This window comes from Phytohabitans houttuyneae (assembly GCF_011764425.1).
In the GTDB taxonomy this organism is placed as follows: Bacteria; Actinomycetota; Actinomycetes; order Mycobacteriales; family Micromonosporaceae; genus Phytohabitans; species Phytohabitans houttuyneae.
Genome location: NZ_BLPF01000002.1, coordinates 1,371,114 through 1,601,799, shown reverse-complemented (window position 1 = coordinate 1,601,799; position 230,686 = coordinate 1,371,114). Strand labels below are relative to the sequence as shown.

At 70.0% G+C, this 230,686-nt stretch carries 189 protein-coding genes and 10 pseudogenes (2 of these 199 only partly in view); 101 read left to right on the top strand and 98 right to left on the bottom strand.

Annotated elements, in window-relative coordinates; translation table 11 throughout:
• The 8 genes from Phou_RS30585 to Phou_RS30555 all read right to left on the bottom strand — a co-directional run.
• Positions 1–291, bottom strand: partial view of an NsdA family TPR-like regulatory protein gene (locus tag Phou_RS30585; RefSeq protein WP_486357961.1) — the 5' end (the start) only. The gene continues 486 nt to the left of window position 1, outside the view; only the first 291 of its 777 coding nucleotides appear in the window; its start codon is at positions 289–291; its stop codon lies beyond the left edge, outside the window.
• A 351-nt stretch (positions 292–642) separates the two neighbouring features.
• Positions 643–1,266 carry a hypothetical protein gene (locus tag Phou_RS30580; RefSeq protein WP_173062293.1) on the bottom strand — a complete coding sequence of 208 codons (624 nt, stop codon included), beginning with the start codon at positions 1,264–1,266 and terminating at the stop codon, positions 643–645.
• Positions 1,267–1,459: 193 nt separating this feature from the next.
• Positions 1,460–1,861, bottom strand: coding sequence for a VOC family protein (locus tag Phou_RS30575; protein ID WP_173062290.1), 402 nt, complete (start codon positions 1,859–1,861; stop codon positions 1,460–1,462).
• A gap of 13 nt (positions 1,862–1,874) precedes the next feature.
• Positions 1,875–2,144 carry a hypothetical protein gene (locus Phou_RS30570; RefSeq protein WP_173062287.1) on the bottom strand — a complete coding sequence of 90 codons (270 nt, stop codon included), beginning with the start codon at positions 2,142–2,144 and terminating at the stop codon, positions 1,875–1,877.
• Positions 2,141–2,935 (bottom strand): MFS transporter, encoded by a 795-nt coding sequence (locus Phou_RS51405; protein WP_218579274.1) that lies wholly within the window; start codon positions 2,933–2,935, stop codon positions 2,141–2,143. Before Phou_RS51405 ends, Phou_RS30570 begins: the two co-directional genes overlap by 4 nt.
• Positions 2,932–3,522, bottom strand: a complete 591-nt coding sequence (locus Phou_RS51400) for an MFS transporter (protein ID WP_218579273.1) — start codon at positions 3,520–3,522, stop codon at positions 2,932–2,934. The genes Phou_RS51405 and Phou_RS51400 overlap by 4 nt, the downstream gene beginning before the upstream one ends.
• A gap of 91 nt (positions 3,523–3,613) precedes the next feature.
• Positions 3,614–3,967, bottom strand: coding sequence for an ArsR/SmtB family transcription factor (locus tag Phou_RS30560; RefSeq protein ID WP_173062284.1), 354 nt, complete (start codon positions 3,965–3,967; stop codon positions 3,614–3,616).
• Positions 3,964–4,410: an SRPBCC domain-containing protein gene (locus tag Phou_RS30555; RefSeq protein ID WP_173062280.1), complete on the bottom strand. Its 447-nt coding sequence runs from the start codon at positions 4,408–4,410 to the stop codon at positions 3,964–3,966. Before Phou_RS30555 ends, Phou_RS30560 begins: the two co-directional genes overlap by 4 nt.
• A 292-nt stretch (positions 4,411–4,702) precedes the next feature.
• Between Phou_RS30555 and Phou_RS30550 the strand changes: the two genes are divergently transcribed.
• Positions 4,703–7,597: an AfsR/SARP family transcriptional regulator gene (locus tag Phou_RS30550; RefSeq protein ID WP_173062277.1), complete on the top strand. Its 2,895-nt coding sequence runs from the start codon at positions 4,703–4,705 to the stop codon at positions 7,595–7,597.
• A gap of 192 nt (positions 7,598–7,789) precedes the next feature.
• Here Phou_RS30550 and Phou_RS30545 read toward each other — a convergent pair whose 3' ends face one another.
• The 5 genes from Phou_RS30545 to Phou_RS30530 form a co-directional block, all read right to left on the bottom strand.
• Entirely contained in the window at positions 7,790–9,226 is a 1,437-nt protein-coding gene (locus Phou_RS30545) for a fibronectin type III domain-containing protein (protein ID WP_173062274.1), read from the bottom strand.
• A 219-nt stretch (positions 9,227–9,445) separates the two neighbouring features.
• On the bottom strand, positions 9,446–9,808 hold the full coding sequence (locus Phou_RS30540; RefSeq protein WP_173062271.1) for a nucleotidyltransferase domain-containing protein: 363 nt from the start codon (positions 9,806–9,808) through the stop codon (positions 9,446–9,448).
• On the bottom strand, positions 9,805–11,235 hold the full coding sequence (locus Phou_RS53230) for a Tc toxin subunit A-related protein (RefSeq protein WP_246274086.1): 1,431 nt from the start codon (positions 11,233–11,235) through the stop codon (positions 9,805–9,807). The genes Phou_RS30540 and Phou_RS53230 overlap by 4 nt, the downstream gene beginning before the upstream one ends.
• Positions 11,236–13,358: 2,123 nt before the next feature.
• A complete protein-coding gene (locus Phou_RS30535; protein WP_173062268.1) occupies positions 13,359–19,397 on the bottom strand; it encodes a neuraminidase-like domain-containing protein in 6,039 nt (2,012 codons plus the stop codon).
• 61 nt (positions 19,398–19,458) lie between these two features.
• Positions 19,459–27,066, bottom strand: a complete 7,608-nt coding sequence (locus Phou_RS30530) for a SpvB/TcaC N-terminal domain-containing protein (protein WP_173062264.1) — start codon at positions 27,064–27,066, stop codon at positions 19,459–19,461.
• Positions 27,067–27,299: 233 nt separating this feature from the next.
• Here Phou_RS30530 and Phou_RS30525 point away from each other — a divergent pair, with 233 nt between their 5' ends.
• Genes Phou_RS30525 through Phou_RS30515 form a run of 3 tightly spaced genes read left to right on the top strand, consistent with a single transcriptional unit; the run spans position 27,300 to position 29,025 of the window.
• Positions 27,300–27,848, top strand: coding sequence for an MEDS domain-containing protein (locus Phou_RS30525; protein WP_173062263.1), 549 nt, complete (start codon positions 27,300–27,302; stop codon positions 27,846–27,848).
• Positions 27,845–28,075, top strand: coding sequence for an STAS domain-containing protein (locus Phou_RS30520; protein ID WP_173062259.1), 231 nt, complete (start codon positions 27,845–27,847; stop codon positions 28,073–28,075). Before Phou_RS30525 ends, Phou_RS30520 begins: the two co-directional genes overlap by 4 nt.
• Positions 28,072–29,025, top strand: coding sequence for an anti-sigma factor RsbA family regulatory protein (locus Phou_RS30515; protein ID WP_173062256.1), 954 nt, complete (start codon positions 28,072–28,074; stop codon positions 29,023–29,025). Before Phou_RS30520 ends, Phou_RS30515 begins: the two co-directional genes overlap by 4 nt.
• Positions 29,026–29,033: 8 nt before the next feature.
• Here Phou_RS30515 and Phou_RS51395 read toward each other — a convergent pair whose 3' ends face one another.
• On the bottom strand, positions 29,034–29,180 hold the full coding sequence (locus Phou_RS51395) for an AbfB domain-containing protein (protein WP_218579272.1): 147 nt from the start codon (positions 29,178–29,180) through the stop codon (positions 29,034–29,036).
• 362 nt (positions 29,181–29,542) lie between these two features.
• Positions 29,543–30,160 (bottom strand): hypothetical protein, encoded by a 618-nt coding sequence (locus Phou_RS30505; protein WP_173062250.1) that lies wholly within the window; start codon positions 30,158–30,160, stop codon positions 29,543–29,545.
• Positions 30,161–30,573: 413 nt separating this feature from the next.
• On the opposite strand from Phou_RS30505, the gene Phou_RS30500 reads away from it, so the two are divergent.
• Genes Phou_RS30500 through Phou_RS30475 form a run of 6 tightly spaced genes read left to right on the top strand, consistent with a single transcriptional unit; the run spans position 30,574 to position 36,359 of the window.
• Positions 30,574–31,845, top strand: coding sequence for a hypothetical protein (locus Phou_RS30500; RefSeq protein WP_218579271.1), 1,272 nt, complete (start codon positions 30,574–30,576; stop codon positions 31,843–31,845).
• A 41-nt stretch (positions 31,846–31,886) separates the two neighbouring features.
• Positions 31,887–32,225 (top strand): pilin, encoded by a 339-nt coding sequence (locus tag Phou_RS30495; protein ID WP_173062245.1) that lies wholly within the window; start codon positions 31,887–31,889, stop codon positions 32,223–32,225.
• 1 nt (position 32,226) lies between these two features.
• Entirely contained in the window at positions 32,227–33,447 is a 1,221-nt protein-coding gene (locus Phou_RS30490; protein WP_173062243.1) for a conjugal transfer protein TrbL family protein, read from the top strand.
• On the top strand, positions 33,444–33,647 hold the full coding sequence (locus tag Phou_RS30485) for a hypothetical protein (RefSeq protein WP_173062240.1): 204 nt from the start codon (positions 33,444–33,446) through the stop codon (positions 33,645–33,647). Before Phou_RS30490 ends, Phou_RS30485 begins: the two co-directional genes overlap by 4 nt.
• Positions 33,637–34,578 carry a PrgI family protein gene (locus Phou_RS30480; RefSeq protein WP_173062237.1) on the top strand — a complete coding sequence of 314 codons (942 nt, stop codon included), beginning with the start codon at positions 33,637–33,639 and terminating at the stop codon, positions 34,576–34,578. The genes Phou_RS30485 and Phou_RS30480 overlap by 11 nt, the downstream gene beginning before the upstream one ends.
• Entirely contained in the window at positions 34,575–36,359 is a 1,785-nt protein-coding gene (locus Phou_RS30475; RefSeq protein ID WP_173062234.1) for a VirB4 family type IV secretion system protein, read from the top strand. Before Phou_RS30480 ends, Phou_RS30475 begins: the two co-directional genes overlap by 4 nt.
• 568 nt (positions 36,360–36,927) lie before the next feature.
• On the opposite strand, the gene Phou_RS30470 is transcribed toward Phou_RS30475, so the two are convergent.
• Positions 36,928–39,897: an AfsR/SARP family transcriptional regulator gene (locus Phou_RS30470; RefSeq protein WP_173062232.1), complete on the bottom strand. Its 2,970-nt coding sequence runs from the start codon at positions 39,895–39,897 to the stop codon at positions 36,928–36,930.
• Between the two features lie 171 nt (positions 39,898–40,068).
• On the opposite strand from Phou_RS30470, the gene Phou_RS30465 reads away from it, so the two are divergent.
• Together Phou_RS30465 and Phou_RS30460 are read left to right on the top strand one after the other, a co-directional pair.
• Positions 40,069–40,548 (top strand): hypothetical protein, encoded by a 480-nt coding sequence (locus Phou_RS30465; protein WP_173062229.1) that lies wholly within the window; start codon positions 40,069–40,071, stop codon positions 40,546–40,548.
• Positions 40,549–40,997: 449 nt separating this feature from the next.
• Positions 40,998–41,405 carry a hypothetical protein gene (locus Phou_RS30460; protein ID WP_173062226.1) on the top strand — a complete coding sequence of 136 codons (408 nt, stop codon included), beginning with the start codon at positions 40,998–41,000 and terminating at the stop codon, positions 41,403–41,405.
• Between the two features lie 886 nt (positions 41,406–42,291).
• Here Phou_RS30460 and Phou_RS30455 read toward each other — a convergent pair.
• The 5 genes and pseudogenes from Phou_RS30455 to Phou_RS30435 form a co-directional block, all read right to left on the bottom strand.
• Positions 42,292–42,924: a GTP-binding protein gene (locus Phou_RS30455; protein ID WP_173064783.1), complete on the bottom strand. Its 633-nt coding sequence runs from the start codon at positions 42,922–42,924 to the stop codon at positions 42,292–42,294.
• Positions 42,904–43,344: pseudogene (locus Phou_RS54610) on the bottom strand (DUF742 domain-containing protein); the annotation flags it as partial. The gene Phou_RS30455 and the pseudogene Phou_RS54610, both read right to left, overlap by 21 nt.
• A gap of 204 nt (positions 43,345–43,548) precedes the next feature.
• Positions 43,549–44,409, bottom strand: coding sequence for an RNA polymerase sigma factor (locus Phou_RS30445; protein ID WP_173062223.1), 861 nt, complete (start codon positions 44,407–44,409; stop codon positions 43,549–43,551).
• Between the two features lie 759 nt (positions 44,410–45,168).
• Positions 45,169–45,710: pseudogene (locus Phou_RS30440) on the bottom strand (DinB family protein); the annotation flags it as partial.
• A gap of 156 nt (positions 45,711–45,866) precedes the next feature.
• Entirely contained in the window at positions 45,867–46,892 is a 1,026-nt protein-coding gene (locus Phou_RS30435) for a fibronectin type III domain-containing protein (RefSeq protein WP_173062220.1), read from the bottom strand.
• A gap of 159 nt (positions 46,893–47,051) precedes the next feature.
• Between Phou_RS30435 and Phou_RS30430 the strand changes: the two genes are divergently transcribed.
• The 18 genes from Phou_RS30430 (at position 47,052) to Phou_RS53220 (ending at position 67,188) form a co-directional block, all read left to right on the top strand.
• Entirely contained in the window at positions 47,052–47,504 is a 453-nt protein-coding gene (locus Phou_RS30430; protein WP_173062217.1) for a cellulose binding domain-containing protein, read from the top strand.
• A complete protein-coding gene (locus tag Phou_RS30425; protein WP_173062214.1) occupies positions 47,477–48,001 on the top strand; it encodes a fibronectin type III domain-containing protein in 525 nt (174 codons plus the stop codon). Before Phou_RS30430 ends, Phou_RS30425 begins: the two co-directional genes overlap by 28 nt.
• Before the next feature lie 426 nt (positions 48,002–48,427).
• A complete protein-coding gene (locus Phou_RS30420) occupies positions 48,428–48,751 on the top strand; it encodes a PadR family transcriptional regulator (protein WP_173062212.1) in 324 nt (107 codons plus the stop codon).
• Positions 48,745–49,641 (top strand): hypothetical protein, encoded by an 897-nt coding sequence (locus Phou_RS30415; RefSeq protein WP_173062209.1) that lies wholly within the window; start codon positions 48,745–48,747, stop codon positions 49,639–49,641. The genes Phou_RS30420 and Phou_RS30415 overlap by 7 nt, the downstream gene beginning before the upstream one ends.
• A gap of 1,052 nt (positions 49,642–50,693) precedes the next feature.
• Complete coding sequence (locus Phou_RS30410; RefSeq protein WP_246273967.1) at positions 50,694–53,213, top strand: type IV secretion system DNA-binding domain-containing protein; 2,520 nt, start codon at positions 50,694–50,696, stop codon at positions 53,211–53,213.
• 140 nt (positions 53,214–53,353) lie between these two features.
• The gene (locus tag Phou_RS30405; protein ID WP_173062206.1) at positions 53,354–54,103 is read left to right on the top strand and encodes a GP88 family protein; all 750 of its coding nucleotides are present in this window, start codon (positions 53,354–53,356) and stop codon (positions 54,101–54,103) included.
• Positions 54,104–54,270: 167 nt separating this feature from the next.
• Positions 54,271–55,170 (top strand): replication-relaxation family protein, encoded by a 900-nt coding sequence (locus Phou_RS30400; RefSeq protein ID WP_173062203.1) that lies wholly within the window; start codon positions 54,271–54,273, stop codon positions 55,168–55,170.
• 425 nt (positions 55,171–55,595) lie between these two features.
• Positions 55,596–56,261: a hypothetical protein gene (locus tag Phou_RS30395; protein WP_173062200.1), complete on the top strand. Its 666-nt coding sequence runs from the start codon at positions 55,596–55,598 to the stop codon at positions 56,259–56,261.
• Between the two features lie 300 nt (positions 56,262–56,561).
• Entirely contained in the window at positions 56,562–57,173 is a 612-nt protein-coding gene (locus Phou_RS30390; RefSeq protein ID WP_173062197.1) for a hypothetical protein, read from the top strand.
• Between the two features lie 69 nt (positions 57,174–57,242).
• On the top strand, positions 57,243–58,025 hold the full coding sequence (locus Phou_RS30385) for a GGDEF domain-containing protein (RefSeq protein ID WP_173062194.1): 783 nt from the start codon (positions 57,243–57,245) through the stop codon (positions 58,023–58,025).
• Between the two features lie 288 nt (positions 58,026–58,313).
• On the top strand, positions 58,314–59,363 hold the full coding sequence (locus tag Phou_RS30380; protein ID WP_173062191.1) for a Mom family adenine methylcarbamoylation protein: 1,050 nt from the start codon (positions 58,314–58,316) through the stop codon (positions 59,361–59,363).
• A gap of 106 nt (positions 59,364–59,469) precedes the next feature.
• Complete coding sequence (locus Phou_RS30375) at positions 59,470–60,333, top strand: hypothetical protein (RefSeq protein WP_173062188.1); 864 nt, start codon at positions 59,470–59,472, stop codon at positions 60,331–60,333.
• A 378-nt stretch (positions 60,334–60,711) separates the two neighbouring features.
• Positions 60,712–61,320, top strand: a complete 609-nt coding sequence (locus Phou_RS30370; protein WP_173062185.1) for a hypothetical protein — start codon at positions 60,712–60,714, stop codon at positions 61,318–61,320.
• A gap of 204 nt (positions 61,321–61,524) precedes the next feature.
• Positions 61,525–62,565, top strand: a complete 1,041-nt coding sequence (locus tag Phou_RS30365; protein ID WP_173062182.1) for an ArdC family protein — start codon at positions 61,525–61,527, stop codon at positions 62,563–62,565.
• Positions 62,566–62,668: 103 nt separating this feature from the next.
• The gene (locus Phou_RS30360) at positions 62,669–63,694 is read left to right on the top strand and encodes a C40 family peptidase (protein ID WP_173062179.1); all 1,026 of its coding nucleotides are present in this window, start codon (positions 62,669–62,671) and stop codon (positions 63,692–63,694) included.
• A 520-nt stretch (positions 63,695–64,214) separates the two neighbouring features.
• Positions 64,215–65,315, top strand: a complete 1,101-nt coding sequence (locus Phou_RS30355; RefSeq protein ID WP_218579270.1) for a hypothetical protein — start codon at positions 64,215–64,217, stop codon at positions 65,313–65,315.
• 298 nt (positions 65,316–65,613) lie between these two features.
• Positions 65,614–66,135: a hypothetical protein gene (locus Phou_RS30350; RefSeq protein ID WP_173062177.1), complete on the top strand. Its 522-nt coding sequence runs from the start codon at positions 65,614–65,616 to the stop codon at positions 66,133–66,135.
• Between the two features lie 399 nt (positions 66,136–66,534).
• Positions 66,535–67,188 carry a hypothetical protein gene (locus Phou_RS53220; protein WP_246273966.1) on the top strand — a complete coding sequence of 218 codons (654 nt, stop codon included), beginning with the start codon at positions 66,535–66,537 and terminating at the stop codon, positions 67,186–67,188.
• A 626-nt stretch (positions 67,189–67,814) separates the two neighbouring features.
• Here Phou_RS53220 and Phou_RS30340 read toward each other — a convergent pair.
• Both Phou_RS30340 and Phou_RS30335 read right to left on the bottom strand, forming a co-directional pair.
• On the bottom strand, positions 67,815–68,453 hold the full coding sequence (locus Phou_RS30340) for a cytochrome P450 family protein (RefSeq protein WP_173062174.1): 639 nt from the start codon (positions 68,451–68,453) through the stop codon (positions 67,815–67,817).
• A gap of 32 nt (positions 68,454–68,485) precedes the next feature.
• Positions 68,486–69,154 (bottom strand): TIGR04222 domain-containing membrane protein, encoded by a 669-nt coding sequence (locus tag Phou_RS30335; protein ID WP_173062171.1) that lies wholly within the window; start codon positions 69,152–69,154, stop codon positions 68,486–68,488.
• A 66-nt stretch (positions 69,155–69,220) separates the two neighbouring features.
• Here Phou_RS30335 and Phou_RS30330 point away from each other — a divergent pair, with 66 nt between their 5' ends.
• Positions 69,221–69,862, top strand: coding sequence for a hypothetical protein (locus Phou_RS30330; RefSeq protein ID WP_173062168.1), 642 nt, complete (start codon positions 69,221–69,223; stop codon positions 69,860–69,862).
• A gap of 478 nt (positions 69,863–70,340) precedes the next feature.
• Here the strand turns inward: Phou_RS30330 and Phou_RS30325 are convergent, their stop codons facing one another.
• The gene (locus Phou_RS30325) at positions 70,341–72,080 is read right to left on the bottom strand and encodes a hypothetical protein (RefSeq protein ID WP_173062165.1); all 1,740 of its coding nucleotides are present in this window, start codon (positions 72,078–72,080) and stop codon (positions 70,341–70,343) included.
• A 1,170-nt stretch (positions 72,081–73,250) separates the two neighbouring features.
• Between Phou_RS30325 and Phou_RS30320 the strand changes: the two genes are divergently transcribed.
• Entirely contained in the window at positions 73,251–74,540 is a 1,290-nt protein-coding gene (locus Phou_RS30320; RefSeq protein WP_173062162.1) for an acetamidase/formamidase family protein, read from the top strand.
• On the opposite strand, the pseudogene Phou_RS30315 reads toward Phou_RS30320, so the two are convergent.
• Positions 74,529–74,879 (bottom strand): annotated as a pseudogene (locus Phou_RS30315) (tRNA dihydrouridine synthase DusB); the annotation flags it as partial. The gene Phou_RS30320 and the pseudogene Phou_RS30315 sit on opposite strands and share 12 nt — an antisense overlap.
• An 805-nt stretch (positions 74,880–75,684) precedes the next feature.
• Here Phou_RS30315 and Phou_RS30310 point away from each other — a divergent pair.
• From Phou_RS30310 to Phou_RS30295, 4 genes are read left to right on the top strand one after another with little or no spacing between them, the layout of a single operon-like run.
• Complete coding sequence (locus Phou_RS30310) at positions 75,685–78,420, top strand: VWA domain-containing protein (protein WP_173062156.1); 2,736 nt, start codon at positions 75,685–75,687, stop codon at positions 78,418–78,420.
• A gap of 30 nt (positions 78,421–78,450) precedes the next feature.
• On the top strand, positions 78,451–78,975 hold the full coding sequence (locus tag Phou_RS30305; RefSeq protein ID WP_173062153.1) for an Imm26 family immunity protein: 525 nt from the start codon (positions 78,451–78,453) through the stop codon (positions 78,973–78,975).
• On the top strand, positions 78,968–79,582 hold the full coding sequence (locus tag Phou_RS30300) for a class F sortase (RefSeq protein ID WP_173062150.1): 615 nt from the start codon (positions 78,968–78,970) through the stop codon (positions 79,580–79,582). The genes Phou_RS30305 and Phou_RS30300 overlap by 8 nt, the downstream gene beginning before the upstream one ends.
• Positions 79,583–79,640: 58 nt before the next feature.
• The gene (locus tag Phou_RS30295) at positions 79,641–79,784 is read left to right on the top strand and encodes a hypothetical protein (RefSeq protein ID WP_173062147.1); all 144 of its coding nucleotides are present in this window, start codon (positions 79,641–79,643) and stop codon (positions 79,782–79,784) included.
• Between the two features lie 423 nt (positions 79,785–80,207).
• Here the strand turns inward: Phou_RS30295 and Phou_RS30290 are convergent, their stop codons facing one another.
• Together Phou_RS30290 and Phou_RS30285 are read right to left on the bottom strand one after the other, a co-directional pair.
• A complete protein-coding gene (locus tag Phou_RS30290) occupies positions 80,208–81,899 on the bottom strand; it encodes an AfsR/SARP family transcriptional regulator (protein WP_173062144.1) in 1,692 nt (563 codons plus the stop codon).
• Positions 81,896–84,742, bottom strand: a complete 2,847-nt coding sequence (locus Phou_RS30285; RefSeq protein WP_173062141.1) for a hypothetical protein — start codon at positions 84,740–84,742, stop codon at positions 81,896–81,898. Before Phou_RS30285 ends, Phou_RS30290 begins: the two co-directional genes overlap by 4 nt.
• 870 nt (positions 84,743–85,612) lie before the next feature.
• Here Phou_RS30285 and Phou_RS30280 point away from each other — a divergent pair.
• A complete protein-coding gene (locus Phou_RS30280) occupies positions 85,613–87,892 on the top strand; it encodes a right-handed parallel beta-helix repeat-containing protein (RefSeq protein WP_173062137.1) in 2,280 nt (759 codons plus the stop codon).
• 71 nt (positions 87,893–87,963) lie between these two features.
• Entirely contained in the window at positions 87,964–88,590 is a 627-nt protein-coding gene (locus Phou_RS30275) for a hypothetical protein (protein ID WP_173062134.1), read from the top strand.
• Positions 88,591–88,754: 164 nt separating this feature from the next.
• On the opposite strand, the gene Phou_RS30270 is transcribed toward Phou_RS30275, so the two are convergent.
• Positions 88,755–89,987: a chymotrypsin family serine protease gene (locus Phou_RS30270; protein ID WP_173062131.1), complete on the bottom strand. Its 1,233-nt coding sequence runs from the start codon at positions 89,985–89,987 to the stop codon at positions 88,755–88,757.
• A 250-nt stretch (positions 89,988–90,237) separates the two neighbouring features.
• Between Phou_RS30270 and Phou_RS53215 the strand changes: the two genes are divergently transcribed.
• On the top strand, positions 90,238–90,432 hold the full coding sequence (locus tag Phou_RS53215; protein ID WP_246273965.1) for a recombinase family protein: 195 nt from the start codon (positions 90,238–90,240) through the stop codon (positions 90,430–90,432).
• 266 nt (positions 90,433–90,698) lie between these two features.
• Positions 90,699–91,073 carry a hypothetical protein gene (locus Phou_RS30260; RefSeq protein ID WP_173062128.1) on the top strand — a complete coding sequence of 125 codons (375 nt, stop codon included), beginning with the start codon at positions 90,699–90,701 and terminating at the stop codon, positions 91,071–91,073.
• A gap of 55 nt (positions 91,074–91,128) precedes the next feature.
• Here Phou_RS30260 and Phou_RS30255 read toward each other — a convergent pair whose 3' ends face one another.
• Positions 91,129–91,710: a hypothetical protein gene (locus Phou_RS30255; RefSeq protein WP_246273964.1), complete on the bottom strand. Its 582-nt coding sequence runs from the start codon at positions 91,708–91,710 to the stop codon at positions 91,129–91,131.
• A 426-nt stretch (positions 91,711–92,136) separates the two neighbouring features.
• Between Phou_RS30255 and Phou_RS30250 the strand changes: the two genes are divergently transcribed.
• Positions 92,137–92,292: a hypothetical protein gene (locus Phou_RS30250; protein ID WP_173058963.1), complete on the top strand. Its 156-nt coding sequence runs from the start codon at positions 92,137–92,139 to the stop codon at positions 92,290–92,292.
• Positions 92,293–92,501: 209 nt separating this feature from the next.
• Here the strand turns inward: Phou_RS30250 and Phou_RS30245 are convergent, their stop codons facing one another.
• Positions 92,502–93,815, bottom strand: coding sequence for a CE1 family esterase (locus tag Phou_RS30245; RefSeq protein ID WP_173062125.1), 1,314 nt, complete (start codon positions 93,813–93,815; stop codon positions 92,502–92,504).
• A gap of 407 nt (positions 93,816–94,222) precedes the next feature.
• Here Phou_RS30245 and Phou_RS30240 point away from each other — a divergent pair.
• The 4 genes and pseudogenes from Phou_RS30240 (at position 94,223) to Phou_RS30225 (ending at position 96,915) form a co-directional block, all read left to right on the top strand.
• A pseudogene (locus Phou_RS30240) lies at positions 94,223–94,995 on the top strand (transposase family protein).
• A 251-nt stretch (positions 94,996–95,246) separates the two neighbouring features.
• Complete coding sequence (locus Phou_RS30235) at positions 95,247–95,996, top strand: MBL fold metallo-hydrolase (protein ID WP_246273963.1); 750 nt, start codon at positions 95,247–95,249, stop codon at positions 95,994–95,996.
• A gap of 2 nt (positions 95,997–95,998) precedes the next feature.
• Positions 95,999–96,511, top strand: a complete 513-nt coding sequence (locus tag Phou_RS30230; RefSeq protein ID WP_246273962.1) for a MarR family winged helix-turn-helix transcriptional regulator — start codon at positions 95,999–96,001, stop codon at positions 96,509–96,511.
• Positions 96,508–96,915, top strand: coding sequence for a carboxymuconolactone decarboxylase family protein (locus Phou_RS30225; protein ID WP_173062119.1), 408 nt, complete (start codon positions 96,508–96,510; stop codon positions 96,913–96,915). The genes Phou_RS30230 and Phou_RS30225 overlap by 4 nt, the downstream gene beginning before the upstream one ends.
• Before the next feature lie 49 nt (positions 96,916–96,964).
• On the opposite strand, the gene Phou_RS53210 is transcribed toward Phou_RS30225, so the two are convergent.
• The 6 genes from Phou_RS53210 to Phou_RS30205 all read right to left on the bottom strand — a co-directional run bounded on the left by Phou_RS53210 (position 96,965) and on the right by Phou_RS30205 (position 101,527).
• A complete protein-coding gene (locus tag Phou_RS53210) occupies positions 96,965–97,201 on the bottom strand; it encodes a hypothetical protein (RefSeq protein WP_246273961.1) in 237 nt (78 codons plus the stop codon).
• Between the two features lie 10 nt (positions 97,202–97,211).
• Positions 97,212–97,412: a hypothetical protein gene (locus Phou_RS53205; RefSeq protein ID WP_246273960.1), complete on the bottom strand. Its 201-nt coding sequence runs from the start codon at positions 97,410–97,412 to the stop codon at positions 97,212–97,214.
• Between the two features lie 10 nt (positions 97,413–97,422).
• Positions 97,423–97,620 (bottom strand): alcohol dehydrogenase catalytic domain-containing protein, encoded by a 198-nt coding sequence (locus tag Phou_RS53200; RefSeq protein ID WP_246273959.1) that lies wholly within the window; start codon positions 97,618–97,620, stop codon positions 97,423–97,425.
• A gap of 148 nt (positions 97,621–97,768) precedes the next feature.
• A complete protein-coding gene (locus Phou_RS30215) occupies positions 97,769–99,961 on the bottom strand; it encodes an AfsR/SARP family transcriptional regulator (RefSeq protein ID WP_173062115.1) in 2,193 nt (730 codons plus the stop codon).
• Between the two features lie 49 nt (positions 99,962–100,010).
• Positions 100,011–100,856: a hypothetical protein gene (locus Phou_RS30210; protein ID WP_173062112.1), complete on the bottom strand. Its 846-nt coding sequence runs from the start codon at positions 100,854–100,856 to the stop codon at positions 100,011–100,013.
• The gene (locus Phou_RS30205; protein WP_281365097.1) at positions 100,853–101,527 is read right to left on the bottom strand and encodes an Hsp70 family protein; all 675 of its coding nucleotides are present in this window, start codon (positions 101,525–101,527) and stop codon (positions 100,853–100,855) included. Before Phou_RS30205 ends, Phou_RS30210 begins: the two co-directional genes overlap by 4 nt.
• A 126-nt stretch (positions 101,528–101,653) precedes the next feature.
• Here Phou_RS30205 and Phou_RS30200 point away from each other — a divergent pair, with 126 nt between their 5' ends.
• Entirely contained in the window at positions 101,654–101,839 is a 186-nt protein-coding gene (locus tag Phou_RS30200) for a hypothetical protein (protein WP_173062106.1), read from the top strand.
• A 194-nt stretch (positions 101,840–102,033) separates the two neighbouring features.
• Here the strand turns inward: Phou_RS30200 and Phou_RS30195 are convergent, their stop codons facing one another.
• From Phou_RS30195 to Phou_RS30175, 5 genes and pseudogenes are all read right to left on the bottom strand, one after another.
• Positions 102,034–102,570 carry a helix-turn-helix domain-containing protein gene (locus tag Phou_RS30195; protein ID WP_173062103.1) on the bottom strand — a complete coding sequence of 179 codons (537 nt, stop codon included), beginning with the start codon at positions 102,568–102,570 and terminating at the stop codon, positions 102,034–102,036.
• 138 nt (positions 102,571–102,708) lie between these two features.
• Positions 102,709–102,978: a hypothetical protein gene (locus Phou_RS30190; protein ID WP_173062100.1), complete on the bottom strand. Its 270-nt coding sequence runs from the start codon at positions 102,976–102,978 to the stop codon at positions 102,709–102,711.
• A gap of 538 nt (positions 102,979–103,516) precedes the next feature.
• Positions 103,517–104,320, bottom strand: coding sequence for a hypothetical protein (locus tag Phou_RS53195; RefSeq protein WP_246273958.1), 804 nt, complete (start codon positions 104,318–104,320; stop codon positions 103,517–103,519).
• A gap of 119 nt (positions 104,321–104,439) precedes the next feature.
• Positions 104,440–105,210 (bottom strand): annotated as a pseudogene (locus Phou_RS55775) (Hsp70 family protein); the annotation flags it as partial.
• A 447-nt stretch (positions 105,211–105,657) separates the two neighbouring features.
• The gene (locus Phou_RS30175) at positions 105,658–106,305 is read right to left on the bottom strand and encodes an RICIN domain-containing protein (RefSeq protein ID WP_173062091.1); all 648 of its coding nucleotides are present in this window, start codon (positions 106,303–106,305) and stop codon (positions 105,658–105,660) included.
• 309 nt (positions 106,306–106,614) lie between these two features.
• Between Phou_RS30175 and Phou_RS30170 the strand changes: the two genes are divergently transcribed.
• The gene (locus Phou_RS30170) at positions 106,615–109,401 is read left to right on the top strand and encodes a helix-turn-helix transcriptional regulator (RefSeq protein ID WP_173062088.1); all 2,787 of its coding nucleotides are present in this window, start codon (positions 106,615–106,617) and stop codon (positions 109,399–109,401) included.
• Positions 109,402–109,575: 174 nt separating this feature from the next.
• Positions 109,576–110,664 carry an amidohydrolase family protein gene (locus Phou_RS30165; protein ID WP_246273957.1) on the top strand — a complete coding sequence of 363 codons (1,089 nt, stop codon included), beginning with the start codon at positions 109,576–109,578 and terminating at the stop codon, positions 110,662–110,664.
• A gap of 208 nt (positions 110,665–110,872) precedes the next feature.
• Here the strand turns inward: Phou_RS30165 and Phou_RS30160 are convergent, their stop codons facing one another.
• From Phou_RS30160 to Phou_RS56210, 3 genes are read right to left on the bottom strand one after another with little or no spacing between them, the layout of a single operon-like run.
• Positions 110,873–113,086 carry a xanthine dehydrogenase family protein molybdopterin-binding subunit gene (locus Phou_RS30160; protein ID WP_173062085.1) on the bottom strand — a complete coding sequence of 738 codons (2,214 nt, stop codon included), beginning with the start codon at positions 113,084–113,086 and terminating at the stop codon, positions 110,873–110,875.
• The gene (locus tag Phou_RS30155; RefSeq protein WP_173062082.1) at positions 113,086–114,060 is read right to left on the bottom strand and encodes an FAD binding domain-containing protein; all 975 of its coding nucleotides are present in this window, start codon (positions 114,058–114,060) and stop codon (positions 113,086–113,088) included. Before Phou_RS30155 ends, Phou_RS30160 begins: the two co-directional genes overlap by 1 nt.
• Positions 114,060–114,644: a (2Fe-2S)-binding protein gene (locus tag Phou_RS56210; RefSeq protein WP_173062079.1), complete on the bottom strand. Its 585-nt coding sequence runs from the start codon at positions 114,642–114,644 to the stop codon at positions 114,060–114,062. The genes Phou_RS30155 and Phou_RS56210 overlap by 1 nt, the downstream gene beginning before the upstream one ends.
• Positions 114,645–114,826: 182 nt before the next feature.
• Here Phou_RS56210 and Phou_RS30145 point away from each other — a divergent pair, with 182 nt between their 5' ends.
• From Phou_RS30145 to Phou_RS30135, 3 genes are all read left to right on the top strand, one after another.
• Positions 114,827–115,132 (top strand): hypothetical protein, encoded by a 306-nt coding sequence (locus Phou_RS30145; RefSeq protein ID WP_173062076.1) that lies wholly within the window; start codon positions 114,827–114,829, stop codon positions 115,130–115,132.
• Between the two features lie 615 nt (positions 115,133–115,747).
• Positions 115,748–116,749, top strand: a complete 1,002-nt coding sequence (locus Phou_RS30140) for an alpha/beta hydrolase-fold protein (protein WP_173062073.1) — start codon at positions 115,748–115,750, stop codon at positions 116,747–116,749.
• The gene (locus tag Phou_RS30135) at positions 116,746–117,630 is read left to right on the top strand and encodes an Ig-like domain repeat protein (RefSeq protein WP_173062070.1); all 885 of its coding nucleotides are present in this window, start codon (positions 116,746–116,748) and stop codon (positions 117,628–117,630) included. The genes Phou_RS30140 and Phou_RS30135 overlap by 4 nt, the downstream gene beginning before the upstream one ends.
• Before the next feature lie 304 nt (positions 117,631–117,934).
• Here Phou_RS30135 and Phou_RS30130 read toward each other — a convergent pair.
• The 5 genes and pseudogenes from Phou_RS30130 to Phou_RS30110 all read right to left on the bottom strand — a co-directional run bounded on the left by Phou_RS30130 (position 117,935) and on the right by Phou_RS30110 (position 127,286).
• Positions 117,935–118,662, bottom strand: a pseudogene (locus Phou_RS30130) (SAM-dependent methyltransferase).
• A 346-nt stretch (positions 118,663–119,008) separates the two neighbouring features.
• Positions 119,009–121,351 carry a DEAD/DEAH box helicase gene (locus tag Phou_RS30125; protein WP_173062067.1) on the bottom strand — a complete coding sequence of 781 codons (2,343 nt, stop codon included), beginning with the start codon at positions 121,349–121,351 and terminating at the stop codon, positions 119,009–119,011.
• Between the two features lie 807 nt (positions 121,352–122,158).
• Positions 122,159–123,790, bottom strand: coding sequence for an NB-ARC domain-containing protein (locus Phou_RS30120; protein WP_173062063.1), 1,632 nt, complete (start codon positions 123,788–123,790; stop codon positions 122,159–122,161).
• Positions 123,791–124,031: 241 nt separating this feature from the next.
• The gene (locus Phou_RS30115; protein WP_173062060.1) at positions 124,032–126,440 is read right to left on the bottom strand and encodes a DEAD/DEAH box helicase; all 2,409 of its coding nucleotides are present in this window, start codon (positions 126,438–126,440) and stop codon (positions 124,032–124,034) included.
• A gap of 129 nt (positions 126,441–126,569) precedes the next feature.
• A complete protein-coding gene (locus tag Phou_RS30110) occupies positions 126,570–127,286 on the bottom strand; it encodes a hypothetical protein (RefSeq protein WP_173062057.1) in 717 nt (238 codons plus the stop codon).
• A 160-nt stretch (positions 127,287–127,446) separates the two neighbouring features.
• Between Phou_RS30110 and Phou_RS51390 the strand changes: the two genes are divergently transcribed.
• A complete protein-coding gene (locus Phou_RS51390; protein WP_218579268.1) occupies positions 127,447–127,677 on the top strand; it encodes a hypothetical protein in 231 nt (76 codons plus the stop codon).
• A 128-nt stretch (positions 127,678–127,805) separates the two neighbouring features.
• Here Phou_RS51390 and Phou_RS30105 read toward each other — a convergent pair whose 3' ends face one another.
• From Phou_RS30105 to Phou_RS30045, 13 genes are all read right to left on the bottom strand, one after another.
• Positions 127,806–128,693, bottom strand: a complete 888-nt coding sequence (locus Phou_RS30105; protein WP_173062054.1) for a hypothetical protein — start codon at positions 128,691–128,693, stop codon at positions 127,806–127,808.
• A gap of 226 nt (positions 128,694–128,919) precedes the next feature.
• Positions 128,920–129,654: a hypothetical protein gene (locus tag Phou_RS30100; protein ID WP_173062051.1), complete on the bottom strand. Its 735-nt coding sequence runs from the start codon at positions 129,652–129,654 to the stop codon at positions 128,920–128,922.
• A gap of 780 nt (positions 129,655–130,434) precedes the next feature.
• On the bottom strand, positions 130,435–131,175 hold the full coding sequence (locus Phou_RS30095) for a GNAT family N-acetyltransferase (protein WP_173062048.1): 741 nt from the start codon (positions 131,173–131,175) through the stop codon (positions 130,435–130,437).
• A gap of 299 nt (positions 131,176–131,474) precedes the next feature.
• The gene (locus tag Phou_RS30090; RefSeq protein ID WP_173062045.1) at positions 131,475–132,302 is read right to left on the bottom strand and encodes an SAM-dependent methyltransferase; all 828 of its coding nucleotides are present in this window, start codon (positions 132,300–132,302) and stop codon (positions 131,475–131,477) included.
• 126 nt (positions 132,303–132,428) lie between these two features.
• Entirely contained in the window at positions 132,429–132,836 is a 408-nt protein-coding gene (locus Phou_RS30085; RefSeq protein WP_173062042.1) for a hypothetical protein, read from the bottom strand.
• 325 nt (positions 132,837–133,161) lie between these two features.
• Entirely contained in the window at positions 133,162–134,691 is a 1,530-nt protein-coding gene (locus Phou_RS30080; RefSeq protein WP_173062039.1) for an ATP-binding cassette domain-containing protein, read from the bottom strand.
• A complete protein-coding gene (locus Phou_RS30075) occupies positions 134,688–135,671 on the bottom strand; it encodes an ABC transporter permease subunit (protein WP_173062036.1) in 984 nt (327 codons plus the stop codon). The genes Phou_RS30080 and Phou_RS30075 overlap by 4 nt, the downstream gene beginning before the upstream one ends.
• A complete protein-coding gene (locus tag Phou_RS30070; RefSeq protein ID WP_246273956.1) occupies positions 135,668–136,522 on the bottom strand; it encodes a branched-chain amino acid ABC transporter permease in 855 nt (284 codons plus the stop codon). Before Phou_RS30070 ends, Phou_RS30075 begins: the two co-directional genes overlap by 4 nt.
• 184 nt (positions 136,523–136,706) lie before the next feature.
• Positions 136,707–137,561 (bottom strand): class I SAM-dependent methyltransferase, encoded by an 855-nt coding sequence (locus tag Phou_RS30065; RefSeq protein ID WP_173062033.1) that lies wholly within the window; start codon positions 137,559–137,561, stop codon positions 136,707–136,709.
• 38 nt (positions 137,562–137,599) lie between these two features.
• A complete protein-coding gene (locus tag Phou_RS30060; RefSeq protein WP_173064764.1) occupies positions 137,600–138,793 on the bottom strand; it encodes an ABC transporter substrate-binding protein in 1,194 nt (397 codons plus the stop codon).
• A gap of 172 nt (positions 138,794–138,965) precedes the next feature.
• Positions 138,966–139,379 (bottom strand): roadblock/LC7 domain-containing protein, encoded by a 414-nt coding sequence (locus tag Phou_RS30055; protein ID WP_173062031.1) that lies wholly within the window; start codon positions 139,377–139,379, stop codon positions 138,966–138,968.
• Positions 139,376–141,634: a sensor histidine kinase gene (locus Phou_RS30050; RefSeq protein ID WP_281365125.1), complete on the bottom strand. Its 2,259-nt coding sequence runs from the start codon at positions 141,632–141,634 to the stop codon at positions 139,376–139,378. Before Phou_RS30050 ends, Phou_RS30055 begins: the two co-directional genes overlap by 4 nt.
• A gap of 256 nt (positions 141,635–141,890) precedes the next feature.
• Positions 141,891–142,745, bottom strand: coding sequence for an SAM-dependent methyltransferase (locus tag Phou_RS30045; RefSeq protein WP_246273954.1), 855 nt, complete (start codon positions 142,743–142,745; stop codon positions 141,891–141,893).
• 406 nt (positions 142,746–143,151) lie between these two features.
• Between Phou_RS30045 and Phou_RS30040 the strand changes: the two genes are divergently transcribed.
• Positions 143,152–144,645, top strand: coding sequence for a helix-turn-helix transcriptional regulator (locus Phou_RS30040; protein ID WP_173062025.1), 1,494 nt, complete (start codon positions 143,152–143,154; stop codon positions 144,643–144,645).
• Positions 144,645–145,160, top strand: coding sequence for a GNAT family N-acetyltransferase (locus Phou_RS30035; RefSeq protein ID WP_246273953.1), 516 nt, complete (start codon positions 144,645–144,647; stop codon positions 145,158–145,160). Before Phou_RS30040 ends, Phou_RS30035 begins: the two co-directional genes overlap by 1 nt.
• Before the next feature lie 516 nt (positions 145,161–145,676).
• On the opposite strand, the gene Phou_RS30030 is transcribed toward Phou_RS30035, so the two are convergent.
• Positions 145,677–146,204 (bottom strand): NUDIX domain-containing protein, encoded by a 528-nt coding sequence (locus tag Phou_RS30030; protein WP_173062023.1) that lies wholly within the window; start codon positions 146,202–146,204, stop codon positions 145,677–145,679.
• Positions 146,204–147,544 (bottom strand): NsdA family TPR-like regulatory protein, encoded by a 1,341-nt coding sequence (locus Phou_RS30025; protein ID WP_173062021.1) that lies wholly within the window; start codon positions 147,542–147,544, stop codon positions 146,204–146,206. The genes Phou_RS30030 and Phou_RS30025 overlap by 1 nt, the downstream gene beginning before the upstream one ends.
• Positions 147,545–147,715: 171 nt before the next feature.
• Between Phou_RS30025 and Phou_RS30020 the strand changes: the two genes are divergently transcribed.
• The 10 genes from Phou_RS30020 (at position 147,716) to Phou_RS29980 (ending at position 157,550) form a co-directional block, all read left to right on the top strand.
• The gene (locus Phou_RS30020) at positions 147,716–148,606 is read left to right on the top strand and encodes a glycosyltransferase family 8 protein (protein WP_173062019.1); all 891 of its coding nucleotides are present in this window, start codon (positions 147,716–147,718) and stop codon (positions 148,604–148,606) included.
• Positions 148,607–148,710: 104 nt separating this feature from the next.
• Complete coding sequence (locus Phou_RS30015) at positions 148,711–150,165, top strand: glycosyltransferase family protein (protein ID WP_173062017.1); 1,455 nt, start codon at positions 148,711–148,713, stop codon at positions 150,163–150,165.
• Entirely contained in the window at positions 150,162–150,767 is a 606-nt protein-coding gene (locus tag Phou_RS30010) for an AAA family ATPase (RefSeq protein WP_173062015.1), read from the top strand. Before Phou_RS30015 ends, Phou_RS30010 begins: the two co-directional genes overlap by 4 nt.
• Positions 150,764–151,723, top strand: coding sequence for a Gfo/Idh/MocA family protein (locus Phou_RS30005; RefSeq protein WP_173062013.1), 960 nt, complete (start codon positions 150,764–150,766; stop codon positions 151,721–151,723). Before Phou_RS30010 ends, Phou_RS30005 begins: the two co-directional genes overlap by 4 nt.
• Positions 151,720–152,886 carry a phosphotransferase family protein gene (locus Phou_RS53190; protein ID WP_246273952.1) on the top strand — a complete coding sequence of 389 codons (1,167 nt, stop codon included), beginning with the start codon at positions 151,720–151,722 and terminating at the stop codon, positions 152,884–152,886. Before Phou_RS30005 ends, Phou_RS53190 begins: the two co-directional genes overlap by 4 nt.
• On the top strand, positions 152,807–153,058 hold the full coding sequence (locus tag Phou_RS30000; protein WP_246273951.1) for a cupin domain-containing protein: 252 nt from the start codon (positions 152,807–152,809) through the stop codon (positions 153,056–153,058). The genes Phou_RS53190 and Phou_RS30000 overlap by 80 nt, the downstream gene beginning before the upstream one ends.
• The gene (locus tag Phou_RS29995) at positions 153,051–154,271 is read left to right on the top strand and encodes a DegT/DnrJ/EryC1/StrS family aminotransferase (RefSeq protein ID WP_173062009.1); all 1,221 of its coding nucleotides are present in this window, start codon (positions 153,051–153,053) and stop codon (positions 154,269–154,271) included. Before Phou_RS30000 ends, Phou_RS29995 begins: the two co-directional genes overlap by 8 nt.
• 35 nt (positions 154,272–154,306) lie before the next feature.
• A complete protein-coding gene (locus Phou_RS29990; protein ID WP_173062007.1) occupies positions 154,307–155,395 on the top strand; it encodes a zinc-binding dehydrogenase in 1,089 nt (362 codons plus the stop codon).
• 32 nt (positions 155,396–155,427) lie between these two features.
• A complete protein-coding gene (locus tag Phou_RS29985; RefSeq protein ID WP_173062004.1) occupies positions 155,428–156,480 on the top strand; it encodes a Gfo/Idh/MocA family protein in 1,053 nt (350 codons plus the stop codon).
• Positions 156,477–157,550, top strand: a complete 1,074-nt coding sequence (locus tag Phou_RS29980; RefSeq protein WP_173062001.1) for a DegT/DnrJ/EryC1/StrS family aminotransferase — start codon at positions 156,477–156,479, stop codon at positions 157,548–157,550. The genes Phou_RS29985 and Phou_RS29980 overlap by 4 nt, the downstream gene beginning before the upstream one ends.
• 13 nt (positions 157,551–157,563) lie before the next feature.
• On the opposite strand, the gene Phou_RS29975 is transcribed toward Phou_RS29980, so the two are convergent.
• Both Phou_RS29975 and Phou_RS29970 read right to left on the bottom strand, forming a co-directional pair.
• Positions 157,564–158,157, bottom strand: coding sequence for a transposase (locus tag Phou_RS29975; protein WP_173061966.1), 594 nt, complete (start codon positions 158,155–158,157; stop codon positions 157,564–157,566).
• Positions 158,124–158,627: a winged helix-turn-helix domain-containing protein gene (locus tag Phou_RS29970; RefSeq protein WP_173061998.1), complete on the bottom strand. Its 504-nt coding sequence runs from the start codon at positions 158,625–158,627 to the stop codon at positions 158,124–158,126. The genes Phou_RS29975 and Phou_RS29970 overlap by 34 nt, the downstream gene beginning before the upstream one ends.
• 119 nt (positions 158,628–158,746) lie before the next feature.
• Between Phou_RS29970 and Phou_RS29965 the strand changes: the two genes are divergently transcribed.
• From Phou_RS29965 to Phou_RS29955, 3 genes are read left to right on the top strand one after another with little or no spacing between them, the layout of a single operon-like run.
• Entirely contained in the window at positions 158,747–159,259 is a 513-nt protein-coding gene (locus tag Phou_RS29965; protein ID WP_173061994.1) for an NUDIX hydrolase, read from the top strand.
• Position 159,260: 1 nt separating this feature from the next.
• Complete coding sequence (locus Phou_RS29960) at positions 159,261–160,016, top strand: phosphotransferase (RefSeq protein ID WP_173061991.1); 756 nt, start codon at positions 159,261–159,263, stop codon at positions 160,014–160,016.
• Positions 160,009–161,043 (top strand): phosphotransferase enzyme family protein, encoded by a 1,035-nt coding sequence (locus tag Phou_RS29955; protein ID WP_173061988.1) that lies wholly within the window; start codon positions 160,009–160,011, stop codon positions 161,041–161,043. The genes Phou_RS29960 and Phou_RS29955 overlap by 8 nt, the downstream gene beginning before the upstream one ends.
• Here the strand turns inward: Phou_RS29955 and Phou_RS29950 are convergent.
• Positions 161,040–161,567 (bottom strand): YkvA family protein, encoded by a 528-nt coding sequence (locus Phou_RS29950; RefSeq protein WP_218579267.1) that lies wholly within the window; start codon positions 161,565–161,567, stop codon positions 161,040–161,042. The two genes, Phou_RS29955 and Phou_RS29950, sit on opposite strands and share 4 nt — an antisense overlap.
• Here Phou_RS29950 and Phou_RS29945 point away from each other — a divergent pair.
• Positions 161,557–161,928 carry an STAS domain-containing protein gene (locus Phou_RS29945; RefSeq protein WP_173061982.1) on the top strand — a complete coding sequence of 124 codons (372 nt, stop codon included), beginning with the start codon at positions 161,557–161,559 and terminating at the stop codon, positions 161,926–161,928. The two genes, Phou_RS29950 and Phou_RS29945, sit on opposite strands and share 11 nt — an antisense overlap.
• A 255-nt stretch (positions 161,929–162,183) precedes the next feature.
• Here the strand turns inward: Phou_RS29945 and Phou_RS29940 are convergent, their stop codons facing one another.
• Positions 162,184–162,606 (bottom strand): hypothetical protein, encoded by a 423-nt coding sequence (locus tag Phou_RS29940; RefSeq protein WP_173061979.1) that lies wholly within the window; start codon positions 162,604–162,606, stop codon positions 162,184–162,186.
• A gap of 270 nt (positions 162,607–162,876) precedes the next feature.
• Between Phou_RS29940 and Phou_RS29935 the strand changes: the two genes are divergently transcribed.
• The 10 genes and pseudogenes from Phou_RS29935 to Phou_RS29890 all read left to right on the top strand — a co-directional run bounded on the left by Phou_RS29935 (position 162,877) and on the right by Phou_RS29890 (position 171,372).
• Positions 162,877–165,387 carry an Hsp70 family protein gene (locus Phou_RS29935; protein WP_173061976.1) on the top strand — a complete coding sequence of 837 codons (2,511 nt, stop codon included), beginning with the start codon at positions 162,877–162,879 and terminating at the stop codon, positions 165,385–165,387.
• Positions 165,388–165,439: 52 nt separating this feature from the next.
• Positions 165,440–165,685 carry a hypothetical protein gene (locus Phou_RS29930; protein WP_218579266.1) on the top strand — a complete coding sequence of 82 codons (246 nt, stop codon included), beginning with the start codon at positions 165,440–165,442 and terminating at the stop codon, positions 165,683–165,685.
• The gene (locus Phou_RS51385; protein ID WP_218579381.1) at positions 165,646–165,813 is read left to right on the top strand and encodes a helix-turn-helix domain-containing protein; all 168 of its coding nucleotides are present in this window, start codon (positions 165,646–165,648) and stop codon (positions 165,811–165,813) included. Before Phou_RS29930 ends, Phou_RS51385 begins: the two co-directional genes overlap by 40 nt.
• Before the next feature lie 154 nt (positions 165,814–165,967).
• The gene (locus tag Phou_RS29925) at positions 165,968–166,375 is read left to right on the top strand and encodes a helix-turn-helix domain-containing protein (RefSeq protein WP_173061973.1); all 408 of its coding nucleotides are present in this window, start codon (positions 165,968–165,970) and stop codon (positions 166,373–166,375) included.
• Positions 166,376–166,401: 26 nt separating this feature from the next.
• Entirely contained in the window at positions 166,402–167,577 is a 1,176-nt protein-coding gene (locus Phou_RS29920) for an ISAs1 family transposase (RefSeq protein ID WP_246273950.1), read from the top strand.
• Between the two features lie 27 nt (positions 167,578–167,604).
• Positions 167,605–167,736 (top strand): annotated as a pseudogene (locus Phou_RS54605) (winged helix-turn-helix domain-containing protein); the annotation flags it as partial.
• Positions 167,703–168,296, top strand: a complete 594-nt coding sequence (locus tag Phou_RS29910; RefSeq protein ID WP_173061966.1) for a transposase — start codon at positions 167,703–167,705, stop codon at positions 168,294–168,296. The pseudogene Phou_RS54605 and the gene Phou_RS29910, both read left to right, overlap by 34 nt.
• A gap of 28 nt (positions 168,297–168,324) precedes the next feature.
• Positions 168,325–169,222 (top strand): annotated as a pseudogene (locus tag Phou_RS53185) (IS3 family transposase); the annotation flags it as partial.
• 127 nt (positions 169,223–169,349) lie between these two features.
• Positions 169,350–169,964, top strand: coding sequence for an NsdA family TPR-like regulatory protein (locus Phou_RS29895; RefSeq protein ID WP_486357960.1), 615 nt, complete (start codon positions 169,350–169,352; stop codon positions 169,962–169,964).
• A 304-nt stretch (positions 169,965–170,268) separates the two neighbouring features.
• Positions 170,269–171,372: a M20 family metallopeptidase gene (locus Phou_RS29890; protein ID WP_173061957.1), complete on the top strand. Its 1,104-nt coding sequence runs from the start codon at positions 170,269–170,271 to the stop codon at positions 171,370–171,372.
• A 50-nt stretch (positions 171,373–171,422) separates the two neighbouring features.
• Here the strand turns inward: Phou_RS29890 and Phou_RS29885 are convergent, their stop codons facing one another.
• Together Phou_RS29885 and Phou_RS29880 are read right to left on the bottom strand one after the other, a co-directional pair.
• Complete coding sequence (locus Phou_RS29885) at positions 171,423–172,217, bottom strand: transglutaminase family protein (protein WP_218579265.1); 795 nt, start codon at positions 172,215–172,217, stop codon at positions 171,423–171,425.
• An 82-nt stretch (positions 172,218–172,299) separates the two neighbouring features.
• Complete coding sequence (locus tag Phou_RS29880) at positions 172,300–173,139, bottom strand: transglutaminase-like domain-containing protein (RefSeq protein ID WP_246273949.1); 840 nt, start codon at positions 173,137–173,139, stop codon at positions 172,300–172,302.
• Positions 173,140–173,195: 56 nt separating this feature from the next.
• Here Phou_RS29880 and Phou_RS29875 point away from each other — a divergent pair, with 56 nt between their 5' ends.
• The 3 genes from Phou_RS29875 to Phou_RS29865 are packed head-to-tail and all read left to right on the top strand — an operon-like array spanning position 173,196 to position 176,525.
• Entirely contained in the window at positions 173,196–174,731 is a 1,536-nt protein-coding gene (locus Phou_RS29875; protein ID WP_173061954.1) for a circularly permuted type 2 ATP-grasp protein, read from the top strand.
• Between the two features lie 10 nt (positions 174,732–174,741).
• Positions 174,742–175,686, top strand: coding sequence for an alpha-E domain-containing protein (locus Phou_RS29870; protein ID WP_173061951.1), 945 nt, complete (start codon positions 174,742–174,744; stop codon positions 175,684–175,686).
• Positions 175,683–176,525: a transglutaminase family protein gene (locus Phou_RS29865; RefSeq protein WP_173061948.1), complete on the top strand. Its 843-nt coding sequence runs from the start codon at positions 175,683–175,685 to the stop codon at positions 176,523–176,525. The genes Phou_RS29870 and Phou_RS29865 overlap by 4 nt, the downstream gene beginning before the upstream one ends.
• Positions 176,526–176,589: 64 nt before the next feature.
• Here Phou_RS29865 and Phou_RS29860 read toward each other — a convergent pair whose 3' ends face one another.
• The 5 genes from Phou_RS29860 to Phou_RS29840 form a co-directional block, all read right to left on the bottom strand.
• Positions 176,590–178,311, bottom strand: a complete 1,722-nt coding sequence (locus Phou_RS29860) for a copper resistance CopC/CopD family protein (RefSeq protein WP_246274083.1) — start codon at positions 178,309–178,311, stop codon at positions 176,590–176,592.
• 104 nt (positions 178,312–178,415) lie between these two features.
• The gene (locus Phou_RS29855) at positions 178,416–179,174 is read right to left on the bottom strand and encodes a YcnI family copper-binding membrane protein (protein ID WP_173061942.1); all 759 of its coding nucleotides are present in this window, start codon (positions 179,172–179,174) and stop codon (positions 178,416–178,418) included.
• 99 nt (positions 179,175–179,273) lie between these two features.
• Positions 179,274–180,662, bottom strand: a complete 1,389-nt coding sequence (locus tag Phou_RS29850) for a multicopper oxidase domain-containing protein (RefSeq protein ID WP_173061939.1) — start codon at positions 180,660–180,662, stop codon at positions 179,274–179,276.
• 195 nt (positions 180,663–180,857) lie between these two features.
• A complete protein-coding gene (locus tag Phou_RS29845) occupies positions 180,858–183,161 on the bottom strand; it encodes a YncE family protein (RefSeq protein WP_173061936.1) in 2,304 nt (767 codons plus the stop codon).
• 711 nt (positions 183,162–183,872) lie between these two features.
• The gene (locus Phou_RS29840) at positions 183,873–184,178 is read right to left on the bottom strand and encodes a winged helix-turn-helix transcriptional regulator (protein WP_246274082.1); all 306 of its coding nucleotides are present in this window, start codon (positions 184,176–184,178) and stop codon (positions 183,873–183,875) included.
• 165 nt (positions 184,179–184,343) lie between these two features.
• Between Phou_RS29840 and Phou_RS29835 the strand changes: the two genes are divergently transcribed.
• Positions 184,344–185,183, top strand: a complete 840-nt coding sequence (locus Phou_RS29835; protein ID WP_173061930.1) for an NAD(P)H-binding protein — start codon at positions 184,344–184,346, stop codon at positions 185,181–185,183.
• 2 nt (positions 185,184–185,185) lie between these two features.
• On the opposite strand, the gene Phou_RS55760 is transcribed toward Phou_RS29835, so the two are convergent.
• Positions 185,186–185,410: an NUDIX domain-containing protein gene (locus Phou_RS55760; protein WP_173061927.1), complete on the bottom strand. Its 225-nt coding sequence runs from the start codon at positions 185,408–185,410 to the stop codon at positions 185,186–185,188.
• A gap of 134 nt (positions 185,411–185,544) precedes the next feature.
• Here Phou_RS55760 and Phou_RS29825 point away from each other — a divergent pair, with 134 nt between their 5' ends.
• Positions 185,545–186,966 (top strand): hypothetical protein, encoded by a 1,422-nt coding sequence (locus Phou_RS29825; RefSeq protein WP_173061924.1) that lies wholly within the window; start codon positions 185,545–185,547, stop codon positions 186,964–186,966.
• Positions 186,967–187,261: 295 nt separating this feature from the next.
• Here the strand turns inward: Phou_RS29825 and Phou_RS29820 are convergent, their stop codons facing one another.
• A complete protein-coding gene (locus tag Phou_RS29820; RefSeq protein ID WP_173061921.1) occupies positions 187,262–188,134 on the bottom strand; it encodes an NmrA family NAD(P)-binding protein in 873 nt (290 codons plus the stop codon).
• 119 nt (positions 188,135–188,253) lie between these two features.
• Between Phou_RS29820 and Phou_RS51380 the strand changes: the two genes are divergently transcribed.
• From Phou_RS51380 to amaB, 3 genes are read left to right on the top strand one after another with little or no spacing between them, the layout of a single operon-like run.
• Entirely contained in the window at positions 188,254–188,430 is a 177-nt protein-coding gene (locus tag Phou_RS51380; protein ID WP_218579264.1) for a hypothetical protein, read from the top strand.
• A complete protein-coding gene (locus Phou_RS29815; RefSeq protein ID WP_218579263.1) occupies positions 188,394–189,248 on the top strand; it encodes an AraC family transcriptional regulator in 855 nt (284 codons plus the stop codon). The genes Phou_RS51380 and Phou_RS29815 overlap by 37 nt, the downstream gene beginning before the upstream one ends.
• Positions 189,249–189,282: 34 nt before the next feature.
• Positions 189,283–190,809, top strand: a complete 1,527-nt coding sequence (amaB, locus tag Phou_RS29810) for an L-piperidine-6-carboxylate dehydrogenase (RefSeq protein ID WP_173061918.1) — start codon at positions 189,283–189,285, stop codon at positions 190,807–190,809.
• Here the strand turns inward: amaB and Phou_RS55755 are convergent.
• From Phou_RS55755 to Phou_RS29790, 5 genes are read right to left on the bottom strand one after another with little or no spacing between them, the layout of a single operon-like run.
• Positions 190,802–190,948: a hypothetical protein gene (locus Phou_RS55755; protein ID WP_371872238.1), complete on the bottom strand. Its 147-nt coding sequence runs from the start codon at positions 190,946–190,948 to the stop codon at positions 190,802–190,804. The genes amaB and Phou_RS55755 overlap by 8 nt on opposite strands.
• Complete coding sequence (locus Phou_RS29805; protein WP_218579262.1) at positions 190,948–191,565, bottom strand: amidohydrolase family protein; 618 nt, start codon at positions 191,563–191,565, stop codon at positions 190,948–190,950. The genes Phou_RS55755 and Phou_RS29805 overlap by 1 nt, the downstream gene beginning before the upstream one ends.
• Positions 191,562–192,302 carry an amidohydrolase family protein gene (locus Phou_RS29800; protein ID WP_178134983.1) on the bottom strand — a complete coding sequence of 247 codons (741 nt, stop codon included), beginning with the start codon at positions 192,300–192,302 and terminating at the stop codon, positions 191,562–191,564. Before Phou_RS29800 ends, Phou_RS29805 begins: the two co-directional genes overlap by 4 nt.
• Positions 192,299–193,195 carry a dihydrodipicolinate synthase family protein gene (locus Phou_RS29795; protein WP_218579261.1) on the bottom strand — a complete coding sequence of 299 codons (897 nt, stop codon included), beginning with the start codon at positions 193,193–193,195 and terminating at the stop codon, positions 192,299–192,301. The genes Phou_RS29800 and Phou_RS29795 overlap by 4 nt, the downstream gene beginning before the upstream one ends.
• Entirely contained in the window at positions 193,192–194,349 is a 1,158-nt protein-coding gene (locus Phou_RS29790) for a DegT/DnrJ/EryC1/StrS family aminotransferase (RefSeq protein ID WP_173061915.1), read from the bottom strand. The genes Phou_RS29795 and Phou_RS29790 overlap by 4 nt, the downstream gene beginning before the upstream one ends.
• A 101-nt stretch (positions 194,350–194,450) precedes the next feature.
• On the opposite strand from Phou_RS29790, the gene Phou_RS29785 reads away from it, so the two are divergent.
• The gene (locus Phou_RS29785; protein WP_173061912.1) at positions 194,451–195,671 is read left to right on the top strand and encodes a response regulator; all 1,221 of its coding nucleotides are present in this window, start codon (positions 194,451–194,453) and stop codon (positions 195,669–195,671) included.
• A 45-nt stretch (positions 195,672–195,716) separates the two neighbouring features.
• On the opposite strand, the gene Phou_RS29780 is transcribed toward Phou_RS29785, so the two are convergent.
• The 8 genes from Phou_RS29780 to Phou_RS29745 form a co-directional block, all read right to left on the bottom strand.
• Positions 195,717–196,448 carry a dihydrodipicolinate synthase family protein gene (locus Phou_RS29780; RefSeq protein WP_218579260.1) on the bottom strand — a complete coding sequence of 244 codons (732 nt, stop codon included), beginning with the start codon at positions 196,446–196,448 and terminating at the stop codon, positions 195,717–195,719.
• A gap of 331 nt (positions 196,449–196,779) precedes the next feature.
• Positions 196,780–197,796, bottom strand: a complete 1,017-nt coding sequence (locus Phou_RS29775) for an NAD-dependent epimerase/dehydratase family protein (protein ID WP_173061909.1) — start codon at positions 197,794–197,796, stop codon at positions 196,780–196,782.
• 102 nt (positions 197,797–197,898) lie between these two features.
• Positions 197,899–198,780, bottom strand: a complete 882-nt coding sequence (locus Phou_RS29770; protein WP_173061906.1) for a Gfo/Idh/MocA family protein — start codon at positions 198,778–198,780, stop codon at positions 197,899–197,901.
• Positions 198,781–198,835: 55 nt separating this feature from the next.
• Positions 198,836–199,840: a hydroxyacid dehydrogenase gene (locus Phou_RS29765; RefSeq protein WP_173061903.1), complete on the bottom strand. Its 1,005-nt coding sequence runs from the start codon at positions 199,838–199,840 to the stop codon at positions 198,836–198,838.
• The gene (locus tag Phou_RS29760; protein ID WP_173061901.1) at positions 199,837–200,745 is read right to left on the bottom strand and encodes a carbohydrate ABC transporter permease; all 909 of its coding nucleotides are present in this window, start codon (positions 200,743–200,745) and stop codon (positions 199,837–199,839) included. The genes Phou_RS29765 and Phou_RS29760 overlap by 4 nt, the downstream gene beginning before the upstream one ends.
• Positions 200,742–201,641, bottom strand: a complete 900-nt coding sequence (locus tag Phou_RS29755) for a carbohydrate ABC transporter permease (protein WP_173061898.1) — start codon at positions 201,639–201,641, stop codon at positions 200,742–200,744. The genes Phou_RS29760 and Phou_RS29755 overlap by 4 nt, the downstream gene beginning before the upstream one ends.
• Positions 201,642–201,704: 63 nt before the next feature.
• Positions 201,705–202,946 carry an ABC transporter substrate-binding protein gene (locus Phou_RS29750; protein ID WP_173061895.1) on the bottom strand — a complete coding sequence of 414 codons (1,242 nt, stop codon included), beginning with the start codon at positions 202,944–202,946 and terminating at the stop codon, positions 201,705–201,707.
• 641 nt (positions 202,947–203,587) lie between these two features.
• Positions 203,588–205,642 carry an outer membrane protein assembly factor BamB family protein gene (locus tag Phou_RS29745; protein WP_173061892.1) on the bottom strand — a complete coding sequence of 685 codons (2,055 nt, stop codon included), beginning with the start codon at positions 205,640–205,642 and terminating at the stop codon, positions 203,588–203,590.
• 316 nt (positions 205,643–205,958) lie between these two features.
• On the opposite strand from Phou_RS29745, the gene Phou_RS29740 reads away from it, so the two are divergent.
• Both Phou_RS29740 and Phou_RS29735 read left to right on the top strand, forming a co-directional pair.
• Positions 205,959–207,890: an NHL repeat-containing protein gene (locus tag Phou_RS29740; RefSeq protein WP_173061890.1), complete on the top strand. Its 1,932-nt coding sequence runs from the start codon at positions 205,959–205,961 to the stop codon at positions 207,888–207,890.
• A gap of 38 nt (positions 207,891–207,928) precedes the next feature.
• Positions 207,929–209,731 (top strand): hypothetical protein, encoded by a 1,803-nt coding sequence (locus Phou_RS29735; RefSeq protein ID WP_173061887.1) that lies wholly within the window; start codon positions 207,929–207,931, stop codon positions 209,729–209,731.
• 62 nt (positions 209,732–209,793) lie between these two features.
• Here the strand turns inward: Phou_RS29735 and Phou_RS29730 are convergent, their stop codons facing one another.
• Together Phou_RS29730 and Phou_RS29725 are read right to left on the bottom strand one after the other, a co-directional pair.
• Positions 209,794–212,022 (bottom strand): MMPL family transporter, encoded by a 2,229-nt coding sequence (locus tag Phou_RS29730; protein ID WP_173061884.1) that lies wholly within the window; start codon positions 212,020–212,022, stop codon positions 209,794–209,796.
• Positions 212,023–212,116: 94 nt separating this feature from the next.
• Complete coding sequence (locus Phou_RS29725; RefSeq protein WP_173061882.1) at positions 212,117–212,644, bottom strand: pyridoxamine 5'-phosphate oxidase family protein; 528 nt, start codon at positions 212,642–212,644, stop codon at positions 212,117–212,119.
• Positions 212,645–213,398: 754 nt separating this feature from the next.
• Here Phou_RS29725 and Phou_RS29720 point away from each other — a divergent pair.
• From Phou_RS29720 to Phou_RS29710, 3 genes are all read left to right on the top strand, one after another.
• A complete protein-coding gene (locus Phou_RS29720; RefSeq protein ID WP_173061879.1) occupies positions 213,399–214,115 on the top strand; it encodes a fibronectin type III domain-containing protein in 717 nt (238 codons plus the stop codon).
• A gap of 51 nt (positions 214,116–214,166) precedes the next feature.
• On the top strand, positions 214,167–214,652 hold the full coding sequence (locus tag Phou_RS29715) for a hypothetical protein (protein ID WP_173061876.1): 486 nt from the start codon (positions 214,167–214,169) through the stop codon (positions 214,650–214,652).
• Between the two features lie 119 nt (positions 214,653–214,771).
• Positions 214,772–215,854 carry an NAD-dependent epimerase/dehydratase family protein gene (locus Phou_RS29710; RefSeq protein WP_173061873.1) on the top strand — a complete coding sequence of 361 codons (1,083 nt, stop codon included), beginning with the start codon at positions 214,772–214,774 and terminating at the stop codon, positions 215,852–215,854.
• Here the strand turns inward: Phou_RS29710 and Phou_RS29705 are convergent.
• Complete coding sequence (locus Phou_RS29705; RefSeq protein ID WP_173061870.1) at positions 215,826–217,157, bottom strand: hypothetical protein; 1,332 nt, start codon at positions 217,155–217,157, stop codon at positions 215,826–215,828. The two genes, Phou_RS29710 and Phou_RS29705, sit on opposite strands and share 29 nt — an antisense overlap.
• Before the next feature lie 146 nt (positions 217,158–217,303).
• On the opposite strand from Phou_RS29705, the gene Phou_RS29700 reads away from it, so the two are divergent.
• The 5 genes and pseudogenes from Phou_RS29700 to Phou_RS29685 all read left to right on the top strand — a co-directional run bounded on the left by Phou_RS29700 (position 217,304) and on the right by Phou_RS29685 (position 220,771).
• Positions 217,304–217,960, top strand: coding sequence for a glycosyltransferase family 2 protein (locus Phou_RS29700; protein WP_173061867.1), 657 nt, complete (start codon positions 217,304–217,306; stop codon positions 217,958–217,960).
• Positions 217,957–218,598, top strand: a pseudogene (locus tag Phou_RS55080) (TIGR04282 family arsenosugar biosynthesis glycosyltransferase); the annotation flags it as partial. The gene Phou_RS29700 and the pseudogene Phou_RS55080, both read left to right, overlap by 4 nt.
• Before the next feature lie 45 nt (positions 218,599–218,643).
• A complete protein-coding gene (locus tag Phou_RS55075; protein WP_308784715.1) occupies positions 218,644–219,249 on the top strand; it encodes a methyltransferase domain-containing protein in 606 nt (201 codons plus the stop codon).
• The gene (locus Phou_RS29690; protein WP_173061864.1) at positions 219,246–220,355 is read left to right on the top strand and encodes a molybdopterin-dependent oxidoreductase; all 1,110 of its coding nucleotides are present in this window, start codon (positions 219,246–219,248) and stop codon (positions 220,353–220,355) included. The genes Phou_RS55075 and Phou_RS29690 overlap by 4 nt, the downstream gene beginning before the upstream one ends.
• Positions 220,352–220,771 (top strand): hypothetical protein, encoded by a 420-nt coding sequence (locus tag Phou_RS29685; protein WP_173061861.1) that lies wholly within the window; start codon positions 220,352–220,354, stop codon positions 220,769–220,771. The genes Phou_RS29690 and Phou_RS29685 overlap by 4 nt, the downstream gene beginning before the upstream one ends.
• Before the next feature lie 203 nt (positions 220,772–220,974).
• On the opposite strand, the gene Phou_RS29680 is transcribed toward Phou_RS29685, so the two are convergent.
• The 4 genes from Phou_RS29680 to Phou_RS29665 are packed head-to-tail and all read right to left on the bottom strand — an operon-like array spanning position 220,975 to position 224,388.
• On the bottom strand, positions 220,975–222,168 hold the full coding sequence (locus Phou_RS29680) for an ABC transporter permease (protein ID WP_173061858.1): 1,194 nt from the start codon (positions 222,166–222,168) through the stop codon (positions 220,975–220,977).
• Positions 222,165–222,821: an ABC transporter ATP-binding protein gene (locus Phou_RS29675; protein ID WP_173061855.1), complete on the bottom strand. Its 657-nt coding sequence runs from the start codon at positions 222,819–222,821 to the stop codon at positions 222,165–222,167. The genes Phou_RS29680 and Phou_RS29675 overlap by 4 nt, the downstream gene beginning before the upstream one ends.
• On the bottom strand, positions 222,818–223,915 hold the full coding sequence (locus Phou_RS29670; RefSeq protein WP_173061852.1) for a peptidoglycan-binding domain-containing protein: 1,098 nt from the start codon (positions 223,913–223,915) through the stop codon (positions 222,818–222,820). Before Phou_RS29670 ends, Phou_RS29675 begins: the two co-directional genes overlap by 4 nt.
• Positions 223,912–224,388: a hypothetical protein gene (locus Phou_RS29665; RefSeq protein ID WP_173061849.1), complete on the bottom strand. Its 477-nt coding sequence runs from the start codon at positions 224,386–224,388 to the stop codon at positions 223,912–223,914. Before Phou_RS29665 ends, Phou_RS29670 begins: the two co-directional genes overlap by 4 nt.
• An 87-nt stretch (positions 224,389–224,475) precedes the next feature.
• Between Phou_RS29665 and Phou_RS29660 the strand changes: the two genes are divergently transcribed.
• Complete coding sequence (locus Phou_RS29660) at positions 224,476–225,120, top strand: response regulator transcription factor (protein ID WP_173061846.1); 645 nt, start codon at positions 224,476–224,478, stop codon at positions 225,118–225,120.
• Positions 225,117–226,274: a sensor histidine kinase gene (locus Phou_RS29655; protein ID WP_173061843.1), complete on the top strand. Its 1,158-nt coding sequence runs from the start codon at positions 225,117–225,119 to the stop codon at positions 226,272–226,274. Before Phou_RS29660 ends, Phou_RS29655 begins: the two co-directional genes overlap by 4 nt.
• Before the next feature lie 192 nt (positions 226,275–226,466).
• Here the strand turns inward: Phou_RS29655 and Phou_RS29650 are convergent.
• A pseudogene (locus Phou_RS29650) lies at positions 226,467–226,849 on the bottom strand (DnaB-like helicase C-terminal domain-containing protein); the annotation flags it as partial.
• On the opposite strand from Phou_RS29650, the gene Phou_RS55750 reads away from it, so the two are divergent.
• Entirely contained in the window at positions 226,782–227,867 is a 1,086-nt protein-coding gene (locus Phou_RS55750; protein WP_371872209.1) for an NACHT N-terminal helical domain 7-containing protein, read from the top strand. The pseudogene Phou_RS29650 and the gene Phou_RS55750 overlap by 68 nt on opposite strands.
• Positions 227,868–228,280: 413 nt before the next feature.
• Positions 228,281–230,686, top strand: the 5' portion of a protein-coding gene (locus Phou_RS29645) for an NACHT domain-containing protein (RefSeq protein WP_173061840.1). It continues 642 nt past the right edge of the window; 2,406 of the gene's 3,048 nt are visible here — the first part of the coding sequence; it begins with the start codon at positions 228,281–228,283; its stop codon lies off the right edge, out of view.

The window sequence follows — 230,686 nt, the reverse complement described above, 5'->3', positions numbered from 1 at the left end:
TAGCCGGGCCATGACGGCGTTGTGAGCGCGGCCGCGGCCGCCGTTGACGGCGGCCCGGGCCAGCCGGACCGCCTCGCCCGGCCGTTGCAGGTAGACAGCCTGGGTGGACATGTTGGCCAGGATGCGCGCCGCGCACGCGGGGGTGGTCCCGGATGTACCCGCGGTAGTTGTTGGTGTTGCCGCTGCTCCCCGCGCACGCCGGGGGGTAGTCCGGTGGAGTCGGCCGTCGTGGGCTTGTTGGCTGATCGCTGCACCGCGCACGCGGGGGTGGTCCCATTCACACTGCAACATCTACCAACTAAAACGATCTGCTCCCGCGGACGCGGGGTGGTCCCGGCCTTTGCCTGCGCGCTCCGAGCAGGAATCCTGCTCCCGCGCACGCGGGGGTGGTCCGTCCGGCCGGTTTGCCGGCGTGCTAGCCAAGGCCTGCTCCCCGCGCACGCGGGGGTGGTCCGTCGGCCGAGGTGCGCTTCCGCGCCAACGCGGTGGCTGTCGTCATAAGCGGCCAGGACGGCAGGGTAAAGCCCTCACCCCCGCCACCCGGGAACGAGGCCGTGCATCGCATTCTCCCGGATGGCTCCGGCGCGCCGGCTGACGAGGGCGAGAAGGCGTCGGCCGTCTCGCCCTCGCCGGGTTGCCGGCTCAGCCGGTCCGCAGTTGCCACCCCTCGATGTACGTGGGTGCCGTGACGGTCGACGGGTAGTAGCCCCACTCCTCGCAGCTCGTCGAGGCGTTGCGCCGGTGCCACTTCTCGACGTAGTACGACACGTCGTAGCCGTGCACGCCGTAGTCGGCGTAGACGGTGCTGTACGCCGGCACCTCGAACGACGTCGACACGCCGATCATCGTGGAGCGGATCTGCGTGATCGCCGTGCTGACGTTGATCGTCAGCTGCTCGGTTAGCTGCGCGGCCACACCGACCGTCGTGGTGACCTGGAATGTCTGCGTCTGGTTGGCCGTGACGGTCGCCGCGACCGGGTAGGGCAGGCCGTTGGTCACCGCGCGGCCGTCGCTGACCAGAAAGCGCGGCGTCGCGGACACCACGCGGTACCGGTGGCCCTCGTACATGTGCCCCAGCCGGCCGAGGTAGGCGTAGTGGTGCCAGTACTGGATGTCGCTCGGGCAGGGCACGATGGCACCCGCCTGCGCGGCCGAGGGCGCGATCACGGCGGCCAGGCCTGCGGCCAAGCTCGCCGTCAGGACCCAGGCCGTCAGCCGGCTGCGCCGCCTTGTGCCCGTCCTGCCCTGTCGTCTCCTGAAGAGCATGAAGCCTCCATGTTGATGGGACGAGTGTGCTGCGACGCGCGCCGGCGAAGTGGTCGCCTACGTATTGGCGCCCGGGGCCTGAAGGCACGTCAAGAATTCCGACGCGCGGGAGCCAAACCCTGCGTCATCACGCGGCGAATGCTGCGCCATCACGCGCCGTGCTCGCGCGGCGCGCGGCCGGTCGGCGGGTGGCCTACCGCGGGATGGCGACGAGCTCGACCTCGAAGCCGTCGGTGTTTTCGAGGTAGGCGGCGTAGTGGTCCGGGCCGCCGGCGTGCGGGTGGCGGTCCCGGAACATCAGGCTCCAGCCGTGGTCGGCGGCCTGCTCGGCCAGGGTGTCGACGAGCCGCCGGCCCTCCACATGGAACGCGAGGTGGTTGAGGCCGGGCCGGCGGCGGTCGTGGTCGACGGCGGTGAGGTCCGGGGACTGCTCGACGACGATGTAGGTCGGGCCCAGCTGCCAGCTGCGACCGGCGGGCCAGGACTGAAACTCGGTGTAGCCCAGGCGTTGCAGCAGCCATCCCCAGCTCAGGACGGCCCGGCCGAGGTCGGGTACCCAGATCTCGATGTGATGCGGCGTCCCGGTGGTCGGCACGGTCCCCGCCCGGCTAGCGGCCTCGGACGCGGCGCAGCTCCTGGACGCCTCGCCGGCCGATGTACCAGGTCGCCAGCCCGCTGATGAGGGCGTACATGACGAGGCCCGCCACGGCCGCCCACGCCGAGCCGCGCAGTTCGCCGTCGGCGGCGAAGGAGGCCGTCCACCAGGTCGCGGCCGCCAGCAGCAGCGCGGTGAGGCAGGCGCCGAACACAGTCATCGTCATGGCCGCCACGGCGCCGGCCCGCACCCGCACCGTCCGCGCCGACGAGTCGGTTGTCATGCGGAGGATCGTACGCGAGCGGGCTCGGCCACCTCGGTGGCTTGCGGGCGTGGGCGCAGCCCGACCCAGATGAGCGCGACCGCCACCACGATGGCGACCACCTGCGCCTGCATCGCCAGCTTGATGCCGTCGAGGATGTCGGTCCGGGTGGCGGCGATCGCGCCGAAGATGGGGATGCCGATCGTGACCGCGACCTGCTGCGACAGCGATGCCAGGCCGGTGGCCAGTCCCTGCTGGGAGTCCGGAAGGCCGGAGGTGGCGGTGACCGTGTACGCCACGATCGCGGTGACATGCCCGAAGAACAGCACGAACAGCGACGGAACGATGATGAACAGGCTGGCCGTCGACGTGCCGATCCACAGCAGCGGCACCGTCATGAGGCCCTGCGTGAGCAGGCCGGCGGCCAGGACGGTGCGGTAGCCGTAGCGGCCGATCAGGCGACCGGCGACGATCCCGGCGACGACGGCCGCCAGGCCCGGCACGCCGAAGACAAGGCCCACGGTGAACGGCTCGAGGCCGAGCACGTCCTGCATGTAGATGGTGAGGCCGAAGTTGACGCCGGTGGACATGACGAACGCGATCAGGCCGCCGAGGTTTCCCCACTTGATGTTCGGCCGGTTGAGCAGCGTCAGCGACGCCAGTGGCGCCTTGGCGCGCAGTTCGATGACCCAGAAGATCCCCAGCAGCACGGCGCCGGCGGCGAAGGCCGGCCAGTTCTGCATGGACACGCCGTACACCAGGGCGAGAAGGCCGGCGGTGACCGACACCGCGCCGGGCACGTCGAGCTTCACGCCGGCCGGGCGGGCGCTCTCACGGACCGCGAAGGGGTGACGGCCACGATGGCCACGGCCACCGGCACGTTGATCCAGAACGCCCACCGCCAGTCCAGCGCGCTCACCAGGCTGCCGCCCACGAGCGCGCCGACGGTGAACCCGCCGGACAGCAACGCGCCGTTGAGTCCCAGTACCCGCGCCCGCGCCCGCTCGTCGTGGACGGCCGTGACGAGCAGCGCCATCGCGGCGGGGATCGCGATCGCGTTGGCCAGGCCCTGCAGCACCCGCGCGGTCAGCAGCAGCGCCGCGCTGGTGGCGAACCCGCCGAGCAGCGAGGCCACGATGAGCAGCGCGATGCCGGTGATGAACATCCGGCGGCGCCCGACCAGGTCTCCCACCCGCCCGAACAGCAGGGTGAAGCCGGCCGCGGGCAGCGCGTACGCACTGGCGATCCACGGCAGGTCGGCCAGGTCCATGCCGACCACCTCACCCATCCGCGGCAACGCCACGTTGAGGATGGAGAAGTCCACGGAGAGCATGAAGCCGGCGCCGAGCAGGACGAGCAGCGTCAGCCGCTGCCTGCCGCCGATGTGTTCGGTCGTCATTGGACAGTCCTTTCCACCGCGGCGCAGGATGCAGCGCAGCACCGTACGACCGCGGTTCAGAAGAAAAAGAATTCGGCGAACGGAAAGAGTGCTACTGCGAATTCCGTTCGGCGGTTTCGGCGAAGCGCTTGATGGCGGCCAGCCGCCGGTCCCATTCGGTGGCCAGCGCGGTCATCCACCGCGCTGTCGCGTTGAGCGCGTCCGGCCGTACCGCGTACCGCACCTCGCGGCCGACCCGGGCGCCGGAAACCAGGCCGGCGGCGTCCAGGACGGCAAGGTGCTTCACGACCGCCTGCCGCGAGACGGGAAGCCGCTCGGCGAGTGCCGTCGCCGTGGCCTCGCCGTGCGCGGCGAGCAGGTCGAGCAGCTGCCGCCGGGTCGGGTCGGCCAGCGCGGCGAGGACGCTGTCAACCGCCTCGACGGCGCCGCCACGGTCGTCGGTCACACGGCCGATTGTTCCGCACGCTTCCTGACCATGTCGAACACCTGCGGCCAGCCGCTGGCATTGAACCGCACCGCCTTTTCCCGCGCCTGCGCGGATGTGTTCAGTGAGGCGAATCCGCTCTCGACGACCCGCAGCCGCGTCCCGCCGTCCTCGGTGCTCAACGTGAACTCGACGAGCGTGCTGTTGTCCTCGCGCAGTTCTTCGCCGGGAAACGCGCTCGTCCAGCGGTACGCCACATACGTCTGCGGCTCGACCTTCTCCACCCGGACAGCGACCTGACCGACGTTGGGGTTGTTCGCCACGAATGACGCGCCCTCCTCGGCCACCATTCCCGCGACGGCATCCTCGCTGGCCACCCAGAATCCGGGCGTGACGACGAGCGACCACACCCGCTCCAGTGACGCCTCGATGAGGGTGTCGCACTCGATCCGGTCCTCGCTCATGAAGCCTCCTCGTTCACCCAATGTGCAACCCCAGAGTTGCACATGATGCCGGCAGGCGCAACCCGCAGGTTGCACATCGGTGTGTGACCCGCGCCCCGCGCCGATCCCGGTGGGCTTGGCTGGCTAACCGCGAAAGTTGGCCGCATTTCCACTCCACAACCGGGTGGCGGCGACCAAACATTAAGCGGTCACGGCCCGACCAGTTTTCCGCGCCGCCGGTGTCTACCTCAAAGGGAGGGTCCGTCCATCGGCATGCGCCGGGCCCGGAGCCGCCCAGACCGAGGGGGAACGGATGGCAAACGCGCTCTACTTCCGGATCATGGGCTCGTTGGAGGTACGCCGGGACGGCCAGCTCGTGGAGGTCACCGCGCCCAAGCTGAGGATCATCCTGGCCTCGCTGCTGCTCCAGCCCGGCTCGGTGGTCCCGGTCGCCGCGCTCATCGACCGCATCTGGGAGGACGAGCCGCCGGCCGGTGCCCGCGCGACGCTGCAGACCTACACCGCGCGGCTGCGGCGGATCCTGGGCGTCGACGGAATCGTGAACACGCGTGCCGGTGGCTACGCGATCGACCTGCCGCCCGGCTCCTCGGACGTGCAGGACTTCGAGGCGCTGCTGGAGAAGGCGCGGTCGGCGGCGCTGCGGGCCGACCGCCAGGGCGAGCTCGACGCGCTGCGTACGGCGGTCGGGCTGTGGCGCGGGCCGATACTGTCCGATGTGGAGTCGCCGGCGCTGCACCGCCAGGACGTACCGCGCCTGCTGGAACGGTGCCTGCAGGCCGCCGAGCAGCGGTTCGAGCTGGAGGTCGCGACCGGCAACCACCGCGGCGTCGTCGAAGAGCTGCGCGCGCTCACCGCCCTGCACCCGCTGCGGGAAGGGCTGCGCGCCCAGCTGATGCGTACCCTGCACCGCTCGGGCCGGCGGGCCGAGGCGCTCGACGTCTACCGGGACACCCGCGCCCACCTGCGGGCCGAGCTCGGCCTCGACCCGGGAAACGAGCTGGAGTCGCTGCAGCAGGTGATCCTGAACGGGCAGGACGACCGCGCCGAGTCCGAGTGGGTGCCCTACCCGGTGCTGTGCCAGCTGCCACCGTCCATCGGCGACTTCGTCGGGCGGGCGGAGCAGTCCGGACGGTTGGCGGCGCTGCTCACGCGCGCCGACGCGGTACCGATCGCGGTGGTCAGCGGGGTGGCCGGCGTGGGCAAGTCGACGCTCGCGGTACACGTGGCCCACCAGCTGCGCTCGCGGTTTCCGGACGGCCAGCTGTACATCAACCTGGAGGGCGCCGGCCCGACGCCGCGAGATCCGGTGGAGGTACTCGGGGAGTTCCTGCACGCCCTCGGGCACCTGCCCGCCGCCCTGCCGCGAGGTCTGGGCGCGCGGGCCGCGGCGTTCCGGGCCCGGGTGGCCGACCGGCGGGTGCTGATCGTGCTCGACGACGCCGCCGACGCCGACCAGATCACCCCGCTGCTTCCCGGCACGCCCGGCGCGGCGGTGCTCGTCACCAGCCGCCGCACCCTTCCCGAGCTGCCGGGCGCACACCGGCACCGGTTGCCGCCGTTTTCGATCGACGAGGGCGTGACCCTGCTCAGCCGCATCGTGGACAGCCGCCGGGTGGCGGACGAGCGCGGGGTGGCGGAGGAGATCGTCGACCTGTGCGGCCGCCTGCCACTCGCGGTGCGCATCGTCGGCGCGCGCCTGCAGCCGGGAGCCACGGTCCGGCTCAGCGCACTGGCCGACCGGCTCCGCGACGACACCCGCCGCCTGGACGAGCTGTCGGTCGGCCGGCTCGAAGTCCGTTCCCAGCTCGAGCTGGCCTACTCCGGCCTCGCACCGCCGGTTCAGGTCGCGGTCCGGCGGATGGGGCTTCTGCCGCCCGGGCCGTTCGCGGCGTGGGCGCTCGGCGTGCTCTGCGACGACGCCGGCGGCGGCGACCGGCTCGCCGAGCAGCTGGCGACGGCCGGGCTCCTCGACCCGGTGGGCGCCGACGCGTGCGGCCAGTTCCGCTACCGGCCGCACGACCTTGTCGCCCTCTACGCCCGCGAGCTCGCCGGGCAGGAGGACGAAAGCCTGTCCCGGGCGGCGGTCAAGCGGCTGCTCGGCGAGCTGCTCCAGCTGGGCAACGAGGCCTACGCGGGCGCCACGCGGGTCAACGAAGGGCTGCCACCCGGCCCGCTCCCCGCCGACCTGCCGCCCGCCGCCTGCGACGCCGGCTGGCTGGCCAAGGACGCCGACGGATGGCTGCACGCCGAGCGGACGCTGCTGCTGCACATCATCGCGCAGGCCTGCCGCTACGGCTGGTACGACAGGGCCGCGATCCTCGCCGACCTCGTCATACCCGCGTTGGCCATCCGGGGCGGCTTCGAGCAGCTCGAACAGGCCCGGGCGCAGGTACGCGACGCGGCGCTCGCGGCCGGCGACCAGACGGTGGCCTACCGCGCGGAGACGAGCCGGGCCGACATCCTGCTGTCCCAGCGGGTCGACGAGGCCGCCAACGCCTTCGCCTCCTGCGTGCGGGTCTTCCGGCGGCTGGGCCTGCACCGCGAGCTGGTACACAGCCTCACCGGCCTGGCCTTCGCCCGCATCTGGCAGGGGCTGCCCGGCACCGCACACGCCCAGGAGGCCATCCGGGTCGCGGAGGCGGCCGGCGACCGCGAGAGCATCGTGCTGGCGCTGCGCACCCACGCCGAGACGCTGATCACCGACGAGCCGGCCGCCGCACTCCCCCTACTGGCGAAGGCCCTCGCCGTGGTGCGGGAGCTGGACAACCCGGAGGCGGAGCGCGCGATCCTCGTGCGCATCACCGACTGCGCCACCTCGCTCGGCGACCTGGAGACCGCGGAGCGGACGTACGCGCGAGCGAGCGAGCTCACCGACCCGCGGACCAACACGCTCGGCCATGCCTGGCTGCTGATGCATCACAGCCGGATGCGGCGGGTGCAAGGAGACCACCGCGCGGCGGTCGCGGAGGCGCGGCACGCCCGGGAGCTGATGGCGCAGGCGGGCGACACCCGCGGCGTGGCCACCGCATCCCTGCACCTGGCCGAGGCGCACCTCGTCGCGGGCGACGCCGGCGCCGCGGTGGCGGTCGTGCGCGAGACACTGTCCTCAATGGACGCCGATGCGCTGCCTCGGCTCAAGGCCCGGGCGGAGCTGCTCATCGACCGGGCCGCAGAGCAGTCGCGGTGAGCTGGTCGGCGTCAGGTAGTTGGCACTGCACGTCTGCACGAGCGGATCCGGCTCCGGCGCGACGCACACCGGAGCCGGGTCCTCGAGGGGAGGCCGCCGGGGGATGGCATGGGGGATGCCTCGCACCCGGCAGCCAGCCCCACCGTAGGGAGGTTCGCCTGCAAACCGCTGACGCAGCCCTGACGCACGCCGCTACGGCGGGGGCAGGTACGGCACGCGGACGGTCAGGTCGGCGCTGCGCGCGGACTCCATCCCCTGCGCGTCGACGGCGACGACCGTGAGCACCTGGGTGGTCGCCTGCGGGAGCAGGAGCGTCGCGGGCGCGGCCGCCACCTCCGCGAGGATCTCGGCACCCCGGTACACCCGGAAGCCGGTGGCGGGCTGGCCGCCGTCCGGCTGCGTCCAGGTCAGCGTCACCGCACCCGTCATGGGGTTGCCGGATGCCACCCGGAAGTCGGCCGGGCGTGCCGGCCGGGCGGCGGGACCGGCCGGCGTGGTGACGCGGATGACCGAGCTGAGCGGGCTCTGCCCGCAGGTGCCGGGCAGGGTGGCGGCGACGCGCAGGCGGTGGACGGTGGCCGGCGGCAGTCCGCTGAGCACGGTGGCCGTGCCGGCGCTGGTGCCGACCGCCGCGTCGCCGCTGTAGAGCGTGTATCCCTCGGCCCAGGCGTCGTACTGCCAGGAGAGCCGGATCGACGACGCGGACAGCGCGGTGGCGGTGAGGGCGGCCGGCCGCGGCGGGCTGGCCTGGCAGGTGGCGGTGTTCGCGGCGACCAGGACGGCGGGCGACTCGTTGCCGGCGGCGTCGAGCGCGGTGATCTGGAAGGTGTACCGGGCGGCGTGGTACAGGCCGCGCACCGTGGCGGACGGGCCGGTGGAGGTCGCCACGCGCCGGCCGGACTCGTAGACGGCGTACCCGCTCGCGCCGGTGGGCGGCGGCTGCCAGCCGAGGGTGACGGTGGTGTCGGTGCTCGCGGTGACGGTGGGCGCGGCGGGCGGCGCGGGTGTGCCGGCGGCGCCGGCCGCGGTCACGACGGTCACCGCCGTGGCCGGCGCGGCCGGGGCGGAGCAGCGCGGCTGGTGGGTGAGCGTGAAGGTGTACGCCGTGGCGGGGCTGAGGCCGCCGACGCGGATGCCGGACTGGTCGGTCGCGACGGGGCCGGCCGGGCCGCCGGTGACGACGGTGAGGCCCGGGTCGCCGTTGACCGTCCAGGTCAGCGAGACGGCGGAGGCGGTGACCGCGGTCGCGACCACGCCGGTGAGGGTGGCCGGCACGCACATTGGTGGCACGCCGGAGATGCCCAGGCGCCGGCTGATCGGTGCGGAGTGGGCGGACTCGCGGCCCAGGCCGTCGACCGCGGTGACGGTGTAGGTGCGGGTGCGCGCGAAGCCGAGATTGCGCAGTGGCGCGTGGGTCGTGGTGTTGCGGGCGATCTCGACGCCGCTTTCGTAGACGCGGAAGGCGCGGGCCCGCTGTCCTGGCGGCTGCCGCCAGGACAGCACGCCCGACTCGCCGCCCGCGCTGACGGTGAGGTCGACCGGTGCGGGTGGGCCGCTTTCCGGGTCCGCCGAGGCGGCGCCGCCGGAGAGGGCCAGGACGGCCGCCGTCACCATTGCCACATATCGCATGTCGCCTCCACACCGCCGGGAGACATATCGAAGTATGGGCATGCATGGCTTGTCAAGCGGTGGCGGGGCAACCGGCCCCCAGATAAGACAAAGGCCCCGTGCTGTTAGCCGTGGGCCTTTGCGAAATGACTCGATGGTCTTTTTGTGATGATGCTTTTCCTGCTTCGGACTATTCCGCACGCAATACTTCAACTTTAAGTGCCTTCGAGTACCACGATTCTAGGCAGCCGCGGGACCGCCGGGCAAGGATGTCGGGCGGCCTGTCCGCAAGTAGACACGTTGGCTCGTCTCGCGCAGGGTGTTGAGGTACGTGTGCGGCCGCGCGGACTCGACCGCCATTTCCCTCGGCGTGAGCAGGTGCAGGTCGACCGCGACCGGAAGCTCGCGCAGCGCCTCGCGCAGCTCGCGGTCGCGCAGCCACGGCGAGGCGGTGAACGGGCCGATCACGAGAATGTCGATGTCGCTGTACCGGTGCGTGGTGCCTTTTGCCCACGACCCGAAGAGGACTATCTCGTCCGGATCGCAGTGGGTGACGACGGCGTCGACGACGGCCGCGAGGGCCGGCGGCAGCGGGCCGGTCATGACGTGGTGAACGCGACGACCAGGTAAGCCTCCTTCAGGTCGTCGGCCGGCAGCGAGCGGAAGTCGGTCACGCCGGCGCGCCGCACCTTCACCGACAGCGGCCCGAGCAGGTTCTGCGGCGGGGCCACCGGATCGACGATCAGGTGGTGTGCCTCGTCCGGCCCGCCGAGCCGCGGCATCACGTGGCTGGCGGCCTGGGCGGCACCGGCGAACGTCAGGCTCACCTCGTAGCTGTCCGGGTGTGCGCTGTCCACGATCAGGTCAAGCCGAGTGATCTTGACGTTGGTGGCGGTACGGGCGCGGAACGGCAGGTGCTTGCGCTCCAGCGTCACGACGAGCTCCTGGTCGGTGCCGGGCTGCGGGGACAGGAAGCGCTGCCACTCGCCGGCGAACTCCCGGTTGAGCACGAACATCCGCGTGCCCGACTTCGGCACCACCGCCGCGAGGTGGGTCCTGGCCGCGTCGGCCAGCGCGCCGCTGCCCGGCTCGGCGGTGTACCGCACGTGCAGCACGACGTCCGAGATGGTGTTGAAGTCGAACTGGTTGTGCGCGGGCGGCAGGTCGATCGTCCAGGTGCTGACCGCGCCGGCTCCCTCGAACGGCAGGAACCGCTCGTCGTTGAAGTTCAGCTCGAACGTGCCGCTGTCGTTCTGGGCGTGGCTCGTCGCGATCGAGGTGATCGGCGCGTGCATGGCGGTGAACCGGTCGTCGGTCGGCGCCAGCGGGTCGCCGTAGCCGCCGGCCACGCCGTCCTTGACCCGCACCCCGTCGGCGGTCAGCGACAGCGTGCAGTTGACACTCGTGTACGGCCCGACCACGCAGGGGATGCTGATCGAGACGGCGGTGATCCGCCGCCGCAGGTGGCCCGGGTAGTCCAGGTCGTACAGCCACTCCGGCAGCGTCACCTGGCAGGTGCCGGTCGTCTTGAGGGTGAGCAGGGCGAGCGGGTCGACCTGGGCGAGCGAGACGTTTTTGCTGATCTCGAACGTGCGGGTGTTCCGCTCGAACCAGGCCGCTTCCATGCGGCGCAGGTCGTTGGCGAGCCGCTCGCCGGCCAGCAGCCCCTTCTTCAGGCCGTCCCAGTATCCGAACTGGACGAACGTGAGCGTGTCGTCGCCGAGCTCGTAACGCATCGCCGTCTCGGCGCGCTTGGCCATGTCGAACGCGAGCTGGTAGCCCTGGAAGTACACGGTGCTGACCTGCCGCAGCATCCAGTCGTAGAGCTGGCGGTTGGAGTACTTGGTGCGCAGGTAGTCCTCGATCCCCCGCGCCTGCTCGATCTGCGTCTGCTGGCTGGCCAGGTCGGCCTCGGCGATGGCGACCCGGACCTTGGCCGCCTCGATCTGGGCCAGCAGCTGGTTGACCTCGAGCCCCGCCTGGTTCTTCTGGAACTCCCACTCCTCGGCGCGGCGCTGGTAGCCGCCCATCGTGGTCGCCATGCCGGCCCACTTCTCGGCGGCGGTGGCGATCGCCGAGATCGTGGCGACCGCGCATTCGGCGGCCTTGGAGAACTTGACGCCGTCGGGCGTGTCGGCGGCCGCGACCGGCGATCCGCCGAAGCCGGAGGCGCCGATGGTGAACTTGGGGATGAACGTGAGGCCGCCGGCCAGCGCGTAGCCGAGCGCGATCGCCGTCTGCGCGAGTGTGGCGATGCCGCTGAGCGTGAGGGCGGTGCCTTCCCAGAGGTTGATGTACTCGCGGCCGCCGTAGTACTCGATCCGCCCCTCGGCGGTCTCCTTGGTCCGTTCCAGCGCCACCTGGTTGTGTTCGGCCTCCTTGACCTGCAGTCGCTTGATGTCGAGGGTGGCATCCAGCAGCCGCGCCTCGTTCGAGGCCCGGATCAGCTCCAGCGCCTCGGCGTCGCCGCGCTCGATCGCCGCCAGGAGCCGGTCGCCGAGGGCGCGCACGTCCTGGGTGAGCTCCAGCGCCTTCTGCAGCAGGACCCGGGAGCGGTACTGGCTGGACGGCGTGCCGCCCGGGCCGAGCACGGTGTCCAGGTCGACGCCGGCGGCCGCGGCCTGGACCAGCACCGCGGGGTCGATCGGCGGCTCGAACAGCGGCAGCTGCCGCACGATGCCGCGGATGTTCATGCAGTTGCGGATCTTCCAGAGCCGGTCCGCGACAAGGTCCCAGTAGTCGAGCAGGTCGCGGTTCTGCGGGATGCCGAAGTAGGAGATCGTCAGTACCGGCATCGGCTCGGCGCCCTCGTCGGTGCGAATCACCTGGACCGGCGAGTCGGTCAGGTTCTCCATCAGGACCTCGATCTTCTGGTTTCCGAACGGGTCCAGCTCGCCCTCGGCGGTCAGCTCGTTGTACGAGCGGTCGGCGCGGTTCACGTCCGGCACGGTGACCGGTCGCGGGCCCAGAATCTCCGAGGCCAGCAGGTACAGCGTGGTGGCCTCGTTGATGGACTCGATCGTGTCCTGCCGGAACAGCTGGTCGCCCCAGGCGACGAGGTTGTCGATGTACCGCATGACCACGGTCTTCTGGTACGCCACCGGCCGGTAGCGGGCGATCAGGTGCGGCTTGAACGGGCTGTTCTTCCAGGCCCGCAGCTGGTCCAGGTTGGCGCCGATGTCCTTGAGCAGCTCCTCGATGCGCTGGCGGCGGTACTGTTCGCGGTTCTGCTCGTGGAAGGGGCGCGTGACCCAGAAGCGCTGCGGTGACTCGACGCCGTCCGTGCTGGTCGGGTCGAAGATGAAGTGGAACCAGCGCATGGCCTCCTCGAACCGCTGGTTCTGGGTCAGCTTGGTGGCCACCAGCAGCGGGGCGTGGAAGAAGATCTCCCAGTTGTAGGTGCTGTAGGCGCCGCCGAGGTCGAAGTCGACGACGTCGCTGGCGGCCGACGGCCGCGACTGCGCCGGCGGTGCGGGGACGTAGTCGACGAACCGGTAGCTGTTGCCGGGGTGGTACGACTGCGGCGAGATCTGGATCCTGCGGTTGAGCAGCCCGTCGAGCCCGGACCGCTTCAGCTCGCGCAGGAACAGCGCCGAGTACGGGTGGTAGAAGGGCGTGAAGTCGTACCGCAGCCGTTGCAGCGTCTTGTTGTAGCCCATCAGCACCGTGCGCCAGTGCGGCTTGATGAAGAACGAGCGCTGCGGGTCCTGGTAGATCATCGGCGGCGGGAAGGTGACCGCCTCGTCGAACTGCAGGCCGTGCTGGGAGAAGACGAGGTCGAACGGGGCGCGCGCGCCGCGCAGCAGCGTCACGCTGCCCGCGCCTTCCAGGACGTTGAGCACGTTCGGGTTGGCCACCCGGGTGTTGTTGCGCAGCCGGGTGTACTCGAAGTGCATCCCGGACGGAAGGACCGTGCGGGGCATGGTCTCGCGGCCGCCGACGGCCCGCCCGATCGCCGCGCCGTTCGGGCCGAACGTGGTGCTGACCCAGGTGTGCGAGTCGGTCGCGGTCAGGTCGTCGGAGATGCTTCCGGTCGCGTTCTTGAGGTGGTACCTGCCGCTGAGGCCCTTCATGCGGGTGCCGACCACGGCCCCGTCGAACAGGAACGACGAGGAGTGCCACGGGCGGCCGGACTCGTCGTAGGCGGTGGCGGTCAGGCGCTGCTTGAGGCCGGTGTACGGGTCGGTGAACTGCGCCCCGTTGAACTCCACCGACGTCGAGATGTAGAGGTCCAGCCAGAGCATGTTCTCCTGCGAGCGGTACCGCGGCCGCAGGTTGTAGGAGTGCAGCGGCCGCTGCCACGGGTGCAGCAGCCGCTCGCGGGACAGCTTCTTGGCGGTCCAGCCGTCCTCCTTGCGCATCGTCCAGGCCAGCTGGATCTCCAGCTGGGTGGACGGGTCGGGGTGTCCTGCGGTTTGGCGCTGGGCTGGGCGGCCGGCTGCTTGCGCGGCTTCTGCGGCTTCTCGGTGAACACGAGCCAGAAGACGTACAGGGCACGGTTGTACACCACCGGGATGGCGTGGTCGCCGCCGATCTCCACGTCGATCCGCTCCCACGGCGACCAGGTGCCGTAGTTGAGGTCGTGCTGGCGGTAGAAGTAGACGGCGGGGTCGGCCTTGGTCCGCCCGATGACGTGCAGCCGGTTGATGTTCGGCGGCAGGTTGTCGTAGGGGTTGTCGTCGTCGACCTCGTAGTAGACGCCGGTGACCTCCAGCCGGGCCACCTCGTGGACCTTCTCCAGGTAGTGCCGGAAGGCCGCCTCGGCCGCGGCGTCGGTGATCTCGGCCTGCAGCAGCTCGCTTTCCAGCTCGTCGAAGAACGGGGTCTTGTCGTCGCGCAGCTCCGGCTCGATCCAGTTTTCCGGGTAGAGGAAGACCTTGCGGTTGGCTTCCCAGACCCGGTAGTTCTTCATCCACCGCCACTGTTTCCAGCTGTCCAGCGAGACGGTGTCGGCCAGCGCCGCCCGGGACACCTGGACGAACGCCTGCTCCTGGTTGAGCAGGCAGCGCTGCACGAACATCTGGGTCGCGCTGATCGCCTGCTTGGTGCGCGAGGTGAGCTGGCAGGAGCTCATCTGCACGTCGATCAGCACCCAGGCCAGCAGGTCGTCGGCGTCCTTCCAGCGCCGCGGGTTGGGCCACTGCTTGGCGTTGACCGTGATCGCCTCGTCTTCGGTGCGCAGCGAGTGCTCGACGAGCCACGCGGTGAGCGCGTCGCGCTTGCGCTCCCGCAGCCCGTCGACCAGCGGCGTGACCGTGGTGAGCCAGGCGCCGGTGGTGTAGTGGGCTTTGGCCGCCTGGCGTACCTGCTGCGCGGTGGTGAACTGCGCGCCGCCGGTGTCGCGGTCGCGGTCGGCCCAGGACAGCAGCTGGCCGGCGGTCACGCCGACGCGGCGGATGGCGTGGAAGCACTCCGCCAGCCGCAGGTAGGTGTCCACCGAGCGGTACGAGGAGGTGGCGCCGTGGGTGAAGCCGAGCCCGGTGTGCAGGTCGTCCAGGTCGTCGCGGTCCCAGCCGGTGAGGGCGCTGAGCCGGTCCAGCACCGTGCCGCCGGGCGAGCCGGCCGTCCGGGCCAGGTCGAGCAGCGCGGTCAGCGAGGTACCTTCCGGCGCCGGGTGCGCGTCCCGGAACCGCGCGAAGCGGTGCAGGGCCAGCCACCTGCCGTACAGCGGCGCGGCCGGTGCGGTGTCGACCGGCAGGTCGGCGGGGCTCAGGGCGCCGACCGCGGCGGCGTTCGCCAGCCACCAGGCGACCTCGGCCGGTTCGGTGATCCGGTGCAGGGTGAGCAGGATGCCGGCCTTGTGCAGCCGGCGGTAGCAGCGGAACAGCGGCCCGAAGGTGGCCCTGTCGACCGGGTTGGTGTACGCGCCGTCGGCGCCGGTGGCGGTCAGTGCGGGGTCGAGGAAGCGGTCCAGGACCGGGCTGCCGGCGTCGTCGAGGCCGTCGAGCAGCGCGGCGGCCTGCCCGTCGGTGAGGGCGAGTGCGGTGGCGACCGCCGCGATCACCTGCCCGCGCGGCTCGGCGGCGGGATTGCTGCGCAGGCTTTCCCGGACCGTGCCGATCTGCTGGGCGACGACCTCGTCGCGCAGGCCGTAGGCGGCGTCGGGCCGGGCGTTGAGCAGGTGGTCGAGGGCGGCGACGGCGATGCCGCCGGCGGCGATCGCGTCGGCCTGCCGGATCGTGTCGAGGGTCTGCGCGACGGTGGCGAACGGGTCGTCGATGCCGGCCAGTGCCAGCATCGTGACCAGGTCCGGTGCCCGCATCCCCAGCCCGCCGGCCAGGGCGGCGTAGCCGACGAGGGTGGAGAGGTTGGCGACGGTGAGCGCGCCGTCGGTGCGTGCCAGCAGCGGCGTGAGGTCGACGTCGCTGACGCCGAGGGCGGCGACCAGGGCCGGCCGGTGGTCGGCCAGCAGCGGGTCGCCGGCGATCGGCAGCGTGAACGCGGTGTCGACCGGGTTGGTGATCGTGGGGTTCTGGAAGCGGCGGCCGTAGGCGGAGCGGACCACCTTCTGCGGGTCCTCGGGGTTTCTGCGGTCGGCGGTGGGCAGCTCGCCGTACATGGCCAGCACCGTCTCGACGTCGACGCGCAGCCGGGACTGCAGCTCGCGGACCCGGGTGAGGCGCACGAGGGTGTCGCCGGAAAGGGCGCCGCCGCCGACTTTGGCCGCGCGGATCAGCAGGTCCAGCTCCCACATCTGCCACGGCGTGTGCCGCCACAGCCGCAGGAACCGGTGCATCCGGTCCAGCTTCGCCGCGGTGAGGTTGGTCAGCCGCTGCGCGCGCAGGCTGTAGGTGTTGGCCGGCCGTTCGATCACCGTGTGGCCGGCGCCGGCCGGGTTGACGAAGTCCACATCGCACAGCCGGAGCAGCTCGGCGTACGTGATCTTGGAGCGTTCGAGGAAGTCGGCGACCGGCATCGTGGCGGTGACCGACTCCAGCCCCCAGTACCTCTGCTGGTCCGCGTCGGTGGGCCGGGCGGTGGTGACGAGGTCGGTCTCGTGGGTGGAAATGCCGAGGTACTCCCCGGCGATGCTCACGTCGGACGGAGTCGGGCCGGTGGCCGCCTGGAAGCGGCTCATCAGCTCGTGGCGGGCGATGCCCAGGTGGCCGAGGAACACGCGCGCCTGCTCCTGCCAGAGGTTGAAGGCGCTGTGCATCGGGAAGTCGGCTTCCTTCAGCGTGTCGTACGCGGCCCTGCGCTCGTGCTCGGGGAACGCGCGCAGCTCCTGCGCCGTGCGCGTGGTCTGGTGGCCGGTGCCGGGCTCGCCCGGCGGCACCAGCGCCTCCAGCACCTCGTTGACCAGGTCGACGTAGGGCAGCGCGACGTTTGTGTTGTCGCAGTTGAGCTTCAGCGTCCCGAGGTCGGGGCGGCGCTTGAACAGCTGCTCGCGCACCGACTCGCCGGCGATCTCGGAGGGCTGCTCCTGCAGGAAGCGCAACACGTCGGCCAGGTACGCCGGCGGGCCGAGCACGGACAGGCAGTCGGGGCAGTCGCAGACGTCCATGGAGCCGAAAAGGGTCTCCAGGTTGGGCACGCCGCCGGAGAACTCCTCGAGCTCCTCGGCGGTGTAGGTGTGCGACACGATCGCCTTCGGTGTGGCGCGGTTGAGCTCGGTGCGGAAGGCCACCAACCGGTTGACCGCCTGGCCGTACTGGAACTCGGCCGTGCCGTAGACGGTCAGCGCCACCCGCTGGTCGACGCCGGCGCCGGCCAGGGTCTGCACGATCCGTTCCTTGCCCATGGTCAGCACCTGGAACGCGCTGTGGATGCCCTCGTCGAGCAGTACCCGGCCGAGCGTGGCGTCGGGGGCGATGCGCCGCACCCGCTGCAGCACCTTGAGCTCGCCGCGCACCGCGTCGTCGACGGTGAGGTTGTTGGTCGCCGTGTACGCGTCGACGCGGCTGGTGCGCAGGTCGAAGGCGGGCTGAGTGTCGACGAACTGCTGGATCTCGGCGACGTGGGCCAGCTGCGTGCGCGCACCCCGGCCGGCCTCGGCGACGAAGGCGACCGTGGGATAGAGGCGCTCGGCCTGCGCGGCCAGCGTGGCGGCATAGTTGGCGATCTTGTCGGCGGTGCTGGCGCCGTCGGTACCGGCGGGCACCGCTCCCCCGGCGTCGGTGATGACCTGTACCCAGTCCGCGTGCGCCAGCTTGGCGAAGTCGCGCGGCGCGCTGGCTCGGGCGTCGGCCGGGTCCTCGATCACGGTTTTGAGGTGGGCGGCCATCGGGGCGAAGTTCTTGGTGACCTCGCCGAGGCTGACCGCGGTCTCCAGGTCGTCGATCGCGTCCGGGCCGCCGAAGTCCGCCGGCCGGCTGCGGGCGTCGGCGAAGAAGTCGTCGCCGAGGGTCTTGTGGGTGTAGAAGGCGTCGGCGACCTTGCCGTAGTGGGCCGTGCCGACCGACGAGGTGTCCAGCAACGTCTTGAGGGTGCCGTCGCCGACCAGGATCGGCTTTTCCAGCAGGAACCGCTCGCGGGCCTCGGCCAGTGCGGCCAGGACGGCGTCGCGGCCGAGTGCGGTGCTGACCGGTATGTAGTTCTCCCGCACCGCGTTGTCGAACGCCTCGGCCAGCAGGCCGGGCTCCAGGAAGACGAGCCCGCTGGCCACCCGCTCGGTGACCTGGTCGACGAGGGTCCACTGCTGGGTGCTCTGCATCAGGTCGCTGGGCAGCGAGGGCGGCAGGTTCTGCCGGATGAAGGCGTAGACGGCGGCGGTGTCGACCGGCGCGGCGGCGATCTCGGCCGCGACCCGGTCGGCGATGACCAGGCGCATCACGTCGTTGACGCTCAGGCCGGTGTTGACCGCGACATGGGTGATCTCTTGTGCGGTGCCGGTCTCCTCCAGGTCGTGCAGGGCCAGCGAACCCGTCACGCGGGTCACGGCCGCCAGGCGCTGCTCGAACTCGGAGGCGCCGCGGTACGGCTGGCTGCCCTGGACGAAGTTGACCCAGGCGATGCGCGTCGGGTTGAACAGCACCTTCTGGTCCAGCACCGTGTTGGCGGCGTCGACCACCTTGACGAGCAGGTGGTATGGGCTGCGCCACTGTTTCGTGGCCGGGTCCAGCGGCGGGGTGTACGGGATGTCGTAGAACCCGGAGCCGGTCGTCGGCCGTTCGCCGAGCAGCGCCCCGGTGCCGCGGATCAGCTTCTCCCAGAGCTGGACCCGCACGCCGGCGCGGCCCTGCCAGAGCTCGTCGCGCACGGAGCCGCGCAGCCGGGCCGGCGCCGCCTCGGTGACCGCCTGCGGGTTGGCGCCGACGATCTGGCCGTTGAGCCGCCGCAGCGTCTCGCCCTCGACGTGTCCGGTGACCGGCAGCTGGTGGCGCTTCTGGAACGCGATCACCGCCTGCCGGGTGGAGGCGCCGAAGGTGGCGGTCTTGAACTCCTTCTCGTCGATCTGCAGGCCGAGGAAGGCCAGCGACCGCTGCAGCGTGCCGACGTGCTTGTTGGTCATGTTGAGCCGCAGGTTGCGGGTGAGCGTGGTGAGCCCGTCGGCGACGTCGACCTTCAGCTTCGCGACCGGCACCGGGCGGCTGGTGGCGACCGTTTCCATCCGGCGCAGGGTCAGCGGGTCCAGCTCGCCGGTGGCCTCCAGGTGGTACTTGCGCTGGAAGGCGACGATCGCCGCCCGGCTGGTCTCGCCGAGCCGCTTCTCGCGCAGCTCGACCGGGTCGATCCGCAGCTCCAGCTTGCCGATCCGGATGGCCGACAGCAGCGTGCGCTGGACCTGACCGACCTGGGTCCGGCTGCCCAGCCGGGCGGTGAGGGCGTCGCGTTCGAGGCGGTCGACGAGCTGCGGGGTCAGCGCGGTGTCCTCGGCCAGGCCTGCGCCGCGCAGGTAGGCGACAAGCGCGGCCTCGGTGCTGTGCCCGAAGCGGCGGCTGTTGGTCTCGGCGGGGTCGATCTGCTGGCCGGTGCGGGCCAGCAGCTGCTGGATCTTCGCCGCCCGGGTTTTGCTGTCGGTGAAGAACCGGTGGCTGAGGTCGCGGTTGAGCCGGTCGACGGTCTCGGCGGTCAGCTCGCCGGAGGCCGGCAGCCCGGCGGTGCGCTGGAACGCCCGGATCGCCTCCCGGGTGGAGGCGCCGAGCTCGCCGGTGGCGCGCTCGGCCGGGTCGACGGTGATGCGCAGCCGGCCCAGTCCCGCGTGGAGGTTGGCGACGTCCGGTGCGGTGGCGGTGATGCGGATGGGCGGCATGTCGAGTCTCGCTTTCGAAGATGCCCGGTACCGGCCGCGCCGGCATGGTTCCGGCGGTGGTTTACCTGATCTCGGTGACGTGGTGCTTGAGCGGCGGCGGTTTGGCGTGCTTGGCTGCGGCGGTGGCAAGCCGCGAGCGCAGCTCCTTGATGCCTTCGGTGAGCCGGGCCAGCGCGTCGGCGCTGAGGTTGAGTGCCTTGACCGCGTCGTGTGAGGGGATGTCGCCGTTGCCGGCGATGAGCTCCCACAGCGCGTCGAAGCCGAGCACCGCCGACTCCCGGATCACGGTGTTGACCTTGTCGTCGGCGGCGGTCTCGGACTTGGTCGCCACCCGCAGCACCTCGGTGACCACCGTGCGGGCGGTCGCCTTGTCGAGGCTGTACTGGTACTCGACCTTCTGGCGCAGGAACTCCGGCAGCGTGCTGCCGTTGGCGATGCGCACGTCGCTGTTGCGGGTGACGTGGCCGATGTCGATGTGCGACACGAACGTGTAGTTCGACAGGTCCGGGTCGGCCGCCAGCGTGTCCGCCAGGCCGTTCTTCTTCCCGCAGGAGCAGGCCTGCACCACGAACGTGATCTGCTGGCTCTGCTTGGCTTCCTTCAGCTCGCGTTTGAGCGTCGGCGCGCCGATCCACTCGCTGTCGCCGAACGACATCTGGTTGGAGATGCCGTGCCCGAAGGTCATGACGACGTCCGGTTTCTCCTTGGCGATGACGTCGCTGAGCTTCTTGGACTCGACGCTCTGCGCCGTGACGCCGTGGTCTCTGGCGGCCTGCTGCGCCTGGCGTTTGAACTCGTCGTCGCCCTTGTCGTACAGGATCAGGTACTTCTTCTTGTGCGCCTCGTCCCACAGCTTGCGGGCCATCTCGTCGGTCTGCTTGGGCACGGATTTGCGGTAGTCGTCGAAGGTTTTGAAGGTCCGCGGGTTCGGCTCGGCGTCGGGCTTGCCGGCGTCCACCGGGTCGGTGCCGGCCGGGTCGCGGAAGCGCACCGGGTTGTCCCGGCAGTAGCGGTACAGGTTCGGCCCGTCGACGAGCAGCTCGGGGTCGGGTGAGCACCAGCGGCCCAGCCACGAGGCGTAGAACCGCGCGCCGGCGTAGTCCAGGCCGGTCTCGCCGTCCCGTTCCCGGCCGATGTAGCGGTAGCGTTTGAGGCTCACCTCGGCGACACCGCGACCGGCCTGCAACGCGCTCGCGCCGTACGGTGTGAACTCTTCCAGGCTGATCAGCGCACCCGCCTCGTCCAGCTCTACCGACGCGGTCCCCAGGTGGTTGGCGAGCTGGTAGCGCTGGACCGGTACCGGGTCGGCGACGGCGGCGCCCTCGTCCACCGTGAGCGTCTCGACCTGGGCCACCTGCGCCTGGTCGTCCATCACCCGCAGCGACTCGCGGCGCAGCCGCACGCTCGTGCCGGTCGCGTCGTACTCGCGGTACACCTCGAACGCACCGAGGTAGACGCGCTCCTTGCGGCGGATGCCGTCCTGCGACTCGACCACCTTGCGCATCCGGCGGCCGCCGGCGTCGTAGGCGTACCAGGCGACGCCACCGCCGCCGAGGTCCGCGCGGTGCAGCCGGTCCTTGACGTCCCAGCGCAGCTCGGCGCCGTTGATCGCGGTGATGCAGCCGTGCGCCTCCATGCCCTGCGCGTCGGTGTAGGAGTAGGTCTCGGCCGGCAGGGCGTTGCCGCCGAGCGTGGTGCTGCTCAGCCGGTTGCCGGCCCGCGCCGGCTCCAGCCGGCTCGGCTCGCCGTAGGTGTAGGTGCGGGTCCAGCCACCGCCGGCGGCGGCGTGCCGCATCTGCTCGACGTTGCCGGCCAGGTCGTACCGGTACGTCTCGGTGTAGTTGCGCAGCGCCTGCAGGTCGTTCGGGTTGGCGCGGACGCCCACGAACGGGCGGTCCCGGCGGTCAGCGGTCGGAGCGGTGTCGAACGCCGTCTGTCCGAGGTGCTCACGCCCGGTGGCCTGCACGAGGCGGTAGAGGGCGTCGCAGGTGAACGTGGCGACCGGGTCGACCCGCTGGCCGTCGTGGATGACCACCTTCTGCGCCGCGTCCCGGATCCGGGTCAGGTTGCCGACCGGGTCGTAGGTGTAGGCCAGGTCCTGTACCACGGTCGGGTCGGTGAACAGCTGCGCGGCGGTGGAGTCGGCGGCGGCCGGGCGGGTGGTCCGCAGCCCGGCCAGCCGGAACGTCGCGGCGTCGTAGGTGTAGGTGGTCTCGGCGCCATTGGCGTAGGCGATCCGCTGCCGCTGCCCCTTGGCGTCGTAGTCGATGTCGGTGACGAAGGCGGTCGGCTGCGCGGCGCCGCGCAGCGCCACCTCGACGCTGTCCAGCAGGCCGGCCTCGTTCCAGCCCGGCCGGTACACGCTGCCGTCCGGTGTGGTGGCGGTGACGACACGGTTCAGCGCGTCGTAGGTGCCGGTGCTGGTGAAGCTGCCGTCGTCCACCGGCGGGTCGTCCGACCAGTCCACTGTGGAGTCCCAGTCGCGCAGCAGGTCGCGGCGGCTGGCGGTGAGGTTGCCGGCGAAGTCGTACGACAGGTGGGTCACCCGGCCGACGGCGTCGAAGACCTCGTACACCCGGGTGCGGTGGTTGCCGGCCGTGCCCTGCGCCTCGCCGTACACGGTGCGCTCGGCAAGGCGCTCGCCGCCGTCCTCGGTGACGAACAGGCCGGTCGGGCGGCGCAGCCCGTCGTACTCGATGCGCCGCAGGTGGCCGCGGGCGTTCCACTCCCGTACCGGCGCGCCGGTCACGTCGGGCAGCGACCACCGCTCGCCGGCGTCCATGCTGGCCTGGTGGATGATTCGGCCGAGCATGTCGTAGTCGGAGCGCATCGCGAGCCGGTCCAGCGGGTCGTGCACGGTGCGCTGGTTGCCCTCGGCGTCCCAGCCCACGCGGGTCGTCTCGGCCTGCTGCACCTCGACGCCGTTGTCGACGAACCGGTTGGTGGCGATCGTCGCGAACGGCCGGCCGAGCGGGTCGAGGTGCGCGGTCACCGGGGTGTCGGCGTGCAGCGCGGCCCGCTGGGCGGCGTCGGCCTCGTCGGCGCCGAGGGCGTCGCCGGCGCGCCGGGCGAACCAGGTCGCCCAGCCGGCGTCCTGCGCGTCGAAGTAGCCCCGCATGTGGCCCGCGACATCGGGGTCGGTGCGCGGGTCGCCGGTCTGCGCCCCGCGCGGCGCGACGCAGTCGTTGCGGTCGTGGTCGACCCGCTGCCAGGGCGAGTGCACGATCTTCTCGTACGTGTGGTCCGGGTGCAGGATCGCCACGATCCGGTCGACAGGGTCGTAGAACAGCTGCGGGCTCACGCCCGTGTCGGTCAGGTCCGGCTCCGGCTCGTAAAGGTGGGTCGCGCTGAAGAACGGTTCGTACCGGCGGACCGGAAGGCCCTTGTTGTTGAAGACGGTGCGGCCGGTGCCGACCCACCGCGGCGTGGCGGGCGCCAGGACGGGGCGGCCCTGCGCGTCGCGCACGAGCGGGCCGGGCACGGCATCGCCGTCCGGCAGCGGTACCGGCGGGGCCTGCCGCCGCGGCGCGTCGCCGGGCTCGGCCAGCCGCTTGGCCTGCACCGGCCGGCCGAAGCCGTCGGTGAACTCGACCTTCACCTGGATCCGCGGGGTTGCCCCGCCGGGCTCGGACAGGTGCGTCTCCCGGGCCAGCGTGACCGAGGTCGCCGGCTGCCCGCTGCGGGCGAACAGGTCCAGGTCGTACACGATGCGGGTCGTCGCCGTGCCCAGCAGCGCGGCGGCCTGCGCCAGCGGGTCGGCGAGCAGCGCCCGCCGGACGGCCGGCGCCGGATGCGGGTCGAGCTGGCCCAGCAGGTCGCCGCGCTGTTCGGTGGCCTTGCCCATCAGCGCGGTGGCCACCACGAGGCCCAGCGCGTCGAACGCCACGGCGGTGCGGTTGCCGTTCGGGTCGGTGACCTGCCGGGGCAGCAGCACCCGGTAGTCGTGCGCGGCGGCGACCTCGTTGCCCGCCGCGTCCACGGAGAGGGTGACCAGCAGGTCGTGCGGGGCGTCGTAGGTCACCACCGTGGCGTTGCCGAACGGGTCGACGACCTTGCGCGGCAGGTGGAAGTGCGCCCGGGCGGTGGCCAGCTCCTGCGCGGCGGTCGCGGCCGGATCGGCCGGGTCGGCAGCGGGGTCGAAGAACGCCCGGCCGCTGGGGATCCACCAGCCGCCGTCCATCGGCACGTACCCGCCGTGGTCCGCTCCCCCGCCTTCGAGCAGCGCGGCGGGGGTAGGCAGCAGCGCCTGGTCGGGCTGGCCGGGACGGCGGCGCACGAACGCGGCGGCCAGCAGCTGCGGGGTGAACGCGAGCCGGTACACCTGGTCCAGGACGGCCCGGGGCTGCACCTTGGTGAAGGTCAGCGGTCCGGTCAGGTCGTCCGCGCGGTAGAACGTCCTGGCGGCCTCGACGAGCCGCCGCTGCCGCGTCGTGTGGTCGGGGGTCGCGTTGTAGCCGATCTCGGTGGCGGAGCCGAGCGCGGCGAAGCCGTCCGCCGCCCACTCCGCGAAGCCGAACCGGGCCGCGCCGCCGGCGGGGCGAAAGCCGGTCAGCTCGCTGGTGTGGCTGGCCGCCGGCACCGGGACCCGGTAATCGTCGGGCCACTGCGCGGGATCGTCGATCGCGTTGGTGTACGTGTTTTCGACCAGCAGCACGGTGGCCCGGGACTGCACCTCGCGGTCGCGCGGCGAAAGGTCCGCCGGCGGCGCCGTACGCCCGTACGCGATCCGCAGCTCCCGCAGCACGTTGCCGGAGCCGGTGTCCACCTCGAGCACGATCGTGTGCTTGACGCGGGGATCGGTCGGGACCCGGTCGTACTGCGACTCGACCGCCTGGCGCTGGTGGGCGTAGAAGACGGCGTGCCGCTGCTGTGCCCTCGGCTGCACCAGGTGGACCGCGAAGTCCTGCTCGGTCACCACGTACGGGCGGTCCTGCTCGGCCCGCCCGTCCAGGCCGTACATCTCGCGGCGGAGCATGACGCCCTTGAGCGCGCGGCAGGCCTCCCGCCGCTCGTCGATCGTCAGGCCGTCCGGTAGGGCGGTGCCGTCGGCTGGCGCGCCGGTGTGAAACCAGGTCCTGGTCAGCACCGGCGGCACGTGGGAGGCGGCGTCGACGTTCGTCGCGGTCGCCAGCGCCGCCAGGTGCTGGGTGTCCCACTGCTCCACCAGGCCGAAGCCGTGAAACTCCCGCTCGCCGGCGTCGAAGTGTCCATTGTGGTACGCGTAGCGGGTCAGGAACCGGTTGCCGGTCAGGTGGTCGATGCTCTCCACCCGCTCCAGCACGTGCACCGCGAACGGCAGGCGGGTCGTCCACGGCCGGCCGGCCAGCCGGTCCGCCCGGCTGAACGCGGTCGACGGCAGGTAGCTCAGCCGCGTCTCGGCGCCGAGGTTGTTGCGCTGGCCGACCAGCAGGTGCGGCTTGTGGCCGCCCATGAGGTCGACGTACCGCATCGTCCCGTGGCTCGACCAGACCAGGCAGGCGGTGCCGGCGCCGAGCAGGTCGACGACCTGGGCGTCCTCGGGCCGCTCGACGACCGCGCACTGCGGGAGGGTTACGCCGTCGCTCCAGCCGTTGCCGGCAAGGTTGCGGTAGAGCGTCGCCCCGGCGCCGCCGAGGTAGACGATGTCGGTGGTGCCGGAGCCGTCGACGTCGGCCAGGTGCACCCGCGCTGGGTCGAACAGCTCCGCCGGGCCGAAGACCGGCGCGTTGTCCATCACCACCCGGGCGCCGAACCGCCCGTACCCCAGGTTGGGCCAGTAGCAGACGGCGCCGTTGGTGATCTGCACCAGGTCGGTGGTGCCGTCACCGCTGAGGTCGGCGACGAAGAAGCTGGTCGCGCCGTCGTCGAAGACGAGCCGCGGTCCGCGGTCCGCGCCGTCGCCGAGCGACTGGCGCGCCGCCGGCCCGAAACCCGATTTGCCCAGCGACGGGTACCAGGTGATGGCGTCCTGTTCGGTCACGACGATCTCGGCGATGCCGTCGCCGTCCAGGTCGAGCATCCGCAGGTTCGGATCGTCGATGTCGAGGTTGGGGAACGTGTCGAAGGGCCGAAACGGCGTCCAGTCCCCGCCTGGCGTGCGCTCGTGAAACCCGCCGGTGCCCGGCGCGAGGGCGGCGAAGCCGACCCGGCCCTCGCCGGCGAGGTCGATCAGCGTGGCGGCACCGGCCCGGGCGGCAAGGGCCGGCCGGGACGCCACCGGGACGGCGGCTTCGAACCGGGCGACGGGCGGCCCGCCGCCGTCGGGCGGGCGCACATCGCTGGCGTTGCGGCGGTAGTACCAGGCGCCCTCGTGCTCGGTGAGGATGCCGGCGGCGCCGTCGCCGTCCAGGTCCACCCACCGGGCGGCCGAGCCGACCGCGTCGAGGTCGGCGCCGCGCACGTCCCGCACCGGCAGGCCGGCCAGCGCCGCCGCGTCGGGCACCCGGCTGTACTCCAGCTCGACCGGCGGGAAGGAGCGCACCAGGTACCGGTCGGGCAGCTGTGCGGTGGCGCGCAGCTCGTACCCGGACTCGACGACGGAGGTGAGGTAGGTCGCAGCGGGGCCGGCCTCGTACTGCAGGCGCAGCGCGCGGGTCAGGTAGTCGGGGCGGCCCAGCTCCTGCGCGAAGCGGTGGAACATCAGCACCCGGTGGCAGAGGCGGTAGGTGCGCACCTCGAAGCCGGCCCGGTAGGTGGAGAAGGGGTCGGACCGCACCGGCCAGCGGGCGCCGGGCGCGGGTGCCGCCGTGGCGGTGGCGAACTGCTGCCCGTCCACGGCCGGCGCGTCGGCGTAGTGGCCGTCGCCGTAGTCGAAGACCACCTCGAACATCCAGTCCTGGATGGACTCCGGGTCGACGGCGGCGCCTTCGGTGTCGCGGTTGGGGACCCGGTTGCCGTAGCGGATCCGCTTGAGGTACCGGTTGGCGCCGCGGCCGGCGTCGGTCCGGTTTCGCTCGTGCGCGGGCGCTGTGTACCGCCCCTGCGCGTCCTCGAAGACCCGGTCGGCGGTCTCCGGCTCGTAGTCGTACCGGGCCGCGTTGCCCTTGTCGTCGTGGGTGGAGCAGATGAGCCAGCTGAAGACCCGGGACGGGTCGGCCGGGTCGGCGATCCTGCTGCGCGGCGTGCGCCCGTACCACGTCGTCACGTTGTCCCGGCTGATCGTGCGCCAGCAGGTGTCGCCGTCGGATCGGCGGACCCACCGCTCGATGCGCGCGAACAAACCTTCGACCCGCGGCCGGTAGCGGTGCACCAGGTACCCGTCGCGGGGCTCCGGCACGTGCGCCCACTTTCCGGCCGCGTCCCGCTGCAGCAGCGGGACGAGATCCTCGGATCCGGACAGCACGAATGTGTCTGACTCTTGGGCGTCGTCGTAGCGGGGAATGCGGCGGTCGGTGCGGCGGCTGATCGCCGGCAGGTCCAGGCTCCAGCCGAGGCCGAAGGGTCCGTTGCCGGAGCCGCTGTCGTAGGACAGCGCCAGCCGAGGGCCGAAACCGGCGCGGCCCGGCGAGAGCGGCAGCGCAAAGCGCATGGTCCCGGTGCCGGTCGCCGGGTTGGCGGTGAAGGTCTCGCCCATGGTGCGGATCGCCCCGCCGCCCTTGGGCACCACCGGCGCCACGACGGCGGGCGTGCGCGTGTCCGCGCCGGCCGGACCGGCGGCAGGGTGCGCGAAGTCCATAGCGCTTTGCGTCATCGACATCCTCCGGGTGCACCGATGGTCAGCGCGGGCATCTCCGAAGGACGGACCCTGTCCAGCGTTGCCAGCCCTCATCCTTGTACCGCATGCTGGTCAAACCCATCGCCTCGTCACAAATCCGACACGCGCCTGATTTGTTCGTAAACGCGCCAATACTGGTTGTATCAAATGCAGCGGAACCACCTCGTGCGGCCCGCCCGCCGATGCGGAGCAGCGGCTACGATCGGGAAATGCCCGTCCCTCCGGCGCACCAGCACGTCTGCCTCGTCTACGACGAGGCGGCCACGTTTCTCGGTGCCGCCCGGGCCTTCCTCGCCGAAGGCGTTCGCGCCGGACAGCGAGTCGTGTTCGTCGGCCCGCCGCAGGCGTACGCGGGCCTCGGCATCGACGGGCTGCCGCATTTCTCGACCGCCGACGTGGACGCAGGCGGCGTCCCGGTCACGCCACATGCGCAGGTCACGGCCTACCGCGCATTCACCGAGGCCGCTGTGGCGGACGGGTTCACCGGCTTACGGGTGGTCGCCGAGGCGACCCCGCTGGTGCGCACCGCGGCCCAGCTGGACGCGTTCCTGCGCTACGAGCACCTGGTCGACCGGTACATGAGCGAGCACCCGATGGCCGCCATGTGCGCGCCTTCGACCGTCGCGTCATCGCCGAGCCGGCCCTCACCCGCCTGGCCAGCATGCACCCGCGCGCGACCGGCGAGCACCCGCCGTTCCGCGTCTTCGCCTGCCCGCCCTCGCGCGGGTCGGTCGCCCTTTCCGGCGAACTCGACATGACATCGTCCGACCTGCTGCCGGAGGCGCTGGACCGGGCCGGTGCCGAGCCGGTCGACGGCGCGCTGGTCTTCGACCTCACCGGACTTCGCTTCAGCGACCACCGGTCGGTCCTGGCCCTTGTCGACCACGCGCAGCGGCGCGGCCACCCGGCGGTCCTGCGCGGGCCGCCGCGGACCGCCCGGCAGCTGGTCCGGCTGATGGGCGTCGACGTGCGGGTGGAGCCGTGAGGACCGGCGCGGCGGCGGGACACCAGGGGTACTACCACGAGGCCGTCTACTACTCCTCGCCCAACGAGCTGCTCGAGGTCGTGGTGCCGTTCCTGCTGGACGGGCTCGAAGCCGGCGAGCCGACGATCGTCGCGTTCGGGGAAAAGGGCACGGCGCTGGTCCAGTCGGCCCTGCCGCCCGGCGCCGACGTCGCCTACCTGCCCGGCGGCGACACGTACGCCCGGCCGGCCGGGGCCATCCGGGCCTACCGCACGCTGCTGGCCGAGCACGTGGCCCGGGGCGCCAGCCAGATCCGGATCGTCGGGGAGCTGCCGCCGGACAACCTGCGGCCCGCGGTCTGGGACTGGTGGGCCCGCTATGAGTCGGCCATCAACCACGCGTACGACGAGTTTCCACTGTGGAGCATGTGCGCGTATGACACGAGCGCCACCCCGGACGAGGTCCTGGCCGACATCGAGCGCACCCACCCCCGCCGGGCCACCGCCGCCGGGCTGCGCCTGCCGAGCCCGACCTACGTCCCGCCGGAGCGGTTCGAGCTCGACCGGTCGCCGGTGCGGGCCGACCCGCTGCAGGACGGTCCGCCCCTGCTCGACCTCACCGACCCGACGCCGGCGGCCGCCCGCGCGGCCGTCCAAGGCGCCGTCGGTGGGCTCCTGTCGATCGATCGGCTCGAACAGCTACTCATCGCGGTCAGCGAGGCGGTCACCAACGGGCTGCGCCACGGGCTGCCGCCGGTGCGGCTGCGGGCCTGGCACGGCGACGGCCGGACGGTCATCACGGTCCGCGATGGCGGGGCCGGGCCGACCGACCCGTACGCCGGCCTGCTGCCGGCCACCAACGGCGGACCCGGCGGCCTCGGCCTCTGGTTGATCCACCAGCTGTGCGACCACGTGGCCTTCGGCCGCGCCGGCGACGGCTTCGTGCTGCGGCTCACCGCCGGCGCGGTCTGATCGGCGGCTCAGGCGACCCATCCGGAACGTGGGGTCGCCCAGCCTGCCACGCGGCGGAACCTGGCGTCGTCGGCGGACGTGCCCGACCCGTCGTTCTGCACCAGCGCGAGGTCGTCGTTGGCGTGCCTCAGGTAGTAGCCAGGATCGTTGGTCATAGCTCGTGCTGCGGCCCGTCTCCATCGCGGGTCGCCGGGTTTGCCGGGGCTCCAGAACCGTTCTGCCGACCCGGCTTCTGGCACGTATCTGGCTGCCTCGGTGGGACCGTCGGCCCTCGTTGTGCTCAGCCCAGGTCGATGCCCGGTGGCGGCGACCCCGTCCCGTCTTGGTGTGTGCGACGTACCGCGCGTTGAGCCGCCGGCCGGTGGACGCCACGTACGAGGCGATCGGTGAGGTTTGCGGCGGCGGCGTTGGCACCTGCCGGTTAGCCACATCTTGCGCACGGGCCGACTCCTGCGGCGGTGCTCGTCGCACTCGGGCGCGCACTGGCCACCGCCCACCCGGGACGCTGCCCTAACGCTCATGGCCATACCGGTTCGGGCAGCGGGTGGCCAGGACTGGCCGCGCTGTGGGCGAGCATGTCGATGTAGCAGATGCCAGCGTCGCCGGGTTGGGCGCCGACTACTTCGGTTGCCTCCTCAGCGGTGGCGTAGTAGGTGAACTGGTCGCCGGTGTCCGCGCCGCCGACCGCGACGATTTGCAGCACGTGCCGGAACCCGCTGGCCTGCGTGGCTTGCTGCAGGATTCTGGTGTGGTCGACGTAGTCGACCCGGTCGGTGTCACGGCGGCGGAGGGCAGCCACGACGCAGCCGTCGGGTGCGCGCACCAGGTGACAGGCGGCGAACAGGGTGGTCGGTCTGGTTGGCCAGGCGACCAAGCGCGGCCACCGGCAGACGATCAGGGACGCCGCCCCGGGCTGCCGGCCTAAGGTCTGCAGCGACGCCGGCCCGGTCAGGCTCAGGTAGGTGCGGCCAGCGGCGTGGCTGGCGGCCTCCAGGTGTGGGTCGTCGTCGAAGTCGGCGACGGTGTCGTGCGGTTCGGTGTAGATCTGGATGAGTCGCCGGGCGAGTCTGGTGGCGAAGCCGTCGACCGGGTTCGCGGTGGCACGGCTGTCCAGTCGCCACACGGTGATCGGCACCGCGGTGCTGTCGGGGGCAGGCGCCGTCGCCGGCCGGCGCAGGCTCGCGGCCGGTGGCCGGTGCTGAGGCGATCGTGGATCGCTGGTGGAGTGGGTTGTCACGTGTGGGTGGCCCCGCGCCTTGCTGGCCGTGTTCGCATCAACCAAATGCCCAACAGTCGGGGCCGGCAACGAGGCCAACAGCCTCCCGCCGCCCAACGCCACCCAACCGCGGCCGGCGTGCTGGATGAGCGTGTGCTGCGGGGCAAGGGCGTTGGGTGCTGTTGGGCAACAGCAGCGCGTCGGTAGGTCTGTTGGCTGCCCGGCGGCCACAGCCCCGGCCACGACACGGTGAGGGCTTGGTGCTGCGGCCACAGACCGGTCCGGTCAACACTGGTCAACGGCGTCGCTGCGCTGCGCGGATGGCACCAGTCGTGGTGCTGCAGCGCTGGGCGGCTGTTGCCGGTGGCGCGCCGAGGACCTGCGCCAACAGACGCGCCCCGATCAGTGCTGTGGGGTCAGGTGTTGGGTCGCCGTGCGGGGATGGACGCCGGGCACCGCGGGACCGCGGTCGCCGGCTTTTCTTCCTCCGTGAGGTCACGATGCCTAATCGAGGCTGGCCGACGTCCCCGTTGGACGCGGCGGAACGCGCCTTTACCCTGCTGATCCAGCCGCCCGCCCCGATCGCCTTCGACGGACGCGGCTTTGACGGCCTGCCCGACCGGATTCTGCCGCTGGAGCAGCTGCGCAGGCTGCTGCTCGCACCGGCGACCAGCGGCGGTGTGCGGGACGCGGTGTGGCGGCAGTTGGTGATGCGGGCCCGCCGGGACGGCCCCGCGTGGGTGGTCTGCGCCGTGGGTATGGCGCTGCCAGGGTTGCGCGCGGCCGCCGGGCAGGTGACCGTCGGGTGGCGCGGCGACACCGCCGATCTGGACGCCGAGCTGCTTGTCGGGTTCGTCAGCCGGCTCAAAACCGTCGACCTGGACGGGCCGCGGGTGTGTGGCCGGCTGATCGGGGCCGGCCTACGCGCCGCCCGTCGGGCGCGGGACGCGCAGGCCGACCCTGCCCTGGTCCGGGCCGACGTGGCCGAGCCGATGGCGCCGATCCAGCCGTGGGATCACCCGGAGTTGGTGTTGGCCCGGGCGGTGGCCGCCGGGGTTATCGACGCTGACGAGGCGAACCTGATCGCCGCTACCCGGCTCGGCGAGACCACCCTCGCTCAGGCCGCCGCCCGGCTGGGCGCGCCGCCTAGCACGGTGGGCAGCCGCCGGGCGCGGGCGGAGCGGAAGCTGGCTGCCGCGATCACCGCCGGGGATCTGGCTTTCGTGCCCCTGCGCCGGCCTCGCCCACCGAACCGGGCCGGTGTTGGCCGGTCCGGCGCAAGGGTTGGGGTGTTGGCCGTCGACGCCGGTGTTGGCGGGACGTTAGAGGCCGACGGCGCCGCTGCGGTCGAACTGTTGGCGACCAACAGCGCCGCTGTTGGGCCGGTGTTGGCCGCCGGCCCGACGGCGGCGTCGTTGTTGGCCGCCCAACAGCGGGATTTGGGGGCAAGACACCGGACCGATAGGCGGCTGGTGTCGGCGCCCCGGGTCCGGGAGCGCGGCCGGCCTGATGGCCGTGTTCGCACCTCGACCATCGTCGGCGGGAAGGAGCAGTGCTCCGCGGCCCCGTCCTCGGATCCCGGTGGCGCACCTCAACCCGATTGAATGCCCGCGGCTTTGCGCCGAGGGCGGGAGGTGTCCGGATCATGTTCCGCCGCAATCTCTACCGCACCATCACTACCGCCGCCGTGTTCTGTCTGGTGACGGTTTCTGTCGCTGCGCCGGCGTACGCAGCCGATCCGCACCTGGCCGCGTACCCGCTGCCGGTGATTATCAACCAGATCACCGAGTGGATTGTCGGCCTGTTGGTGGGCATCGCCACCTTGTTCCTGACCATCGGCGGCGTGCGTCGGATGGCCGCCGGCGGTGACCCCAGCGAGATCGAGAAGTCCAACGCGGCCTTCAAGAACGCACTGCTCGGCTACGCCCTGGCGATCCTGGCGCCGATCCTGCTGGGCATCGTCCAGGGCTGGATCGGCGGCTGAGATGAAGGGCTGGCTGGTCGACCAGATCATCGAGGGTGTGCTGTCCTGGTTCGCCGCGGCGGTGCTGGGCGCGGTGAACGCGTTGTGGGACCTGTTGTCTGGCACCGTGTTCGTCAGCCCGGATGTGACCGCCTTGCCGCAGGTGCAGCATTTCGCCGACACGTCGCTGGGAATTGTCAATGCCGGCTACGTGCTGGCGTTCCTGTGGACAGGGCTGCTGGTCATTGGCCGGGGCACGATCCACACCACGTACGGTCCGGGCGAGCTGGTTCCGCGGCTGGTGGTCGGCCTCATCGGCGCCAACTTCGCCGTGCCGTTGGTGTCGGCGTTGATTGGGTTGGCGAACGCGGTGACCGCCGCGTTGACCGGTCAGGACATCACGGCTCCGGAATCGATGCAGCACCTGCGGTCCACGACCACCACGGCTTTGGATGTGCAGGATGTGACGGCGCCGGCGGCGGTGCTGCTGTTGGCGGTCGGCCTGCTGATCGCGGTGCTGTCCGGTGCCCTGATCGTGCAGTGGATCGTGCGGATCGGGGTGCTCATCGTGGCCGCCGGTCTCGCACCGATCGCGCTGGCGTTGCACGGCACGCCACAAACCGAGGGTGCGGCGAAACTGTGGTGGCGCACTCTGCTGGCCGCGCTCGGCACGGTCGTGGCGCAGGCGGTCGCCTTGGACACGACGCTCACGATCTTCCTCAGTCCGCAGGCCAACCTGCCGACGCTGGGCCTGCCCGGTGATCCCGGTGCGGTGATGAACCTGTTCGTCGTGCTCTGTCTACTGTGGGCTGTGGTCAAGATTCCGACGCTGATGCGCCGGTATGTGACCAGGGGCGGCGGCTCGAACCCGCTGGGCATGATCCTGCGGGTGATGGTCGTGCAGCAGTTGACCCGGCGTATGTCCGGCCGCCGGCGCTCCGCCCATCCGGGTGCCCGGTCCGGGCCGGGGGCGGCAGGAACGGCCGGGGCGACCCGGTCCTGGCCGGTCAGGCCGGTCTCGTCGCGGTCGCAGTCCGGCACCACCGGCCGGCGTGCGCCGCGGCCGTCGGGTTCGCTGCCCCTGCCGCCGCCTTCCGGTGCCGGGCCGGGCCGCGTGGGCGTGGCCTATCCGAGCGGGCGGGTGGTGCGCCCGTACACGGCGCAGCAGCTACGGGCCGGTGTCGACCTCTACACCCAGGTGGCGCGCAACCGCGCCGCCTCATCCCGCAAGGCCACGCCATGATCAGCGACCGGCTCACGGCGTGTTCGCCGGACGCGATGACGGTCCGCCATCAGGGTGCGCAGGCGGTCGTCGGGTTCGCCTGGCCGACCGGCCGCCCCATCTACCCGTACACGGTCGACGAGCTCGCCGACGGCGTCGACCTTTACACCCGCGCGCTCAAGGCCCGCCGGCGCATCCACGGAGGCTGCGATGCGGTCTGAAAACGAGGACCCGCCGCAGGCCCGGATCCCCGCTGACGTCGACACCCCGGACAAGGTGATCTACGGGTTGACGGCCCCGCAGATGGCCATTCTCGCCGTCGCGGCCGCGGCCGGCTACGGACTCTACCAAGCCGTCGGCCATCTGCTGCCGGCGCCGCTGCTGGTCGCGGTCGTCATTCCGCTAGCCGGGGCGACGGCGGTCCTGGCGCTGGGCCGGCGTGACGGGCTGGCGATGCAGATGTGGCTGCTGTCGGCGCTGCGGCACATTCACGGCCCGAAGCGGCTGGTCCCCGCGTCGGCCGGTAGTGGGCAGCCGGTCCCGGGGTGGGCGCCGCCGGCCACACCGCCCGTGCGGGTGGCGGCGTTACGGCTGCCGGCGCAGGCGATCAGCCAAGCCGGGGTCATCGAGGTCGGCGCCCGGGCGGTGGCGTTGGTGGCCTGCAGCACCGTCAATATCGGGTTGCGCACCAGCGCCGAGCAGCACGCGCTGATCGGCGGGTACGGGCGCTGGCTCAACAGCCTGACCGCTCCGGTGCAGATCGTCATTTCCACCCAACGGGTGGACCTGGCAAGCCACGCCCAACGGATCGCCGAGACCGCCCAGTCGATGCCTATCCCGGCCTTGGCCGAAGCGGCTTTGGACTACGCGGCCTTCCTGGACGAGTTGGCGGCCCGGACCGATCCGCTGTGCCGGACGGTCACCATCGCGGTCACCGCCGACCGCGACCACGGCGGCGGCACCGAGGTGCTACGCCGCGCCGAGCACACCGCCACCGCGCTGGCCGCCCTCGGCGCGCAGACGAGGGTGCTGGACGGCGGCCGTGCCGCGGCGGTGCTGACCTGCGCGGTCGACCCCTACATCCCCACCGACGTCACCTGGCCGCGGGCGCGCCCCGACGAGGCCATCACCGGACCCGGAGAGCTCCCATGATACTGCCCCTGCTGCCCCGCAAACGGGACACCAGCACAGGCCCGGCGGGGCTCGCCTCGACGGTCGGCCCGGCGTCGGTCGAGGTGACCGCGCGGCACGTCAAAGTCGGTGACGGCTACGCCGCCGCCCTCATCGTCACCGGCTACCCGGCGCAAGTCGGCGCGGCCTGGCTGGACCCGCTGCTGTCCTGGCCGGGCCGGCTCGACGTGGTCGTCTACATCGACCCGGTTCCGGCGCCGGTGGCGGCGGCCCGGTTGCGGCGCCAGCGGGCCCGATTGGAGTCCAACCGGCGCACCGACGCCGAACATGGCCGGCTCGGTGACCCGGTCACCGACGCGGCCGCCGACGACGCCGCCGATCTGGCCGACCGGGTCGCCCGCGGCCAGTCCCGGCTGTTCCGGGTCGGGCTGTACCTGTGCGTACACGCCGCCACCGTGGATGACCTGCTAGAGCAGGTCGCGCACGTGCGGGCCACCGCCGCGTCGGTGCTGCTGGACACCCAGCCGGCCACCTGGCGGCAGCTGCAGGGCTGGCTGTCCACCCTGCCGCTGGCCGCCGACGGGTTGGGAATGCGACGGGTGATGGACACCGACGCCCTGGCCACCGCGTTCCCGCTGGCCTCGGCTGACCTGCCGGCAACGCTGCCCGGGCAGAGCCCACCGGCCGGTGGAACGCTGTACGGGCTCAACCCCGACTCCAACGGCATCGTCTGGTGGGACCGGTGGAGTCAACACAACGCCAACAGCGTCGTGCTGGCCCGGTCCGGGGCGGGCAAGTCCTACTTCGTCAAACTCGAGATCCTGCGGTCGCTGGCCGACGGCGTGCACGTCGCGGTGGTCGACCCGGACAACGAATACCGGCGGCTGGCCGAGGCGGTCGGCGGCGTCAGCATCGCCCTCGGCGCGGACGGCGTCCGCCTCAACCCGCTCGATATCCCGCCCGGCGACCACCGCCCGCAGGCGCTGACCTACCGGGCCCTGTTCCTGCATACCCTGACCGCTGTGCTGCTGGGCCAGCAGCCGCCACCAGCCGAACGCGCCGCGCTGGACAAGGCAATCACCGGCGCCTACCACGAGGCGGGCATCAGCAACGACCCGGCGACGTGGCGACGGCAGGCACCCCTGCTGCGCGACGTCGCCGACCAACTGGCGCGGCAGCACACCGAGGCGGCCCAGATGCTGGCCGCCCGGCTCACGCCGTGGACGACCGGCTCGTTCAAAGACCTGTTCGACGGCCCCACCACCACTGTGCCGGACGGGCAACTGGTGGTCTGGTCGACCCGGCAGCTGCCCGACGAGCTACGCCCGCCAGGCATGCTGCTGGCGTTGGACGCGATCTGGCGAGACGTCGACGTGCCGGCCGCCGGGTCGACAAATCCGCCGCGCCGGCTGGTGTGTGTCGACGAGGCGTGGACGTTGCTGCGCGACAGTGACGGCGCCACGTTCCTGTCCCGGCTGGCCAAGAGCGCCCGCAAACGCAACACCGGGCTCAGTGTGATCACCCAGGATGTTGGTGACCTGCTCAGCTCCCGGCTGGGTCAGGTTGTCGTCGCTAACGCCGCTACCCAGATCCTGCTCCGCCAAGCACCGCAGGCCATCGACGAGGTCACCGACGCGTTCGCCCTGACCGCCGGCGAGGCCCACACCCTGCTGCGGGCAGAGCGTGGCGAAGGGCTGCTGCTGTCCGGCACCCAGCGGGTCAGCTTCCACGCCGTCGCCTCCCCCGCCGAGCACCGCCTCTGCGTCACCGGCCTGGAATTCGCGGACATGCCGGAGGGGTAGGCCCGGAACCTGGGGGTCGGTGAGGGTGTCTGCGCTTTGTCGGACCCCTGAGTTCCCGACGCCGAAGTGATTGCCGGCCGAGGCTGAGGTGGTCCGCTGTCCGTTGCCAACGAAGTCTGTCCGTATGCCACTGAACTCTGTCTCCCTGCGCACCGAACGAGTGACGGCTCTGCCGACTGGGCTTGCTGGCGAACAGGGCGGATCCCAGTAACGATCCGTTGCGACTCCGTGGGGGCACTGTCAGGGCCAACCAGCGTGTGGCGCCTACGTTCCGTCACCGACTGGAGCGGCACTGACGCACCGGATCGCGGCAGATCCGGACTCCAAGATCAAGATACGCTCGCCATCAGCGCGCCACCGAAGCCGCGCGCGACCGGCGGCAGAAGAGTAAGCCGATCTTGGAGCGAGCCGCTTCCGACGTAGGGTGTCGGTGTTGCGCTTGTGCAGCGGCCTAACGACAAAAGCGGTGCGTCAACGCGGTACTCGTCAGTTTGCCCCGATAGTTTGGCTGCGTCGACATTCGGGATGAATTGGATACCGAGGGCCAGTGGATGTGATCCCGGCCGCCTCAGGTGCCTTGCTCCGGGATCGTGTTTGCGGATAGCGACCACGGATACGACAAGATCGTATCGGCGTCGGGTGACTGTACGGCTGGAGAGGAGAGGATCTCGAGGTAGTGCAGGACCCGTAGCTCCTCGGAGCGGTAGCCCATTTGCCTGCACGTAGTCAACGCGTGGTTGAGACAGGTGTCGGCTTGGTCCAGCCGTCCGCACAAGATATGGGCGAGGCCGAGGCCGGTGAGGGCCATGACTTCGCCGGTGGCGTGCCCGGTCTGTTTGAACAGGGTTAGGGATTGTTGGAGATGGCCGGTGGCTTGTTCGAGCGCTCCTTGCCGATTGAAGAGCATTCCGAGGGCGTGTAGGACGAATGCTTCGGCAACTTGATCTCCCGTCCGTCGGCAGATAGTGAGAGCAGCTAGGAGGTGCTCGTGGCTCTGTTGCAACCGTCCTTGCCGTGCGTAGAGACTGCCGAGGTAGGAAAGCGTTTCGACCTGGCCTGCGTAGTCGCTGGTCCCCGTGAAGATGGTCAAGGCTTGTTTCAGATGGCTGGCTGCTGGTGCGAACTCGCCTTTCAGCATGAGGGCGATGCCGATGCCGATGATCGCGATGGCTTCGCCGTTTGTGTCGTGGAGACGGTGCGACAGAGACAGTGCCTGCCGGAAGCAGTCGATTGATTGGCTCCACTCGGCTCGTTGTCGGTGAACGTAGCCGATTACCGTTAGCGCGAACGCCTCCCCTTCGGCGTCGCCGCTGTGGCGGGCCGCGTTGCGGGCATCGGTGTAGATGGTGACCGCGTCGGTGTAGTGCCCAGCAGGCCTCAGATAATCCCACAGGGTGGCGGCGATTGCGACGGTGTGTTGCTCCCATCCGTGGCGAGCCGTGTAGGTACAGGCAGCGACCAGGTTGGCGCGTTCCTGGTCCAGCCAGGAGCGGGCCTCGACCGGGCCACGCAGCGGTAGTGGTGTCCGGCCCGCCGGACGGGAGAGGTGAGCGACGTAGTTTTCGCGGCTGGGCTGCAAGATGTCCATTGCGGCCATGGCGGTAGCCAGGTAGTGGTCGAACAGCCGGGTGAGGGCTGTTCGTCGATCGGCGGCCGAGTCGTCGGCGGCGGCGCGTTCGGCGGCGTAGGCGCCCAGCAGGTCGTGCATGCTGTGCCGGCCGTTGCCGACGGATTCCTTCAGATGGGCCCGGTCCAGGGCGACCAGGAGCCGCTGTGCCCGTTGGACGCTGCTGCCGGTTAGCGCCGCAACAGCGGCGCTGTCGACGTCGACGCCTGGGTGAAGGCCCAATGATCGAAAGGCCTGCGCGGTGTCCGCAGATAGGTGTCGGTACGACCAGGAGAACACCACACGCACTGCGGCCCGTGGGTCGCCGCCGCCGTCGAGTAGGTCCAGCCGTTGTCGCAGATCGGTTAGCTCGGCGACGAGCGTGGCGAGGGTGGTAGCAGGGCGACTGGCGGCGAGCTCGGCCGCCACCCTAAGCGCCAAGGGCAGCCGTGCACATTGGCGAGCCAGAACACCGACGGCGGCCGGTTCGGCATCGGCCCGTGCTCCGATCAGCTGTCGCAGCAGCTCTACGGCCTTGTCCGGCGGTAGCAGGTCGAGGTCCAGCCGCTGGGCACCGTGCAGGGCAACCAGGCCGGCCAGCGAGTCCCGGCTCGTTACGAGCACTAGGCAGGTCGGCGTACCCGGTAACAGCGGCCGGATCTGCTCGACACTTCCCGCGTTGTCCAGCATCACCAGCATCCGCCGTCCGGCCAGCGCGGTGCGGTAGAGCGCCGCGCGGTCGTCAACGTCTGACGGAATGTCTGCGCCCGCGATCCCTAGCGCGTCCAGGAACCCGGCCAGCGCGCGGGACGGTGACAGCGGCGCTTGGGAGTCATAGCCGCGTAGGTTGACAAACAATTGCCCGTCAGGGAAGGCGTCTCGTGCCCGGTGTGCCCAGTGCACCGCCAGGCTGGTCTTGCCAACCCCGGCCGTGCCGGACACCGTCGAGATCAGCACCGCCGGCGCCGCGCCGCCATGGGCAGCGCCGCTCGCTCTGACAGCCTCAAGTACATCGTCGAGTTGGGACAGTTCCTGGTCCCGCCCGGTGAAGGCGCGCACATCCGCTGGTAACTGCGCCGGAATGCGGCGACCCGGGCGGCGGTCGGCGGGTGCCGCCGTGCCCGAACGGGCGACGTCGCGCCCCCGCGCCGCCGTTGCGCTGCCGGTGCCGCTCGTGATGGCCACGGTTGCGTCGACGGTCCGGTCGTTAGTGAGGATCTTTTGGTGGACGCGGCGTAGCGCGAGGCTGGGATCGGCACCAAGTTCCTCGGCTAGCAGTCGCCGCGTCTGTTCATATTGGGCGAGGGCGTCGGCTTGGCGGCCACAGTGGTAGAAGGCGAGCATCAACTGACCGGCAAGCCGTTCATCGAGTGGATGGGCGGCGGCTGCGGCAGACAGGTCCGGTAAGAGTCGATCGTGGAGTCCGCAACGGAGGGCAAGGTCGTTACGGTCCAGTTCGGCGGCCATCCGCTGCCGCTCAAAGGCGCCGCGAACCGTGGTCAGCCATGGGGTGTCGAGGCTGGCGAACGCTTCGCCCTGCCACAGATCCAGCGCCTGTTCCAAGAGCTCAAGGGCATCGGTGTCGTTGGCCGTGCGAGCCCGCCTGGTCAGGTACTGGAACCGGTGCAGGTCAACGACGAGGGGCTCGATGCGAAGGACGTAGCCGCCCGCAGGCGCCCTAGTGATATCGACATCAGGAACGGCGGTCAACGCCTGGCGAAGCCGGGACACGTAGGTGTACAAGGCGGAGCGCACCCGCTGTGGCGTGTGGCTGCCCCACGCCCGCTCGATCAGATGGTCGACCGACACCGGATGGTTGGCGTCGACCAGCAACGCGGACAGCACACACCACTGCCGGGCGTGGCCCAGATCGATGGGGTGGCCGTCGAGGTGCGCCTGAACGCCGCCGAGCACGCAGAACTCCACTGGCATCACGACCGCCTTCCGGCAACCACGAGTCAGCTGCGCCGTACAAGTCCGTCCTAGCGGGTCCGGGCTGCGGATTCAAGATGCCCGAAAGGTTCATGCGCCATGCGCCGCTCAAGCTTGGCAAACACAGTGGCACCTCCAGGAACGATGCCGGAGAACAGAAAGGGAGAAAGCATGAGCGCAATGTCGATGTCGAAAGTGGCTTATGGCCGCCGCGTGGGAGCCGGCTCGCAGCCAGTCGGTATGAACTCAGTGACCTCGGCGATCGACAGGATCGTCACGTACATCCCCACCGAGGTCATTGTGATGTATACGGCCATCGTCGCCGCGATCTCGGCCGATTCCCCTCCGAGCGCACTCCGGTGGGTGGCGTTCTGGGTCATGCTCGTCGCTTCTCCCGTCGTCGTCTGGTTGCTTTATGCGGCGCGTGTGCGGGCGAGCGACGGGAGCCCCCCGCTGAAGCCGAACAGCTGGCCGCTGGTCGAGATGACCTTCAGCACGATCGCCTTCGCGACCTGGGCCTTCGCCCTACCGGACTCGCCCTTTAGTGAGCTCGCCTGGTACTCCGCTGCAGTCGCTGCTGCAGCGGTGGTGCTGGCGACAACAGCCCTCGGCCTGGTGGCACCCCTGTTCCGCAAGCCGTTGCCCGCTTAATAAGTATCAAGAGAGGAGCCAATTGAATGTCCACTAACGGAACCCTTATTACTGACCGATTAAGCCACGAGGTGTACGTCGTGGAGAACGGGAAGCGTCGCTGGGTGCCCGACGCGTGGACGATGCAGGAACGAGGGCTGTCACCCTCGAGTCTGTTGATCGTCGACAACGACGAGATGGAAGGCATCCCCTTGGGCCCATCGTTGCCTTCCACACTACCTCCCCGAGCCTGCAGGAGGGGGCCATCGTCGAGTCGGAATCCGGGGTGTTCCAGATGGAGGGTGGCCGGCTGCAGCGGGTCCTCGATCCACGGGAGCTGGCCTTGTCCCATGGCTTCGACCGGGAAAGTGTCGCCTTCCTGCCCGACGCAATAATCCGAGGGCTGTTTGCCGACGGCGCTCCTAGTGACATGCCCGAGTCCACCCGTCAGTAATAAGCCAGGAGGGGTGATGGGAATCATCGCGAGCACCGGCGGTCTGATCCACAAGGATCTGGGTGCCAATCACCACATGTGGACGTCCGCCGATCTGTACGACAACAATATGATCGCCGCCTGTACCCGAACTGCGTCCTTCACCTGGTTCGGCGGGTACATCGGCACCGCGGTCATCATCGCTGTAGGTCCGGAGGACGAATACATCGCCGCAACGGAGCAGCACTCATGCGGTGTCAACGGGACCGCGTTCGGTGACAGCGACCGTACGGTGAACTGGCACCACTACTTCGACCCCAGTCTTCAGCTCGCTGGCAGGGTCACCCGCCTCGTTCCGCTGCAGGGGTGGCGGTTCGAGGCAAGAGTTGCGGCGAAGGTAGCCGAGAACGCGGGAACGATCTTGGCGATCGCATCGCTGTTCTGACCGGCGCGCAGGAAGCGGTCAAACCTATACGATCGGATAGTGAACCGTTATCCGGTACATCATCGTTCGGCTCACGGACGTGACGTCAACCAGCCGTGCGCGACTCCGACACGTTTATCCGGTACATCACCGTGGCGGTCGGCCATGACCGCCACGGTGATTGCGCTGCGCGGCCGAGACACTACCATCCAGGTCGCCGTCGACGCGTTTGGTGCGGGTCAGGCTGTAACGAACGGACGTGACAACAGCGATCCCCGAACCGCCGTGGCTTTGGTTCGGACGCGCCCTCTCCCAACGTCATCCCCTAGTTAACCGTGAACCCAATGTTGGGCGGAGCATTCGGGCGTATTGACCCCTCGCCAAGACCAGAGCCGCCCGGACGCCGACCAGGCTGGCGGCCGACTGTGGCGGTAATGGCTTCGGAAACGAATTTCCGCATTCTGTCTGATGATTTCAGCACGAGATCGAGTGATAGGAATACCGGAGCCATGATGGCACCAGGAAATAGGTCCGAGGCCTGCGCACTACGCACTGCTTGTAACTGTCGCGCTCCGAGATCTCCATGTCGGGCGTAGATTGACGCTATCCCAGCCTTGCGAGTTAGCCACAGCGCAACTCGACGGCTCTGCGTCACAGACAAGAGCACCGAACTCGGCAGATTAGTGCGTTTGGGTGGCGTGGCCGTGTTTTGCGAATGAACGGCCACGCCGCTGCTCATCAACCTACCGGCGTCGAGGCTGATCAACGGATGCTCCCGGCCGCGCGGTCGAGGCGTCGCTACGTAGCGCTTGGCGACCGATCACGATCGGCCGGTCGCGGTGACGTGACCGGACTACAAGGGCGGCTCGACGCTGCCGTCATAGCGGTAGGTGACCGGCCGGGTGGATCACGCTTGCTTGGCGGCCGTCGGGTTCTGTGCGCCGCGCGCCGAGAGGGCGTGGTCAACGACGCTGGCCAGGGTGCGTACGGCCGAGCTGCGGTCGCGTGCATCGCAGGTAACCAGCGGAACGTTCGCGTCGATCGCGAGTGCCTCGCGGACATCCTTTAGTTCGTACCGCGGCGCGCCTTCGAACTCATTCAGCGCCACGAGGAATGGCAACTGCCGGATCTCGAAGTAGTCCAGTGCGGCGAACGCGTCGGCGATCCGGCGGAGGTCGACCAGCACCACGGCACCCACCGCGCCGCGGATGAGGTCGTCCCACACAACCCAGAGCCCCGCTTGCTCAGGGGTGCCGAACAGGTAAAGCATGAGGTCGTCGGCCACAGTAATGCGGCCGAGGTCCAAGGCGACGGTGGTGGTGTCCTTGCCCGCCGCTGCGGCCGCATCGTCGCCAATGCCTGCCGGGGCTATGACCGCCTCGGCAGTCAATGGGGTGTGCTGAGAGACGGCAGCGATGAGGGACGTCTTGCCGACGCCGTTGCCTCCAGCGATCACAATCTTGGCAGCCCTGATCTGCGGATTCGGGCTCGCCCCGGGCTCGCTGCCCTGTCTGAGTCCAGTGAGCACACGCTCCGCCATAGCCTTGTGTGCCTCGCGGCTGACGCCCTCAGGGTCGTTGCGCCGGGTCAGGAGGCCTTCCGCCGCCATGTCGCTGACAAGCACGCGGGCCACGCCCAGCGGAAGGCGGGTAATGGCAGCGATCTCCGCCAGCGCCTGCGGGCGGTTTTCGCAGACGGTGGCGATGCGGTGCTTGTCATGGCCAGCGAGGCGGGACTTCTGTACCGCGGCCGGGGTCGCGACCAGCATTGTTTCGAGGGTGAGGTCCCGCCGTGGCTCGGTCCGCCGGCGGGGGTCGCATACTGCCTCTCCAGCGTTGCCATGGGGCTGCGTGCAGGCTGGCCCGGAAGGCCGGCTGTTCGCCGTGCTTTCACGCGTGGGCCCGCTGACCGGGGCAACGGGAGTGTCTCTTGCCTGGCCTGGTGGGCAAGGGCGTCCCACCCCAGGGCGGTGAACATGCGGTCCAGCTTGAGGATCGCCGCGTTGCGCTGTGCCGGGGTTGGCGCGTCATCGACCTGCTGCCGTAGTTCGTTGATCAGGCGTACGAGGCGCGCCTGATGTGCGGGTGTGCGGTCGCGCAGCTGCCGGGCTGCGGGCATACCGAGCGAGGACGCCCCCAGGAGCCGCTCGAATTCCTCGTCCCGTTCATTCACCGAGCCCACCTCCATCCTGGGATCGGCGCTTTTGCTCGATGCGCCAGCGGTGCAGTTTCCCCTCGACGGCCCGCGCCGACCGTTCACCAAGCAACTCGGCGATCTCTGCGTGGGTGTAGCCGTCCAGGTGAAGCGCGATCAACTCTCGTGTGGGTGATGGCAGACCAGCGAGGTGGTCGCGGACACGGTTCACCGCGAGCGTCATCGTGGCCGGATCCGGGGCATGATCGGCGCCTGGTGTGGTCAGGGCCGGGTCGAGTCTGTCCTGTCGCTTCCAGTTCTCCCGCTGGTTACGCCAGCTGCGGTACTCGTTGGGGAACACATAGAGGCAAGCGCGTATGAAGTAGGTGGTCAGGGACGCGCCGCCGTCGACACGCCACCCGCCGCTGACAAGGGCCCGGGTGCGGAAGTCGGGGAGGGTCAACGCAACGGTCATGGTCGCCAGTGCCTTCCGCGTGGTGTCCTCCCGGTAGAGCTCATCCAGTTCATGGTCAGTCGGATGGAGGGCAAACCCGCACGCTGCGGTGCGCTGGAAGATGTGGCCCGAGCGCATCCACCCGCACAATACGGATATGCCGTAGCGGGCGAGCTCGTCCTCGAACCGCTCATAGCGAGGGCCGGCGAAATCATCGAGCGCGAGTGCGGCGATGAGGGTTTGATCGGCTTCCCGGCGCTCCACGTTGTCCTCCGGCCCCAGGGTATCCAGGGTGAACACCCGGGCAGTGGCCGATAACAGATCCCGCTGGAGCACCGGTTGGTCAGCCCGGACGGCGGCTCGAAACAGCGGGGGCAGGGCGGCAGGGCGTGTGACGGCGGGCACCTCACCCGCCTCTTCGTCGCCGCCAGGGCCCACGGTGCCACCTTCCGGACTTGTTAGCAGGAGCCAACGCCGCCGCCAAACTGGCGAGGTTCGTTCGACTCCTAGGTTGCCGTCCGGGCAGGACCCCACGCGTGCGGCAGATTTCTGTGAAGTTTGGTGTCGGGCCCGCCCAGGTTCATGTCGTGGGGTCACTGCCCGCCAGCGACGTAGGAGCCGATGTTCGCTTCCCCAACCTTGGAGGTTCCGACGTGGCACCGTTCGCACCAGGCCCGCTGCTAAGCGTCCGCACAGCGATCGTGCTGCTGCTCGCGCTAGTCGTGGGACTTCTGTCCGGCGGCCTGTCGTACCTGGCAGAACCCTCGGCGCCACTGGCAGCCTTGTACGGAGGCGGGGCCGCGTGCGGCGCCCTACTGCTTTTCCACAAGGTCGTCGGCGCGTGAACCTCAACCCCCAGGGGACAACACTCGTCGGCCAGCGGCCGACCGGGTGGCTCTGCTCGCGAGTTGCGACACCAGCGACCCGTGAGTTTGAGTCCATTGATCGGTTCGACCGGTGATCAATCTCCGCGAGTTTTGCCCGCACTTGCGTCCGTCGTCGCGGGTTGGTCGACGGCGGTTTGCAGGCGCAGGCCGGTGACCGCGAGCATGCCGATCAGCCAGCCAGGGCCGCCGGTGACGTCGTGGACGCACCGAACTGCCTCGAGCCCGCGGGCTTGGGCAAGCACTCAAGGTCCAGGGACGTCGCCCCAAAAGGGCCTAGAGATCAACCACGGCAGCCGCGAGGTCAGACCGATCAAGGCTCAGTCTCGACTGCGCCGCGTGTCGCAGATAGACCGGCATGGCCCGCGTCGCCGGCCGCTGCCTGCGCAGCCCGCTCGATCTTTGCCCAGTGTGTCGCGCGGGCCGCCGTGTCGATCTGCTCCTCGTACTCAGCCATCACCCCGGTCCGGCCGTCGAGCTGCTCACGCAGGATGTCAGCGTGTCCAGCGTGCCGGGTGGTGTCCTGCAGAACGTGGACCATCACGGTGAACAGTTTCACGTCGGGCCGCGGCCACCACGGCACGTGGCCCAAGGCGTCAATGGGAAGCTCGGTGATCGTGGCGTCCGCATGCTCCCACGCGCGCCGGTAGAAGCCGACGATCTGTTCGCGAGTCTCGTCCCGAGTCACCCACAGGTCGCCACCGTCCGCGTCCTGCCAGCGGGGCAGCGGCTCGGGAAACGGGCGGTCGAAGATCTCACCGAGGTACCTGGCCTCCAGGTCGCCATGTGTTTGACCAGACCGAGAAGGTTGGTCCCGGTCACCGTCAGGGGACGCCGGATGTCGTACTCGGACAGACGTCGGAAAGTAGGAACAGATTGGCGACTTAAATGAAAGAGGCTCGGCCAGGTACTCCGAGCCCGCATGCCCCAGGTCACTCGGCGAGGCCGTTCGGAAACGAAAGGCACCCGGCCGCGGCCGGGTGCCTTTCCCGGAGGGGCGCCCGCGCGGGATTAGCTGGTGCAGGGCATGGGGCTCAGGTCTGGGCTTGTGATGGCGAACCCGCTCGGCAGCGGGGCGCCGGCCGGGCGAGTGCTGTTGAAGCCGACGGTCGTGCCTCCGCCGGGCAGGATTCGGGTGTTCCACGATGCGGGGGTGCCGGTCGCCTGCTCTCCGCTGCGGCTGACGGTCATGCTGAACGTCGAGTCCACGGTGTACCCGGTCGGCAGGGTGAAGGCGAGCCGCCAGTTGTTCAGCACGGTGTCGAGCGTGAAGTTCCGGATGGTCACGTAGACGGTGATGTACTGTCCCCAGCCGCTGATCTGGACCTTGCACGTGGGGTACGGCTCGGGCTTGGCAGTGGCGAACGTCAGCGGCGCCGACCGCGGCGACCGGTTGCCGTTGGCGTCGAAGGCGACCACGGCGACCGTGTAGCTGGTATCCGGCGTCAGTTCGCGCAGGTACACCGAGGTGATGTCGTTCGTGGCGACGTCGGTCCACCCGCCGTCGACCTGACGCTGGATCGCGTATCCGGCCACTCGGTGGTTGTCCGTCGACGGGTAGAGCACCACGACGGTCGCGGAGACGGTGCCGACGTTGGATACGTAAGCGCCGCCGGGCGCGGTCGGCGGCACGCTGTCGGGCACCGGTTGGGTGCGGACCGTCAGGTACCCGGACGGATTGCTCATGGTGTAGCCCGAGCCGGGCTGCGGGTTGGCCCAAACCCGGTACTGGTAGGCGGTGTCCGGGCTCAAGCCGGTATGGGTGTAGTAGGGCGTCGTGCTGGTAAGGAGCCTCTCCGGGAGAGAGGCGTAGATGGGGGTCACCTCGATCGTGTACGTGGCGATCGGGCCGTTCGACGGCGTCCAGGCGAAGGAGGCGCTCGTCGTCGTGACAGTGCCGGCGACCGGGGTGCCCGGCGTCGACAGTGGAGTGTCGGCCCGGGCGGGGCGGCCGGTCAGGGCCAGCACCATGAGCACGGTGGAGAGCGCGGCGACGACGGCGGTGAGTGGTCGTCGGCGCAGGATGCTAACGGTCATTCGCAACCCCCAGAGTTTGATATCTGTAAATATATCGTCGGCGAGTGGGGGTTGTGCCCGGTGGCGCACAGGGGTCTACAAGTAACGTTCCGACTATTGATGGTCATCTCTGGTCATCTGTCCCGACAGCACACTGATCCACCAATTAAGATTATCTATATGCGGCTCCTGCTCCGTACCGCGGTGGCCGGCGTCCTCGTCGCCGCAACCATCCTCATCATCGCTGCTCCCGCCCAGGCGTCCGCGGGCCACTTCACCAAGTCCACGCAGTGGTCCGGCGGATACGTCGGGGAGTTCACCGTCCACAACCACACCGATAGCCCGATGAACGGTTGGGTGGTGCGGTTCTGCCTGCCGTCCGGGACCCGGATCCTCAACGGTTGGAACATCCAGCTCACCCAGATCGGCGACTGCTACACCTTCCGCAACTACCCCTGGAACAGCACCCTGCCTGCGGGCGGCGCGGTCTCATTCGGATTCGTCGCCTCCGGGACCGGCGATCCGATCGACTGCACGGTCAACGGCGAGCGCTGCGACGGGCTGCCGGCCGGGTCGGACCTCCAACCCCCACCGCGCCGGACAACATGCACATCGTCTGGAACCCCGGCGTGACCCTCGTCTGGGACGCGTCCACCGACGACCGCGGCGTGGTCGGCTACGAACTCTTCGAGAGCGGCACGAAGCTGCGGACCGTCGCCGAGACCTCGTACGTCTACTCGACCACCAACGCCCTCCCGCCGAAGCTGTACGAGTTCGGCGTCCGGGCGATCGACGCGGCCGGCAACGTCTCGCCGTTCGACTTCGTGGGGCTCGGCACCCAGTGGAGCGCCACCGCGGCACCCTCGGCACCGTCCAGCCTGCAGGTCAGCGGCCTCACCGCGGAAGCACTGACGCTCAGCTGGCAGGCCTCGACCCGGATTCCCTACTCCGAGGCGCCGGTCGCCGGCTACGAGGTGTCCGTGGACGGTTCGGTCGTCGCCCGGGTCGGCGGCACCAGCGCGCGGCTGCGCACCCCGACCGGGATGGGCTTCCACACGCTGTCGGTCCGCGCCTTCAACGCGGTCGATCTGTTCTCGCCGGCCGCCCAGACCCAGTTCATCATCACCTAACCCCACACCGGATACTCCGCGAAAGATCCGGCAACGCCGCCATCAGCAGCCACCGATCCAGACAGACCGATCAGCAGACCGCGCACCATCGGCGGCGTACGCGCGCATCAGTGCCCGTGCGCGTAACGGGCAAGCTGGATGTGCTTGCCGGCCGGAACAGGTCGACGGCATCCCACGGCTGTCACTTCGGCAGGCCGGCGAGCTCACGCAAGGTCGGGGAGTCGACGCCTCGGGTGAGGGCATGAGCGGCCGCCATCGGCAGGTCATCGCCGACTGGCTCCTTCATCACCAGTCGGATGGCAAGGTCTCGCAGCTGTTCGATCCCGGGAAGGCTATGCGGCGCACCGGTCCAGCCTCAACTTCGCCCATATTCGGAGGGTCCCGATGAAGGTTGACCCCTATGTAGGAAACCGATAGTCTTCCGCCGTGCGGGTCACGATCGCTGTTGTCAAGGTGCTGTCCGCCCTCCTGGAGGAGCCCGACCGGTTTCGATACGGGCTCGACCTCATGACGGTGACCGGCCTGCCCAGCGGCACGCTGTATCCGCTTCTGCGTCGGATGCAGGATGCGGGCTGGGTTACCGCCGAGTGGGAACGGTTGGATCCGGTCGCCGCCGCACGCCCGGCCCGGCGCTACTACCGCCTCACCGCCGAGGGCATCCAGCAGGCGCAGCAGGCACTGGCCGACTTGAGGGCCACCACCACTGTCCACCGGCCGGCCGACGCGCCCCGCCCGAGGCCCGCGTGGTGATACGGCATCTCGTCCGGCTACTACTAGCCCTGGCGGTGCGGCGGTGGCCGGCGCACCTGCGCGACGAGATGGGCGTCGAGTGGGCGGCCGAACTGCACGAACTCGCCTCGCAGCGGCGGCGCGTCCGGATGCTGAGGTTCGCCGCCAGCCTCGCCGCCACCCGCCCACACCTGGGTCCGCGGCAGCCGTTCCTGGATGTGGACACGTCCACCGGCGCAATCCTGCGCCATGCCGCGCTTCTGGTCGCAGCCCCGGCCGCCTGCGTCGTACTCAGCCTCTACATGACTCCGTTCATCGCGCTGCTGCTGACCGTGCCGCTCGTGCTGCTCGCCGCGGTCGCGGGCTGGTCGTCGCCGCTGCTGCGGCCCTGGTCGATCGTGGCCGCAGCCCTGCTGCCCGCTTCCGCCGCCGCCCTGGCCAGCCCATCACTGGTGTGGTACCTCAGCGACGCCTGGCGCCGGCCCACCGCCACCCTGCTATGGGCGCTGGTGCTGGCCGCCGCGCTCGCCGTCGCATCCGGCCGATCCCCACGCGTCGCTGTCCTGGTCGGCGGCGCCGGTGCCGTCGCCGCCTGCTGGTCGGCGGTCACGCTCGTCGTCGCCCCGAACGCGTCCAGCCTCGGCCTCGACGCCAGCTACGCACCGTTGTGGTACCCGGCCAGCGTCCTGGACCCCGTCCACATCCCGATCGGTTCCCTGCCACCCGATCCGAATCTCTGCATCACCGGCGACCAACCCTGCACCCAGTACATGCCAGCGAGCTTTCCGCTGCTGGACTTCACCGAGGGATATCCCACCGCACTGACCGCGATCACCCTCTACACCGCGGCATACGTCCTCACCGCTACCTACCGCCCGGCCGACGAACCCGCCCTGGCAGAAACGGCCTGACCAACACTTCCAGCCGCCGCCTATCCCGACGGGCCGCGGCTGCCCGTCGGCGTCGCACGTCGACCTCGTCGTCATGGGCTCGGACGGGGGCGGAGACGATGCCGAGGACGAGTGCGGCTCCCCGTGGCGGCGGCCATCCGACTGGCAATCGATCGCATGGCCGCTCAGGATAAGCGATGACGTTGTCAAACCGCCGTCACCGATTGAGCGCCGCTGGTCAGAACGCCTGGCCGTCCATTGCGGTTAGGCGAACGGGTGTCACTACAGGTGACGTCGGCCGCGCGGCGGTAGATCACCCTTGACTTTGTAGACCAAGGAATCGTGAAGAGCGGCCGCGGCGCTGTCCGGCTATGACCGGGCTACGCGGCGACCAAGTCGCCGAGCTGGTGACCGCAGTGTTCGGCCTGTTGGGCGGGTGTGGCAGCCGGTCAAGGGACGGCGCCCGGTGCTGGGGCTTCACCCGGCAGTGGTGCTGACCCTGTTCCTGATCCGCCGTAACGACTCCCAGGCCGCAGCAGGCGAGCTGTTCGGCTGCTCACGTCGACGGTGTCCCGGATCGTGCGCCGGGGCCATCAACAGCACACGGGCCGCGGTCGAGCGTGCCGTCCCCCACCTGGTCAACTGGAAATCCTCGACACCCGGCCGGCGCGGACGCCTCACCGAATTTCTCCGAGCTACGACACACCGTCAGCGGGCTGGAGATCTCCCGAACCTGGGATAGCCGAGTGGTGAATAGCGCTCCCTGACTTCTTGCGCTGATGCGCAGGTAAGCGACCTGCGTGCGAAGTGCTGGCGGTCCACAACAAAGGCCCCAGGAAGCGGATGGACGCGGACAACACGCTGCGGTTGTCGGCCAGCGTCGAGTCAACGTATCCAGCACCCACCGACGCCCAGCAGGTACCGGTCTCCCAACGCCGGGTTCGTCGTCGTCACGTTCCTGCTGTCCCGCTGATCTCGACGAACGGTCCATCGAGAAATCCATCCCAGCGGCCCAGACATCCGCCGTCACCGGCGGCCATCCCGTGTTTGTTTCCTTTCAGGAAGGTTGCGCCGTGCACACGACCACCGTCTACTATGGACCTTCGCCGAAGCCGACGCCGCCCACCGGGCTGCCGCAGCCTTCGCAGTGGCTGGTCGAGGCCGCCACCGGCGTCGGCTCCTGGATTTGCCACCATCCGTGGCTGGCGACGGCGGCCGCGGTCATCGCAGCCGCTGCCGTGACCGGTATCTGCCTGGCCTATCACCGTCGCGTGCGGCGTCGCCGGGCGGCCACGAACCGCAACGCCACCCTGTTGACGATCACTCCACCGCCGCAGGTCGACCCGGCCGGCAGCGGCGTGTTCTGGGCCACCATGGCGCAGATCCTGCGCACCGGACTGCGGCGACGGCTGCTTGCCGGCCGCCGGCAAACCGCACTGGAGTACCGGTGGACCGGACGGCAACTGGCCATCGCGGTGTGGATCCCCAGCAGCGTGCCGCTCGGCCCGGTCCAGGCCGCCATCCGCGGCGCCTGGCCGGGCGCCTCGTGCACGGTCGAGCGGGCCACCGCGCCGTTGCCGCTGGACGCGGACGCGGTCGGTGGATGCCTGGCCCCCACCCTGCCGGTCTGGTACCGGCTGCACATCGACCACGACGGCGACCCGCTGCGCACGCTGATCGCCGCCGCGTCGAACCTGCACGCCGACGATTCAGCCTGCCTGCAGCTGCTGGCCCGGCCGGCCACCAGCCGGCAGGTGCGGCTGCTGCGGCGTGGGGTGGCGTCGTTGCGGCCCGGTGGCGCACCGGCACGGGACCTGTTCGACCCGGCCGCCTGGCTGGCCGGTGCACTGCGGCTCGGGTTGCAGGTGTTCAGCCCTGGCCGCGGCAGTCCACCGCACAGCAGCCGGCCGCTGTATGCCGATCCGCAGCGGGAGCGGGACGCCCGCGCCAGTCTGCAAAGTCTGGACGGGCCGCACTGGCAGATCGCCATCCGCTACGCGGTCGCGTACACCGGCCGCCGCCGCGAGGACACCGCACAACGCCAACGGCGGCTCGGTGCCCTGGCCAGCGGGTTCGTCGCCGCGTTCGGCGCCTGGACCGGCCGTAACCGGCTGCGCCGCATCATGCTGCGCCACCCGGCCCGGGCCATCGCCGACCGGGTCCTTCACCGCGGATTCCTGCTCACCACCGCCGAACTGGCCAGCATCGCCGCCCTGCCGCAGGACCTGGCCGTGCCCGGCCTGGACCGGGCCCGCGCCAAGCCCATGCCCGCGCCGGTCGCCGTCGCTGTCGGCGGCCGGGACACCAAGGTGTTGGGCCGGGCCGAACTGGGCGGCCACTCGGTGGCGGTGAAGGTGCCCGACGCCCGTCAGCACCTGCACGTGGTCGGCTCCACCGGCAGCGGCAAGAGCACCCTGCTGCTCAACATGATCCTGGACGACATCCACGCCCGCCGCGGCACCATCGTCATCGACCCCAAAGGTGACCTGGTCGTCGACCTGCTTGACCGGATCCCCGCCCGGCTGGCCAGGCGGCTGGTGCTGCTCGACCCCGACCAGCCGGACGGCACCACCCTCAACCCGCTGGCCGGGGACGACCACAACCTCGCCACCGACAACGTGGTCAGCATCTTCGGGAAAATCTTCGCCAAGCACTGGGGACCGCGGATGGACGACATGCTCCGGGTCACCTGCCTGACCCTGCTGCGCAAAGCCAACGCCACCATGACGTTGATCCCGTCGCTGCTGCAAGACCGCCGGTTCCGGCACCAGTTCACCGCCGACCTTGACGACCCGGAAGGCCTGCTGGGGTTCTGGGAGTGGTATGAGAGCGCACCGATCCCGCAACGCTCACAGGTGATCGCGCCGCTGCTGTCCCGGCTGCGGTCGGTGCTGCTACGCCCGTTCCCGCGACGCACCTTCGGCGCCGCGAAGTCCAGCTTCGACATGGCCGACATCCTGGACGGCGGCATCCTGCTGGCCCGGCTGCCCAAAGGTCAGATCGGCGAGGAAACCACCCGGCTGATGGGCTCATTCGTGCTGGCCTCGGCCTGGCAGGCGGCCACCGCCCGGGCCCGGCTGCCCGAAGACCAGCGCCGCGACGCCTGCGTGTATGTCGACGAGGCACACAACTTCCTGAACCTGCCCGGCAGCGTCGGCGACATGCTCGCCGAGGCCCGCGGCTACCGGTTCGGGCTGGTACTGGCCCACCAGAACCTGGCCCAGATGCCCCGCGAGACCCAATTGGCCATCTCCGCCAACGCCCGCAACAAGATCTTCTTCTCCTGCGCCCCCGAGGACGCCCACCAGCTGGCCCGGCACACCCTGCCGGAGCTGGACGAGCACGACCTGAGCCACATGGACGCGTTCCGGGCAGCCTGCCGACTGGTCGTCGACGGCCGGGAAAGCGCCGCCTTCACCTTACGCACCAACCCGACAAGGCCGGTGGTCGGTGCGGCCACCGCCGTCCGGCAGGCCGCCGCCGCCAACGGCCGCAACGTCAAGCCGGCCGCCATCGCCCGGCTCGCCGGCGTCGAAGCGTCCACACAGGACACCGGACGCGAACCCGGGCCAGGCAACGACGCCGAGCAGTAACGCGCGGGCGCGCACCTCGACCGACGCGACCGGACGCCGCGGTGACCGCCGGGGCGCCCACAGTCGCCTGTCTGCCCGTTGACCCGGCCACCGGTGGTGGCCGGCACTAACCCCTGTTGCCCCACTGAAGGAGGACACGCATGAGCGCAACGTCGGCACCGCAGTGCGGTGCACTACGCCCCCGAAACCTGCTGACCCAGAACCGGCGGATGAAAACCATCGGGGTCTGGAACTGGACCCTGCCGGCCTGGGCCGGCCGGCTGCCGGACGGCCGCACCTTCAACACCTGCCCATCGGCGGGCATCTGCGCCCAGGTGTGCTACGCCCGCACCGGCACCTACCGGTGGCCGGCCGTGCGGCGCAAACACCACGCCAACTTGATGTTCGTGCTGGACGACCCGGCCGGCTGGGAGCAGGCCATGCGCGCCGAGGTTTGCGCGCCGCGGCGGCGCGGCGGCTGGGTGCGCATCCACGACTCCGGCGACTTCTTCTCCGACGCCTACCTGCTGGCGTGGCTGCGGATCTGCCGGGCCAGCCCGGGGGTGAACTTCTACACCTACACCAAGGAAGTGCGCCGGTTCCGGGCCCTCGTCGAGCCCGACCCGCCGGCGAACCTTCGCTGGGTGTACTCCTACGGCGGCCGCCAGGACCACCTGCTCGACCCGACGGTTGACCGGGTCGCCGACGTGTTCGCCGACGAGCAGGCCATCGCCGAGGCCGGCTGGAACTCCCAGCACGCCTCAGATCTGCTCGCTGTCCTCGGACCGCCGCTGGTCGGCATCCCGGCCAACCGCATCGCGGCCTTCCAAGCCATCCAGGCCGGCCGCCGGTTCAGCCGCTGGCAGCAACAGGCCGACGCCGCACGCAGCAACCCCCGCCGGCCGGCGTAGACCCGGTCACCGGGTCGGCCACCGGCCCGGCCAGGCCCCGGCGCCGTACTGCCGGGGCCTGGCCGGACCCCATTCACCCAACAGCACAGCTCAGGAGGCATCATGTCCGCCAACGACCAACTCCGACTGGTTCCCACCGGGGAACCCCCGCACGGGGAGGACGCCTCGTGCTCGGCACGATCACCGGGTACGGTCCTGCCCCACGGTCCCTGATCGACATCTCACACCGGCTCCGGCCGCGCGACTACACCATCGCCGCGCTGCTGGACGAACACACCACGCTCACCACCGATCAGCTGACCGCGGTGCTGTTCGCGCATCCGACCACCTGCCGGCACCGGCTGCACCAACTGCGCACGCTGACATTTGTCGACCGGTTCATCCGCAACCAGCCCGGTGCGGCCAACGCCACCTGTTGGACACCAGGGCTGTTGTCCGCCCGCTGGGCCGCCCTCGCCCGCGGCGACAGCCCACCCACGGCCAGGATGGTCCGGATCCGGCAGGACCGCGTCTACGCCAGCCCGACCCTGGCGCACCAACTGTCGACGAACCAGTTCTTCGTCGACCTGCTCGCCCACGCCCGCGGCCACCCAGAAACCGGGCTGCTGCGCTGGTGGTCCGAGCAGAACACCGCGGCCGCGTTCGGGCAACGCATCCGCCCGGACGGACACGGCATCTGGCGATCCAGGGACCGCACCGTCGGATTCCATCTCGAACTCGACCGCGGCACCGAGCCGCTCAGCCGGCTGGTCGGCCGACTCGCCGCCCACCGCCTGCTGCAAGCCGAAGGCGGACCACAGTATCCGCTGCTGTTCATGCTGCCGAGCCGGGCCCGCGAACAGCACCTGCACCGGCGGCTGGCCGAGGCCTGCGAGCCGACCCTCACCATCGCCACCAGCTGCCCGCAAGCCGGGCCGAACCCGGCCGGCCCGGTGTGGCGGGTGGCCGGCAACGGCCGGCATCGGCTGCCGCTGGCCGAGCTGCCGAGCCGACACGGCCAACCAGGCATCCTCAACCCCGGTCCACCGACCGGCGAGGATGACCCGCTGCGGCTGCTGCACCGCTAGCCCCTCGGCCCCGTCACGGCGGGATTTGGGTCCACCCAACAGGTGCGCGCCGGCGCCGCCACGGCCACCCAACAACAGGCCAGCCCCAGCCGGGGTGCGGTGCCGCTGTCGAGGTCGCGGGCCTGTTGGGTTACCGGACTACGGTGAAGCCTTCAAAACCATTTGAAACCCCACCCGCTCCACCTCGGGCTTCGGCGCCCGGCGACCGCGGCAGCAAACCCGCCCACCCGCCCTCTACGGCCGGTCGGCCTTGCTCCGCCCGCCCCGCCCGCCCATCCCGACGCCGCACCGACGGCGCCGCACCAGGTGGCCGACCGCCGCCATCACCGCGGACCTCAATCGAGGCCGTCGCTTCTGCGCACCCTCCCGCTGCGGAGGTCGACCGCGCCTGCCCCCATCCGGCACACCCACCCGGGAGGACCACCATGCCCCGAACGGCTGTCGTCATCGTCTGCCTACCCCACAGCACACCCACCGACCTGTTGGTCACCGAAGCGACCACCCTGCTGACCGCGGCGACCACCGCCACCGCTGCCAGCCCAGCCGGACACTTCGCGGTCAGCACCCGGCTGCGCCGCCGGCACCTCATCCAGCCCTGGCAGCGCACCGCAGCCGGCGGCCCGATCCGACTGCTCGACCTGGACCACATGCGCGCCAGCGGCTACCGCGGCTTTCTGCACCGCTGGCACATCTGGAACCAGGTGGTCGCCGGCACCCGGCCCGCCCAGCCACCCTGGCACTTCTGGGACCGGGCCCGCACCGACGCCAAGCGGTACAACATGCACCGCGCCCGGCAGGACTACCTGGCCCAACCCCGCATCACCGTGATGCGCACCTACAACGCCCTACCGCATCGGCTGCTGCACCTGCCCACCAGCCACCTGGAGGCCTTCCAGACCGGGCCAGACGGGTACGCCAACCTCGGCCTGCTGTGCGCGGTTCCCGCCGACGGTCTGGTCACCGCCGACGGCGCCTACCGGTGCGCACCATCGGACCGGCTCGCCGACCAACTGTCCTACCTGGACGAGGCGCAGCAGCTGTTGGCCGGCCTGGACCCGCGCGAGCGCCTGGTCGCCCTCGCCTGTGACTAACCCATCCACATCCGCCGGAGCCGGGCCGAACACCGCCCGACAAGCCCGCACAAGGAGACCAAATGATCAGACGCCATGCGTTCGAGCGCACCACCTACTCCCGGGGGTACCGCCGGGCGGCGCCGCTGCCGGCCCCGGCACGGCGTCCGTCGCCGCCAATGGCAGATCGCGATCGATCAGACGCGGCTGGCCGGTGTCGCCGGTCGCCGACACCGCTAACCCCGGCAACTGCCGGCCCGTGCAGGCAGGACCAGCACATCTGGTCCTCCCTTTTCGTTGTCTTCCGGAAAGGACAAGCCCATGCCTGACAGCTCGTCACGTCAGCGCCTCGCGCAGCACCTCACCCTGGCCCTGCACCTGAGCGTCCACACTGTCCTGAACATCCTCGCCGGCGCCCGGTACATGAGCCGCGGCGATGTCGGCCGTGCCCGCACCCGGCCCGTGCACCGCGACCTGGCCGCCATGCTCGGCTACTACGTCCGGGCAGCCGTGCGGCATCGTGCCTGCTTCCCGACCGACACCGATCGGCGCGGCCGGCCGAACGCTCACCAGCGGCCCCTGCCACGCGACCTGGTCGACCGGCGCCGCCACCTGGCCACCGGGCTGCTCCGCGCGCTGGGCGACAGCCAGCAAGCAGTCCAGTCCGCCCTGACCCGCCACTGGAGCGCGACCGGCCACGGCGTGCCCCACCGACTCCTCGAGCACTACCTGGCGCACCAGCTCGCCGACCGCGGCCCGGTCGGCGTGGACGCCTACCCGTGGGTGTGCGATGTGGGCGGCACCTGGGTGGCCACTCCCCGACCTGTGCGCCACGCCGATGCCCACGAACGGCGGCTCGAGGCCGCGCCGTCGCCGCGGCCCCGCCAACGCCGGGCCCGGATCGCCGACCTGGCCGTGCATCGCCGCGACTGACCAGTCCACGACCGCACACCCGGCGCGTTGCCTACCCGCGCCGGGTGTGTGGTGTGAAAGGAGCAAGCTGTGTTCACCGCGTTCCCACGCCTGGCTGTACCGGTCACGGCTGTCGGCCTGCCGCTGCTGGCCCACATACCGGCCCTGCTGTTGGCGCTCACCGGGCACCTGCCCGCCGCCCTGGTCTACCTCGGCGTCACCGTGCCCTGGCTGGCGGTGCTGCTCGCCCGCGCCCGACATCGGCTCGCCGCAACCCGCAGCGAACTGGCCGCCACCGCGCAGATGCTGCAGCAGACCCGCAAGGACCTGGCCCGCGCAGAAACCGACCCGGTGACCGGGCTGCCCGTGCGGCGGCTCGCCGAACAGTACATCGCGGACACCGACGAGGAGTTGTCCGTGGCCCTCATCGACGTCGACGACATGCACACCATCAACAACAGCAACGACCACCAGTACGGTGACGCCTACCTCGCCGCCGTCGCCGCCCGGCTGACCGACGTGGCCGACGACGGCGACCTGGTCGGCCGCCTGGGCGGCGATGAGTTCGTGCTGGCCACCCGGCGCAGCAGCTGGCAGCTGGTCGACGCACTGCTCGCCGCAGTTCACGACCCGCTGCAAGTCGCCGGCCGCCACACAGCGATGCAGGTGAGCATCGGCGTGTGCCAGCTACCCGGCGGCGACGTCCGCGCCGCGCTCGGCCGCGCAGACCGGGCCATGCTGACCGCCAAACGCCGCCGCAGCGTCCTGGAGATATACGACCCGGCCCGCGACGAAATCCCCGACCCCACCACGATGCGTCCCACCGTGCGGCCCCGCGACCGGTCCGAGCCGCCCAGCCTCAACCACGACTAGCCGCCCGGACGCTCCCCCGGCCAGTCCTTCCCCGCGCCCACCGCACACCTGACAGCGCCTGGCACCGGCGATTCAGCGCCCCCGCGCACGCGGCAAAGAGTTCGCGCCCGCCAGCGCGACGCCGGCTGTCGCCGCATCGGCGATCACCGCGTGACCAGGTAGCGCGACATCCTTCCCACTGCCCCGACCCGGGACCTTGACGCCGACGCGGCCGTCCCGGAGGGCTCCGGGCTCCGCCGCCCGGCCGGGCAGGGTATCCGCGGGTCACCCCAGACTCGGAGAACCCCGATGACCAACCCGCTCCCGCCCTTGCCGCGCGGATCCGCGCCGAGGCGGCAACATTTTCCCGCGCGTGCCGGTACCGCCGCCCCACTTCCGGTGCACGCCACCATCGGCGAGATCGACCCCGCTTCCCGGATCGGCCAACGGTGGTGGCATGGCCGGCACTCGTGGACCCCGCCATCGCTGGGCGGCTTCGACCGCCGACGCTACGACGTCGAGCCGATCGACGACGCGACCGCGAAGCGCTATGTCGAGTCGATGCACTACAGCCGCAGCTACGTCGCCGCGTCCCGCCGCTACGGAATGTTCATCCACACCGGTGATGGCCGAGACCTGGTTGGCGTGGCGGTCTTCGCCATCCCCGCCCAAAGCCGGGTCCTGACCAACGTGTTTCCCGGCCTGGAACCCTACCGGCAGAGCCTGGAACTGGGACGGTTCGTGCTCGAAGGCCAACCACAGCACGGACGCCGGCCACCAGGGCAGATCGATCGGGCACCCGGGAACGCGGAAAGCTGGTTTCTGGGCCAGTGCTTTCGCTACCTGGCCGACGACGGTATCGCCGGCGTGGTCAGCTTCGCTGATCCGGTACCCCGCCCGGTGGCCGGCAGGGTCCTGTTCCCCGGCCACGTGGGGATCATCTACCAAGCCAGCAACGCGGTCCTGACCGGGCGCTCGGCCTGCCGCTACCTGACGGTCCTGCCGGACGGCACCGGCATCTCCGACCGCGCCCTGCAGAAGGTCCGCAGCCAGCACGTCGGGCACGAGTACGTCGAGCGACGCCTGATCGCCCTCGGCGCCCGGGCCCTGCGGGCCGGCCAGAATCCGGCACGCTGGCTGCCCGACGCACTCAACGATGTGGACGCTGTGCGGCTGCGGCATCGGGGCTGCCTGCGCTACGCCATGCTCACCTCGCCGTCCGCCCGCCGCCGCGTCGAGCTCCGCCTTCCCCACCACGGGATGGGCCGGACCGCCTACGCGGTCGGCACGCTCCGGCAACTGTCCGACGTGGGCGTGGTCGGCATGTCCTACCCCAAGCAGGTCGACGCCCTCCCCTAACCGCCGCGCCCCGGCCACGCCTGCGTTCGGCATCGGCCGCCGGCAGCCTCGCCACGCTCACCCACCCCTCATCAACGCCCCTACCAAGTAGATCGGATCCGTTTCCATGCCCGAACCGGCCACGTCCGCCCACCGCCCCGCCAGCGACCCGCAACGGCCGCACGTCGCCATCCACCACAACCTCACCCGCCCGTTTCAGCCCTACCAGGACGGCGACCACCTGGCTGTCACCATCAACCACATGCTCAACACCCCGTCCGGCATCGACCCGTACCTGGTCGCCGACTGGGCCTACCGCACCTTCAACGTCGACCTCGACATGCTCGAACTCGAGCGTTACGCCACCGACGGCGAAACCACCTTCCTGGCCGCGTGCGTGTACCGCCTGCTCGGGCATCGGTCGCTGTCAGTAGGCGACGTCGTCCACCTCAAGATCGCCGGCATCAGCAGCTGGCTGGCCTGCGACCCCTACAACTGGCGCCGCATCGAGCCGCCGGCGCACATCGTCGGCGAACCGTTCCGGGCCGCCACCGTGTACGCCCACCTCACTGGCCACACCTGCACCCGCATGTCGACGCCGACACAACGGCCCTACGAACGGCTCGGACCGCTCGCCCGCACCGCCAGCCGGACGGCGGTGCGGGCCGAGGCGGTGGCAGCGGCCGAACGGTACGTGCGGCTGCTGGCGGCCGAAGCCGCGCTCGCCGCTGGGCAGGCGCTGCCCGGCGTGGCCCGGATCGTGTTCCGGCTCGGCGACGATGTCCACGGCCCAGCCGCGACCCTGGTCGCCGCCTACGACGCCGACGCCCGGCGGCTGTGGCACGAGGACGACGGCATTATGTGGCCGGACGAGTCTGCGGTCACCGACCCGCTGGCCGCCACCCTCGAGTGGCCGCACGGCGGCAGCCCATTCAGCCACGAGCCCGGCGGCGACAGCTACGAACTGCGCATCGGCAGGCCGCAGCAATAGGACCCTGCGCTGACCTGCGGTTTCGCCGTGGTGCACCCCGCGCCGACGGTGCGGTCGGCCAGCCGTGGATGCGCCACTTTCACGATCCCCCTGTGCCTGCGCGTCGCGGTGCTAACGAAGGCACCGCCGTCACGCCTGGCCGGCGTCGCATCGTTGCGGCGCGACCGGACGGCAGACGCGGACTTTTCGAACCGCTCGCAAGAACAGGAGTACATCCGTGGTAGAACGCTACCAAGTCAGCCACCCGCACCATCTACCGGTCGCCGCGGCCGGCCCGACCGATCCCCGCCAGTCCATATCGGACGGATCGCGGAGGCCGGTTGACAACGCCGTTGTCGCGTTGCTGGCCCGGATCGCGGACACCGCCGGGCGCGTGTCATGACCGGCCAGGATCGCCGCTTCCGGCGGGGACTGTTCAGCTACGACGGGCTGCTGCGGCCCGCTGTCCCCGGCGAGGCGAACGCGGCCGGCCGCCGCTGGCGGGCTGGCTTCCTGGCCGCCGCGGCGCGCACACCCGGCGCCATCGTGGTCGACCGGCCGGTCGCCGTCATGGTCTGCGCTGAGCACGACGCGATCCGCGACGCCGGCCTGCGGCGACTGGTCGCCGGCGGCTACGACCACACCGACGCGTTGGCCGACGTGGACGCGCGGCACGCCCGGATCCACTTCATCGGTGACCATCTGATCGTCGACCAACGCCATGTGGCCGGCGACAGCGACGCCATCTTCGAGATCGCACCCAACCGTCTGGGCCGGTACACGCTCCAGCTGGGCTGGGACTGGTATCGGGTGGACCGGAGCCACTGCGATGTCGTCTACGACGATCCGCGCCCGGACCCGCCGATTGTGGTACCGATCGGCGCCGAGCAGGTGGACGAGCTGCTGGCCGCGCACCGGCGTGGCCGCTCCGTCACCTGGCAAACGGCCAGGCACGGGCCGATCGAAGTCAGGCCGCATCCGCCCGGCAAGACCACCGAAACTCGGTGACCGGACGGCGGTCGAGCACACCTTCGCCCTGACCGCGGATCCCGGCACGCCGGCGCCCGCGCGCCGAGGCCGGGCTCGGCCACGCAAGAAGCGACGGGACGCCCCGCCGTGAACGCTGCCCCACTCATCGCGCCTGCGGGCCGGCTGGGGCCGCACGGTCCCAGCCGGTCTACGCCGCCAGGCGCAGAACAGCAGGAGACCTAGATGGCGAAACTGTCCACGCAGGACCGGCAAGCACTGCTGGCCAAAATCCAGGCAGACTTCGACGCCCGGCTCGCCGCACTGGCCGCCGATCCGCTCCAGTGGATCGAGTTCATCGAACAGGTGGCGATCTTCGGCGCGCATTACAGCGTCAACAACCAGATCCTGCTCATGCTCCAAGCCGAGGAGCGCGGCATCACGCCACGCTACTTCCTGCCCTACGGCCGCAAGGACCGCACCACGGGCTGGCTCAGCCACGGCCGGCAGGTCCGCCCCGGCGAGCGGGCGTTTCGCATCTGGGCGCCGATCACCCGCCGCCCAAGCGAACAGGACGCCCAGCAGTGGGAAGCCGAGGGCCGCACCGTGCGGCGCGAGCAGGACGGCCGCCCGGCCGTCCAGGTCGTCGGGTTCAGCCTCGCCGCCACCTTCGACATCAGCCAGACCGACGGTGCAGCCTTCACCCCACCGACCGTGCAATACAAGCGGCGGATCCAGGCAGCCGGCGGTCGTGCTCCCGAACTGCTGACCGGTGACGACCCGACCGGCGCCTACGACGACCTCGTCGGGCTGATCACCGCCGCCGGCTACACGTTCGAACTCGCCGCACCCGGCAGCCCGTATCTCGGCGCCAAGAACGGGGTCACCGTCACCGGCCCCGGTGTGCACGTGGTGAAGGTCCGCGACGACATCAGCACCGCCCAGCGCACCAAAACCACCGTGCATGAGCTGGCACACATCCGCTGCGGGCACACCGCCGGCGCCCAAGCCGGCGGCGACCTGCATCGCGGCCGGCAAGAGACCGAGGCCGAAAGCGTGGCCCACATCGTGTGCACGGCGCTCGGTCTGGATTCGCGCGCATACTCCGACGCCTACGTGCTCGGCTGGGCCGACGGCGACCTCGACCTGGTCAAGTCGTGCGCCACCACCGTTCTGCGGGTGGCCCGGCAGATCCTGCACGACCTGACCCCGTCACCGGCTCCCCTCGAACCCCACCCGGCCGCGGATGACGCATCCCCGGCCGGGGATTCGTCGACGGCCCGGTAGCCGCCGTGGCGCGAGCAGAGCGAAGTCAGCAGCGCGCGCCAAGAACCCGCAACCCGCATCCACGAAGGACTGTGATGACCATCCACCTGTTGTGCGGCCTGCCATGACCGGCCGCCCGATCCTGCTGTGTGGCGCCGTCGCTATCGGCGCCATGGTTCTGTGCGCCGCCGGCGTCATCGGGATCTTCGGCGGCACACTGGCCTGCAGCCGGCAGCCGGCTACCCCGTCCCCGGGCCCGGTTCCGGACGCCACCAGGGTGGAACGTTACGACCGTGAGCAGTTGAGCAACGCCACCACCATCGTCGTGGTCGGCGCCGGCCGAGGCGTGCCCACCTATGGACAGATCATCGCTGTTGCCACCGCTATCGAACAGTCGTCGCTGCGCAACATCGGCCGGCCGGAGCACGATGGCCCGCTTGGGTTGTTCCAGCAGCGGTCCAACAACCAATGGGGTACCCCGCAGCAGCTGCTCGACCCCGCGCACGCGGCAAACACGTTCTACGACAAGCTGCTGGGCGTCCCGAACTGGGCGCAGCGGCCCCTGGCCGACGTCGCGCACGCGGTACAGCACAGCCGCCACCGCGACGCCTACGCTCGCTGGGAGGCTGACGCCGCCGCCATCGTCGCCGTCACCACCGGCGCATACGGCCGCTGCCATGCCGGCGATGGGATGGCAGCAGTGGCACAGGCACTGCCGGCAAACTTCTCCTTGCCCGACGACACGCCGCCGGCTGCGGCCATCGCGATCGGTTGGGCGTTAGGGCAACTGGGCACGCCCTACTCGTTCGGCGGCGACTGCACCGACGCACGCTCCGGGGACCCGGCCAAACAATGCGACTGTTCGAGCCTGATCCAGCAGGCCTACCGCGCCAGCGGCCTCACCCTACCGCGGGTCACCGACGATCAGCAGCACATTGGGATGCCCGTCGCCTCCCTGTCCAATGCGCGAGCCGGCGATCTGGTCTTCATTCCAGGCGCCACCGGCACCCGCACCGACCCCGGCCACGTCGGCCTCTACATCGGACACCACCTCATCGTCCATGCCCCGCACACCGGCGACGTCGTGAAGCTCACCAACGCGGACGGTTGGGCGCCGCGGATCGCGAAGATCCGTCGCCCGTTCGGATAGCCGTCCGCCGATCCAATCCCGACCCGAGCGGGTGTGCTCACGCCACCGCCCGTTTCACACCCCGGTCGTGTCCATCAACCGGCCGGGCTGCCGTCGCTCGCCCCTGTGGTGACGCCCCGGCTCCGCAGCCGGCGGGTCGGCGACGGCTTCCCCGTACGGCTTCGTGCCGGCGGCGACGCGCACGCAGGCCTGCCGCGCCGCTGACAGCCGTGCGGCCGGCCGGTACGCCCGGATGTGGCTGGTCGCCGGCTGCCGCCCGTGCCGTCGCCGAATCTGCCAGCGCCGACAACCAGATCGTCGCCGGTGAGGTGTGTCTGCCCGGCCGGCTCCGGCAGCGGCGTCGGGGTGCCGCCCGGCAGCTGAGCCTCACCGGGCAGTGACAGCCCCACTGCCCGCCCCTTGACAACGCCAGACCCGACCCGGGTCCGGCCCTTCCGATCCCGACCGCCTTTCGGCAACGCGAGGTGCGCGGGGCCGGAAAGGCCCGCGCACCTCCCCGACTCCTTGTGGAGGTGTGGCGATGCCACAAAACCGTTCCCTGACCACCGCTGCCGCCGGTGAGCACCCGCCCGGCAGCCAGCAATCCGCGTCGCGAGCCGAGCCCATCCCGGCCGTGCATCGCTGGCAGTGCAGCGGCTGCGACCGCTGGTACCCGCTCGGTACCCGCTGCCGCGCGTGTCTGGCGTGCGCGCGCTGCGAGACAGTTGTCCGACGCGACCGCACCGTACTGACCAGCGACCGCGCCGAGGTCTGCAGCAGCTGCCTGGACGCGTGCTACTGGCAGTGCCCGGAATGCGCGCGGTGGAGCCGCCGCGGTGAGGTCTGCGCCACCGGCTGCTGCGACCCGGTCGGCTGCGAATGCGAGGACTGCCGCGTCGACGCCGACGCCGACGTCGACGTGATCCGCGGCTACAGCTACCGGCCGCTGCCGGTCTTCCGCGGAACCGGGCCACTGTTTCTCGGTCCGGAGATCGAGGTCGAGACGCCGGACCTTCGGCTGTACGAATGCGCCCAGCTCGCCGACGCCCACCTTCGAGACCTGGGCTACCTGAAGGAGGACGGCTCGCTCAACGACGGGTTCGAGATCGTCACCCATCCCATGTCGTACGAGTGGGCGATCGCCAACTTTCCCTGGCAGATGCTCACCGAGCTCGCCGACGCGGGCTGCTACACCGGCGACAACACCGGCCTGCACGTGCACCTGTCCCGCGCCGGGTTCCGGTCGCCGTGCCACACCTACCGGTGGATGAAGTTCATCTACCGCAACCAGCAGCATGTCACCCGGCTGGCGCAGCGCACCTCCGGCCAGTGGGCGGCCTTCACCGACGACGACCGCCGTTCGGCCGTGTTCTACGCCAAAGGCGGCCGCAGCGACGAGCGGTACCGGGCTATCAACACCGGCAACGTCGACACCTTCGAGCTGCGGGTCTTCGCCAGCTCCCTGGACCCTTGCCACGTCCAGGCCGTGTTCGGGTTCGCGGCCGCCTCGGTCGAGTACACCCGGACGCTGACCGCCAAGGACATCGTCAGCCGCAGCGGGTGGGACTGGATCACCTTCGTGCAATGGCTGCGCCAGCAGCGGATCTACCAGCCGCTGCTGGACCGGCTGGAGGTGCTGTGATGTGTCTGCTGACCTTCCTACCGCCCGGCGTGCAACCACACCTGCCGTCGCTGACCAACGGCTCGCTGGTCAACGACGACGGGCACGGCTTCGCGATCGTCACCGGCGACGGTCTTCTGGTGCACCGTGGCATGGACGCCGTTGCGGTCATCGACGCCTTCGCTGAGGCCCGAAGCCGTTACCCGGCCGGGCCGGCGCTGTTCCACTCCCGCTTCGGCACCCACGGCCACGCCGTGCTGGCCAACTGCCACCCCTGCGGGTCGGCGGCGATGACCGGACCGTCATCGCCCACAACGGGGTGCTGCCGGCCATTGTCCAGCCCGCCAAGAAGGATCCTCGATCGGATACCCGGATCGCCGCCGAGGTGTTCCTGCCCGCCTTCGGGCCGCTGCACCGGCGCGGTGTCCGGCTACGGCTGCAGCGGTGGATGGGCAAGTACAACAAGATGGTGATCCTCACCGTCGACCGTCGGTTCCGCGAGCATGCCTACCTGCTCAACGAAGCCGCGGGAACGTGGGATGGCGGCATCTGGTACTCCAACGACGGGTACCTGCCGGCGCCCGGCTACCACTTCTACGACGACTGGTGGGCCGAGGAACTGGCGAGCCGGCACGGCATGGACCGCATGCCGGCGGTGGATACCTGTGCGAACTGCTGCGCGCTGACCAGCTTCGCGGACGGCTACTGCCACACCTGCGGCTGCTGCCTGGACTGCCGGCAACCCCGCGAGGAATGCCTGTGCTACACGCCGTCCGCGCCTAACCGCACGGCCTGGTTGACCGGCGGTGACCCGGACCGGCCGGCCTCAGCGCGATGGTGAGCCGGTAGCCACTGCCAGGTGGCGGCCGGGATCCCAGCGCCCGCACCCGTGAGGAACCCCGACCAGTCCCAGGGCTCTGGCGGCGTGCAGGCGCTGGGTTCCGGCTGCCCCCTCGACAACACCTGCGCGTCGATCCCGGCCGTAACCAGTTCCACGCCAGCACGCATCGGTGCCGGCTGATCGCGTCGTGCCGATGCCGCCGCGACGCGCCCGCGGTTGCTCACGCGAAATTTCCGCCCCGCCAAGCCTCAGCACCACCTTCCACACAGCACCGTCCACAAAGGAGGCCAAGATGCCGGTCGAGTCAGCCGACCCCGGCCCCACGGCTCGAACAACCACCCCTTCACGCCGCGCTCGCGCGGTCCAGTCCGACCACCAGTACAGCGACGGAGGCCGACCATGACCCGTCCACAGGGGCCCGACCACCCCGGATCCGCTCCGGCCGGCAGGCCGTCGCCGAAGATCGTGTTCTTCTGCCGCACCTGTCGACGCGCGTTGACGCCACACCTGCACAAGGGGCGGCTGGCCTACCGGCATGCGGTCGAACTGCGCGGCGGCACCGTCGACCACCGGGCTCTTCCGGTGCCGGTAGCCGAGATTGACGACCCGGTGTTCGAGTGCGACTTCTGCTCCGCCCCAGACACCCGATGGGTGTACCGGGCCGACGACCAGCTCACCCATCTGCGCCAGGTCACCACCCGTGTGCTCGACGCCGGCGACTACCGCGACCGGCACCACGCCGCCCGCGCCCGACGCACCGACACCGAACCCGCCCTCACCGCCGCGTGGGGCGAACGGTGGGCAGCCTGCGAGCCCTGCGCCGTCCTGATCGAAGACCGTGACCTGTACGGCCTGATCGGGCGAGTCGTGACCGGCCTGCCAACCCGGCACATCCGCGGCAGGCGGTTGGTTCGGGTCCGCGGCGAGCTACACGGCATCTACAGCCACCTGTTCGCCACCCTCACACCCGGCCGCGGCCGGATCACCGCCGAGCATCCGCTGGGCGTGTGGGACACCGATCCCGGACAGGCCCCGCCGACGCCACCCACGTAACCCCGACCCAGGTAACCGGTGCTGGCTTCGAAAGGTCGGCGGCATGATCGCCTCCCGGCTCGCCGAGGGTTCGCGCCGAGTGGACGTGAGATGGCCACGGCAGCCCTCAGCCAGTAGCTGGCTCGACCGGGGACAACTTGTTTCAGATGCCGTACACAGTGCCCAAGCCAGCTCCGGAACGCGTCGCGACCCTCTTGCCTACTCTGGATGGGCGTTGGGCAAGAGGGTCACGTCCACATCGGCCGAGAATCGGCGACCTTTTTGGGCTCCAGACCACTACTAACCGTTCCCGTGTCACCACCTTGAGTCAGCAACGTTTTGCTCATTCGCCGCTTTTCTTCCTTCCGCCCCAAAGACGGAGGGCAGCGCGGTAAGCGAGGTCGCCGGCCGCGCCGACAGCAAGGCCGATCCCGACAATTCCTCGAAAGATGGAGGACGGGTCAGCCAAATACAAAGCAAGCCCGCCGGCTATATAGCCGAGATTGATCCACCACGGGAGAAGATGCATACCACGCGCCGCCGTCCCTCTTCCGCCAAGTGAATGCACCCGACATCCTCCCAGAGGCGGGCCGCAGCCCTCCCCTTGAAAGCGCTCAAGACCTTGGTACGGAGCTCGCGGCGCTGCGTCAATCACGGGCCGGCACCAGCGCGCCGATGAGGTCGTCGGTCGGGCGCACGCGGCGCTCGGCGATCAGGCCGGCCATGTAGCCCCAGAGGCTCTCCAGGTACCGCTTGATCTCCTCCGGGGTGAGCGACGTGGTCGACACGATCGCCTCCGACCAGGCGTCGAAGTGCTCCTGGTCCTCGACCGGGACGCCGAGCAGCTCGCAGATCACTGTGATGGGCAGCGGCGTCGCGAACCGCTCGACCAGGTCGGCCGGCGGCCCGTCCTCGACCATGCGGTCGATCAGGCCGTCGGCGATCTGCCGGGTCCGCGGCCGCAGCAGCTCGACCCGCCGCGCGGTGAACGCCTTGGCGATGAGCCGGCGCAGGCGGCTGTGCTCCGGCGGGTCCATCGACAGCATGCCGCCCTCGATCGGCCGCGGCGTGATCCTTGGCTCGTCCCGCCCGACGCTGGCGGCGCGGCTGAAGCGGGGGTCGCCGAGCACGGTGCGCACGTCCGAGTGGCGGGTGGCGAGCCAGACCTCCTCGCCGAACGGCATCCGCACCCGCGTCAACGGCTCGGTGCGCCGCAGCTGCGCGTAGAAGGGGTCGAGGTGGAGGCGGTCCGGGGCGCTGAACGGGTAGTCGCGTACGGAACACATCGCACTGAAGGTATCGATTGTTTTGGGACGTCCTATGTCGCTGAGGAGGACCGTAGTGAACTGTCGCTGTGGATGACCGACCACCGGCCGCCGTCGAGCAGCCCGCTGTTGCGCGCGAACACGGGCATCGTGGCGAGCAGCGCCTGCGCACCGTAAAGGGCGACCGCGGTCCCTAACGTCGCGGGCGTGCCGCCAGGGCCGGCCGGCGCGGGGTGCAGAGAGCGCAGCTGGCGCAGAGCGCGGGCGCCGGCGACCGTACGCCGTGGCAGGAACCAGCACGCGGCGCCGACCAGCACCACCGACGCGGCGAGGCCGATCGACGCGCCGATCACGTCGATGAGCCGGGCCAGCATCAACCGCGGCACGACCGCCAAGGCCAGCGGCACCAGTACCCGCCGCCACCGCGGGCGGACCAGCCCTCGGCGGACCAGGTCGCGCCGCACGTCACCGATCGCCTCCCGCACGCGCGGCCGTTCGGCCAACTCGCGCAGCCCCATGTCGCCGTAGAGGGCGGCGAACAAGGCCCGTTCGAGCGGCTCGGCGTCAGGCGGCCGCGAGCCGGCACGCTCCACCATGCCTTCCCGGCCGGCGACCACCGCCTCACGCGAGTGGAGCATCGCCAGGCCGGTGCGGACCGCACCCCAACGACCACCGTGCAGGTGGCCGATCCCGGTGGCGGTGAGCCCCTCGATCTGACGCATGCCCGCAGTGTGCGGCACGCCCGCACGTGTCCCACCCGCGGCGGCCGCGGCGTGCATGATCTAGCTGTGCCGTTCACCGCCTCACGGGCTCTCGCGCGCCGGACCGAGCGCTGGTTCGTGCGGCGCGGCGTGCCCACCATGATCGAGGGGTACGGCTTCGCCACCCACGTGCTGCCCCGCATGCTGCCGTCGCTTGCGCTTGTCGCGGTGGCGAGCCTGGCGTGGCTGGTGCCGCTGCGCTCGGCGGGCTCCCGGCGCTGGGTGCTGCTCGGCGCCGTCGTGGTGGCGACCGTGGTCGTGCGGTGGGTGGTCGGCGCGTTCGCCCGCCGCGGGCTGCACCTGTCCCGCGGCGTCACCGTCGCGATCCTCGCCGGCTACGCGCTGATGCCCGTGGCCGTACCCCTTCTGCAGTCCTCTCGACCTCCGCGAGCCAGCCATGCTCATGTGGCTTGGCAGGGCGTTTGTAGGAGGCCGGCGACGATGCCTTCGAAGCGCTGTTGTTGGGCGAGTCGGGGGCCGCAGCATCGCGCGGAGGGCACCCGCCATATCGTGGCCGCGCCTTTCGGGCCGAGCATTACGCCGGCTGGCTTTGAGCCAGGTAGTTCGGCGAGGTGGGCCGGCACGGCGCCACCGCCCCGGCGGTGCTCGTCAACGGCTGACGTCCGGAAGCGCCAAGCAGCGACCTCGGTGCAGCCATCGAGGAGGTAACCGCAGCTCAGGAGCCGTGTTTGGCACGGATCCTGAGCATTATCCCGGCCCGCGGCAAGCGCAGGAGCTAAGAGCAAGGTTGCTGGTCACACTTAGTCGTTGGTGTGAGGGCCCATACCGAGAGATCAAGGTCTTGGTGCTTCAGACTGCCGAGACCGCAAGTGGTCGGCGGCGCTACGAGCGCCCTCCTCAAGTACTCTGTACAGCTCGGCTCGCTCCTCTGCGTCCATGAATGGACGCACGGACGCTGCATCTCGAGGGTCGGCCTCGATCCGGAAGGCGAACGCCGAACCGGGTTCCAGGCGCCCTGGGTCGTCAAATTCTGGTTGCACGCGAGCCTCCCGGGGGACACGCTCCGGCTGTCGCTGTGCGGGCAGCCTCACCATACGCCGTCCTGCGTGTCGGCGCAGCCGATCTAGCAGTGTTGTCACGAATGTCCTTCCTTAGAACGAGCGTCTTGTGGTCAGGTTCTGGGGCTTCACTCAAGCGAGTTCCAGCGCCGGACGGCATTGAGGTATGTTCGCGTACAACGTTCGCGTATGACATGAAGGTAGAGTGTGAAGGCAACGCCAACAAGACTCAAAGCTAACCAAGCGGCATCAAAGTCAGGGAGCGTCCAAAATCCGACAATCCCTTGATCGTGCACCGTTAGGTATCTCTGAGCCCAGTCAGGGACTCGGCGCTCCGCGAGGTACAACAGGGCACTAGACACGGAAAGGACCTGCGCCGTCAGCAGCCCGAAATAAGTCGATAGTGACGATTGTCGAACTCGTTCGATACTGTGCCCTACCCACGTCGCTATTGCAGCAGGAGCGGCAAGCAATAAAGCTGCGCCGTCAGACGGCAGGTCTTGTACTGCCGGTCGCAAGAAAGCGAAAAGAGTGACAAGGGCGGTGCTCACCATCAATACTCGCGCGGCGCCACCTAATGCACCTGGCGGTACCTCAGCGAACGTTACTAGGGATGCCATGGGAATTTGGCGTGAATCATCGACTCGCTGAAAGCCGCGTGCGTAAACGCGTGCATATGGAAGTCCAACCTTGTGTCGAAGTCGGAGATAGCACTCCGCGAAGCTAGCTTCTTTGAGGGAATCGCCAATTCGGGTGTTAGAGGTGCTGTCAACGATGCAGTGGTCTTGAACGTATTGACCAGGCGCGCCCCGCATGAAGAAATGGTATGACTCAGTTCTATAAAGCATCGGCATCGGTAGCTTGAACACGTACGGCCTAAGGCCAAGTCTGGCGCGGAGCGTACTGCGCCAGTCCTCCACTAGGCCATATATCGGCGCCAATTGACGGTACTTCAGGTGAAGCCTGGTCGATTGATGATCCAGATGGATGTCGACCCCTACGACGTAGTGCCGAGAGTAGAACATACAGAGGTACTTCAGCCTCTCTGCGAAGCGACGCTCAATACGACCCGTCCCGACAGTAAGACCCATTATGACCTGCTCATATTGTGCCTTAGCTTGACTTGAACTGAGCCTGCCACGGCGATAGATCGTCCGAAGTAAAGCCTTAAGTTGCGGGGGTCTAGATGCCGGATCGAAGAGATCTCCTGCGGCTTGCCCATATGCCACCTTGTAGTACGAGACAAGTGTCCAAGCCAGTAGGCCCCGCATCTCTCTCTGGGGCAGGGTGGACATAGTCCCCGTGTCGCCGAACACTTCAAAAGAGTCGAGCAGGCGCCCTTTCGGAGCTTCGATGACTGGCACAGGCACTGAAACTGTATCCGTGTCGTGCGCGAGGGGTCGATCTAGGCAGTAGTCGATTGAGGTGGTCACCATCAATGATTGATCCAAGATATCTGCATGCTCATAGGTCCGCACTAGGAGTCGAGAGTCGGTCAGCATTTTCCCGAAGAGATCAAGCGACCGAGGGTCACCATACTTTTGTAATACAGCCTGAATGCTCTCGTCAATCTCCTCGTCGAGGCCTTCGTCGGTATCAGGATTGTCGGGCACTGGCTTGCTCAAGTAGTTTTCGTCTTTTCGTCCGCGCTTGAGGTCGATCAGGAGCCAGACCAACATTGTTGCGGCGACACCGGCGGCGATCAAGCGAAAGATCATCTCGGCTGATCCAAGCAAGTCATCGACAGGACCGTCAACGATCGCGACCCATGCGCACCCACCGGCGAGTAGGCCGGTTAAAAGCCGGCCCGCGAAGCCGATGCTCCTGCCGAGATGCATCTCAACGCCTTTCTTGCGGAGCAGATTCATCCTAGGTACTACAAGGGTCCTGCCAGTTGCTGGCGGACCGGGTGTGCGTTCGGGCACGCTCTTGGATTGATTCAGCCAGTAGGGCTATACAAGCCGCTACTTCCGTAAGTGTGAGTTCGTGACCTTGGGTCGGTTTGGTCGATGGCTTCAGTTGGGATGGGAAGGTTGCACGCGCTCGAATCGCATGCGCCCAGACTTGACCCATCGTGCTAATCGGGCAGTCGGATCTCGGACGACGCTGCATTTGATCGACCGATGGATGACGACAATTGTCCGATCGGCCCGTCGCGCACCCCGGAACGTCCTCCGGATTCCGCGTGCTCCAGGAGAAGTCGTGCTCTCTCAAAACGAGCGACCGCATTTGGCGAGCGGCTCCCGATCCGCGTCGGCCACCGTCGTGGGCTCCCGTCGACGAAGCGCTGTTCCGGCCGCGCCCAGGCAAGGCAGTCATGAGGATCTCCACCGCCGTCCAGCGCGGCCAGCCCTGGGTGGCACGTACGATTGCCACGAGGATCGCCGCGACGGGCCCGGCCGTCGTAGAGCCGGCCCGTGTGGTTATGCCTATGGCGTCGAGGTCCGTGTCGTATGCGTCCTGGCCCTCCTACGCTTGTCCGCACCAGTCGCAGCTGCCTTATGGCGGAGCAGCCGGATGAGCGCCACGAGCGGTTTAGTCCAGGGTTCGTGTGCATGCTGGATCTCATCGCCGACGTCCTCGATCACCAGCTATGTATGCGAGCCTCGGCCATTGGCGGCGCATCCTCATTTGCCGCTGAGGGAGTGAGCGGCGCCTCTGCTGTGCGGGTGAAGGATGTCTGGCACGTAGCGAAGGCGCGGTTGCCGGTTGCGTCAGCTGCACGGAGCGGCGGCGAGGGTCGCGTAGTGATGGTGCACCGCCAGGTGCGCTCGCCGGTCGCGGTCCTGCCACGCTTCCAAGGCCCGACCCGGTGTGGTGGAAGACGCCCAACCATGGGGTGTGCCGTGCGATCTCTGCGGCACGGGCCCCACCGAGGGTACGGGTGGCGGAGCGGCGGGTGGCCAGGATTATCGTTACGCCGGCGACAGTCAGCGCTTGGGGAAGCGTCGCGGCGAGACCGTAGCGGAGTCGCGCAATATTTGATCATTTAACGTCGCATTGACGGGCCCGAAATCCCGGCGGTCCACGTTTCCCGCATGAACGGACGTCGACGGTTCCTGGGCGCCGCCCTCGCGTTGGGCGCCTCGTCTCCCTTGCTGGCTGGCCGGGCATCCGCCGCGGGCCGGGGCATCCTCCAGCCCGGCAAGGGCCCGATCCACGGCCGGCACTACCTGCCGTCGCTGCCCGATCAGGTCCGCTGGGGCTATCTCCCGTCGCTTCGCAGCGAGCCTGTGCTGCGCGTGCGGTCCGGCGAGACCGTCACCATCGACACGGTCTCGCACGAGGGCATCCTGGAGGACCAGGGCCGCGACCCGCTGGCGTACTTCGCGAAGCAGGGCGTACCGGCCAAGCAGGTGCTCAGTGACGCGATCGCGGTGGCCCGCGAGTACGACCGGACCACCCGGAACTTCGATGTGGACGGCCCGCACGTGGTCACCGGCCCGATCCACGTCGACAGCGCGGAGCCGGGCGACGTACTCAAGGTCGAGATGCTGTCGATGCTGCCCCGGGTGCCATACGGGGTGATCTCCAGCCGGCACGGCAAGGGCGCGCTGCCGCAACTGGCCGGTGGCGCCGCGCCCGCCGGCATCACGGTCGACGAGATCATGCCGCCGGTCGCCACCGACGGCAGGCCGACCGGCGACCCGACCCGGTACGGCAACATCTCGATCTTCACCCCGGTACGGCAGGGCCGGCGCGGGCTGACCGGCGTGCTTCCCCGCGGCCGGCGCGGCTCGGTGGCGTTTCCGCTGCGGCCGTTCATGGGGATCATGGGAGTTGCCTTCGCCGCCGGCGACGGCCTCACCGGCCCGGCGCTGAACTCGATTCCGCCCACGCTCGGCGGCGGCAACATCGACATCAACCTGCTCGGCGTGGGTGCCACCTTCTACCTGCCGGTCTTCGCCGAGGGCGCGCTGTTCCACGTCGGCGATCCGCACCTCGCGATGGGCGACGGTGAAGTCGCGCTCACCGCCTTGGAGGGCTCGCTACGGGGAACGTTCCGGCTCACCGTCTGCAAGGCCGGCTCCGACGGCGCACCCTCGGTAGCGTTCCGGTACCCGTTCGCCGAGACACCCGACGCGTGGGTGCCGATCGGCCTGTCCGACCCGGACGGTGCCCAGAACGGGCAGGTCAACGACCTCGACATCGCAATGCGGCGGGCGGTGGTCAACGCCCTCGACTTCCTACAGCACGACCTCGGCATGGACCGGGCGGTGGCGTACGCGTACCTGTCCGCGGCATCCGACTTCGAGGTCTCGCAAGTGGTCGACCGGACCGTCGGCGTACACGGCGTGATCCAGAAGCGGCACTTCCTACCCTCCTGAACCCGGTAGCTCCCCTCCCTCGGGCACGGCCTCGCCACCCCGGTCGGCCAGCCACCCATCCGGCAGGAACACCTTGCCGGGCAAGTCGGTGCGGCCCCGCGGCCGGCCGAGCGTGTCAACAGGAAAGGGCCCCTCTGGATCGAGCTGGCCCAGCAGGTCGGCCAGCTCGACCCGACTGCTGATCACGGCGAGCCCGCGGCGCAGGTCGGCCCCAACCGGAAAGCCCGCCAGGTACCACGCCACATGCTTGCGGAAGTCGGTGCAGGCGTCCCGCTCGCCGTCCATCGCCTCGGTCAGCAACTCGACGTGGCGGCACATGGTGCCGGCGATCTGGCCGACGGGACTGGCGCCCTGGTGCACTGGCGCGGTGGCGGCGCGATCCCGCGGAGGTGGCGACGGGTCATCCGGGCAGCGTGGACAGCGGTAGACCCTTGGTGGTACTCGGGTCGGCATGCACGCAGCTGGTGTCGACGACGGTAGGTTAATGGGTCAGCGACGTGGTCGTTCATCCGCAAACACGGCCACGTCGCCACACCAACGCACGGATTTGCCGAGAACAATGCATTCGATCACGCTAGCTAGTGGCTGTATCGGTCGGGACTGGCGCGAAGACAGAGAAAGAGATGAGATCAAGTCAACCGCAGGTCCTACGGTACGGAAGCCAGCGGCATACGAGTTGCATCGGCCTGTGTCAGCTCCTCGCCCAGCTGTGTTGCGGGTGCAATGCAAAGCTACTAGGCGTAGTCGAGGCCCCGACCAGGCGGAGCTGGACCGCACCACATGACAGCACTCGGTAGTCAACCGCTTGCCCGGAATGGCTCAGCCTACTCTGTCCGCGAATTGTGTGACTCGGTGCAGCCGCCCCATACGGAATCCGGACGGCGGTGGCCCGTCGGTGACCCGGGATGCCTGTTGAGTGATAGCGGCCTCGTCTTAACGGTCATATGCGGGATTCCGGCGTGAAAGATGGTCCTTCACTGGCTATTGTCAGCGCGTCCGAAGGTCGGAGTGCCCTCATTACCCCTGGGTGCCCAATTTATGACCGGCTCTTTCGGTGGAATGGTGGATCGGCCTCTTGCAGTCTTCGAGCGAACAACGTAGAAACCACAGTTGACCTGAGGTTCCGTCACAGTGGGGATTTTACGTGAGCGCGTTTACAGGCTTAGCGAACCAGGGCCTCTTGGCCCAGGCGGAGAGCGGCTGCCTCCCTCTGGGCCCGTCTATCAACACGGATGTCACGTCGTCGGGCAGTCCGGTGCACGGGGCGTTCGTGCTGGTGGCGATTGTTACGTTGGCGCTCGCCGTATTTCTGGGCCAGCGCCGGGGCGGCCGCCTGAAGGGCCTGGTCACCATTGTCGCGGTTGGTGCTCTGCTTCTTTCGCTCGGCGGCATTGCCTCTGCTGACGTCGTCGCGAAGCCGAAGGGATGCGTGCAGGCTGCCGGCATCCAGTCCGACCTCGATGGTGACGGCTTGCCGGACGAGAACGAAAAACGTTTCGGCTCCGATCCGCAAAAGGCAGACACCGACGGTGACGGCCTCAGCGACACCGAGGAGGTCCGCACTGTCACCCTGCCGACCAAGGCGGACAGCGACGGCGACGGGCTCGGTGATGCGCAGGACGACACCGATCAGGACTCACTGAGCAACCTTGCAGAGGTTCGTGGCGCCACCAACCCTTCAGACCGGGACACCGACGAAGACGGGCTCGAAGATGGCGCCGAGCCCGAGCACCACACCTCACCCATCAACCCGGACACGGACGGAGACGGCGTCAAAGACGGGGATGAAGTCAAGCTGGGCTCGGATCCTCTGAAAGCCGTCAAGAACGAGCAGCACACGGTAAAGATCGAGAACAAGCAGCTGGGCGCGAGTGCCTCCGTCACCGGTCCTGCGGGAGCTGTGCTGACCGCGCAGATCGTCTCCGCCGACACCGAGCTTAGGCAGGTCCCCGGCGCCGTTGGCGCACCGGTCGGAGTCGTGAGTTCGGGAACTCTGACCTCTGGAACCCTGACCTACAAGGTGGCCGCCGCATCGCTCCCGGCCGGCGACCTTGCGGTTCTGCACTACGACGAGAAGACCGGACAGCTCGATCGGCCGCTGTCTCAGTCGGTCGACCGCTCGACCGGAATCGTGTCGGTCACGACGAAATCGTTCTCACCCTTCGTTCTCGTCGACATCGATGAGTTCGAGGCGGTCTGGAAATCTGAGCTGGATCTTCCACGCGCGGGATCTAAGAAGAACATCGCGGCGATGTTGGCCCTCGACTCGTCCGGATCGATGCTGGACAACGACCCTCAGGATCTCCGGAAGAGTGCGGCCAAACAGTTCGTCGACGCCCTCGTTTCGGGTGACCTTGCGGGTGGTGTCGACTTCGACTCTCGAGTCGCCGGGTTCCAGCCATTGACCAGCGATTTCCAGGTGGTGAAGAGTTTCGTCGACTCCATCGACAGCAACGGCGGCACCGACATCGGGGTTGCCGTCGATGCGGCGCTGGATGAGATGGACAGGGGATCTGGCACCAACCGCGCCAGAATCATCGTTCTGCTGACGGACGGCGACGGCTCTTACACCGACTCGCTAACGACGCGTGCAGCGAACAGCAAGACCATCATCTACACCGTCGGGCTCGGTTCCGGAGTGAAGGACAGCCTCCTGCAGGATATCGCCGACAAAACCGGCGGCAAATACTTCAAAATCGACGACGCCGGCCAGCTCATCGACGCCTACGAGGACATCGCCGGCGACATCGGCTCTCCTGACTCTGACGGTGACGGTCTCTCCGACAAGGCTGAGCAGGATGGTTGGCGCACCCAACGAGGTGCGGTCTTTAAGACCGACGCGGCAAATGCAGACACGGACGGTGATGGCCTCAGCGACGGTGAAGAGGCCGGGGCTGTGGTCTCGAGCTCTTGGGGCAAGGGCTACGTTGCCATCTCCGACCCGACCCGGCAGGACACCGACGCGGACGGTATCGACGACCTCGCGGAGACTCCGCTGGGAACCTCGTTGTGGTCAGCGGACACCGATACCGACGGCCTGTCCGATAAGCAGGAATACGACTTCGATTCAGACCCTACCAATCGCAACATCGACGGCGACTCGTACGGCGACAGCGATGAGTACGGGAAGAAGCTCCATCCCATGGAGTACGACCTGACAGGTTCCGAAGCGACCGGTGCGGCCATTGCCGGATTCGTCTACGGCGATTGGGAGTGGGGCGCGCGCAACATCGGTCGCCTCAACGACGCACAGTTGCAGTCGTTTCAGTACCTCGCAGGACAGTTCGCCAGCGGCGTCGCGGTCATCGGCGACGTCCGGGACTTCCTGACGAACGCCGTGCAGGGCGACTTCGGAGGGGCGGCACTCAGCGCTGCCGGCCTCATCCCCGTTGTCGGCGACGGCGCTAAGGTCGGCAAGAGCGTGGCGAAGTTCGCGCGCCGTGGCGCACAGGCGGCGAAGGCCGCTTATCGCTACGTCTACGAGCTACCTGTCAGTCATTCGCTCAAGCGCAAGATCGCAGCCACAGCGGTGGGTGACGCGGCCAAAGTCCTTCCGAAAGCACTCGAGGGTGGACCGGCCCGGACTGTCGTCTATCGCGGTGAAAGGGGCGGCAAGAACGTGTATGTAGGGATCACGGTGGATCCGGCTCGCCGGCAAGCACAGCATGGTGGCAAGTTCGACCTCATCCCCATCAGCGGGGAGTTGACCCGAGGTGAGGCTCGCGCGATCGAGCAGTCGCTGATCGTGCGTGCCGGCGGCCCCGGGTCATCCGGATTCCTCAATAAGATCAACAGTATCTCACCCAAGCATTATTACTACGAAGACGCCGTGGAATGGGGAGAGGCGTGGTTGAAGGCGCATAACATTACCTATCCATGAGCCTCGGGTTCCGCCTGTTAGGATGAAGTCATGGCAAGGGATGACGAGATTGCGCTCGACAGGCTCACTAAACGCCAGAAGCGGCCGGAGACCGGCGACGTGTTCCGCATCCGTTTGGCTAACGCGGACTATTACTTCGGGCTCGTGTTGGACGGCGACATGAAGGTTGGACCGCTGGCGCCGGGCAGCATCGCTGTCGTCGTCTTCTCGGGCGGTTCCGCGTCCGGCGAGCCAGGTGAACTCGATGAACTGCCTGACCGCCCGCTGCTCATGCCACCCGCGATCGTCAACCAGCGCCCATGGACACTGGGTTACGCCGAGAAGATCGGAACCACCGACCGCCGTCCCGGAATCAGTCTGAAATTCGTCGATCGCGGGCGCGGAAAGGTTTTCGACATGTATGGCAAAGAGGTGGTTGCAGTCCCAGACGATCTCACCGGCGTGTGGGGCGTAGGGAACGAGCACACCTTGGCCGACAAGATAATGGCCTCGGTGGGAAACGCTAGGTCGTACGGCAATCGGGTGAATCCGGAAAGTGAGCGGGAAGGTGGGTGAACTCGTCGTGAAGCGACGACGGCTGGGTGGAAAGCGGATCGTTCTAGGTGCCGTTGCCTTGGCCGTTGTCGCCGTCTCGGCAGCCGTGTACTTAATGAGCCCCGGAGGGCCGCACCGTTCGGAGCCAGGCCAGGCTCCGAACGGTGCGGCCGGGCCGAAGGCGCGCTCGAACCCCTCGCTGCACATCGAGAGCATCAATTTGCAGCACTCGCTGATCCCTCAGGGTCTTCGCGGTGGCGAGATAAACCCCGACCCCGGCCAAGTGGTGTGGTTCACCGGCAATGGCCGGGTGGCACCCGGCGAAGAGGGTGTCAGCGTGGTAGCTGGTCACGTCGCGCGCGGCGACGGGCGTGATGTGTTCGCCGATCTGCATAAGATTCGTATCGGCGACTTGATCACGACCACAGACCGGAACGGCAATTCTACTGTCTATACTACGTCACGCGTATACACCACGGCGAAAAATGAATTGCGGAGCGATCCCGCGGTGTGGGGAACCACCACACGCGGCAAACGGCTGGCACTGGTGACCTGTGACGATGCGCTCGGCAGGCAACGCGACGGCCACCGTGTCGCAAACTTCGTGGTGGTGGCCACCGCTCTGTAGGTCGCCGGGCGTACGACGGAAATCGCCTCGAAGGTACGGTCGCGCCGCAGTTCGCGCGGTGGTCCCTGACCCACTGATCGAGGGTGCGGCCGGGCCGTCCGGTGAGGTCGGCCACGCCGGCCCGGACCTGGCCGGGCGCAGTGACAGTGTCGACCAGTACTCCAGCAGCATGTCGCCGATCTCTTTGCTGATGGTCGGGTAGCCGGGAGTGAGCCCATCCCGGCTACCCGACCATTGAGAGTCCCTCGTATCGCGAGGATGCAGAAGGCTGCCACGAGGTGCACAGTCGCCTTTTCCCCGTGCGGCCGGCGTCCGCCGACTCGAGGGTGTAGTCGTCGTTCAATTCACCGTCCAACGCGGCTCAAGGTTGCGGCCTACGCGCTCGAGCGCGACGCCCTGTCAAGCCACAGATGGTGCGCGGGGTAGAGGCCGTCGCGAGGCTTGATCGGGTGCACTGACATGCCGCAGACAAGGCTCGCCCACCTCCGGCATCCGTCACCGTGCGTGAGCGGTACTCTGGCCGACTCAGGCGTGGCGAGCCCTATCGGGGGTGGCGCAAACCCGTGAGCATCGAGATCGGTGAATTTTGCTGATTCCGAAGCTCAGCGACAGCTGGTGCAGTGACTCACGACCGAAGCCAGCCGGTTGGTCGGTCTGCCGGCCATGGGTCGGTTTCCACTTCAGTGGTCTTCGCGGCGTCATAGGCTCGCTGTCGTGCGATGTCGATCCATGGGTAGGTGCTTCCGGCGGCGATGGTCGCTGCAGTTGTGGCTAGCTGGGCGCGGTCGTCGGCGGTCGTGGCCGGCTGGGTGTGGCTGTCCATGATCAGCCACCAGTCGACGGTGATGGCGTCTGGGTTCAGCCGGTAGTTGCCGGCCGCGTATCGGACTGGTTCTGCTGTGGAGTCGGTGTTGGAGGCGGGTTGGCGGGCGTGTCGGATGACGCTGCGCAGGTTCGCTAGGCAGGTCGAGAGGCGCTGCAGGGCTCGTTCGGGGGTGATGTCGGGCCAGATGGCTTCGACGATGTCGGCTTGGCTGGCGCCTTGGCGGTGGACGGCGAGGTAGACGAGTAACTCGATGCTCTTGTTGCGTAGGCCGCGGACCGGTTGACCGTTCACGTCCAGCAATGAGGGGCGGCCGAGGATTTGTGCGCTGACAGTGCCCTCGGCGCCGTTGTCGCCGACGGTGTCGCCTGCGGTTGCACCGTCGGCGGTAGCCTCCTGGCGGCCATGCATCGGTTTGGCCGGCCCGTTGTCTGGTGGCGTACCCGTACCGGTGCTGTTTTGTAGAGCGCTTTCGCTGGTTGCTGGTGGCTCGGCTGGTCTTGCTGGGCCGGTGTCGACCGGTCGGTTGTCTGGGTGCGGCGGCCGGGTCGGCTGCCCGAGGTCGGTGGGTGGCTGTTGGCCGCCTTGTCTGTTGCGAGTGCCGTGCACGCTGTCGGGGTGGTCGCCCGGCCAGGTTCGCGGCGGCGGTGTGCGGTGGTTGTGGCGGCCGCGCAGCACGCGTTCGGCGGTGAGGTCGCTGGCCAGCAGCGCGGTCAGCCCGTCGCAGTCGGCGTCGCGGCGCAGCCGGTCGGCGACCTGGTCCAGGTCGAAGGTGAGCACGGCGATCTGGGCCATGTCGGCGTCGACCGCGGCGCGGATGCGTTTGCGCAGGGCGGCGGTCAGTGCGGCGTTGCGTTTGTCGCGGCGCAGGGTGGCCACCGCAGCCTCGAGCGAGCCGTACAGGCCCAGCTGTGGGTGTGCCTTGGCTAGTTGGCGGGCTCGGCGGGTGAGGGTGGGGTGGCGCAGCCGGTGGCTGAACAGGTCGTAGGTGGGGGTGGCGGCGGCGAGCTGGCCGTGGGCGCGTAGCCGGTCCCGGCGTTTGTTTTCTCCGTCCAGCCACCAGGCAGCGAATCCGAGGGCGCTCATCAGGGCGAAGAACCCGCCGAGTAGGACGCTGGTGTGGCTGGCCGCGTTGAAGGCGGTAGCGGCGCCGGCGACTGCGGCGCCGAGCAGTCTGGAGGTGGTTGCGGTTTCGCCGAGTCGGCGGCGGGTTTCGGCGTTGGACAGGAACACCACTCCGCCGAGCTCGAGGGTGAGGGTGCCACCGACGGCGACCGGCCAGGGCAGTCCGAATCGGCTGGTGACGCCGGTGGCGGTGCCGTAGCAGGCGACGGTGAGCACGGCGGCGTAGAACAGGCGGCGGGCCAGGGCGGTGCGGCGGATCGCGGCGGCCAGCTGTGCGTCGACGGCCTGCCTTGCTGCGGTGGCCGTGTCGCCGGCCGGTTGCGGTGGGGCTAGTTGGCGTAGCAGTTCCGGTTCCAGTGACACGATCATGATGTGCGTTCCGTCGATTGGGCTGCGGTCGTGGCGGTGGCGTCGGCCAGTTGGTGCAGTAGGTCGGCGGCGAGCTGTTCGGTCTCGGGGTCGATGTCGATGCCGGTGTCGTCGAGTTCGCGGCGCAGGATGGAAAGGCGGTGCCGGATGGCGTCGGTGTCGCCGAGGCGGGCGGCGGCTCGTATGGCGTGGCGGGCCAGGGAGTCCGATAGCGGGTCGAGGTGGCAGGCCTGGTCGAGCAGGGTGCGGGCTTGGTGTGGGTCGGTGTCAGCCAGCAGCCGCGCGGTGTCGAGGTAGATGGTGACGAGCCGGCGGCGGACAAGTTCCCGGTCGGTGTCGATCCACTCGTAGTCGGTGTTTTCGGCCAGTGCCCCGCCGACGGCTGCTGTCGCGGTGCGCAGGTGGGTCAATCGTGTGGTGTCGTCGCCGGCTGCGGCGGCTTGGGTGCAGGCGTCCAGCACCGTCCACCAGTCGACGTGGACCAGTGTCGGGTCGAGGTGGTAGCGGCCGCCGGTGTTCACGACCGGGTCGATCCGCTGCCCAGCCGCGTCCTGGTCCGGTTTTTCGTGTTGGGCAGCAGCGCGCAGCACGCTGCGCAGGTTCGCTACGCAGGTGGACAGACGTTCGGCGGCGCGGCGGGTGGTGGCATCGCCCCAGACCGCTTCCATGATGTCGCCTAGGGCGGCGCCGCTGCGGTGGACGGCGAGGTAGACCAGCAGTTCCAGGGCTTTGGCGCGAAGTCCGCGTACCGCTGTGCCGTCGGGGCCGAGGATTGCCGGCACCCCTAGGATTCGCACGGCCGCGGTGGTGCCACCGGTCGCGGGTGGGGTGGCCGGATCTGTGCCGTCGGGCCGATCGGGTTGGCCGGGTGTCGATTCCGACTGGTTCGGGCTGGCGGGCGCCGGCTGGCGTTGGTTGGCTTCGGGTGGGGTGTCGCCGTGGGCCTCGGCGAGCACGGTGAGAATGTCGTGGGCGGCGGCGGCGTCCAGGACGGCGACCCGGGCCGGGTCGGTGTCGGTGGTGCCGTCGGCCGCGACGGTGAGGGTGGTACCTGGTGGCCAGTGGCCGATCACGACAGCGCCGACGTCGACCGGGCCGCCGAGCGTGATTGCGGTGGCCAGGCGCCTGTGCCAGCTGTCGTCGGGCCGTTCGGCGATCAGCAGCAGCTGCGGCAGCGGTTCGGCCAGCGGGTCGCTGGCCCGCAGGGTGGCCACATCGGTGCTCTCGTGGTCGGCGACGATCCGGCTACGGCGGATGATCTCCTCCTCGATGGTGGTGAGCGCGTCGGCGAAGCTTGCGCTGACAGTTAGCCGCCGCATCGCGGCAGCCTGGTCGGCGTAGTGGCTGAGCAGGGTGCTCAGCGCCGTCTGGGTGACGACGGCCCGGCTTTGGGCGTCAGGATCGTCGAGGCGTCCGGCCGTCAGGGTGGCGGCGAGGATGGCTCGGGCTGCGTCGGTGGCACCCGGGCCGGTCAGGCCCAGGCCGCCGTGTGCGGGCAGGTCACCGATTCCCGCCAGTTCGCTGCCGGTTGGGCCGACCTGCGGCGGCCGGGCGCCGACGGGGTCGTTGCGGTATTCGCGGACCGTTGGCGCGGTCTGCACCGGCGGGTCCAGCAGGTGTGGTGCATGGCGGCGCAGCATCCGCCGCAGGCCGGTGACCGTGGTCAGTGCGGCGGACGATTCGGCCTCCGGTAGCTGGAGGCTGGCAGTGGTGGTGGTTGGCCGGTGCCGGTGCCGGCGTCGCTTGTAGACGGTGGCCGCCGCGTAGACGAGGCCGGCGGCGAAGCCGACTCCGATGCATCCGCCGGCGAGTTGAATCCAGCCCGGCGCGGCGCCCGTCTGATCGTCGGCCGGCGTGGTGGCGGAATTGGTTGCCGAAGGGCGCGCCGAGGCACTGCCCGCCGGTGCGGGCTGGTCGGGCGGCTTCGATGGCTGGCCGTGGCGGGGCGACGGATCGGGGCGGGCCGGGCCCGGCTCGTGGGGTGTGTCGGTGGCTGGCGGCGTGGGTCTCGGGGGACGGACGCTGCCGGTGGCGTGCGGCCGAGGGCCGCGGTCACGGGCGTCGGCGGGCAAGATGAGCAAGTCGCCGGGTTCGATGTGGTCCGGGAACCCGGCGCCGTGTTCAGCCGCCAGGTGGGGGTTGAGCGCTGCGATGTCTGGGTAGCGGCGCGGGTCGCCGAGGAACCGGTCGGCGATGTGCCAGAGCCAGTCGCCGGGGCGGGCCTGGTACCGCGCCGCGGTGCGGGTGGCCTCCGCCCCGGTGGCCGATGTACCCAGCCCGGAAGCGGCGTCCGCCGACGGCGCAGATGCCGCCAGCAGACCAATGATCGGTGCTTGGCGGTCGGTGGCCGAGGTGGGCACGGCATTGGCGACGGTCGCGACGGTCAGCGCCGGCCGGGCAGCCGTGGTGGTCGTGGCGAGGTGCCGATCTGGGTGGGGCTGGGCCGGCTGGCTCAGGCCCGCGTCGACCAGCGCGGCGGATGCCTGGGCGGCGCCGCTGGCGCTGGCGCTGATCGCAGTGCTGCCCAGCACCGCCGCCGACAATGCCTGCAGCGGGCCAGGTATCGACAGCCGCGGCAGCCGCCGGCCACGGCTCATCCACCGATACACCTCGCAGACGGCCGTTGCCGCGTAAATGCCCCACATCAGCCAACCGGCGATGGTCGCCGCGGCCACGATGGAATGCCAGGTCAGTGGTTCGGCCAGCCACGCCTGCCACTGTGTCCGGCTGGGTACCTGGTCGGGCAACGGCCAGCCCAGCAGGCCGACCAGCGCGACCGGCGGTGCGACGAACAGCAGCACGTAGCCGGGCAGTTCGTGGAGCCGGTATCGCGTTCGCTGCATCGGTGCCGCCTCCCCGTGGGTCACCAAACCTGGCCGGCGCGATTGGTACGAACCGTGGCGGGAACGGGCGGTCCGCCCATTCGAGCCGGACGTGTGGACTCGACCGTAGGAGTGTCAACGCCCATGGCGACAGGTTCGCCGGTCCCGGGGAATCTGACGTTGAACTCACTGGAATCTCACAATTGCAGCTCAGAAGGCTTGCAATGTCCGAGTGCCTTCGGTGCCTCACCTGCGGGCATGCCGGGTTTGCCACGCTGTCCAGACGGCACGCCGCCGCCATCCTGGCGGGGTTGTGGGTGGTACGACGCTCGTGCGCGGAGGCGTAGGTGATCGGTCCGAAGGTCGGGTAGTTCGATGCTGCCTCCCCTCAACGGTGAGGGGTCGCCGTCGTGCTGTGCCACGGTGTGCTGATGTGGCTCGGTGAGTCGGGTCTGGGTGAGGAGGGCGCCGTGCGCGGCCGCGTCGGATCCGGCGTTGTGGGGTCGTGTGGCTGGAAGGGCCCGGAGGCAGTTGGTGCACGTGGCGTTCGAACATGGGTGGACCGATCCAACTCGCCGTGTTCGAGGCCGCATCCAGGGTCGGGGGGTGCTGGGGCACCGACGCCCTATGGCGGAACCGTTGAAGGATCATCGGAGCGGGTGCGTGCCGCGGGTCGAACCGGACGGCTGGTTCGCCGTGTGGTTGTTCGCGGTCGGATGGATTTCCCGCCGACACAGCGGGCGTCGCTGTGGTGCGCAGTCGGGCTTCAGACCAGCCTGCGCGATCTCGTTCGCCGGCTTGGCCGGGTCTTTCATTTGGTGGAAACGCCGGCCGTTGTCGTGATGCGGACGGCGGCGTTGCATCCGTGCGGCGCGGGACTGACCGTGTGGAATGGACTTTTTCGCGGACGAGTTCGTGGGCGCGCCGCGAGGCAGGTTTCTGCCGCGGGTCGCCACCGTCGCGGGCAGCACCCAGCTCCAGGTGCCAGGCGGTGAGCTGCGCCCCTCCGACGCCGGCAAGCTGATTGCCATCCCAGGCGCCGGCGACCTGGACACCACGATCTCGGCGCTGGCCCGGCACCAGATCGTTAGCGCGGCCACGATGGCCGCCGGCAGCCGCGAGCTGCGCGGCATCTTGCTGGAACACGGGGATGCTGGGCATCCCGAGCGGCAGCAGCCGTTTCGCGCGGACCTGCATGTGGGTCGCCGGATCACGGTCGACGGCGCCGGGCCAGGCGGCGCCCGTCTGGTCACCGACATCACGGCGGTCGTCGGACGCGACGCCGTAGAGCTCACCGCGCCAGCCGTCACGGGCGTCTCCGGTTCGGCCGTACACCTCAACGCCCCCGACCGGGTAGGGCTGGACAACTACGCCCGCCGCGCCCTCGACGGCCGCACCGTCGCCCTGGCCGGTCGCACCCTCACCGACGGTGTGGTCACACTCGGTGGCGGTGGTCTGGTCAGCGCCACGGCGCGGTTCTCGTTCGCCGATCTCGGCACCCCGATCCGGATCGAGTCCGCCGGCCTGTTCCTGACCCGGATCGAGGCGGTGCAGGACCCGACCGGCGCCCGGCTACGCGACCCCGCGCCGCGATCCGTGGCCGACGCGCTCGCGGACGTCTGGGACAAGGACATGCGCCAGGACTTCGAGCGCCTGCTCGACGCGTTTCGCTCCGCCGACCCGGCAGGTGGCGAGATCCGGTTCGGCCCGGGCGTGTACGACTTCGGCCGCCTGCCCCGCCCCAGCCGCGTCGCCGGCGCCATAACCCTGCGCGGGCTGCGGCACCTGACATTGCGCGGCTCCGGTGCCGGCGCCACAATCCTGCGCCTACTGCCCGGCCAGGACCTCGGCGGCGGCCTGGACACGCATCTGATCGAGACCTTCGACTGCGCGGGCTTGCGCATCCGAGACCTGTCCCTGCACGGCTCCTACCTGACCCTCGGCAACGCGAGCGAGCAGGCGCACGGCATCAACCTCAACACCGGCACCCAAGACGTCGTGTTGGAACGCGTACGCGTCTTCCAGACCGCCGGCGACGGCATCCGGCTGCTCGGCGCGCCAGACGGCAAGGTGCGCGAGGTGACGATCGAACGCTGCCACTTCGTGCAGAACAAGCGGACCGGGATATCGTTCCAGCGCGGCGCGCAGGCCGTGCTGGTGCGGAACTGCCACATCGACACCAGCCCACCCAGCACCGACGCCTCGATCGACTTCGAACCAACCGGCAGTGGCGCACCATCCGACATCGTCATCGACTCCACCGTCATCTCGCACCGCAGTGCGAGCGGGATCGCCGTCTCACTATCCGGCATCTCCGGCGCCGACCCGCTGCGCCGCGTCACGTTCAGCAACAACCACATCCGCGGCGGCACCATCTTCTGCACCGACGTGCGGCAACTCGTTCTGCGGGACAATGTACTGGTGGCCAGCCCCGGGCAGGACCGCATCGCGGGAATCCCGCTGCACGTCCAACGCGGCGGCGACGGCCTACTCATCAGCGGCAACCTGGTCGCCGACGAGCGCGGCACCACCGCCGGCGCCATCGTCGTGAGCCAGGTCAACGACCGGCCGGTCAACCGCTCCCTGATCGCCAACAACATCTGCCACATCGCGGCCGGCGCCGGCATCGTCGTCGACTCGGTACGGGACATCTCCGTCGACAGCAACCTGCTGGTCGCGGTCGGCCAGGCCAGCCAAGCGGTGCTGGTCCGCTCGGCCAGCACCGCCGTCGAGGGCATCGCCGTCCGCGACAACTCCATCACCGCCAAAGACGCCGGCCGCTGGGAGACCGGCGTCCACCTCGCCGCTCAAAACCCGTTCGGGCAGGTCTCGATCACCGGCAACACCGTCGCTGCCGCCACCTGGGCGGTGCGCTTCGCCGGCCAGGCATTCCAGCAGATACCCGTGTGTGGACTCAACCGAATCGAACCGGACGTCACCGAGGCGGTCGCCGGCCTGGAAGCCTTGCCGGAACACTCCGTCGTCATCTCCGGCGCGGCCACCGGCGGTCTCGCCAGCGCCGGCTGCCTCATCGCCGGCCTCGACCACCCCGAAGGCCGCGTGACCGGCGCGCTCGGCGACATGTATCAGCGCATCGGCCCCGCCTCCGGCCCTCGCCTGTTCGTGAAAGAAGCCGCCACTTCCCCGACCACTGGCTGGACCGCCAAATAGCCGAACACCCCGGCGCCAAGTCCCCACCCCTCCACGAGAGCAACCGCCCGGATCGCGGAAGAGGATGCCTGATGGGGATCATGGCAGAGAAGGGTTCATCGATAGCGGCAATCCCGCTGTCGGAAGTGCTTCAGCGTAACTACCCGGCTGCCGAAGGAGACCTACGAAGGCTCGGAATCGCCATGGACAACCATCGTCCTGCTGCCGGCCGTAGCCAGTGGCACTGGTATCTGCAGTCGGCGGCCGATCCTCAGCCATCGACCGACCGCATCCATAACAACCTCCTCCTCGACGCCGCAATCAAAATGTACGACACCGGTGTCGACTGGCTCGAGCTCACGCTGTACATCGCCTGGGGCCCGTCCCTACCGAACCTCATTGTGAACGCCGCCGTGGAAGTGGCGTGCTGGTGTCCTCACGACCACAACGCCGTCTTCGTGCTCATCCTGAACGCCGCGCAACAGATGCTGGTGGTTGGTCGAGCAGGGGTCGCCTCTCGACGCCTGCTGTCGAGGCCGGCCGCGATTACGGTCGCCCGCACCTCGTCGCCGAGCGCGTCGTCGATGACCGCGCCCGACGGTGGATGTCTGACGAACCGTGCGCGTGCGGGGAACGGCGGTTGTGGTCATGACGGAGTCCTCCTGCGGGCATCGGGAGCTTGCGGCATCCGGGTGCACCGTCTGGGGCCATCGGCCTGAACCGTCGAGGACACGGCGCCCCCATCACCACAGGTCGTCTCGGGGCGCCGATCACGTCGACCGCTCTCGCCGTAGTCCATCCGTACAACAGACCTAGCCGAACGGCAGAATACTTGATCATCCTTACGTCTTAAAAGCGACAATTCCTAAATGGTACGAGAAGATCAGCAGCCGCTGACGGCGCATACGAAGATGAAGCCGATCTCCGGGATGATGAACCTGAACGTGCTGAACGCCGAGATGGTCACGTTGTTGACCACGGCGCTGCCCCAGTGGACCCCGACGACCCGCACGTCGTTGGTCGCCGGCGAGTTGGTGACCTCGAACACCGGCGCGCCGCTGTCCCCGTCAGCGGAGACGTAGTCGGCCACACCCTGGCAGAGCAGGGTGATGTCTGTGTTCAGCACGTTGCTGTTCTCGCAGGTCCGAGCCACGGTGCCCTGGGTACGCCCGGTCGATCGGCCCACCTTCTGCACCGTGCTGCCCAGGACGGGGTCGAAGGCCTCGGTGACCCGGAAGGTGCTCGTCCCGTTCCAGTTGGTCGAGCCCAGCGCGGGCCGCGCGATCCGACCGACTGCGACGTCCACGTCGCTGCGCACGAAGTTGGTGTCGCTGAGCCGGCACCGGCGCCCGGTGGGGCAGGTGCCACCGGTCTTGAACGGGGGGTCCACCAGCTCGGCACCCACCAGGTCGTTGTTCCCGGCTGCCTGGGAGGACTGCCAGAACAGGCCGTTGTCCACCTGACTGCGGATGGCGGAGCAGTGCGAGTTGGTGACGAACCCGAAAATGCCACTGCGGATCGCCGGCAGCCCCAGCGTGCATTCGATGACGGACGACTGGATCTGGACGCCGCCGCGCAACGGCCTCGTCCGATCCCGCAACGTCGGTGTGACCGCTGTGGCGGTCACCACGTCGACCGCCGCCCGCGGGATCCCGTGCAGCGCGAGCGCCGCCTTGACCCGCGCCGCGGTCTCGGCGGTGTCCTCGACGCCCAGGGTGAGCCGGTTGACACGTTCGTCGATGTCCGTCATCGTCACGCCGGGCATCGCCAGCATGCCGGCGAGCTTGTCGTGCCAGACCTTTAGCTGCGCGAACGTGTAGTCCGCCCGGTGCACCACGGTCTTCGCACCAGCCGACGCGGCGCGCAGACCGGGGGTCAGCGCGGCACGCGCACGGGCGGCATCGGCCGGCCGGGTCAGCCACACGTGCAGCGCGCCGTCCGCGCCGACGTAGGCACCGCCGAACTCCGGAACGTCCTTCATAGCCGCCACCAGCGCGGCATCCGAGTCGACAGGGGCGCCGGCCTCCGCGCCGGGCCCGGAGGCCGCGTCGGCGACGCCCGTCACGCCGACCAACGCCAACGTGGCACAGCTGGCGAGCAGTACTCGTCGGTACATGGAACCTCCCTCAAACCGACGGGCACGCGAAGGCGCACCCGCACCCACCGGCAGCATCCGGGAGAGGGTTCATCGACATCGCACGCGTTCGTTCATCGAACGCAGCAAAAGAGGAAACCGGCGCGATACCACAGTGGCGTCCGAACGGCCGTACGGCTACCGCCTCGTCGACGGCACCCGAACGCCGCGCACGCCGCCTGGGGCCGCCGCCGGCACCGCTTGGACGTGGACCCGCTGACGGCACCGCACGTTGCGGTGGATCTTCGCGCAACGGCTGGCGGGGCACAGCACCGCCGGGATCGCCCGCACCCTCAACGCGCTCGGTGTCCCATCCCCCGCCGCCCACTACCGGGCCCGGAACCGGCACCGCAGCGGTGCGGGGTGGACGTTGCGGGGTGTGGCGCCGATCCTGGCCAACCCGCGCTACACCGGGCAACAGGTGTGAAACCGGCAGTACGTCTACCACAACGAAACCGTCGCCGGAGACAAGCCGACCAGCCGCGGGCGGTGTTCCGACGGAACCTCAAAGGCCAGCCAGCTGCGACAGGCCCTTGCAGAAATACGCATTGCTGAAATACGCATCTCGTTGACGCGATAATGATCGATGCCTACGATATGCACCTCACTTAATTTGGAACGGGGTAGAGTTTGATGCGCCCACGAAGTAGCTTCTGGGTCTCGCCGCCGCAAAGACTCCGGCGGTTCAGAGCCGTGTATCTGGTGCTTGTGCTTGCTGCAACTTCTGTCGTGGGCGTCCAGACTTCCGCGAATGCGGAATCGACCTGCGGGATCACGCGGCAAGGCGTTTCTGGCTGGTACTACTGCAGCTACCCGGTCTGGGACACCGAATTTCAAGGCAGGCAATACACCTTCCTAGTCGGTGGCGGCCACGACGTCTGGTTTATCCGATCGGGTTATTCATCTTGGAAGAGTATCGGTGGCACCGCGAGCCAGAACCGACTCGACGTAAGTAAAAACTCTTCGGAGATGAAGGTTACGATCAATGAATTCAACGTCGGGGAGCGATGCAATTTCAGCACCGATGGCGACCTGTGGCGGGGTTGGGTTCGGGCCTGCTGGCTCTAACTTGATCCTTAAGCAGTACGGCGTGGTCTTGGGCCAGGGCGCCGGCAAAAGTCGATTAGGCGAGGCCGAAAGGGTGCTGTCGCGGCGTAGTGGCGGTTGGAGGCTGCGATATCGGTGAAGCCGGCCAGGCGGAGCAGGCCGATGGCGGTGTTGGGTAGAGCTGCCATGACCCTGGGCGCCGGTGCCGGTACGGATTTGGGACCGGTCGTCGTCGTAGGTGACGTCGCGGACCCAGTGAACCTTGTTCTCGATCGACCAGTGACCGCGGGCCCCGAGGCCAGTTGGGCGGGTTTGGCGTAGTGCACGGGCAGATGGGTGATCCCGTAGACAGTCTCAGGGTCCACCGTTTCGGCTGGCCGAGCCGGCGGCGGCGACGTTGGATCCGGATCGCCTGCGACGCCTGCGGGAAGTCGATCCCCTGGGTGAGGGTGAGGACCTTGACGATGCGGATCTCGCGGCGGCCGTGACCTCGGTCCTCGACACGGTCACCGTCCGGGACGGCCCGCCAGGGCAAGGCTCGTAGTTGGACGTGCAGGTCGGGCTGGTTGTCCTTGACGATCAGGACCCAGTGGGCGCCGCGCTGCGCGAGGTAGTCGACGTGATCGGGTTGGCAGTGCAGGGCGTCCGCGGTGATCACGAGGCCGCGCAGGTCAATGATCTGGTCCAGCAGCGGCGCGAACCGGGTACACCGAAGCCTCGGCCTACAACTGACCTACCTACCGCCAACACAAACGGTGCGGGCACAGTTGATGTTGCACCGCACCGTGGAGCATCGGTTTGTGTCCGACGAGCACCGCTTTTCACCCCCACTACATCGTCGTCGCGCGGGGCGAGCTACTGCTCCCCCCAATAGCAACGTCTACAGCGACCGCCGAGGACGTGGCGCGGGTCTCCAAGAGCTGGACCAGCAATTTCCGCAACTCGGCAGGCCGGCCGGCGGCCGGCGTGCAGGCGGCGCCACCCTCGATGGCGCTGAAACTTCATTCGTGGCAATCGCGGTCATCCGCGTGATATAGCCTAACCTGACGCAGCGTCTCGCGGGTTTATGCCCGCCGCCTCACCCATGATCGTCAGCGCATTCGCGCTGACCCGCACGAACGCCGGCAGCACCTCCAGCATCCCCATCGGGCCGCGTTCCTTGGACCCGTCCGCCGGCGGCGACTACTCCCAACTCCCGTGGCGCCTCGGACTGCTCCGCCAGACCAACTCCCCCTGCTGACCTGACGCGCGGCGCCCGCGTTCGCCGCGCCGGCCTGCGCGAAGGCCGCCATGCGGAGGCCGCTGTCGCGGTGGCGCGCCATCGAATGTGAGCGGGAGCCCAGAGCCAGCGGTGTGGCCGCTGGCCCCGGGCTCCCGCCGCCGGGACGCTACTGTGGACGCTTGGCGGAGCAGCGGCATGCACCTCCGGGTCGGTCCACAGTGGATTGATCAGGCTTGTGCGCAGGTCAGGGTCGGCGTGCTGTTGACGCCGTTCCAGGATCCGAGGAAGCCGAACGTCGTCGACGCGCCCGCACCGAGGTTGCCGTTCCAAGTTTCGTTGGACACGTTCTGGGTGCTGCCGCTGGGCGCGTTACGGCCGCCCCAGATCTGGGTGATGGCCTGCCCGTTGGCGAATGTCCAGCTGACTCGCCACCCGGTCAGGCCGCCGGTGCCGGCGGTCACGGTCACCTCGCCCTGGAAACCGCCCTGCCACTGCCCGACGACCTTGTAGGTAGCGGCGCACGCGCCCGGCGGTTGGCTTGTCGGTGGCGTGGTAGGAGGCGTCGTGGGAGGCGTCGTGGGAGGGGTGGTCGGCGGCGTGGTGGGAGGCGTGGTCGGAGGGGTGGTCGGAGGCGTCGTGGGCGGGGTGCCCTGGAACTGCGCGAAGAAGCTCCACACCTCGCCCGAGGTCCAGGTCCTGGAGTCGTCGGGGCCGGAGCCATCCACCGGACTGGGTGTGTGGTCTCCGTCAAACGCGGCCCATTGGACCGGATACCCGGCCCGGCATCCTGAGTAGACAGTGGTGATGTGCGTGCCACTGCCCCGCGCCGGCTCGCGCGGGCTCTGCGCGGTGCAGCCGTTGTTGCGGACGAACGTGTCCCGCAGCGCTCGTCCCTGGGAAATGTTCAGGACGCTGTCGAACGTGCCATGAATCCCGAAGTACGCGACGGGCTGGGTGCCGCCGTTGCAGCCGCTGAGGTTGGCGCCCGAGTAGACCGCTACCGCGCGGAAGACCGTCGGCCGGGCACACGCGAGCGCGTAGCTCATGGCCCCGCCGTAGCTCCAACCCAGAGCGAAGCGCTGCGTCGTCTCGACGCAGAGGTCGTTTTCGACCAGCCGCATGATGTCGTCGACAAGGGTCAGGTCACGACCGCCGGTGTTGGCCCAGCCGTTGTCGATGCCTTGCGGGGCGACGAAGATGGCGCTGTTGTTCGAACGCGGCAACAGCCCGTACCAGCCGTTCGACGAAACGTTGGCGGCGCTGCCGTTCAACCAGTGCAACCCGATGATCAACCGGTAGGGGCGGTTGCGGTCGTAGTTGTCGGGGATCCTCAAGATGTACGAGCGGTTCTGACCGCCGCTCTGGATCGAGAACGTGCCGCTTCTCAACGTCGGTGTCTTGCCGCAGCCGGCGGTCGCCGCGGCCGCGACGAAGTCCTGGGCGGACGCGGTCGGACCGACGCCAAGCGCCGCGCCGGCGGCGGCCGCGACGAGCACAGCCGCGACCGCGATAGACCCGAACGCGGGTCTACGTTTCACCATGACCTGACTCCCTATGTTCACGTTAACAGCTTCGCGGCGACACCACCTCGTGGCCACGTCGCCAGCAGGTCGACATCGACCTTGATGAATCGAAGTATGGGCAATGACCGGCATCGTCGTCAATGACTTCCGCAAGACTTCCGATCGTCACCGAGCGTCAATAGCCAGCTCACGCACTTAGGGAGAGGACTCTAGGCGGCGAGCTGGCAGCAACAGCGGCTTGACGCGCTCGACAGATACCGGAAGTTCTTCGACACTGTTGACGGATATCAGAGATATTGACTGAGCCTTTTCCAGTCTGATCTTGCTGGTCAGGACGGGTATGGGCGGGCCGGAGATTGATAAGGGCGAGGCTCCAGGTAAGACAGCAGGCGACCAAGATCCGATGCCCCGACCGGAGCCTCGTCGTGCTGTCTTACCCCGCCACGATCACGCTCGTCCAGCCGGACTCTGAACGACCTGGCCGAGCGCATCCGCGCCTACCGCAACCAACGCGGGTCCCGATGGCGGCGACTTGCCACCGGGACGCCAAGCGTTGCTCGCCCTAGCCCACCTGCGTAACTGCGACACCCTCACGAGGCTGGCTGTCGGGTTCGGGGTAGAGGTCGCCACCGCCTGGCGGTACGTACAAGAAGCGATCGCCTTGCTCATGACAGCCGCGGAGGACCTGGCCACTGCCATGCCGCGCATCCGGCGCCTGGCGTACGCGATTCTGGACGGCACGCTGATCCCGATCGACCGGGAGCCGTACTACTCCGGTAAATACAAGCGCCACGACGTGAACGTGCAGGTCATCGCCGACGCCGCCGGGCGACTCGTGTGGGCCTCGCCCGCGCTACCCGGCTCGACACACGACCTGACCGCCGCCCGCACCCACGGCATCATCGACGCGCTGACCAGCTACGACGTGATGACCTTCGCCGACAAGGGATACCAGGGCGCCAAAGGCAGCGTGCGCACCCCGTTCAAACGGCACCGCCACCGACCGAAACTGTCCAGCCGGCAGAAGGCCGTGAACCGGTCCCACGCGAAGATCCGCGCCCTCGGCGAACGGGCCATCGCCACCCTCAAGCACTGGAAGATCCTGGCCAAGCTGCGCTGCTGCCCGCGCCGCACGACCGCAGTCGTGCAGGCCATCCTCGTCCTACACCACGTCGAGAACGACCGAACCGCAGGATGAGGGTTCAATGGTGCGGCCATCCTCGTCCGGCATCACGTCCAAGCCAACCGATACGCAGGATGAAAGGCTGAATGTTCTCGGCTCGGATGTTCTTGACTCGGATGTTCTTGACTCGGATGTTCTCGAGCCGTACGGTTTCGGGTATGGTCATCTCACCTTCCTCGTACTGGGCAGGCCGGCTGCCCGAGGCGACTCCGCCGGCGGGCATGGCGCTGTACCGTCTGCCCACCGGCACGTATACGACGCGAGCGGTGTTCGCCGTGACCGGAGGGTCCGTACGGGACAAGCGAGATTTCGCGGCCACCGCCGTGCTCATCTCCCACCCGAACGGCGACCTGCTCATCGACGCCGGGTTCGGCGAGCACGTGGCGGAGCACATCAAGATGCTGGCGCGCATGGAGCGTGCTCCCCACCGGCTCGGCCGGACCGCGGCGCAGCAACTCGATGCGGCCGGCTATGACCGGTCCCGGCTTCTGGGCGTGCTCGTCACGCACGTGCACTGGGATCACGTCAGCGGCCTGGACTCCCTACGGGTGCCGGTGTGGATCAACGAGGCCGAGATCCGCTACGGCGCCGACGACTCGCACGGCAGGGTGTTCCGGGCGGTGTCGCAAGGCCTGGAGACCCGGGAGTACGCCTTCGACGGCCCGGAGTATCTCGGCTTTCCGGCGAGCTTCGACTTCTACGGAGACGGCTCAGTGATCGTTGCCCTCGCCGCGGGGCACACCCCGGGCTCCGTCGTCGTGTTCGTCACGCTGCCCTCCGGGAAGCGGTATGCGTTCATCGGCGACCTCGCCTGGCAGATGGACGGCATCTCCCGTGGTGCGGAACGCCCGTGGTTGATGCGCCGCGTCGCCGATGTCGACGCCAGAACCGTCCGGGTCGGCCTGCAGCGCAGCATCGCCCTCAGCCGCGTGTTGCAGGTCGTTCCGGCCCACGATGTCGCTGCCTACGACAGCATCCCGCTCCTGCCGTCCCGGTTCCCGAGCGTGACACTGTGACCATGCCTGCCTCACCCGCCTCGAGCCGCCCCGATCCGCCGATCGACGACGAGGCGCCGCAGCGCCCCACTCTGGGACCGGGGCCCGACTCCGAGCTCACGTGGCTGCTCCACCGGGCGGCCCAGCGGATGCACGCACTCGTCGGCGCGGAAGCAGAACGCCACGGCCTGTCGCTGCGCGACCACATCGTCCTCAGCGCTCTGCACAAGACCGCCGATCTCACCCAGGTCGAGCTCGGGCAAGCCCTCGGCATGGACAAGACGACTCTTACTGCGGAGATCGACCGGCTCGAGCGCATGGAACTCGTCTCACGGCGCGTCAACCCGCGAGATCGGCGGGCCCGCATCATCGCCATCACCCCGAAGGGCGATGCGGCGCGGGCGGCGATCGCTGCCGGCGCCGAAGCTCGTGAGGCCGACGCTGTCCGGCCCATCCCGGCGGCCGAGGTCGCACAGCTGCGACGGGCCCTCTACGCCATCATCGGCTCGGCCGAAGACCCGGGATCGTGCATATGAACGCTTCCGAAGACGTGGCCGACCGCATCACCGCCGGCCGCGCCGTGTACGCCCGCAACCTCGGCGTGCCAGAGGACGAAGCCGAGAGCATGCTCGCGGCGCGAGCTGGCGCACAGTACGCTCGGGAGGCCTTTCTCGCGGCCGGCGGACCCGGATGGTCCGGAACGGAACTGACCGACCGCGACCGCAGCGTCGCCGTCATTGCCGCCCTCGTCGGCCAACACGTCGTCGATGCCCGGCTGATCACCTATCTGAACGCCGCACGCGCCGCCGGTGTCACGGAAGAGGGCTTGGCCGAGTTGATGATGCTGCTGACCGCCTACCTCGGTCAGCCGGCGGCATCGGTCGCCATGGCCGCCGTCCTGAGCACGGCGCCACGACCCGGCGCGGTCACCACCGACTGATGCCGGACCCATCGATCAGCGACCCACTGACCCGGCCTGACCTGCAAGATCAGATTGTAAACAGCTCACTATCGTCACACGTCAGATGAGCGTCGATCGCCAGTCCGTAGGTGGCCGCGCCTGCGGCGGACCTACGACGGACACCAGCGTGCCTCCGGCTCGGATCAGCCTGCGGACCGCTTCTGAACGTCGCCACCGATGACATCAAAACCAGATCGACCCTGCCGCCGTCTTCCAGCGCCTCGTTCTCAAGGTCGACGAAGTCCTGCGCACCGTAGTCGAGCACCGCCTGGCGGTCAGCGGCGCGTCCGGTGCCAACAACGTAGGCGCCGGCCTCGTGCCAGCTGCGTCACCACCGACCCGACCGCGCCGGCCGCGCCGTGCACGAGAACGCTCTGCCCGACCTGAAGACAGCCGTGCTCAAACAGTCCCTGCCACGCGTTCAGTCCCGAGATCGGCAGGCTCGCGCCCACCGTGAAGTCGACGTCGCCGGACAACGGCGCGAGGTTACGCGCCTCGACGGCCGCATACTCCCGCCAACGTGCCGTCGCGATACCAGTCCGTCAGGCCGAACACCTGCTGTCCCACCGACAGTCCCGTCGTACCATAGCCGACAGCGGTGACCACACCGGCCATCTCGTGCCCACGGATCGACGGCGTGCGGTCGTGGTCGAGACGATCGCTCCACGTCGAGGAGCACGTCAACTCCGTCGGGACAAACCCCGACGCACAAACCTCAACGGCCGCCCGTGCCGGTTAGTGCATCCACCCGTAGCGTGCTACGGCTACGTTGCCGCTAACGGTCACCCGACCGTACACAGCCTGGGCCTGTGTGCCGACTTCGCCCGGTCGGTCAGCGTCTCGCGTTCCTGGTCAGCGCGTCCGCGGCGCGCTGGTGAACGGCGGCGTTGACCGGGTCGAGGCGGGCGGCAGCGGCCAGCAGATGGGCAGCCTGTTCGGGGTGGGCGTCGGCCAGGGTGGTATAGGCGTCGATCACGTCGCGGCGCGCCGCTTCCCGGTACGGGGCTAGCCATGGCCAGGTTTCGCCGGTGGCGAGTTCGTCTCGGTAGAGGCTGACGACTGCTCGCAGCGCGGTGTCGCGGGCGGAGGGGGTCACTGCCGTTGCGGCGTGGGCGACTTGATCGTGTGAGCGCCAGAGGTCCACGTCGACGTGGCCCGGCAGGAGGTGGTAGCGGCCGGCCGTGCGACCGAGTACCGGCAAATCGGTGGCGTCGGAGAGGCTGCGACGTAGGTCGTAGATCGTGGTGTGCAGGTGTTTGCTGGCAAGATGCGGTCGCTGGTGGGGCCAGAGGGTTTGGGTCAACTGCGCGGTGGTCAGGCCGGCCGGGTGGATCGCGAGTAGGACGAGGGTCTGCAGGCCGGCGCTGCGGCTGATAGTCACCGGGCGGCCGCCGGCACTGACTGCCACCGGTCCGAGTAGGCGCAGCGACACACCTGCGGGGTCCGCGGCGGGACGTTGCTCGCTGGCCGCTGCCGGTTGGCTCGGGTCGGCGGCCGGTGGCGGGGGCGATGGGGTGGATGCGTGTTGAGCCAACTCGAGCAGGTCGGCGGCCGCGGCGGGGGTCAGGACGGTCAATCGCAGGCCGGCCGGTGCGGCGTCGGGCACGACACCGTTTGCGTCCACCGGCCAGGTGGTGCCGGTCGACCAGCCGCCCAGCAGCATGGCGGTGATGCCAAACCGATGGCCGAGGGTGAGCATCACCGCCAGCCGGGACCGGGTTTGCGAATCGGTGGGCGCCGCGGTCAGCAGTAGCAGCGGTTCATGGTCGGCGATACTGGCGGCGGCGCTGCCTGCGCTGCGGTCCAGCACGGTACGGTCCAGGATGGACAGGGCGGCGGTCAGGTTGTCGGTCACCTGTATGTCGGGCCGAGAGTGGATGGTAGGGCGGCCGAGCAGCGTCTGCAGGTCGGGGCTGGTAGTCAGCAGTCGGACCGGTCCCGCCAATACGCCGGCGAGTAGGCAGGCGGCCACCACGCCGCGTGCCGCGTCGAGGCCGCCCGGTCCGACTAGCCCGACGCCGCCGGCGGGTAGCTGGCCTACCTGCACGGGCATCAGTCCGGCCTGCCCGATCACCACTCCGCCGACGGGCTGGGCGAGGTCGGGCTGCTTCTGCGGGGAGAGGGTCGTTGGTGGGTGGGCGGCCTGGACCGCGGCGACGGTGGCCGGCAGCGGTGTCAGGTCGGCGTCCTGCCGAGCGCGGCCGGTGGGCGGGTGTGGTTGGTAGCGGTGTCGGCGACGCCACCAGATCAGTGTCGCTGCGCCGGTCACGGCGTCGGCCACCGGTTCGGGTAACCAGCCCCGACCGGGCAACTCCACCCCGGCCGCGGAGTGGGCTGCGTCGATGGGTTGCGGCCCGGCTGGTGGCAACATGGCCGGTGTGGCTGTCGTGGACAGTGGCTGGTCGACGGTCGCTACGACACCGACGTCGACTGCGGGTCCGGCATTCAGGGTGGGAGTGTTCATGGTCAGGGCCGCGGCGCCGAACATGCCACCGACCAGCCCTTGCATCGGTGTAGGAATCGGCATGCGGGGCAGCCACGCCGCCACTCGCCGGATCCGGGTAACCACTTCGACCAGCAGCGCGTAGACCAGCATCAGCCAGAACAGCCAGCCGATGATGGCGCTGGTGGTGACGATGGTTGGCCAGGTCAGCGGCTCGGCCAGCCACGCCTGCAGCTGAGTCTGGGTAGGCCAGGGCGGCAGCGGCCAGCCGGCCCACCACACCAACCCGACCGGCAGACCGACCAGCAGCGCCATCGCTCCGGCGACTGACGGCAGCGCCTGCATTGCGTGCCGCCACCGCCGACGTGGATGCAGAAACACCAGGTAGACCAGCCCTGCCCAGACCGCCCAGACCGCCACCGCTGTGGTCCCCGCGGTCAGCGGCTGCTGCAGCCACTGCTGCAGCTGCGCCTGGTCGGGCCGGCTTGTCGGCAGCGGCCAGCCTGCCCAGCCGATCAGGGCTGCGGGCGGGCCGGCCACCAGCAGGGTCCGCCATCCGATGCCGAACGCGTTCCTGGCCACGGATTACCCGCCTCGACCAGAGCTGCCGGTGGGGCTGGTGCACGGCGGGCTAGGCATCGGTGGCCCACGGGTCTGGATGGAATCGCAGGTGCCACAACCGCTGCAGCCACCAGCAGGTGACCGCTGCCACGTAGAGGGCGGCGAGGATGCCGGTGGTGTGGATGTCCGCCATGGCCATGCTCAGCGCGGCCAGCGGCGCCACCACCACCAGCCGGTACAGCAGCGGCCGTACCAGCGCCAACCCGGTGCCGATGCCGATCAGGAACCCGCCGGTGCGTTCTACCGTGCTGGCCGGTCCGCCTCCGGAGACCATGTAGTGGTTCGCGGCGCTGACCAGCAGCATGCCGGCCGCCGCCGGGATCGTCGACAGGACCGGAAACCCCAGCCAGTGATGCCATCCAGCAGCCGGTGCCCGGGAACGCGCCGCGGCCAGGACGCCGGTGCAGACGGCCACCACGCCCAACGGCAGCGTGCACAGCAACGCCCAGCGCAGGAACGACTCCAGCGGCGCGACCAGGTACACCGAGGCGCCAACGCCGTAGAGGGCGGCGATGAAAGAGCCGAGGATGGCCGCCACGACCAGGCCGCCGCCCATCCGGACCGCCTCCGAGCTGACCGGTCGCCGTACGCCGGCGTTCGCGGGCAGTACCGCGCCGAGCACCGCGGCCCCGCACAGGCAGGCCACCAATGCCAACAGGCAGGCCAGGCCGAGCTCGCCCCAGTTCATCACCACCGCAGGCGTCTGGGCCCTGTCGCTGCCCACCGGTCGCACAAACTCTTCCGGATAGCGGAACCGGACGCTGAGGAACTCGATCAACAACGCCGCCGATCCCAGCGCCGGGACCAGCACGCCGAGCAGCCGCCGTAGCGGCAGGTCCGGCAGCCAGGCCGTCACCGGCCACAGGGTGCCCGCGCCGGCCGGTGGCCCGGCTGCGCCGGCAGCGCCGCGTGCCGCCGCGACACCCGGATCGGGGACCGTGTGTATTGCGCGGCCCAGCCTGGCCCCCACGGCCTGTGCCGCCTGCGGCATCGCCGCGCCGCCGCCGGCCAGGTAGGCCCCGCGAGCTGGGCGGGTTGCAGGTTGGCGGCCTCGACCGCGTCCGCGGTCAGCACGGCGGCACGGTCCCACAGCGGACGCGCCTGGGCCTGGACGGTCGCGGCCATCAACACCGTTGGTGGCTGCGGCGGCGGCATGCTCACTGTCACCGCGCTCTGGGCCGACAGTTGCTCCTTCGCCGTCCGGGCGGCCGCCATCAGGGTCCACCATCTCGGGTCTGCCGGGGTGCCCCGTCCTGGCGGGCTCAGGCCGTCGAGGCTGGCCGCCACCTGCTCGTCCAGCTGCAGGCCGCCCGCGGTCGGATCCTCCAGCGAGGACACCACCTCGAAGCCGTCCACGCCGTGGTGCAGCACCGTGGCTGCTACTCCGCCGCCCAGGTCACACACCGCAATGTTCGCGCCGACCGGGACCGGGCTGAGCGCATGCACCAGGTTGGCGACCGCGACCGGTGCCGGCACCAAGCGCACCATGCCCAGACCTGCGCGGTGCGCCGCCTGCCGTAACAGCATGGACCGGCGGGGCCCCAACCGGCCGGCACGACTAGCCGCACATCCGAGATCGGGCCGCCCACCACCAGGCCCGCTACCTGCGCGACCTGCCGCAACGGCTCCGCGACGACATCAACCCCCGCGACCGTGACCGCGCCGCTGCTGATCGCCTCCTCGCGGATCCGCCGCACAGGTGAGGGCACAAACAACCCTTCCACCGTGGCGACGGCCTGCTGCCAGGCGTCCTCGCCGGCGACCATCCGGCCGTTCGGGCGCACGAACACTGCGCTGGACAACACCGGCCGGTCATCGAACCGCAACACCTGCCACTGACCATCCGGCCACACCAAAACCGCAGCCGTGGTGACACTGCCGCAGTCAATGGCCAGGCGTACCTCCCCAGGGGGCATAGACCACAGTCATACCACCCGACACAACCGACCGTCACCCCGCCCGCCCGATCAGTAATCAGCCGGCAGGTGCTGACCCGCGCCGATCGGCCCAGCGGTCCGACACCGCCACCGTTGCTACGGGCGGCCGATGGTGTGTCCCAGTGAGCGCAGGCGGCGGGCCCACCCGGCGACGGTGTGGCGGGGTACGCCGAAGTGCTCGGCGACCGCGGTGATCGAGCCGGTCTGCCGGTACACGTCCATGACCTCGTCGGCTTCGGGCATCCGCCGGTACGCGCGGGTGCCGGTGTTTTCGGCGCCGCGTTTGGTGGCTTTCTTCGCGGCGGACCGGGTGGTGGCTTTGGCCGTCGCTTTCTTGGCCGCGGTCTTGCGGGCACGGCGGCGCGGTGCGGGCGCGACCTGTTCATCGACGGTCTCGGCGACGGGTGGCAGAGCGGCCGGCGGTGCGGGTGCGGTGAGTGCGCGCACCAGCAGGTCGAGGTCGACCGGTGGCAGGTCGGCCGGGGCGAGGCCACCGCCGCTGGCCGCGCGCACGGTGAGCTCGGTGATTCGCGTCTGTCCGGTGGAGATGTCCACTCGCACGGTGGTGTGTGCCGCGGCGCCGGCGGCGGCGCCGCCGTCGTCGGGCCTAATGGTGATGACGAAAGTGCTCACAGGCGGTCTCCGTCCGGTCAGCGCGTACCTGCGCGGTGTCCAAGCATTGTGTCGCTTGCTAGCCATATTGGACGCCGCCGAGCCGGATTCGGTCGCAGGAAAGACAAGGTCGCGGCACAGACCGGCGATCGTCCTGCCTCATCGCTCTCGATAGTTCTGAACCTCCCAGCGTCCCTGGCCCTCATAAAGGGCGTAGACGCGGCCGAGAACCTCCTGGGCTTCCTGCTCGGATTGGTACCGCTGCTGGGTCTTTCGACGATCTCCTCGGGTCTCCCGGGCCGTAACCTCCCACCAACCACGGTCCCGGTCGTGATGTAGCTGCACCTGCACCAGGACGCCGGGCGTACCGGGAATGGGCTCGTGGCTGATCAGGTTCGCCTGTTCCACCAGCTTGGCAAGCCTAGCCATGATCAACAGTTTAGAACATGCGTACGAAGCGTTGTCAAGGTGCAGCTACGCGCTTTGCACCTGGGCGAAGCGGCTCCGAGCACCGTCCCGACCACGGCGATAACCGCCACGTGGCCAAGCGCTTCGTCGTTTTGCACCCGAGCCGAACGCCGCTCCGACATCGCGGGCAGGCCGAACGTGTCCCGTCGCCCGGCACGAGCAACCGCACGGTTCTCCCCGGCAGCCCCGCCCTGGACCCAGAGAACACGAATGAGCAGCGGTGAGCAGTCGCAACCGGGCGCGAAGACGCGCTCCTCCCCCGGCCTTCCCGCTCGGCAGGGTCCCGGGTCACCGGCAAACCACGCCCGATCACCGCGACAGACGGCAACGCCGATGGAGGCGCCTTGCGACGAGAGCGGCAAGGATGGACCAAGCACCGACCGAGTGCATTACCAGTGCAACGCGCGGACCGCCGGAATAGCGGCGGCAATCGGACATCATGATCGCGCCCCCCGTTCCTCGCCCTGGATGCAACACCGATCGTCCGGTTGGTGCGCGGCTAGCGCGGCGGCTGCCATGCCACAGGCGGTCGGTAGGCCAGTTGCCACAGCCGTTGTGCCCACCACACGGTGACCGCAAGCACATAGATCACGCCGAGGACGCCGGTGCTGTCAGGGCTAGTCAGCAGCGCGGTCGCGGCGCCGAGCGGGGCGGCCACCACGACCCGGTAGGGCAGCGGCTGCGCCAACGCCAAGGCCGCACCGACACCGATCAGCAGGCCACCGAACCGTGCCGCTGCTTCGACAAGCGGGGTGTCGGTCCAGTGCCAGAACGTGTAGTGGACCAGCAGCATGCCGGCGGTGGCCGCGATCACCGAGCTCATCGGAAACCGTAGCCACACGTGCCAGCCCACCGCGGGTCGTCGTCCCCATCGCGCTACTGCGATCGCCGCGACCGCCACCACGGTCGCCAGCGGCAGCAGCGGGGTCACCGCCCATTTCAGGAAGGGTGCGGCCGGCGCCACGATGTACTCGGCCGCACCCACCGCGTACAGGCCCGCCGCTGCCACGCCAATCACCAGCGACGCCAGTAGGCCGCCGCCCATCTGCACGCCATCGGAGCCCGCCGGCGCGCGTACCCCCGCATTGACTGGCAGCACCGATGCCAGCAGAGCTGCCGCACACAGGCAGGCCACCACGGCGAGGGACCCGGCCATCGCCAACTCACCCCAGTTGATTTTGTAGTGGAAGTCGCCCGGCCCGAAACCTCGCACACCAGGGCTGTAGTCGCGGTACCGGTAGACCTCGTTGTCCCGGCCACCGGCACGTGCCTTGATCGCGACGAAGTCAACAAACAAGGCCAACGAGGCAGCAGCTGGCACGGCCAGCGCGAGGAACCGTCGAAACGGCGGCACCGGCGGCCCGATATCCTGCATCGCCCGGTCGGGCTGACGAGCGCAGGGCCGTAAGCCGCCGCGGCGCCGCGCACCGCCACCACGCCGGGCTCGTCGGCCACCAACGGTTCGCGGCCCACCGCCTCGCCGACCGCCCGCGCCGCGGCCGGCATCGCCGCGCCGCCACCGGCCAACACCACGGTCACCTGCTCAATGCTCAGCTCGGCGGCCGCGACAGACTCGAGCACCAGCTGTCCGGCCCGCTGCAACACCGGAGCGGCGAGCGCGTCCACATGCCCGGCGGTCACCACGATCGGCGGATACGGTGCTGGCCGCTGCACGGTGACCGCAGGCTGCGTCGACACGGCGGCCTTCGCCGCTCGGGCCGCCGCCAGCAGCTGCCATCGCACACCGTCCGCAGCCAAGCCTGCCTCCGTCCCACCGGGCCGGCCGTCCAGGCTCGCCGCTACACGTTCATCAATTCGTAACCCGCCGGCATCTTGGTCGGTCAATGTGGACAACACCTCAAAGCCGGCCGATCCGCGGCGCAGCACCGTCACCTCGGCCCCGCCGCCAATGTCACACACCGCCAGGTAGGAGCCCACCGGGACATGCCCACCGGACGCGGCCAGGTGCTCGGCGACCGCGACCGGCGCCGCCACCAAGCTCACCTCCCCAGCCCGCTCGCCGGGCCGCCCGCCGCAACCACGTGCACCGAACCGGCCCCCAAGAAGCCGGCACCACCAGCCGAGACTGCTGTACCGGCACCCCGGCGACCCGAGCCGCGTCAGCGGCCAACCGCGCCAACGTCGCCGCGACCAAATCCACGACAGGTACCTCACGACCGGCCAACAGCACATGTTCCTGACCCGCGAGCCGAAGCGGCGACGGCTCGAAGCCGTCCGGTGCCACGGCCGCCGCCTGCCAGGCCTGTTCACCGGTCGCGATCGTCCCGTCCGTGGACACATGAACGGCGCTGGACAACCACGGAACACCGTCAGGATGCAGCGGCAGCCAGCCACCGTTCGGCCAGACCACCACACCAACTGTCGTCACGCGTCCACAATCGACCGCCAGCCGCAGACCGTCCGTACGCATAGATACCAGTCATACCACCGCCGGCTACCTGAACAGTGTCATCACGGTCCCGAACTGTCGGTCAAGTTCCCGCGGAGCTACGCCTGCCAGGCCCGCCAGCCTCGCGAGATCCTCATCGGGTTTGTGTCCCGGGCGTGATCTCGTCGCGAAGGGGTTCTGCGGTGGCTAGCCGAACCGCGGTGGTGGTGTCGTAGCTCGCACAGGTTAGATCAGCGCGGGCAGATGCCTCGATCTGGAAGATGTTTCTCGGATTGGTGTGCGGTTTCCGGCTCGCGCCACCGGCATCCCGATGGGTTTGGGACACCGGTGGCAAAAGCTTGGCGACGACAGGGACGGCTATGGTGCGTACGTCCGCCATTTCTGGAGGTCGTTGAGCTGGCACGGCTGTTGCCAGATGGTCGCCCCGCGGCCCAGACGGCGTCGGCTGACACACACCCGTTGGTCATCAGGTTTCTGATGCGGTATGCCTGGTCGGCGGCGTATGACAGCTCCACGGCCCACAGCTGCATGTCGCCGCCCCAACAGTCCATCTGCTGAAGGGCGACGCCGGGCGCCGGGTTGCCCCACGGGACGTCGAGACACTTGTTGCTGTTGACATTCCATAGCTCGTAGTAGTCGAACGGATCGATCCGCTTGATGAAGACCTGGCGCCATTGCTGTGGCGTCCCGCCGTAGCAGTCCCAATTCTGGATGCGGGCTCCGCTACCGGTACTGCCATACGCGACGTCGATGCACAGGTTCCAGTGGGCGTTGAAAAACTTGTAGGTCTGGTCCGGCGCTGCGGTGGCGGGCGTGGCGTGCAGCACGGCGGCCGCGAGTACGGCCAGGATGGCCGCCCATTTGGTGATCTTCCGCATTTCTCTCCTCCATCGACGAATTGCGGCTGACGCTGGACCGGACGCCGTGTGGGTGGGTGTACCGGTCCCCGCAACCCGGGCAGGGGACGGCGAGGCCACGCCGTTGCGAGCGGGCTGATTCGGCGAGTCCTGCGAAGGTTGCATGCGCGTGGCGATGACGCTAAGGAGTCAAGCCCGTCCGGCCATCCGCAGAATTACTCGGTCGGGGTACTCATCTTCTGAGCAATCCACTGTCCGGAATCTTCCGGGCGCCCCACAGTCGGTAGCGGGAGCGTTCAGGGCCTGCTGCGGTGGTCCTACGATGGCGCTGTGTCCGGGTTCGTCGGTCGGGAGCGGGAGTGCGGACGCCTCGCCGCGCGCCTGCGCGCCGCTGTGGACGGCGCCGGCTCGGTGGTGCTGGTCGGCGGTGAGCCGGGGGTCGGCAAGACCCGGCTGGCAGCGGAGGCGGCGGCCGTCGCGCGTGGCCTCGGGATGATGGTCGCGTCCGGGCGGGCCACTGACGACGAGGGCAGCCCGCCGTATCGGCCGCTGAGCCAGGTGCTGCGGGCGCTCGCTCTGCCTGATCCGCTGGGTGGCGACGCTGATGCGGACGAGCGGGTTGATGTGGCGGCGCGGGAGCGGTTCCGCCGGTACGAGGCGGTGACCGAGGCGCTGCGTGCCGCCGCCGCCCCCAGTGGCCTGTTCGTGCTGCTCGACGACATGCACTGGGCCGACGCCGGCACGCTCCGCCTGCTGGTGCACATGGCCCGTGAGGTGGCGGAGCGGCTCGTGCTCGTCGCGACGTACCGGACGACGGAGACGGCCGCCAGGGTGGCGCTCGGCGAGTCGCTCGCCGCGCTGGCGGCCGAGCCGGTCGTGGAGCGGATCGTCCTCGGCGGACTGTCCGAGCAGGAGGTCGGCCGGCACCTCGATGCGGTCACCGGCTTCGCGGTACCGGCAGGGGTGGCCCAGGCCGTACATCGGCGCACGCACGGCAACCCGTTCTTCGTCGGCGAACTCGGCCACCTGCTGACCGGCTCGCTGAGCGCGGACGAGCTGCGGCTCCCCGAGGGGGTCCGCGACGCGGTGCGCGCCCGCCTCGCCCGGCTGAGCCCACCCTGCCAGCGGGTTGTGCGGGCCGCCGCCGTGCTCGGGCCGGCCTCGGACGCGGCCGCGCTCGCCGGCGTGACCGGGCTCGACCTGGCCGAGGTGTTCGCCGTCCTGGACGAGGCGGCCGCCGCCGGGATCCTCGCCGCGGTGAGCACCGGCTTCGCCCACGACCTGATCCGCGAATCGGCGGCGACCGAGGTGCCGACCGCCGAGCGGATGCTCCTGCACGCCCGGATGGCCGCCGCCCTCCGAGCCCGCCCGGATCCCGAGACGCACGCGATACGGATCGCGTACCACCTGGTGGAGTCGCTGCCGATGGGTGACGCGGCCGAAGCCGTGGCCTGGGCGCGCCGGGCCGGCGACCACGCGGCCGGGCTCCTGGCCTGGGAGGAGGCCTCCACCTGGTACGGCCGCGCGCTCGACGCCGCCGACGCCGTGCAGCTGCCGGCCGCCGAGCGGACCGCGCTGCTGACCGACCGGGCCAAGGCGCAGGTGCGCGGCTATGACATGGACAGCGCCCGCGCGTCGTTGACCGCCGCCGCCGGCATCGCCCGCGACTCGGGTGACGCGGAGGGGATGGCCCGGGCTGTACTCGTAATGGAAGGTGTTTCGGACTACCTGTGGGACCCGGTCGGGCGTTCGCTGGCCACCGAGGCGCTCGAAGCGCTCCCGCCCAGTGACAGCGGCCTACGCGCCCGCCTGCTCGCGCAGGCGGTGGTGATGGACGCGTGGCGGCAGACGGCCGACGCTGGCCCGCGGTCGCTCGCGGCGGTCGAAATGGCCGAGCGGATCGGCGACCGGCGGGCGCTGGTCGAGGCGCTGCGGGCCCGGCAGTTCGCGGTCAGTTCGCCGGCCGGCGCCGAGGAACGGCTGTCGCTCGGCACCCGGCTGCTCACGATCGGCCAGGACGGCGACGACGACGCGCTGCTGTGGGGGCGGCTGTGGCGGTTCGATGCGTACGCGCAGCTCGGCGACCTGCACGCGGCCTCCGCCGAGGCGGACGCGGTGGCCGCCATCGCCGAGCGCACCCGCAGCACGCTGGTGACCTGGCACGCCATCCGCTCCCGGGCCGCGGTCGCCGCCGCGCGGGGCGAGTTCGGCACGGCGATCGCACTGAGCGAGCGCAGCCTGTCCCTGGCGCGGCGGTCCGGCAGCGAGGGATCGACCCGCCCCTCGATCGGCGTCCTGCTCGGGCTCTGCGCGCTCACCGGCGACTACTCCGCCGCGCCACCGGAGGCGTCCTTCCCCGGCCTCGACAACGCCGCGACAGGCTGGCTGCGCGGTGCCCTCGCCCGCTGGAAGCTCGCAGCCGGCGAACGTGACGAGGCGGAGAGCCTCTACCGCGGGCTGCCGCCGCTGGACCAGATACCTCCGTTCGTCCGCCTCCCGGCCGTGGCCGGCCTCGTGGAGCTGGCCGCCGAGTTCGCCGACGTCGCGGCCTTGGCGACCCTCCACGACCTCTTGCTGCCGGACGCTGACCGGTTCGTCTGCGGCGGCGCCGGCGTGATCATGATCGAGGGCTCCGCGCGTACGCCGCTCGGCATCGCCGCCTCCGCGCTGGGCCACCACGACGACGCGATCACCCAGCTGCGTGCGGCCATCGACGCCAACCAACGCGCCGGGATGCCACCGGCCGCCGCGACCGCACGCTACCGCCTCGCCCAAGCGCTGCTACGCCGAAACGCTCCCGGCGACAACGACGAGGCGACCGTCCAGAACACCGCCGCCGCCGCCGCGGCCGAAAGCCTGGGCATGCGCCCCCTCGCCAGGCAGGCGGCGGCCCTGCTGCCCGGTGCCGGGGCGCCGGCCGACCCGCTCACCCCGCGCGAGCGGGAGATCGCCGGGTACGTGACGCGGGGCATGACCAACAAGGCCATCGCCGCCAAGCTGTACCTGTCCGAGCGCACCGTCGAAACGCACGTCCAGCGGGTGCTGACCAAGCTCGGGCTCGCCAACCGCACCCAGGTCGCGACCTGGATGGCCGGCCGCGACCGGGCGGGTACGTAATCCGGATCCGTACTTCCACGGATCCGCGCACAGCACCCGCGGAAGCATCCTGGCGCACATGCCGATCACCGTGCTGCGGGCCGGCCGCCTCTTCGACGGCACCGGCGCCCCACCCATCGACAACCCCGTCGTCGTCATCGACGACCAGAAGATCCTGTCCGTGGGGCCGGCGCCGTGCCCGACAGCGCGGCCGTCGTCGACCTGCCCGGCGCCACGCTCCTACCCGGACTCATCGACACCCACGTGCACCTCGCCTTCGACGCCTCGCCGGACCCGGTGGCCGCGCTGGCCGACCGGGACGCCGCGCAGACGTTCGCCGCCATGTGTGCCGCCGCCCGGCGGGCCGCCCGCGCCGGAGTCACCACCGTGCGGGACCTCGGCGACGTCGACTACCTCGCCCTCGGCGTACGCGCCGCCGCCCGCACCGACCGCACGCTCCCCGAGGTGCTCGCCGCCGGCGTACCCGTCACCACGCCCGGCGGGCACTGCCACTTCCTCGGCGGGGCGGCGTCCGGAGTGCACGGCGTCAGAGCAGCCGTACGCGACCGGCACGAACGCGGCGTCGACGTGATCAAGGTGATGGCCAGCGGCGGCAACCTCACCCCGGGCAGCCGGCCGGAAGCCCCGCAATACTCCATCGAAGAGCTGCACGCCCTCGTCGACGAGGCGCACCGGCTCGGCCTACCGGTCGCCGCGCACGCGCACGGTGCCGCCGCCATCATCGACGCGGTCGCGTCCGGTGTGGACACTCTGGAACACGCCTCGTTCATGACCGCCGACTCGGTCGACGACATCCCCCACGGCCTGCTCGACGAGATCATCCGCCGGGGCGTGACGCTCAGCCTCACCCTCGGCCTGCGGCCCATCGAGGGCTTCGCCATGCCGCCCGCGATGGCCTCCCGCCGCCCGAAGCTGACGGCGAACGCGGCCGCGATGCACGCGGCGGGCGCCCGCATCGTGGTCGGCACCGACGCCGGGATCGCTCCGATCAAACCCCACGACGTACTGCCAACGGCACTGGCCCACCTCGCCCAGCTCGGCATGACCCCCGGCGAAGCCCTGCACGCGATCACCGGACGCGCCGCCGAGGCGATCGGCCTCGGCGACCGCAAGGGCAAGATCCTTCCCGGGTACGACGCAGACATCCTCGCCGTCAACGGCGACCCGCTGCACGACCCGGCCGCCATCCACCGCATCGCCGCCGTCTACCTGCGCGGCGCCGCGTTGGCCACTCCGTTCGCCGCTTCAGCGGTCCAGCCGTAACCCGCCCGCGCCGCACGGCGCCGGCGGCGCGGTCTGGCGGCGCCGGCCCAACGCAGAGCGCCTATGCCATGGGCGACCGGACGCCCGCGTACTGGCTGGTAGCCGGCCGCCCCTGCACCACCGCGACCACCGTCATCCAGAACGCGATAAAGGTGCCGGTCGCGCTGCTCAGATGTTCGGTCGGTTATAAGGCTGGCCGACTTTGGCGTCAGGACGGCTTTGGGGTCAGTTTGTCGGGGGTGATGGGGAGGTCGCGGACGCGGATGCCGATGGCGTGGTAGACGGCGTTGGCGATGCTGGCGTGTACGCCGACCGCGACCACCTCGCCGAGTCCTTTGGCGCCCAGCGGGTGGGCGTTGTAGTCGGGTTGTTCGATGAAGGAAACGTCGATGTCGCCGATGTCGGCGTTGACGGGCACGTGGTAGTCGGTCAGCGCGGGTGCGATGAAGCGGCCGGTCAGCGGGTCGGTGGCCAGGTTTTCCATGAGGGCGCCGCCCATGGCGTAGATGATGCCGCCCTGGGCCTGGTTTCGCGCGGTCTTCGGGTTGAGGACGCGGCCGATGGCGAAGACGGCGACGTGTCGGGTGACCCGCACGCGGCGGAGCGTGTCATCGATGCGGACCTCGGTGAAGTGGGCGCCGAATGTGGCGTACGAGTAGCGTGGGTCGCGGCTGGCCGGGTCGTGGAAGCCTTGCTCGACGATGGCGCGGCGGCCGTTGCGGCGCAACAGGTCGCGGTAGGTTTCGCCGCGATGGGGTCCGTCCACGTCGTACAGGCGGCCGCGGGCGGCGGCGATCCGCTCCGCGGGCAGGCCGTGCAGCGGTGAGTGCGGGTCGGAGACGGCGAGGCGGATCGCGACCTGCCGGACCCGCTCCGCGGCCAGGTGCACGGCGGTACCCGTGCTGCCTGTGGTGCGCGATCCGTAGGTCGGCGACGACTCGGGCAGCGTCGTGTCACCCGACCGGAAGCCGATCCGCCCCGGTTCGATGCCGGTGCCGTCGGCGGCGACCTGGGTGAGCGTGGTGAGGTTACCGGTGCCGATCTCCTGGGTGGATGTACGCACCTCGGCCGTGCCGTCGTCGCGGATCTCCACGGCGGCGCGGGCCGGCCCGTGGTGCTCCAAGCGCTGTGCCGAGGACATGCCGAAGCCGACCCAGTCGCGGCCGTCGCGCATCATCCGGGGGCCAGGCGCGCGCCGGTCCCAGCCGAATCGGTGGGCGCCCTCGTCGTAGCATTCCAGCAGCTGTTTGCCACTCCATGGCTTGCGTTCCAACGGGTGGGCGGTGAGATGGTTGCGGCGGCGCAGTTCGACCGGGTCCATGTCGAGCTGATAGGAGAGCTCGTCCAGCGCGCTGCCCACGGCGAACATGCCCGGCCCGTCGCCCGGCGTGCGCATGGTGGCCGGGGTGGGCATGTGCATGCTCGCGACCTCGACGCGTACGCCGATGCTCCGGACGGCGTACACGGTGCCGGTCGGGGAGATCGCCGCCTCCGGCCGGTCGAACAGGACCGGGGTGCCGTTGATCGTATGGTGGATGATCGCCTGCAGCGTGCCGTCCCGGTTGGCGCCGACTCTCAGCCGCTGGATGATCGGCGGCTGGTGCCCGTGGCAGGTGAAGACCTGCTTGCGGGTGACCACGAGCTGGACTGGGCGCCCCACCTGCCGGCTGGCCGCGGCCGCGAGAAGCGTGTGTCCCCAGACGGTTGTCTTGTTGCCGAACGCTCCGCCGACCAGTGAGGAAATCACTCGCACCCGCTCGAGCGGCACGCCGAGGGCGCCGGCGATGATCGGGCGGTCGCCGTGTACGTGCTGGCTGGTCGTGTACACCGTGAGAAAGTCGCCGTCCCAGTGGGCCAGCGTCGCGTGCGGTTCCATCGGCGCGTGGCTGTTGTAGGGCGTGCGGTACTCCAGGTCGAGCCTCACGTCGCTGGCCATGAGCTTGCCGTCCGGGTCGTTGAGCGCGAGCGCGGTGGGAAACTCTGGCTCGAAGCGCCACACCGGCGCGTGCGCATCGGGCAGCGCGGCGTCCAAGGTGGGCACGGGTGGTCGGGTCTCGTAGTCGACCGCTACGAGGTCTGCGGCGTGCGCGGCCTGCTCACGCGTGCCGGCTATGACCATCGCCAGGTATTGGCCGTGGTGGTGGATGTGAACGTCGGCGAGAGGGAAGCGGGTCTCCTGGTATCGGAGTGCGGTGGGCGTGCTGTGCCACTGTGGACGGTTGAGGTGTGTCATGACGGCGAGCACGCCGGGTGCCGCCTCGGCGGCGGTGGTGTCGATGGCCCGCACGCGGCCGGCGGAGACCGCGCTGCCCACTAACGCCGCGCAGGCCATGCCGGGCAGCCAGGCGTCGGCGGTGTACCGGGCCGCGCCGGTAACCTTGTCACGAGCCTCTACACGGTTGATCGGTTGGCCGATGGCCATCAGTTCTCCCGAAGGTCGGTCAGCGCCTGGCGCACGACGCCGCGGATCAGCTCCACCTTGTACGCGTTGTCCGGGCGGGGCCGTGCGCCCTCAGTGGCTGCTTCCGCCGCCGCCCCGATGGTCGCCTCGTCCAGGCGCCGGCCGCGCAGCGCGTGTTCGGCTGCCTGCGCTCGCCACGGTTTCGGTGCCACGCCGCCCAGGCAGACCCGCACGTCGCGGACCATACCGTGTTCACTGTGGACGGCCACGGCAGCGGAGGCGAGCGCGAAGGCGTACGAGGCGCGCTCGCGGAACTTCACGTACGTCGAGCGGGACGCGAGCGGGCTGGCCGGCACCTCGACCGCGACGACCAGTTCGCCGTCGTGCAGCGTGTGCTCCTCGTGGGGAGTGTCTCCGGGCAGCCGGTACAGGTCCCCGACCGGAATGCGCCGCGTGCCCCGGGGACCCTCTGCGACCACGGTCGCGTCCAAGGCGAGCAGGGCTACCGCGCAGTCGGAGGGGTGGACGGCGATGCAGGACGCGCTGGTGCCGAAAATGCCCAGGAGCCGACCGTCCCCCTCGATTCCCGCGCAGCCGGCGCCAGGTTCGCGCCGGTTGCAGGCGAACTCGGGCTGCCGGAAGTACGGACAGCGCACGCTCTGAAGCAGGTTGCCGCCGAAGGTGGCCCGGTTGCGGATCTGCGGCGAGGCCCCGGACCGCAGTGCCCGTACAAGCACCGGGTACGTGGCGGCGAGGCGGGGATCGTCCACCGCGTTGCGGCACAAGGCGCCGATACGCACGCCGTCGCGGCTCCAGCGCAGCCCGTCGAGCGAAAGCCCGTTGATGTCGACGAGGCGCGCTGGTGTCCGTACCCTGTCGCGGAGCAGGGTGACCAGGTCGGTGCCGCCAGCGATAACCTCGACGTCCTTGCGCCCGGCGATCAGCCGCACTGCCTCGCGGACGGCGCTCGGCCGTTTGTACTCGAACGTGTCCACTACTTCCCCTCGCGTGACTGGCGCGCGGCGGCGGCGACGGCGTCCCGAATGTTGCTGTACGCGGCGCAGCGGCAGAGGTTTCCGCTCATCACCTCGGGGATCTCGGCCGCAGTTACACCAGGTCGCTCGGCCAGCAGCCCGACCGCGGAGACGATCTGGCCTGATGTGCAGAATCCACATTGGAACGCGTCGTGGTCGATGAACGCCTGCTGCACCGGGTGCAGCCGGTCGCCTTCGGCCAGGCCCTCTACCGTCGTCACGTCGCTTCCTTCGTGCATCACCGCGAGGGTCAGGCAGGACAGGACGCGTCGGCCGTCCAGCAAAACGGTGCACGCGCCGCAGGCACCCTGGTCGCAGCCTTTCTTGGTACCGGTCAGGCGAAGCCGGTCACGCAAGGTGTCCAGCAGGCTTGCCCGGACATCGACCCGGAGCCTCTCGCGACGGCCGTTCACGACCAGTGTCAGGGAGCTGTCCCTGGTGACCGCGGACGCACCCGCTGCCGGCCCCGTCGAAGCCACCGCTGCACCCACGCCGACCGAGAGACCGCCCGCCAACACCGCCCGCCGGCTCGTTCCTTCGCTCATAGGACCACTGTGCTACGGTGCCGCGGCCCGCGAGTCCTACTACAGGCCGCACCGGCGGCCCCAAGGACGAGCGGGTCCTCCACATGGCCGGCCGCCGAGGCGGCAAGCACCGCGCGGACCGGGTGACAGCGCCATGGCGGCGACACGCAGGTCCGACCGGACGCGTCAGTGGTGCACCTCGCATGACGGCACCAGCCAGCAGGCCTTCGCGGTACTCGCCAGCAAACGGTTGGCGCCTCGTCGCGTTCTTCCTCGTCCACGCCTGGCCCGCCGGCACCGAAAACCCGGCAGCCCGGCGACTGCTCTGCACCGGATGGACCACCTCGATCGCCGCCGCCGTCGGCACCGCGCTGCTCTTCGGCCCCTACCTCGCCGGTACCTCACGACGCCACCTTCCGGACGGCACTTTCCTCACCGAAACGCTCGACACCCGCCTCGGTCACGCGCTTGCCGTCCGGACCGCGCTGCTGATCGCACCGGCACCCTGATCCGCTACGGGCTACGCCGGCTGGCAAACCCGGTCACGCCGAAGGCCCCGACTCGTGATGACCGTCGCCGTCCTAGCGACCGGCGCCGCCCTCGCCGGGACGTGGACCGCCGCAGGGAACAGCACCACCGGCACACTCACCACGGCCGCGCGGTGGCGCCTCGTCATCGCCCGTCGACGGCAAGAGCGAGGCGGGCGCCCGCCCAACGCCCTCGTCGACGCCGTGACCAGGAACAACGCAATGCCCCGGACACCCTTGACACCGAAAGGCACGCCCAGCCACACTACCCCTGCTAATTCGATTTAGCACCGTGCGAGGTCCAGAGGGTGCCGGAGCGGGCATATCGACGGCAACGGCGGCCGCGTGGCCCAGGAGGAGGGCGCTCATGTCCGCGTCTCATCCGCAGACGTCTCCCGGCGGCCTCCAGCGCCATGCTCCTGGGCGGCAGCGCCGAACTACGAGGCGCGTCCATCCTCCGGCAGCAAGCCGAATCGATTCATCAGCACTACCCGCCCTCGGACGCCACATATCAGCTCGATTGGAGGTGAAACAGGGACCCTCAGTTTGCCGGTCTCCGAATACCCACGAGAAGAGACTACAGAGGAGTATGCGCAGATGAGGAAGGCGATCGGACGACGCGGGCTCAGGCGTGCGGTCTCGTTGCTCGCGTTCATGTCACTCGGTGCGGGCGCCACCGTGTCCGCGCCACCTGCCGTCGCAGGCGGGCCTGCGATGGTGAAAGGCGCGACCGTCAAGGCGGATCACCGTTCACCGACCGGATATACCGTCAGGTTTGTCTACCACAATCCCAATGCCACGCAGGTCCGCCTTGCCGGAGACCTGACTCTGCTCGACGTCAATACCGGCAACACCCGGTATCAGCCGGAGGAATGGCAGACGGGGCGGTACCACTCTGGAGGCACCGAGTTCCTCAGGGACATGACCAGGGATTCGAAGGGATACTGGTCGATCTCACTCCCGCTGCACGCCGGAAGTCTCAGCTACTGGTACCGGGTCTGGGACCCGACTCAGGGCTGGGTGAACAAGCGCATCTGGGATCCCGCCTCGACGAACCCTCGGCCCCCTGGCGAATCCTCGTTCCGCGTCAGGAACAACGACGTCCTCGATGCCGTGTACGTGCCGTACGCCAAGAAACAGAACGACCCGGTGCTGAAGGAGCGTGCGGAGTACGAGCTGCCGATCGCGGACCGCTCACGGCGGGGCACCGTCCAGTACATCCCCTACACCACGATCCTGGGCGACGGCGGCCATTACCTCGGCGTCTACCTGCCGGCCAACTACGATCCCAACCGCGCGGAGCCCTACAAGGTCGCGTATCTCGCCCACGGCATCTTCGGTGATGAGACCGACTTCATGGTCCCTGCGAACGTCCCGAACATCCTGGACAACATGACGGCTAAGGGCGAGATCGAGCCCACCGTGGTTGTCACCATGGGAAATCACTTCACGGGCACCAGCCTCGGCTTCGCCTCATACAACCAGACCAACGCCGCCAACAACCTGGTCCAGACGATCCTCCCCCTCATCGAAGAGAACTACAACGTCTCGACCGAGCGTGAGGGCGCGCCTACGGCGGGTTCTCATATGGCGGAATGACGGGCGGCGTCGTCATCAAGAACTACCCGACCACGTTCGCGTTCTACGGACACTTCTCCGGCAATCCGTCCCTCACGACGCAAGACTATGACAACGTCGCGGAGGCGGTCGGGGACGATGACCTCTTCGTATTCCTCGGCAACGGTGTCTTCGAGGGCAACCTCAACGCCCAGAACGCCATCGCGAACAACTTCAGGGCTCGAGGGTTCGACGCCGAGACGACCCAGGTCCCTGGCGCGCACGACGGGATGACGGCGGGCCAGCTGTTCACGATCTTCGCCAGGGACTACCTGTGGTCGGGCGTCGACTCCGTGTCGGTGACGCCCGCGACTGAGCACCTGACGAAGGGCTGGAACTGGGTCAGGCAGTTCAGCGCTCAGGTGACGACCAACGAGGGTGTCAGCCCGGCGGTCACCTGGTCGGTCAAGGGAGCGACCTCGGCGGGCACAAGCATCTCCGCGGATGGTCTGCTCTCGGTGGCCGCTGCTGAGACCGCGTCGTCGCTCACCGTCGTGGCGACGTCGGTGGTGGACCCGACCAAGACGAGCTCAGCCCGAGTCACGCTGACGCCCCCGGGCACGGCAAGGGCGGCGGTGAAGGCGAAAGCCACACCCGCGTCGGTGGTCAGTGGCGACACGTTCACGGTGAAGGTCGATGTGAGGGCACCATCCCGGCACAGGAAAGCTCCGAAGGTGACCGGCGAGATCGCCGTCACCTTCGGCGGCACCACGCGGGTGGTTGCGCTGACCGGCGGAACGGCAGTCGTCACGCTGCCGACCGCCGGACTTTCAGCAGGTGTGTACCCGGTTCACGTCGCCTACTCCGGTGACCGGACCTACGCTCCAGACGCGGCGGTCCATCAGCAAATGCGAGTGCGATAGCCAGCAGGCATCGTGGGCCGGCGACCTCCCGTCGCCGGCCCACCCGCATCGTGCCGCCCGAGGCCGCGATGTACCGCGCCCGCCAGTCAATCAGCGCCGCCCGCACGCCAACCGCGTCCATCGAGGCGACCGCCAGCTCGACACTGGCCACCAGCCCGGCCACCTTGGTTGTCGGTGGCGCTTCCTTATCGGTGATCTTAAGGACCGTGCTCAACCCGGTCACCTCGAGCAGGCGGCGCAGCGGCGCGCTGTCGTCGGTGACGAACAGGGCAGCGGCCGCGTGGAAGGTCGCCAGGCAGGCTTGCTACGGCTTGCGGGCTACTGCGCCGTACCCGTCCACGGTGAGGATGGTGTCACCAGCCAATGGGCCGGGCCGCCATTGGGAGATCGACACCAATCCGGGTTCGATGAGTTCGAGGCCTTCGAAGCAGCCGCGCAGCTGGTCGGGAGTGCGTAGGACGTAGGGGACAGCGCCGGTGTCGTTGTAGCCCTGCTGTGCTTCGTTGAAACCTTCGGTGGTATTGGTGCTGTCCCAGAGCACCAGGTAGCTGCCGGAAGGAACCGCGTCCATCATCCCGGCCACGATGAAGCGCATCTGGTGGTAGTCGCCGACGTGGCCGAGCGAGCCCATGAACATCACCGCGATCGGCTCGGTGACGTTCAGGATGTTGCCCGCTTCCTGTAGGAGTTGTTGGGTGTTGTGGAAGTCGTAGTCGATGAAACCGGTGACGCCCTCGGCGGTGGTGTTGCGCAGCAGGGCGCGGGCGTGGACGAGCACGAGCGGGTCGTTGTCGACGTACACGATTTTGGGGTCTGGGGCGGCGCGTTGGGCGACCTGATGCGTGTTTGCATGGTGGGCAGGCCGGTGCCGATGTCGAGGACCTGTCGGATGCCGGCCTGCGCGGCGAGGTAGTGGACGGCTCGGATGACGAACTGCCGGGACTGCTTGGCCAGCTCCACGATGCCGGGGAACCGGGCGATGCACGCGTCCCCGGCAACACCGTCGGCGGCGTAGTTTTCCTTGCCGCCCATCCAGTAGTTCCAGATCCGCGCCGAATGCGGCACCGACGTGTCAATCTTTGAATATGGTCCGCGATCGGTGGGCGACTGGCCGGTCATCGCGACTTCTTCCTTGAGAAGCATTTCCGTTCTTCGCGCGTGCAGGGCGGGCACAGTCGGCGGCTAGGTTTGCGGCTCACCTTGAACGAACGCCAGCAGGGGTGACGCGGATGGCGGGCTTGCCCACGGGTGGCGGTTCGGGGTGGGTGTGTGGTGTTCGCTCAGGCTCGGCTCCGGTGTCGTGGGCCGTGTCGCCGGCAGGTTGGCTTGCGGTGGCGGTTCGACGCCTGGATGCCTTCCTGTGGCTGGGGTTGGCTGGTTACGCGGTGGTGGGTGGCCCTGGGTGGGGGTTCCAGTCGATGCCGAGTGCGTCGAGGTCGGTGATCTGGTCTGCGGTGAGGTCGCCGTTGCGGTGGCGGGCTCGGGCGGTGGTCAGCCAGAGGCTGACGTTGTGGCCGTTGACTGTTCCGGCGCCGCGTAGGGTGCCGTGTTCGGTGTGGTAGGCGCGGGCAGCGGCGAGGTGTTGCTGCCAGCGGTGTGCGCGGCAGTCCCAGATCATGTCGAGCTGGTCCAGTTCGGCGGTTCGTTCGGCTTTGAGCCGGCCGCGTTTGTGGTCGCTTCGTCGGTTGGTGATCCAGGTGCCGAGGTTGAACCCGTCGTCACTGGTGTAATTGGAGGGCACTTGGAGGTGTCCGTACCGCTGGCGGTAGGCGCGGGCGTGACGTAGGCCGTCTTGCCATTCGGTGGTTTGTGGGTCCCAGTCGAAGCCGGCCTTGTCGAGCAGTTGGCGACGGGTTTCGGGCAGGGTGCCGGCACGGCGGTGGGCGCGTTGGGCGGTCCACCATTGCCGCAGGCTGTCCGGCGCGGTGTCCGCGGCGCCGGATGCCTGTCGTTGGGTCCATTGCAAGTGTTCGGCGTACCGGCTGTGCCATTGCTCCTCGACCGGGTCCCAGATGATGTGCAGCCGTTCGAGCGCGGCGATCCGGTCCGGGGCGAGGTTGCCGGCCGTGTACAGCCGCCGTTGGTGGGCTAGCCAGGACCCGAGCCAGCCGTCGTCGGTCTGCACGTGCGGGACGCGCAGGTGACCGTGTTCGGCGTGGAACGCTTGCGCGAGGGGGTAGTAGCGGTCCCACGCGTCCTGGTTGGCCGCCGGGACGGGGTTGAGCACGCGCAGCCGGATCCGGTCCGCGAACCCGGCCGGCACGCGCGGCCCGGCCGCGGTCAGCCAGGACAGACCCACCGCGGCGCCGGCAGTGTCGGCCAGGCCGCCGATGTTGCCCTCGCCGCGCCGTGTACCGCTTCGCGCCTGGTCGAGGCGGGCCTCGAGCCGTTCGTCGTGGGCGCGTAGTGCACGGACCACTTGCCAGACGTGTTGCCAGTCGCGGTGGGCGAGCTCGTTGGCCAGGGTGGCTTCGCTGGTCAGCACCGGTACGACGATGGTGGCGGTCTTCTGTGGTTGGCCGCCGAGCCGCAGTGACCGGCCGACGCCTTGCACGACGTCGATGAGTGAGGTGCGTGGTTCGGCGTACATGACCGCGTCCAGGGCGGGCACGTCCAGGCCCTCGCTGAACAGGCGGGCGTTGCACACCACGACGGCGTTGTCGCCGGGGTCGCGTAGGTGGCGCAGCACCTGCGCCCGGTGCGCGAAGTTGGACTTGCCGCTGGCTGACCAGCCCCGCACCGGCCGGGTCGGGGCCTCTGCCGCGGGCAGCAGGCTCACGGCGTCTGGCAGGGTGTGGGCGAACAGGGCGGCTGAGGCGACCCGGTTGTGGTAGACCAGCACCCGGCTTAGCTGGTAGTCGGCGATCGCCCGGCTCAACGCGATCTGGCTGGCCAGCATCCGCGCCGGCCGTGGCCGCCCGGCCACGGTCAGGGTGGGCTGTTCACCGGTCGTACCGGCAAAACCTGCCAGATCGGCGAGTTCCTGCTCGGTGACGACGGCGACGACCAGCCGGTAGTCGGCCAGCAGGCCAAGGCTGATCGCGTCGGCGAACCCGAGCCGGAACGCCACCGGCCCGAACACGGTCTGATCGTCCATGCTGATCGCCGGCTGGTCGTCGAGGAAGATCCGCGGGGTGGCCGTCATGTACAGCCGCCGCCGCGCCGGCACCGCGACCTGGTCGTGCACGGCCGCCCATGCCTTGCCCAGCGGCCCAGCCGTGCGGTGAGCCTCGTCGACCACGAGCAGACCGGCGGGTCGGGCGTCGTGTAGCCGGTAGGCGGCCCGCACTACGGGCAGGCTGGCGTAGGTGGCCAGCACCGTCACCCGCCCGTCGGCCATCAGGGCGGCCAGCTGGGCCGGGTCGGTGGTGACGGTCAGGCTGCGCAGGCTCACGCCGGCCTGCCGGGCCGTGTGCTGCATCTGCCGGATGTTGCACACTGCGACCACCCGACCCATGGCCGGGCCGAGGTAGTCCTGCCACTGCTTGACCGTCTGCGCGAGCAGGTCGACGGTGGGCACCATCATCACCACCGGCTCGTGCGCTGCCACCCGAACCGATGCGTCCGCCGCGACCAGGGTCTTGCCGGTTCCGCAGGCGGCAACCACAGTGCCGCGCTGGCCGTCGCGGACCTGGCCGCACCAGCGGTCCACCGCCCGCTGCTGGTGCGGCCACAACACCCGACCACCCACCGACGCCGGTGGCACGACGTCGGCGGTCATGACATGTCCGTGAGGGTGGGTTCGTCCGTCACCGTCGATGATGGACGCGATTGCGGCGGCCGCAGGTAGCGCCGGTGGTGGCGCGGGACGGCCAGGGCGGGCGGAGTTCTCGCCTCAGTCCCGCCGCGGACTGGTGTACGCCGGGTGTGCTGGGCGGTCCTCATTCGGGCTGGGCCCGATCAGTGGTGCCGGCTGGGAGGGCTGCCAGCATGGTTCGCACGTCGGCGGCTTCGGTGTCGCCGAGCTCGGCGAACAGGGCCTGCGCGCGTTGCAGGTGCGCGAGGGCACCCGCTGGCCGGTGTCGGGCCAGGGCGAGTTCGCCGAGGCCGTGATGGGCTTGGGCCTGGCCGCGGGTCAGCCCGGCTTTCTGCGTCATGGCGAGCGCGGCGCCGAGTTCGGCGGCGGCCACCTCGTACGCGCCGTTGGTGATCAGAGCGCGGCCCAGGTGGGTCCGGGCGCGGGCCAGGTTGACCGGGTCTGGGGCGTCCAGGTCGGTGAGCAGGTCAACGGCTTGGCTGAGCAGATCGATGGCGACGCGCGCAGCTTGGTTGGTGGTGTGGGCCTGGGCCAAGCCGATGAGGGTGAGCGCGATGCGTCGTGGGTTGCCCAGCTGTCGGTACAGCGCCAGCGCCTGGGTCAGGTCGGCGATCGCGTCCGCGACGCGGTGGAGGGCAAGGGCGGTTGTGCCGCGCCCGGCCAGTGCGGCGGCCTGCTCGTGCTGGTCGGTCGCGGTCTGCTGTGCCTGGGTGAACAGGTCAGCGGCGGCGGTGTGATCGCCGCGGTCGTAGCAGCCCCATGCTTGCCGGTTCAGGGCCGCCGCCAGGTAGCCGGGGTTGTCGAGCCGCTGCGCGCAGCTGACGGCGAGTACGTCAACCCGTTGACGCGTGTGATGGTGGCGGCGCAGGTGAAACAGGGGCCACATCCCGTACGACACCGCGAAGGCCAGCTCAGGTAGGTGCGGCGCGGCGGCCGCGACCACATCGACCAGGTTGACCCTCTCGGCCTCCAACCAGGCCAGCGCAGCCCGCCCGCTGTCGAATTCGTATGGTGGAAGGCCGGCGACATGGTGGGCGAAGTCGGCGGTGTACCGCTGGTAGGGGTAAGGATCCGGTCCGCCGCCCGCACGTCGGCCAGATACCCCAACACGATCCGGCGCAGGGTCTGGTCCCGACCGGCCGGGTCGGTCGGCAGGTCACGGCCGAACTCGCGCACCAGCGCGGGATACCCGTACCGGCCCGGCGCCGGCTGCTGGAGCAGACGGGCGTGCACCAGTATCGCCAGCGGCGCAGCTGTCGCGTCCTGCGCAACGGCGAGACCGGCCCCTGCGGTGCGTGCGGTGAAGTCCGGCCCAGGATGGCTGAGCATGGCCTGGAACAGCCGTTGGGCCGGGGCAGGCAAACCTGAGTAGGCGGCGTCGATCGCGGACATCAGGGCAAGACCTCCACAGTCAAGGCGTGCCGCGTCGGCAAGGGTGGGCGGCGTGGCTGGTGCGTTGTTCAGCTGGCCGGCAGCGGCCGCTACCGCCTGATCTGGATGGCTGGCCAGGTGCGCGGCGGTGATCGCGAGCGGCAACGGCATGCCGGCGCACGCCTTCACCAGGTCGGCGACAGCGGCGGGTTCGGCCGTCAACCGCCGCTGGCCGCAGATCGCCGCCAACAGCATCGCGGAGGCGTCCTGGTCCAGCGGACCAACCAGCACCGGATAAGCGCCGGCGGCGACCAGATCGGCAAGCGGTGCCCGGCTCGTCACCAACACCACACAGGTGGCCGCGGCCGGAAGCAGCGGCTCCACCTGCTCGGCCGATCCGGCGTCGTCCAGCACCACGGTCAGCTTCCGGGAGGCGGTCAGCGACCGCCACAAGGCGACGCGTTCGTCGGCATCTGGGGGGACCCGTTCGTCGGGCACGCCGAGCGAGCGCAGCAGCCGCGCCAACGCCACCGAGGGCGGCAGCGACCCACCTACGGCACGGCCGCGCAAATCGACGTACAGGTCCCCATCGGCCGCCCACGGCAACGCCTGGGCGGCCCGGACAGCCAGGGCGGTCTTGCCCACCCCGGCCGGGCCGTGCAGCACCGCGACGGCCCTGCACCGGGGTGCGCGTGCGGCGACCCGCTTCAGGGCCTGTAGCTGGCTGTCCCGGTTGACCCAGACGGTGGTGGCTGGTGGCAGCTGCCGCGGGACCGGCAACTGCCGCGCCAAGACCGTCATGGCGTCGGCGAGTTCCGGGTCGGCGGCGGCCGCGGTGCGCAGCACCGCCCGCAACGCCGCCAACGCCTCCGGATCCACGTCGGCCAGCCGCAGCACGCCCGCGGTCGCGGGATCGGCGGCGGCCCGGCCACGCAGCCGTCGTAACACCGCCGCGGCGCTTTCGGTCAGGGCGTCGACCGCCTTGCCCACCACGGCGGCGGCGACCGCCTGAAGTAACGGGTCGTCAATCATCGTCGGTCCGTTCCGCATGTCTGATGGCCGCACTGGCTCGCAATGTCGTGGCCTGGGCATCGAGCACCGACCCGGTGGCGCGGCGCGCGGTCACGCACCAGGCCTGGGGTTGGCGCCAGCAGAAACGAGCTGCCGCGACCGGCTTGGAGCGGGCTGGCCCGACAACCGGAACCCCTGACCGGGGTTCCGGCGTCCGAGCCCGCCTGGACAAGGACGGCGGTGCGGTAGCAGACGGTGACCATCAACGCAGCACCCGGCCGCTGGCGGCCGATAACGGCTCGGGCTGAGGCGGCCTCGGCGCTGCTGCGTCCGGTCGGCGGGTTCGCGGCGGATCCCAGTCCATGCCCAGCCGGTCGAGTTCGGCTTTGCGCTCCGGTGCCAGGTTGCCGCGTCGGTGGTCGGCGCGGCGGTTGCTGATCCAGTTGCCGAGCCGGTGCGTGTTGTCGCCGTAGACGAGGTCTTGCGGCACACGCAGATGCCCGTGTTCGGCGTGGAAAGCGCGGGCGGCGGTCAGACCCTCCTGCCAGCGGAACTCGTACGCGTCCCAGACCATCCCCAGCTGGTCCAGTTCGGCCTTACGCGCCGCGGACAGCCTCAGCTGACGGCTGCGCATCTCGCTGCGGCGGTTGCTCACCCAAGCACCAAGCTGGTACCCGTCATCGCAGATCAAGTGCTGCGGCACAAGCAGGTCGCCATGTTGTCGGCGGTAGGTGCGCAGGTGCGCGATCGCGGTGTCCCACTCGGTCTGTACCGGGTCCCAGTCGAAGCCGACCTCGTCCAGCAGCTGTTTGCGGGCTGGCGGCAGGGTGCCGTCGCGGTGCAGGGCGCGTTGCCGGCTGCACCACGCGGTCAGGCTCTGCGACGCTGTCGCCTTATCACCCTGCTGTTGTTGTTGGTGCAGGCGCTTGTATTCGGCGTACCGGGTTTCCCATTGATGTTCGCCGACCTCCCAAACGATGCCGAGGCGTTGCAGTGCGGTCACTCGCTCCGGCGCCAGCTTGCCGACGGCGTGCAGCCGGCGTTGCCGGGTCAACCAGCTGCGCAGCCCGGCACGTGCGGGATCGGAGGGTATCCGCAGGTGGCCGTGTTCGGCGTGGTAGGCCACCACCAGCGGGTAGTAGTGGGCCCAGCCGTCTTGCACCCGCTCGGTCGCGCCGTGGGTCAGCACCCGCAGCCGGATCCGGTCGGCGAAGTCGTCGGGCACGCCGGGCCCGGCCGCGGTCAGCCAGTCAAGCCCGGCCACGGCACCGGCCGGGCTGTGCCGGCGGTAGGTCTGACGCGCTTGTTGCAGGCGCTGCTCGACCCGTTCGTCATGCGCCCCCAAGGCCCGCACCACCCGCCACACGGTCTGCCAGTCCCGGCGGGCCAGCTGCCGGGTAAGGGCGGCTTCGCTGGTCAGAACCGGCACGACGACGGTCGCGGTCTTGCCGGGCTGACCACCGAGCCGCAACGCCCGACCAACCCCCTGAACCACATCGATGATCGAGGAACGGGGCTCGTCGAACGCGACCCCGTCCAACGCCGGCACATCAACGCCTTCGGTGAACAGACGGGCGTTGCACACCACCACCGTGTTTCCGCCCGGCTCACGCAGCTCGCGCAGCACCATGGCCCGATGGGCGAACCCTGACCGGCCATGCGCCGACCAGCCCACCACCGGCCACAGTGGACGCTCACGCTCCGGCAGCAACGCCACCGCGTCCGGCAAAGTCTGCGCGAAGTGGCCGGCCACCGCCACCCGGTTGTGGTAGACCAGCAGCCGGCGCAGCCCGTAGTCGTTGATCGCCCGCGCCAGCGCGATCTGACTGGCCAGCATCCGCGCCGGCCGCGGCCGCCCATCCACCGTCAACGTCTGTTCGGCCTGCAGACCGGTGATCTGCTCGGCGGTGACCACCGCGACGACAAGCCGATAGTCGGCCAGCAAACCCAGCTCGATCGCGTCGGCGAACCCCAACCGGAACGCGGTCGGCCCGAACACCTTGACGTCGTCCATGCTGATCGCCTGCTGGTCATCCCCGACAATCCGCGGTGTCGCCGTGGCATACATGCGGCGGCGGGCAGGGACCGCGACATCGTCATGCACCATCGCCCACGGCTTACCGATCTCACCAGCGGTGCGGTGCGCCTCGTCGACCACCAGCAGCCCGGCCCGCCGCGCATCATGCAGCGCATACGCCGCCCGGATCACCGCAACGCTCGCGTAGGTCCCGACCACGGTCACCCGGCCGGCAGCCATCCAACCAGCCAACGTGCCCGGATCAGTCGTGACCTGCAGGCCGCGCAGGCTGACCCCCGCCTGCCGGGCCGCCTGCCGCATCTGCCTCATATTGCACACCGCGACCAGCCGCCCAACCCCGCGACCCAAAAAGTCCAGCCACTCCCCCACGGTCTGCGCCAACAGGTCAACCGTCGGCACCGTCACCAACACCGGCTCACCCGCCGCCACCCGCGCTGAGGCCTCCGCCGCAATCAGCGTCTTGCCCGTGCCACACGCCGCCACGACCGTGGCCCGCTCGCCCTCACCAACCGCGGCGCACCACGAATCCACCGCATCAACCTGATGCGGCCACAGCCGCCGCCCCGAACCGGTCGACACCACCGCGCCACCCGCAGGCGCGCCGCTGAACACCTGTCGCCCGGCGCCGATCACGGCCGAAACACCGGGCGCAGCGCCGAGCCCGCACCGGCGGCCTAGGGCACCTCGGCCGTCCAACCGCCTGCGGTCGCCGCGTCGCGTAGCAGGCCGACACCACGAACGTTGCGGCGCAGCCGGTGCAGGTCATCGGGTCCGGCCCGGCGTCGTTGCGGGTCCGGCGCAGCCGGCAGCGGGCTGTTGCGTGGTGGGCGTGCGTCGCTGGTCCAGGTAGAGGCGGTAGCCGTGCAGGTTGGTCAGGTAGTTCGGATCGGTGTTGGCGGCGGCGCCGACGACCTCGTCGTAGCTGGCCAACAGCTGCCCACTGACCGGGTGCAGCAGCAGCACGACGTCCAACACGGTGCCAAGGCTGTCGGTGTCTCGGACCGCGACCCGCACCGCCGGCCGTCCAGCCCGGTCCGTCACGCCGGTCAGCGGTTGCAGGCCGGGCTGCTCGGCCAGCAGGCGAACGATCGTGGTCCGTGCCGACCGGTCCAGGTAGCCCCAGTCGGGCAGGTACATGATCACGCTGACCACGTGTCGCGGGCGGCGTTCCTGCGGCAGCGAGCCGGCCATCAGCTGCCGGCGCAGCCGATCTGGGTCGGCGGCGATCCGGCCGGCGATGCCGGCCGGGCCTTCCATGCCGCCGCTGGTGCGGGTGTCGCCACCGTCCTGTCGGCAGCCGCCGTCGGTTTCGTCCCAGGTGACCTGCCGGCCTGCCCCGGCCAGGCTCCGCCACCACTGGATCCGCTGCACCGACGGCGGCAACCGGCCGTCCCCGTCCGGGAATGCCTGATGTCCCCACTGCCGGGTTTCCAGATAGCTGTACGGGCCGCGGCTGACATCGGAGGCCGCCGGGCGCAACCTGCCAGCGAAGGCCAGGGCCTGTTGGCGTGGCGAACCCGGGCCGATCGACGGCCCCGGCGGAGCCGTCGCCGGTAGCGGCAAAGGCGCCGACGAGGCTGCCGAGACGCCTACCTGGTTAGCCGCAGCGGGGCTGGCGTCCTCGGATGGTCCGCCAGCGATGCCCGCGGCGGCCACGCCGGTGGCGGCCGCCACCGCAACGGCGGCGGTGATGGCGGCCACCATCGCTCGACGTCGACCGGCGCTTGCCGGACGTTTCGCCGATGCCGGAATCTGCACCGCGGCCGGTGGAGCGCCGATCGGCGGTCCCGCAGCCGGGCCGCTCGCAGCGGTCGATGCCTGCGGCGACGGGTCAGGCGGCAGGTCATTGGTCGGGCCGAACCGCACCTGACCAGTACCGTCAGTACTCGGGTCCGTCTGCACTTCCCGCTCAGGCACGTCGGCCATCCCTTTCGCCAGCGGTGGTGGCCGCGCCGGTGATGCTGGTGCCCGCCGCGGCGGACAGTCGGTGGTGTCGCATCACCGCTCCCCTGACTTGCCGGTCCCTGCGCTGCCTGCGGGAAGGTCGTTGACGTGACGCGCTTGCAGCAGCAGCCAGTAGCTCTGGGTACGGGGCGTGGGCCCCCGCAGCGCCGGCGGGTTGATCAGCGTGACTTCCTCGGCCGCCAGCAGGGCACCGGTGACCGGGTCGAAGATCAGCCGATCGCGTGTGCTGTCGGAGTTGGAGTTGACTGCGACCGCGATACCTTGCCGTCCCGCCCGGTCTTTCCAGCCGCCCTCGCATTGCAGCCCGGTGGTCTGCATCGCCAGGACCCGTAACAGCGCCACCCGTACCGGCTGCGCTGTGGCGTGGGTGTGGTAGACGTCCGCGATCGCCCGCAACACCCACTGCGGTCCCATCTGCGGTGGCGAGTGCGTTTGCAGTTGGGCGGCCAGCACGGCCGGTCGGGTCTCGATCGGCTCGGCGAGGACGCCGGCCAGGCCGCCGGCGGTGTAGGTGCTGCTGCTGTCCGGACGGCTGTTCTCGCCGGGGATGGCGATCACGTCCTGCCGGCCGCTGCCGTCCGACGCGCGCCACAGCCTCGACTCGTACGTCGCCGCGGTCACCACGGTGCTGCCGCCGCTGGCGGCCATGTCCTCGCCCCACCACCGGCTGTGGATCGCCCAGTACCGGCCCAGGGCGGCCGTCTCCGCGGGCCGGGCAGCGACAGCGTCGGCGAGCTGCGCCATGCACGCCACCGGCTGCGGACCGGCCGGACCGGTCGCGGCGACGACCGCCGCGGCCGTCGTTGCCGGGGTGGCCGCCGACGGCGATGCTGCCTCCGCTTGGGTGGGGGCGTCGGACAACGTGGCTCGCAGTATGGCGGCCGCGCCGACCGTCGCGGCGACGCCCAGAGCAGCCCCCACCGCGACTGCGATGCGACCCCGGCGGGATGAGGCAGACAAAAGTTCCATGCGAGCAAGCTCCGTTTCAAGTCTTGTCGGATCAGGTCTGGACAGCACGGCGTTCCTCAGCCGCCCACCGCCCCGCCCTGCGCGCAGGCCACACGCAAAGCCATTGAGGGCTGCGGTCAACTGCGATGTCAGCCACCGGAGTGCCGGCAGGCATCACCGCCATCGGGAGGCGGCCCGGTCAGGGACCGCGCCGCTGTGGCTTGGATGGTGGCCGCCACAGCGGTTGCAGCGTCACGCCCAGCCGTGGTGGCGGCTCACGACCACCCACTGCGGACCGGCCATGCGCAGGAAGGGCAATCGGTGGCCCGTGCGCCCCGAATCCGTGTCGGCTCAACCAACGCACACTGTTCGGGTCGACCGCAACCGCGTACGCCGGGACCTGCCGGGCGTCCAGAACGTCCAGCCGACGGCGCAGCAGCAAGGTTCCCCAGCCCTGGCCCTGGATCCCGTTCTGGCCCGCGGCGAAAGCAAGCTGTTGGTAGGGCAGCCCGGTAGGCGCGGCGTCGGCCAGCCGACGGTGCAGATTGACGAACTGGTCCGCGAACGGCGCGGTCGCCCGCGCCAGCCGCTCCCACCAATTCGACCCCACCGTCGTGGGCCCCGGCAGCCACACCGTCGCCACCCGATGCCCCGGCGGCATGTCAACGTGACCACGCTCGAACGCGGCTTCCAGGCACAGGCCGATCCATGCCTGGATGAGCGGGGCACGGGACCGCTGGTTCGGAACAAGCCATCCCGCCAGCGCCGTGGACGCGTAGGCACCGGCCAGCAGCCCTTCAACGCGGGTGACGACTCCGGCCGGCGCCGCCCGCACCAGACCCCGACGTGCGGCACCCTCGACCACCGCTGAGGTCGGCCTGGCCCCACTCCCGTCGCAGCGATCACGCGCATGGTCGTCGGCGGCGTAATTCACATCTAGGTCTTCCTTCCGGTCTGGCGTTGGCTCTGCCAAGTCCACTGTGGATGGCCAGCCGCCGGTGGATCCACCCGACGGCTTGACCGACGCGGTCGAATGCCCCGGTAGACAGGCATCTCGGCAACCGCGGCCGCGGTAGCCGGGTGCGGACACGTGCAGTGCGCGCGGGCGTTGACGGCGATGCTGACCGGCACGTGAGGTGACGGCCAGGTGCGGCGGCAAGCGCGTGCCCAAGCTCGCCGGCACCCCCGCACTCGTCGGGACACCACTGCCTGGGCCGGTGACCGTGGTTGGGTGAGGTTCGCGGCATGGTCGGCCACAACGGTTGCCACCGCGGGCTGGCCGAGCAGCCCCGGTCGGGCTGCAACCCACCCGAGCGGCCGCTCCACTATGGATCGTTGTGGTGGTCGTCGGGGTGCCACCTGGGCGAGGGCGTGGCTGGTCACGAGTTCCGCGGCGAGCCGGGCCCAGCAACGTCCGGTCGGTGACGGGGTTTGCAGGTCGACCGCGATGGCCACGCTGCCGGTGCGGGCAACGACCTGGCAGGCGCCTGCTGTGGTGGCGGCGAACGCCTCGTCGCCGAGCCACGAGACCGGCCTGCGGCTTCTCCCGCACGTTGTGCAGGTGCGTGTCCCGCTGCGCAGGGTCTGCGACCGGAGCCGGTGTGTGAGCCTGGGGCATGAACATCGGGCGGTAATGCGCCTTTCCGTACAAGATGCGGGGTGGATGCTGGCCGGCGCGAACCACCGGCGGGTTGGTGCGGCGAATGCTGACCGGTCAGCTACCCGGCTCAGCCGTGGTGAGCGGCCCGACGTGTGCCCGGTGGGCGGTGTCGTCGTCGCCGGGTTCGGTCGCCACCGGCTGCCCGCGGCGGGCCAGCAGCCACACCGACGGCCCATGGGGCAACACTGTCACCGGCCCGTCCGGCTGGTAGCCGTGCCGGACCGCCAGGTCCCGGAACCCGGACGAGGTCGCGGCCGCGTACGCCGGCACCCCTTGACGGTCTAGGACGGCGTGTCGATGCCGCAGCAACGCGGTACCGATCCCCTGCCCCTGCCGGCCTCTAGCCACCGCCAGCAACACCAACCGCACCGACCGCTGTCCCGACCCGGCCGATGCCGGCGCTGTCGTGCGGGCCGCCTCGAACTGCCCGAACCGGTCCGCGTACCGACCGCACAGCGTGGTCAGTAGCCCTTCAACGGCGTCGGGGTCCTCCCGCTCGCTGTCCACCCAGATGCCTATCCCGACCGTGTCACCGCCGCTATCGACAGCGACGTCGACGTTCCCGCTCGTGAGGGCGTACCGGATCACCGCCGGCCACAACCCGGCGAACACGCCCAGCCGGGCGCTGCGATCCTCGACCAGCCAGACACCTTCCCGGGTGTCCACGCACGCGGCCAGCACCAGCCGGGCCAGCGCATCAACCTGCTCCGTCAGGGCACCGCCATCACCAACGGCGGCGTCCACCCCCGACCGGACCGTCACCACCGCCTTCGCAGGCGCCGGCTCCACAGCCATCGTCCTCACCAGATCCTCTCGGTAAACCTCGGCGCCATCTGCCTCATCCGGGCACGTCTTCGGACCGCTGCGACCTCCCGGGTGCGCTGGCCGACGCGGGCGGCCTGGGTCAAGCCACCCACCGCGCCCGCCGAGGCCGCCGCCAGCCACCGCCTCGCCGGCGCTGGCGAAACCGCGGCCGCCCTCACCACGCCAGTGGACCCACTCACCAGGTCACCCCCACCGGGCCGTTGCCCTCGCCCGGCTGGGCGTACCGACGCAGCGCGGACGGCCGGTCGCCGTCCTGGGACCGATGGCCCTCACCGCTCGCCTCCCGCGGTCGCGGCCAACGCGGCGAGCAGATATCGGGCGCCTCGCCCGGCTGGTGACGGGTCGCTCGGGGCGACGCCCGGCCGCCACTGCGACGCCCACACCAGTCCTGGCTCGGGTAGCTGCCAACCGGCCAGCAACTGCTCGACGTGGGTGCGGCTGCGTGGCCAGGCCCCGATCGTGGTCAGCGCGTTGACTTCGGCGTGGACGTCGGCGGTGGGATGGGTCAGGGCCAGGAAGCTGCCGTCCACGCTTTGCTCGCGGACGGTGGCCAGCAGCCCGGCCGCCGCGGTGTCATCCAAGTGGGCCAGCACACCGGCCGCGATGACCGCGAGGGGTTTGTCGAAGTCGAGCAGCCGCCGCACCGTCGGATGCTTGAAGACGGTCGCCGGTGTGCACAGGTCGGCGCGGATCGCCGCCGCCACGCCGGCACGGCCGTTGTCGGTGATCCGGTCGATGGCCCGGTCGACCGCGACCACATCGATGTCCACATGCACCGACCGGGCCGCCGGCCCATACTCGATCAGGGTTTCGTGGACGCTGTTGGCCGAGAGCGTGCCGCAGCCCAGGTCGAGGTACTGTTCGACGCCGGCGGCCACGAGGGTGGTGACGACGCGGCGGGTGAAGGCTCGGTTGGCGCGCGCCATCTCCCGCACGCCTGGGATGACCGTCTCCATCTGCCGGGCCATCTCCCGGTCGGCGCGGCAGGTCTCGAACCCGTCGGTCAGGTGGTCCCACACCCGGCACACCCGCCACGGCACCCGGGCATCCCGCCCACGGTCGGCGCGGCGCTCGGCGGCGGCCGTTGGTCGGGTCATGATGGCCTACCCCCGACCGCGGTCGGTGCGGCGAACAGGGCGCCCGCACACACCACGGCGTACGGGTCCGACAACGTCAACACGAACGGCTCCATCTGCAGCTGACTGGGGGAAGGCGGGGCGGGGTTATCGGTGTGGAACGGGCGGGCCGCGGTCGAGGCATGGGCGCCAGGGACCTGTCCAAAAGCCGAGCCAGGGGCTGTGCGCGGGCACGATGGCGGCCGGCCGCCACCACACCTCGATCACCGGGTCGGTTGCGGCGACGATGATCCGCGCGACGAGTCGTTCGATCTCAAGCCGTAACGGGCCGGCTGAACCTGGATGGTTGGTGTGCTGTTTGCGGATCCAGTCCCGTTCGGCGGTGACCGCCGCGATCAGGTGTTCGATGTGCTGCGCGGGGTGCAGGTCGAGGCATTCGGGGCACAGGTAGAAGCGCCGGTCGCGGCCGGCCGGATGAGCCTGCCACGGCTGCTGGCAGGTACGGCAGAAGGTGATCCCGGCCAGCGGCCACGCCAGGGCGTCCATGTCTGCCATCACCGGCCCCCTGCCGTGCCGGGTGTGGATGGCGGCGGCATGGGGGATGCCGCCGCCATCCACCGTGCCCCGACGTCGGCAAGGTCAGCTCGCGGGGTGAGGGCTGCGCGTCGCACCGCTCGAGGCGTCGTATTAGACGGCGGGCGCGAACAGCAAAGACCCCCATCACCTACCGGGCCAGGACCGGCCGCTGGCTGGGCGGTGTCGTCGCGGTAGGTTTTGATCCAGCCGTGGAGCTCGTCCCACACCGCCTGAGCGCCGCATCGTCCACAGTGGTGGATGGTGTCGACGCGTGGGGTGACGAGCTCGGTCACGGGATGACGGTTCATGCCGCCTCCGTGGTGGTGACGGCCGCGGCGCCGAGGTACGGGTCCAGCAGGTGCGGGTCGGCGGCGACCGCAGCTGGCGTGGTCTGCAGCGCGATGCGGCCCTCGTGCAGCACGCACAGTTGGTCGGCGACGCGCAGGGCTAGTGGCAGGTTCTGCTCGGCGAGCAGCACCGCTACCTGATGGCCGGTGGACAGGTCGGTGATGATGCGGGCGAGGTCGTCGATCACCGTGGGGGCGAGTCCTTCGGATGGCTCGTCCAGCAGCAGCACCCGGGGTTTGCCGACCAGCGCTCTGGCCATGGCCAGCATCTGCTGTTCCCCGCCGGACAGCTCGCCGGGCCGGTGCCGGCGCCTGCCAGCCAACGCGCCGAACAGCTCATACATTTGGTCCGCGCCGAAGGTTGTCCACGCGCGTTGGTGGCGGGGCTGCGGCACGGCCAGGTGCTCGGCGACGCTCAGATCTCGAAAGAGGCGGCGGCCTTGCGGGACCAGGCCGATCCCGTACTGCTGCCGCCGTCTCGGGCCGGCGCCGGTCACGGTCGTGTAGTCGACGGTGATCCGGCCGCAGCGGGCCGGGTGCAGCCCGGCGATCGTGTTGATCAGCGTGGTTTTCCCGGCGCCGCTGCGGCCCACCACCGCCACCACCTGACCGGCCCCGAGTTGCAGGTCGATCTGGTTCAGCACGGCCGCGCCGTGGTAGCCGGCGCTCAGGCCGTCGACGCGCAGGACCCGCCGCTGGCTATCGGCTGGCGGGTTAGCCTCCCATGGCGGCGTTGTGGCCGGGCCGCCCGGATCGGTGGCGAGGTAGACGCGTTGCACCTCGGCGTGGCCGCGGACCTGGATGGGCGTGCCGGTGGTGACCTGCTGCCCGTGGTGCAGCACCGTGATCGTGTCAGCGACAGCGGTGACGAAGTCGATGTGGTGGTCCACCAACAGCAGCCCGGTCGCGGCGGGCAGATCGCGCAGCCTCTGGGCGAGGGCGTCGATCTCGGCGGTGGTCAGCCCGGCGGTGGGTTCGTCCAGCAGCAGCAGCCGCGGTCGGGCGGCCAGAGCCATCGCGACCTCGAGCCGGCGCCGCATCCCGTACGACAGCGTGCCGGCCGCGGTGAACAGGTGATCGGCGAGACCGGCGCCGGTGGCCAGCTCTCGGACACAGGTGTGTGGCTGGTGCGGGCGCGGCCAGCGGGTGCCGTGGTCGGGGCAGCCGGTGCGCTGGTGGGCCAAGGCGAGGTTGGTGGCCACGCTGAGCCGGTCGAAGGTCGCCGGGTGCTGCCAGGTCCGGCCCATCCCCTGCCGGGCCCGGCCAGCAACTGACATACCGGTGACATCTAGGCCGTCGAGCAGGATCCGGCCGGTGGAGGCGGGCAGGGTCCCGGCGACCAGGTTGAGCAGGGTGGTCTTGCCGGCACCGTTGGGTCCGATCACTGCATGCCGGCCGCCGGCGGCAACCGTCAGGTTCACGTCCGTAACAGCGGCGAGCTCACCGAACCGGCGGCCGACACCCTTCACCTCCAGCAGGGTGGTCATCGCCGGCTCCGGATGGTGTGCAGGCGGGCACGCAAAGGTTGCTGGTAGGCGACGGCCAGGAAGGTCAGGCCAAGCAGGGCAAGGGCGTGGCCGGCGGTGTGGACACCGACCAGATCGCGGACCGCCACGACGAGCACGGCCCCGGCGACGGCGCCGCGCATCGACCCGATCCCGATCGCGGCCGCCAGCAGCGCCAGAGCGGACACGTCGAGGCTCAGGTCGGCCGGGGACACGTACTGGTGGGCGGCGGCGAGCATGCCACCGGCGAGGCCGGCCACCGCACCGGCGATCGTCAGCCAGGCCAGCAGGATGCCGCCGGATCGGTAGCCGAGGCCTTGCAGACGCGGTTCGTGGTCGGCGAACCCGCGCACCATGTCCGCCAGGCGGCTGCGCAGCAGCACCGCCATCGCCACGGCCAGGAGCAAAAACACGGACAGCAGGTACAGGTAGACGTGCCCGTCCGCCGCCAACAGCGGCCCACCCGACCAGAGCGCAACGGGTGCGGCGTGCCGGCCGTCGTCACCGCCGGTCACGTCCGCCCACAAGCTCGCCGTGGTCCGGGCAAGCTCGGCGACCGCGAACGTCGTCATCAGGAACGCCGTGCCCCGGGTGCGGAGCAGCAGCGGCGCGGTGAGCGCGCTGGCCACGGCACCGGCGGCCGCGGCGGCGACCAGCAGCAGCGGGCCGGCGGTCAAGCTGGCAGCGCCAAGCAGGGCGGCGGTGTAGGCGCCGACACCGAGGTAGGCGGCCTGCCCCAGCGAGGGCAGGCCGGCGACATTGGCCAGCAGGTGGGTGCTGATCGTCAGCACGGCCATCACCAGGGCGGTGTTGGCGATCGAGACGGTGTAGGCGTCCACCACCGCGGGCAGCGCGATCGCCGCCAGCACCGCGGCGGCGACCACCAGACGGCTGGCGGCCCACCAATGTGTTGCCTTGCCGGGGAGGGCGGGTGCGGTGTCGGCCGCTCGGGTGCAGGTCATATGGGCCGCACCGCCTGCCGGGGTCGCAGGGTCAGCACGAGCAGCAGGACGGCGCACAGGGTGAAGGGTGCGGTGGTGGGGGCGGCCAGGGCGCCGAGGGTTTGGACCTGGCCGACCAGCAGCGCACCGGCCAGGGTGCCGGGAATGGACCCGGCGCCGCCGATCACTACGACGATCAGCGACAGCACCAGCACAGTGGTGTCGACCCCGGGTGCGGGGCCGAGCAGAGGCGCGCCGAGCACGCCGCCGGTGACGGCCAGGACCGCTCCGCCCGCCACCGCCGCGGTCTGGACGAGGCCGGTGGGCACGCCGGTGGCGGCGGCCATCGCCGGGTCGTTGACCGTGGCCCGGACCAGCGCGCCTGCCCTGGTGCGGGTGATGATCAGATGGACGGCGATGGCGATGACGGCGGCGACCGCGATGAACGCGAGGCGGTAGACCGGGTAGCCGTGCACGCCCAGCCGTACGCTACCGGCCAGGGCGTCGGGTGGATCGGCTGGCAGTGGGGCACCGCCGAAGACGGTGGTGAACGCGTCCGCGGCCAGGAACGCGATCCCTAGCGTGGCCAGGGCGTGTGCGAGGTGCCCGTACCGGGTCAGCGGGCGGGTCACGGCCGCCAGGACGATGCCGGCGGCGGCGCCGGCCAGGCCGCCGACCGCGAGGGCGGCGGCCAGGCCGGCAAGGCTGCCGTCACTGAACAGGTAGGCGCAGTAGGCGCCGGCCAGGTAGAGGCTGCCGTGGGCGAGGTTGAGGATGTCCAGCACGCCAAAGATCAGGCTCAGTCCGGCCGCGACCGTGAACAGCAGCAGCCCGAACGCGAGCCCGTCCAAGGCGGTCACCGCATACGTCACCGCACCCACCCCACCCAGCTACGTCCACAGTGGAGGGCCGGCCGTCGTTGGCCGGTTGCAGGGGTTGCATCCTGCCCGTCGATACCTGGTGTGCTCCGGTACCGGCTGGCGTGCCGTGGTGGCCTTGCCACCTCGCCTCCCCACTTCTGTTTGTCGTTCCCGGGTCAGGTCAGACCCGGCTCGGCTACCGGTCGGTGCGTTGGCAGCCCAGGTCGGGGCGGCGGCCGACGGTGGTGAACATCTGGTAGCTGTAGGCCAGGGTCTGCGGGTCCCACATCGCCTCGCGCAGCACGGTCAGCTGGTCGGCGGTGACCAGGCCAGTGCCGACCAGCTGACGCTCCAGCTGCAGCGAGTTGCTCTCGTGCAGCAGGCAGGCCGGTTCCCCACCCGTGGCCAGCTCGCTGAACGCCACGCTGTGCACCAGTTCCAGCCCGCAGGTGAGCATCGCGATCGGAACCCGGGCGGCCCAGCCGAGGTCGGCGCCGTTGGCCCGCAGGACCCGCGCCAGTGCCTTTTGAAATGCGTCGAACGCCGCAGCGGCCTGCTCGCTGGTGGCGTGCAGCAGCCAGCGCTGCCGGGACAGCACGTCCCACTCCGAGACCACCAGCCGCCCACCCGGCGCCAGCGCCCGTATGACCCGTTCCAGCACCCGGTCCGGGTCGGACAGATGGACCAGCACCAGCCGAAAATGGATCAGGTCGTAATAGTCTTTCGGCAGGTCGATGAAGCGGACGTCGCCGCGGGTGACGGTCACGTTCCCGCCGGCGGTCACGTGATCGGGCTGCAGGTCCAGGGCGGTCACCTCACCGTCCGGGCCGACCCGCTCGCTGAGCCAGCCGGTGATGCTGCCGGCGCCCGGGCCGACGTCCAGACACCGCCAGCCGGGCCCGACCCTGACGTGCGGGCCGGCCAACACGCTCGTGCTGTGCCCGTCCAGGATCCCGGCCAGCAGGCCCAGCATCCGCGGTCCCTGCTCGTCCGCGTTGTCGAAGGCGTACCGCGACGAGCCCGCAACGGGTCCCGCGCTGATGTCGTGCATGCGGATGGTCCTTTCACCGAAAGCGGGGAGGCTGTGGGCTATTGGCCGAGGGTGGTCAGCGTTTGCACGACGACGTTGGCCCGGCCACGGCCGTCCGCGCGGACCTGCCGCAGATACCAGGTCTGGATCGGGGAATGCTCCTTGGCCCCGAACCGCCACGGGCCGCGCGGGCTGTCGATCGCGCCGAGCCGGCCGATCGCGGCGTTGATCGACGCGCTGGTCGGGGTGTCGCCGGCGTCTGCGATCGCCCGGTCCAGCAGCAACGCGGCGTCCCACGCGGTCACGTTGTACAGATCGGGAACCGTCTGGTGTTTGCGCTGGAAGGCGGTGGCGAACGCGCGGTTCGGCGCGTTATCCAGGTCCGGGGCGTAGTTCAGCGAGGTGTAGATCCCGTCCGCCGCCGCGCCCTGCGCCTGCAGGACGGCACCTTCGGTGGTGAACCCGGCCGCGTATAGCGGCAGCTTGTCTTTCAAGCCGGCCTGGGCGTACTGCTTGACGAACTCGACCCCGAGCCCGCCGCCGTAGAACGCGAACACCGCCTTCGCTGGCGATGCGGCGATCGCGTTCAGGTACGGCAGGAAGTTCGTCGTGTTCGGGTAGGGCGTCCACAGCGGTGCGCCGTCCGGGTTGGCCAGCTTCCCGCCCGCCTTGACGAACGGTTCGACGAACCCGTTGACCTGGTCTTTGCCGCCGATGTAGTCCGGGCCGATCGCGTAGACCGGCCCGTTCACCGTGGTGCGTAGCAAATCGGCGATCGCGTTACCGGCGTCCTTGTTCTGCCACGAGGTGTGCCAGGTCCAGGTGACGTCGGAGATGGTGGTGGGTCGGCCACCGGTCGCCACATACGGGATCTTCTTCCGGGTGGTTTCCGGGTGGATGACCTCGACCGCGTCCGAGGTGATCGTGCCGACCACCACGTCGACCTTGTCCTGCTCGATCAGCTTCTTGATCCCGGGACGAACCAGCTCCCGGCCGTTGCCCTCGTCGACCACCACCGTCTGCACCCGGTGGCCGCCGAGCTTTCCGCCGTGGCTGTCCAGGTACAGCTGCCAGCCACGGGCGAGGTCGTCTCCGATCGTCTTGTAGACACCGGAGGTCGGCCACACCAGACCGATCCGGATCACCCCGTCGCTGTGTTCACGGTCCGGGTCGAGGCTCGAATCGGCGCAGCCGGCCACGGCGAGCGCGACGGCAGCCGCGGCCGCGACCAGCAGACGCCAACGGTGTTGCATACGGTGTTTCACGATTCTCCTTCAACAGTGGGTCGAGCCTGGGAACGTGCCGTAGCCGCAACGCGTGGACGGCCAGCGCCGCCCGCGCCGACCGGCGGCTCTCGACAGCGCGAGTGACGGCGCGGGCGCCGCCTGCGGGGTCCGGCAGGCGGTGTAGGCGTTGACGTGCCGGTCACGGCGTCAGGGGTGGTCGCGGTGCCGGGGTCAGCACAGCACCAGCCCTGTTGATCAAGCTGACCATCTCGTACATGACCTGGCCCAGGTCGGCGCGCTTGTCGGCCAGCACGGTCAGCTGGGAGCCGTCCCCGATCGCCATCACAATCACCACCCCGGCGGCCATCTCGACCACCGTGTGCTCCACCCCGCCAGCGTTCATCAACGTCGAAGCGCCGGTGGTCAACGACGCCAGCCCGGAGGCCGTCGCCGCCAACTGGTCGACGATCCCGCCGGGCAGGTCCCGGTTCGCGGCGATCAGCAGACCATCGCCGGCCACCGCCAACGCGTGGCTGATCCCGTCCACTGTGCACAAACCGTCCAGCAGGTATCCCCAGTCACGCGGCGGGGTCGTTATCGCTTGCTGCGTCATCGCTCGTTGCTCCTCATCAGGTGATGCGTTCGTCCAGCCCGAAGCAGCCCGCCTCGCATCGCCGCCATCCGCGCCCGCACCAGGTCCGCATCGCGCGGCGACGTCTCGCTGGCCGGCTGCTGCGGCGGTAGCGGTGCATACGCCAGGGCTCCGGGACGCCGGACCGGCAAGCCCGACGCGGTCCGCGTCACCGCCGCCACCGGCCGGGTTGGGGTGTTCCACACCGCCTCGCTCGCAGCCGCGGCCACACCGACACGCTCGCCCCGGCCGGCAGCCGCCGGCCCGCCGCCGTCGCTTCTGGATTCGAACCAAGACACCGCCGGGTCGCTGGCGGCCGAACCAGTCATCTCGTGGTAAATCCACGGCGGTACCGCCGGCGTGGTCCACGTCGCACCGGCACCCGCCCACGGGCCATCCGGCAGCGGTGCCGGCGCCGCCGCGGGCGGTAGGGCGGGCCGGGACGCAGGCGGACCGGCCGCGGCCGAAGGCGCCGCCGACGGCGGGAGGGCAATCTCGGCGATGACTGGCCGGTGTTCGAACAACTGGGCTGGAACGGTCAAGTCGATGCGGGTACCCTGCCGCACCACCGACCTGACCTCGACCTGGATACCCAGCCGCGCGGCGATGGTGCCGACCACCGGCAGCCCCATCCTCTGCGTCGCCTGTAGGTCCAGCACGCGCGGCTGAGCCAGACGCTCCCGGAAGGCTTCCAAAGCCTCGGCCGTCATGCCGACGCCGTCGTCCTGTACCTGGATATGCAGCAGGTCCCCGACCCGGCGGGCCTCCACCAACACCGCACTGTCCGGCGGTGAGGCTTGCGCAGCGTTGTCGATCAACTCGGTCAGCAGGTGGATCAGGTCCTCGACCACATGCCCTCTGATGTGGACGGTGTCGTCCACCCCGATCTGGTGGACCTGCCGGTAGGCGTCGATCCCCTGCCCGGCGGCCTGCAACACCTCCGGCAGCCCGATCAGCGCCTCCCGCGGCCGACCGGCCTGACCGCCGGCCAACACCTGCAGGTTCGCGATCAGCCTCTTAATCAGGGTCGCGGTGTGGTCCAGCTCGAACAGCTTCTCCAGCCGCCCCGGATCTTCCTCACCCCGCTCCAGCCCGTCCAGGCTGGCCATCATCCGGTCCGACCGCTTCTGCAGCCGCCGCGACAGCGACAGGAACATCGCGCCGATCACCGCACGCAGCCGCGCCTGCTCCGCCGCCAACCGCACCGCCGACACTGTGACCGCATTGAACGCGGCCGCGACCTGACCAACCTCATCCGAACCGTCCACCGGGATAGGCGCTGCCGCCTCCGCAACCAACACCGCGACAGCCGCCTCGTCGCTGTCCGCGCTCACCCGGCCCAGCATCTGCGGCAGCCGCTGCTCAGCCACTAGCCGCGCCCCGCCCTGCAACCGCCGCAGCGAGCCAGCCAACGACGCCGCCACCCACCAACCCGCCACCACAACCACCAACAGCAACCCCGCGACCACCGCGAGGGTGGCAACCACCGTCCGGCGCTGCGCATCCCGCTCAGCGCCGACCACGGCCAGCAGCTCTCGGTCGATCTCCGCCTCCGCCGTGTGCATCGCGTCAACCCGGACCTGCATCGCAGCCACGAAACCCCCGGCGCTGGCACCCAAACTCGGCCGCTGCCCGGGCTGGGCTCGGGTGACCAACCCCAGCAGCCGTTCCGACCGCAACACCTCTGCCCCGGCGCTGAGCCGGCCGTTCACCAAACCCACCCACCGCGGCAAACCCAAGCCGCTGAACGTCTGCAACGCCTCCGACAGGCCGGTGCTGGCCGCCACGATCTCCTGCTGCCCCGCCGGCGTCACGCGGCCCGCCTCCACCGACCGCACCGCCGCCACCTGGACCTGCCCGAGCGACTCGATCGCCTGCGACAACGCCGCCGCCGCCCGCAACCCGTTCGCCGTTGACGCCGAAACCCCCACCTGCCCAAGCCCTTGCCGGTAAGCGACCAGATCCGCGATCACCGCCCGATAAGAGAACGCGACCACGCTCAACACAGCACCAGGCGCACTCGTCACCTGCTCCCGCAACGCAGCCAGCCCTGCGAGCTCGACCTGCACCCGCGCCATCAAAGGCGCAACGCCCGCCGGCACATCAACCTGGCCCAGCTCGGCACGGAACTGCGCCACCACCACATCCGTGGCCGCACCGTCCCGCGCGAACCTCGCCGTCGACGCCAGCCCCGGCTCGACGAACAACACCGCCGCCGACACCCGCTCACGCTGCAACGCAGCCGCCAACCGAGCCGCCGTGCCCCCAAGGCGACCAGCTCACGAGACCGGTCCGCGTCCGCCGCCCGGCCCGCCGCACCCGCCACCGTAAGCCCAGTCAACCCAACGACCGCCAACACAGGCAGCAGCAACAGGATCGCCAGCTTCGAACGGATCCGACGCCGACGCAGCCAACCCGACCGCCGTACTCCAAGTCCACCGCGCGAACCGGTCGCCGCATGTGACGGCACCTGCATCGTCACCGCTGCCACGTTCACGCCTGCTCGGCCCGCGAAGATGCCTGCCAGGCTGACAACGGTTTGCGGGCCACCGCGCCAAGGCTGAGCGCCGCGATGGCGGGATCGGCCAGCCCTGTGTCAGGGCCGTCGCGCCATTCGTCCAGAGCAACGACGCCCGGCTCCATCAGTTCCAGCCCAGCGAAGAAGCCCGCTATCTGTTCGTGGGTGCGGGCCACGATCGGGGTACCCGCAGCGGCGTACGCCGCCGTCACCGCCTCGGTCTGGGCGCGAAGGGCCCCAGCGGCGTGCTCGTCGGTCACATGTGAAATGCCGAGATAGCTCCCACTCGTCAACGGACCCAGGTACCGACGTACCAGCTCGAACGGCTGACAGTCGTCATGCACAAACAGCAGCACGCTCACCATCAACACCGCGACCGGCTGTGAAAGGTCGAGCAGTTCCCCCGCGCGGTCCAGCACCACTTCCGCATCGCGCAGATCCGCCTGGACCACCAGCGTGCGGTCGTCGCCCTCCAGCAACTCCCGGCTGTACGCCACCGCCACCGGATCGACGTCCACGTACACCACCCGCGCATCCCGTGCACGGCGTTGAGCGATCTCGTGAACGTTGCCGACAGTAGGGATGCCGGAACCGAGGTCGAGGAACTGTCTGACGCCCGCCTCAGCGACCAGATACTCGACCACCCGCCTGAGGAACCGCCGATTGGCATGAGCGACGTCCCGAACCCACGGCGCCACCGCCAACACCTGGTCAGCCATCCGCCGATCCACAGCAAAGTTGTGCATCCCACCCAGGAAGTAGTCGTAGACCCGGGCCGCACCCGGCCGTGACACCTCGGTCGCCTGCACCGACGAATGCGGCAGCAGCACACCGGGCGCCAATAGGTTCCGGCCTTGCCCTTGCATGTCAGGACCTCGCCTCTTCATCGCCGACCGTGTCCGCCATGCCCTCCGGGTCACACAGGAGGACAGCCTCGACCCTTCGCAAGCGCTCACACCCGCGTTAGGCCACACGCGATCTCGCATCCATTGACGGCATGTGTGCACTCACCGATCACGCCAAGACCCTTGAGGTGGAGTCACATGGCTGGACGGATCTCGCTGAGTTCAGATCGTGATGGATATGGCAGGAATTCAAAACTGAGAGCTGCCCATTCCACGTGGAAGGCACTCCACCAATTCGAGAAGTGTCGCTTCCGTAGGCGCCGAGGGAGCCCCTGGACCTCTACAATGCCTGCATCACGATGGCATGCGAAGATCCGAAAGTCGGGCCCGGATGACACGAGCGACGGCGGCCGACGGCCAGCCAATGCCGCACGAACTCACGTGCGCGAGCAGCATTCGCGTCCGTGAGCTACTCGCCGCTGGCGACCCCACCGAACCCGACCCCACCCTCCTACACCACATCGCCCACACCATCCACGAACACTGCGGCCACCCACCCCTCAAAGCCCACCGCCTCGCCTGGGGCTGGACACCCAAACAAGCAACCACCGCCCTCGACGCACTCTCCAACCAACACCAACTCCCCAAACGCGGCATCACCCAGCGCTCATGGCACCAATGGGAAGCCGGCACCTACCGCCCCGACGACGACTATCTCGACCGCATAGCCCGCCTCTTCCACACCAACATCATCAAACTCGGCTACGCCACCGACCACACAGCGGTGCCAGCCGCGTCTTCTCGGCTGCATTCACGCTTAGCGTTGGCGCGACGTGCTCAGAACTCTTGGCTTCCGGATCCGTCGGGCGATCCTGGCCCGGTTGATTCGGCCGGTGAGGATGGCCTATCGCTGATGGACCGGCTGGTGCGCTTGCGACATGGAGTGGGCAGCTTGGTGGGTGAGGGTGCGATGACGGCGGTTGCCCTCGATGACTGGGAGCAGGCCGTCGTTACTCATGGCCAAGCGACGCGGTACCAGCCGCCCGCGCGTCTGCTGGCGGACTTGTCAGTCGATTTCGGGGAGCTCCAGGAGCGCATAGCAAGGCCGCACACGTTGTCCACGCTCCGTCGTCTCACGGTGGTGGCAGCCCAGATGGCAGGACTTGTGAGCTTGACCCTGCTGGAGCTGAACGAGAATGCCGAGGCCCGCCATTGGGCCCGCGTTGCCCGTAACGCTGCGGACGAGGCAGGCGACCCGGCCACAAGGACGTGGGTGCGAGCGCAACAGGCGTATGCCGACTACTACAGCGGCAACCTGCACGCAGCACTTCATGCGGCACAGGCCGCGCAGGCGGTAGCCGGCCGGAAGATCTGTGTGGGCAGTGTCCTCGCTGCCACCCTGGAGGCCCGTGCGCATGCGGCCCTCGGCCGGCACACCGATGCCTGCGACACTCTCCAACGCGCCCAGCTCGCGCTTGAGCACCTCGACCCGGACGCGGACACCCCATCGGCGTTCAGCTACAACGAGGCGCAGCTCAGGTTTCACGAGGGCAACGCCTACACGCATCTACGCGACACCGCGTCGGCCTGGGCCGCTCAACAACGAGCTCTTGAGCTATATCCGGACAGTGACTACCTGGACCGGTCCCTGGTCCGGTTCGACCGCGCGACCTGTCTGGTGCACGACGGCGACATCGCCAGCGCCATGTCAATCGCCGTAGACCTGCTCCTCGGTTTGGCACATGAACAGCGCAGCGAGATGATCGTCGCGCGGGGGCATCGACTGTTGGCTCAACTGACGCCTCGGCAGAGGCAGATTGAACCGGCACGCGACCTACGTGAACTCCTCATGACCGCTCATCCCCAAGGAAAGGTGAAACCGTAGTGCTATCCATAAAGCCGGCCAAGGCCAGCGATTCGGGCGCTATCGCCGACCTGCTGGAGGAAATGGATCGTTTCTACGGCAGCACGGAATTTGACCCCATCGAGAAACGCATCTCAGCGATCACGGCCATGCTCTTCGGTGAATCGTCGGTCGCTCACGCACTGCTGTGCCACGATGGCGGCGAACTGGTTGGGCTCGCCTCATACTCGTTCTTGTGGCCGGCGAAGGGGCTCACCTGTTCGCTTTTTCTGAAGGAACTCTACGTACGACAGGACCGCCGCGGGCAAGGTGTCGGAAAGCTTCTGATGCAGGAGATCGGAAGGATCGCCATCGCAAAGGAATGCAGCCGCGTCGAGTGGATGACCGAACTCGACAACAGGGATGCGCAAGGCTTTTACGCAGCCTTCTACGCTTCGCCACGTTCGGGCAAAGTATTCTACCGCTTGGAAGACAAGGAAATACACCGCCTTACCGGAGACACACCCACCAGTAGCAGTCATGACGAGGCTGGCTGAATTGAACCAGGCAGATAGGCCCAAGCCCAGGCGCGCGAAAACCAAGGTTCGGAGCGGTCCTATGAGCAGAACACCGCTGAGGTAAAGGTACGCCGACGACAGTCGATGCCGGCGAGCGAACCACGCCGAGACGTGGCGGGTCCCGGTCGAGACGGCGTTGGCGGTTCGACGACCAGCTGCAACTCAACGAAACCCATGCGCCGCTCACCGTGGAGGCGTCGCGCTTGAGCGTAAGGCCGTCTTCACACCGCGCGTGAAGGGCCGCACTCACGCGAGGACCGTTGGCTTCGCGTTCGGGCGCCCGATCGCACGGCACCGCTGGTTTGACGGCTCGGCTCCGCCAGCCGACGTGCTCCCGGCCTATTGGTGCTCGGTGTGCATGCATACGTCAAAGCGGCGTCATCGGCACCCATCGCTCGCCACCACCAAGGGCGAGGCTGTGTTGAATGGCATTGCGGCGTAATTTGGCGATGCCATAGAGGTACTCGAAGCCGAACCGTAGGACGATGTCCTCGGCTACCGGTTTATGAGGAGGTAGAGCAAGGCGACGAGGGTGGTGCCCGCCACGATGTGTTGTTTATCGATTAGGGGCCGGATTTCGTCGAATGGGATCCACTCGATCTTGTCACTTTCGAAGGCGTCTTTGGGTGGGCCGATGTAGGTTGCCGAGTCGGAGCGGAAGATGTGGTGCTCGGAGGTCATCAGGCCGGGTGACGGTTGGGTGTAGACAAAAGGGCGGATGGGTGGCAAAGGCCGCCAGCCGGTCTCTTCTTCCGCCTCGCGGGCAGCTGCGTCGGCGGGCTTCTCGCCCTGCCTGATGCTGCCGTGCGGGATTTCCCAGCCGTAGGTGTCGGTGATGAATCGGTGTCGCCACATCAGCAGCACACGGTCGCCGTCGACGACCACGATGCCAGCTCCTGGGGCAGAGGTGCGGATGATCCGGTGGTCGAGGTGCCGCCCGCCGGGTAGCTCGACGTCGGCGGTCGCGACGTGGACCCATTGGTCGCGGTAAAGGTCGCTTTCGCCGTGTACGGTCCAGCGCATCAGATTCCTTTCAGGTGCAGGTGGTCGTCGGCCCGTTCGATGAACGCTGCGACGTTGGACTCGGCGGCATGCGGGCGCAGGACACGGGTTACATGCTGGATCCGGTCGTGGATTCGGCCGGATTCCATGCCGTCGGCGCGGTCGAGCATGTGACCGGCGACGTGGACACTTCGGTCGAGGTCGCCGCGGGCGGCGAGGATGAGCGCGAGGCCGGCATTGCGGTGCACCTGGCCGCGTAGGTGGGTGGCGCCAGCCGTGCGAACCGATTCCTCGGCGTAGGTCTGTGCGGCGCTCAGGTCACCAAGACGGCGCAACGCTTCTGCGACCTGGGTTTCGACCAGTCCAGGGTGGACGTACGAGACCTCGTCCTGATCATGGCGTTGGTTGAGCTTGGCCGCGATGGATTCCGACTTGCGCAGGTGCGGACGGCAGGCGTGCGCATCGCCCATCCGCGCGTACGACTTGCCGGCGAGCGCGTGTAGGTCCGTGGCCAGGGCGGGGTTGAGGCTTGGTCCGCCGGCGCGTAGGGCGCTTTCGGCGTATTGGACGACGAGGCGGCGTTGGTCGAGGTAGAGCGCTTGGTTGGCGAGCAGCGCCACGATGTAGGCGCCGAACTGGCGGTCACCGGACGCTTTAGCCAGGCGCAGGGCGGTGAACAGGTGGCGCTGGGAGAGGGGTTGCTGGTTGGCGTCGTAGGCGCATACGCCAGCGAGCGCGGCCAGCCCGCCGACCGCCCGGTACAACTGGCGGCCCAGATCGTCGTCGTAGGCGGCGCGGAGCAGCGGCGCGGCGCGTTCGGCGAGCAAGGCGGTGATCCGGGCGCGGACGGGCATGCCGCCGACCCGGCGGTACATCTCCTGGTAGTGGCCACGGGCACGGCGCAGCATGGCGACGTCGACCGGGTCGAGGCGGTGTTCGCCGAGGCGGGCGATGTGGTCGTCGTCGGGTGGGTTCTCCCATTCCCAGATCGGGGCTGCGGCCTTGGCGCCGGTGAGCAGCGTGGTTGGGGTGCGGCCGCGGACGTCGCCGTGCCAAAGCGCGGCGGCGCGGTCGATGGCACCAGTCAATGAGGACTGCCGGTCGGAGGCGCCGCCGCCGCGCAGCATGCCGATGTCGGCCAGCGTGATATCGATGCCGAGCCGCTCGCCGATGAGGGCGCAGATCATCTCGGGGACTGGGTCGCGGGGGATGGCGTGGTCGCGGACCCAGCGGGCGACCGAGGCGTGGTCGTAGCGCAGCCGCAGATCCGCGCCACGGATGTTGAGCTGTTTGGCAAGTCCGGCGTGGGAGATGCCGGCGCGGGTCAGTAGCGCCTCTACCAGCACGTTGGCCTCGCCCACATCGGAAGCGTACGAGACCGCCCGGCTCGGCGCGAAGCGTTGCCGCGAACTCACACCCCGTGTGAACCGGACACCACGATCCACTGTCCTCACCCACTGCCCTCTCTCGGGTACGCACTGTGCCATAGAGGCATCGAAATGTTGACCCGCTCATCCCGGGAGGTGGTCAAGATGGTGCGCCCTGGACAGCGGCCGCCGAGCGTACCGATCGTGTGCGGTATCGACGACGCGTACGTGGTGCCGCTGTGTGCGCTGGTGGCCTCGGTCGCCGCCGCGCACCCGGACCCGATGACGCGTCCCCGGATGATCGTGCTCCACAGTGGGTTGAACCCTTCGAGCTGCCGGGCCCTCGCGATGTGCGGCGAGCGGCTGGAACTGGAGCTCCAACTGCGCCGGGTGCCGGTGGATCGTGGGGTTCGGTTTCCGGTGACGGGGTGGGCGTCTCGGGCGGTGTATCTGCGTTTGGCGATCCCGCAGGTGGTTACCGACGAGCCGGTGGTGCTGTACCTGGACGCGGACACCTTGGTCCTAGGTGACCTTGGTCCGTTGCTGCGCCAGCCGCTCGAGGGCGCCCCGTTGGCGGCGGTGCGGGACCCGCAGAACCCGACCGTCGGTGCCGGGATCGCGTTGCCGGGCTGTGAGCGGATCGGCGTGCCGGCCGGCCGGGAGTATTTCAACTCCGGAGTGTTGCTGCTGGACCTGGTCGCCTGCGCCGAGTTGGGGGTCTTCGAGCGGGCCCGCCGGTTCCTGGTCGACTGGCCGGACGAGGTGCGGCTGTGGGACCAGGACGCCCTCAACGTGGCCGTGGACGACCGGTGGCGGCGGCTGGACCGGCGCTGGAACACCTTCGCCATGTCGGCGCTGGTCGCCCAGCCAGGCTTCTTTCACCACACCGCCGAGCCGGTCATGCCGCTGGCTGACCTGCTCGCTGACGAGTACACCGCCGCGGTGCTGCACTTCGCCGGCCCGGTCAAACCTTGGCATGACGAGTTTGCGGTGGTTCCGCTGCGCCAGCTGTACCGGCGGTTCCTGCCCACGGGCGTATTGGCCGGCGCGCGATGACGCGCCGGCCGTCGACTGCGGCGTGGTGGCGGGATCCGTGGCTGTGGGCTGCGGCCGCCACGGCTGGCCGTCACGCCGTCGGCGTCTGGCGGCTGCGGCAGAGCATGGACTACCTGACACAGCCCTGGTCGGATATCGATCCGTGCGACGCGGCAGGCGACCGGCGGCCCGCGCTGCACATGGTGGTGCCGGTGCTGTGGGAACAGGCCCATGTCGAGGCCGCGCTGCGCTGGTTCGCCGCACTGACAACGGAGTTGCCCGGCTCCACGGTGACTGTGGTGACTACCGCGCGGGAGGAACGCGAACGCCAGTACCTGATCGACGCTGTGACCCGCTGCCGCCGCCGACACATCACGGCGCGTCGGTTCCCGCACCTGACTGCCGCCGAGCTTCGTCAGCTGATCGAAGCGGATGTGACCGGCCCGGATGGCTGCCTGAGCGGCACCGTGGTCCGGTCTGTGCTGTCCGCCCGCCGGCTCACCTGCGATGTGGTCGCGGACCTGCTGCGGCGCCCGGAGCTGGCCGACGCGGCGATCCGTCATGTGCATTATCGCGGTGAGGGCCGCAAGGCCGCCCAGGTCAACTACGCCGTCGCGCAGCTGCACACCGCTCGAGATCACGACTACATCGCGCTGTACGACGTGGACTCCCGCCCCGACTTGGCTCTGCTGCGCCGCACCCTCGGATACATCGCCGTACACCACCGCGCCGACGGCCAGCCGCCAGAGGTGGTTCAGCAGTCCGCTCGCTTCGAAACCAGCGGTGCCGCCGACCAAGCCTGGCAGCGGCACCTGTGCTCCGGTGCCGCCCGGCTCCAAACACTGTGGACACTGCGCCGGGAGATCCCGTCGTTCCGCCGCTACGCCGCAGCCGTCCGGCGGCCCACCGGCCTTACCGCCCTCGATGCGGCGCGGCGGGGCTTGGCGCAGACGGTCGGGCACGGCGTGCTGGTCCGCGTCGACGTCCACCGACGCATCGGCGGGCTGCCCGAGTACACGATCCTGGACGACCTGCCGTTCGGTTACCAGCTGACCACGGCCAACATCCCAGTGCATTCCGCCCCTGTGATGTTGGTGGCGCCGGCGCCGGAACGCGTTGAAGACCTGATCGCCACGCACCGGCGGTGGTTTCGCAGCTACCTGGACTATCCGGCGTGCGCACGCGCCGCACGCCGCGCCGGCCGCGGCACACCGTCCGAGCATGCGATCGCGGTCGGTGTGGCGGGCTATCGCGCCGTGGCTTGGCTGCTGGCCACCCCAGCGACGGCCGCATGCGCGGTCGCCATCGTGCGCCGCACCACGACGCCGCCGGCGCGGATCCTCGCCGCCGCCGCGCTGTGGCTGGGCTGCGTGGCCCCGGTGCGGATCCTCGCCGCCCAGCAGGCCGGACGCGCTGGCCCTGCTACGCACGCGCTCGATGCAGCCGAAATCTTCGCCGCCTACCTGGTCCAGAGCCTTGGCCCCGTCGCCGCGATCGTCGACGCCGCCACCTCGGCGACGGGTCTGCCGCTGTCGCCCAAGACTCACCGTCGCGGTCCCGCCCGAAAGGAGCAGAAATGATCATCGGTTTGGAGGGTGTCAGCTGCGTCGGCAAGACCACCCTCGCCCGGGCCCTCGCGCGACGCCTCGACGCGCACGTGGTGCCCTGCTACTACCACGCCGCCCCGGACCCGGCGCAGCTGCCGCCACCGGACTCGGAAACCGCCGAGGCCCAGCTCGCCGCCCTGACCGTGTTGCTGCCAGTGGAAGCACTGCGTAGAGAAGCGGCGCTGGCCGCGGCCGGCCGGGGACAGGTGGTCATCCTCGATCGCACCGTGGACACGCTGCTGGCCCACGCCCACGCCGTGGGGCGGCTGCACGGCTACGACTGCGACGCGGCGGCCCGTGCCCTCATCCTGGCGCATCCGATCGTCGTCCCGGACCTGACGCTGCTGCTGCACGCCTGCGATGGTGAGCGTTCCCGCCGCGCTGCACGGCGGGTCAACATGCCCCCGCTGTTCTACGACTCGACGTTCGCCGGCTATTTCACCGAGCACTTCAGTGACCCGCTCGTGCCGCAGCTGGTACCGGTCGCCACCGACGCCGGCCCGGACGCCGTCGCCGACCAGGCAGCAGCCATCGTGCGCCAGCATCGCGCGACCCGGATGGGAGCGGCGGCGTGAAGGTCGTCATCGTCGGCTGTGGCGCGATCGCCGATCGGTGGGCACGGGTCCTGACCGCCGATCCGCGCGTCGAGGTGGCCGCGGTGGTCGATCCCGACCTCGACCGTGCCGAACAGTTGGCGGCACGCCGCTGCCCGGCGGCGGTGCCGGCCACCAGCCTGCGCCAGGCATGTACCGCAGTCGAGGCCAAGTTAGTGGCCAACCTGACCCCGCCGCAAACGCACGCTGCGGTGTCCCGCGAAGCCCTCGCCGCCGACCTGCACGTGCTGACCGAGAAGCCCCTCGCCTTGCGCGTGGCCGAGGCGGCCGAGCTCGCCGAACTCGCCCGCGCCAACCGCCGCGCGTTGGTGGTGATGCACAACCGGGCCCGCGACCCGGAGTTCCTCGCGTTCACCCGCCAGGTCACCGCCGCGCGGCGTGGGCCGCTCGCGGTCACCGCCGATGTGGCGGTCGACCTGCCCAATCCGGGGTTCCGCCGCGACCAGCCGCTCCCGGTTACCACCGACCTGGCGGTGCACGCCTTCGACCAGGTCCAAGCCCTCGTCAGCGCCGCCCCGGCACAGGTCACCGCTACCGAGGTGCCCCTGCCGTTCCTTGGCGCGCATTGCGGCTTGGCCGCGATCACGGTCGCCTTCGCCGATGGTTCCGTGTTGTGTTATCGCGGCGGCTATACCGGCCGTGGCCTTGCCACCACGGCGGTCGGCACATGGCGGGTCGACGGGCCAGACTTGGCCGCCCGGTGGGAGCCGCCCGAGCAGCCCTCCAGCGTCCGGACGCCGGCATACCAGCAGTGCATCACTGCCATGGTCGACACGGTGCAGGCCGTGACCGCCGGTGCCGCGCCGCCCTGGCCGACCCTCGCGCTGCGTTCGGTCGCGATGCTGCAGGCCACCCTCACCGCCGCAACAACCGGCCGTCCAGCCGACGTTCCGCCCATCCCGCGGGCACAACCATGACCAGCGCATGGGCAGGCGGCGCGCTGGACGCCGAGCTGGCCACGCTTCTGGCTGACGCCGGCGTGACCGGACCACACACAGCTCTGGTGCCGCTGGCCGCCGGTGAGGACAACCAGGTTTACGCCACTGCCGTGGCCGGGCGGGACCTGGTCGTCAAAGGCGCGAGGACCAGCAGGGTCCGTTCCGGAGTGGCTGCCTGGGCCGCCGCCCAACTCGCCGCCGTCGGCGTGCCCGCACCGACCGTGCTGGGCTACCGCGGACGGCTGCTGGTCGAGACCCGCTGTCCCGGCACCCCGCTGGACCAGCACCACGCCGGCCACGGCCCGCCCGCGGATCTGACGGCGCAGGCCGGGCGGCTGCTGCGACGCATCCACACCGTGCCGGTGCGCGGCTACGGCCGCCTGGACACCGCCGGCGTGGGCCTTCGCCCCTGCCTGCACAGCTGGCTGCTCCAGCTCCCGCCACTACCCACCACCGCAACCGCCGATATGCACGCCCTGCGGGCGCAGGCGCGGCAAACGCTGCGGCACCACTTGCCCGAGCTGGCTGGCGTGCCGGCCGTGCTGCTGCACGGCGACTGGACCGCCCGGCACGTCATCGTCAACGACGGCCGGATCACCGGCATCGTCGACTTGGAAAGCGTGCGTGGCGGCGACCCCCTCGCGGACCTTGCCGGCTGGTCACTACAGGAGCCGGCCGAGCTGACCCACGGCCTGTACACCGGCTACTTCACCACCCCACCAGATCGCCCAACCCGGCTGCGGCTGGCGCTGTACCGGGTGCGAATCGCCGCCGCGATGCTCGCCCAACACATCACCAACGCGAACCGAGCCCAGCTGAGGCTGCGTACCGCTCAACTACAGGCGGACCTGGCCGACCTGTCCTGCAAGCAACCCGCCACCCAGCCCCGCATCACCCCACCACCACTCCCCCGCGCAAGGAAGGCCCGCCATGTTGATCCGCACCACCCAACGGGACCGCCTCAACGACGGCAACCGGCCCGACGGCTGCCCCGCATCCTCGGCCGGGCTGTTCGTCATCCTCGCCGACGGCACCGCCCGCTTCGACCGCCACTACCACGACATGGCCGAATTCTGGCTGATCGCCGCCGGCGCCGGCACGATCGCCGTCGGCGACCAACTCCATCAGGTAATCGCGGGTGACATCGTCTACACCCCGGCCAGCGTCGAGCACGACATCATCGACGTCACCGACGAACTGCGCATCTTCTGGCTGTCCGCGCCCATCCCCGCCGGCGGCAGCGGCGCCCACCTGCACCGCACCCCAAACCTCGCCGTCAAGCACCCGGTTCCGGTGGCGACCCGTCATGCGTAGCGCGAACCCGGCACCCCACGACTTGCTGCCGTTCCCACGGGGTGCCCGCTACGGGCCGGACGACCAAGCGGCCGTGCGGGACCTGCTGGAGGCCGGCCGGCTGTCGGACACCAGCCGAGGGCCGGCGATCGGCGCGCTCGAAGACGCGTTCGCCGCCCTCACCAACACCCGGTATGCGCTGTCGTTCGCCTCCGGAACCGCCGCGCTGCACGGCGCCCTGCGCGGCGTCGGCGCCCACCCCGACGCCGGCGTGGTCACCTCGCCCCTGACGTGGATCTCAGCAATCCTGGTCGCGTTCCACTCCGGCAGTTTCCCGATCTTCGCCGACGTCGAGCCCGACGGGGTCAACCTAAACCCCACCACCGTCGGCTCCGCCGGCCAGGCGAGCGCGGTGCTGGTGACCCACGCCTTCGGCATTCCCGCCCGGATGGACGCCCTCACCGCGACCACCGCCGTCAGCGGCGTGCCGATCGTGGAGGACTGCTCGCACGCCCACGGCGCCCGCTACGCCGGCCAACCCGTCGGCTCCTGGGGTGCGGCCGGCTGCTTCTCCCTGATGGAACGCAAACCGGTCTCCGCCGGGGAAGGCGGCGTGCTGACCACCAACTCCCGCACCGTCTACGAGCGGGCACTGACGCTCGGCCACCACCCACACCGGCTGGCCGCCGAGCTCACCGACCCAAGCCTGCAACCGCTGGCATCGACTGGTCTGGGCTACAAGACCCGCATGCCGGCCGTGGCCGCCGCCATCGCCACCGCGCAACTTCGCCGCCTCGAAGACCGGATGGCGGCCAGCGAAACCAACCTCGCCCACCTGCTGGACGTCCTGCACGCCCACGCCGCCCCGATCACGGCACCTCTCATGGCTGACGGCTCGACCCGCGGCTGGTACGGCACGCCGCTGATCGTCACCGAGCCGGTCACCGATCCGGCTGCGCTGTTCGCCGTCTGTACCGCTGCCGGGGTGCCAGTTCGGCCGCTGTACGACGACTGGCTGTCCAGCCCACTGCTGCAAGATCCGGCCCTGCTGCGCGAAGCCTTCCCGCAGGTGCGGCACACCGGCTGGCGTCCACCGGACCCGCACGCGCTGCCGAACTACCAGGCCGCCCGCCGGCAAACCCTGCTGCTCAAGGTGCCGGACGTGCCGGCCGCCGACTACATGCAGCAGGTCGGCGACACCCTCGCCACCGTCCTGACCCAAACCATCCGCTGACCACCTCCCACATCAAACCCCATGGGGAGTCTGTTATGGCCCATACCGCAACGGCCGCCGTCCTGCGCACCGCCGGCGACCCGCTGCGCGTCGAGCAGGTCACGCTCGCCGACCCCGGTGCCGGCGAGGTCCTCGTCCGCACGGCGGTCACCGGCGTCTGCGGCACCGACGTGCACTTCGCCGACGGCCGGATCCCCTACCCGACACCCACCGTCCTCGGCCACGAAGCCGCCGGGACCGTCGAACTCGTCGGCCCGGACGTGCACGGCATCAGCCCTGGGCAGCGGGTCATCGTCTGCGACCAAACCTTCTGCGGCCGATGCGGCCGCTGCCTGTCCGGGCAGATGGTCTACTGCACCGACCCGACCGCCAAGCAGCGGCAACGGCACCGGCTCCACATCGACGACCGGCCCTGCCGGCAGTACCTTGGCGTCAGCGCGCTCGCCGACCTGATGCTCGTCGACGCCCACAACCTCATCCCCATCCCGGACGCGCTACCGTTCGAGGCCGCCGCCCTGCTGTCCTGCTGCCTCACCACCGGCCTGTCCACCGTGTTCAACATCGCCCGCCCCGCCCCCGGCGGGCGGGTGGCCATATTCGGCTGCGGCGGTGTCGGCCTCGGCGCGATCCAAGCCGCCCGCATCGCCGGCGCCGCCCAGATCATCGCCGTCGACCCCCAACCCCACCGCCGCGCGCTCGCCGCCACGCTCGGCGCCACCGACACCATCGACCCCACCACCGACGACCCTGCCACCGCAGTCCTGGCCGCCACCGGCGGCGCTGGCGTAGAAACCGCCGTTGAGGCGGTCGGCTCACCAGCCACCGTCACCCAGACGGTCGCCGTCCTCGCACCCGGCGGCCACGCCACCATCCTCGGCATGCCACCCGCCGGCGCTGACATCGCACTGCCGGCACGGCTGCTGCGCCAAGGCCGCACCATCACGGGCACCGTCATGGGATCCGTCCGCACCCGCGCCGACATCCCCCGCTACACCGACCTCGCCCTCCGCGGCCTACTCCACACCCAGGACCTGATCACCTCCCGCCGCCCCCTGGCCGAGGTCAACGACGCGTTCGCCGACACCCGCGCCCACCGCGGCGTCCGCGCTCTCATCACCTTCTGACCCAGACCAACGCAGTCGTTTCGGAGTCACGCATGAGCATCGACCTCGTCGCGCCACCCGACAGCCACGCCGCCGCCAACCGGTCAGCCCCACCCAGACCCGTCCGCGTCGGCATCGTCGGCGCCGGACAACAGGCCACCACCCACCTCGTGCCAGCCCTGCTCCAGGTACCACACGCACGCGTCAGCGCCGTCGTCGATCCCGACCAAGCCCGCCGGGACGCACTCGCCGCACGCATCGGCGCACCCGCCCGCCTGGCCTCCGTCACCCCACTGCTGGACAGTGGGCTGGTCGACTGCCTGGTCGCGGTCTGCCCACCCCAGGCCCACGAACAGATCGCGGCCGCCGCCATCGACGCCGGCATCCCGGTGTTCGTCGAAAAGCCGCCGGCGACTTCCACTGCGGTGCTGGCCGAGCTGGCCGCCGCTGCCGAAGGCGGTGGCGTGCTCACCGGGGTGGGCATGAACTTCCGCTGGGCCGCCCCGGTACGCCGGCTGCATACCCTGCTCGGCGATCAGCCCAGCAGCGCGTCGATGATTGGCGTTCGGCATGTGGCTAGCAAGCCCACCACCTCGATGTGGGGCCTCCCGCTGTGGGACAGCTTCCTGCTCGCCCAGGCCATCCATCCGATCGACCTGCTGCTCAGCCTGGCCGGCGCGCCCGCCGTGGACATCCAACCGGCCTGCCGGCAGACCGGCGACCAGGCCTGGTTCAGCCTCCAAACTCACCACGCCAACGGCACCATCGGCACCGTGCAATGCGGCAACCTGGCACCGCGCTTCGAGCACCGCATCGAGATCAGCACCACCACCGGGATCACCGCCAACCTCACCAGCCTCGCCGACCTGACCGTCACCGGACCCGCCGCCCACGCCCTCCACACCGGCCAGGATCAACGGGGCACCAGCAGCCACTGGCGGCCCAGCCCACTGGACGTCGGCTACGACCGCACCGGCTTCGGCGGCGAACTCGCCGCCTTCTGCACCGCGGTCGCCACCACCGGGCGGTTCACCCCGAGCCTGGCCGACCTGCTGCCCACCTACCGGATCATGGACCAACTCATGCCAACCGCTGGCACACCATGAACACACATGCAGCGCTCGACACCGCACACGTCATCATCGACGCAACCGAATACGCCGCCATCCGCGCAGTCCTCGACACCCGCGACCTGTCCGGCACCGCATCCGTGATCGCCGACTACGAGACCGCCCTCGCGGACTGGTTCGGCACCAACCACGCGGTCGCCTGCTCGTCCGGCACCGCCGCACTGCACCTCGCCCTGCTCGCGGTCAACGTCACCAGCGGCGACGAGGTCATCGTCGCGGCCACCGCACCGGTCATGACCGCCATGCCGATCCTCGCCGTCGGCGCCACCCCCGTCTTCGCTGACACCGCCACACCGACCAGCTTCGCGCTCGACCTCGACGACATCGCCGCGAAGGTCACCGAACGGACCCGGGCCGTTATCGCGGTACCCATGTGGGGATATCCCGCCGACGGCCCCGACCTGGCCGACGCCTGCCACACCTGGGGTATCCCGCTCATCGAAGACGCCGCCCAAGCCCACGGCACGATCGTGTCCGGCCGCTACGCCGGCACCCGCGCCACCATCGGCACCTTCAGCACCCACAACCGCAAACTCATCTGCACCGGCGAAGGCGGCTTCTGCCTCACCACCAACCCCGCCATCGCCCGGCGTCTGAGCGAAATGCGCAACATCGGCAAACGGCCCGGCGAAAGCTTCGGCGCCACCTTCGGTCTCAACCTCAAACTCAACGCCATTGCCGCCGCCCTCGGCCTCACCCAACTCAGCCGACTCGCCACCCGGCTCGAACACCGGCGCGCCACCCTGAACGCCGTCACCGAACACCTCGCTGGCGTCCGCGGACTTCGCCCATTTCCCATCCGTGCCGACGGCGAGCCCAACGGTTACGCCGCCGTGTTCACCACCCCCGGCCAGGCCGAGCCGGTCGCGCTGCGCCTCGCCGCCGCCGGCATCACCTCCGACCCGATGCGCTACGGCTACCGACCGCTCTACCACACCTCGGCCCTAGCCCGGCACGCTCCGCCCACCCCGTGCCGGAACGCCGAACAGCTGGCCGCAACGCTTCTCACCGTTCCCTGTCACGAGGGTGTCGATCCCCCGATCTAGAGACCTTTTGGGGTCAGGGTGGGCGTAGGCCGGTGGCGGCGAGGTAGCTGTCGATGAGGCCGTCGCGGTATTGCATGCGTTTGAGGCGGTTTTTCACTGCGGTGGCCAGGGCGGTTGCGGTGGTGGCGGCGAGGTTGGCCAGTCCGTGTTTCATGACCGACCAGACTTTCTCGGCCGGGTTGAGTTCGGGTGCGTAGCCGGGCAGCTTGTAGACCCGCAGCCATGGACGTGCGGCGAGCAACTGGCGCATGAGGACGGATTTGTGTGCGGGGAGCTGGTCCCAGATCAACACGATCGGCGCGCCGAGTTGCCGGTGGGCGGCGTCGAGCAGGTCCACCAACTCCCGTTCGCGGAAGCCTTTCGGATCACCCTTACGGCCGCGGTAGGTCAGCGTGCGGTAGATCAGCCGGCTGCGGTGGCCGGGCCGGTAGCAGACCAGCCCGGCCACCGAGACCCGGACACCGCCTTTGGCGGTGACCTTCACGACTGGGGTGTGGCCGCGGGGCGACCAGGTGGTCGCCTTGGCGGGGCGAAGAGTTTGGCCGGCTTCGTCGGCGAAACAGATCCAGGCGTTCAGCCTGCCCGCGACTGTTTTACCGCCGGCCACTGATACCTACGCCAATGGGCGATCGTTTCCTCGTCCCGCTCGATCGCCCGATGCGTCGGCAACTGCGCGCTGAACCCGATCCGTTGCATCGCTATCCACGTCGTGGTGAGGCTGACCCGGACCTTGAACATCAAGCCGATCAACGTCCGGATCCTGGCCAACGTCCACCGTTGGTCATCGCCGTAGCCAGCGGCCGCGGGCCCGAGTTCGACTCGCGCCTTGAGCTTTGCCAACTGCGCCTCGGACAGCTTCGGGTCCGGGCCAGGCGCGCCCTTGGACGCCAACGCGTCGGCACCACCGGCCCGCCAAAGCTTGCGCCACACGTACGCCGACTTCTGCGAGACCTCCAAACGTTTGGCCACCTCGACCGGCGTCATCCCTCCAGCGAACAGATCCGCCGCCTGCCGGCGGATCTGTTCACGCCGCACTCGCGCGGCCTGGTTGAGCCCGCCACCGTCGCCGTACCTCATAACCCCAAGTCAAGCGGACAAACCCACACAGAGCGATCCCCCAGACGCGGCATAGTGGACACACCCAACCACCCCAACCCCAAAAGGTCTCTAGACCGCGTCGCGGCAGCATTACACCGATGACCGCGATGCTCAAACACGCCACCGCGAGCGTCTTCCTGCTCACCCGACTGCCCAGCGGCTGGCGCATCGGCCTCATCCACCACCCGCGGCTGCACCGCTGGATGCTGCCCGGCGGCCACGTCGAACCCCACGAAAACCCGGCCGAAGCCGCGCTCCGCGAAACCAGCGAAGAAACCGGACTCACCGCCCAACTGATCAGCACCCACACCGGCGAGCTCACCGACGCGGTCCCCGGCGTACCGGTCCCGGTATGGATCTCCGAGCAGCCCGTGCCCGCCGAACCACGCCACCCGCGCCCGCACATCCACGTCGACCACCTCTACCTCGCCCTCACCACGCAGCACGAGCCGGCAACACCCGCCGAGCTACCTTTCGGCTGGTTCGACCCCGACGAACTGAACGGGCTGAACATGTTCGACGACAGCCGTCACGGTGCCCACCTGCTCCTCGACCGCATCGACAAACTCACCCACGCCGTGCAGGCCTTGCCCGCCGACCTCGGAGCATGACGTGACCAACCCCGCACCTCAACCGCCCGACGACGACCTCGACCGCATCCGCGACGCGTTCCAACTAGAGGGCATCCAAACAGTTGCGTACCTTGCGCACGGTCTGATGAACCGCAACTGGCAGATCACCACCACCAACGGCCGGTATGCGCTCAAACAGCTCCTAGACATCCCGGTAGCCACAGCCCGACGAAACCTGCGCGTCCTGACCGCCTTGCACGAAGGCGGCGTACCGGTCTGCCCACCGCTGCTCACCCGCGACGGCGACCCGGTCATCGAAGTCGATACCCGCGCCTACTGCCTACTGCCCTGGCTCGACGGCGAACACCCCAACGGACCCGACCTGACCACCACCCAGGCCCAACAACTCGGCACCACGATCGGAAGACTCCACCAACAGCTCAACCACCTCCACCCGTCAATCGGCTTACCAGCCATCACCGGCACGCCCACCGCCCGCACCGTGCCACCCGAGCAAGCCATCGCCGAAGCCCGCCGGTTCCAAACCGCCGCCCACGCCGCTGGCGGCCCGTTCGACACCACCGTCATCGACCTGCTCGACCAACGCATCGCACTCATCGACAAACACGCCCACGCCCGACCAACCGACAACCTGCCCAAGGGGCCGTACGGGTGGACGCACGGAGACCTGCAACACCTTCATTGGGCAAGCTACTTGTCGGAATTGCCGCTGTCGGTTCAGAGCGTGATGGCCCGGCGGCGTGTCTGCCGGCCGCTTGGAGAGCATCGTGGCTGACGACGGCGCGGTCTCGAAGGCGCTCGCGGACGTGTATGGCCTGGCCGGGGTGGGGCTTCAGCGGGTGTTGAGCGGGGTCGCGACCGTCAACTTTGTCGCCGACGCCGATCATGGTCGGCGGGTCTTCGTGAAGGCGTATCAACCAGGGGCCGATCTGGTGAAGGAGCGGGCCGCGATCGAGTTGTCGGAGTTCGCTGCCGCACGTGGTGTTCCGACTGCCCGAGTGCTGCGATCCGAGCGTGGCGAGGTTCTTCACATGGGAGAACTGGCCGCCATCTCGGTGTGGGAGTTCGTGGCTGGCCAGAGCGGTGAAGACGTTGGGTTGAGCCAGTCGCAGATGATCGCCGTCGGGAGCGTGGTCGGGCATCTGCATCGCATTTTGTCGGTTCATCCCGCGGCGCCGAGGCGGCCGGAGACGGGAACGCTGTGTGATCTCGGTAAGGCGGCGAGGAAGCTAGAGCGGGTGCTTCGCGAGCTGTCCCGTGGCACGGCATTGGACTCCGACTTCCGGGCATGGGCAACGGAGGTGCTGCTGTGGCGCCAAGCCTTGCTGCCGCGGCTGGCGACGATGTTGGAGCACCTCCCGGCTCTGACGAGCCAGGTAGTCCATGGAGATCTCGCGGTGCCCAACGTCCTGTTCCACGATGGCCAGGTCGCGGCCGTGATCGACTTTCGGCCGCCCTTGCCACGTGCAGTTGCGTGGGAGGTCTCGCGACTGGGCTGCGATCCGCGCACGGTGCTTCGTGGTGATGATTGGGTGCGCGGCTTTGCCGGCCTGGCGACGGCCTATCGTGAGGAGAATCCACAGCTACCAGACGGTGACCTTGTTGCCGCTGTGCGGGCGTGGGTCTGCTACTCCGGTGCGTCGATCTATCCGTTCGATGACTTGGTTGATAGGCGGGCGTTGTTGCCCGAGTCGTTGCAGCGGTATGCCATGGACCGCCACCACGCGTTGGTCGCCGTCTTGGAACGCCTTGATGAGGCGGAGGCGGTGTTGCGTGAGTTGGTGGGGTTGACTCGTCGTTAGCTGCCACTCCGCGGCGGCGCCGGGGGGCTGCGGTCGGGCTCGGGAGTCGACAGGGTAAGGCCGGTGAGTCGGTTCAGGGCGGCGAAGCCGTCGTCGCTGCCGGGCCAGTGGGCGCGGACGACGTCGAGTCCTGCCCGACGCACGGTGCTGCGCAGGACGAGGGTGACGATGATGGCGTCGTCGGCGTAGCCCAGGACCGGGATGAAGTCGGGGATGATGTCGATCGGGATGGTCAGGTATGCCATCAGCAGGACGAGCCGGATCCGAACGCCGCGCGGCATGTTGCGGTCAGCAGCCAGGCGGCGAAGTAGCCGCAGCACGTCGGGCAGCAGCCGCATCGCCTCTTTGAGCAGCGACCCCCTCGGTTTGGCGATCAGCAATGCGACCAGTAGCGCGATCCGGGGCCGGGAGTATGCTCTGTGCTGATCGTTGGCCCGGACCCCGCTGTGATCATCAGTGGTGTGCTGGACCGCGCGTAGTGTGTCGCGGTCGCCGATCGATCGGGGGGCAGGTTTGGCCTTCACGGGCATTACGCGCCGTGCCGGTGACGCGGTCATCGGTGTGGATCTGGCCGGTGAGCTGAGCGGGCCCGACGTGGTGACGCTCCAGACCATGATCTTCGAGGCGATCATTGAAGGGTCGCCTGATGAGCTGATTGTTGATCTCGGCGGCGTTGTCTTCCTCGGCGCTGACGGGCATCGGGCGCTGGTGTCGGGCTATGTCGTCGCTGTCGAGTACGGCACTACGTATCGCGTCGTCAGCGCCCGCGATCAGGTTCTCGGCACGTTGCGGGCTAACCAAACCTCGGAGATGCTGGCCGATAGCCGTGACCTCGGTGCGCTCCTGTTAGCCCTGCTCAGCAGACCTGCGGCCGGTCCTGCCTAGGTCGCAGCCGAGTTGGCATCGACGCCGCGCAGCGGCGGCTGCGCGACGCGAAGTCCCGCCCATGGTCCGGACCCCAGTTGTCGAACCTGGAGGACAGGCGGTCGGCCCTAGGGCCGCGGACCCTGCCGCGTCGTGGTGGACCGGCGGGCGGTCGGAAGATGCGTCACCGACGCGTCGCCTGCAGCGTGCTGACGCGCGTGCTCCAGCTCGATCGACGCTTCGGCGAGTACGCGTACTAGCGGCCGGGACGCGGCCTCAGCGGAGCACTGCCAGCGCGACGAGGGAAGCGAGCAGCCCGCCCACCAGTGCCGGGCCGGCGATGGCGCAAACCACGCCGAGCGTGAGCGCGACCGCGGTGCCGGAGCCGTTGCCCGGCGTCCACTTTGTGACGCCGTTGAGGATGCTCAGCGCCGCCACGATGAACGCCACGCTCACCGGCAGACCGAACACCAGGAGGACGGCAGCGGAGCCGACCACCCACCCGGCGATGTCGCCGAAGGTCAGGCAGTCGCCGATCACGACCGATTCGCATGCCGGGTCGCCGCGGCGCCAGGTCGTCGACCAGGCGAGGAAGGCGATGAGCCCGAGAGCGTCGAGGGCCAGCACGGTCGCCAGCGCGCCGCCGCCGACCCACATGAAGCGGGCACGACGGACGCGCCCGAGTTCCCCCGCTCGCACGGCCGGATCGTAGTCCCGCTCGCCGCCGCGAACAACGTGGGCGAGTACAACACGTCAGTTCGCCACCGCCGCCGGCGCCTCGGCCGGTGCACGCCCAAATGAGTAGATAGCCCCTGACACAGGTCAACAATGTTTGACCTTGGCCCGGAGTCGGCGGACGAGGCGCGGTGTGGCGCGGGCGGATACTCTCGCACCCGGCGGGAGGGCGGGGTGTCGATGTCGTTCGATCAGGTGACTCCACCTTGGACACCGGGTCCGTACGGCCCTGCCATGAGTGCCGCCGGTGGCCGGTTGGGCGTGGACTTCGGCACCTCCAACACGGTCGCGGCGCTGCTCGGCCCCGACGGGCGGGTCCGCCCGCTGCTGTTCGACGGGTCGCCGTTGCTGGCCTCGGCGGTGTTCGCCGAGCCCGGCGGCGGGGTGCTGGTGGGCGCGGACGCGCTCCGTGCCGCGTTCGGCCACCCGGCCGGGTTGGAGCCCTACCCGAAACGCCGCATCGATGACGGCACGGTGTGGCTGGGCGAGCGGGAGCTGCCGGTCGTGGACCTGGTGGCGGCGGTGCTGTCGCGGGTGGCAGCCGAGGCGGCGCGGGTGGCCGGCCCGGCCGCGGCGCCCGAGGCGGTGCTGACCCATCCGGCGACGTGGGGATCCACCCGGCGGAGCCTGCTCGCCGATGCCGCGCACCGCGCCGGGTTCGCCCGCGTGCGGCTGGTCGCCGAGCCCGTCGCCGCCGCGGCGTACTTCACCGGCGTGCTCGGCGAGCAGATCCCGCCGGGCCGCTGCGTCGTGGTCTACGACCTGGGCGCGGGTACCTTCGACTGCAGCGTGGTCCGCCCCTATCCTGACCGGTTCGAGGTGGTCGCCACCGGCGGGTTGCCCGATGTGGGCGGGTTGGACCTCGACGCCGAGGTGGTGCGCCACGCCCGCGCCTACACCGCCGGCGCGACCGCGGCCTGGCAGCGGCTGGATTGGCCGCAGACCCGGGCGGACCAGCAGGCCCGCCACACGTTGTGGCAGGCCGCTCGCGCGGTCAAGGAACAGATGTCGCGCCATGCCACCGCGGAGATCTACCTGCCGCTGGTCGACCGCCCGGTGCATCTGACCCGCGAGGAGTTCACCGCGTCCGCCGGTCCGCATCTGCAGCGCACCGCCACGTTTACGCAGCGCCTGCTGGCCGAGGCCGGTGTTCGCCCCGAGCAGGTCGCCGGGGTTTTCCTCGTCGGCGGCTCGTCGCGCATCCCGCTGGCCGCGACGCTGCTGCACCGCACCCTGCGCGTCGCCCCCACCGTGCTGGACCAACCGGAGCTTGTCGTCGCCGAGGGCGCCCTGGACATCCGGCACCTCACCACACCACCGGCCGCGGCGGGCCCGACGCACGCGGCGGCACAAGCGCCCGTCACCACGCGACCGGCCCCGGCCGGCCCGACGCCCGTCAGGGCACAGGCGCCCGCCGCGCCAGCGCCGGCCTCGCGGCCCGCCGTCGGCACCGTCGGAGCAAGCGACGACGGGGTACCGGCTACGCCCGGCCCTGCCGCCGCGCCGGCCCCCGTGGAGGTGCCGGACACGCCAACCAGGTCACGGCCGGCCGTACCCCGTCCGGACTTTGTGGCCGACCAGCCGCCACCTGCCGGGGGCAACGCGCCCGGCAGTGACGCGGCCGGCGCGCCGGCGGTCCGTGCGGCCGCGCCGAGCCGGTTCGCCGCGACGCGCCGCCGGGCCCGCCGGCCGCTGACCACCGTCGTCGCCGCGTGCCTCGTGCTTGCCGCCGCCGCCGTGCCGGCGGTCAGCCCCGGGCGGGGAACGCCCGGGGCCGGACAACCCACCGCGCCCACCGGACAGCCGGCCACGACGCGCGGGCAGCCCACCGCTGCGGTCGTCGTGCGACCCACCCCGACCGGCGAGCCCTTCGCTACCTTCACCGGGCACACCCAGTTCGTCAGTGCGGTGGCGTTCAGCCCGGATGGTGCCACGCTGGCCAGCGCCAGCGCGGACGACACTGTGCGGTTGTGGGACGTGGCCCGGCGCGAGTCCGTGGCCACCTTCCCAGTCGACTGGTACGTCCTGGGGGTGGCATTCAGCGTGGACGGCGCCACGGTGGCTTCGGCGAGCTACGACGGGATAGTGCGGCTGTGGGATGTCGCCGGTCGCCGGCATCGTGGCGCCCTCCGAGGCCACACCAAGCCCGCGAACGCGGTGGCGTTCAGCCCGAACGGCGTCACGCTGGCCAGTGCCAGCGACGACCGGACGGTGCGGTTGTGGGATGTGGCGCGGCGCCGGCACGTGGCTACGCTCACCGGCCACAACTGGTACGTCATCGCGCTGGCGTTCAGCCCGGACGGCAAGCTCCTGGCGACCGCCAGCTCCGACCAGACGGTGCGGCTGTGGGACGTCGCCAGCCGCCGGCACCTCGCCACTTTCGGCGGCCACGTCGATACCGCGCGGGATGTGGCGTTCAGCCCGGATGGCAAGCTCCTGGCCACTGCCAGTGACGACAAGACAGTGCGGTTGTGGGACGTCGGCCGCCGCCGGCATGTCGCCACGCTCAAGGGCCACACCGGCGTCGTGAGCGAGGTCGTGTTCAGCCCGGACGGGCGGACTCTGGCCACCTCCGGCATCGACGGGACGGTGCGGTTGTGGGATGTGGCCCGCCGCCGGCAGGTCGCCGCGCTCAGACACGGGCCGGACGCGGTGTACGGGTTGGCGTTCAGCTCCGACGGCACCACCTTGGCCACCGCCAACGGCGACTCGACGGTACGACTGTGGCACGTGCCTAGCCGGTAGCCTCCTTAAGTTCTGTCGGTCGTTGCGAATGCTTGAGTCGAGGGGTATTCGCATGCCGAAGTACGCGCCCAACAAGATGCCGGCTGCGGTCAAACGCCGCTACTTCGAGTTGCTCCGTCAAGGCGTCCGCGGTGCGGAAGCCGCCCGCCAGGTCGGTGTGTCGCTGAGCCGCGGGTCGGTGTGGTTCCTCGACGCTGGCGGGGTGACCATCAGCGAGGCGCGGCCGATCGCGTCGAGGTTTCTCAGCCAGAATGATCGATCGAGATCGCAGATTGCCTGGCCCGTGGCGAGTCGGTAAAGGCCATCGCGGCGCGGATCGGCAAGAGCTACCAGAGCGTCTACCGGGAGATCTCACGCAATCGCAAGCCTGACGGCCGCTACCAGCCCTGGTTCGCGCACAACCAGGCCCAATGTTTGTCACAATAAGAACCACCTCGGCGGGGAGTGCTGCGGTGGCTGGCAGCGGAGATTGGTTGGGCCGTCGGCATAGAGACCTTTTGGGGTTGGGGTGGTTGGGTGTGTCCACTATGCCGCGTCTGGGGGATCGCTCTGTGTGGGTTTGTCCGCTTGACTTGGGGTTATGAGGTACGGCGACGGTGGCGGGCTCAACCAGGCCGCGCGAGTGCGGCGTGAACAGATCCGCCGGCAGGCGGCGGATCTGTTCGCTGAAGGGATGACGCCGGTCGAGGTGGCCAAACGTTTGGAGGTCTCGCAGAAGTCGGCGTACGTGTGGCGCAAGCTTTGGCGGGCCGGTGGTGCCGACGCGTTGGCGTCCAAGGGCGCGCCTGGCCCGGACCCGAAGCTGTCCGAGGCGCAGTTGGCAAAGCTCAAGGCGCGAGTCGAACTCGGGCCCGCGGCCGCTGGCTACGGCGATGACCAACGGTGGACGTTGGCCAGGATCCGGACGTTGATCGGCTTGATGTTCAAGGTCCGGGTCAGCCTCACCACGACGTCAGGGCTCCGGCAAAGTCGCGACGGTCTGGTTTAGACAGTTGATGTAGACACGCCCTGTTCGTGGATGACAGGGCGGGCATGGCCGTTCAGAAGATCATCGAGGTTCCTACGGCCTCCAGCCGTGGGCAGATGCCGCCGGTAGGCCTGCTGGCGGCGCTGGAGCACGTGCCTGATCCGCGGGCTCGTCGTGGCATCCGGCATCGGCTGGGCACGGTTATCGCCATGGCGGTGTGCGCGGTGATGGCCGGGTACCGTTCGTACACCGCGATCGGTGAGTGGGTCGCGGACCTGCCAGCTGAGTCGGCTGCCCGGTTGGGAATGGATCCGCGACGGCGGCCGTCTGAGGCGATGATCCGCCGACTGTTGCAGGCACTGGACGCGGACCGACTCACCACGGTGATCGCCGGCTGGCTCGTCCAACACCGCCCTCAACCCGCCGCGGGGACGCTGCCGGCGCTCGCGGTGGACGGCAAGACCATCCGTGGCTCCGGCGATGGCGACAACACGGCCAAGCATGTGCTAGCCGCTGCCGATCACACCACCGGCGCGGTACTGGCCAGCACGGACGTCGACGCGTCCACCAACGAGATCACCCGGCTCAGGCCGCTGCTGGACCAAATCCCCGACCTGGCCGGTGTAGTCGTCACCGCGGACGCCTTGCACTGCCAACGCGACCACGTCACCTACCTGACCGGGCGCGGCGCGCACTGGATCCTCACCGTGAAGGGCAACCAGCCGCATCTGCACGCCCAACTGTCGGCCCTACCCTGGCGGGCGGTCCCGGACGCCGACCGAACCGCCGACCGCGGTCACGGCCGCCGCGAGATCCGCACCATCAAAGTGCTCACCCTCGCCAGCGGGATTGACTTCCCGCACGCCGCGCAGGCCCTCCGGATCAGGCGCCGCCGTCACGCCCTGGACCAGCCCAGGCGGTGGACCACAGAGACCATCTACGCCATCACCGACCTACACGTGCACCAGGCCAAGCCCGCCCAACTGGCCGCCACCATCCGCGGCCATTGGTCGATCGAGAACAAAGTCCACTGGGTCCGCGACGTCACCTACGACGAAGACCGATCCCAGATCCGTACCGGCACCGGCCCCCAGGTGATGGCCGTCCTCCGCAACGCCGCTATCAGCATCCTCCGCCAGGCCGGCCTCACCAACATCGCCGCCGCCAACCGACACCACGCCCGCGACAGCCGCCGCCCGCTCGACCTCCTCAGGATCAGCTAACGACTTTGCCGGAGCCCTGCCACGACGTGGATAGCGATGCAACGGATCGGGTTCAGCGCGCAGTTGCCGACGCATCGGGCAATCGAGCGGGACGAGGAAACGATCGCCCATTGGCGTAGGTATCAGTGGCCGGCGGTAAAACAGTCGCGGGCAGGCTGAACGCCTGGATCTGTTTCGCCGACGAAGCCGGCCAAACTCTTCGCCCCGCCAAGGCGACCACCTGGTCGCCCCGCGGCCACACCCCAGTCGTGAAGGTCACCGCCAAAGGCGGTGTCCGGGTCTCGGTGGCCGGGCTGGTCTGCTACCGGCCCGGCCACCGCAGCCGGCTGATCTACCGCACGCTGACCTACCGCGGCCGTAAGGGTGATCCGAAAGGCTTCCGCGAACGGGAGTTGGTGGACCTGCTCGACGCCGCCCACCGGCAACTCGGCGCGCCGATCGTGTTGATCTGGGACCAGCTCCCCGCACACAAATCCGTCCTCATGCGCCAGTTGCTCGCCGCACGTCCATGGCTGCGGGTCTACAAGCTGCCCGGCTACGCACCCGAACTCAACCCGGCCGAGAAAGTCTGGTCGGTAATGAAACACGGACTGGCCAACCTCGCCGCCACCACCGCAACCGCCCTGGCCACCGCAGTGAAAAACCGCCTCAAACGCATGCAATACCGCGACGGCCTCATCGACAGCTACCTCGCCGCCACCGGCCTACGCCCACCCTGACCCCAAAAGGTCTCTAGTTAATTGACGCGTCCTGACCCGCTTCCAGTTCGTCGACGACCACCGGCAGCGCTATGGCGTGAAGCGGTTGTGTCAGGTCCTTCGGATCGCTCGGTCCAGCTTCTATCACTGGAAGGCCACCGCGCCGGCCAGAGCGGCTCGTGCTGCCGCTGACGCGGCTCTGGCGGCCCGGATCCGGGCCGTGCATAACGCGTTCGACGGCACCTACGGCGTCCCGCGGATCACCGCCGAGCTCCGCGACAACGGCGAGCCGGTCAACCACAAGCGGGTGGCCCGGGTAATGCGCGGGATCGGCCTGGCTGGACTGCGGTTACACCGCCGGCGGCGTACCACGATCCCGGACCCGGCCGCGGCGAAGGCACCGGATCTGATCGGTCGGGACTTCACCGCTTCGGCGCCGAACCTGCGCTACGTCGGCGACATCACCTACGTCCCTGTCGGTGACCGCGGATTCCTTTACCTGGCCACCGTCATCGACCTGTACTCCCGACGCCTGGCCGGCTGGGCGATCGCCGACCACATGCGCACCGATCTCGTCCTGGACGCCCTGCACGCGGCACAGCGCACCAGAGGTACTGGACCGGGCGATCCTGCACACCGATCACGGGTCAATACACCTCACGGGCCTTCGCCGCCGCCTGCCATGCGGCGGCGTCCGCCAGTCCATGAGCCCGATCGGCTCCAGCGCCGACAACGCCGCCGCCGAATCGTTCAACGCGACCTTCAAACGCGAGACCCTGCAAGGCCGCCGCGCCTTCACCAACGAACGCGAAGCTCGACTGACCGCCTTCGGCTGGCTGCACCGCTACAACACCATCCGCCGCCACTCACGACTCGGACAACGATCCCCGATCGCCTACGAAAACAGCATCCGGCCAACATCAACTACCCTGGCACCAGCCGCATAACCCGTGTCCAAGATCAGGGGTCAAGCCCCCTACGACGACGGCCAACACGGCTTGGCGCAGCGCTACCTGATCCAGTCTCTCCGGCTGGCCGGCGCCTCCAAGAACAAGATCCTCGGCGCCCACGGTCCTGGCCGGCATGTCCGACCAGGCCAACCTGTTGGGCTACCCCGAGGAAGCCCTCGCCCTCGCCCGCGCCCGCGTCGGCCAGCACGGCATCACCGTCACCGATTCCCCCGCCTGCATGGCCGACCTGCAAATCCTCGAAGCCCGGGCGCTCGCAGCGCTGGCCCGCGACGGTCGTCCCAAGGGATCGGTGACGGAAGCCGTCCACCGCGCCGAGACGGCCTTCCAACACATCCGCCCCGAAGGCGAACCCGAATGGGCGCGCTTCATCGACCCGGCCTACCTGTACGGCGAAGCCGCCCACTGCTTCCGCGACATCGGCGACACCGCCCAAATTGACCGCTTCGCCGGCGCGTCCGCGGCCGAGGCCGCACGCCAACGCCGCGCCCGCCGCGGCGCCCTCAGCCAGGCCGCCCTCGTCACCAGCGACCTGCTACGCAACGAAGTCGAACGAGCAGCGATACGCGGGCAGACCGTGGTGTCTCTTGCTGAAGCAATGGAGTCCAGCCGCTGCGTTGAGACCGTCCGCGATCTGGTCAAGGGGTTCAAGCCGTACGAGCAGGTTCCCGAAGTGCAGGCGTTTCAGCGACGCGCCAGGCAACTGCTCAAGGTCGCGTAACCTTACCCTCCTCGACACCTCTGACCCGCAATGGGCAGCCGCTTGGCTTCGTCGTTGAAGCTCATGCGAAGCACGGCTCCTAACAGCGTCCAGGAATTCCGACAACGTGCCATGGCTGCACGCCTTGGTCCTGCCACTCGCATCGACGGTGAGGCCCTGATCCGCTCGTGGTGGCACCTCGCCTCAGGGGCACCGCCAGAAAGGCCGGCCGAACGGGCTGTCCTCTGCGGCTGAGCCAGCGCACGCGGACCGACGGGCCGGTAGCGATCGCACTCACTCCGGTGATGGGGAGCAGGATGGCGGTGTGGATCTGGATGCCTTCTTGAACGTCGCCGTCGACCTGCTCGCTGTGCCGTCGACCGCAGACCGGCCGGCGCAGCTTTGGCGTGCCGTGGAGTCCGTCGTCGACTTCGTCGGTCCAGGTGTTTGCGTGGAGTGGTTTGAGTCCAACGGCAAGCCGAGCGCTCTTGTCTACGCCGACGCCTATCGCGGCGCGGCGCGTCCAAGGTTCCGTGTCATCCTCAACGGCCATCTGGATGTGGTGCCGGCCGAACCCGGGCAGTTCCGGCCGCGTCGCGAAGGTGATCGGCTCTATGCCCGGGGTGCGCAGGACATGAAGGTGTCCGCGCTGGCGCAGGCCCAGGTTTTCCGCGAGCTGGTTTCGACGCTTTCGTACCCGCTCGCGTTGCAACTCGTCACCGATGAGGAAGTGGGCGGTCGTGACGGCACTCTGCACCAGCTCCGACAAGGGGTGGATGCCACGTTCGTCGTCATCGGCGAGCACAGCCGCCTGAACATCGTGGCCGACTCCAAGGGGTTGCTGCAGGCGAGACTGCAGGCCAGCGGCCGGAGCGGTCACGGCGCCTACCCGTGGCTCGGCGACAACGCCCTGCTGAAGGTGGTCGACACCGTGAAACGTCTGATGGACCGATATCCGGTGGCCACGGAGGAAGTTTGGCGAACGACGGTCAATCTGGCCAAGGTGGACAGTCCCAACCATGCGTTCAACCAGATTCCGGCCCAAGCCGAGGCGTGGCTCGACATCCGCTTTCCGGCCGATGACACCGACCTCAACGGCAGGACGCATCCGGAGATCATCGAGTACCTGCGAAGCTTCTGTGAGCCCGGCGTCGCGGTTTCCATCGACCACCTCGACCCACCCCACCACGCCGACCATGACCGCCCGGAGATTCAGCAGCTGCGCCGGGCCGCACAGGGCCAGGGCTATCCGGCCGACTTCCTGTACAAGCACGGCACCGGCGACGGCGGGTTCTACTCCGAACGCGGCATTGCTGCCGTCGCGTTCGGTGTAGGGGGCGACGGACAGCACGGCCCGGAGGAGTACGTCGAGATCTCGACGATCATGCCCTACTACCGGGCGTTGAAGGAGTTTCTCGAACGCCTGTGACCGGTGAAGTGCGGCCGGGCGCCCGCTGGCGCTCGGCGGGTCGGGGCCCGTCAGGCCAGTGCGACGTCAACCCGTTTGGTCGCTGTCAGCGTGCCGTGCGCCGCACCGCGATACGTGCCGGAGGTCGGGGCGACATCGGTGTAGTCGCGTCCGGTGGCGACGGTCAGGTAAGCGCGTCCGGCGCGGCGACCGTTGCACGGGTCGAAGGCCACCGCACGGGCGCCCTCCGGATCGGCGACAACGACCTCGACCCAGGCGTGCGTGCCGCCCTCACCGAGAAGGTGTCCGGAGACATAGCGGGCTGGCAGAGCGGCGGCGCGGCAAAGCGCGATCATCACATGGGCGCTGTCCTGACACACGCCACGCCCGAGGGCGAGCGCCTGGGCGGCGGTGGTGTCGACGGTGGTCACCCCGTACTCGTAGGTGATCGCGTCGTGCACGTACGCGCAGAACCGCTCGGCGGTGGCCAGCGGATCGTTGCCGGCCAGAGCCGCCGCGAGCCGGTCGATCTCGGGGTCGGCGGCGGTCAGCCGGGTCGGCCGGAGCAGGCGCGGGTCGTGCAGCACCGCGGCCGGCAGACCGATGTCGGTGCCCGGCCCGACCCGCTCGACGACCGCCTCGATCACGAACTCGATCCCGTCCGGCACCAGCGGCACGCGCGACCGGGTGACGATGTTTCCGGCGGTGTCACGGCGATGGGTGGTGTTGGCGCCGGCGGCGGAGACGGTTATCGAATGCCGCCGCCGGCGCTGATCGCCATGTTGGCGGGGAGGGACCACCACCAGCCGGTGGTCGAGGTCTCGCACCGGGCCGTCGTAGGCGTAGTGGAAGCGCTGGTGCAGCACATATGTGAGCCGGCTGGCTTCCTCCAGCTCCCCGGGGAGGGCAGCTGCTGTGTTGTGCCGGGCGGTGCCCCGTCGTCCGATCTCATGCCGGCTCCTCTGCCCAGACCTGCATGCTCTGCAGCACCGGTCCGCCGTAGGTGGTGACCATTGCGACGTCGACGGCGTCACGGCCACGGCCGATCAGCACGCGACCCTTGCGGGCCGCGTTGTTGCGGGGGTCGAAGGTCCACCACTGGTGGTCGAGGTAGACCTCCATCCAGGCGGCGAAGTCCATCGGTGCCGGGTCCGGGGTCACGTCCATGTCGGGCAGGTAGCCGAAGACGTAGCGGGCCGGGATGGACAGTGCCCGGCAGAAGGAGATGGCGACGTGGGCGAAGTCGCGGCACACGCCGCTGCCGGCCGCATACGCCTCGGCCGCGGTGGTGGTGGGGCTGCTGCTGCCGTAGGCGAAGCGTAGGTGGCTGTTGACGTGGTCGACGATCGCCTGGACCCGCCGGTATCCGGGCTTGTGGCCGCCGAACAGGCGCCATGCCTCGTCGCCGAGGACGTCGGGCAGGCAGTACCGGCTGGGCATGGTGTAAATCAGCACATTGTCGGGCAGTTGCGGGACGGGTAGCTCGGCCGCGTCGAGGTCCACCTCCTCGGTCGCGTCCGGGACGGCGACGAGGGCGTCGAAGCGCAGTGTGGAGTCGCCCGCGGGCAGGGCGAGTCGCTGGCAGTCGTTGCCGTAAAGGTCGGTGTACCCGTGTCGGGTGGTCGCGGGCTGGATGTCCCAGGCCTGCTGGAGCACCGCCGCGGGACCTGTCCCGGACGGCTCGACCTGGAAGATCGCGGGCGTCTCGACCTCTGCGGTGTACCGGAACTCACACCCGACCCGGACCTGCCGCGAGACGGCTGCCATGTCCTCAGTCTGGTCCGTCATTGTTTCCTCACCGTAACTGCTGGTCGCGGCAACGAATCGGTGGTACGAATCCTCGCATGGGAGGGCTTCTGGACGGTTATCCGCGCGGCCCAGCGTACGACGAGATGTTCGGGGCGGACGGGCTGCCGCATCCACACATGCGCGCGCTCTACGATGCCCTGCAGCTGCTCACCGGCGAAGACCTGGCGCAGCGTGCGGCGGCACGGGATCGCAGCTTCCGCGACCAGGGCGTGACGTTCTCCCACGCCGGCGAGGAGTGGCTGTTTCCGCTCGACCTGATCCCCAGGCTGATCCCGGCCGCCGAGTGGGACGTGGTCGAGGCGGGCGTCGTACAGCGGGTTCGGGCCTTGGAGGCCTTCCTCGCCGATGTGTACGGCCCGGCCGAGGTCGTCCATGACGGTGTGGTGCCGCGCACTTTGCTGACCACGTCGGCCACATTCTGCCGGCCGGCACACGGCATCCGGCCGCGTAACGACGTCCGGATCCATCTCGCCGGAATTGACCTGGTCCGCGATGAGGCGGGCGTACTGCGGGTGCTTGAGGACAATCTGCGGGTACCGTCCGGGATGTCCTATGTTGTGGAAAACCGGCGCACCATGGCGCGGGTCTTTCCCGGGCTGTTCCTGGAGCAGCAGGTGCGGCCGGTCGCCTCCTACCCGGGGCGGCTGTTGGACGCGTTGCGCCGGTCGGCGCCGGACGGTGTCAATGAGCCGGTGGTGGTGCTGCTCAGCCCAGGTGTGTACAACCCGGCCTATTTCGAGCACGCCTTCCTGGCCCGCAAGATGGGCATCGAGCTTGTCGAGGGCCGCGACCTGTTCTGCGACGAGCACGTCCTGTACATGCGCAGCCTCGGCGGCAGGCAGCGGGTGGACGTCGTCTACCGGCGGGTCAACGACGACTTTCTCGACCCGGTGCATTTCCGACCTGATTCGGTCGTGGGGTGCCCGGGCCTGCTCAACGCCGCCCGCGCCGGCAACGTCACGATCGCCAACGCGGTCGGCAACGGCGTCGCCGACGACAAGCTGACCTATTCGTACGTTCCGGCGCTGATCGAGTACTACCTGGGTGAGAAGCCGTTGCTGTCCAACGTGACGACCTACCGGCTCGACGATCCGGACGTTCGCGAGGAGTGCCTGGAGCGGCTCGACCAGCTCGTCGTGAAGCCGGTCGACGGATCCGGCGGCGCCGGCATCGTTATCGGCCCGTCCGCCTCGGACGCCGAGCTGGCCGCCGTGCGCGAGCGGGTGCTCGCGGAGCCGCGCGCGTGGATCGCGCAGGAGCTGGTGCTGCTGTCGACCTCGCCGTCCCAGCGCGACGACCGGCTGCTGCCCCGGCACATCGACCTGCGGCCGTTCGCGGTCAACGACGGCGAGCAGGTCCACGTGTTGCCCGGCGGGCTGACCCGGGTGGCGCTGCGGGAGGGGAGCCTGATCGTCAACTCCAGCCAGGGCGGCGGCTCCAAGGACACCTGGGTGCTCACCTCGACGCCCGAGCCGGCGTCCGAAGCGACCGGTCCGCCGGCCTTCCCCGCTCAGGCGGTGCGGGGCACCACACCCGACCGCGGCCCGCACGACGACCAGCCGCAGCAGTGAGGGGACCCAGGTGCTGAGCCGCGTAGCCGAGTCGCTGTTCTGGATCGGCCGGTACGTCGAACGGGCCGAAGACACGGCCCGGCTTCTCGACGTGCATTTTCACGAGGTGCTCGAAGACCCGACCGTGGACGAGGGCGCCGCCTGCGCCGTCCTGTTGACCGTCATGGGTGTCCCGGACGATGTCGCCTCGCGGCACCGGGACAGCCAGGCCGTACTGGAGCTGCTCGGCTACGACGACGCCCCCAACTCGATCGCCGGCGCGCTGGTCGCCGCCCGGCAAAACGCCCGCGGCGCGCGCGAGGCGCTCTCCGCCGAGATCTGGCAGTGCCTGAACTCGACCCACAACGCGCTCCCGGCCCGGGTGGCCGCCGCCCGGGACTTCGGCCCCGCGCCCTTCTTCTCCTACGTCCGCGAGTGCGCCGCGACCTTCGCCGGCCACGTCGAGGCCAGCATGAGCCGGGACGCGAGCTACGACGCGCTCGTCCTCGGCCGCAGCCTGGAGCGCGTCGACATGACTGCGCGGCTGCTCGCGGCCCGGCTCGGCACGGGCGTCGGCGACGAAGGCTGGACATCCACCCTACGGGCGTGCTCGGCCCACGACGCCTATCTGCGCACCTACCAGCAGGGTGTCGACGCCCGCCGGGTTCTCGAGTTTCTCCTGGTGGATCGGCTCTTTCCGCGGTCTGTCTTCCATGCACTGTGCGCCGGAGAGGAAGCGCTGGTCCGACTCGACCCGGCGTCCGGGCGGTCCGCGCTGGACGAGTCCGCCCGCCGAGCCATCGGTCGAGCCCGTACCGACCTGGAGTTCCTGTCAGCCGCCACACTGCTCGACGACCTCGTGGAGCGGCTACACGGACTGCAGCGGACCGTGTCCACGGTCAGCGAAGACGTCACCCGGCGGCTGTTCACCGGGTCGGCACCGCTGCACTGGCGCATCGAGGAGCCCGCCACATGACCTGGCGGATCGCGATCCGGCACCGCACCGGCTACCGGTACGGCGGACCGGTGCGGGCCTCGTACAACGAGGCGAGGCTCACCCCTCCGAGCGTCGACGGACAGCGCACCCTGCACGCCGCCCTGGAGGTCACGCCCGCGGCCAGGCCGCTGCGCTACGTCGACTACTGGGGCACCACGGTTGACGCGTTCGACATCCACATCCCGCACACCGAGCTCGTCGTGCTGGCGACCTCGACGGTCGAGACCGCAGGGCCGCGGCCGGCACCGGTCGACGTCGACTGGACCCACCTGGCCTCCCGCGCGGTCCGGGAACGTTTCGGCGAGCTGCTCGCCCCGTCGCGCTACGTCCAGGAGGAGCCGGAGATCGCCGAGCTCGGGCAGTCCCTGCGCACCGGCTCGACGCCGATGCAGGCCGGGCTACGCGCCGCCGAGTGGACCCACGAGACGCTGCGCTACGAGCCGGGCGCGACACACGTACACACCTCGTCGGCCGAGGCCCGCGCCGCGGGCAAGGGCGTGTGTCAGGACTTCGCCCACATCACGCTGGCCCTGCTCCGCGCGGTTGGCCTGCCCGCGCGTTACGTCTCCGGCTACCTGCACCCGACCGTGGAGGCCGAAATCGGGGAAGTGACTCCCGGCCAGAGCCACGCATGGGTGGAGTTCTGGGCCGGCGGTTGGATCCCGGTCGACCCGACCAGCCTCGCGGAGGTGGCCAGCCGACACGTACTGCTGGCCCGCGGCCGCGACTACGCCGACGTGCGGCCACTGTCCGGCGTCTACTCCGGGCAGAAAGCGGAGCTCTTCGGCGTCACCGTCGAGATCACCCGGCTCGGCTGACCCGTAGCCTGCCAGCGTGGGTGCCGCCCTTCTCCCGGTGGGTGCGGGTCGCCGGCCGGGCGGATCAGGAGCCTTGGCCTTCGATCGTCAACGGCAGGCGCACGGTCGTCTGGTCCGTGTCGGAGACTCGAACGGTGATGGCCACCTCCCACTGTCCGGGCAGGGGCACGGTGGTGGTGCCGGTGTAGTGACCGGGTCCGATTGGTAGCAGATCGTTGATCGGGAGAGGGCCGAGGTCCTTCGCGGCGAGCCGGAGGGTGATGGTGACCTCCGGGACGGTCATGGGGCGTCCGCCGCTGTCGAGGACCGTGACGTGGGCGGCGGTGGGGCCGACCCGGCGGGGTTGGAGGTCGAAGGCGACCAGGCCCTTGCCCGATGGCCCGGAGCCGGCCTCGAAGGGCACTGTGCCCGGCATCGTGGCGGCCGCGCTGGTCGGCGGCCCGCTCGGCGGTGGGACATCGTCGCCCGCACCGTAGGCGGTGCTTGCCGGCTCGGAGGTGACCAGGGCGGCGGAGAGCCCGAGCACCGCGACGGCGAGGAGTACCTCGTGCGTGACGCGGCGCCGGAAGTGGTACAGCTGATGGGGATCGGGTCCAGCGGCGGCGCGGCGCCCGGAAATCGTGTATTGGCGGCGTACCCAGGATCGAGCGGCGGCGGCCAGCGTCAGGATGACGAGCACGGCCAGCACCTTCGCTATCAGCATTTGGCCGTAGGTGGTGTTCAGCAGGGCGGGCACGGTGCGCACCTGGCGCCAGGACTGAAACACGCCGGTGGCGACGAGCGCCACGACGCTCACCGCGGCGGCCCGGGAGAACGCCGGCACCGCCCTGCGCATGCTGGCGGTGTCCCGGCTGGGTAGCAGGGCGATGGCGAGGACCGCGAGGCCGCCCAGCCACACCGCCATCGCGACGAGGTGGATGACGTCGGCGGTGAGGGCCGCGGGGGTGAGGGTGCCGGTCGTGCTGTGGCCGGCGGCGGTCCAGGTCGCGGCAAGAAGAGCCCCGGTGGCGAGGACGGCGATCGGGAGTACGACGCGCTCGCGTGCACCCATCGCGGAGTCTCGGGCCATCCGGCGCAGCCCGTACCAGATGAGGGGCGCGAACGCGAGCAGCAGCGCGATCCGCACGGTGAGCGCGTGGCCGTGGCGGGTCTCGCGGAGCGACTGGTCGAGGAGCCCAGCGTCCAGGAGGTGGCCTGGCGACGTGCCGGCCAAGTACGGGCCGTAGAGCAGGACCGTGGCGATGGTGGCGGCGAGCGACGCGCCCCACCCGGTCCAGAGCAGGCGGCGGGCGGCGGGCCGGCGTGCGCCGGCCGGCCAGGCGTGAACGAGGAAGAACGCCGAGCCGATCAGCACCGCGAGGGCCGCGAACCCGAGCCAGCGGGCGGAGCCGTACGCCCATCCCGCGGCGGCGCTGTCGGTGTCGGTGAGGTTCGACGCGGCGGCCGTGCCGGCGGTACCGACGGTGAACGTGAGCGCGCCGGAGACCGGGTGGCTGTCGGCGGAGACGACCCGCCACGACAAGGCGTAGCCGCCGTCCGGCAGTGGCTCGGCAAGCAGTACGTCCACTGTGGTCTGGTCGGCTGGCGGATGCGTTGGTGCGCTGAGGGGTACGGCCTGGCCGGCGGCGTCGTACAGGCGGATGCCCCCGGCGGTTGCGCTCACTGCCTCGGTGAACTGGAGTCGCAGCCGATCCGGGGACTCTTGGAGAGTCTGTTGGTCAGCCGGGCTGGCGTAGACCAAGCTGGCGTGGGCCCAGGCAGGGCTGGGAGTGGCCAGGCCGGTCACCGTGGTAGCGACCAGGCTGAGCAGAAGCGCCGCGGTAAGCCTTCCGGCGGTCCGGCCGCCGCCGCGTATGGCGCCGGCCGCGCGGAGTCGGCTGAACACGGTCGTCACCTCTTGCCCGCGCTCAGCGGCTGGGCGGCGCGGTTCGTCGCGATGGCGTCGGGCGGTGGCGGTGACGCCGTCACGGCGGGTCGCCGGCGAACGAAGCCTGCGGTGGCGACGATGAGCGCCAATAGCGCTACGATCAGCCCGGCCATGGACCGGACCGGGTCGCCGCCGTTACCGGTGTCCAGGACGGCGGCCGTCACCGGCCGGCCGGACGGCGCCACGATGACGACCATCGCGGGATGCTCCGGTTTCGGTTCCCCGTCCCGGGGTGTCTCGATCCAGCGCACGACCTCGCCGTTGGAGTACGTCTGCACCGCTTTGAACACCAGCGTGGTGGGCTCCTTCGGCAGCGGTCCGGTGGCGACATCGAAGGTCTGGAACTCGCCTGGCCGTACTCCGGTGGTGCTCTGCCAGACGATGCCGGTGACGGCGTCGGTCGCGGCGCTGTGGCCATGCGCGGCCGGCTGTGTGGCGGTGGCGGACACCGGCCGGCGCTTGACGGTGGCGGTCCAGCCGGGCACCGACCGCAGCGAGAGCGAGCTCAGGGCCGCGCCTTCCGGAAAGACGACCTCCACCTTGACGGTACTGGCCGAATCGCGCTCGTTGGGCACCTTGACGGTGAACGTGGCGCGCCCGCCGGCGGTGACCGTGGCCGGGGTGATCGTGACGTGGGCGACGGCGGGTGCCGCGGGGGTGAGCATCAGGGTGGCGATCCCGGCGCTGATAATCACCAGGGCGCGGCTCAGGCGCTTGCTCATGTGTGGTTCACTCCGTCCATTGTGGAGCCGATGTCGGACTGGGTGCCGGCCCGGCCGGCGATCGGCCGGGCCGGCGTTCGGGGGCTTACCGGCCAGCGGTCACGCGGTGATGTCGAGGACGGTCACCAGGCCGACCATCCCGTTGGGCCCCTCTGAGTGGGAGAAGACGTGGCAGTGCAGCAGCCACTTGCCGACCTCCTTGGGCTGGAAGACGATGTCAAACGTCTGTCCTGGAGCGACGGTCAGCGTGTCCACTGTGTATGGTGAGGTGATCTTGATGCCGTCCTGCGCGACGACCTGGAACGGCATGCCGTGCAGGTGCATCGGGTGCAGCATCTCCGGCCCGGTGCCGATGAGGCGGATGTGCACCTTCTGGTTGAGCCGCGCCGACAGCGGCACGGTCGCCGGATACGACCTGCCGTTGAGGGTGAATCCGTTCGATCCGTCGCCGATCTCAACGGTGTAGTGCTTGTCCGCCGTGATGTCCCCGAGCGTGGGGGTGATCAGCAGCGCGCCGTAGAGGCCTTTGCCGACCTGGCTGCCGCCCATGTGCGAGTGGTACCAGTGAGTGCCGGTGCTCTTGGCCGTCCATTCGTACGTGTAAATCTCACCGGGCATGATGTGCGGCTGGGTGATGTCCGGCACACCGTCCTGCGCGTTGGGCAGCTCCATGCCGTGCCAGTGCACGGCGGTGTGCTCGGTCATGTTGTTCTGCACGATGAAGCGCAGCTTGTCGCCCTCGTTCACCTTGATCGTGGGTCCGGGCACGATCCCGTTGAACGCGAGCGCCGGCCGGATCACACCGGCGGATACCTGTAGGTTCAGCGGCGCCATGCAGAGCTTGAACACCTTCACCCCGCCGACCACCTCGAACGTCGCCAGTCGGGTGCCGTCGCCTTGCTCGGCGCCGACCGTCGGGTTCTGGCATGGCGGCGTACCGGATGGTGGCGGTGTGGGTGAGGCCGTGCCGGTGGGTGTGGCCACCGGGGTCGTCGGGACCGGCCCGGTGGTCGGCGGGCTCGTGGTGGGTGCGGCGGTGGTGGGCGCCGCCGTTGTCGGGGTCGGCGCCGTGGTGGTGGGTGGCGCACTGCCGGAGTTGATCGTGCCCAGCATGTACGGGTGATTGCCGCAGAAGTAGGAGTAGCTGCGAGTGCCCGTGATGGTGACGGTGAACGAGGCACCCGGCGGCAGGTCGGGCGACGTGAAGTCCCCACGGATCGTGTGCAGGGTGCCGTCGGTCTCCTGGTTGACAAACGTGACGGTGTCGCCCGGGGAGACGTTGAGCACCTCGGGTGTGAAAGTGAAGTTCTTGATCGTGATGGTGTGGTTGGCTGCCATCGCCATCCGGGGCGCGAAGATCGCGACGCCGGCGATGAAGGTGGCGATCACCACTCCCAGCACCACGGCTAGGCGCCGCACCGGTCGTGACGGATTTCTCAGCAGCCGCCGGACCGCTCCGAGGCGGTCGGGCAAGCTCGTGTCGGACATGAGGACGCTCCTCATCTAATGTGGTAGGCGTGCGGCATCACCACCAGGGCGCCGGCGTTGCCGTGCCCGATGTGTGCCGGGATGCGCGCAGGCCCGCGTTGGCCGGCGACGCGTCGTGGAAGCCGCCCGGAGACGGGGAGGGACCGCCCGCTTTGCGGTCCCTCCCCTTACCGCCGGTGGCGGCGTGACCGGGTCCTAGGAGCAGACACCGGTGTTCATCGGGTTGAGCTGGGCGCAGGTGAGCTGGTTGGCCATGTCCGCGGGGGCGTTCTGGACCCAGCCGTTGTAGACGATCGGGTACGGCAGCACGCCTTGGCCGCCCATACCGTTGTAGGCGGTGACGGTGTCGTCGGTGATCGTGCCCGGCGCGGAGTTCAGCACCATCTTGCCCACGACCGCGGCATCGGCCGGGTTGCCGTCACCGTTGGGGTCGCCGTCGACCACCGCGAGGGTGTTGGCGAACTTACTTGACACGTAGGCGTAGTAGCCGCCGCCGCGCTTGGCTCCAAAGTTGATCCCGTGGCAGCCGGAGTCGCACGGCAACGTCTTGACGATCTTGTCCGTCTCGGTGTCGACCACCGTGATGTTGCTGGTCAGCGTGTTTGCCACCAGCAGGTACTGGCCGTCCGGGCTGACCGGTAGTTGGATCGGCAGGCCGCCCATCGAGCCGCTGGTCGCGCCGCTGACCGGGTCGTAGTTGGCCCACAGGTTGATTGCCTTGTAAGCGACCGGACTGCCCGTGTCGCTCCTGCACGACGATCCGACCAGCGAGATGCAGGAGACGCTCTGCCCGAGGAAGTTCGCCACGTAGTACTTCGAGTTGTCGGGCATCATTCCCGTGGCGATGGGCAGCTGTTCGGTCTGCATCTTGGTGATGTTGCCGGTCGGTACGTCCACCATGGTCGAGTCGTGGTGGTTGACGTTCGGCGTGACCATTGTCTTCGCGTCGGAGCTCATCCAGTGCGCGTGCGGATGTGCTGGCGTCTGCCCTGGCCCCTGCACCAGGATGCGCCGATCAATTCCGGTGGCACCCGGGCTCAGCTCCACTACCGCGTTACCGGCGTTGATCGCCACGTGCAGCTGGTCGGTGTCGGTCCGGGTCATCACGTGTGACGGATCCGGTCCCACTTGGATGGTGCGTACCAACTGGCCGTTGGACCGGTTGAATACCGTAAGCCGGTCGGAGAACCACTCGGTCTGGTAGATGTACTGGCCGGCGCGGTCGGTCCACATGTTGTGCGGGTTGTTCAAATTGATCTGCGGCAGCGCCACCTTTCTGGCTACCGTCCAGTTCACGACGTCCACCTTCGTGGCCGCCCCGGATTTCGACTTGCCCGCGTACTGCTCCATCTGGGTGTCCACCCACAGCTCGCCGACACCCGGCACCGATGGCCGCTGCGTCAGCGCCGGCAGGGTCACCCCTTCGGAGAACTTGCTTTCGTAGTAGGCGTCCAGCAGCGGCACCAGCACCGGCTGTTCCGCCGCGTCGTACATGAGGATCGGCGCGGGCGGGTACGACGGGTTCCACGCCTTGGCCTCGGTGTTGCTGAACGTCTGCCAGTTGTCCGGCGCGGTGATGCGGAAGAACTTCTGCACCAGCTGCTGCACCACATCGGACGAACTCGGCACCACCATGCCGCCCTTGACCGCGACGTTGAGCTTCTTGCCGAAGTCCAGGCCGGGGGTGAGCGGATCGTCGACCACGACAGCCCCGAGCATGTACGGGTGGATCTTGCACGCCCACGCGTACAGGCCGGGCTCCGCCAGCGAGGTCTCCACGTCCCCGATGAATGCGCTGGACTGGTCGAACGCCGTAGCGCCGACCGGCCAGATCAGGCTGGTCACCGAATGCGATGAGCTGGCCTGCGGCGCGGCTACCTTGAACGTGGCCTTCGGGGTCAGGCTCAGGTCGCGAGGGGCCAGCGCGCCCAGGTCCGCCAGCGTCCGCATCAGATCCAGACCCACCGGAAGGCTCGACAACGCCACCGCTTCGTTGGCGTTGCGGCCGGCCAGCTGGGTCTTGAGCTGGGTGACCTGTTGCTTGGCCCGCTGCACGGTCGGGTTCAGAAACCCGAGCGTGCCTCCGGCGTCGTCGATGGCTTCGTTGAGCACGTCCAGGTTGAGCAACGCGTTCAGGTCGACGCCGAGGCTTCCCAGCAGCGGTGCGTCACCGTCCACAATGGGCAGGTTGAGCAGGTCGCCAACGTTGGTGTTCAACAGTGGCAGGCTGTCCAGCGGCAGGTCGAGCAGGCGGGTGCGCGGCGTGACCGCCACCCCCAGCGACTTGGTACCGAACAGCGTGGTGCCGGTGTCGAACCAGGCGCCCTGGTTGTCGGTGAGGTGGAAGGCCACCGGGATACCTACACCGACCGGTGTCGCCCGCGCCGGAGTGGGAACCGCGATCGCCGCGATCGCCAGCACCGGCACCAACAGCGACGCCCACCGTCTGCGGGCGGCCCGACGGCGGGCGGCCCGCACATCGTCGGGTGGTGAATGCATGCTTCCTCCCTTAAAAGGAAAAGACGGCGGAAGCGTGGCGCCCCTTTGCGTTGGCGTTCCGCCATAGACGCCGCGGTTGCGGCGGTGATCTATCAGCCCGATAGACCACAGTGATAGAAGGCCAGTCGCCTGTTACGCGATTGGCCACATGGATACACACGGGAATTAAGAACAACGCACCGGCGAAGCCGGCCAGCGGTGCTCCGCACGAAACACGACCGACATCAATACTTCGACGATCGCTGGCCAAGATCCAGCAGATGTGTCCCGGCCACCGATGACATCGTTACACAATAATCCCAATGGATTGCGAGACGGTGACAGCCAAGCCGTAACTCCCGACCGTCTCATTCGTTCAGCCAGAGTGGCTTCGTTGGCCTGGGCCCTTGAACAAGCCACATGATCATAAGACGGACACGAGTTTGCCCGGTTCAAGAAAGCAAAAGAGTGATCCGGCGACAGATGTTCCAATAGCGCGATTCCTGCCCGGTCCGGAAGCAAGTGCACGGACGCCCCTTGAGACACGGTTGGCGGATAGCCAGAGCGACCGAGCTGGCCGCTGAGATTACCGGCCGCGCACCTCGTCAGGGCGCAGACGATCGCTTCGACATGGCGAGGGCAGGCAAGGAGCCATCCCTGGGGGTCGGACACTGGTCAAGGCTGCGGCGGTGGTGGTCGTCCCGCAACCGTCATGATCAGGCTGGCTCAGTCTCATCGCGCTGCGTCGTAGGCGTGACGGGCCTGCTCCACCTTGTCGAGGTGGGCATCGGCCCAGGTGGCCAGGTGGGCGAAAAGCGGACCGAGGCTGGCGCCCAGCTCGGTGATCTCGTATTCGACCCGGGGTGGCACCTCGGCGTGGTAGGTGCGGGCCACCAGCCCGTCGCGTTCGAGTTGGCGTAGCCGCTGGGTGAGCACCTTCGGCGTGATGCTGGTCAGCCGGCGCTCGAGCTCCACGAATCGCTGCCGACCGTGCTCGTGAAGAGCCCAGAGGATAGGCGTGGTCCATCGGCTGAACACGATATCGACAACCGGCGCGACCGGACACGCCAGCTCGGGGTTCGCTGATCGCTCCACGTGTCCTCCGTCATAACGCCATTACTATCCTCTAGGTACCTACTATATCCACGCCACTAACGTCAGCTTCAACCGCGCGAGCGACGCGGCTGAACTGGAGAGACGAACATGTTTGTCGTGACAGGCGCCACCGGAAATGTCGGCCGGACGCTGTTGTCGATCCTTGCGGCGTCGGGCGCCGAGGTGACGGCGGTGTCCCGTGGACGACGCCGCCACGTCGTGCCCGCCGGGGTTCGCCACCATCTCGCGGACCTCGCACAGCCGGAGACCCTTCGTCCAGCGTTCGCTGGCGCAGAAGCGGTCTTCCTGCTCGTAGAGGGTGCCGGAGCGCACCTCGACATGCCCGAAATCCTGCGGGTCACGGCGGCCGCCGACGTCAAACGCATCGTGCTGCAATCCTCCCAAGCAGTGGGCACAAGGCCGGGGGCGGTGTCACACGCACCCCTGCACGCCATCGAGGACCTCGTGCGCCGGTCCGGTCTCGGCTGGACGATCCTGCGTCCCGGCGGCTTCGCCTCCAACGCCTTCGCCTGGGCCGAGCCGATCCGGGCCAGCCGGACGGTGACCGCGCCATTCGGCGACGTCGGCCTGCCCGTGGTCGACCCGGACGACATCGCCGAGGTGGCCGCCGCCGCGCTGCGCGACAGCGCTCACGACGGACGCACGTACGAGCTGACCGGTCCGGCGCTGAGCACACCACGTGAACGGGTTGCTGATCTCGCCGCAGCGCTCGGCGAGCCCATCCGCTTCATCGAGCAAACACCCGACCAAGCCCGTGAGCAGATGCTGCGGTACATGCCACCACCCGTTGTCGAGGGCACGCTCGCGATCCTCGGCACGCCGACCGCACGAGAGCAACGAATCAGCCCGGACGTGCCGGAAATCCTGGGCCGATCACCACGCCCCTTCACCGCATGGGCCACACGAAACATCGACGCATTTCGTTGAGTTTATGGGCTGGGTGAACCGCCCTTTCCGCGGTGGCCGATGAGCGGACAGTCATAATCGGCTGCCCGCTCATCCAGTGGGCGGATGGGTGGCGTGGGTCGCCAGCCAGTCTCTTCCGCCGCTTCGCGGGCGGCGGCGCCTGCGGCTGCCTCGCCTCGTCTGATGCTGCCGTGGTGTGAGCTGAGAGATATTTGGGCCGAGATGGGAGAACTTGCCCTAACGTACACCGAGTCAACGGCCGAAATGGCACGCGTAATCCGTCAGGATGGCGGAAATCCGGTGGCTCGGGTAGCGGGGGCGACCAGGGACCGGTACACGGAAGGGGCCGTACGCGCGAACGGCTGGAAGGGCGGTGGTCGGCTTGTTCCGGGAGGATCTGGCGGGCAAGGTCGCGGAGATCCGGCGCCGCGCGTTGGACCGGTACGACGCGTGGCTTCAGGACCAGAGTGCTCCGATCCTCGCCGACGGCACTGTCGGCGACAGCCCTATGCGGCTCGACGAGGGCCGGACCGAGGTGGTCGGGCCGCCCGGGGTCTCGCCCGAGCACCTGGCGATCGCCAACACCGATCTTCAGGGGTTCCTCGCCGACCTCGAACAGCTGGAGCGGCGCTTCGACCGGTATGACGACCTCGACCCTCACGAGCTGGAGGTCACGCAGCGGCGGCTCAGCCCGTACAGCGAAACCGAGCTCGCAGAGCTCACCGGGGGCTGGGGACAGGACGATACGACCCCGTCGACGATCAACATCATGGGGAAGATCAGGTACGCCACCAACAGCGTGGTGCTGCCGATGTCAGATCCCGAGGTAGACGTTCCGGGCGTGGACCGGGAGAAGGTCAAGGCTCCCGTCTGGGCCGGCTCGGCGGCCAGGGCGTTCAACCGGGAGTTTCTGCTTCCTTTCCACGAGTACGCCGCACGCCAAGGTTTCTGCGTGGTGTACCTGGCGAGCGTCAACCAACTCCTGCACGAGTTCACCGTCGCCGCGCAGGAGGACGTCCTGGCGATAGCCGACGCGTGCCTGTCCGCCCTCGACGGTGAAGGCATCAGCCCGGCGACGGCGGCGGTGGCGGTGTCCCGCGTGAGTCTGGCCATCAACCTCGCGGGCATCTTCATGTCACCCGTGCCCGGCGCGATCGCCACCGGTACCACCATCGCTCTCGACGCTTGGGCCAATAGCCTTGACAAGGCGGAACCACCGGACTGGCGGGTCGAGGCGGGCATCTGGAAGTACGACGCCATCTACAGCGCTTTCAACGAGCTCAACCGGCTGGACGACCTGCTGGACCAGAACGACCAGAACGTCGCTGATGTGATCGCGACCGACGCGGACATCTATTTCTACTCATCCGCGTTCGCACTCAAGGCGGAGCGGCCGGATCCGCCGGACGCGATCGTCGACTCGAAGGAAGCGCCTGCCAATGTAGGCGACGACGTGTTCGTCGCGGATATCGAGACTGTCTACAGCTACGGCAAGGTCGTCATGCCGCTGGCGGCCGACGAGTACCTGCAAGCCAGCCAGCTGCTCGGTCGGTGCGATCTTCCGCCGTGGGTCAACGCGTTCATGCCGAACTGCCGCACCGAGTACGCGTTGGCCCGGTCCAGCCTCGCGGCGGCGCTCGACGGGACCCGGTTGCATCTGGACCACGTCTCGGGCCAGCTGGTGCGCATCTGTGACGAGTACACGTGGGTCGACGAAGACAACGCCGCCGCGTTCAGGGCGTACAAGGACGACCTGCGGCCGGAGGCGCAGCCACCGTCGTTTCCGAGGGCCGTGCTCCACTGACGTCCCGCACGCTTGCGAGCAGAGTCTGTACCAGCGCGATCGTCCTGACGATAGGCAGCCGGGACTGTCCGACCATCCAGCCGCTCATGAGCCCGCACGGCGAAGCCCGGCGCTGTATCGACAGCCCCGCCGCCGATGTCACCATCCCTTCTCGTGATCAGCCACTGCCAGGCCCGACACTGCAGTGCCTGGCAGGTCACGCCCACGGCGCGAAACGGGACAGCCGGCCGCATAGGCTGGGTCGTCGACGTCCGCGCAGTACCGGCCCAGATGCTGCTCCTGAATGCCGAACCGGTCATCGGAGCCAGGCGGGCGCCGCGCCGGCCGCGAATTCGGCGAAGTTGACCGGAGGCCGGCCCGTCACCGTTTCCACGTCGTCGTTCAGCACGCCGAACGCGCCGCTGGTGAGCGCGTAGACGTACAGCTCGCTGATCGAGTCGGCGACATCCGGCGGCATACCGGACTCGACGAAGGTCGCCCGGATCTCGGCGCGTCCAATCTCGACATACCTGACCGGGCGCCCCGCGGCCGCGGAGACGAACGCGGCGACCTGGGCCATCGTGAGCGGCTCGGGGCCGACCAGCGTGTACCCCTTGCCCTCGTGGCCGGGCTCGGTCAGCGCGGCCGCCGCAACCGCCGCGATGTCGTCCGCGGACACCCAGGAGACGACGCCGTCTCCACCCGGCATGGCGATCTCGTCGCGCTCGCGGATGCTCTCGACCAGCCGGTTGCGGTGCCGCTCGGAGAAGTTCTGCATGAACGCACCGGGTCGCAGGATGGTGCTCGGTATCCCGGAGGACTCCACCGCGAGCTCGACGCGGCGCATCGCATCGCCGGGCGGCGCCTGGTCCACGCCGAGCGCCGAGAGCAGCACGACGCGGCTGACACCCGCGTCGGCCGCGCCGTCGAGCAGCGCGCCCACCTGGTCCGCGGGGTCGCCCGCCACGCCCGGATCGCCGTAGACCACGTAGATCGCGTCGACACCCTTGCGGGCCGCCTCGTACGTGCCCTCGCGTGCCCAGTCGAACGGGACCGGCTCGGCACCGGGTGGGGCGATCGCCGGTGCGCGGCTGGCCGCTCGCACGGCGGCGCCGCGGCGCATGAGCAGGGGAATCAGCCGGCGCCCGGTCTTGCCGGTGGCGCCGGTCACCAGGACGGTGTCGGTCATGTCAGCCTCCGCTGGTCGGTGATTCAACCGCTCGACCATAGGAACGCCGCAGTGGGACGGGCCATGACAGTTCGCGCTCGACAAATATCTGATCGTCTCAGCAGGCGTATCGTCGGGCCATGGTCCTGCTCACCGATCCGCGCCCGGCGGCGCATCCCGGTGACATCGTGGCCGACCTCGTCGCCGACATCGTGGCGACCACCCGGCGGGGCACCGCGGTCTACTCGCGCAACCGGTTCCACGCACCGTGGGCATCCACGTGGCCGGCGGGCACGTCACGAGCTTCCACGTGGTGACCGCCGGCGTGTGCTGGTTGGTGCCGGACGGCGGCGACCCGATCCAGCTGACCCGCGGCGATGTCGTGCTGGCGCCCTCCGGTGCCGGACACGCCCTTGTCGACACGCCGGGCAGCCCGGTGCGGCCGCTGACCGAGCTGATCGGCGGCCCCCTCGGCGAGATGCCGCCGACAGACCTGGTGATCGAGGGGCCCGGCCCGGTGACCGGCCTGCTCTGCGGGGGATACCTGCTCGACCCTGGCCTGTCGCACCCGCTCACCGCGGCGCTGCCGTCGGTCGTACGCATCGCCGGCGGGCACTCGCGCGTGGCCGGGCTCACCGCGGCGGTCCAGCTGCTGTCCGATGAGGTCGATCGGGTCGACCCCGGCGCGCCGGCCGTCATCAGCTCGCTGGTCGAGCTGCTGTTCGTGTACGTGCTGCGCGCCTGGCTCGCCGAGTCGAGCGGCCCTGCCACCGGCTGGATCCGGGCGCTCTACGACCCGGTCGTCGGCAAGGCGCTCACGCTGGTCCACAAGGAGCCGGGGCGGCCGTGGACCGTGGCGTCCCTGGCCCGCGCGGTCGACTGCCCGCGTGCCACCTTCAGCCGGCGCTTCACCGCTCTGACCGGCCAGTCGCCGATGGCGTACGTGACGCTGTGGCGAATGACCGTCGCCTCCCGCCTGCTGCGTACGGACGTGCAGCCGCTGCGGGAGGTCGCCCGGCGGGTGGGGTACGACTCGGAGTTCGCGTTCGCCCGCGCATTCAAACGCACGGTCGGCCAGTCCCCTGGGCGGTACCGGACCGCAACCGGTCCACAATGGACAAGCGCGCCGGCGTAGCGCGGTGATCCACCTGCACACATCAGGAGTCATCATGAGTCCGTTTCCCACCACCGCCGACATCCGCAGCGACGTACAGCAGGCACTCGGGGTCATCGGCGTCGACCTCGACGCCGTCAAGGGTGATGCCGAGGTGCGCAGCCCGATCACCGGTGAGGTGATCTTCGGTCTGGCTGGCCACAGTGCTGGGGACATCGATGGCATCATCGGGCGCGCCGCAGCCGCGTTCCTCACCTGGCGCGAGGTGCCGGCACCGGTGCGCGGACGACTCGTCAAGCGGTGGGGACAACTACTGGTCGAGCATAAAGAGGATCTGGCCACGCTGATCACCGCCGAGGTGGGCAAGATCCGCTCGGAGGCCCTCGGCGAGGTGCAGGAGATGATCGACGTCACCGACCTGGCCGTCGGGCAGTCGCGTCAACTGTTCGGCAAGACCATGCCGTCCGAGCGGCCCGGGCACCGGCTCGCCGAGACCTGGCATCCGCTCGGCGTGGTGGCGGTCATCTCGGCATTCAACTTCCCGACCGCGGTTTACGCGTGGAACACCGCGCTGGCACTGGTCGCCGGAGACACGGTCGTCTGGAAGCCGTCCGAGGTCACCCCGCTCAGTGCGCTGGCCACTGACGCGCTGCTGGCCAGGGCCGCTCGTGAGGTCGGCGTCCCGGCCGACCTGCACCACGTCGTGCTCAGCGATCGCAGCGGCGGTCGGCAACTGGTCGAGGATCCTCGGGTCGCGCTCGTCTCGGCGACCGGTTCCGTGCGCATGGGGCGCGAGATCGCCCCGGTCGTCGCCGCCCGGTTCGGCCGGACCCTGCTCGAACTCGGGGGCAACAACGCGGCCATCGTCACGCCGAGCGCCGACCAGGATCTGGCGTTGCGCGGCGTCGTGTTCGCCGCCGCGGGCACCGCCGGGCAGCGCTGTACCACGCTGCGCCGGCTCATCGTGCACACCTCGATCGCCGACCATTTCGTCGGCCGGATCGCTGACGCCTACCGCACCCTGCCGATCGGCAGCCCTACTGCCGACGGCGTGCTGGTAGGTCCCCTCATCAGCAGGGCCGCGTTCGACGCCCAGCAGGCCGCACTGGCCGCGGCCGTCGACCAAGGCGGCGAGATCGTCTGCGGCGGTGGACGGGTCTTCGCCGACGACCAACCCTCCGCCTACTACGTGGAGCCGGCCGTGGTCCGGATGCCGTCGCAGACTGACGTGGTACAGCAGGAGACATTCGCCCCCATCCTGTACGTCCTCACCTATCACACGCTCGACGAGGCGATCGCCTTGAACAACGCTGTGCCCCAGGGCCTGTCGTCGGCGATCTTCACCAACGACCAGGCCGAGGCGGAACGGTTCGTGTCCGTCTCCGGGTCCGATTGCGGCATCGCGAATGTCAACATCGGCACCTCGGGTGCGGAGATCGGCGGCGCGTTCGGCGGCGAGAAGGAGACCGGCGGCGGACGGGAGTCCGGTACCGACTCCTGGATGGCCTACATGCGCCAGGCGACCAACACCATCAACTTCTCCGGCCAGCTGCCCCTCGCCCAAGGCGTGGAGTTCATCTAATGCTCCGACCGGGAAGATTCGCCGGGGCGGACGGGTCGAGCCTGAACAGTTCGGCGGCGTTTCGCCAGGCGACCCGTTCGGCCAGTTCGGGCGACAGGTCGGCGGCGAGCACCGCCCCGTACGCGGCGGCCGGGTCGATCAGGGTGGCGTCGGTGCCGAAGAGCAGCCGCCGGGGTCAACGGCCGCCGCCACCGCGGCGAACCGACCCGCCTCGGTGTGCGAGAAGCAGGGCTCCAGCCAGAGCCGGTCCACCCCGTTGGCCGCCTCGATGGCGTGCCGCCACCCGTTCGCGCCCATGTGCCCGGCGATGGCCCGTACTCCGGGGATGTCCGCGACCGCCTGGGCCAGGTCGAGCGGCGTCGTGTCCCAGGTGTGCACGAGGGCGGGCAGGTCGTGCGCGGCGGCCAGTTCCAGGGCGGCCCGGGTCTGTGCGGAGTTCGCCGGCGAGGCGGTGTAGTCGGTGTGGATCTTCACGCCGACGAACCGGCCGGTGGGCAGCAGGTCGCGCACGTCCCGCTCGGCGTCGTCCAACCGGCGTGGGTTGATCGTCAGGTAGCCCAGCAGCCGGTCGGTGCTTTCCAGCACGCGGGCCATCGCCCGGTTGCCGGCCGCGACGTCGTAGATCACCGCCTCGCTGGCGGAGACCACGGCCAGGTCGATGCCGTACCGGTCCATGACCGCGAGGTTGGTCGCGACCGCGCCGACCTCCATGCTGAAGAACCACGGTCCCCAGTGCGCGTGCACGTCGATGATCATCGGGCCAGCCCCAGGATCCGGCGGGCGTTCCCGCCGGCAACCGCCGCGACCCCGGACGGGTCGATCCCGGCCCGGGCCAGCCGCAGCCGCGGGACGACAGGCTCGTAGAACGGGGTACGGGAGCCGTAGAGCAGGCGCTCGACCCCGACGTGCGCGGCGACGGTCTCCAGCGCGTCCGGCGAGTTGAGCAGTCGGGTGGAGGTGTGAAAGCCCGGCTCGTCGCGGGCCACCACCACGAAGTCGCCCAGGTGGTAGAAGTGCGTGTCGAGAAAGACCACTGTCACGCCGCGCAGCGGCCGCCAGAACCGGCGGACATCCCCGCCGGTGAGCACGACCAGGCCGGCCTCGGCCGCCCGCCGGCCGACGTGCCGTACGGACGGGAAGTCCGCCTCGACGCGCTGCTCGTCGGGGAACAGCCGCACGGCCCGGACGCCACGTTCGGCGAGCCGGACCACCTCCCGTTCGGCGCCGAGCGGGTCGCGCAGGTCCAGCCCGCCGACCGGCAGCACGCCGGGGCCGGCAAGGGCGGCCGCCTCGTCGTTGCCGCTGCGCATGTCGAACAGGGCGGCGCGCAGGCTCGCGACAGCCGCCCGCTCGACGCCGTTGGCGGCCAGCGTCGCGGCGACCGCCGCGGGCTCGCCGACGGGCCCGGGACGGTCGGCGTACCGGCCGACGAGCACGTCGATGTCGAGGGTGACCGGTGGCAGGTCGGCGGCCACGAACGGGTTGCCGCTCACCGGCGTCCAGCCACGCGCAGCACCCGGTCCCGGTCGCCGTCGGGCAGCGCCGGGGCGTACGGGTCGCCGGCATGGTCCGCCGGGATCCGCCCTTCCTCGGCGGCGATCCAGAGCATGCGCTGCACGTACCCCTCCATCGGTGCGGTGAAGGTGACCTCGGCCAACCGGTCCAGGTCGGCGGAGGCGGCGATGAACTCGTCGTGGCACTTGTCGGCGTAGGCCCGCAGCACCCGCGCGGTGGTCGGGACCGCGGCGGCGGCCAGGCCGACCAGGGCCGCCTCGGCGCCCCACATCAGCGACGGGCCGAACATCCGGTCCTCGCCGGTGACCGCCAGCCGGTCGGCGAGGTGGGCGGCGGCCAGGACGGCCTGGCAGGCGAGGGCGTCGTGCAGCCGGGCCACCTTCACCCCGGCGACACCGGGGTGCCGCAGCAGCTCGGCGAGCACGGGCTCGGCGTACGGCCGCAGGTAGAGGTCGAAGGCGAGCATCGGCAGGCCGGCGGCGCGCCAGAGCGCGTCGTGGTGGGCGACCGGATCGCCGTCCACCGGGAAGACCAGCAGGCCGGCCGCGCCGAGGGTGGCCGCCCGCACCGCCTGGGCGGCCACGTCGTCGGTGCGCTCCCCCGGCCGGCCGCCGACGCCGACGATCACCGGCGCCCCGGTGTCGACGGCGCGGCTGATGACCAGGTCGCGGGTGGACTCGCCGTGGTACGGGCCGCGCCCGGTGTGCGCGAGCACCGCCAAGGCGTCCGCCCCGTCGGTCACCAGCCCGCGCAGGTAGTGGTCGAGCACGTGCGCGTTGACGGCGCCGCTCGCGTCCACCGGCGTGGCGGTCGCGGCGATCAGGCGCCAGCGCAGCCGGTCGCGCAGCGCGGCGGCGGCCGGCGCGATCACGAAGTCACCGCCGTGCGGACGGCCTGGGCGATCTCGTCGACGTGCGCATCGGTGTACCTCTCGTTCCAGTCGACCACCAGCAGCGTCCGCTCGATCATCCGCTCGGCGACCGGGCACGCCCCGGGTCCGTACGCCGGCAGCCGGTCCGCCGGTGGCACGGTGAGCGGGAAGCGGGAGGCGCCGTAGACGGGGGCCTCGGTCAGCGCCGGGGCGCAGTGCAGCGGCTGTTGCAGGTAGCCGGCACGGGCAGGTATCCCGGCGGCGGCGAGTTTCCCGGCCACCTCGTGGTTGGTCAGCGGCGGGTCCAGCACGACCGGGAACAACCACCAGGCGTGCGCGTCCACGTCCGCCGGCAGGTGCACGCCGGGTAGGTCGGCCAGCGCGTCGACCAGCCGCCGGGCGGTGCGCCGCCGGTCGGCGAGCACCCCGGGCAGCTTCGCCAACTGGGCCCGGGCGACGGCGCCGGCGAGTTCGGTCATCCGGTAGTTCAGACCGAGGCTGACATGCCGGCGGGCATCGTCGCGCGGCCAGCCCTTGTCGGCGAACAGCCGCATCCGGCGGGCGAGCACCGGGTCGTCGGTGATGGCCAGGCCGCCGTCGCCGCACGTGATGTGCTTCCACTGCTGGAGGCTGAAGCAGCCGATCGCGCCGGCCGTGCCGGCGAGGGTGCCGTCGGGGTAGCGGCTGAGCCACGCCTGGGCGCAGTCCTCGATCAGCGGCACGCCGGCTGCGGCGGCGACCGCGCGCAGGTCGGCGGCGGCGCCGAACAGGTGAACGGCGAGGATCGCCCGGGTGCGCGGCCCGATCGCGGCGGCGACCGCCGCCGGATCCAGGTTGCCGGTGTACGGATCGACGTCGGCGAACACCGGCACCGCGTTCTGGGCGAGAATGGGCGCCACGGTGCCGAAGTCAGTGATCGGAGAAGTGATGATCTCGTCGCCAGGATCGGGCGCGACGCCGGCGACGGCCAGGTGCAGGGCCGCGGTGCCCGAACTGGCGGCCACCGCGTGCGACACTCCATGGCGATCGGCCATCTCGCGTTCCAGGGCGCGGACCTCCGTGCCCCAGACCGAGCTGAGCATGCCCGACTGCAGCACCCGGCTGACCGCGGCCAACTCCTCCGCGCCGATCGTCCGGCCGCTTGCGTCGGCCATGCTGGGAAACGACGACACGTACCCTCCAGGGCTACAGTAATACCGGGCCCGACCGTAATCTTTGTGCTGCGAACAACGCAACCCCCGACAGGAGGCAGCGGGTGACCGTCGAGATCGGGGTCATCGGTCCGCACGACCTAGTCGACGACGTGGCCGCGACCTGCGACGAGCAGCCCGGCACCACCGCCCGCCGGCTGCACTACGACCACGAGTCGCAGGCTCCGGCGATCGTGGAGGCACACGCCGGCCAGGTGGACGCATGGCTGTTCACCGGCGTGGTGCCCTACACGCTCGCCCGGGAGGCAAGCTCCCTCAACCGCCCGGCGGTCTTCGTCGACTACACCGGGGCGACCCTGCTCCAAGCCGCCGTACGGCTGTTGCGCGCCGGGCACGACGTCACCCGCATGTCGATCGACACCGTCACCGGTACCGACGTCGCCACCACGTTCGGTGAGGCGGGCCTGCCGGTGGAACGGGTCCGGTCGCTGCCGTACCGCAGCGGCCTCAGCTCGGAGGACGTGGTCGCGTTCCACCGTCGGCAGCGCAAGGCCGGCGCGGACGTCGCGCTCACCTGCATCAGTTCGGTGTACGAGGTGCTGCGCCACGAGATGGCGGCGCTGCGCCTGGCCCCGTCGAACCACTCGGTACGCACCGCGCTGCGCCAACTGCTGCTGCAGGTCGGCAGCCAGGCCCAGGAGGACGCCCAGATCGCGCTCGGGCTGGCAAACCTCTCCGACGGCGACGACGGGCTGCTCAAGGAGGTGGCCGCGCTCGGCGGGACGCTGGCCCGGTTCGCCCCCGACACGTACCTGATCGTCACCACCCGCGGCCCGCTGCACGACGCCACCAGCGGGTTCACCGCGCTGCCGATGCTGCGGCGCATCGCCGACCGGCACGAGACCGTGCAGATCGGCTTCGGTCTGGGACGCAGCGCCGCCGAGGCGGAAAACCTGGCCCGGCGGGCGCTGAGCCGGGCGCGCCGGGTCGGTCCGACCACGGCCGTGCTGTCGCTGCGCGGCGAGACCGACATCGTGCTGGAGTCAACCACGCCCACCCCGCGGCCGTCGGAGGTCAACCTGGCGGTCATCGCCCAGCGGGTCGGCCTGTCGGTGCCGACCCTGCTGCGGCTGCGAGACGTGCGCACCTCGGTCGGCGAAGAGCCGCTGACCAGCCGCGAGGTGGCCGACCACCTGCGGGTACAGCAACGCACCGCCCGGCGGATGCTGCACCGGCTGGAGCTGGCCGGCCTGGCCGAGCGGGCCGGCAACCTCGCCTCCGGCACCAGCGGCCGCCCGCTGACCCTCTACCGGCTGACCCTCTGAGGCCATCCGGTCCCCGCCCACGCTGACCGGATCGCCCGGCACGCGTCAGGACAGCCACTCGTCCAGGTGCTCGGCGACGAAGTCGTCGTCGCGCAGGTGCGGGTAGGCCCGGTGCACCCGGTCGAGCGCGGCGAGCTGACCCGGCGAGAGTTCCTCGTCCGGGTCCAGGCACCACCGGCCGGCCAGCAGGCCTTGCCGGCGCAGCACCTCGTGGATGCCGGGGATGCAACCGTGGTAGCCGTTCGCGGCGTCGAAGATGGCCGCGTTGGCGTCGGTCAGGTGACCGTCCAGAGTGAGCAGGCGGCGCAGCGCGACGTCGTCACCGGCGCGCGCCCGCCGGGCCTCGTCGAGCAGGGTCACCGCCGTACGCGCCCAGACCGCCCACTGGCCGAGCAGCCCGCCGACGAACTCGACCTCCACCGCCCGCTTGTCGACGATGACCCGGTGCGGCGCCACCAGGTCGGCCAGGATGTGGTCGTCGTTGCCGGTGTAGAGGGCGAGGTCACCGTTGCGGCCGGCCGCGCAGACGCCATGCAGTACGTCGAGCGTGCGGTACCGGTCGAAGGGCGCCACCTTGATCCCGACCACCGATTCGAGCGCGGCCAGCCGGGTCCAGAAGTCCCGGGACAACTCCCGGCCGCCGACGGCCGGCTGCAGGTAGAAACCGATGACCGGGAGCACTTCGCCGACCGCCTCGGCCCGCTTGACCAGGCCGTCCTCGTCAAGCGGCCCGTATGGCGACAGCAGCACCATGTGGTAGCCCAGCGAGGCCGCCAACTCCGCCTCGGCGACCGCCTGCGCGGTGTCCCGCAGGCACCGGCGACGAGGATCGCGTCCGTGCCGGCCGCGGTATCGGCGGCCAGTTCCAGCACCGGGGCGAGCAGGCCCACCTTCGGGTCGTGGATGGCGAACTGGGTGGTGTGCACGCCGACGGCGATGCCGCCCGCACCGGAAGCGAGGTAGTAGCGGGTCAAGGCCCGCTGCCGGCGCTCGTCGAGTCTGCGGTTCACGTCCAGGGCGAGCGGGTGGGCGGGGATGACGCACCCGCGCCGGAACCGGGCCAGGGCCGCGGCCTGTCGGGTGCTCGATGCCGTCAACACGATCTCTCCTAGAACTTGCCGTCGCGGTGCTGGAACCCGGTCGGCTTGCCGAGCAAGGGCTGGCCGCCGGCGACCCAGTCGGCCGTCAGGTCGATCAGCTCGGCGAGGGGCACGTCGGGGTAGCCGAAGAGGCGGTGGCAGAGCTGGGCATTCGACAGCAGCGCCGTCGGTGCCTCGGTGCCGGTGAACACTGGCTCGCGGCCCAGCCGGGCGGCGACCGCGGTGGCGACCTGGCGGACGGAGACCAGTTCCGGCCCGGTCAGGTTCAACACGAACGGCGGCGTGGCGGTGTGGTGCAGGGCGCGCAGGATGACCTCGTTGGCGTAGCCCTGCCAGACGACGTTGGCGTGCCCCATCGTGAGGTCCACCGCGTCGCCGGCGTGCACCGCGCGGGCGATGTCCACGAGCACGCCGTAGCGCATCTCGACGGCGTAGTTGAGCCGGATCAGGGCCAGCGGGGTGTCGTCGCGCAGCGCGAAGTGGGTGAGGATGCGCTCGCGGCCCAGGCAGGACATCGCGTATTCGCCGACCGGCTGCACCGGGATCTGCTCGACGCAGCCGCCGGTGGTGACCGGCACGAGCGGGTAGACGTTGCCGGTGCTCAGCGCCACCAGCCGCGAGCCGGCGAAGCGCTGCGCGATCCGGCCCGGCAGGTAGGCGTTGGTGGCCCAGGTGGCGTGCTCCCGGCCGGAGGTGCCGAACTTGGCGCCGACCAGGAAGATCACATTGGCCGCGTCGGGCAGCGCGGCGAGCGCGGCGTCGTCGGCGACGTCCGCCTCGACCACCTCGGCGCCCTCGTCGCGCAGCGCGCCGGCGAGGCCCGCCTCGGAGAAGCGCGACACGGCCACGACCCGCGCGCCCGTGCCGGCCGCCGCGACCCCGCGCTGCGCCAGCCGGACCAGGCTGGGCCCCAGCTTGCCGCCCGCGCCGAGGATCAGGATGTCGCCGTCCAGCTTGCGCAGGTCGTCCACCAGGACGTCCCGCGGGCGAGCAAGCCGCTCCTCCAGGTCCGCCACCGTACGCATGCCACCACACCCTTTCGAAGTAACGGTCATGACCGTAACTTCCGACCCTTGGAGCGTCAAGGTGTCGGGGGTGGTGGGTCGCCCGGCGACCGGCCGGCTGGTTCAGGCGGTGACGCGCGCCGCGGCGAGAAGGCCAAGCACGGCCCGGGTCTGCGCCCACGGCACCGGGCTCGGCCCGCCACGGACCATGCCCAGGAACGCCTCGACGGTGGCCCGGTAACCGAGCTGGTCGGCGCCGCCGCGCACCACCACCCGCTGCTCGCCGCCAGCGGTGTGGACGGTCACCTCGTACGCCTCGCCCTGGCTGACCCCGAGCACCTCGACCACGCCGGGAACCCCGTCGTCCCACTGCAGCGCAAGCAGCCCGGTGTCCTCGGAGCGCAGTCCCCGGTGGCGGCGTACGGTGCCGGCGGCCCCGACCAACCGCACCGCCGGCCCGAGCAGCGCGACCAGCAGCTCCGCGCCGTGCAGTCCCATCATCACCAGCGTGCCGCCGCCGACCGACGGGTCGTCCTGCCACGGGTTGTAGCCGGTGGCCCACAGACCGACGTCGTGCCGCACCGTGGCCCGGACCGACAGCACCTCCTCGCGCGCCACCTCGAACGCGACGAAGTCCGGCGCGAAGCGCAGCACCGAGCAGGTGAGCACCAGCTCCGGTGCCCGCCGCACGACGTGCTCCAGGCGGTCGAGCTGCCCGAGGGTCGCGGCGGCCGGCTTGTTGACGAAGCAGGGCAGCTCGCGGGCCAGCACCTGGGCCAGCGCGTCCGGCACGTCCGGGGTGGGAACGGTGAGGACCACGCCGTCCGGGCGGGTCGCCAGCAGCGCGGCGAGGTCGGGCGCCACGGCGACGTCCGGCTGCTCGGCCTCAAACCGTGCCAGCCGCTGCGGATCCGGCTCCCACACCACCAGCTCGGCGTGGTCGCGCAGGTTGCGGGCGTCGGTGTAGGGGTGACTGGTGGCGAGGCCGGCCAGAGCGATGCGCATGAGCGCAGAGGCTACTTCTCCCGCCTCTGGCCACGCCAGCGCAGGTCAGCCCTGGTCAGCCCATCCGGGCGAGCTGCTCGGGCCGTACCTCGTGGGCCAGCTGACGCCCGCGGAGAAACCGGTCGATCTCCGCCACCACGATCGCGCCCGCCCGCCGCCGGGACTCCACCGTCCCGGCGGCCTCGTGGGGCGTCAGCAGCACGTTCGGCAGCCGGCGGAACGGATGGTCGACCGGCAGCGGCTCGGCGTCGAAGACGTCCAGCGCGGCGTCGATCCGGCCGGTGCGCAGCTCTGCCAGCAGCGCGGTCTCGTCCACCAGCGCCGAGCGGGCGGTGTTGACCAGCAGCGCGCGGTCCGGCAGCAGGGCGAGTTCGGGTGCCCCGATCATTCCGATCGTCTCCGGCAGCACCGGGGCGTGCAGGGACAGCACCGGGCTGCGGGCGAGCAGCTCCTCGAGGCCGACCCGCTCGACGCCGAGCGCTACGGCCTCCGCGTCGGACAGGTACGGGTCGGCCACGAGCACCCGCGCCCCGAACGTGCGCACCAGGCCGAGGTACGCCCGGCCGGTCCGGGACGCGCCGACCACCCCGACCGTCGCCCCGCGCAGCTCCCGGCGGGGCGGGGCGTCCTTGGCGCTGGCCCAGTCGGCCCCGCTGCGCAACGCGTGGTCGAACCGGTGCAACCGGTGCAACATGGCGAGGGTCAGCGCGAGAGCCTGCTCCCCCACCGCGTACGCCATCGCGTCGCCGGCCTGGGTCACCCGGACGCCGCGGGCGAAGCTCTCCGGCGTGACGAACGGTTTCACGCCGGCCCCGGTGTGCGCGAGCAGCCGCAGCCGGGGCGCGGCGGCGAGCACCGCGGCCGTCAGCGGTGCGGTGCCCCAGCCGGTGACGACGACGTCGGCGTCGGCGAGCAGTCGCGCGAGCACCGCCTCGTCGCCCACGTCGGCGCCGTCGGCGGGCAGCCGCACCTCGCCCAGACGCCGCAGCGCGGCCGCTGTGCCGGGGTCCAGGAACAGCTCGCGGACGTGCGGCGCGGCCGCCACCGCGATGACGCTCATCCCTTGATGCCCGTGGTGGCGACGCCCTCCTGGAAGTAGCGCTGGCCGACGAGGTAGGCCATGAAGATCGGCACGAACGCCACCACCGATCCGGCGAGCAGCATGTTGAGCGGCACGTTCTCCTGTTGCAGCGAGGCGATGCCGGTGGTGAGCGTCCTCATGTCGAGGCTCTGTCCGACGATGAGCGGCCACAGGAAGTCGTTCCAGTGCCAGAGGAAGACGAAGACGCCCAGCGTGGCCAGGATCGGCTTGATCAGCGGCAGCACGATCGCGACGTAGACCCGCCACTCGGAGCAGCCGTCGAGTCGGGCGGCCTCGAACAGCGAATCGGGCAGCGAGGCGATGAACTGTCGCATGAGGAAGACCGCCTGGGCGTTGGCCAGCGTCGGCACGATCATGCCCCAGTACGTGTCCACGCCGTTGAGCTCGGAGATGATGATGAATGTGGGAATCATCGTGACGTGGTACGGCACCATCAGCATCGCGAGGAACGACCAGAACATCGTCTCCTTGCCGGGGAACCGCTTCTTGGCGAAGGCGTAACCGGCCATCGAGGCGAACAGCAGCACGCCGACCACCGACACCACCGAGTAGACGAGCGTGTTCACCATCCAGCGCAGCACGCTCTTGGCGCCGATGACCTGGTCGTACGCCTCCGTGGAGAACGGCCAGGGCAGCAGGCTGTCGGGAAAGGTGACCGGACCGGCCGGCTTGAACGACAGCACGACCATCGCATAGAAGGGGAAGAGGGTGAGCACGGCACCGGCCAGCAGCAGCGCGGTACGCCCGATCAACCAGCCCTTTCCCGACCGGCCGGCGCGGTAGGGGCGGTAGGTGCGCCGGTCACGCGGAGGCGTTCCGGTGGCCGGAGCGGCGGTGGCCGGGGGCGTGACGGTGTCGGTCATTCTTCCCTCCCCAAGGTCAGCCGCTGGATCAGCGCCACGACGATCGTCATCACGAACAGAGCGACGCCGACCGCGCTGGCGTAGCCCAGGTCGAAGTACTTGAACCCTTGGTCGTAGAGCAGGTACACGAGGCTGTAGCTGGAGCGCACCGGGCCGCCGCCGGTCATCACGTAGATCATGTCGAAGACCTGGAACGACACGGTGGTCTCGATGATGGCGACGAAGAACAGTGCGGGCCGCAGCTGCGGCAGCGTGACGTACCGGAAGCGCTGCCAGGCCGAGGCGCCATCGGTCAGCGCCGCCTCCTCCAGCTCCGCCGGAATGCCGTGCAGGCGGGCGAGCAGGATGAGCATGCCGTAGCCGAAGCGGGACCAGACCGATACCAGGACCAGGGCCGGGACCACCAGCACGCTGTCGGCGAGCCAGGAGCCGGCCGGCAGACCCAGCGCTCCCATCGCCCGCGACCACGGCCCGCCGTCGGCGAAGACCCAGGTGAAGACCACCCCGGCGAGGACCAGGCTGGTCACCACGGGCAGGAAGAAGATGGACCGGAAGAGCTTCGCGCCGCGGAAGGCGCGGCGGGTCAGCAGCGCCATGCCGAGGGACGCCAGCATCGACAGGGGTACCGACAGCGCGGTGAAGACGACCGTCACGCGCAGCGCCGACCAGAAGGTCGGATCGTCGACGAGCCGGCGGAAGTTCTCCAGGCCGGTCCAGCTGGTGTCGGCGCCGATGGTGTAGTCGGTGAAGCCGAGGATCACCCCGGCGATCGCCGGGCCGAACCGGAAGACGATGAAGAGCAGCAGGAACGGCAGGACGAACAGCAGGGCCGTGCCGGCCTCGCGGGCGGACGGCCGGCGTGCCCGCCGAAGCTGGCTCCCCGGTAGTGCAACCATCTGACAACCCTTTCGTGGCGGCTCGCGGTGGGCAGGGTACGCCCACCGCGAGCCGCGCCAAGATCAGCCCAGCAGGGGCGCTGCGGCCTTTGCCGCGTCGTCGAGCGCCTGCTCAACCGACTTCTTGCCGAGCAGAGCGGCCTGGATCTCCGGGGACAGGACGCCCTGGATGTCCCGGGCCTTCTCGTGCAGCGGGCCGACGGTGCTGGTGGCCACCTGCTGCTCCTGCACGCTGAGGACCGGGTTGTCGCCGTAGAGCGAGCCGGTGGACTTCCGCGGGGAGAAGAAGTTGGAGGCCGTGTCGTACGTCTTGCTGTTGTCGGCGTTGGTCGCGAAGGCGATCCACTTGCCGGCCGCCTCCTTGTCCTTGGCGCCGTTCAGCATCGACAGCGAGCCGACGGTGCCGTAGCCGATCTGCTTGACGTCGCTGAGGTGCGGAATGGCCTGGACGTTCTCCTTGCCCCACAGCTTCTCGGCCTCCGCCACCGGCACGTGCCAGACGCAGCCGACCTTGTTCTGGCCGATGCGCGTCTGCTCGGTCGACGGGACGGTGGTGACCAGGCTCTTGTCGACGTAGCCGCCGTCAACGAGCTGCTTCAGGAAGGTCAGCGCCTTCTTCCCGGCGTCGCTGTTGAAGGCGACCGACTTGCCGTCCGGGCTGAACACGTCGCCGCCAGCCGACCACAGCAGCGGGTAGAAGGTCTGGTTCAGGGTCTGCTTGGAGTCACCGGGGTACGCGGTGATGTCGTAGCCCTTGGCCTTGAACTTCGGTCCGAGGGTGAGCAGGTCGTTCCAGCTGGTGGGGTAGGTGGTCTCGCCGACGGCGGCGAAGACCTTCTTGTTGCAGAGCGGGGTGGCGGCGCTGGTGAGGATCGGCGCGCCCATCATCTTGCCGTCGATGCTCACCGACTTCGTCACGTTCGGGTGGTAGTCGCTCTTGGCCGCGTCGTCGAGGTACTTGTCGACCGGCTCGATGTTGCGGGCGTACTTGGGCAGCTGGTCGGGGATCAGGTAGACGACGTCGGGACCATTCTTGCCGGCGATGGCGGTGGCCAGTGCCTGGTCCCGGTTGGCCCAGGGGAAGATCTCGGTCTTGACCTCGATGTTGGGGTTGGCGGACTGGAACGCCTTCACGGTCTCGTCCCAGTACGCGCGGTGCTTGGCCTCGTCGACGATCACGGGGTATATCCACATGGTCACGGTGGTCTTGTCGGATTCACCGGAGCCGGAATCGCCACAAGCCGTGGCCGCGAGTGCGGCGACGAGCGCCACCACGACGGCCGACAGACTCTTGCGAACACGCATGTCGCATCCTTCCGGGGGAGTCAGGTTGGCCGTACAGTAACTTACGGTCCGGGCCGATACTAGAGCTGCGAAGTACCGAGGTCACACCGTTACTGTTCGTACAGGTATCCGGCCAGATCGAACCAGGCCCGTAATAGCGACGGAACCCGACGCCCGTACCCTTCGCCCCGGTGTGCTGAACCCGGGGCGGGCCTTCTCGCCGGTCGCCAGGTCGGCGGTGGGCACGGTGCCCCCGCCGCTGATCGTGGTGCCCGCCCCAGCCACTCGCCGATCATGGTGAGGCTGATCACGCGGGTCGTACGGACGCCGGTCGCCGTGTTGTAGACCGGGGCGCCCCGTGGGGTGGCGCGCTGACCGCGTCGGTCGGCAGGTCGCGGCGCCAGAGCTCGGTGCCGGAGGTCAAGTAGACCAACCGGCCATGCCGACGGCGGCGGGGCGCTGCTCACCGCCGCACCGGACGGCTCGGCGCTGTACGCCCTGCGTGGCCGCAACCTGGTTCGCATCCAGGTGTAAACCCGGGATTCCGGCGCACGACGGCGGGCCGGCGATCCCACCGCGCGGATCGCCGGCCCGCTCCAGTCCTTGCCTGCGCTGGTGCGCCCGTGGTCGGCTCCGGCCTTCGCTGCCGGGGCCCGCGGCGGTCAGCCGGTCACTGTGACCCGGTACAGATGCTCGCGGTCGCCGAGGAAGAGCCGGCCGTCCGGGTGCACGGCGAGGAACTCCGCCGGTTGCTCGAGCACCGTCCGTGTGGACCCGGTGGCCAGGTCGACCTGCACCACCTGCTGGCCGTTCACAAGCGCGTACAGCAGGTGGCGCGGGGCGTCGTAGCCGAGCTTTCCGCGGCTGTCGGCGATGCCCGGGGCGAGCTGGAGGCGCTGGACGACCGAGCGGGTCGCCAGGTCGACGGCGAAAAGCTGGCCACCGGCCAGGCCCCAGAGCAGCCCCGTGCGGTCCAGCGCCAGCGCCGGGATCGCGGTCGCACCCGGCACCGGCACGAACTCGAACGTCTTGGTGTCACCGGTGACATCCCAGCCGAACAGCATCGCATCGGTCTGCGTGGGCGGGGGCACGCTGTACCCACCGGAGATCGAGGTGCCACCGACGAGCAAGCCGTTGACATGGGTCAGGCTGACGATCGACTGGTCGGTGACCACCGGCCGGTGCACCCGCGACGCGCCCGTGGCCTTGTCCACGATGGCCAGCACCCCGCCGAGGCTGGTGTTGGGCATGGTGCCGTACGCGACCTTGTCGCCGGCGTCGGTCAGTGCCCGGGCCCGCACCTGGTCGGCGGACTTCAGGTCGAGCATCTTGGCCGGGTTGTCCGCACTGCCGGGCAGGCCGGGTGAGTACTCGGGGCTGTGCCACGGCCCGGCTGCGTCGTACCGGTACAGCCGGGAGTCCGGGTACGCGCCGAGCCAGACCCGGTCGCCGGTCTCCAGCACACTCTCCACCTGGGCGAACCGCTGGAAGTTCGTCACACCCGTGTCCGGGTCCACCCGGGCCAGGCCGCCGTTGAGGTAGCCACCGACCCAAACGGTGCCGGTCTGGCCGACATGCAGGGCCGCGATCGGGATCGGCGCGCCGGGCACGTTGGTCTGCACCACGTCGGCCCGACCGGTCACCGGGTTCCAGCGGAACATGTCACCGCGCCAGAGCAGCCCGACGAGGGTCCGGCCCGGCCAGTCCCGGTCGGCGAGGGTCACCCAGCCGATGCCCCGGTTGTTGACCACCCGGCCGGGGAAGACCAGCGGGGTGACGGTGAACGTCCGCCTGCCCGGGTGGTAGCCGGTGAGCCGGCCGGCTCGGGTGAGGTAGACCAGGCCTCCGGGCCCCGGCGCGGAGACGTCCAGGCCGGCGACGTCGGCGATCAGGTCGGTCCACCGCCGTGCGGCGATGTCGTACACGCCGAGCCGGCCGTTGGTGGCCGAGCCGAACCGCGCGTACACGCGGCCGTCGTGGGCGTTGAGGTCGTAGACCGTCACGCCGGCGCCGTCTCCCAGGGCGTCCGGCAGCGGCAGTTCGCGCCGCTCGCCGGTGGCCTTGTCGATCTCGAACAGGTGCGCGTCCGGCTGGGTGCCGGCGTAGATCTTGTCAGCGGCGATGGCAAGGCTGCGCACGTACTGGACGCCCGGGAACACCTGGCCGTAGTCGCGGGTCGTCCCGGTGGCCGGGTCGTAGGCGAAGACCCGCCCGCCGGGGAAGGTGCCGCCGTAGACGACGCCCGCCTCGTCCACGGCCATCCGCCAGATGTACGTCTCGGAGGCCAGTGGACGGCCGAGGTTCTCCACCGGGCTGTCCGGGCCGGGTCGGCGGCGATACAGGTCACCGGTGTTGTAGGCGCCGACGTAGACGGTGCCGTCGGGCGCGGCGGCCACCGCGTACGAGCCGGGGGCGCCGGTGAGGTCCTGGGCTGAGACGACCTGGCCGGTCGCGGGGTCGATCGCGACCAGCCGGGCCGGCTCACCGGACACCGCGGACCAGAGCACCGGCTCTCCAGTGGGGCCGGGGGCGACGGTACCGCCGATGAGCAGTACGTCGCGTAGCGGGATGCCGAAGGGATCGACGGTCACCCCGGCGGCGGCAAGGCCGCCGGCGGCGACGTTCGCGGTCGCGGGGTTCATGTTCCAGGCGAGGGACAGGGCCGGCGCGGCGGTGAGGGCGACGGCGGAGCGGAGCAGCGTACGGCGGTTCGTCATGGGCCTACTTCTCTTCCAGTGATGGCCGGGAGCCGGCGGCCAAGCCGTGACAGTCAGTACCGGAATCTGGATGAGGCCCCGGGGGCGATCCCTCCGGGGTTGGGTGAGCTGTTGCTTGCACAGCCCCTTGTGCCATATCGGGCGGGGCCGCAATGACCCTAGGCGCGGTCTGCCGCCGACGTCAATGCCCCGCGCACACGGTGGAGTTGGGGTTCCATCCTCAACGTCATCGACTAATTCACCCTCGGACATGTCCCATCGAGCGATCGCCGTACTAGACTCTGCGCAATTCCGGTCCCGACCGAAAGGCGTGTCCATGGTTGCCCGCCGTCACCTCATGCAAGCCACCGCGCTCGCTGGCGGAGCAGTGCTCCTACCTTCGGCCCCCGCCCACGCCGAAGCCGCGACCGAACCCGAAGGCACCCTCAGCGATCTCGGCCCGGCCAGCGTCACCACCCCGCTGGGTAACGGGGAGTTCGTCGGCTCGGTGCTCTATGCCGGCACCCGCGGACTCTCGCCCAACCTCGTGGGCGCCTACGACCTCACCGCCGACTCCGTCACCTCCCACACCGAGATCCCGACCGGCGTCGGCGTGTGGGCGATGTGCCGGGTCGGCACCGACGTCTACGTCGGCACCCACAGCCGCTCCGACCTCTACCGCCTCGACACCGTCACGGGCGCGGTCGACAGGGTGGGCGCCTACCCGTACCACTTCATCTGGAACCTCGCCTCCTCGCCGGACGGCAAGGTCTACCTCGCGATCTCCGAACCCGGCCGGGTCGTCGAGTACGACCCGGCGACGGGAGTAAGCCGCGACCTGGGCGTGACGGCCGACGGCGAGGCCTACGTGCGCAGCATCGCCGCGGACGAGACCACCATCTACGCGGGCGTCGGCGCGCACGCCCACCTGGTCGCGATCGACCGCGCGACCGGGACCAGGCGCGACATCCTTCCCGCGGCGCTCGCCGGCCGGGACTTCGTGGCCAGCATGACGCTGTCCGACACGCATCTGGCCGGCGGCATCTCCTCCAACGGCGAGGTGCTCCTGCTGAACAAGGCCGACCCGGCCGATCACCGGGTACTGACCACGGGCGAGAAATACGTGACGTCGGTGCTCATCCACGACGGCTACGTCTACTTCGCCGCACGGCCGTCGGGCATGCTCTACCGCTGCGCGATCGACGGCGGAACCGTCGAACCCCTGGGCGTGGCCCAGCCCGAGGCGGCCACCCACCGGCTCCTCGCCCGCGACGGCCTCGTCTACGGCGTGCAGGACGGCGCGATCTTCGTCTTCGACCCCGACGACCGCTCCCTGCGCTACGTCAACCTCGTGCAGCGCGGCTTCCGGGCCGCGCCCGAGGAGCCGATGTCGGTGCACAGCGACGGGCGGCGCGTCTACGTCGGCGGCAAGGGCGGTGCAGACATCCACGACCTCGCTACCGGCACACGGACCCGGCTGGGCATACCCGGCGAACCCAAGACGGCGCTAACGGTCCGCGACGCGACGTACCTCGGCGTCTACACCCAGGCCCTGCTTTACCGCCACCGCGCGGGCGAGCCCGACGCCACCCTGCTGGCCAGGACCGGCAACCAGCAGGACCGCCCGCGCGATCTCGCGTACGACGACGCGACCGGGCTGATCGCCATGACCACGCAGCCAGAGCCGGGTCACCTCAATGGGACGCTGGCTCTCTACGCGCCGCGGTCCGGCCGGTTCGACACCTACCGGCCCGTCGTCGAGCGGCAGAGCCTCTACGCCCTGACATGCCATGCCGGCGTCGCCTACCTCGGCACGAACATCCAGGAAGGGCTCGGCCTGCCGCCGGTCACCACCACCGCCCGGCTCGCTGCCTTCGACCTGCGCACCCGCCAACTGCGCTGGCAGGTCGAACCGGTGCCCGGGGCGAAGGTCATCCCCGGCCTCGCACACACCGCACTGGCCATCTACGGCATCACCGACAGCGGCGTGCTCTTCGAGTACGACCTGCTTCGGCGCCGCGTCACCCGGACCACGAAGGTCGGCGCGCGCGGTTCGGACCTGCACATCGTGCGCCGGGTCGCGTACACCACCGACGGCAACGCGGTCTACAAGATCGATCTGGTGACGTTCACGGTCACGACCATCGTCGACGGACTGGCCGGCCAGTGGTTCGGCGGCGAACCCAAACTCGCCCTGGACCCGTCCCAGCGCACGCTGTTCGGCCTCAAGGACCGCAACCTGGTCCGCATCGCGATCGCCGGCCGCTGACAGCTTCGACACGTCCCCCAACGAAGAGGAGCAGGCGCATGACGCATCTCAGCCGACGTAACGTGATTCAACTCGCGGCGCTGTCCGCGGTGGGCGGCAGCGTGCTCGGCGAACTGCCGGCCTCGGCCGCAAGCCCGCGCGAGCCGGGGCAGTTCGGCCCGGCGTCACTGAGCGCGGCCATCGTCGGCATGGCCGTCGACCGCACCACCGGATACTTCGTCACCCGGGGGCAGACACCGCCGAAGGTGGTCACGTACGACATCGCGTCCCGCACCGTGACAGACGTGGTCTCACTCGAACGGGGCGACGGCGGCTGGGCCTGCACCATCTCCGGCGGCAAGGTCTACATCGGCACCTACTCGTTCGGCGACATCGTCGAGTACGACCCGGCGACCCGCACCGCCAGGCGACTCGGCACCATTGGCCCGTCCGGCACGATCGTCTTCGCCGCCACCACCGCACCCGATGGCGTCGTCTACTTCGGCACCTACCCCCGGGGAGAGGTCTGGTCCCTGCAACCGGCGACCGGAGCGCTGACGAACCTCGGGCGCGCTTTCCCCGGATCCCAGTACGCCCGCCTGCTCGCCGCGGACGAGAGCTACGTGTACGTAGGCACGATCCCCTCCCACATCGTCCGGATCGACCGCAGCACCGGGGTGAAGGTCGACGTCATGCCCGCCGGCACCCCACTTGACGCGGGACTCGGTGCACTGGCCGCGGGCGGCGGCCGGGTCTACGCCGCGTCCGCCTTCGGGGTCCACGACATCGCCCGCGACGGCTCCGGCTACGTCGAGGTGCCCGCCGACCAGGAGTACCTGGTAGACACCCTGACCGTCACCGACGACGGTGGGCTGCTCGCCCTGGGACGGCTGACCGGATCCATCCTCCGCCGGGACGGCGACCGGTTGGTCAAGATCGCCCAAGGTCCGGAAGGCGACGAAGGACGCGGGGTGGCGCTGCTCCCCGACGGAACCGTCTTCGCCGCCAACGGCAGTGGGCGCGTGTCGACGCTCGCGCCCGGCCGCGACACGGTGGAGCAGGACGACCTGGCCGACGACCCGCGGGCGGCCGGACCCGAACTCCTGCAGTCGATGTGCGCCGCACCCGACGGCTCGGTCTACGTCGGCGGGCACTTCGCGATCACCGTGCACAAACCCGCTCGCGGCATCAGCCGCCGGTACCCCGTCGCCGGCGAGGCGAAGGACATCGCGGCGTGGCGGAACCGGATGGTCAGCGCTCTTTACCCGAGCGGCGAGGTCATCGACCTGGACCCCCGAACCGGTCGGGTGCGCAGCTTCGGCCGGATCGGCAACAACCAGCAGCGGCCCTGGGACGTGGTGCACCACGAGCCGTCGGGCCTCGTCCTGATCGCGTCGGCCCCGCGCTACGGCAGCCTGCAGGGCGCCCTCACGCTCCTGGACCCGGCGACCGGGACGATGGAGGTACGCCTCGACATCCTGCCGAACCAGGCGCTGAACGCCATCGCGCTGGACGGCGACCTCGCGTACGTCGCCGGAGACACCTGGGGCGGCAACGGGATCCCGCCCACCGAACCCACCTCCGGGCCGACCCGCCGCCGGCTTCTGCGCGAACCCGCGTTGGCCCCCGCCCGCGACCCTCGCCGCTCCGGGATGCCTCGCCCTCCGGCGCCGGCATCACCCGCAACGAACTGGCCGAGTTGCGGCGAACGCCCTTCGCCGCGGATCCGCGTTCCGGTGGAACTCCAAGGACCAGTGGGTCGTCTCCACGGCAGGCGCATCCGGCCCTGGTCAGCGACGAAGACCGCGGGTGGCGCCGCAGCCGGCACCACTGCCAGTTCCTGGCCGCGGATATCGCGGTGAGCTTAACCTCGTTGAGTCTCCATACCGTCCCGATCTGCGGCTGAACGGCTCGGCTGTGCCGGCTAGCCGGGCATGCCGACTTCCTGCTGTGGTCTCGGCTGCGGCTGGCCGGGTTCGGCCTGGTCCGGCTTCGAGGTGGACCGAGACAGGAATGACAGCCAGCGGGGCAGGTACCAGCAGCGGTCGCCGAGTAGTGAGAGCACGGAGGGCAGAAGCACCGCCCGCACGACGGTCGCGTCCAGCAGGATGGCCACGGCGAGGCCCACGCCCATCTGCTTGAAGACCTGCATCGAGAGGGTCGCGAGCACAGCGAATACCGCCACCATGATGATCGCGGCACTGGTCACCACGCCCGCGGACGTACGGATGCCGTGCGACACGGCTTCCCGGGTAGGTGCCCTGTTGTCGTGCGCCTCGCGGATGCGGGACACCACGAACACGTGGTAGTCCATGGACAGTCCGAAGAGGATGACGAACGCGAACAGCGGCAGCCAGGACTCGATGGCGCCGACACCCTCGGTGCCGACCAGCCCGGCGCCCCAGCCGTGCTGGAAGACCGTCACGATGACCCCGAACGAGGCGGCCACGGATAGCAGGTTCAGCCCGACCGAGACCACGGCGATGGTCAGCGACCGGAACGCCACCAGGATCAGCACGAACGCCAGGCCCAGCACGAACACGAAGACCGGCACGATGCCCCGCCGGAGCTGGTCGTTGAAGTCGACGGAGAAGGCCAGCTCCCCGGTGACGTACGCCTGCGTGTCAGGCACGGCGCCGAACGTCTGCGGTATCGCCTCGTCGCGCAGCGCGTCCAGCGCGCGTCGCGATGTGCTGTCCGTTCCGTTGCCCGCCAAGGGGACCTCGATCTCGATGACGTTCTGCGCTGCGTGCGTGGTGACCTGGATGGGTTCGTTGACCAGCCCGGTGCGCATGGCCGCGGCGGTGAAGCCGGTCACCGCCTGGCGGACCTGCGGCGCCTGGATGTCGTCGGCCTGCACCACCACCCTGGCCGGGCTGGGACCCCCGGGAAACGCCTCGACGATGTGGTCGTACGACTGGACGATCGCGGAGTCGGCGGGCAGCTGCTTGTCCAGGCTCAGCCGCTCCGTGTGCATGCCCAGCACGGGCACGGCCAGCAGGAGCAGGAACGCCCCGGACGCCAGCGCGGACAGGCCGGGACGGGCGAGTACCCGGTCAAGCACCGCGCCCCAAACCCGGCTGCCACCCTGCGGGCGCCGCAACCGGGCCAGGCCGGGGATGCGGCCGAAGTCGACCCGGTCGCCGAGCAGCGAGAGCAACGCGGGCAGGACGGTCACCGAGCCGGTGATGGCCACGAGCACCACCATGATGGTGGCCAGCGCGAACCCGTCGAACAGCAGCATGCCGGACAGGAACATGCCCGACATCGCCACGACGACAGTCAGGCCGGAGATCAGCACCGACCGCCCGGACGTCGCGGCGGCGATGCGTAACGAGGTAGCCGCGTCGTGCCCGTTCGCGCGCTCCTCACGCTCCCGGCGCAGGTAGAACAGGCAGTAGTCGACGCCGACGGCCAGGCCCACCAGCAGCATCACCGAGCTGGCCGAGTTGTCCACGTGTACGCGTTGGCTGACGAGGGCGAGCAGGCCGTTCGCGGCGAGGAACGCGGTCATCGCCAGCCCGACCGGAAGCACCGCGGCCAGTAGCGCGCCGAAGGCGACGAGCAGGATGCCCAACGCCAGGGGGATCGCCGTCCATTCGGCGCGGTGGAAGTCTTTGAGGATCGTGTCGTTGAACCACTTGTTGGCGCTGGCCTCGCCGAACTGGTCGATGGTCAGCTCGGGGTGGGCGGCCCTGACGGAGTTCACCGCGTCCAGCACCGGCTGCACCCGTTCGTACGCGGTCTCCATCGCGCCCGTTACGGCGAACTGCACAAGCGCGCTGTGGCGGTCGCGCGAGATTAGGCCGGTCGCGTACGGCTCGCGAAGATCGGTGGTCAGTCCGGTGGCCTGCAAGCCGGACACAAGATCGTCCACGGCCGCGCGGAACTGCGTCGTGTCAGCGGTCGCGGTCTCGCTGTGTACGAGGACCATCTCGCTGGCGGGCTGCTCGATTCCCGCCTCGTCCAGGACCTGCATGGCCCGGGCGGAGTCGCCTTCCGCGTACTCGTCCATGGTCATCTGTTGTTGGCCAACGGCGGTGCCGAGGACGGTCAGGGCCACGACCAGCAGCAGCCAGCCGAGGATGGCGGTCTTGCGGTGCCGCACGCTCCAACCGCCGAGCCTGGCGGCCAGGTTGCGTCTGTCGTTCATCGGGATTCCTTTGGTGACGGGAGGCGTCTAGACCGCCAGGAACTTCATGAGGTGGTAAACGACGAAGACCGGCCACACCGGGGCCATGAGGGTTCTAGGCCACCGGCACGCGGGCACGGGCCAAGGCCGGGACGCGCATCTGCATCAGGGAGACGCCGAGGCCGTAGGTCACAAACAGGCCCTCGGGAGTGATCTCGATAACGCGGCTCGACGTCTGCCGCTCGGTGGGCAGCATGGATACCAGCATCTCGGCCAGCGGGCCGCTTTCCAGCGGGCCTGCCGGGTGCACGACCGCCGAAGCGCGGAAGCTGATGGTCGCCGGCGGGATCGGCAGCAGGAGCGCCATGACCCCGCCGCGGCGCACCGGGACGGTCACCGCCACCTGACCATTGGCGGCGATATGCCGGGCCTTCCAACTGTCGTCGGCAACGGCGACGAACATCCGCCGGTCGATCATGCGGTACACAACGCCGCTCGAGCGGGGCTGGCCCGCCGGCGTGACGTGGCTGAGGACCGCGAACGACGCCTTGGCGAGTTCGCGCCATACCAGCGCGCTGGTCGTCCGGTGGTTGGAGGACGCGTGGTTCGTGGTTGTGGACACGCCCCGAAGGGTGCGCCGCATTCGAGCGGGGCGGGCAGGAGCGGTTGGCCCGGAACGGTGGGTCCAAGGTCCCTGACACAGGCTGGAGGGCCGTCACGCACGATCACTGGGGCTCTGTGGCGGCGCGGCATCGCTTGGCGAGGATCCAGGTGAAGCGATTTGCGCTAAGGGAGGCGTCGTTTCCGTTGCGGCTGATCGGTACGCGGGCCGGAGGAAACCCGCCGGCGGTCGCTGGAAAACGCGGGACCGAGTCGGGCTGGCCGACCGGGCGGGCCACCGCCCGAGCGAGTTACCGCGGACGGTGACTCCCGCACCGCGGTCCGGCGTCGACTGCGCCGAAACGGTGCCGCGGCGGACGGCGAGCCCGCCGGACCGCTCGGCAAGGACCTTGGCGATGACGGCGGCGGTGCGGACCTCGTCGACGGGGATACGGGCCTCGTACCGTGCCGGTCGCGCGGCCGCCAGGATACATCTGGTCCCTGTGACCCCAGCCGGTCCCGGGCTGGGCTGGCGGCCCTGCCCGCGCCCCCCGGGCCGAGGGCACGCAGGCCGGGCCAGTCACCGGATCAGCGGGCTGGTGCGGGTGTGGTCGCCCGTCCTCGTTCGGCGGTGAACCGGTCGCGTACGGTGGTGGCGACCCGGTCGCCGGCCTCCAGCGCCGCTTGCACGGGTCGCGCGGTCAAGCCATGGCGTGCCGGCTTACATCCGTAACCCCCGGGCATGGCGACACGTCCTATCCATTGACAGTCGTCACTGGAAAAGGCAGCATGCTGGCATGTTCCGCCCAACACAGGTCGTGCTCGTGTCTGCGATCCTGGCGCTGGTGGCCTCCGCCCCGGCGCCGGCCGCGGCGAGCGAGCCGGTTTCCCCGCCCGCCGCCCCACACATCGCCGGCACGCAGCTGCTCTCCGCCACCACCGTCGACCTCGCCTGGTTCAACGCCACCGCCGGCACCAACCCGATCGCCGCCTACGAGGTCTACACCCGCCAACCGGGCACGACCTACCCGGGCCGGCTGGTCACCACCACGACCAGCTCCTGGGTCTTCGTCCAGGTCGGCGGCCTGCGCCCGGCCACCGCGTATCAGCTGTACGTGCGGGCCCGCGACACCACGGGCGTCCGCGGCCCCGCATCGGCTCCGGTGAACGTCACGACGCTGCCGTACGAGCTCGTGCCCGGCCCGCCGGGCGCCGCCACGGTCACCTCTACCACCGCGACGGTCTCCTGGCGACCGCCGGCGGTCAGCGCCGATCGCATCGCCGGCTACGACCTGCTCGTACCGGCGGCGACCCCGACCCAGCCGATGCAGATCCGGGCGAGTACCGGCCCGTCGACCACAGCCGTCGAGCTCACTGGGCTCCGGCCCGGGACGACGTACACATTTCACGCGATCGTCCGCTTTACCGACGGCACGCCGCGGTCTGCCCCGTCGTCGCGTGGCACGGTCACCACCGCTCTGTCGGTGCCGCCGTCCCCGCAGCCGGGATTTTGACGTGAATCCATCGAAGAGGAGCGAGCGATGACTAGGCTGCGGCGTGCATTCGTGATCGTCATCGCGGTCATCAGCGGCCTGCTGGCGTCGTCCACGGCGGCACGCGCGAACGCCGTGTTCCCGTTCCGAGCCGACTCGGGCGACAACTGCCGATACGGCACCACCCAAGGCAGCCTGATCTGGCGATACAGCACAACCACCCCGATCCGGCCGATCACCCTCGACGTCCGCGGCACGCTGGTCGACCATCCACTGCCAGACGAATGGGGCTTCCTGTGCCGTGACGACGGCTACTACTCGGTGGCGACCTTCGTGGCATACCTCAGCAACGGCACAACAGCGCGCGCGGAAGCCAGGGCCGACAACGCGATCGTCAGCTTGGGTTTCACTCTCGGATCCAGCTCGACGACATCCAGCATCAGCCGGGCCACCGTGCAGGTATGCCGATCACCGCTGCGCGGCACCGGGGCCAGTTACTGCGGCACACCGCAGCACTACGCACCCGTGGTCTACGACCCACCGCCACCTACGCCGTAAACCGGCAGCCAGGCGGATCACGCCTGCAATCAAAGCCGGTGGTTCGGAAAGTATTGTGAGGCGCTTACGGTCCGCCCTTGAACGTTTCGGTGTGACCGTGATCTCCGTACGGTGACGGTGTGCGGACATTGATCACAGGCGGTGCCGGTTTCGTCGGCTCGCACGTGGCGGACCTGCTCGTCGACGAGGGCCACGAGGTGGTGGTGCTGGATGCCTTGCTGCCGCAGGCGCACGGCGCTGCCGCGCCGGACTGGTGCGCGCGCCATGCCCTTGTCGGCGGTGACGTCCGCGACGGTGCCCGGCTGGTGGGGCTGCTGGAGGGCGTGGACGCGGTGTGCCACCAGGCCGCGATGGTGGGTCATGGGCTGGACCCGTCGGACGCGCCAGAGTATGCCAGCCACAATGACTACGGCACCGCGGTGCTGCTCGCGGCGATGCATACCGCGGGGGTGCGGCGGCTGGTCCTGGCGAGTTCGATGGTCGTTTACGGCGAGGGCCGGTACATCTGCCCTGAGCACGGGTTGGTGCGGCCAGCGTCTCGCCGTGAGGCCGACCTGGCCGCTGGCCTTTTCGATCCACGCTGTCCAGACTGCGGCGCCGCCCTCGCGCCGGCGCTGGTGCCGGAGACCGCGCCGTTGGAGCCGCGCAGCGTCTATGCCGCGACGAAGGTGGCGCAGGAGCATCTGGCTGCGGCGTGGGCGCGGCAGACCGGCGGCAGCGTGTGGGCGTTGCGTTACCACAACGTGTACGGGCCGCGGATGCCGCGCGATACCCCGTACGCCGGTGTGGCCTCGATCTTCCGGTCGGCACTGGCTCGTGGGCACGCGCCGCGGGTGTTGGAGGATGGTCGGCAGCGCCGCGATTTCGTGCACGTCACCGATGTGGCCCGCGCCAACCTGCTCGCGTTGACCGGTCCTGAGCCTACGTCCGGGTTCGCGGCCGTGAACGTGTGCTCTGGCGAACCGCACACGGTCGGCGACCTCGCGGAGGTCCTCGCGGCGGCGATGGGTGGTCCGGCGCCGATCGTGGTCGGTGGTGCCCGTGCGGCGGACGTGCGGCACGTGGTGGCTTCGCCTCAGCGCGCGGCCGACGTGTTGGGCTTCGAGGCCCGGGTCGGGTTCGTCGAGGGTGTCACGGCGTTCGCCACGGATCCCTTGCGGGAGCCGGCATCGATCACCACCATGTCCACAGTAGATGGTTGACCGCCAGGGCGGTGGCCGCTTGGGCGGCCAGCCAGGCCCGCCGGTCCGCCTCCGGTAGCCGGGCGGTCGCGACGACCAGCCAGACGGTGAACGGCAGCCAGATCCGTTCGACCTCGGCCTTGCTGAGCCCGGACAGGTCAGCCACCAGCACTGCCAGGGCGGCGGCCAGCGGTAGCACTATCGAGGCGGTGCGGTATCGCCGGGCGGCCAGCACGGTGCTTCGTAGTGCCGGCAGCAGCACCGGTCCGGCCGCTAGAACGAGACTGGCCAGGTTGGCCCACACCCAGTACGCGTACGGGCGGTCCGCGGCCCAGCCCTGGTAGTAGCGCTCGACGACGAGCCGGTATCCCTGCGGCCACCAGAAGCCGGCGGCCGTGAACACGGCGGCGACGCCCGCGACGCCGGCCGCGCCGCAAAGAAGTACCGCGAGGCGGTCTCGCTGGCGCAGCGCAATCACGGCCAGCGCGAGCACGCCGACCAGGACGAAGCCGTACGACAAGTAGAGCGCGAAACCCAAAACCGTCCCGCCGGCCAGGGCGAGCCACCACCGCCGCGCCGCCAGCAACGCCAGGCCGGCAGCGACCACGGCGGCGAATATGCCGTCGGCGGAGGCGCCCACCCACACCGCGCCGGGCAGCAGCACGAGAAACGGCAGGGCGGCGCGGGCGGCGGCCTGGTCGCCGAGCGAGCGCAGCGCGAGCGGCACGGAGACAGCGACGGTGGCACCGGCCAGGACGCAGGCCAGGGCCGCCGGCCCGCCGCCGCCGAGCCCGATCCGGTCCAGCCACACGAAGATCAGCAGCGCGCCCGGTGGATGTCCGGCCGTGTGCGTGGACCAGACGCCGGCGTCGGTTTGGACGATCTTGTCGGCGAACCCGGACAGCATGGCGGAGATGTCGGTGACCCTCGGCACCTCGTTGAGGTATTCGGCCTCGGGGGTTAGCCGAGTTGCCAGCCCTTTCGACCAGCCGTCCACAAGGGCTAGTGACAGCGCCCAGGCGACCGCCGCCAGGTAGCTGGCGGCGAGCAGCCGTCCCCACGGCGCGTCGCGGGCCCAGCCCACGCCTCTCCACACGACTGCGGCCGCGACGGCGATGGCCGCGGGGGTGCCCCAGCCGACGTGGGGGCGCCACGCGCCGAAGATTGGTGCGGCTTCGGCCCACAGGCGCACACCGCGAGCGTTGAGCAGCGCCCCGACGGCGAACGCGGCCAGTACGAGCGCGGCCTCGACGCCGAGGACGGTGAGGTCCGCGCGCCGGCCGCGCGCCGAGGACTGCCGTGGTGATGGGAGGTCGGTGAGCATGATGGCCGCCGACGCTACGCCGCCGGCCCCCGGGAAGATACCGGCGCGAGGAAGCCGTCAGCAGTTCGTAAGAACCACGCCGCGGTAAGGGATTCGTAAGGCACGATGCGGCCTTCGGCCGCCGCGAGCGGTCCTACGGTGCGGGTATGGACGCGCATGTTGATGTGGTTCTGCCATGCCTGGACGAGGCAGCGGCGCTGCCTGGTGTGCTGGCTGCCTTGCCGGCCGGGTTCCGGGCGATCGTTGTGGACAACGGCTCCACCGACGGCTCCCCGCGGGTGGCGGCGGCATGCGGGGCGTATGTGGTGCACGAGCCGCGGCGGGGGTATGGCGCCGCCGTGCACACCGGCCTGGAGGCGGCCACCGCCGACGTGGTGTGCTTCCTGGACGCCGACGGCTCGCTCGACCCGGACGAGCTCGCCGCGCTGGCGGCACCGGTCCGCTCCGGCGACGCCGACCTCGCCGCGGGCCGCCGAGTGCCGACCGGTTCGGGCGTCTGGCCGTGGCATGCCCGGGCCGGCAACGCGCTGCTTGCCGCGCTGCTGCGTCGCCGGGGCGTGCTGGTGCACGACATCGCCCCGGCGCGGGCAGTCCGGCGTATCGCTCTGCTGGAGCTGGGCGTCGCGGACCGGGCGTTCGGCTACCCGCTGGAGCTGCTGTTGCGCGCCGGCGCGGCCGGCTGGCGGATCGTCGAGCTGCCGGTCGCCTACCGCCCCCGGGCCGCCGGGACGAGGTCGAAGGTCTCCGGGTCGGTGCGCGGCACCCTGCGGGCCGCCCGGGACATGGCAGGGGTGCTGCGATGACCGGGATCCTGCTGGTCGTGGCGAAGGCGCCGGTGGCCGGGCTGGCGAAGACCCGGTTGTGCCCGCCCGCCACGCCTGACCAGGCCGCGGCGGTGGCCGCCGCGGCGCTGCTCGACACCCTCGCCGCGGTGCGGGCCACCCCGGCCACCGTGCCAGTCCTGGCGTACGCGGGCCGGCTCGCCGACGCCGAGCGGGCCGCCGAGATCAACGCCGCACTGGCCGGCTGGGCGATGCTCGGGCAGCACGGCGACGGGTTCGGCGAACGGCTCACCCAAGCCCACCTCGACGCGGCCAAGCTGCTGCCCGGCCAGCCGGTGCTCCAGATCGGCATGGACACCCCGCAGGTCACGCCGCACCTGCTCGGCGCCTCGCTGCGCCGGCTGGCCGTCGCCGACGCGGTCCTCGGGCCCGCCGACGACGGCGGCTGGTGGGCGCTCGGGTTACGGGACCCGCGCCACGCCGCGGTCCTGCGCGACGTCCCGATGTCCACACCGGACACCGGGCGCCTCACCCGCCTGGCGCTGGCGGCGCAGGGCCTACGCGTGGCCGACCTACCCACACTATCCGATGTGGACACCTGGGACACGGCGACCGCCGTTGCCGGTGAGCTGCCGGGCAGCCGGTTCGCCGCCGCCGTCGACGAGGTCGATGCCGGCTTCGACGGCGCGCACGCCGCGCCCGACGTGGCCAGCCCGTGCTGGTTGGACGGCACCGACGGGCAACGCACCCACTTGCCGGTGCGGCGCTGGCACGACAACCCGGAGCCAGCCGCCCGGGACATCGTCGACCGATGCGGCGGCCCGACCATCGACGTCGGCTGCGGCCCCGGCCGGCTCACCGCCGACCTGGCCGCTCGCGGCGTGATCTGCCTGGGGATCGACACCGCCGCCGCGGCGGTCGCCTTGACCCGCGGCCGGGGTGGGCCGGCGCTGCGCCGGGACGTGTTCGCCCCGCTGCCGGGCCAGGGACGGTGGTCGCACGTGCTGTTGATGGACGGCAACATCGGCATCGGCGGCGACCCGCACGCGCTGCTGTGCCGCTGCGCCACCCTGCTGCGGCCGGGTGGAACGGTCCTGGTCGAGCTGGAGGCCCCCGACGCGGGCCTGTGGCGCGGACACGCCCACCTCGCCTACGGCCACGACGACCGGCCACCCCGCAACAGCCCGGCCTTCCCCTGGGCACGGCTGGGCGTGGCGGCTATCCACCGGATCGCCGCCACCGCCGGGCTCACCGTCCGCGCGGTCTTCGCGCGGGAACAGCGCTGGTTCGCCGAACTGCAGCGACCATGAAGGCTTCGCTGCCCCGGCCGGAGGCCTTCCACTCGCCGGCGCACACCCCGACCGTTTCCGCGCGACTCGGGCTGTGGCTCGGTGTCGCGTTCGGGCTGTGCTTCCTGACCGGCCTGGCAAGCCACTACGCCCAGCACCCCCCGGCCTGGTTCAGTTGGCCGACCCGGCCGGTGAGCCTCTACCGGATCACCCAGGGCGTGCACGTGCTGTCCGGTATCGCCGCCATCCCGCTGCTGTTGGCCAAGCTGTGGAGCGTCTACCCACGCCTGTTCATCCGCCCACCCCGCCGCCCACCGGCCCTCGTGGCCACCCACACGGCCGAACGGCTGTCGATCCTCATCCTGCTCTGCGCCGCGTTCTTCGAACTCGTCTCCGGCCTGTTCAACGTCGCTCAGTCGTACCCTTGGCGGTTCTTCTTCATCGAAACCCACTACGCGGTGGCCTGGGTCGCGGTCGGTGCCCTGGCCGTCCACATCGCGGTCAAGCTCCCAGTCACGCGGTCCGCGTTCGCTGAACGCCCGGACCCCGACCGGCGGGCGTTCCTACGCACCGCCTGGGCCGCGTCCACCGTCGCCGTGCTCGCCACCGCCGGCGTCACCGTGCCCTGGCTCCGCCGGGTGTCCGCGCTGGCCTGGCGCTCCAACGGCGGCCCACAGGGAATACCGGTCAACCGCACCGCCGCGGCCGCCGGCATCCGGGTGCCCAACGACTGGCGGCTGGAAATCTCCTGGCCCGGCGCCACCCACGCGCTCTCCCTGGCCGACCTGGCCGCCCTGCCCCAGCGCACGGCCACACTGCCGATCGCCTGCGTCGAAGGCTGGAGCGCCACCGCCGCCTGGACCGGCGTAGCCGTCAAGGACCTGCTCGCCGCGGTGGGCGCGCCCACCGACCGGCCGGTACGGGTCGCCTCGCTGGAGAAGGCCGGCCTGTACGCCACCAGCACCCTGCCCGCGGCGCACGTCGCCGACCCACTCACCCTGCTCGCGCTGGGCGTCAACGGCGAGATCCTCAGCCCGGACCACGGCTACCCGTGCCGGATCATCGCGCCCAGCCGGCCCGGCGTCCTGCAAACCAAATGGGTCACCCGGCTCGAGCTCCTCCGATGAGGACCATCCGGATCCTGCTCCTCGCGGCCGGGACCGCGCTGGCCGGGTACGGCGGCTGGCTGCTCTGGCCCCAACTGCCGTACGCCGCCGGATGGCTGATCGCCGGCCCGGTACTGCACGACGCCCTCGCCGCGCCGCTGGTCGGGCTCGCTGGCCTCGCCCTCGGCCGGGTGCTGCCGGACCGGGTCTGGCGGCGTTGGGTCGCCGCCGGCCTCGCCATCACCGCCACCCTGCTGCTCATCGCCGTGCCACTGGTCTGGCGGCCGCACCCGGCCCCACCCAACCCCGGCCTGCAGGACCGCGACTACACCACCGGCCTGGCGATCTGGCTGACCGCCCTGTGGACCGGCGTCCTAGCGGGCGCTGTGGTCAGCCGATGGCGAGAGCGCCGGGCCGCCGCTCGTATCGACCGGTGACCTCGAACGCCCCTGTCACTGGAAGGATCGCCGGATGCGCACCCTGCCGATGGTCGCGCTGGTCGCCGCCGTGCCGCTGGCGCTGGCATCGCCGGCCCCTTTCCGACACGAGGTTTGTGGGACAGCGTCGACGCTGTGGACGAGTACGGGTTGAGGAAGATCGCGACAACGCGTAGGACACGCGCCCACCGCCATCGCGTTCGTCAGAGTGCCGTCAGCGCTTCTGTCGGCGAGAGCCGTGCGGCCCGCCAGGCCGGATATCCACCTGCCAACACGCCGATGACCAGCGTGGCCAGGACGCCACCTGCGGTGGCCCACAGTGGTACCACCGCCGGCCAGCCCTGGTAGGCCGCGTACCAGCCGGTGGCGGCGACGCCGAGTAGCGCGCCACAAAGCCCGCCCAGCGTCGACAGCAGCAGTGATTCGGCCAGGAACTGCAGCCGGATGTGCCCGCGGGTGGCGCCCAGCGACCGGCGCAGGCCGATCTCCGAGCGGCGTTCGAGTACCGAGATCACCATCGTGTTCGCCACGCCGACGCCACCGACGAGCAGGGCGACGGCGCCCAGGCCCAGGATCAGCGCGGTCAGCGTGACATTCGTCGCCCGCTGGGCCTTGAGTGCGTCCGACGGGCGCGACACCCGTACCTCGTTGGGCCGTTCCGGGTTGGCGGTGGCCCCGACGACCTCCTTCACGTGGAGCACCGCGTCCTGCCGGGCGCGGGTGTACACCGTCGTCGGGTACCCGTCGAAGTCCAACTCGTCGGCCGCCACCTGCCAGCCGATCAGGGCGGCGAGATCCAGCTCGGGGGCAAGCGGCACCTCACGCAGGACCCCGACGACCGTGAACCACTGCCCGCCGATCAGCACCCGGCTTTCCAGCCCGATGGTCACCACCCCGAGCCGGGTGGCGGCCTTCGCTCCGAGCACGACCGCCGGGTATCGGGCGGTCGCCTCGTTGAGCCACGCGCCGCGGTACATCCGGGCACCCACGGCGGCTAGAAGGTCGGTCCGCGCCGCCAGCACCACCATGTTGCCGGTCTGGTCCGCCGGGATCAGGTCGGAGCGGTACACGTGTGCGTTCGGGAGCTGACCGGTCGCGCTCGTCGACAGGACCGTCGGGATCCGGCTGATCATCGTGACCGACTCGGGCGGCAGGTGCGCCGCCGTGCCCGCCAGGGTCTGGCCCGGCGTCACGCGCAGCAGGTTCGTACCCAGTGCGGCCAGCTGCCGGTTGAGGCTCTCCGCGCTGGAGCTCGCGACGCCGACCACGCACACCATGGCCGCGATGCCGAACGCGATGCCGAGCGCGGACAGCGCGATGCGCAGCGGGCGGGTACGCAGACCGGCCGCGCCGGTACGGACGATGTCTCGCGGCAGCAGCCGGGACGGGGCCGTCATGATCCGACCACCTGCCCGTCGCGCAGCTCCACCCGGCGCGGCAGCGAGGCGGCGAGGTCACGGTCGTGGGTGATGATGACGACGGTGACGCCCGAGGAGTTCAGGTCGCGCAGCAGCTCCATCACGCCGGTGCCCGACTCCGAGTCGAGATTACCGGTCGGCTCGTCCGCCAGAAGTGCGCCCGGCTCGCCGACGACCGCGCGGGCCACCGCGACCCGCTGCTTCTCGCCTCCCGAGAGCTGGTGCGGGCGGTGCTCCAACCGGTGGCTCAGCCCGACCTGGCCCAGCGCCCGCTTGGCGCGCCGCCGCCGCTCCCGGAGCGGTATGCCCGCGTACAGCAGGCCGTCCGCGACGTTGTCCAGCGCGGACACTCCAGCCGCGAGATGGAACTGCTGGAAGACGAACCCGATGGTGCGCCCGCGCAGCGCCGACAGCTGCCGATCGGAGAGCGTTGACAGGTCGCTGCCGCCGATCTCCACGGTGCCGCTGCTCGGCAGGTCCAACGCGCCGATCAGGTGCAGCATCGTCGACTTGCCCGAACCGGACGGGCCGACGATGCCGACCAGCTCACCCGCCGCGATGTGCAGCGAGACCTCGCGCAGCGCCCGCACCCCACCCGGGTAGGTCTTCTCGACCCGGTCCAGCGTGATCACGAGGCCACCCCCACGAGCGTGCCCTCCGTAATGCCCTCGCCGGTGATCTGTACCCGCCCGCTGGCGAACATACCGAGCTGCACGGGTACGTAGCGACGGGTCGAGCCGGTCACGACCTCCACGCCGTATCCGCCACCGTCGAGCGCCACCAGCGCGCCGACCGGAACAGTGAGCACGTTCTGAACGCTGGCCGAGACCAGCTTGACCGAGACCGGGGCCTGGTCGAGGGTGCCGAGGGCGGACTGGTCGGCGATTGTCACCGTCACCTCGATCGTGGCGGTCGGGTTCTGGCCGCCGCCGCCACTGTTGCCGTTGCCGCCGTTTGCGCCGGACCCCGACTCGTTGGACGCCGTCGCGACCGATCCGACAGTTGCGACCGTACCCGCCACGGTCTTGCTGTTCGGGAGGGTGACCGGCGCGGTGGCGCCCACCTTGGCGAGGCTCTGCAGGTTCACATCGAGGGCGATGCGCACCTGCCGGGTGGTACCGGTGTAGGTCAGGATGGCGTTGCCGGCCGCGTCACCCAGGTGGGCGCTAACCGCGGTGACACGCATCTCGGCCGCCGTGAGCACGACGTCGGTCGGTGACACGACACCCGTCTCCGGATAGCCGAGGCTCTCCTGCCAGCGGCGCACGGCGGTCGCCGTGGCCGCGGTGAAGGTGTTGTCGACGGTCATCCCGGCGTAGCCGAGCGCGGCGAGGTTCTGCTCGACCTCTTTGACATCGTCACCGGTGGCACCGAACTGGATCGGCCGGTACAGCGGAAGCGCACCGTGGAACAACGGAACCGGCCGGTTGTCCACTTTGTACACCGCCTGGCCGCGCCGGATCACCGTGCCGGGCGCGGGCAGCCAGGTGACGACACCCTCCCGATGCCCAGTGACCGTCTCCGGGTTGCCGTAGTCGAGGACGCCGTTGACCGGCCGGGTCTGGGTCAGCGTCGTACGCGTCACTGAGGTGGTCTTGGCCACCGGTGCGGCGCCGCTGGTGTCCGGCTGCGGCCCACCTCCGAAACCGATGGCGGCGCCAGCCACCGCGGCGGCCACCAGGACGACCCCGCCGGTCACCCGCCCGGCTCGCCACAGGCGGTTCACTTCTCCTTCCCTTCGCCCCAGCCATTGGGCAGCTTCGATTTGCAAGCCTGGTACGCGGGCGTGGTCACGAGCCCCTCACGGGTTCCGTCAGCCTCCATGTTGCCGGTCGCGTCCGGATCGGTGACCTGTACGCCGTGCTCGCGCATGCACACCGCGAACGCGCGCAACTGCTCCAGCTCCTCGGCGCTCGGTCCGGTGTCTTGCTCGTCACCGGGTTTGAGCAGGTACCCACATGCCTGCTCCGCAGATTTGTAAGCCGGATTGTTCTTGTCGCCCGGGGGCAGCTCCGCACCGGGAGCGGGGTCGGCCATGTCCCAGCCGTGCTCGCGCATACACCGGGCGAACGCGACGGGATCCCCGGGGAGCTGGCCACTGGGCGCGGCCGACGGCTGCGCGTTCGAGGAGTCCTTGCACGCCGTCGTCCCGAACAGCAACGCGAGCAACACGATAGGTACCGCGATCAGTCGTCTCATGGCGAGAAGTTCTACGCAGGAGGCCATGACACGGGCGCTACGCCGAATGTAGGCCGGATGTCATCCCGGCCGACGCACAATGACCCCATGCGGGTGTTGGTGGCTGAGGACCATGTCGTGCTGGCCGGACGGATCGCCGAAGGGCTGCGCGACGCCGGCCTGGCGGTGGACGTGGTCCACGACGGCTCGGCGGCGCTGAACGCCGCCGCGATCACGACGTACGACGTGATCGTGCTCGACCGGGACCTGCCAGTCGTCCATGGCGACCAGGTGTGCCGGCACCTCGCCGGACAGGGCGCCCGCATCCTGATGCTGACCGCCGCCGCCGGCATTGACGAGCGGGTCGACGGGCTCGAACTCGGTGCGGACGACTACCTCGGTAAGCCGTTCGCCTTCGCCGAGCTGGTGGCGCGGGTGCGGGCGCTGGGCCGGCGAGCGCCGGTCGGGCCGCCGATACTGCGCCGCGGTGACCTGGTCGTGGACCGGGCCCGGCACCGGGCGAGCCGCGGTACTCGCCCGCTGTCGTTGACCCGCAAGGAGTTCGGCGTGCTCGAACTGATCGTCGCTGCCGACGGGCAGGTGGTCAGTGCCGAGGAGCTGCTGGAGCGGGTGTGGGACGCGAACGCCGACCCGTTCAGCAACGTCGTGTCGGTGACCATGACCCGGCTGCGGCGCAAGCTTGGTGAACCGCCGATGATAGAGACGGTGGTCGGGGCGGGGTACCGGATATGAGCGGCCCACGGCTCACCCTGCGGGTACGGCTCACCCTGCTCTACACCGGGCTGTCAGCGGCCTGTGGGGCGATCGTGATCGTGATCAGCTACGCCCTGGTGGCCCGCATTCAGAACTCCGATCAGTCAGTGATCCGGATGACGAACGCCGCCGACTTCGTGGCGGTGTGCCAGGGAGTCGCGGCCGACGCGCTCACCCAGGACAAGTGTCGCAAGGCGATCCGCGACAGTGTCGTGCTCGGCGCCCAGAGCCAGCGCGAGGCAACCCTTGGACATCTGGTGCAGTACTCCCTGCTGACGCTGGCCGCCGTCATCCTGCTCGCCGCGCTCGTGGCGTGGATCATGGCTGGCCGGGTACTGCGACCGGTACACGCGATCACGGAGGCCGCGCGCACCGCCTCCGAACGCAACCTGTCGGCCCGGGTGGCGTTGGGCGGTCCACGCGACGAGCTGCGCGAGCTGGCCGATACGTTCGACGCGATGCTGACCCGACTGGAGGCCGCGTTCGACAGCCACCGGCGGTTCATCGCCAACGCCGGGCACGAGCTACGGACGCCGCTGACCGTCATGCGCACCACGCTCGATGTGGTGCTGGCCAAGCCGTCAGCGACAGTGGACGAGCTCCGCCGCATGGCCCATGACGTACGCGGCGCGGTGATCCACGCGGAGCGGCTGATCAACGCCCTGCTGACGCTCGCCCGCAATGATCGCGGGCTCGTGGTGCACGAACCGGTCGACGTGGCCACGGTGGCCGAAGACGTGCTCGACGCCACCCAGCCGCGGGACCGGCGGCTGCACGCCCAGCTCGGCCCCGCGATGGTCGCCGGTGACGTGATGCTCATGGAGCGCCTGATCACGAACCTCGTCGACAACGCCGTCCGGTACAACGTTCCGGACGGCGACGTGTGGCTCAGCACGTCTACAGTGGACGGCCAGGTTCGGATCATGGTGGCGAATACCGGGCCAGTGGTGCCTCCCGACGCCATCGGCACGCTGTTCGAGCCATTCCAGCGGCTGCACGACCGCACCGGCACCGACGGCTTCGGTCTGGGTCTGCCGATCGTCGCGTCGATCGCGGCGGTGCACGGTGGTGCGGTGTTGGCCGAGCCGCGGACGACCGGCGGCCTCACGATCACCGTGGTGATCGACCCCTGACGAAAGCCTGCGAGCTTCGGAGGAAATATCCTGGATACCCGCCTGCGGTTGGCTGCCGGGACCTGGACAGTAGCGCAGATCAATGTCAAAACGGGGGTCTGCTGCACCTAAAGGCGGAAGCCGGAAGCCTGGAACAGCATCCGGACCAGGTCGCCGAAGGCCAGCTGCTCACCCCATTCGGCGGGCCAGTTACGTCCAGTCGCCATCGGACAGCTGCCGGAGCGGAGCACGTGCAGCGGCACCCGCGCCTCGGCCGAGAGAAGTCGCACGACGATCTCGACCTTGCTCAGTTCCAGCGAGAAGATCGCACTGGCACAGTTGCGGCGGATAGCAGAGTTTCTGGCAAGGTCCATCGAAACGGTCGACTTGCCCAGACCGGGACGGCCGGCAACGATCACCAGCCGGCCGGCGGGCAGGCCGTTGAGCAGGCGGTCCAGGTCGGTGAAGCCGGTCATCACGCCGCCCTGTGCGCCCACCGCCTCGATCTCGTCGAGCGTCGGCTGCAGCATGTCGACGAGCACCGCGAAGTCTTCACTGACACACCACTCGGTCACGTCGTACACAGCCTGCCTGCTGGGCCAGATCGACCAAGTCGCATGCCGATGGCCCTTCCACCGCAAACGCGTCCTGCTCATGGCCGTCGTTCCTCCGGCCGTTCGGGCCAATGCGCTGCCGCGGGTGCAGGTGCCCGTGGACGAGTTCGCAGTCGAACTCGTCGGGTTCTACACCACGTTGGCGCGTCGCACGCAACTGTTTCTGACCGGTCTGGCGGTGTGGGACCACTTGACCGAGACGGAGCAGGCACGACTGTCAACCCAGCTGACCGAAGCCACTCCAAAGGCGGCGGTGCGCCGGTACAACCGGTACGTGACCGAGCTGGCCGGCCAGTTCCCCGGGTTCGCGTTCTGGCTCGGCGCGTGGGAGCACGGGGCGACGCGGACGGAGGTTGGACGGCTGCGGACCGCGTTGGGCGACCTCGCCGAGCGGCTCGGATCCCAGGCACCGGCGGGCGACGCGCACCGGCGTTGGCGGCAGTTGGCCCGCCGGTACGCGGCCGACCTGGAAAAGCCAGCCATCGCGGGGCAGGGCTACGGTATGGCCTCGTCGTGGGTTCCCCGGACCCACGTCCGAAGATCGACGTTGAGCAGCACGCCCCGGCCCGCTCGGAGCAGGACTGGCAGGAAACGGACCCGCCTCCCCGCCCAACCGGTGGCTGCGCCGGCTTGCCGTGTTCCTAGCTTGTACGTTGCTGGTGCTCGGTGGCGTGCTCATTTGGTCGAGCGTGGACCGGTCCGGCACAGGGACGGTCGACGGGACGGTCCGCCCCGGCACGACGTGGAACCTACGCGCCCGCCCCACCACAGAATCCCGGAAGATCGACATAATAATCGGCCCAGGCACACCGGTGACAGTCCACTGCGTCGAGGGCCGGTGGGCAAGGCTCGACAAGCCCCGCGCCGACGTCTACATCTACCTCGACGCGCTCGCGCTGAACGAGTCGCCCAAACGCTGCACAACGAACTCGTTACGCCGAGGCTGAACCGCCACCAAGCCGCATTCGCCTTCTTCGCGCGGCCCTCCGCCCGAGCCTGACCAGCCACAATGCTCTCGGCATACCGGTTACCGATCGATCATGTATGGCTGACCCCCAACCACGATCTTTCTCGACATCTGTGGGAGGCGCTTGGCCGGCGCGGCGTCGACGCCGGTCTAGGCGTGGGAGCCGGCCAACCTGGCGCGCTGGTCTTCGGTCATCGGGGCGCCTCCGCCGCCAAGACTTGGATCTCGTCCTCGGTCGCCAGGTCCTTCAGGCATCGAACCATCGGAAACGTCCCTCGCGGCCGGATGCCCAGGCGCCCAGGTATGGATCATCTCCTCCACCACGAAACGTGAATCATGCCGGAGCCGGGACCACTATCCATCTAGGACACCCCTAAGGGACGCACGCGGTACAAGGGCTGAATCAGCGGCTGCACTGGCCGGCGTTGGCATGACATTCTTGTCTGGTGTCCGGTCTGGAGATAGCCGCGCTCGCGCTGGGAAAGGCTGTCGCAAAGGCCGCATGTGGTGTGTGGTTCGGTGATCACAAAGTAGCGTCCGATCTTTCTTCCAATGCGATCGACCTGGTGGCTGAGCGCCTGACCAGTGTCCGTGAGCAGCGCCGTTTCATCCGCGCCTGGGATGAGGCGGCGGACATCGTGGCCGACCGGGTGCAGCCGCTTGTGGTGCTCGAGTTTCGCGACCTTTCGCTTAACGAGCAGGTGGCCGCTGTCGAGGCGGTCCGGGAGACGGTGCAGAACGCGCGGCTGACCGACGACGACCTGTTTAGACAGGATCTTGATGCGGGCTACTTGGACCGGTACCTGCGTTCGCAGGATGCCGACCGGGCGCGGAGGGCCGGATTGGCGGAGGGCGCCGTCAATCTGTACAACTTGCTGCTCAGGGAATGCTGCGCCTACGTCATCGAGGTGGCACGCACGCTGCCCAGCAGCGGCGTCGCGGGGCTCGCCGAACTCCTTCGCCGCGACCGCCAGATCTTGAACGAGCTCAGTACCGTCCTGGCTCTGCTGCCGGATCGGCGTGGCGTCGACGACTTCGAACGCGACTACCGCCAGCTGGTCGCCAATCGCCTCGATCGCGTCGAGTTCTTCGGCGCGACGCTTTCCGAGGCCAGCCGGCGCTACACCCTCTCTGTCGCGTACCTGAGTTTGACCGTAGCCGCGGCGTCGAAGCGCAGCGGCTTGCAAAGGGACTCCCTCGGTACTCCGAGACCCGTAGAGGAGGTGCTCGGCAGCTCCCGCCGCCTGTTCATCCGGGGGCAGGCCGGCACCGGGAAGACCACCCTCCTTCAGTGGATCGCCGTACAGAGCGCACGAAGCGGGTTTCCCCTCCAGATGCCCGGGTGGAACGGGACGGTGCCGTTCTTCGTCCCCCTGCGGCGGTACATCGACACGGACCTGCCGGCCCCTGAGGCGTTCCTTCGCGAGGTCGGCCGGCATATCGTCGACGACATGCCCGCTGGATGGGTGCAGGCGCAGCTGCGATCGGGCCGCGCGGTCATCCTGGTCGACGGGCTGGACGAGCTACCCGAAAAGCGTCGCCAGGACATGCGGGAGTGGCTCGCGCAGCTCACGAGCTCGTTTCCCGACGCACGCTACGTCCTCACCTCACGTCCCGCGGCGGCGCCGGAAGACTGGCTGGACAACGACGACTTCACCGTCGCGGAACTGGAGCCGATGACCCGGTACCAGATACCGGAGTTCATCCACCGGTGGCACGAAGCCATGCGGAGCGCATCCCGCACCGACCAGGATCGCCAGCGAGCCACCACGTACGAGAACCATCTTCTCGGTGCGCTGGACAAGCATCGTCACCTGCGCCAGCTCGCCGGCTCTCCACTGTTGTGCGCATTGCTGTGCGCGCTGCACCAGGACCGGCGTGGGCAACTGCCGGCCAATCGCATGGAACTCTACGAAGTGGCCCTGCACATGCTGCTGGAACGCCGCGACCACGAGCACGGCATCGCGCCGTCGATCGTGTTGAGCAGGACCGACAAGACGCTGTTGCTGCGCGACCTGGCGTACCGGTTAATTCGCAACGAATGGTCCGACGCGGATCGCGACTACGTCATCGCGATGCTGGAAGCGAAGCTGGCGGCGATGCCGCAGGTGAAGGCGAGCCCAGAAATCGTCTACCAGGTACTACTCGAACGTAGCGGGCTGGTCCGCGAGCAGGTGGAAGGACGGATGGACTTCATCCATCGATCCTTTCAGGAGTACCTCGCCGGTCAACAAGCCACCGTCGAGGCCGACTACGGCGTTCTGGCAGCAAACGCCCACCTGCCGCAGTGGCACGAGGTCGTGGTGATGGCAGCGGGTCACGCCTCTCCCACGGGCCGGGGCATCCTGCTGCAAGACCTGTTACGACGAAGCGACAAGCACGACACGTCCCCCAAGGACCGAGACATACTTCGCTTGGTCGCACTCGGCTGCCTCGAGACGTCCGCCGAGCAACCGCCCGCCCTGGCGAAGGCCATCCGAGCCGCCGCAAAGTCCCTCATACCGCCACGCAGCGCCGCCGCCGCGCTCGCTCTCAGCCGCGCTGGACCGTTCGCGCTCGATCTGCTGATGGACGCGACGCCGCAAACGGAGACCGAGGTCGCCCTCACGATCTCGGCAGCGGTGCAGACGACGGATCCCGCGGCGCTACCGTTGTTGGCGACTTTCGCCGCTGACTCCCGCCCCAAAGTGGTCGACGCGCTGCTGCGCGCATGGCAGCACTTCGATCCGCACGAGTACGCCTTCAACGTGCTGCGCGAATCTCCCCTGATCGGCGGCGCGGTCCAGATCACCGACCCCCGACAGGTGGACGCCCTCCATCATCTCGGCCGGCTGACCGACTTGCGGCTCGCC

What these genes read in the sequence shown, in the direction of transcription:
- Phou_RS30580 (WP_173062293.1), bottom strand. Translation starts at nt 1,266, where the DNA reads ATGCTCTTCAGGAGACGACAGGGCAGGACGGGCACAAGGCGGCGCAGC.
- Phou_RS30570 (WP_173062287.1), bottom strand. Translation starts at nt 2,144, where the DNA reads ATGACAACCGACTCGTCGGCGCGGACGGTGCGGGTGCGGGCCGGCGCC.
- Phou_RS51400 (WP_218579273.1), bottom strand. Translation starts at nt 3,522, where the DNA reads ATGACGACCGAACACATCGGCGGCAGGCAGCGGCTGACGCTGCTCGTC.
- Phou_RS30555 (WP_173062280.1), bottom strand. Translation starts at nt 4,410, where the DNA reads ATGAGCGAGGACCGGATCGAGTGCGACACCCTCATCGAGGCGTCACTG.
- Phou_RS30550 (WP_173062277.1), top strand. Translation starts at nt 4,703, where the DNA reads ATGGCAAACGCGCTCTACTTCCGGATCATGGGCTCGTTGGAGGTACGC.
- Phou_RS30545 (WP_173062274.1), bottom strand. Translation starts at nt 9,226, where the DNA reads ATGCGATATGTGGCAATGGTGACGGCGGCCGTCCTGGCCCTCTCCGGC.
- Phou_RS30540 (WP_173062271.1), bottom strand. Translation starts at nt 9,808, where the DNA reads ATGACCGGCCCGCTGCCGCCGGCCCTCGCGGCCGTCGTCGACGCCGTC.
- Phou_RS53230 (WP_246274086.1), bottom strand. Translation starts at nt 11,235, where the DNA reads ATGGGCGGCTACCAGCGCCGCGCCGAGGAGTGGGAGTTCCAGAAGAAC.
- Phou_RS30535 (WP_173062268.1), bottom strand. Translation starts at nt 19,397, where the DNA reads ATGCCGCCCATCCGCATCACCGCCACCGCACCGGACGTCGCCAACCTC.
- Phou_RS30530 (WP_173062264.1), bottom strand. Translation starts at nt 27,066, where the DNA reads ATGACGCAAAGCGCTATGGACTTCGCGCACCCTGCCGCCGGTCCGGCC.
- Phou_RS30525 (WP_173062263.1), top strand. Translation starts at nt 27,300, where the DNA reads ATGCCCGTCCCTCCGGCGCACCAGCACGTCTGCCTCGTCTACGACGAG.
- Phou_RS30520 (WP_173062259.1), top strand. Translation starts at nt 27,845, where the DNA reads ATGACATCGTCCGACCTGCTGCCGGAGGCGCTGGACCGGGCCGGTGCC.
- Phou_RS51395 (WP_218579272.1), bottom strand. Translation starts at nt 29,180, where the DNA reads ATGACCAACGATCCTGGCTACTACCTGAGGCACGCCAACGACGACCTC.
- Phou_RS30495 (WP_173062245.1), top strand. Translation starts at nt 31,887, where the DNA reads ATGTTCCGCCGCAATCTCTACCGCACCATCACTACCGCCGCCGTGTTC.
- Phou_RS30490 (WP_173062243.1), top strand. Translation starts at nt 32,227, where the DNA reads ATGAAGGGCTGGCTGGTCGACCAGATCATCGAGGGTGTGCTGTCCTGG.
- Phou_RS30485 (WP_173062240.1), top strand. Translation starts at nt 33,444, where the DNA reads ATGATCAGCGACCGGCTCACGGCGTGTTCGCCGGACGCGATGACGGTC.
- Phou_RS30480 (WP_173062237.1), top strand. Translation starts at nt 33,637, where the DNA reads ATGCGGTCTGAAAACGAGGACCCGCCGCAGGCCCGGATCCCCGCTGAC.
- Phou_RS30475 (WP_173062234.1), top strand. Translation starts at nt 34,575, where the DNA reads ATGATACTGCCCCTGCTGCCCCGCAAACGGGACACCAGCACAGGCCCG.
- Phou_RS30470 (WP_173062232.1), bottom strand. Translation starts at nt 39,897, where the DNA reads ATGCCAGTGGAGTTCTGCGTGCTCGGCGGCGTTCAGGCGCACCTCGAC.
- Phou_RS30465 (WP_173062229.1), top strand. Translation starts at nt 40,069, where the DNA reads ATGAGCGCAATGTCGATGTCGAAAGTGGCTTATGGCCGCCGCGTGGGA.
- Phou_RS30460 (WP_173062226.1), top strand. Translation starts at nt 40,998, where the DNA reads ATGGGAATCATCGCGAGCACCGGCGGTCTGATCCACAAGGATCTGGGT.
- Phou_RS30455 (WP_173064783.1), bottom strand. Translation starts at nt 42,924, where the DNA reads ATGGCGGAGCGTGTGCTCACTGGACTCAGACAGGGCAGCGAGCCCGGG.
- Phou_RS30435 (WP_173062220.1), bottom strand. Translation starts at nt 46,892, where the DNA reads ATGACCGTTAGCATCCTGCGCCGACGACCACTCACCGCCGTCGTCGCC.
- Phou_RS30430 (WP_173062217.1), top strand. Translation starts at nt 47,052, where the DNA reads ATGCGGCTCCTGCTCCGTACCGCGGTGGCCGGCGTCCTCGTCGCCGCA.
- Phou_RS30425 (WP_173062214.1), top strand. Translation starts at nt 47,477, where the DNA reads ATGCACATCGTCTGGAACCCCGGCGTGACCCTCGTCTGGGACGCGTCC.
- Phou_RS30405 (WP_173062206.1), top strand. Translation starts at nt 53,354, where the DNA reads ATGAGCGCAACGTCGGCACCGCAGTGCGGTGCACTACGCCCCCGAAAC.
- Phou_RS30395 (WP_173062200.1), top strand. Translation starts at nt 55,596, where the DNA reads ATGCCCCGAACGGCTGTCGTCATCGTCTGCCTACCCCACAGCACACCC.
- Phou_RS30390 (WP_173062197.1), top strand. Translation starts at nt 56,562, where the DNA reads ATGCCTGACAGCTCGTCACGTCAGCGCCTCGCGCAGCACCTCACCCTG.
- Phou_RS30380 (WP_173062191.1), top strand. Translation starts at nt 58,314, where the DNA reads ATGACCAACCCGCTCCCGCCCTTGCCGCGCGGATCCGCGCCGAGGCGG.
- Phou_RS30375 (WP_173062188.1), top strand. Translation starts at nt 59,470, where the DNA reads ATGCCCGAACCGGCCACGTCCGCCCACCGCCCCGCCAGCGACCCGCAA.
- Phou_RS30370 (WP_173062185.1), top strand. Translation starts at nt 60,712, where the DNA reads ATGACCGGCCAGGATCGCCGCTTCCGGCGGGGACTGTTCAGCTACGAC.
- Phou_RS30365 (WP_173062182.1), top strand. Translation starts at nt 61,525, where the DNA reads ATGGCGAAACTGTCCACGCAGGACCGGCAAGCACTGCTGGCCAAAATC.
- Phou_RS30360 (WP_173062179.1), top strand. Translation starts at nt 62,669, where the DNA reads ATGACCGGCCGCCCGATCCTGCTGTGTGGCGCCGTCGCTATCGGCGCC.
- Phou_RS30355 (WP_218579270.1), top strand. Translation starts at nt 64,215, where the DNA reads ATGCCACAAAACCGTTCCCTGACCACCGCTGCCGCCGGTGAGCACCCG.
- Phou_RS53220 (WP_246273966.1), top strand. Translation starts at nt 66,535, where the DNA reads ATGACCCGTCCACAGGGGCCCGACCACCCCGGATCCGCTCCGGCCGGC.
- Phou_RS30340 (WP_173062174.1), bottom strand. Translation starts at nt 68,453, where the DNA reads ATGTGTTCCGTACGCGACTACCCGTTCAGCGCCCCGGACCGCCTCCAC.
- Phou_RS30335 (WP_173062171.1), bottom strand. Translation starts at nt 69,154, where the DNA reads ATGCGTCAGATCGAGGGGCTCACCGCCACCGGGATCGGCCACCTGCAC.
- Phou_RS30325 (WP_173062165.1), bottom strand. Translation starts at nt 72,080, where the DNA reads ATGAATCTGCTCCGCAAGAAAGGCGTTGAGATGCATCTCGGCAGGAGC.
- Phou_RS30320 (WP_173062162.1), top strand. Translation starts at nt 73,251, where the DNA reads ATGAACGGACGTCGACGGTTCCTGGGCGCCGCCCTCGCGTTGGGCGCC.
- Phou_RS30305 (WP_173062153.1), top strand. Translation starts at nt 78,451, where the DNA reads ATGGCAAGGGATGACGAGATTGCGCTCGACAGGCTCACTAAACGCCAG.
- Phou_RS30290 (WP_173062144.1), bottom strand. Translation starts at nt 81,899, where the DNA reads ATGATCGTGTCACTGGAACCGGAACTGCTACGCCAACTAGCCCCACCG.
- Phou_RS30285 (WP_173062141.1), bottom strand. Translation starts at nt 84,742, where the DNA reads ATGCAGCGAACGCGATACCGGCTCCACGAACTGCCCGGCTACGTGCTG.
- Phou_RS30280 (WP_173062137.1), top strand. Translation starts at nt 85,613, where the DNA reads ATGGACTTTTTCGCGGACGAGTTCGTGGGCGCGCCGCGAGGCAGGTTT.
- Phou_RS30275 (WP_173062134.1), top strand. Translation starts at nt 87,964, where the DNA reads ATGGGGATCATGGCAGAGAAGGGTTCATCGATAGCGGCAATCCCGCTG.
- Phou_RS30270 (WP_173062131.1), bottom strand. Translation starts at nt 89,987, where the DNA reads ATGTACCGACGAGTACTGCTCGCCAGCTGTGCCACGTTGGCGTTGGTC.
- Phou_RS30250 (WP_173058963.1), top strand. Translation starts at nt 92,137, where the DNA reads ATGATCGTCAGCGCATTCGCGCTGACCCGCACGAACGCCGGCAGCACC.
- Phou_RS30245 (WP_173062125.1), bottom strand. Translation starts at nt 93,815, where the DNA reads ATGGTGAAACGTAGACCCGCGTTCGGGTCTATCGCGGTCGCGGCTGTG.
- Phou_RS30230 (WP_246273962.1), top strand. Translation starts at nt 95,999, where the DNA reads ATGCCTGCCTCACCCGCCTCGAGCCGCCCCGATCCGCCGATCGACGAC.
- Phou_RS30225 (WP_173062119.1), top strand. Translation starts at nt 96,508, where the DNA reads ATGAACGCTTCCGAAGACGTGGCCGACCGCATCACCGCCGGCCGCGCC.
- Phou_RS30205 (WP_281365097.1), bottom strand. Translation starts at nt 101,527, where the DNA reads ATGCTGTTACGGCAGGCGGCGCACCGCGCAGGTCTGGGCATGGTGCGC.
- Phou_RS30190 (WP_173062100.1), bottom strand. Translation starts at nt 102,978, where the DNA reads ATGGCTAGGCTTGCCAAGCTGGTGGAACAGGCGAACCTGATCAGCCAC.
- Phou_RS30175 (WP_173062091.1), bottom strand. Translation starts at nt 106,305, where the DNA reads ATGCGGAAGATCACCAAATGGGCGGCCATCCTGGCCGTACTCGCGGCC.
- Phou_RS30160 (WP_173062085.1), bottom strand. Translation starts at nt 113,086, where the DNA reads ATGGCCATCGGCCAACCGATCAACCGTGTAGAGGCTCGTGACAAGGTT.
- Phou_RS56210 (WP_173062079.1), bottom strand. Translation starts at nt 114,644, where the DNA reads ATGAGCGAAGGAACGAGCCGGCGGGCGGTGTTGGCGGGCGGTCTCTCG.
- Phou_RS30145 (WP_173062076.1), top strand. Translation starts at nt 114,827, where the DNA reads ATGACGGCACCAGCCAGCAGGCCTTCGCGGTACTCGCCAGCAAACGGT.
- Phou_RS30140 (WP_173062073.1), top strand. Translation starts at nt 115,748, where the DNA reads ATGAGGAAGGCGATCGGACGACGCGGGCTCAGGCGTGCGGTCTCGTTG.
- Phou_RS30135 (WP_173062070.1), top strand. Translation starts at nt 116,746, where the DNA reads ATGACGGGCGGCGTCGTCATCAAGAACTACCCGACCACGTTCGCGTTC.
- Phou_RS30125 (WP_173062067.1), bottom strand. Translation starts at nt 121,351, where the DNA reads ATGACCGCCGACGTCGTGCCACCGGCGTCGGTGGGTGGTCGGGTGTTG.
- Phou_RS30120 (WP_173062063.1), bottom strand. Translation starts at nt 123,790, where the DNA reads ATGATTGACGACCCGTTACTTCAGGCGGTCGCCGCCGCCGTGGTGGGC.
- Phou_RS51390 (WP_218579268.1), top strand. Translation starts at nt 127,447, where the DNA reads ATGCCCGCGGCGGCCACGCCGGTGGCGGCCGCCACCGCAACGGCGGCG.
- Phou_RS30095 (WP_173062048.1), bottom strand. Translation starts at nt 131,175, where the DNA reads ATGGCTGTGGAGCCGGCGCCTGCGAAGGCGGTGGTGACGGTCCGGTCG.
- Phou_RS30090 (WP_173062045.1), bottom strand. Translation starts at nt 132,302, where the DNA reads ATGACCCGACCAACGGCCGCCGCCGAGCGCCGCGCCGACCGTGGGCGG.
- Phou_RS30085 (WP_173062042.1), bottom strand. Translation starts at nt 132,836, where the DNA reads ATGGCAGACATGGACGCCCTGGCGTGGCCGCTGGCCGGGATCACCTTC.
- Phou_RS30080 (WP_173062039.1), bottom strand. Translation starts at nt 134,691, where the DNA reads ATGACCACCCTGCTGGAGGTGAAGGGTGTCGGCCGCCGGTTCGGTGAG.
- Phou_RS30075 (WP_173062036.1), bottom strand. Translation starts at nt 135,671, where the DNA reads ATGACCTGCACCCGAGCGGCCGACACCGCACCCGCCCTCCCCGGCAAG.
- Phou_RS30065 (WP_173062033.1), bottom strand. Translation starts at nt 137,561, where the DNA reads ATGCACGACATCAGCGCGGGACCCGTTGCGGGCTCGTCGCGGTACGCC.
- Phou_RS30060 (WP_173064764.1), bottom strand. Translation starts at nt 138,793, where the DNA reads ATGCAACACCGTTGGCGTCTGCTGGTCGCGGCCGCGGCTGCCGTCGCG.
- Phou_RS30055 (WP_173062031.1), bottom strand. Translation starts at nt 139,379, where the DNA reads ATGACGCAGCAAGCGATAACGACCCCGCCGCGTGACTGGGGATACCTG.
- Phou_RS30040 (WP_173062025.1), top strand. Translation starts at nt 143,152, where the DNA reads ATGACACGAGCGACGGCGGCCGACGGCCAGCCAATGCCGCACGAACTC.
- Phou_RS30030 (WP_173062023.1), bottom strand. Translation starts at nt 146,204, where the DNA reads ATGCGCTGGACCGTACACGGCGAAAGCGACCTTTACCGCGACCAATGG.
- Phou_RS30020 (WP_173062019.1), top strand. Translation starts at nt 147,716, where the DNA reads ATGGTGCGCCCTGGACAGCGGCCGCCGAGCGTACCGATCGTGTGCGGT.
- Phou_RS30015 (WP_173062017.1), top strand. Translation starts at nt 148,711, where the DNA reads ATGGACTACCTGACACAGCCCTGGTCGGATATCGATCCGTGCGACGCG.
- Phou_RS30010 (WP_173062015.1), top strand. Translation starts at nt 150,162, where the DNA reads ATGATCATCGGTTTGGAGGGTGTCAGCTGCGTCGGCAAGACCACCCTC.
- Phou_RS53190 (WP_246273952.1), top strand. Translation starts at nt 151,720, where the DNA reads ATGACCAGCGCATGGGCAGGCGGCGCGCTGGACGCCGAGCTGGCCACG.
- Phou_RS30000 (WP_246273951.1), top strand. Translation starts at nt 152,807, where the DNA reads ATGGCCGAATTCTGGCTGATCGCCGCCGGCGCCGGCACGATCGCCGTC.
- Phou_RS29995 (WP_173062009.1), top strand. Translation starts at nt 153,051, where the DNA reads ATGCGTAGCGCGAACCCGGCACCCCACGACTTGCTGCCGTTCCCACGG.
- Phou_RS29990 (WP_173062007.1), top strand. Translation starts at nt 154,307, where the DNA reads ATGGCCCATACCGCAACGGCCGCCGTCCTGCGCACCGCCGGCGACCCG.
- Phou_RS29985 (WP_173062004.1), top strand. Translation starts at nt 155,428, where the DNA reads ATGAGCATCGACCTCGTCGCGCCACCCGACAGCCACGCCGCCGCCAAC.
- Phou_RS29980 (WP_173062001.1), top strand. Translation starts at nt 156,477, where the DNA reads ATGAACACACATGCAGCGCTCGACACCGCACACGTCATCATCGACGCA.
- Phou_RS29970 (WP_173061998.1), bottom strand. Translation starts at nt 158,627, where the DNA reads ATGAGGTACGGCGACGGTGGCGGGCTCAACCAGGCCGCGCGAGTGCGG.
- Phou_RS29965 (WP_173061994.1), top strand. Translation starts at nt 158,747, where the DNA reads ATGACCGCGATGCTCAAACACGCCACCGCGAGCGTCTTCCTGCTCACC.
- Phou_RS29935 (WP_173061976.1), top strand. Translation starts at nt 162,877, where the DNA reads ATGAGTGCCGCCGGTGGCCGGTTGGGCGTGGACTTCGGCACCTCCAAC.
- Phou_RS29930 (WP_218579266.1), top strand. Translation starts at nt 165,440, where the DNA reads ATGCCGAAGTACGCGCCCAACAAGATGCCGGCTGCGGTCAAACGCCGC.
- Phou_RS29925 (WP_173061973.1), top strand. Translation starts at nt 165,968, where the DNA reads ATGAGGTACGGCGACGGTGGCGGGCTCAACCAGGCCGCGCGAGTGCGG.
- Phou_RS29880 (WP_246273949.1), bottom strand. Translation starts at nt 173,139, where the DNA reads ATGACGGACCAGACTGAGGACATGGCAGCCGTCTCGCGGCAGGTCCGG.
- Phou_RS29875 (WP_173061954.1), top strand. Translation starts at nt 173,196, where the DNA reads ATGGGAGGGCTTCTGGACGGTTATCCGCGCGGCCCAGCGTACGACGAG.
- Phou_RS29865 (WP_173061948.1), top strand. Translation starts at nt 175,683, where the DNA reads ATGACCTGGCGGATCGCGATCCGGCACCGCACCGGCTACCGGTACGGC.
- Phou_RS29855 (WP_173061942.1), bottom strand. Translation starts at nt 179,174, where the DNA reads ATGAGCAAGCGCCTGAGCCGCGCCCTGGTGATTATCAGCGCCGGGATC.
- Phou_RS29850 (WP_173061939.1), bottom strand. Translation starts at nt 180,662, where the DNA reads ATGTCCGACACGAGCTTGCCCGACCGCCTCGGAGCGGTCCGGCGGCTG.
- Phou_RS29845 (WP_173061936.1), bottom strand. Translation starts at nt 183,161, where the DNA reads ATGCATTCACCACCCGACGATGTGCGGGCCGCCCGCCGTCGGGCCGCC.
- Phou_RS29835 (WP_173061930.1), top strand. Translation starts at nt 184,344, where the DNA reads ATGTTTGTCGTGACAGGCGCCACCGGAAATGTCGGCCGGACGCTGTTG.
- Phou_RS29820 (WP_173061921.1), bottom strand. Translation starts at nt 188,134, where the DNA reads ATGACCGACACCGTCCTGGTGACCGGCGCCACCGGCAAGACCGGGCGC.
- Phou_RS51380 (WP_218579264.1), top strand. Translation starts at nt 188,254, where the DNA reads ATGGTCCTGCTCACCGATCCGCGCCCGGCGGCGCATCCCGGTGACATC.
- amaB (WP_173061918.1), top strand. Translation starts at nt 189,283, where the DNA reads ATGAGTCCGTTTCCCACCACCGCCGACATCCGCAGCGACGTACAGCAG.
- Phou_RS29805 (WP_218579262.1), bottom strand. Translation starts at nt 191,565, where the DNA reads ATGATCATCGACGTGCACGCGCACTGGGGACCGTGGTTCTTCAGCATG.
- Phou_RS29790 (WP_173061915.1), bottom strand. Translation starts at nt 194,349, where the DNA reads ATGGCCGACGCAAGCGGCCGGACGATCGGCGCGGAGGAGTTGGCCGCG.
- Phou_RS29775 (WP_173061909.1), bottom strand. Translation starts at nt 197,796, where the DNA reads ATGCGTACGGTGGCGGACCTGGAGGAGCGGCTTGCTCGCCCGCGGGAC.
- Phou_RS29770 (WP_173061906.1), bottom strand. Translation starts at nt 198,780, where the DNA reads ATGCGCATCGCTCTGGCCGGCCTCGCCACCAGTCACCCCTACACCGAC.
- Phou_RS29765 (WP_173061903.1), bottom strand. Translation starts at nt 199,840, where the DNA reads ATGAGCGTCATCGCGGTGGCGGCCGCGCCGCACGTCCGCGAGCTGTTC.
- Phou_RS29760 (WP_173061901.1), bottom strand. Translation starts at nt 200,745, where the DNA reads ATGACCGACACCGTCACGCCCCCGGCCACCGCCGCTCCGGCCACCGGA.
- Phou_RS29755 (WP_173061898.1), bottom strand. Translation starts at nt 201,641, where the DNA reads ATGGTTGCACTACCGGGGAGCCAGCTTCGGCGGGCACGCCGGCCGTCC.
- Phou_RS29750 (WP_173061895.1), bottom strand. Translation starts at nt 202,946, where the DNA reads ATGCGTGTTCGCAAGAGTCTGTCGGCCGTCGTGGTGGCGCTCGTCGCC.
- Phou_RS29745 (WP_173061892.1), bottom strand. Translation starts at nt 205,642, where the DNA reads ATGACGAACCGCCGTACGCTGCTCCGCTCCGCCGTCGCCCTCACCGCC.
- Phou_RS29740 (WP_173061890.1), top strand. Translation starts at nt 205,959, where the DNA reads ATGGTTGCCCGCCGTCACCTCATGCAAGCCACCGCGCTCGCTGGCGGA.
- Phou_RS29735 (WP_173061887.1), top strand. Translation starts at nt 207,929, where the DNA reads ATGACGCATCTCAGCCGACGTAACGTGATTCAACTCGCGGCGCTGTCC.
- Phou_RS29730 (WP_173061884.1), bottom strand. Translation starts at nt 212,022, where the DNA reads ATGAACGACAGACGCAACCTGGCCGCCAGGCTCGGCGGTTGGAGCGTG.
- Phou_RS29725 (WP_173061882.1), bottom strand. Translation starts at nt 212,644, where the DNA reads ATGCGGCGCACCCTTCGGGGCGTGTCCACAACCACGAACCACGCGTCC.
- Phou_RS29720 (WP_173061879.1), top strand. Translation starts at nt 213,399, where the DNA reads ATGTTCCGCCCAACACAGGTCGTGCTCGTGTCTGCGATCCTGGCGCTG.
- Phou_RS29705 (WP_173061870.1), bottom strand. Translation starts at nt 217,157, where the DNA reads ATGCTCACCGACCTCCCATCACCACGGCAGTCCTCGGCGCGCGGCCGG.
- Phou_RS29700 (WP_173061867.1), top strand. Translation starts at nt 217,304, where the DNA reads ATGGACGCGCATGTTGATGTGGTTCTGCCATGCCTGGACGAGGCAGCG.
- Phou_RS29690 (WP_173061864.1), top strand. Translation starts at nt 219,246, where the DNA reads ATGAAGGCTTCGCTGCCCCGGCCGGAGGCCTTCCACTCGCCGGCGCAC.
- Phou_RS29685 (WP_173061861.1), top strand. Translation starts at nt 220,352, where the DNA reads ATGAGGACCATCCGGATCCTGCTCCTCGCGGCCGGGACCGCGCTGGCC.
- Phou_RS29680 (WP_173061858.1), bottom strand. Translation starts at nt 222,168, where the DNA reads ATGACGGCCCCGTCCCGGCTGCTGCCGCGAGACATCGTCCGTACCGGC.
- Phou_RS29665 (WP_173061849.1), bottom strand. Translation starts at nt 224,388, where the DNA reads ATGAGACGACTGATCGCGGTACCTATCGTGTTGCTCGCGTTGCTGTTC.
- Phou_RS29660 (WP_173061846.1), top strand. Translation starts at nt 224,476, where the DNA reads ATGCGGGTGTTGGTGGCTGAGGACCATGTCGTGCTGGCCGGACGGATC.
- Phou_RS29655 (WP_173061843.1), top strand. Translation starts at nt 225,117, where the DNA reads ATGAGCGGCCCACGGCTCACCCTGCGGGTACGGCTCACCCTGCTCTAC.
- Phou_RS55750 (WP_371872209.1), top strand. Translation starts at nt 226,782, where the DNA reads ATGTCGACGAGCACCGCGAAGTCTTCACTGACACACCACTCGGTCACG.